The following is a 227286-nucleotide window of genomic DNA, read 5'->3' as shown; positions in this document are numbered from 1 at the left end:
GACCTGGACGCCGTACGGGAGGCCACCGAGGACAGCTTCGGCGAAGGCGCCCTCGACGCCCCGCCCGGACGGTTCCAGCGAGGCCGCCAGGGGCACATCCCGTTCACCCCGGACGCCAAGAAGTCCCTGGAGCTGAGCCTCCGCCAGGCGCTGCGGCTCAAGCAGAAGCACATCAGCGACGGCCACGTCCTGCTCGGCCTGCTCCAGGACCCGGGCTTCCTGTCCGCACGCCTGCTGACGGAGGCGGGCGTGGACATCCCCGCCCTGCGCTCCGACATCACCCACCTCCTCACCACCAACGCCGCCTGACCCGGTTACCCCCGCAGGACCCGGCCGTGATTACTTGGGTGGCATGTCCGAACTGCTGGAATCCCTGCGGGAGGCCCTCTCCTCCGACGCTCCTTCGGACGGAGCCCCGATGCCCGGGAACGGCTCCGCCCGCCTCGTCACCGACCCCGACGTGATCGCCTCCTACGCCCACGACGAGGCGCAGTGGGCGCCGTACGGGACGCCCGCCGCGCTCGTCCGGGCCGGGTCCGCCCGGGACGTCGCGCGCGTGGTCGAGGTCTGCGCGAGGCTCGGCGTCCCGGTGGTGCCGCGCGGCGCAGGGACGGGCCTGTCCGGCGGCGCCAACGCGCTCGACGGCTGCGTGCTGCTGTCGCTGGAGGCGATGGACGGGATCCTTGAGATCGACCCGGTGGAGCGGCTGGCGGTCGTCCAGCCGGGCGTGGTGAACGACGACCTGCGGCGTGCGTGCGCCGAGCACGGCCTGTGGTACCCGCCGGACCCGGCCAGCTCCCCCTGGTCCACGATCGGGGGAACGTCGCGACCAACGCCGGCGGCGTCTGCTGCGTCAAGTACGGCGTGACCCGCGACTACGTCCTCGCGCTGGAGGCGGTCGTCGGCCGCGGCGAGACCGTGCGCCTCGGCCGCCGTACGGCCAAGGGCGTCGTCGGGTACGACCTGTGCGGGCTGCTCGTCGGCTCGGAGGGCACGCTCGGCGTCGTCACCGAGATCACCGTCCGGCTGCGCGGCGCCCGCGCCCCCGAGCGCACGGTCGTCGGCTACTTCGACACGCTCCGGGACGCGGGCGCGGCGGTCGCCTCGGTCACCGCCGCGGGCGTCGTCCCGAGCGCCCTGGAACTGGTCGACCGGCACTGCCTCCAGGCCGTGGACCAGTGGCGCAACATGGGCCTGTCGGCCGACGCGAACGTCCTGCTGCTCGGCCGTTCGGACGCCCCCGGCGAGGCCGGGGAGGCGGAGGCCGACACGATGGTCCGCTGCTTCGAGGAGGCGGGCGCGACGTGGAGCGCGAGGTCGGCGGACGAGACCGAGGCGGAGGCGCTGTTCGCCGCCCGCCGCCTCGCCTACCCCGCGCTCGAACGCCTCGGGCCCGTCCTCACCGAGGACGTGTGCGTCCCCGCGCCCTCGTCCCCGAGATGCTCGCCCGCATCGAACGGGCCGGCGCCGAGCACGACACCCACATCGCCAACATCGCGCACGCGGGCGACGGCAACCTGCACCCGCTGATCATCGCCCCGGCCGGCGACGACGCCGCCCGCGTCCGCGCCCAGCGCGCGTTCGACCGCATCGTGGACGACGCGATCGCCCTCGGCGGCACCGTCACCGGCGAGCACGGCGTCGGCCTCCTGAAGCGCCGCGGCCTGCACGCCGAACTGGACCCGGCCGTCGTCGCCCTGCACCGCGCCGTCAAGAACGCCCTGGACCCCGCCGGAATCTTCAACCCCGGCAAGGTCTTCGGCCCCCAACGTGACCCGAACCTCACCCCTGGTGGTCGTTCAGCCAGGCCCGGATCAGCTCGTCGGACTCGGCCGTGAGCGGGCTGACGGACTGGCCCGTGTCGTCGAACACGACGCCGACCGGGGCCAGGTCGGGCACCCGCCCGCTGTAGAGCGCCTCCTTCTCGGGCATCCGCTCGTACGCGCCGGGCCGCCACCAGTACACCTGCGAGCTGATCGGCTTCTCTCCCGCCGCGGCGAGCTTCGCGGTGACGTCCTGGAGTGTGGCGATGGCCGTGAAGACGCTGTTGCCGCCGCCGATCGAGTGCGTCACCACGTACTCGGGCAGCGGGAACGACACCAGCGCCCCGTACGGCAGAGGCCCATCGACGTACCGCGCGAGGACCTGGACGTGCGCGCCGACGTAGCGGTGCCGCTCCCCGATCGTGACCAGCCGCACCTCGTCGGCGGCCTCCGCCGTGACGTGGTGCGGCTCGTCCTCGATCGAACGGGTCAGCGCCGCGCCGAACACCTCCTCCTCGCTCGTCCCGCCGAGATCGGCCCGGTTGAGCGGCATGATCGAGTCGGGATGGTCCACCACGACCGTCTGCAACAGCCCCGGCGCGAGCCGCCGCGTCACGAGCGCGGCCCGCATCTCCTCGTCGAACGCGGCCTCCGGGTAGAGCCGGACCCGCAGGTTCGCCGCGCCCCGCCCGCCTGCGCCGGCGCGGCGGCGTGCCGCCCGAACGCGGCGACGGCCTGGTCGGCGTACTCCCCCGCGACACGGGCCAGCTCCGACCGCGGACCGCGCTCGGCGTGGTCGCGCCAGCCCCGGATATCGGCCCGCGCCTGCGACCCGTCCGGCAGCACGACGCTGACCGTCCCAGGCTCGGGCAGCGCCGCCTGAAGCCCCCGCTGCGCGAACGCCTCCAGAAGTGCCGAGCCAACAATGTCGGATGTTTCATGTTCCATGGCCATGTACGACTCACCTGACCCCCACAAGTTCCCCCGCCCCGGAGCCCGCCGAATGCCCAGCGGACGAGGCCATCCGACGCCCAAGGCAGCCGACCGACGGACATTCGGACGGATCAGCGGGTGAACCGGCCGAGCGCGGCGATGCACGCCATGCGCCGCGCGGGATCGGTCGGGAAGCGCTGGACGCACGCCGCCCTGACCCACGCGGGCAGCGCGGGCGCCTTCGGCCTCTTCGGACGCGGCACGTGTGGCTTACGAACGTGTCGCGACGGCGCGCGCGTTCGCGGCGAGCCATGCCGGGGACGTTCCGGCGCGGAGGTGGCACCACGACGCCCCGGCTCCTTCCGTTTCGCCCGCGCTTTCGTGCCCGTACGCGCGCGCGTCGGCCGGGAGGACGCGCCGTTCCGCGGAACACCGGAAGCACTCGGGCTCGCCGCCCCGGCGCCCGTCAGACTGGGCGCCGGAGGCACGGACGGTGCCGGACGGGCCTCCCGGGACGTTCCGCCCGCGCCGGGCTCGGACGGGCCGGACGCCTCGACGGCGAGTCCGACCCGAACGCGACGATCGCGCTCAGCACCAGCGCGAGGACGACGCCGGGGCCGCGCCGGACACCGGCGAGCCCGCCGGAACGTCCAGCGGGCGCGGAACGGAGGTAGCCGGCTGGAGGCAGCGGGCGGGGTTCGCTGTTGCGCACCCCACGATGGTCACCGTCCGCGTCCGCCCGGACACCCGAACTCGACCGACCGTTGCCACCTCGCAACGTCCGAGCCGCAGCCCCCGCCCCCGACCGGACACGAGACCTGAGGCCCCTGCCGCCCCAGCCGCCCGCACCACGTCGTCACACCCGCACAAGAGAGGACAGCACTACCCACAGAAATCTAAGCGCCTACCGCCTCGTCCTCTTCACGAGCAAACGCAACGTCACCGCAAGGATGACCCCGACGATCAGCATGACGATCTGTATCGGGTGCATGGCACTCCTCTCCGACCGAGTCGAGCGTCAGCACCCTTGTCCCCCCGCAAACAGCCCTGACACCTCCGCCGACCAATGGGCCGTTGCTGCCCATTGTGCCGAGGCCAACGCCGATAACGCCCTCACCCACGCGACCAGGTGACCTCAGACGGCAACCAAACCGAACCACCCCGACCCGGCTTTTGGCGGCGCCCTGCCCCGACCATCGGGCCCAATCCCACCAACCGATCACCGGGCTCATGACAACGACTGGTTCGCCCTCAAAGCCAAGAGCGGGAATCAGCGCTTCTCTCTACAGAAGGTAGAGGACCACGCCCGAAAGGGCCGCTGCGCCAACAGCCACCACAAATCACCCCAGGTGCGCCTGCCGTACACGCCGTCGGCGATTGTTCTATGCGTGCCCGACTCCGACACACGTGCAGTAGCAGGCCGACGCCCTTGACGGCGACCATTACTTCCCTGTCGTCGACTCTTGTACCAGTCGCTGAACCTGGAGGTGTAGAAGATCTGCTTCAGCACGAGGGCGACGAGCAAGAGCGCCGCGACGATGATGGCTTCCCTCATGACGTGACCTCGCTCTTGGCTGGCCCGAAGAGGGTTCGATGGTTGCCCTGCCAGGGCGGTCGCCGGACCACTCATCCGTGCTAACGGTTTCTGCGCGGGCGTCTTACTACCCAGAAGATGCGGCCCGTGACCCCGAACGCGAGCACTCCGACCAGCAGGCAGGCCGTCGCGATGCTCCAGTCTCCGGCGGACACTCCGGTCCAGATCAGTGTCGCTTCGGTGATCGAGACGGTGCCGACGGCCACGATCGGGGCCACACCCTTGTAAAGCATGGAGCGTGGAGGACGAGGCGTTCTCTCTGATGACATCTTCTCTTCCCTCAAGGCAGCGTCAGGACGTTCTTCCCTAGGTACAGGCTGCTACCCACTCCGGGTGACGCACTCGGTGAGAGCGACGCCAACCGATTTCCCGCGCCAGCCGTTGTCGGCGGTGGTCTCGCCGTACGGCCCGTAGGTGTAGGCGGCCGTTGACATAGGGCACGATCCAGTATCGGACACACATATGCCGATCATTCATTACTATGGCGGCCGTGCCGTCGACGCGCGTACATAACCATTTTCAGGCCCAGGTACGCCAGCCAATAGCTGCTTAGTGTTCCGATGCCCATCACGATCTCTATGACAATGTTGCCGTTCGGCACCCATTCGGCGATGAACGCAATGAGAAGCAGAGTGAGCCCTACGGCGGCCAGCAGGAACCCAGTCATGAACAGACCGTATTTATAGGTGGGCATCAGTGCCGAGTCCGGCACGTCCCGCTTGGGGCGCCACAGGTCCACGATTCTGTCCTTTTCGTTGGGTGCCGAGTCGTTCGGTCAGCCAGCGGATTCACTCCGAGGGCCACAGCCGCCTCCACCGATCGCACAACCCCGGATGCGGCGACCCCCGCCAGAACTACGCCTCCACCGACGGCCCGACGGCAGACCGAAATCTCAATCCCAGAGCATTTCGCGTGATGGCAGTGCGCCCAGGTGGCCAGTTTCCGGGATTCGGCCAGGTAGCCGGGCGGGCGTTCGCAGGCGGTCCACTGTTCGTCGACGTCGGTCGGCGTGCCGTGCTCGTCGTCGCTGGCGACATCGAGCAGGTTGTCCCCGGTACAAGGCTCCGCCATCGGGAGCGGTCAACGAATGCGAGGAGCTCATTTCCCACAGAACCGGCGATCGCGCCAGGCTTCTGAGTCGTCGTGACACACAGACGAGTAGCCGTCTTACTTGGACGTATTAAGGCCCTCGCCTGCATCCGAGTGGTGACCGAGCACAGGCGGGGAGATCCAGGGGGTTCAGGGCGCATAGTTGCTCATTCGGAACGCGCTTTCGAGTTCCGCTTCTTGCGCCAAGAGAGGGCACCGTGCATGAAGCATATACCTAGGATGTTCGAGCCGACACCCACGATCAGGCATCCCCAGGCGATGCCCCAGTCGCCTTCTGCCATCCCTGTCCAAATTGACACTGAGGCGAGGACTAGGGCTATCCCAGCCACAAGGAACCAGAGAGACAGTTGGACGAGCGGACGTACGGAAAGGTGCTGGGATCTCTTGGGAGTCATATTGACCTCAAGTGGGAGCAAGGACGTTCTTGTCGAGATACATGCATGCTGCTGGCGACGCCAATGCGCAACCACCGACAGAGGTAGCCTCCTCGGCCACGGTGCCGTAGCCAGAGGCGAGAATCAGAGATTGGGCAGGCGGCAGGGAAGGGGGCGCGGCCACGGGCTCGGGAGGTGCTGCGGGTGCGGCGGTAACCGGCTGCGTGATCGGGCTGCACGGCGGTGGGCAGTTCCTGCTGGGTGCGGTGCTGGTGCTGCCGGCCGCGCGTCGCGGTGCGGGGGCGCAGACCTACGCGCCGGTGATGACCGCGACCGGTGGTTTGGTCTGCTTCTGGGGGAATAGCATGGTTCCGGTCATTCGAACCTGCGAGGCGTGACTCATGGGAACGGCACTCTTCATCGGCGTCGCGGTCTTCATGCTGGTGATCGTGGTGATCAGTTTCGTACGGATGCGCACTGGCGGGCCCGGCCCCGCGTTGAACTGGGTCCCGCCCCGCATGCGCCCCCGCGTCAACAGGCTCTATGCCAGCAAGGGCTGGGACGAGCCCTACGGTGCCGACGGGCGGAAGAAGAGCCCCGGACGCATCCTCTAGCCCCCATCGGGCTGGCCTCGGACGCCAAGAACGGCTTCGACCCTCGAAAGGCGACCTATGAGTTCGTACGGCGATGGAGTGCTGGCAGGCAACGGCCTGGGAAACAATCCGATACTGATCGGGATCATAGTCGTCCTCATGGTGCTCATCTTCGCGAGCTGGCTCTACAGCCTGCTCAAGAGGAAGCGCTAGAGCCATTCCCGCTCCTCTGAGTGCTCTTTCCAGTACCGGATATGAACTGTCCCGGCCCGATGGACTCGGCGCCGGGACAGTTCAGCTGGAACATGTCAGAGAGTTGCCTCTATCCCGACATTGCAGCCGTACTCGGTTCCGGTGGTGGCTCCGGCGTTCGCGCCCACATCGCCGGTCGCGAGATTGACCTCTCCCCCGCCGGTGACGCCCGGGCCACTGCACTGGGCGTTGCCGGTCACGGCGGACTCGACTTCTCCGGTGTTGGCGGTCACTTCAACGTCGACGCCTCCTTCGGGGCCGACACCCAAACCGGCGGTGGGGCTGATTCCGCCGTCCCCGAAAGCCACGCCGACACTGGCGCAGACGATGGCGCATCCGCCGACGCTGATCTTGTCGTAGATGGCTCCGGTGGGATCGGTGTTGTTGGTGGGGTCGTCGCCTGAGTACGTGTAGCGGTTGCCGTTCTTGGGGTTGCCGATGGTGTTGATGGCGTCTTGTTGGGTGAAGCGGCCTCGGCCGGTGTCGTAGAAGCGCTGGCCGAGTTTGACCAGTCCGGTGTTGGGTTCGTGGAAGCCGCCGGTGTAGCGGATGAGGTTGATGGCGGCTTGCCAGCCATTGTCGGCGGTGGTCTCGCCGTACGGCCCATAGGTGTAGGCGGCGGCCTGGGTGCCCGACGGGGAGACGATCGAGGTGATCGAGCCAAGGCCGTCGGTGCCGAAGGCATAGGAGTTGGAGTTGTAGGAATAGCCGATGGGGGTGCCGGTGCTGTCGTGGATCATCCACACCGACGTGCTGCCGTTGGTGTAGGAGACGATTCCGGCGCTGGTGCTGCCGGAACGTCCGTAGACGAGGCTGGCGCCCTTGGCGGTGACCATTTCGGATTGGTCGGAGCCCGCGTAGCCGAACGGGATCGTGGTGGTGCCCTTGGTGAACTGGGTGGTCTGCCCGGCGCCGTTGTAGGTGCCGTTGAGGCCGCCCGAGCCGGTGGTGGCGGTGAGGTTGCCCGCGGCGTCGTAGGACTCGCCGGAGGTGGTGGCCTGGTTGGCGGAGTTGTAGGTCAGCGACTGGGACTGGGTGCCATCGGTCGTGACGGTGGTGCGGTTGCCGCGCTGGTCGTAGTCGTAGGCGTAGTCGTGGCCGGCGGTGTTGGTGGCCTTGGTGAGGCGGTTGCCCTTGTCGTAGGTGTAGTCGCTGATGGTGCCCGACACGTTGTTCTTGGACCACTGGCGCAGGCCGGTGTCGTTGGACTTGCCGGTGTCGCAACTGGTCGCCGTTCCGCGCTTGGAGTAGCAGTACGAGACGTCCGAGACGATCTTGGAGTCGTCGTTCGCGCGCGAGGTGACGATCCGGGTGATGCGGCCGGAGTCGTCGTAGCTGTGCTTGGTGTGCATCGACCAGGCGGTGTCGGAGGTCTTGTTGAAGTAGGTGTGGGTGCGGTTGCCGTCGTCGTCGTAGTCGAACTCCCACTTCTTGCCGGCGTAGTCCGTCATGCTGGCCAGCAGGTTGCGGGTGGAGTGCACGTAGTGCAGGGTGCCGGCGGTGTTGAGCTGGTTGACCAGGTTGCCGGTCGGGTCGTACTGCCAGTCGATCTCGCCGCCACCGGAGGTGGAGTGGCGGGCGGCCAGCAGGTTGCGCTGGGTGTACGACCAGGTGGTGGTGCCGGTGGCGTCGGTGCGGAGTTTGAGGTTGCCGGCCTTGTCGTAGGTGTAGGTGACGGTCGGGGTGCCGTCGGAGTAGGCGATGGTCAGGACGCGGTCGTTGGCGTCGTAGGTGTAGGTGGTCTTCTTGCCGTTGCCGTCGGTGGCGGTGGCCAGCCGCCCGTACCCGTCGTAGGTGAAGGTCTTCTTCTTCAGGGTGTTGCCGGTCGGCGGTGTCACCGAGGTGAGCTGGTGGTTGCCGTCGTAGCCGTAGGTGGCCGAGTTGGAGCCGTTGCCCGGGTCGGTGGAGTCCTTGACGGTGCCGTCGGAGTTGTAGGACAGCTTGGCTTCGGCGGCCAGGGCGTTCTTGGCCGAGTTCAGGTTGCCGGGGCCGTCGTAGGTGAACGCGGTGGAGTTGCCCTGGGTGTCGGTGCCCGCCGAGGGCTGGTAGGCGGCGGTCGGGTTCTGGCTGGTGGGCGAGTTGCCGTAGGCGGCCGTTCCCGACGCGCCGGTCGGGGAGGCCGACTTGGTCTGGGACTCGCCGCCGTTGGCGCCGAAGGTGTTGGTGGTCATCCCCTGGTTGGCGTTCTCGTAGGAGGCGACGTCGCTGAACGGGGTGTAGGTCTTGGAACGGGTCTTGCCGGCCGGGTCGACGGTCTTGGTGACCCGATCGTTGGAGTTGAGCGTGTAGGTGGTGTGCGGAACGTCGGCGACGGGCTTGGACTGGTCGGTGTTGGGATCGGCGACCTGCGACTGGGTGTCGGAGGCGTACGCCAGCCGGGTCACCTGGCTGACCGACTCCCCGACGCGGGTCACCGACAGCACCCGATGGTTGCCGTCGTAGGCGAGCTGGGTGACCGCGCCCTTGCCGTTGGTGATGGAGTTCAGGTTCCCCGAGGCGTCGTAGCCGAACTTGGCGACCTCACCCGCGGGCTCCTGGACCTGGATCAGCCGGTTGGAGGTGTCGTAGCTGTAGGCCGCGATGCGGTTGCCGCCGCCCGCCTTGTCCTGGGTGTAGGAGTTGATGTGCTCGCCGTCGTACATGCCGACCTTGATGACCCGGCCGGACGTCTCGCCCTTGGGCTTGTAGGTGATCGTGGAGACGTTGCCCGAGGTGTAGCCGAAGTCGGTGGTGTTGCCGTTGCGGTCCTCGACCTTGGTCGGCAGCCCCGAGGCGTTGAAGTACGAATCGCTGCCGGAGCCGTGGTCGGTGTACTTCCAGCCGCCGCCGGACTGGTTGACCAGGTCGCCCTTGAACTCCTTGGGCGTGGAGTAGCCCGAACCGGAGACGGTGAACACCCCGGACGTGCCGTCCGGGCCGGTCATGGTGACCGAGTTGCCGCTGTTCTTGTACAGCCGCACGTCCTGGCCGAGCCGTGTACGCCAGCCGGGCGAGATGACGCCGGTGGCCACGTCGGCGGCGTGCAGCAGGCTGTTGTAGGCCGCGCCGACGGTCACGTTCCCGCCGATGCCCGGCAGCGACATGTCGGTGGTGCGCACCATCGCGTTCCCCGACCCGACGTTCACCTTCAGTTGCAGGTAGTCGGCCAGATTGAACGACAGGAACGTGCCGTTGCGCACCGGCCCGATCCCCACCGGCACCGACGCCGCCACAGCGGGCTTCGCCGCCGGACGGCCAGCGTTGCCCGCTCCCGACGGCGCACGGGCCGGGATCTTCGTCTTGGCCGGGTCACCGACCGTGCCCGGGCTGACCAGCCGCACCCCGGCCCGGTGGGACGGACCCAGCTTCGGGTTCGAGGCGTGGGGCGAGCCCAGCTCGGGATACAGATGCTGGAACCGGTACGGCCCGGCCGCGGCGGGCGCCTGGGCGTGGGCGGCGGCGGGCGTTGCCAGGCCGGTGAGGGCGAGCGCCGAAACGGCGACCCACACGACAGAACGTCTTAACACCAGGGATCTTCCTTTCCTTCGGGGCATTGTTCGACCAGTCGGCTCCTCGGCGGCCGCCCGAGACGCTTTTCCTTCGGGAAATGGGCAAGGCGAGGAGAATGAGCGGCGGTACTGCTGCGCCCGCGGGGAAGGCGAAATATCCGGGAGGGGGAAAGCTCCCGGTTAACGGTCGGGGGACGGGCCCGGACGAGGCGTCGTCGGGTCGGCCGGAGGCTCCAGGAGCAGGGCGCATTCCTCACACGCCCGTACCGGGGAGGAGGCCGACGAGACGCCCACCGTCAGGGCGGGCAGCGGGAAGCGCTTGTCACACACCACGCACGCCAGCCCGTCTTCCTGGAGCCGGTTCAGGTGGGCGGAATCAAAGACCAGCACACAACTCGCAAAGGCTCAGGCGGGGAGCGGACAAGGAATGCGTCGATCACGTCTTACCGGTGAGCACGACCGACTTTTGCCAGGTGGCAAACAATCACAGGAGCGATGATGCAGGATCCGACCCGTACAGTAAAGACCATTTTCTGTTACAGTTCATGACGGAAAGTGATCAGTCGCTCCGTGCCCTCCGAACGGGTGGCGGTGACATCCGCCGCTCCGTCGTCTACAGTTCTGAGTGAGTGCCCACTCAACAACGGTGGCTCTCCCGGATGGTCCGCGGGCTTGACCTCAAGCGCGGTCGAGCCCGCAGACTCGGAGGGAGCCGACAACGAGGAAGGTCATCCGATGCCCGCCGTTCTCGACCACATCATCGTCCCGGCCACCGACAAGCACGCCTCCGCCTCGTTCCTCGCGGGAATCCTCGGCCTGGTGCCCGCGCCGCAGTACGGGCCGTTCATCCCGGTCAAGATCTCCAACGGGGTGACGATCGACTTCATGGACGCCGCGGGGTTCCACCCGCACCACTGCGCGTTCCTGGTCAGCGAGGACGAGTTCGACGCGATGTTCGCCCGCGTCAAGGAGGCGGGCTGCGGCTACCACGCCGACCCCGGCGGCGGCCGTCCCGGCGAGATCAACACCCGCGACGGCGGCCGGGGCGTCTACTTCCCCGACCCGGACGGCCACAGCATGGAACTCCTCACCGTCCCCTACGGCGGCTGGCCTTCCTGACCCCCCGACCACACGAGCCACGGGCCAGAGGTCCAAGCCGCGGGGTGGGGGACTCCGGGGCGCTGGGCGTCCTGGCCCTGGCCCGTGGCGGCTCAAGGCGCGCGGGCCGGGCCTCGCAGCCGCAGTACGCGCTTCGCGGCGTACGACATGCAACGCACGGCCCGCCCCGGGGTGCGCGGCGTCCCGCACGGGCGTTCAGCGCGCGGGATCCCGCACGGGCGCCCAGCCCCAGCGTCCAGCGTGGGCGTTCAGCGCGGGCGTCCAGCACGCGCGCCCAGCGCAGGCGTTTAACGCGCGGCGTCCAACACGGGCGCCCAGCACGCGGTGCCCAACAGGAGCGCCCAGAGCGCGCGGCTAGCGCAGGCGTTCAGCGCGCGGACCTTACGGGCCGGCACGGCGGGAGCGCGGCCGGGGGCAGAGGCGTTGGACGCCGTGGCCTGCGACGGCCTCGCGGCGCGCGGCCTGGGTTAGAGGCGGTTGATGGAGGTTACGCGGATCTCGGCCTGGCCGGACTGGTCGGAGCCGGCGAGGTCGACCTCGGCATCGATGCCCCAGTCGTGGTCGCCCGCCGGGTCGTGGAAGACCTGGCGGACGCGCCACAGGGCGTCCTCGGGGACCTCCTCGATCTGCAGCAGTTTCGGGCCGCGCGCGTCCGGGCCGGTCAGCAGCTCGTCGTGCTCCTCGTAGTAGGCGTCCATGGCCTCGCGCCAGCCGTCCGCGCCGAGGTCGGGGTCCAGCTCGCCGAGCTCGGCGTAGCGTTCGAGCGCGGCGAGCTCGACCCGCCGGAACAGCGCGTTGCGCACGAGGACGCGGAACGCGCGGGCGTTGGCGGTGACCCTTGTGACGCGCTCCTCGATCACCTCGTCCGGGTCGTCGGACGGGTTGGCGAGCTGCTCCCACTCGTCCAGCAGGGACGAGTCGACCTGCCGGACCAGTTCGCCGAGCCACTCGATCAGGTCGATCAGGTCGTCGGTCTTGATCGACTCCGGGACGGTCTGCTGGAGCGCCTTGTAGGCCCCCGACAGGTAGCGCAGGACGAGGCCCTCGCCGCGCGCCAGCTCGTAGTACCCGATGTACTCGGTGAACGTCATCGCCCGCTCGTACATGTCGCGGACGACCGACTTCGGGCGCAGCGGGTGGTCGCCCACCCACGGGTGCCCGGCCCGGTAGATCTCGTACGCGGCGTCGAGCTCCTCCTCCATCGGCTTCGGGTAGTCGACGTCCTGGAGCAGCTCCATCCGCTCCTCGTACTCGATGCCCTCGGCCTTCATCTCCTGGACGGCCTCGCCGCGCACCTTGTTGAGCTGGGCGGCGAGGATCTGGCGCGGGTCGTCCAGGGTCGCCTCGATCACCGACAGGACGTCGAGCGCGTACGACGGGGAGGACGGGTCCAGGATCTCGAACGTGGCGAGCGCGAACGTGGACAGCGGCTGGTTGAGCGCGAAGTCGTCCTGGAGGTCGACCGTGATCCGGGCGTACCGGCCCTGCTCGTCGGGCTGTTCCAGCGTTTCCACGACGCCGCCCGCCAGCAGCGAACGGTAGATCGCGATGGCGCGGGAGATGTGCCGGCGGCGGGCGGCGGGCTCCTCGTGGTTGTCGGTGAGCAGCCGCTTCATCGCCTCGTAGGCGTTGCCGGGACGGGCGATCACCGACAGCAGCATCGCGTGGCTGACCTGGAACCGGGAGCGCAGCATCTCCGGCTCGGCGGTCTGGAGCTTGGTGAAGGTGTCCTCGTCCCAGCCGACGAAGCCCTCCGGCGGCTTCTTGCGCTGGACCTTGCGGCGCTTCTTCGGGTCGTCGCCGGCCTTGGCGAGAGCCTTCTCGTTCTCGACCACGTGCTCGGGGGCCTGCGCGACGACGAACCCGACCGTGTCGAACCCGGCGCGGCCCGCCCGCCCGGCGATCTGGTGGAACTCGCGGGCCCGCAGCCGCCGCACCCGGTGCCCGTCGTACTTGCTGAGCGCGGTGAAGACCACCGTGCGGATCGGGACGTTCACGCCGACGCCGAGGGTGTCGGTGCCGCAGATGACCTTGAGCAGCCCGGCCTGCGCGAGCCGTTCGACGAGCCGCCGGTACTTGGGCAGCATCCCCGCGTGGTGGACGCCGATCCCGTGCCGGACGAAGCGCGACAGGTTGCGGCCGAACTTCGTGGTGAAGCGGAAATGGCCGATCAGCTCCGCGATCCGGGCCTTCTCCTCCTTGGTGCACACGTTGATGCTCATCAGGGACTGGGCCCGTTCAATGGCAGCCGCCTGCGTGAAATGAACCAGGTAGACGGGGGCCTTCTGCTCGGCGAGCAGTTCCTCGATGGTCTCGTGGAGCGGCGTGACCCGGTAGTCGTAGATGAGCGGGACGGGCCGTTCAGCAGAGGTGACCAGCGCGGTCGGACGGCCCGTGCGCCGCGTCAGGTCCTTCTGGAAGAACGAGACGTCGCCCAGCGTCGCCGACATCAGCAGGAACTGCGCACGGGGCAGCTCCAGCAGGGGGATCTGCCAGGCCCAGCCGCGTTCGGGCTCGGCGTAGAAGTGGAACTCGTCCATGACGACCACGCCGACGTCGGCGTCGGCGCCGTCGCGCATCGCGATGCTGGCGAGCACCTCGGCGGTGCAGCACACGATCGGCGCGTCCGCGTTCACCGAGGCGTCGCCGGTCATCATGCCGACGTTCTCCCGGCCGAACATCTCGCACAGGTCGAAGAACTTCTCCGACACCAGGGCCTTGATCGGCGCGGTGTAGAAGCCGACCTGGTCCTTGCCGAGCGCCGCGAACAGCGCGCCCGCCGCGACCAGGCTCTTGCCCGACCCGGTCGGCGTCGACAGCACCACGTTGGCCCCGGAGACGACCTCGATCAGCGCCTCCTCCTGCGCGGGATACAGCGTGATCCCGCGCCCCGACACCCACCGTTCGAACGCCTCGAACAGCGAATCGGGCCCGACATCGTCACCGGAGGGAAGCTCATCGATAAGGCTCACCCCTCCATCCTGCCCGTGATCGCCCCCTGCCCGTACCACAGGCCCCTGACCGCTCCCCTGACCGGAGTGCGCTAATCGCGCAAAATGCCCGACGCGTCCCTATAGGCTCGCGGTCCCATCGTGATCACCTGAAGGACGCCGGATGAACCCCGACGATCACCAGGCCCCTCCTCCCGCCCGTCCGGACCCCGCACCGCAGGCCCCCGAACCGTCCAGCCCCCCGACCCCGAAAGCACGGACGCCGGCGCGCCACCCCCTCCGCCGAACGACCCGTGGCCCTCCCCGACCGACGACCGAAACGCCCCACAGGGGCCGGGCACCCCGCAGGACTCGGGCGAACGGGGGGCGTTCAGCGGCCTGGAGGAGTTCAGCGGCGCGCAGGGGTTCACAGGCCCGGAGGCACCCGGCGGACCGCAGGGCTCCGACGATCCGCAGGGGCCGGGCGCCCCGCAGGGGTCCGGTGCCCCGCAGGGGTCAGGTTCCCCGCAGGACTCGGGCGAACGGGAGGCGCTCAGCGACCTGGAGGAGTTCAGCGGCGCGCAGGGGTACACGGGGCCTGAGGCACCCGGCGGACCGCAGGGCTCCGGCGCCCCGCAAGGGCCCGGCAGCCCGCAGGAAACCGGCGGAACGCTGTGGCCCGGCAGCCCAGAAGGGGGCGACGGACCACAGGGGCTCGGCGGATCGGAGGGATACAGCAGGTCGGACGGGCGCGCCGGACCGGAAGAGTTCAGCAGGCCGGACGGGGGCGGCGGACCGGAAAAGTTCAGCAGGCCGGACGGGGGCGGCGGACCGGAAAAGTTCAGCGGGCCGGACGCGGGTGGCGAGCGTCAGGGGTTTGCCAGTCCGGCCGGGCCTCCGCTGTACGGGGCGGAGCCGCGCTGGGCCTCTCCTTCCGATGCTTCCGATGCTTCCGATGCTTCCTGGGGGCCGTGGGACACCGGGGCGGCGGGGCCGTGGGGGTCCGATCAGGGCGGCGGTCCCGGAACGCAGCAGGTCGGCGGGTGGAGCTGGGGCCCAGGCGCGCCACAGGGGATGCCGCAAGGGATGCCGCCGGGAATGCCCGGCGCGTGGCCCGCGCCAGGCGGGCCGAAGCGGCGGAACACCGGGCTGATCGTCGGGCTGGCGATCGCGGGTGGACTTGTTCTGGTGGCGGGCGGCGTGGGCGGCGGCGTCGCGTTGACGTCCGGTGACGGCGAGGAGAAGAAGGGCGCGGAGGCGGGCGCGCCGTTTCCGACGGCGACGGGCCCGGTGATCCCGGACGTACCCGCGCCGTCCTCGCCGCCGTCCGTCAAGCCCACCGAGCCGCCCCGCACGCTCAAGCTGCCGAAGTCGGTCGCGGGGTACCGGCAGGAGAACGGCAGCGTGGCGCGGCGGCTGGTGGCGGAGATGCGCAGGGACATGGCGAAGTCGGGCGGCCTGCTGGGCAAGCGGACCGCCAAGGCGGCCAAGGCAGCGCTCTACTCGGACGGCGGCGGCAACACCGTCGTCTTCGTCGGCTACCAGCTGTCCACGCTGTCGCTCACCGGGGAGGACGTCCCCGAGAACCCGTCGTCGATCGTGGACGGCGTGCTGCTCGGCTCGAACGTGTCGAACGACAGGCGCTACCCGGCAGGGAGGCTCGGCGGCGTCCTGCGGTGCGGTAAGGGCGGCGACAAGTCCGGGTTCTCGGCCGCGGTGTGCGCGTGGGCGGACTCCTCCGTCCTCGGGATGGTCCTGGCGCCCGACCTGTCGCCGAAGCGGCTCGCGCCGTTCACCCTCAAGTTCCGGAACGCGGCGGAGCGCTGAGCGGCGAGCTGTCAGAACGGCGCGGGGTCGGGGCGGGCGATTCCGCACTGCGGTGAGTGTCGCGGCGCGGCCGGAAGGTCGATCGTTGGCGCACGCCGTCGCGAAGGAGAAGCCGATGCCGTACCGCGTCCTGTGCGTCCCCGTACTGGCCCTGACGCTGGGAGCCGCAACCGCCACCGCGGCCACCGCCGCGCAGGTCCCCGCGGTCGCCCGCGCTGGCGAACGAGTGGAGACGCCCGTCGCCGGAAGCTCGCCGATCACCGACGTGAACGAGTCGGTGGTACGGGTCAGGGCCCCGCTGCCGGCCTCCGCTGGACCGCGTCCCGAGGCGTGCGACTGGCTGTCCTACCTGCGGTTCCGGCACAAGGACGGGCCCGCGGGCAGCGCGGACGCCGACAGGATCATGGTGGCGCAGCCGGGCGTGCTGGAGGGGGCCGGGGCGTTCGACGGCGTGGCACGCAACACGATCGTCGAGGCGGCGAAGAAGGGCAGGCACGTCGAGTTCTGGGCGCTCGACCGGCGTTCCAACTGCCTGGAGGACGGCACCGGTGTGCGGGCCGGGCTCGCCGCGCGCGACGCCCATCTCGCCGTCGATTACTACTACCGGAACAAGGAGGTAGAGGGACGCAGGTTCGCCGGCTATCTGGGCAACGACCAGGTCGGCTTCCTCCAGAACGTGGGGCTTGAGCAAACCGTTCGCGACCAGTACGACTTGCTCGCAAGGGAACTGCCGGACCAGGCAGTGCGTAAACGCAAGGTGCTGTGCGGCGGCCATTCCCTGGGCGGAATCCTCACCGGCTATTTCGCCCAATGGGATTTCGACGGGAACCGTTCAACCACCTCGGACGCCGGCTACAACCAGTGCTCCGGCTACTTCGCGCTCGACACCCGCATCTCCACGTCGCTGCCCGGAATGGACGGCCAGGTCCCGACCGAACTCGTCCCGCTCATCCGGTTCGGAGCCCAGGCGGTGAAGATCGGCCTTGAGTACGGCGTGATCCCGCGCACCCTTTCCGGTCCGGCGCTCATCAACAGCGAGACGATGAACCTGCTGTCGATCGCGGGCCTCGCCGCGCGCCTCTCCCCCACCGGCCGGTCCGACCTCGCGACCTACATCCCTTCCAGCTTCAACACCGACACGACGTACCGGCTGCTGTTCTCGAAGGACTACCCGACGTTCCTCAAGGGCTCGCCCACCGTGAAGGACTTCGGATTCACCAACGCCGCGGCGCTCGGCGGTCTCTTGGACGACAATTCCGAGCCCCTCGCGTTCCTCCAGACAAGCGTCGGCTTCTTCGACGGGGGCCGGATCGTGGACAAGGAGTTCCCGCTTCCGAACGAGCTGTCCGGCGGGCTCGGCTCCCTTCTCGGTACGGAGAAGAAGGCGATCCCCGACGAGCCGAACGGCCCGCTGTACTCGTGGCGCAATTACGACGACGTCGGCGGCCTTCCGCACCGTTCGAAGGACGGAAAGCCGTTCACGACGCCCGCCAAGGAGGTCACCGACATCGCCCAGCTCGCGCGCAGCCTCTCCGAGCATCCCCTCGATTTCACCGAGCACTACTTCCCGACCAAGCTCGTGACGGACATCGCGCTCGCCGCGTCCCCGGGAATCGCCGACGACGCCGTTCACAGCGGCGGTATCAAAGCCAACCCGACACTCAACCTGGAGGCCGGCGACGGCCTCGGCGCCAGGAACCCGCAGCCCGGCGACGTCATCGCTCCCGGCTATCAGCATCTCGACGTCCTGACCGCCTCACCCGTCCAGAACAACGGAAAGCCCGAGCCCATCTCCCTCAACCTCGCCACCTTCGCGACCCACTGATCCCGCGACGCCGCCCACCAAACGAGACCACCACCACCTTCTCCAAGGATCGGCGCGAGCGCCCGCGACCAGGCGACGATGTCGTTCCGCAGGGGAGTGCTCGGTGGACAAGCGGTTGCACAGGTGGCGGCTCGTCGTCCGTGGCATGCGTGCCCGGCTCAGATCAGACGATCCTGAGCCGGGCCCGCGTTCCGACTGCCGGTCAGTTCACCGTGCTGGCGAACACGCCGGGCTCGTAGGAGCCGCCCTGGTTGTGCACGATCACGTTCATCCGGGTGGCGGCGTTGATCAGGGAGACCAGGCAGACCAGCACGCCGACCTCATCGTCGTCGTAGTGCTTGCGCACCTCGGCCCAGGTCTCGTCGGACACGCCGCGGTCGCCGAGCAGGGTGCCCTCCTCGGCGAGCGCCAGCGCCGCCCGCTCGGCGTCGGTGAACACGGTGGTGTGCCGCCAGGCGGCGACGAGGTTGAGCCGGAGCGCGCTCTCACCGGCGGCCGCGGCCTCCTTGGTGTGGACGTCGACGCAGAAGCCGCAGCCGTTGATCTGGCCGACCCGCAGCTCCACGAGTTCCCGCAGGGACTTGGGCAGCGTCGACCCGTCCAGGGCCGCCGCGGCGGTGTAGAACCGCTTGGCGACCTTCGCGGCGGTCGGGCTGTCGAGCAGGTTGAAACGAGGGCCCATGATGCTTCCTCACTGTGTGCTGGTCACCGCGTCCGCAGAACTCCCGGCAGCGCGTCGCGGACCATGATGGACGATACGTACCGTATCGATTCGAGGATGACGGCACACACCGGCCTTTGTCAACGGTACGTCCCGTATCGCTAGGATGGAGGGCATGGTCAAGGCACCGAACGCACCGCGCCGCAGGGAGAGCAGTCGCCTGGCGGTCCTCACCGCGACCCGGGAGCTCTGCGAGGAGAACGGCTACGGCCGGCTGACCATCGAGGCCATCGCCGCCCGGGCCGGAGTGAGCAAGATGACCATCTACCGGTGGTGGCCGTCCAAGGGCGCCGTCGTCCTGGACCTCATCGACGAGGCCGCGGCCGTCACCGCCGACCCGCCCGACACCGGCGATCTGGCCGCCGACCTGCACACCCAGCTGTCCGAGGTCATCAACCTGCTCACGCCGCAACCCACCTCCCCGGTCACCGGGGTGATCACCGAGGCGCAGTACGACCCCGACCTCGCCCGCGCCCTGCGCGAACGCCTGATCGAACCACGCATCGCCAAGTTCAAGGACCGGCTACGCCGAGCACAGGAGCAGGGGCAACTGCCCGTCGACGCCGACTTCGACGTCGCCCTCGACCTGCTGTTCGGCCCCATCTACCACCGCCTCGCCCTCCACCTCGGCATGCCCGACCCCGATTACCTCGACACGCTCATCACCCACGTCCTGCGCGCACTGAACCCACCCCCTCACCGCCTTGACGGTGCGGCCACCGCTTGAGCGGCAGCATTCACAAATCACGGCGTTGAGGACCGGCAGCCCCTGCGGGATGCAGACTGCCCGGCACGCTCCCCCGTCACCAAGCGCGCCCTGGCCAGCGGCTCGCGACGGAGGGTCGTCCGTCGCGTTGCCATGGGCGGTCAGGTACCGGAAGCCGACACCTGCAAATCCCTCGCCGCCGGGAGCGCCCGTGCTTCGGAGGGGAGCGTTTCCAGAATCTGGGAGACCAATTGCCGCATGGCCATCACTGGTTGTGGCCGGCCGCTGAGTGATGTGACGGCCAGGTCCAGCCCCTCCCGTACTTCACGTCCCCTGATCAGGTCCATGGAGCGCATGAGACGGAGATTGGTAAGGGGCGCCATCGCCGTAGTGGGGTAAAGCATTTCGGCATTCTCTATCGCACTGGACGTTTTTTTGCCGCCGAAGGTCGTCCGAACGTATGCCTCATTCCATTGCAATTGACTTTCTTGGAACTCCAGAACGGAGGGTTCACTGGAAGTGCGAGGCAGGCGTTCGAAGGTGTTCTTGAGCATACGAAGGCTCTCGTTCGCCCTGGCCTGGTCGCCATTGAAGGCGGCCATGTACGCACCGGCAGCGTAGGCGCGCGCGAGTCCCGATGATGGCACATCATTGGCAATTTCGACGGCCTCATCGACCATAGTCATCACAGTGCCGTACGAGCTCCCGGCCCACGTTGCATTTTGTGCGGCTCTGCCACGGACCCACACGCGCAGCATTCGATCGCCTGATGCATCAGCAGCTTGGCGTGCTGTGTGCCAAGTCCGTCGTGCCGCACGGTCATCGCCCATGTTGCTGAGTGTTTCGGCCAGGACTCCGGACAATCCGGCACTGACACGCAGCAGCCCGGCCTGGTCGCGAGGCGGACGACCTTGCTTGAGCAATTCGCCCACGGCGACCAGATCGGCGGTCAGGGCAGGTATGAGTACCTCGAACGGCCTCCTATAAAGCTGGTGGCCGTAGTCGTAGGCAATTCGCTCCCATTCCTCAATATCACTACTGAGGCAAAGGACACGGTCGATGCCCGAGAGCAACTCCTCCAGGACGCCGGGCGGGACAGTGACCCCGGCGCCGAGGGCGGTGATGAGTTGTAGTGCCGCGCGGCGTTTCACATCGTCGTCCCCCTGGTCGGGAGTAGCGCTTTGATCCACGGTACCCACAGGGCCGGGGAACAGTTCGTCGCGGGGGATGTCATAGGTGATCGCGTACGCCTTGGCCCACGTGATCGGCACGACGTCGCCTCGCTCGTGGTGGACGATCTACCGGGCAAGCCCCTTGACCTCGCTGGTCGGGTGACGGGTGATCCCCACCGCTTCCCGAAGGCGACGCGCGGCCCCGAACGGCCCCCACCCGCGCGCCTGCCGTTCGGCTTGCAGCCGAACGGCCCACTCAGGGCGCTGCTGCCGGGACATCACATGCACCCTTCGCCGGAACGAGATGGCGGTCCCGGTGGGGCTTCCCCACCCGTTACGCCATTGTGCGTGTTCCACGTCGCGTGCGCAGGGCTTTGACTTGTCCGCAAGCGGGGCGCGGACCCAGCCACCGAAATTCCCGAGTGGTCCGACAATCCTCATCCGGGCCCGCGTCCCGCTCACCAGAGACAAGGCGGCCCCGGGCCGGTGCGCGAACACCGGCGGTTCCGGGGCCTTGACCGGAAGAAAGGTTCCGGCCCATGACCGATCGTAGGGCGAACACACGTCCAGAAATAACGGGAATTCGGCGATCCTGGACCGATCCGCCGTCGCTGTATTCCTGGGACGTCACGTCAGGTGCCGGCGGGGTGACCGACGACGAGGACCGCGCCCGCCGCCACGTGGGCGACGAACTGGCCGACGCGCCGCCCGGGACGCGGGGCGTGGTGCGCAGGGTCGGGCTGGCCGGGCTCTCCGGCCGTGTCTACGCCGACCTCGGGACGGTCGCGACCGCCCGGCGGGACGAGTCGTCCGGCGCGGTGGTGTGGGGCTGATGGACGCCGCAACCCAAGCCGCTCTGCACGCGCTGCGTCAGGACTTCCCCGAGTGGTGGATCGGATGGAAGGACAGCTACCCGGCGTGGGACGCCACGCACGAGATCGACCTGTACTGGAGCGGCGGGATCCTGCATGTGCAGGCGTCCACCCCGGGGATGCTGCGGGCTCTGCTGCTGGACGCCCGGGTCGCCAACGCCAGGTGCCCGGCGAGGCGGTGAGCGTGGGCGCGCACCGGGTGCCGACATCCCTCCCCCGGACACGGCGGTTCGAACCGGTGCGCGTCCGCTTCAGCGCCGTACGGCCGACTGAGCTTCCCCCGCCGGAAGCGTGTGACAGGCGGCCGTACGGCCCAAACCCCGGGGCGGAGAGGCGGCTGGGGAGCACGCCCCGTCCCCGGGTGAGGGGGCCGCGCGCTGCGGCGGCTGAGCGTGGGTGGTTGGGCTTGGCGGCTCCGCGGCAGAGGTCAGGGGGTGAAGTCGGCGGAGCGCCACGGCATTTCCTGGAGTAGCCAGGTGTTGCCGTCGACGTCCGCGAACGGCACGAAGAGCATGGCGCCCTCGTGCTCGTCGACCTCGCCCACCTCGACCCCCTTCGCGGCGAGCTCGGCGCGGGTGGCGCGCGCGTCGGCGACCACCAGGTGCAGGCTGCGCAACGAGCCCGGCGTCATCTCCGCGATGCCCGGGAGTCCTGTGCTCAACAGGATCGAGCACGCCGACCCCGGTGGGGTCAGTTGCACGACCCGCGTTCCCGGCACGGGTTCGACGTCCACGTCGACCGTGAACCCGAGCTTGTCGGTGTAGAAGGTCTTGGCGCGGTCCACGTCGGCGACCGGCACCGGTACGAGTTCGAACTTCATCTGCGTCATCACGCACACTCCAGGTAGAGAACAGATCAGGTGGTGGGAACGGAACGCCGGTAGATCAGGTGTGTCACCCCGGCGCCGACGATCACCTCGGGGTCGTCGAAGTCGACCGGCGCCGCCCCGACGCCGTCCAGCATGCGTACACCGCCGCCGAGCACGACCGGCACCAGGTCCAGCCGCAACTCGTTCAGCAACCCCAGGCCCAGGGCCTGGCCGACCAGGCTCCCCGGGCCGATGCCGACATCGCGCGCGCCGGCGGCCGCGACCGCCTGCCGGACCGCCGACTCGACGCCGTCGGTGACGAAGGTGAACGGGGTGACGGTGTTCACCCAGCCCTCCGGCGGCCGGTGGGTCACCACGAACACGGGCACATCCCCGATCGGATGCGACCCGCCCCATCCACCGGTCAGGTCGAACTGGCCCCGGCCGACCACCAAGGCCCCGGTGCGCGCCATCGTGTCGCGGAGATAGTCCGCCGTCCCGGCCGAGGTGCGGTACGTGAGCCGGTCGGGTTGCGCCGACGGCGTCGCCACCTCCCCGGCGGTGCACCACGCGAACAGGCGGTCGAATCCCGAACCGCCCGGCCCCGCGATGAATCCGTCCAGAGACACCGATGCCTGCGCGACAACCTTGCCCATTTCCCCTCCGCCTCGTCGATCACGACGTTGTGCCAGGAGAGACCACGGGCCGGCGGAGAACTCATCGGTCGCGGCCAACCGTGATCCGTAAGGGGGTTCGAGGTCGACCGCTCCCTCTGGAGCGCTACAGCCGCATGGCGCTCAGCAACTCCCGGCAGATCAATTCACCTGGCGGGGCGCTTGGCACCACAGGGACAGGACCACACTCCGCTCAGTCGGTCGGTGCGCCGCGTTCGCCCGGCCTTGTCATGCGTCTGGCAGGGGCTCGGCGTTCTGCCGCCTCGGCCGGAGCCGGTCTCGCTCAGTCCTGCCGCTTCACCCCGCGGCGGGTCAGGGGTTCGGGTGGTGTTGGCGTTGGAAGGTGGCGTACAGCCACCACAGGGACGGGAGGAGGAGGGCGGCGCCGACGGCCAGGGCGCCGAGGGTGGTGGTGAGGACGGCGTTGGTGGACGCGGCCTGGTCGACGTTCCGGTCCGGGAGCAGGTGGGGGTACTGGCCGAGGCCCCAGCCCCACAGCAGGCCGACGACGGCGAGGGCGGCGGTGACGCGGACCAGGAGGTAGGCGCGCCACCACAGCAGGACGAGCGACGCCACGCCCGCGGCGATGGACAGGACCAGCAGCGGGAGGCCGCGGCCGGAGGTCAGTTCCGTGAAGAGCGGGTGCGCGTCGGCGTGCAGGATCAGAAGGCCGGCGGCGGACAGCACGCCGACCGCGACACCGGTGATCAGGGCGCGGCTGCGGAACGAGCGGGCCAGGTCGTGCTCGCCGGTGCGTTCGGCGTCGCGGGTCAGGTAGACGGCGGCCAGGTAGGCGGCGGTGCCGACGGCGAGGGCGCCGGTGATCAGGGCGGTCGGGTTCAGCCAGCTCGTGACCAGGTCGCCCTCGGCGATGCCCGGCGGGACGCGGCCGGAGGCGAGCGCGCCCGCGACGGTGCCGAGGAAGAACGGGGTGGCCAGCGAGGAGAACGCGAAGGTCGCGCCGAACAGCCGCTGCTGCCACAGTTCCACGCTGACCTTGCGGAACGCGAACGCGGCGCCGCGGGCGATGATGCCGAGGGCCGCCAGGGTCAGCGGGATGTAGAGGGTGGACGCGACGGCGGCGAACACCTCGGGGAAGCCCGTCCACATGAGGACGAGCACGAAGATCAGCCAGACGTGGTTGGTCTCCCACACCGGGCCGATCGAGTGCTCGATCAGGGAGCGTCCCGGCCGCCCGCGTTCGGCGCCGCCCGCGAGCAGGTCCCACACGCCGGCGCCGAAGTCCGCGCCGCCGAACAGCACGTAGGCGCTCAGGCCGAGCCACATGACGGCGAGCAGGATGTCGGCGGCCATGTCACACCACCTTGTATCCGGTGACGTCGGCCTCCTGCGGCGCGACCGGCACGGGGACGTCGCGCGCCAGCCGCCTCAGCACGTACACGGACGCGACGGTCAGCACGACGTACACCACGCTGACCAGGACGAACCCCCAGACGAGGCCGGGCGCGGGGTTCACCGCGTCGGCCGTGCGGAGCTCGCCGTAGACGATCCACGGCTGCCGGCCTACCTCTGTCACGGTCCATCCGGCCTCCAGTGCGAGGACGGCCGCGACCCCGGACACCGAGGCGGCACGCAGGAACCACGCCGAGCGCGGTAGCGCGCGCCGCCGCCACCAGCCGAGCGCCGCCCACGCGGCCAGCGCGAGCAGGGCGAAGCCCAGCCCCACCATGATCTGGAACGCCCAATGCACCGCGTTGACGGGCGGGCGGTCGGCGGGCGGGGTGCCGTTCAGGCCGGTGATCTCGGCCTGGGGGTCCCAGTGGGCCAGCAGCGACAGCCCGTTCGGGACGGGCACCGCGTAGCGCAGCTCCCCGTCGATGGCGACGCCGCCGAGGTGCAGCGGAACGGCCCGTTCGGTCTCGAAGACGCCCTCCATCGCGGCGAGCTTCACCGGCTGCCGGTCCGCGACGAAGTGCGCGGCCCAGTCGCCGACCGCGATCTGCACGGGCGTGATCGCCGCGGCGACGGCGAACGGCACCAGGAAGCCGAGCCGGTGGTAGCGGTCGCGGCGGCCCCGCAGCATCGCCACCGCGTACACGCTCGCCATCCCGAACCCCGCGACCATGAACGCCGCCAGGACCATGTGGACGGTCTGCGGCGGCGTCGCCGGGTTGAACATCGCCGCCCACGGATCGACCGACACGACCTTCCCGTTCGCGGTGTCGAACCCGGTCGGCTGCTGCATCCACGCGTTCGCCGTCACCACGAAGAACGCCGAGGCGACCCCGGCGACGACGATCGGCAGGCCCGACAGCAGGTGCGGTACGGGCGGCAGCCGGTCCCACGCGTACAGGTAGATGCCGAGGAAGATCGCCTCGATGAAGAACGCGATGCCCTCCAGCGAGAACGGCAGCCCGATGACCTGCCCGTACGTGCCCATCAGGCCGGGCCACAGCAGCCCCATCTCGAACGACAGGATCGTCCCGGAGACGGCGCCGACGGCGAACAGCACGCCCATCGCCCGCCCCCACCGCCGCGCCAGCAGCCGGTAGTGGACGTCGCCGGTGCGGTGCCCGCGCCACTCGGTGAGCAGCGTGATCGCGGGCATCCCGACGCCGAGGCAGGCGAGCACGATGTGCCAGCCCAGCGACAGGGCCATCTGCATCCGCGCCGCGCCGAGATTCGCGTCGGTCGCCGTGGCGAGCACCCCCACGATCACCGCAGGTCCCCCGTCGTCGCTGGTCGTCTCCCCTCTCCGGCGTACCCACCGAATCCCCCGCTCCAGCAATCCCCGGGCATGCCGATGATCAAGCCGTGGCCGGGTCAGCCGAGGGCGACCGGCCCGATCGGCCCGCCCGCGATGGAGTCCTCGCACCGCAGGCAGTTCGGGTCCGCGCAGCGCGTGATCGTCTGGTCGGCGGTCAGCGCGGCGACGGCGGCGTCCACGGTCGCGCGCGCCTCGTAGGCGTTCCAGCGGGACGCGGCGACGGTGGCGGTGCGGGCGCGCAGGTACGGGGCGAGGCGCGGGAAGCCCTCCGAGCAGGAGCCGACCTCCACCGCGCAGACCTCGCCGTCCGGGCGCAGCGCCCAGCGGACGAACAGCCGACGCCCGGACAGCTGCTCGGCGTAGTGCAGCGCGGTCATCCGGTCGAGGCCGACGCCGATCTGGAGGATGGCGCCGTCGCGTTCGACCAGGGCCCGGATCGGCGCGTACACGTCGTCCGGGGCCTGCGCGCCGACGAGCGCGGAGGCGTCGGGGCCGAGGGCGGCGAACGAGTTGAGCGGGTGGTGGCCCCGGCGGGCGCCCTCACGGGCGACGAGGCGGGCGGGCAGCGCGCCCATCCCCGCGTTCACGACACCGCAGTCGACGGTGTAGACGGCGGGCGGCGCGTCCGGGATCGCGAACGGCGAGGCGTAGTCGAGCGCGTTGCGGGACGGGCGCAGGCCGGGCGGCGGGGCGACGCCGAACTGCGGTTCGCTGAACGACGGCACCAGCACCGTGCAGCCCTGGTCGAGCAGCGCGTCGAGGATCGCGTCCGGGCCGCCCTCGACCCGTTCGCCGAACGAGCGGAGGGAGGTGTGCGCCATCACGGCGCGTCCCGCGAGGTCGAGCCGGTCGATCGCCTCGGCCAGCCGTTCGGTGGTCACCGTCATGGCACTCCGTTCCGTTGATCATGGTCTGCACTGAGACGGCACCGGGTGAGCACGGGTTCCGCGCTCAGGCCAGATGGCGCGCGGTGTGCACGCGCCCCCGCCGGAGCTCGGCGAGCGCGGTCGCGGTGGCGCGGGTGTCCGGATGGTCGGCGCCGAGGACGCGTTCGCGGGCGCGCAGCAGGTGGGCGTACGCCGCGGCCGCCTCGTCCGCACGGCCCTGGCTCGCCGCGGTCCAGGCCAGCTCGTGCCGGGTGGCGAGGGTGTCGGGGTGGTCGTCGCCGAGCGCGCGGCGGCGGTCGGCGAGCAGCGCGCGGTACCGCCGCTCGGCGTCCGCCCAGCGGCCCCGCAGCGCGTCCAGCCAGGCCAGCTCGTGCCGGGTGCCGAACGTCCGCGGGTGGTCGTCGCCGAGGACGCGGCGGCGCGTCCGCAGGTTGTCGCGGTGCACGGCCTCCGCCTCGTCCAGGCGGCCCTGCCCGGACAGCGCCCACGCCAGCTCGTGCACGGTGATCAACGTGTCGGGGTGGTCGTCGCCGAGCAGCCGCCGCCGGTCGCGCAGCACCTCCCGGTAGCCCGCCTCCGCCTCCGTCCAGCGGCCCCGAACGCCCGCCACCCACGCGATCTCGTGCCGGGTGTCGATCGCGCCGCGGGCGTCCGCGCCGCTCACCCTGACCCGGTCGGGCAGCAGACCGCGGAAGATCTCCTCCGCCTCGTCCAGCCGCCCGAGCACGGCGGTCACCCAGCCGAGGTCGTGCCGCAGGGCCAGCACGCCGGGATCGTCCGCGCCGAGGACGTCCCGCATCTCCGGCAGCAGCCGCGTGTACGCCTCCGCGGCCTCGGTCCACCGCCCGCGCGCGGCGGTCAGGCGGCCCAGCTCGTGCCGCAGCGCCAGCGCGCCGGGGCCGCGTCCGTCCAGGTGGGGCAGCGCGGCCAGGCAGAGCCGCTCCCCCGCCTCGGCCGCCGCGGTCATCCGCAGCACCTCGCTCACCTCGCGGGCCGAACCGGCGAGAGCGGCGAGCCGGGCGCGGTCCAGGGCGTCCGCCACGGATCCGAAGACCGCGTGCAGGTGGGGACCAAGCGCGTGGTGGGCGGGCCAGTCGCCCGGCCGGTCGAGGCTGAGCCGCCGTACCGCCGCCGCGACCAGATCGGCGGCGGCCCCCGCGACCCGCGCGCGCTCCGCGCCGTCCAGGTGGGCGCGGTTGGTGTCGGCGACGAGCGGGTGGACGGCGATCCCGCGGTCCCTGCACTCGATCAGGCCGAACCGGGCCAGGCCGTCCAGCGCCCGTTCCACGTCCCGCTCGCTCGCCGGGACGAGCGGCGGATCCAGCAGCCCGTACGGGATCGGGGTCGCGGGCGCGAAGCACGACAGCAGCCGCAGCAGGGTGCGCGCCAGCGGGAACCCGTCGCGTTCGAGCCCGTCGAGCGAGATCTCCCAGGTGCGCATCACGACGGTCCGGGGGTCGCCGCCGCCGTCCAGCCGGCCGAGTCCGTCCCCGTCGTCCAGCGCGTGCCGGTACTCGTCGAACGTGCGCCACCGCGCGCCGCCCGAGTTGAGATAGCCGCCCGCCAGCCGCAGCGCGAGCGCCAGGCACCCGAGCCGCCGCGCGAGCGCCCGCGCGCCCTCCACACTGCCCGCCCTCGGCGCGAGATCCAGCAGCACGAGCGCCGCGTCGTCCTCCCCGAGCGCTCCCACGTTGCGTACGACCGCGTGCCGCCCCCACGTCCCCGGATCGGCGTCCCGGCTGGTCACGACGGTCAGCCCGCGCTTCGACGGACGCAGCCACCCCGTCCCGTCGCCCGGCGCGGCCACCCCGGCGAGAACGCCCGGCTCGTCGGCGTTGTCGAGGACGAGCAGCCACCCGGCCGGGGCCCGTTCCAGCAACGCCCATAACCGGTCGGGCGCGTCACCCGCCCCGTACGCGATCGCCTCAAGGTCCGCCCGCGACGCCCCGAGCCGCCGCGCCACCGTGACCAGCCCCGCCGCCAGACTCGACCGGTCCGCCGCCGAAACCCACCACACCGGCTTCCCCCGCGCCGCCCGATGCCCCGCCAACGCGGTCGCGAGCGTCGTCTTCCCCTGCCCACCCATCCCCGCCAGAACAACCACCGCACCGGCCGCGCCGGCCGCACCCGCCGAGCCCGGCCGCGCCGCCCAGCGCTTCAACTCGCCCAGCACCGCGTCGCGTCCGCGCACCTCAACGGGCAGCGCCCCGGTGGGGACGGCAACCGACATCCCGAAGATGTCCGCCGCTCCCCGCTCGGCCTCTGGCTCCGGCGCCGCGGCCCCCGCCCTCTGCGTCCGCACCTGAACCCACGCGAACCCGAGGCTCGCGACCGTCCCGACCGTCCCGACCGCCGTCCACACCAGGCCCGCATCCGCCATGCCGTACGAACCTCCACAGGAAGCCCCAGCGCCCCCCGAATCATCCCACGCCGGACTCCCTCACCCCGGCGAATCGTCCACCCAGGCGGCCCCGCCGGGAAAGGGAGGTCGGGACCGAGGCGGGCTAGCATTTGAGCAAGCGCTTGGCAGAAGGAGTCGCATGGGCGAGGTCGCGGAGCTGTGGCGGTATCCGGTCAAGAGCATGGGCGGCGAACGGGTCGTCTCGGCGGGCCTCGGCGCGGACGGGCTGCGGGGCGACCGTTGCTGGGCCGTGCGGGACGAGCGGCGCGGCGCGATCACCGAGGCGCGCAAGATGCCCGCGCTGCTGTCCCTCGCCTCCCGCTACCCGGACGGCGACGGGAAGCCCGCCGAGATCGTGCTGCCCGGCGGCGGTACGGTCCGTACCGACGACCCCGGCGTGCACGGGACGCTGAGCGCGGCGCTCGGGCACGAGGTGACGTTGTGGCCGAGGCTTCCCGAGAGCGAGCGGGAGCACTACCGGCGGGCCCTGCCGGACGGCGACGCGGGGCGGCACCTGCTGGAGCTCTTCGCGGTGGAGAGCGACGACCTGCTGCCCGACCTGTCGTCCATGCCCGCCGAGCTGTTCACGCACCAGACGATGCCGGGGACGTACTTCGACTGGGCCCCCGTCCACCTGATCACGGACCGTTCACTGGAGGCGCTGCGGCGGCTGGCGCCGGAGTCGGACGTGGACGTCCGCCGCTTCCGCCCCAACATCGTCCTGCGGGACGGCACGGACGGGACGGACGGCTTCCCTGAGCAGGGCTGGACGGGCCGGAGGCTGCGGATCGGGGGCGCGGTTCTGCGGATCACCGACCGTACGCCGCGCTGCGCGATGATCACGCATCCGCAGCCGGGACTCGCCAAGGACCGCGCCCTCGCCCGGCTCGTCCACACCCGGCTCGACCACTGCCTGGGCGTCTACGCGACCGTAGAACGCCCAGGCGAGGTCTCCGTGGGCTCGGAAGCGATCCTGCTCTAGGCAGGGACCTCCGAGCGGTCGCCGCCCCACAGAGTGTGGAACGAGCCGTCGCGGTCCACTCGGCGGTAGGTGTGGGCGCCGAAGTAGTCGCGCTGGCCCTGGGTGAGTGCGGCGGGCAGGCGGTCGGCGCGGAGCGAGTCGTAGTACGCGAGGGCCGTCGAGAAGCCGGGCGCCGGGATGCCGAGGCGCGCGGCGGTGCCGACGACCGAGCGCCAGGCGTCCTGGGCGGCGCCGACCGCCTCGGCGAAGTGGGCGTCGGTGAGCAGCGTCGGCGTGTGCGGGTCCTTGGCGTACGCGTCGCGGATCCGGTCGAGGAAGCGGGCGCGGATGATGCAGCCGCCGCGCCAGATGGTCGCCATCGCGCCGAGGTCGATGTCCCAGCCGTACTCGGCGCTGCCCGCCTGGATCTGGTGGAACCCCTGCGCGTACGCGACGATCTTCGACGCGTACAGCGCCTGCTCGACGGCGTCGGCGAAGCCCGAGTCGGTCACGCGGGCGCCGGACGGGCCGGGCAGGGCGCGCGACGCCTCCCGCAGGTCGGCGTGGCCGGAGACGGAGCGGGCGAAGACGGCCTCGGCGATGCCGCCGACCGGGACGCCGAGGTCGAGGGCGGTCTGGACGGTCCAGCGGCCGGTGCCCTTCTGCTCGGCCTGGTCGAGGACGACGTCCACGAACGGCCGGCCCGTCGCCGCGTCGGTGTGCGCGAGGACCTCGGCGGTGATCTCGATGAGGTACGACTCCAGGCGGCCGGTGTTCCAGGTGCGGAACACCTCGGCGACCTCGGCGGGCGCGAGGCCCGCGCCGTTGCGCAGCAGGTCGTACGACTCGGCGATGAGCTGCATGTCGGCGTACTCGATGCCGTTGTGCACCATCTTGACGAAGTGGCCCGCGCCGTCCGGGCCGACGTGCGTGGCGCAGGGCGTGCCGTCCACGTTGGCGGCGATGTCCTCCAGCATCGGGCCGAGCGCCTCGTACGACTCGGCGGAGCCGCCGGGCATGATGCTCGGGCCGTTCAGCGCGCCCTCCTCGCCGCCGGAGATGCCGGCGCCGACGAAGTGGATCCCCCGCTCGCGGAGCGCGGCCTCGCGGCGGCGGGTGTCGAGGAAGTGCGCGTTGCCGCCGTCCACGATCATGTCGCCGGGTTCCAGCAGCGGCGCGAACTCGTCAATCACCGCGTCGGTCGGGGCCCCCGCCTTCACCATGACGACGAGCCGGCGGGCCGTTCCAGCGACGCCACGAACGCCTCCGCCGTGTCGGCGGGCAGGAACGTCCCCTCGTCGCCGTAGTCGGCCACCAGCGCCTTGGTGCGGGCGGCGGTCCGGTTGTGCACGGCGACGGGGTGGCCGTGCCGGGCCAGGTTGCGGGCGAGGTTGCGGCCCATGACCGCGAGCCCGGTGACGCCTATGCGCGCCTTGTCCATTGGATTCCCCTCCTCGGATGGGCCCCTACCCGCCTGGTACGCGGTTCAGGGGCCCCTGGTTCGGGCAACCTCGCGGCGCATGTCCTTGTTCCGGGCGGGAACGGCAAGCCATTGTTGGGAAATCACTACGCACGAAGGGGGCGCGATGCTGGGACTGCCGGACGGGGCCGCGGCGTGCCTGTTCGATCTTGACGGAGTCTTGACCCGTACGGCGGCGGTGCACGCGGCCGCGTGGAAGGAGATGTTCGACGGCTTCCTGCGGGAACGGGCCGCGAGGGACGGCACGCCGTTCGTGCCGTTCGACCCCAACAAGGACTACGGCCGCTACGTGGACGGCAAGCGCCGCGAGGACGGGACGCGCTCGTTCCTCCAGTCGCGGGGCGTCACGCTCCCCGAGGGCTCCCCGGACGACCCGCCGGAGGCCGAGACCGTGCGGGGGCTCGGCAACCGCAAGAACGCGCTCGTCCTCGCCCTGATCAAGGAGCGCGGGGTCGAGGTGTTCGACGGGTCGGTCGACTACGTGCGCCGCGCCCGCAAGGCGGGCCTGAGGACGGCGGTCGTGTCGTCCAGCGCCAACACCGTTCAGGTGCTGGACACGGTGGGCATCACCAACCTGTTCGACGCGCGCGTGGACGGGGTCGTCGCCGCCGAGCGGGACCTGCCCGGCAAGCCGGCCCCGGACACGTTCCTGGAGGGCGCGCGCGAGCTCGGGGTCCCGGCCTCGCGGGCCGTGGTCTTCGAGGACGCGCTCGCGGGTGTCGAGGCGGGTCGGGCGGGCGGGTTCGCGTACGTTGTGGGCGTCAACAGGGTCGACGACGAGCACGCCGCGGCGCTCGCCGAGCACGGCGCGGACGTGGTGGTCGACGACCTCGCCGATCTCCTGGGGGAGGACGAGTGAGCGACGGGGAGGACCGGGAGCCCGCGGCCGGGCCGCCGCGCGGCGGCCCGCGGGCCGTGCTCGGCGAGGGCCGGACCGGCGGGCCGCGGCGCGCGGGCCGCGCGGCCGGCGCGGAGGGCGCCGGCCCGCCGGCCGGCGCCGACGGGGAGACAGCGGACGTCAGGGGGGACGCGCGGTGAGCGAGGCGGACGGTCAGGGGGCCGTGGTGGACCGGCCCGTGTACACGGTCGAGCCGTGGTTCGTGCGCGAGCCGGAGCTGCGGATCGACCGGCTGGCGCAGAGCGAGTCGGTGTTCGCCCTGTCGAACGGGCACGTCGGGCTGCGCGGCAACCTCGACGAGGGCGAGCCGCACGGGCTGCCGGGCAGCTACCTCAACTCGTTCTACGAGCAGCGGCCGCTGCCGCACGCCGAGACCGCCTACGGGCTGCCGGAGTCGGGCCAGACGGTGATCAACGTCACCAACGGCAAGCTGATCCGGCTGCTGGTGGACGACGAGCCGTTCGACGTGCGGTACGGGCGGCTGCACCACCACGAGCGGGTCCTGGACCTGCGGGCCGGCACCCTCACCCGCGAGGTGGAGTGGACCTCGCCGGCCGACAGCCGGGTGCGGATCACCTCGGTGCGGATGGTGTCGCTGACCCAGCGGGCGATCGCGGCGATCAGCTACGACGTCGAGCCGGTGGACGAGTCGATCCGCGTCGTCGCCCAGTCCGAGCTGGTCGCCAACGAGGCGCTGCCCGACCTCGGCAAGGACCCGCGGGTCGCCGCGACGCTGGAGTCCCCGCTGGTCAGCGAGGAGCACGTCGCGAACGGCACGAAGGTGCTGCTGCTGCACCGCACCCGCAACAGCGGCCTGCGGATGGCGGCCGGGATGTCCCACGAGATCGAGGGCCCCGAGTCGATGGCGGTCGACACCGAGAGCTCCGCCGACGTCGGCCGGCTGACGGTCGCGACCCGGCTCGAACCCGGGCAGCGGCTGCGGATCATCAAGTACCTGTCGTACGGCTGGTCCAGCCAGCGGTCCCGCCCGGCGCTGCACGACCAGGTGGTCGGGGCGCTCGCGGGCGCGCGGCAGACCGGCTGGGACGGGCTGCTGAAGGAGCAGCGCGACTACCTCGACGAGTTCTGGCAGGGCGCCGACATCGAGGTGGACGGCGACGCCGAGATCCAGCAGGCGGTGCGGTTCGGCCTGTTCCACATCCTCCAGGCGGGCGCCCGCGCCGAGCGCCGGATGATCCCCGCGAAGGGCCTGACCGGCCCCGGGTACGACGGGCACACGTTCTGGGACACCGAGACGTTCGTGCTGCCCGTGCTGACCTACACCCAGCCGGGCGCCGCGGCCGACGCGCTCGCCTGGCGGCACATGACGCTGCCGCTCGCCTGCGAGCGCGCCACCCAGCTCGGGCTGACCGGCGCGGCGTTCCCGTGGCGGACGATCCGCGGGCAGGAGTGCTCCGGGTACTGGCCCGCGGGGACGGCCGCGTTCCACATCAACGCCGACATCTCCGATGCCGTCATCCGGTACGTGGACGCGACCGAGGACGAGCGGTTCGAACGCGAGGTCGGGCTGGAGATCCTGGTCGAGACGGCGCGGCTGTGGCGCAAGCTCGGCCACCACGACGTCGAGGGCGTCTTCCGGATCGACGGCGTGACGGGCCCCGACGAGTACACCGCCGTGGTCGACAACAACGTCTACACGAACCTGATGGCCCGCCGGAACCTCCAGGGCGCCGCCGCGATCGCGATGAAGCACCCGGACCTGGCCGACCGGTTCGGGGTCACGACCGAGGAGGCCGCGTCGTGGCGGGACGCGGCGGCGGCGATGCTGATCCCGTTCGACGAGCGGATGGGCGTGCACCCGCAGAACGAGGGGTTCACCAACCACGCCCGCTGGGACTTCGCGGCGACCAAGCCCGACCACTACCCGCTGCTGCTGAACTTCCCGTACTTCGACCTGTACCGCAAGCAGGTCATCAAGCAGGCCGACCTGGTGCTGGCGCTGCACCTGTGCGGCGAGGCGTTCACGCCGGAGCAGAAGGCCCGCAACTTCGAGTACTACGAGGCGCTGACCGTCCGGGACTCGTCCCTGTCGGCGCAGACGCAGGCGGTGATCGCCGCCGAGGTGGGGCAGCTCGAACTCGCCCACGACTACCTCGGCGAGACGGCCCTGCTCGACCTGCACGACATCAACGGCAACACCCGCGACGGCCTGCACATCGCGTCGATGGCGGGCGGCTGGAGCGGCCTGGTCGCCGGGTTCGGCGGGATGCGCGCGGCCGAGGGCCGGCTCCGGTTCGCGCCGCGCCTGCCCGGCGGGATCAGCCGCATGGCGTTCCGGCTGCGCTACCGCGGCAACCGCCTCAAGGTGACGGTGACGGGCGAGTCGGCGACGTACGAGCTGATGGACGGCCCGGGGCTCAAGGTCCGGCACCACGACGAGGAGTTCACGCTCGCGCCCGACGGCAAGCCGGTCGAGCTGCCGATCGAGCAGGTACCGTCGCCGCCGCCGTCCGCCCAGCCGATCGGCCGCGAACCCGCGCCGCGCCGCATCGACCCCCACGGCCGCGACCAGCGCATCCGCGACCACCGCTGACCCAGCCCTGACCGCCCCGCGGCCCCGGAGCGGCGGGCGAGACCGCCGCTCCGAGCCGCGATCGACGGGCTTGCGGTCGGCGGGCCGTGGTCGGCGCTCGGCTGGCCGCGGTCGGCGGGCTGCGCTCGGCGGGCCATGGTCGGCGCTCGGCTGGCCGCGGTCGGCGGTCGGCGGGCTTGCGGTCGACGGGCTTGCGGTCGGCCGGCCGCGGTCGGCGGGCTTGCGCTCAGCGGTCGGCGGCGGGTGTGCGGGTCAGAGGCAGGTGTTGTCGCAGGGGTCCTGGGGCTGGGAGTCCTCGGGGGCGTCCGCGCCGGGGCGGGGCGGCGGGGGCGGGGTGTCCTGGCCGTCGGCGTGGTGCTCCCGCTCGGCGGGGCGGGCGCCGCGCTGGACGAGGAGGCGGCGGGGGCCCGGCCCTTCGTCGCCGAGCCGGTCGTACGGGTTGGCGAGCGCGCACTTGTTGATCGACAGGCAGCCGCAGCCGATGCAGTCGGTGAGGTTGTCGCGGAGCCGTTCGAGCTGGGCGATCCGGTCGTCGAGGTCGGTGCGCCACGTCTCGGAGAGGCGGGCCCAGTCCGCGACGGTCGGGGTGCGCTCCTCCGGCAGGGTGCCGAGCGCCTCTCGGATGTCGGCGAGCGGGATGCCGACCCGCTGGGAGATCCTGATGAACGAGACGCGGCGCAGCGTGTCCCGGCTGAACCGGCGCTGGTTGCCGGGCGTCCGGCGGCTGCTGATCAGCCCCTTGGACTCGTAGAAGTGCAGGGCCGAGACCGCCACGCCGCTGCGCTCGGCGAGCTGGCCGACGGTCAGTTCGTGGACGCGATGCTCAAGGCGTGTCATGCGCCCGACCCTACCCGCTCCTCAACCAAACCTGAGGTTTCCGCCCCGGCGGGCGGCGGCGTCAGCCGTGCGCGGGCGCGCCGCCCATGCCGCGCCCGGCGCGGCGCGACTCCTCGCCGAGCCTGCGGAGCCGGAACGCGGCGCCGATCATCACGGCGCCGAACAGGATCGAGAACAGGCCGATCAGCCAGACGACCGCGAGCGCCCCCGACACCGGCCACGCGAACAGCAGCGCCCCGAAGACCACCGACACCACGCCCGTGAGCGCGTACAGCCACTCGCCGTGGATCTCCCTGCGCAGCGCGACCGCGGCGACGATCTCCATCACGCCCGTGACGACCGCCCACACCGCGATCAGCATCAGCAGCGCGAGGCCCGTGATGGCGGGCCAGATCAGCGCCGCGAGGCCGAGGACGATGCCCGCCACTCCGGCGAGCGCGAGCCAGCCGCGCGACTGGCCGGGCACGCCGCGGAACGCCCCGACCAGCGAGAACAGGCCGTCCACCAGCGCGTACGCGCCGAACAGGACGACGAGGGCCCACACCGTGATGCCGGGCCAGATCCAGGCGACGAGGCCGAACAGCACGGCGAACGCGCCGCGCAGCGCGAGCACCCACCAGTGCCGCGTGATCTGATCGAACATGACCGCCTCCAGAAGCGTCGCCGGCCGCGCCTCCGGTGGCGGGAACGCGCCGGCTCTCCTCACCACACCGCTAACCGCCGTCCGCTGCCGGGAAAGCCAAGCGCCCACACGAACTGGGCAAAGTTCCCGCGAACTCGCCCGCCGTCGCGCGCGGGTCACCGGCGTGCGCCGCCCGCCGGCCCCCGGCGGCCGCCGCGGGCCACGACGCTCGGGCCGCCGCCCCGGAACGCGACGGCGGGACCACGCCTCACCGAGGCATGGTCCCGCAGCGCGCCGCTCAGGCCCGGTCAGCCGCGCGAACGCGGCGGATCCGGCCGCCGGTCAGTGGCCGAGCCGGTTGACCAGGGCGTTGTACTCGTCCCACAGCTCCTTCGGCAGGTGGTCGCCGAACGTCTCGAAGTGGCCGGGCACGAGCGCGGCCTCCTCCTTCCAGACGTCGGTGTCGACCGACAGCAGCGTGTCGAGGTCGGCGTCGTCGATCCGCAGGCCCTCGGTGTCGAGCGCCTCCCGCGTCGGCAGGTGCCCGATCGGGGACTTGACGGCGTCGGCCTGGCCGTTCAGCCGCTCGACGATCCACTTCAGGACGCGGCTGTTCTCGCCGAAGCCGGGCCAGATGAACTTGCCGTCGGCGTTCTTGCGGAACCAGTTGACGTAGTAGATGCGCGGCAGCTTCTCCGCGTCGGTGGACTTGCCGATCTTCAGCCAGTGGCCGAAGTAGTCGCCCATGTTGTAGCCGCAGAAGGGCAGCATCGCGAACGGGTCGCGGCGCAGCTCGCCGACCTTGCCCTCGGCCGCGGCGGTCTTCTCCGACGCGACGTTCGCGCCGAGGAACACGCCCTGCTGCCAGTCGAACGACTCGGTGACGAGCGGCACGGCGCTCGCGCGGCGCCCGCCGAACAGGATCGCCGAGATCGGCACGCCCTTCGGGTCCTCCCACTCCGGCGCGATGATCGGGCACTGCCCGGCCGGGGTGGTGAAGCGGGCGTTCGGGTGGGCGGCCGGGGTCTCGGACTCCGGCGTCCAGTCGTTGCCCTTCCAGTCGGTGAGGTGCGCGGGCGGCTCGTCGGTGAGGCCCTCCCACCACACGTCGCCGTCGTCGGTGAGCGCCACGTTGGTGAAGATGGAGTTGCCCCACAGGGTCTTCACGGCGTTGGCGTTGGTGGAGTCGCCGGTGCCGGGCGCGACGCCGAAGAACCCGGCCTCAGGGTTGATGGCGTAGAGCCGGCCGTCGTCGCCGAACCGCATCCAGGCGATGTCGTCGCCGATGGTCTCGACCTTCCAGCCCGGGATGGTCGGCTCCAGCATCGCGAGGTTGGTCTTGCCGCACGCCGACGGGAACGCGGCGGCGACGTACCGGGTCTCGCCGGTCGGCGGGGTGAGCTTGAGGATGAGCATGTGCTCGGCCATCCAGCCCTCGTCGCGGGCCATGGTCGAGGCGATGCGCAGCGCGTAGCACTTCTTGCCGAGCAGCGCGTTGCCGCCGTAGCCCGAGCCGTACGACCAGATCTCGCGGGTCTCGGGGAAGTGCGAGATGTACTTGGTCTCGTTGCACGGCCACGCGACGTCGTCCTGGCCCGGCGCGAGCGGCGCGCCGACCGAGTGGACGGCCTTGACGAACGAGCCGCGCTCCTCGATCAGCCGCAGGGCGCCCTCGCCCATCCGCGTCATGATCCTCATCGAGACGGCGACGTACGGCGAGTCGGTGATCTCCACGCCGAGCTGGGAGATGTTGCCGCCGAGCGGGCCCATGCAGAACGGCACCACGTACATGGTGCGGCCCTTCATCGCGCCCTTGAACAGCTCGCCGAAGGTCGCGCGCATCTCCGCGGGCGCGATCCAGTTGTTGGTGGGGCCGGCGTCCTGCTCGCGCTCGGAGCAGATGAACGTCCGGTCCTCGACGCGGGCCACGTCGCTCGGGTCGGAGGCGGCGTAGAAGCTGTTGGGCCGTTTCGCCGGGTCGAGGCGTTTGAACGTGCCCTGCTCGACGAGGAGGCCGGTCAGGCGCTCCCACTCGGCGTCCGAGCCGTCACACCACTCGATCCGGTCGGGCTGGGTCAGCTCGGCGATCCCGCGCACCCAGTCGATCAGCTCGGTGTGACCGGTCGGGGCCTGGTCGAGGCCGGGGATCTGGTTGGACACGGGCAACTCCTTCAGCGGTTCGCAGGATCTTTGCATGATGAACAAGACCCGTCGTTTTTGCCATTTGGTCTGGACCAATCCGGCCCGCTTTTGGGTCTTCCCGTCGCCTTTTGTGATTGATATCACCTAGCCACGGGCGCCACGGACGTCGCGCGGCCACTCTCGGCTTAACGGTGCTCAAGCTGGGTAAACGTGGGTTTCGGTGGCCTTGACGGCCGCCCATATCGTCGTGCCCTCCGCCAATTCCAGCTCCGCGACGGCCGCTGGAGTGACCTCCGCGACCGCGGGGAAAGGCGGGGCTTCGAGCTGGATCCGGACGCGGTCTCCCTGCCGTTCCACGGAACCGACACGCGCACGCCAGAGGTTGCGCGCGCTGCCGTCCGGGCGAGTCCGGTACAGCGCGACCGATGCTGGCGAGAAGGCTAGGAAAACGTCACCAGTCAGAGAGTCGACGGTGTCCATCGTAGCGACGCCGGACGTCCCCTGTCCCCCGGAACCTTCGCCCTGGACCGCCCGCACGGTGACCGTGGTGCCGCCGTCCGCCCGCCCCCGGTACAGGTTGAGCCCGACGAGCCGCGCCACGTACCCGGTGCGGGGACGGCGCGCGACCTCGGCGGGCGTGCCCTGCTGGACGAGCCGTCCGTCCTCGATCACCACGAGCCGGTCGGCCAGCACCATCGCGTCCAGCGGGTCGTGCGTGACCAGCACCGCCGCGCCGCCGAACCCCTCCAGGTGGCGGCGCAGCGCCGCGCGGATCTCCAGCCGGGTGTGGGCGTCGAGCGCGGCGAGCGGCTCGTCCAGCAGCAGCAGGCCGGGCCGGGTCGCGAGCGCGCGGGCGAGCGCGACGCGCTGCGCCTGCCCGCCCGACAGCGCGCGCGGGCGCGCGGACGCGTGCCCGGCGAGCCCGACGCGGTCCAGCCACCCGGCCGCCTCGCGCCGCGCCTCGCGCTTGCGGGCGCCCCGGCAGCGCAGCCCGAACGCCACGTTGTCGAGCGCGCTCAGGTGCGGGAACAGCAGGTAGTCCTGGAAGACCATGCCGATCCCCCGCCGTTCGGGCGGCAGGGCCCGCAGGTCGGCGCCGTCCACCCGCACGTGCCCGCCCGCCATCGGGACCAGGCCCGCGAGGGCGCGCAGCGCGGTGCTCTTGCCCGCCCCGTTCGGCCCGAGCAGCGCGACGACCTCGCCGGGCGCGGCGGCCAGCTCCACATCGAGGTCGAACGCCGCGCGCCGTACGACCAGCCGGGCGTCCAGGCCGCCGCTCACGTGGCGTTCACCCAGCGGTCGCGGAGGGCGGCGAGGACGGCGACGGACACCGCGAGCAGCACGAGGCTCAGCACGATCGCCGCCTGCGGGTCGGTCTCCAGGGCCAGGTAGACGGCCAGCGGCATGGTCTGCGTGCGGCCCGGGAAGTTGCCCGCGAACGTGATCGTCGCGCCGAACTCGCCGAGCGCCCGCGCCCAGCACAGGATCGCCCCGGCCGCGACCCCGGGCGCGACGAGCGGGAGGGTGACGCGCCGGAACGCCGTCCAGCGGGTGGCCCCGAGGGTCGCGGCGGCCTCCTCGTAGCGCAGGTCGGCGGCGCGCAGCGCGCCCTCCACGCTGATCACCAGGAACGGCATCGCGACGAACGTCTCGGCGAGCACGACCCCGGCCGTGGTGAACGGCAGCGTGATCCCGAACGCCGCGTCGAGCCACCCGCCGACCAGGCCCTTGCGGCCGAGCACCAGCAGCAGCGCGACGCCGCCGACCACCGGCGGCAGCACGAGCGGAACGGTCACGAGCGCGCGGACCAGCCGGGCCCCGGGGAACGGCACGCGCGCGAGCAGCCACGCGAGCGGCACCCCGAGCAGCAGGCACAGCCCCGTCGCGAGCGTCGCGCTGACCAGCGAGAGCCGTAGTGCCTCCAGCACCTGCGGCTCCCCGAGCCGCGTCCCGAGCGTCGACCACGGCGCCCGCACGAGCAGCCCGACAAGCGGCAGCACAAGGAACGCCAGCCCCACGAGCGCAGGCGCCACAAGCATCCAAGGCGCCCGCCCAAGCCCCCGCTCAACCGTGGGCGCCGCCCTCCCGCCCGGCACCCCCGCCTCAACACGCCTTTCCTCCCGTCACCGCCCCTCCCCCTCCCCGACCACCTCACGCCCCCGAACACCCCCGGACTCCCCGCGGCCCCGGAACACCCTGCGGCTCTGGACACCCCGCGGCCCCGGACTCCTCGCGCCACCAAGCACCTCGCGGCCCCGAACACTGCGCGGCCCCGGGCCGTTCCGCCACGGGGGCCGCCGGCGCCGAGCGCGCATCGTGGGGGCGGCGGGGTCGCTCGGTCATGGGGTCTCGAATCCGGCGCCGGTCAGGGCGGTTCTGCCCTGGGGCGACAGGACCAGCTTGACGAACTCGCCGGCGAGCGCGGCCTTCGGGGCCTTCTTCAGGACGGTGATCGGGTAGTCGTTGACCGCCTTCGCCGACTCGGCGAACTCGATGCCCTTGACCTGCGGGGACGCCGACCTCGCGTCGCTGCGGTAGACGAGTCCGGCGTCGGCCTCGCCGAGCCGGACCTTGGTCAGCACCGCCTTGACGTCCTGCTCGCGCGAGGCGGGGGCGACCTTGACGCCGGCGGCGGCGAGGGCCGTCTCGGCGGCGGCGCCGCACGGGACCCGCTCCGCGCACAGCACGACCTTCAGGCCGGGACGCGAGAGGTCGGAGACCGCCTTCACCTTGCCGGGGTCGTCCTTCGGAACGGCGATGACGAGGCGGTTGCGCGCGAAGACCCGGGGCGGGCCCGCCGCGTCCCCGCCGTCCGAGACGGGCTTCATCGTGGCCGGGCTCGCGGCGGCGAACACGTCCGCCGGGGCGCCCTGCGCGATCTGCTGAGCGAGCGTGGAGCTGCCGCCGAAGTTGAACCTGACCTTCACCCCCGCGTGGGAACTCTCGAAGCTCTTGCCGAGCGCGGTGAACGACTCGGTCAGCGAGGCGGCGGCGAAGACGGTGAGCGTCCCGCCGGACCCGCTCCCCGAGCCGCCGGACCCGCCGTCGCCGGTGTCGCCGCACCCGGCGGCGAGCAGCAGGGAAAGGGCGGCCGCCGCCGACGCGCGGCGCGGAAGCCGGGCGCGGACGGCGCGGACGCCGGGACCGCCGGGGCCGCCGGGGCTCCGCCCGGCCATCTGGTGGGACACGGTTCTCCTTCAGCCCGGGTCGGTCACTTCGACCACGACGTTGGTGGACTTCACGACGGCGTCGGCGACCACGCCGACCTCCAGGCCGAGCTCGTCGGCGGCCTCGCGGCTCATCAGGGAGACGACCCGGAACGGCCCGGCCTGGATCTCGACCTGGGCCATCACGCCGTCGCGGACGACGTCGGTGACGATCCCGCGCATCCGGTTGCGGGCGGACGAGAACCGTTCGCCCGGCTCGCCCGATCCCGGGCCCGTCCCCGCGCCGCCGCCCGCCGCGCCCTGCCGGGCCTGGTCGCGCACGAACGCGGCGAGCTCGGCCCCCGGAACGAGCCGGTGGCCGTGCGCGTCGCGCGACGCGGGGAGCCGGCCGCCGTCCACCCACCGGCGGACGGTGTCGGCGCTGACCCCGAGCAGCCCGGCGGCCTCGCTGATCCTGAACGTCGTCACGCGGCACAGCCTAGACCCTCGCAGATGCCAGCCACACCTGGGCGACTCTCCACTGTTTGCAAGCTGTACGGGCCCGAAAGCCTGGCAGATGCTCCAATAGAACGAGATTCGGATTCGGTCTTCCCCGATCGGCCCCCGCGGTGCCACCATCGAAGGGACGACCCGCGACGAGGAGGCCCCGTGCCCGGAGCAGCACAGCCGACGACACTGGTGATCGAACGACGCGGGACGGCGAGCCTGCGCTCAAGGGCGGTCTCCTCGGGCGTCCGCGGCCTGCTCAGGCCGGGGCTGACCAGGGTCGCCAAGCTCCCGATCGACGAGCGGGCGCTGCGCCGCGCCGCGTCTCTCGACCGTCTCGCCGGACGGGCCCGCCCGCCGAAGGGCACGCACTGCGAGCCGGTGCGGTTCGACGGGTTCGGCGCGGAGTGGGTGCACGGGCCCGGCGTCGGCCGCGGCCGCGACCGGGTGATCCTCTACCTGCACGGCGGCGGCTGGATCTGCTGCGGCCTCAACACGCACCGGCGGATGGTGTCGCGGTTCAGCGCCGCGTCCGGCGTGCCCGCGCTGTCGGTCGACTACCGGATGATCCCGGCCGTGCCGTTCGAGCGCGAGGTGGACGACTGCGTCGCCGCCTACCGCTGGCTGCTGGAGGAACGCGGCGTCCGGGCGAGCGACGTCGTGGTGATGGGCGACTCGGCCGGCGGGCACCTCACGTTCTCCACCGCGCTGCGCGCCCGCGACGAGGGGCTGCCCATGCCCGCCGCCCTCGTCGCCATCTCCCCCATGCTCGACATGGACCTGACCTCCAAGCTCGCGCACGCCAACATGAAGCTCGACCCGTCCGCGCCCGGCGCCCTGCTGGAACGGCTCGTCGAGGGCTTCCTCAGCCACCTGGACCTCGCCGACCCGTCCGTCTCGCCGATCCGCGCCGACCTCGCCGGGCTGCCGCCGGTGCTGCTCACGGCGGGCTCGACCGAACTGCTCTACTGCGACTCGGAGCTGATGGCGCGGCGCCTCGCCGAGGCCGGCGTGCCGACGACGTTCCAGGTCTGGGACCGGCAGGTGCACGTGTTCCAGATGTTCGGGCCGCTGCTCCCCGAGTCGCGCGCCGCGATCGCCGATCTCGGCTCGTTCGTCCGGACGGCCTACGGGACGAGCCGCTCGACGCCCTCCGCTCCGCCCGCTCCGCGCGCGGACGCCGCGTCCGCGTAGGGGCGCGGCCGGGTATCCGCAGGTCCCCGGGCAGCGTGCTTGGAGCGATCCGCGCCGGGTAAAGGGGTGGGCACGGACCTACCACCCGGTCAGGAGGAGCGATCATGACTGGGACCATGCGAGTACCGCGCACCAGGGGCGTCCTCAGCGGAGTCCTGCTGGTGCTTCTGGGATTGTGGGGCGGGCTGCTGCCGTTCGTCGGCCCGTACCTGGACTTCGGCTTCGCCCCCGACGAGACGTGGGTCTACGACACCGACCGGCTCCAGCTCAGCGTCGCGCCCGCGGTCGCGGTCGGGCTCGGCGGACTGATCGTGCTGCTGGCCGCCAACCGGGCGTTCGCGATGGCGGGCGCGTGGCTGGCCGTCCTCGGCGGCGGCTGGTTCGCGGTCGGACCGACCGTCGCGACGCTGTGGGACGTGGACGGCGTCGGCGCGCCGCTCGGCACCGAGGAGGGACACCGCGTGGCCGAGCAGCTCGCGGGGTTCACCGCCCTCGGCGTCGTCGCGGTGTTCCTCGCCGCGGTCGCGCTCGGCCGCTTCGCGGTGGTCGGCGTGCGCGAGGCCGACGCCGCGCGGGCGGCGGCGGCCGAGGAGGCCGAGGGGCCCGCGTGGACCGGACGGCCCGGCGGCGCGGGCACGACGCAGCCCATCGCGCCGACGCAGGGCCGGTACGGCCGCGACGCCCAGGCCGGCCGCCACGCCGGGGGCCCCGCTCCGGCGGTGCCGCGGCAGGCCCCGCCCGACCCGGCCCCGCCGGACCAGCGCGTGGCACCGGAACCGGGCGAACGCCCGCACGGCTGACAGCACTCACACACAAGGACGGCACCCGGCCGAACGAGCACGGCCACCGGCGCGAGCCGGTGGCCGTCGCCGTCGCGACCGGGGAGGGACGAGGGTCAGCGGTTGCGGCCGCGCATGTTGCGGACCGACTTGGTGGTCTCGTAGCTGCCCTTCTCGTCATCGAGGCGGACGTCGTCGCGGTCGGTGAACATCGCGACGAACGCGATCAGCAGGCCGATGCCGCCGAGCCACGGCTCGCGCCACACGAACGCGAGCGCCAGGCAGACCAACGCTGCGGAGATGAGCACCAAGAGCTTCACGTCGCACCCCTCGACCCGCGCCCTGACGTCCGGAAATCCGCCCACCAGAACTAGACCACACACCCGTTGCTCGGTCAACGAGTAAGCGTCAGCTTACATCGGCGGCCGTGATGTGCATCCTGACACGCCGCGGCCCGCCGGGGAAAGGTCTCCCGGCGGGCCATGGCGCGGTTATTTGCGCTTGCCGCGCTTTTCGCGGATCTTCATCGTGATGTCGAGGGGCGTGCCCGCGAACCCGAACTCCTCGCGGAGCCGCCGCTCGATGAAGCGCCGGTAGCCCTCCTCCAGGAAGCCCGAGGTGAACAGCACGAAGCGCGGCGGGCGGACGCCGGCCTGCGTCGCGAACAGCACGCGCGGCTGCTTGCCGCCGCGCACCGGGTGCGGGTGCGCGTTGACCAGGTCGGCGAAGAACTGGTTGAGCTTGGACGTCGGGACGCGCTGCCCCCAGCCCGCCAGGGCCGTCTCCAGACCCGGCACGAGCTTGTCCACGTGCCGTCCGGTACGGGCCGAGATGTTGACCCGCGGCGCCCAGCGGGCGTTGTGGAGCTGCCGGTCGATCTCGCGCTCCAGGTAGTGCCGGCGCTCCTCGTCCAGCAGGTCCCACTTGTTGTAGGCGATGACCAGGGCCCGGCCCGAGTCGATCACCATCGAGACGATCCGCAGGTCCTGCTCGGCGAGCGGCTCGTCGGCGTCGATCAGCACGACCGCGACCTCGGCCCGTTCGAGCGCCGACTGGGTGCGCAGCGTCGCGTAGAAGTCGGCGCCCTGGTTCTCGCGGTGCCGGCGGCGGATCCCGGCGGTGTCGATGAACCGCCACACCTTGCCGCCGAGCTCGATCTCCTCGTCCACCGGGTCGCGGGTCGTCCCGGCGACCGCGTCGACGACGGCGCGGTTCTCCCCGGCGAGCTTGTTGAGCAGGCTGGACTTGCCGACGTTGGGACGGCCGAGCAGCGCGATCCGGCGGGGGCCGCCCGCCTCGCCGAACGTCTCGGCGGGCGCCTCCTCGGGCAGCGCCTCCAGCACCGCGTCGAGCAGGTCGCCGCTCCCCCGCCCGTGCAGGGCGCTGACCACGTGCGGCTCGCCGATGCCGAGCGACCACAGCGCCGCCGCGTCGGACTCGGCGCCGATGTCGTCCACCTTGTTGGCGACGAGCACGACGGGCTTGCCCGAACGGCGCAGGATCTCCACCACGGCCTCGTCCACGTCGGTCGCGCCGACGGTCGCGTCGACCACGAACATCACCACGTCGGCCAGCTCCACCGCCAGCCGCGCCTGCTCGGCGATCGCCGCGGCCAGCCCGGACGCGTCGGGCAGCCAGCCGCCGGTGTCCACGACGGTGAACCGCCGCCCGCTCCACGTCGCCTCGTAGGCGACGCGGTCGCGGGTCACCCCCGGCACGTCCTCCACGACGGCCTCGCGGCGGCCGAGGATCCGGTTGACCAGCGTCGACTTGCCGACGTTGGGCCGGCCGACCACGGCCACCACCGGCGCCGGAGCGAGCTCGTGCTCGTCCTGCTCGGGCGCCTCGAACGTCTCGATCTCGTATTCAGTCACAGTCTTTTCCCGCGTGCTTCCGGGGCGCCGTCCGGCGCCGCCCTGCCTCGTCGCTCCTCCGCCGCCGTCCGGTCCAGTCGGCGCCGCACCCCTCCAGCACGCTCAGTCGGTCTCTTTGGCGAGGCGGACGACCGCCTCGATGACCTCGCCGAGGCTCAGCTCGGTCGAGTCGATCTCGTGCGCGTCCGCGGCCTTGACCAGCGGGGACGCCTTGCGGGTGGAGTCGAGCCGGTCCCGGCGGGCCTGCTCGGCCTGGGTCACCGCCACCGAGGCGGCGGGATCGGCGGCCAGGTCCCTGGCGCGGCGCGCGGCGCGGATCTCCTCGCTGGCGGTGAGGTAGACCTTGACCGGGGCCTCGGGCGCGACGACCGTGCCGATGTCGCGGCCCTCGACCACGATGTCCCCCGCCGCCATGATCTCACGCTGCAACGCGACCAGCCGCGCCCGGACGGCCGGGACGGAGCTGACCGCGCTGACCGCGTTGGTGACCTCGCGGGTGCGGATCGGCTCGGACACGTCGGCGCCGTCCACGCTGATCGTCGGCGCGTCGGGGTCGGTGCCGGACACGATCACCGGGTCGCCGGCGCGGGCCGCGACCGCCTCGGCGTCCCCCACCGGGACGCCCTCGCGCAGCATCCACCAGGTCATGGCCCGGTACATGGCGCCGGTGTCGAGGTAGCGCAGCCCGAGGGCGCGGGCCACGCCCTTGGAGGCGCTGGACTTGCCGGACCCGGACGGGCCGTCCATGGCGATGACGAGCGTCACGATCGCGTCCCTTTCGCATGTTCGGTGCCCGTGGGCACCGGTGGTGGATGCCCGCCGGCACCGTTCCGGGCGGCGCGCCGACACCCCGTGGCCGATGCCCGGGGGCATCGCGCGGTCGGTGCGCCGGCGCGGGGGTGCGCGGCGCGCGAGGGCCGTGCCGCGCCCGGCGGCCGGACGTGCGGCGGCCCCGAGCAGTGCTGATCCCCCGAACGAGCCCCAACCGCCCAGATTACCGGCCCCCGGCCACCACCACGGCCAAGATCGTCTGCCCCGCCACCCCGGAAGCCCACCCGCCCCCACCGACCGGGCCGGGCCCCGCCGAACGGGCCGGACCCTGTTGAACGGGCCGAGGGGGCCGGAGCGGCCGAACGGGCCCGAAGGGGCGGCCTCTGCCGAACGGGCCCGAAGGGAGGCCGGACCCTGCCGAACGGGCCCGAGAGGGACCCGACCCGCCGAACGGGCCCGAACGGGCCGGGCCCGCCGAACCGGTCCGAGGGGGTCGGAGCGGTCGAGTGGGCTCAGCCGGGGACGGACCAGCCGCGGGCGCGCAGCTCGGCGGCGAGCCGTTCGGCCGCCTCGGGCTCGACGGAGAGCTCCAGGACGCCGAGCGGGCGGCCCGGCGAGTGCTCGATGGTGACGTCCTCGATGTTGACCCCGGCGATCCCGGCCGCCTGGAAGATCATCGCCAGCTCGCCCGGCCGGTCGGGGATGACGACGGGGACGACGGCGTAGGCGGACTGGTCGCCGCCGTGCTTGCCCGGGATGCGGGAACGGCCCGCGTTGCCGCGCAGCAGCAGGTCGGCGACGTGCGCGGCGGCCTCCTCGCTGCCGTCGCGCAGCAGCGACGCGGCGACGGCGAGGTCGGTCGCGACGGCCTCCAGGACGTCGGCGACCGGCTCGGAGTTGGCCGACAGGATCCCGATCCACAGCCGCGGGTCGCTCGCGGCGATGCGGGTGACGTCGCGGACGCCCTGCCCGGACAGGCCGAGCGCGACGTCGTCGGCGCCGGTCAGCCGGGCGGCGACGGCCGCGGACACCACGTGCGGGGCGTGCGAGACGAGCGCGACCGCCCGGTCGTGCTCGCCCGGCTCGACCACGACGGGCTCGGCGCCGCAGGCGCGGGCGAGGCCGGTGACGGTCGCGACGGCCTCGGGCGCGGCGTCCGGCGTCGGGCACAGCGCCCAGGGACGGCCGAGGAACAGGTCGGGCCGCGCCGCCGCGGGCCCGGACCGTTCGCTCCCGGCGAGGGGGTGCCCCGCGACGAACGTGGTGAGGTCGCAGCCGAGCTCGGCCGCCTGCGCGAGCGGCACGGCCTTGACGCTGGCGACGTCGGTGTAGGCGGTCGCGAGGCCGCGCTTCTGGGCGTCCAGCAGCGTGACGGCGACGGCGGCGGGCGGAACGGCCAGCACCGCCAGGTCGGCGGGCTCGGCGGTCGCGCCCTCGGGCAGCGCGTCGCCTGCGCCCAGCTCGACGGCCATCCGCAGCGCGGCGGCGTCGCGGTCGGTGAGCAGCACCTCGGTGCCGCGTTCGCGCAGGGCGAGGGCGATCGAGGTGCCGATCAGCCCGGTTCCGACGACGACGACGCGTCTCGCGATCCCTTCTTCAGCCACCGGCCCAGCCTAGCGGCCTTCCCGAAGGCCGAGGCCGGACCGCGATCCGGGTCGCCGAAGACGGCCGCCTCGCCTCACTTCCGTGACCGTACGCGAGAGGCCCCTCACCGTCACGAACGATGAGGGGCCTGCGGCCTCCCGAAGCCCGGAACGGACCGTTGCCGGCTACTGGGCGATGTCGAGGCGGAGGGCGACCGCGCCGCGCAGGTAGACGTGCTGGATGTCCGAGCGCGGGCGGCCGGTCTCGATGTGGGCCATCAGCCTGATCACGCGCGGGAGGGCGTGCGGGACCGCGATCTCGCTCGCGCACAGCAGCGGGACGTCGTGGAAGCCGAGCTTGCGGGCGGCGAGCGCGGGGAACTCGGCCGTCAGGTCGGGCGTCGCCGTGAAGACCACGCTGATCACGTCGTCGGTGGTCAGCCCGTTCCTGCTCATGACCTCGGTGACGAGCTCGGTCGTCGCCGCCAGGATCTGGTCCCGGTCGTCGGCGTCGACCTGCGTCGCCCCTCGGACGGCTCGTACGGCCACCTCGCACTCCTCCCGTTCCGCCGCCCGCCCGGCTACAGCCCGACGGCCTTGTACAGCTCCCCGACCTCTCGGACGGTCAGGGCCCGCATCCCGCCGGGCTTCAGCGCGCCCAGCTTGATCGGGCCGAACTCTACGCGGGCGAGCTGCTGGACCGGAAACCCGACCTCCTTCAGCAGCCGCCGCACGATGTGCTTGCGCCCCTCGTGCAGGGTGATCTCGACGAGGACGCGCCGTCCGACCTGGTCGAACACCCGGAACCTGTCGGCCTTGGCAGGCCCGTCCTCCAGCGTCACCCCGGCCCTCAGCCGCTTGCCGAGGTCGCGGGGGATCGGGCCGTGGATCTCGGCCAGGTACGTCTTGTCGACGCCGTAGCTCGGGTGGGTGAGCCGGTGGGACAGCTCGCCGTCGTTGGTGAGCAGGATCAGCCCCTCGGTGTCGGTGTCGAGGCGGCCGACGTGGAACAGCCGCTCGGGCACCTCCACGTAGTCGGCCAGGGACTTGCGCCCCCGCTCGTCCGCCATGGTGCTGACCACGCCGCGCGGCTTGTTGATCATGTAGTACCGCATCTCGGCGCGGGTCTCCACCCGGCGGCCGTCCACGTGGATGACCGCGCGCTGGGGGTCGACGCGCTCGCCGAACCGGAACACCCGGTTGCCGTTCACGGTGACCCGGCCCTCGCCGATGAGCTCCTCGCAGTGGCGGCGGCTGCCGATCCCGGCGTCGGCCAGGACCTTCTGGAGCCGTACGCCCTCGTTCTCTTTCACTTGTCCTCGATGATGTCGTCGGGCAGGTCGTCGGGCAGGTAGGGGGCCAGTTCGGGCAGCTCGTCCAGGTCGCGCAGCCCGAGCCGTTCCAGGAAGTACCCGGTCGTGCGGTAGAGGTGCGCCTGCGACTCGGGGTCCTGCCCGGCGTCCTCGATGAGGCCGCGCAGCGTCAGGGTGCGCATCACCCCGTCGCTGTTGACCCCGCGGATCGCCGACACCCTGGCCCGGCTGACCGGCTGCCGGTACGCCACCACGGCGAGCGTCTCCAGCGCGGCCTGCGTCAGCCGCGCCTGCTGCCCGTCGGTGACGAACCGCTCCACCACCGGGGCGCACACGTCCCGGGTGTAGAACCGCCAGCCGCCGGCGACCTCCCTGAGGTCGAACCCCCGGCCCTGCTCGGTGTATTCCGCGGCCAGCTCACGCAGCGTACCCGCGACCTCGTGCCGGGGGCGCTCCAGGAGCTGCGCGAGCGTGATCTCGGCCACCGGCTCGTCCACCACGAGCAGGATCGCCTCGACGGAGGCGCGCAGCCCCGGCAGCCCCTCCCCCGCGCTCCCGCCGCCGTCGGTGCCAGCGCCCGCGTCGGTCCCGTCCTCCGGGGCGCGTTCCTCGGGTCCGGCCTCGTCCGCGCTCTCGGAGGCGCTCGCGGGCCCCGCTCCGTTCGAGGGCCCGGCTCCGTTGAACGGCTGCGCGGCGGGGGCGGGCTCCGCGGCGTTCCCGGGGCCTGGCTCGGGGGCGCCCTCGCGGGCGTCCTCGCTGGGTCGGTCAGTCATCGTCGGTGTTCTCGTCCCTGTCCTTCGGGTCCGGCCGGTCGTCCGGCTCCGGCCGGGCGCCCGGGTCCGGCTCGTCCCGCCGGTCCCGCGCGTCCCGCCGGTCCTTGTCGTCCTTCCGGTCCTTGTCGTCCTTGGCCCGCTTCTCGGCGGAGCCCTCGTAGTCGTCGCCGACCTCGACGTCGCCGTCGTCGGTGCCGGTCCAGGTGACGTGCAGCTCGCCGAGCGGTTCGAGCTGCTCGAACGTCACGGCCTGCTCGCGGTACAGCTCCAGCAGCGCCAGGAACCGCGCGACGACCTCGTAGGTGCCCTCGGCGTCGGCCGCGAGGACGCGGAAGGTGGTCTTGCGGAGCCGGCGGAGCCGTTCGACGACCAGGGCGGCCTGCTCCTTGACGCTGGCCTTCGGCTGGTACATGTGCTCAACCGACACCGAGGGCGGCGCCTTCGGGGCGAGTGCCTTGCCCGCGAGCCGCGCGAACTCCTCGGGGCCGAGGCCGAGCAGCACCTCGGGCAGGAGGTTGGCGAAGCGGGGCTCCATCGGCACCACGCGCGGGAAGCGGCGGCCCTGGTCGGCGATCCGCCCGGCGATGACCCGCGCGACCTCCTTGTAGGCCCGGTACTGGAGCAGCCGGGCGAACAGCAGGTCGCGGGCCTCCAGCAGCGCCAGGTCGTCCTCGTCGTCGACCTCGCCGGACGGCAGCAGCCGGGCGGCCTTGAGGTCCAGCAGCGTCGCGGCGACCAGCAGGAAGTGGCTGGCCTGGTCGAGGTCCCAGTCCTTGCCGTGGGACCTGATGTGGGCGATGAAGTCGTCGGTGACCTTGTGCAGCGACACCTCGGTGATGTCGAGCTTGTGCTTGGAGATCAGCCCGAGCAGCAGGTCGAACGGCCCCTCGAAGTTGTCGAGGTGGACGCGGAAGCCCTGCTGCTCCTCGCCGTCCTGTCCCGTTCCGCCCGCGCCGCCGGGCCCGGCCGCTCCGCCCGCGCCGCCGGACGCGGCCGCTCCGCCTGGCTCCGCCGTGGCGGCGGCCTCCGCCCGCCCGCCGGGGCCGGCCGCTCCGGGGGGCTCGCGCTCGTCCCGTTCCGGTTCGGGCGGCGTCTCGTCCACGCCGCTCACGGTAGCGGAGCGGGCTGGGCGTTCTGCCTGTTCGGGCGGGGTGGGCACCGGCGGCTCAGGCGTCGTCGCGGAGTCGGTGGACCAGGACGCTGTGCTCGCCGCGGGCGTCGAAGTCGCCCAGCATCGCGGCGACGGCCTCGCGGACGAGCCGTCCGCGGTCGACGCTCAGGCCGTGGTCGGCGCGGAGCGTGAGGCGGAGCCGTTCGAGGTCGAGCAGCTCGTCGGAGGAGACGTACACGGTGATCTTCGAGTCGTGGCGCTGGCGCCCGGTCGGGCGGCGGGCCGGGGCCGGGCTCTGCGCCGGGATCGGGGCCCGGGCGGGAGCGGGCGCGGGCCGCGGGTGCTCGGCCTGGGCGGGGACCGGCGCGGGCTGCCCGCCCGCGGGGGCCGTGGGGCGGAAGATCTCATCCACCCCGGGCAGACTTACCCGCCGTGAGCCCACCTTCCGAGCACCTCCCGAGCCAGACCACGATATGCGTTCGCCCCCATCGAGTTGGGGTCGAAGTACGTGATCGGCTCCCCCGCGACGGTCGCGTCAGGAAACCGTACCGTGCGGTTGATGACCGTGTGGAAGACCTTCTCACCGAACGCCTCGACGATGCGGCCGAGGACCTCGCGGGTGTGCAGGGTGCGCGAGTCGTACATGGTGCCGAGGACGCCGTCGATGCTGAGGTCGGGGTTGATCCGGCCCTGCACCTTGTCGATGGTCTCCATCAGCAGCGCGACGCCGCGCATCGCGAAGTACTCGCACTCCAGCGGGATCAGCACGCCGTCGCTCGCGGCGAGCGCGTTGACGGTGAGCAGGCCGAGGGACGGCTGGCAGTCGATGAGGATGTAGTCGTAGTGCGGCACCGCCGACTTCAGGGCCCCGGCGAGGATGTACTCGCGGCCGACCTCGTGGACGAGCTGCACCTCGGCGCCGGACAGGTCGATGTTGCTGGGCAGCAGCTCCATCCCGTCGACGCCGGTCTCGATGACGACGTCCTCCCACTCGGTGTCGCGTTCGAGCAGCAGGTTGTGGATCGTCATGTCGAGCTGGCGCGGGTCGCCCTTGCCGAGGCCGACCGACAGGGCGCCCTGCGGGTCGAAGTCGACCAGCAGCACGCGGCGGCCGTACTCGGCGAGCGCGGCGCCGAGGTTGATGGTGGTGGTGGTCTTGCCGACCCCGCCCTTCTGGTTGCAGATCGACACGATCCGCGCGGGCCCGTGCTCGGCGAGCGGCTCGGGGTCCGGGAACACGGGAACGGGCCGTTGCGTGGGGCCGAGGGCCCGACGCGGATCGGTCTCTATGGTGGCGGAGGACAGGACGCCCTCCGGAGCCTTTGTGCTGGTCACCAGATCCCTCCCCGGCGGCCCGAAAATGCCATCCAGAGTGGGGACTCTAGAGCTTGCCACCCCACGGCTCAAGCCGACGCGCGCCGATAGTCGGGATTTGTCGCCGGCCCCCCGCCGGCACCCGTTCAGCCACGCGCGCGAGGGTGTGAGGTCGCGTAGACCTCGCGCAACAGCTGGACCGTCACCAGAGTGTAGACCTGCGTCGTCGTCACCGAGGCGTGCCCCAGCAATTCCTGGACGACGCGCACATCCGCGCCCCCGTCGAGCAGATGCGTGGCGAACGAATGGCGCAGGGTGTGCGGCGAGACGTCCGAGAGTTTCGCGCGTTCGGCGGCGGCGCGCAGGACCATCCAGGCGCCCTGCCGGGAGAGCCGCCCGCCGCGCGCGTTGAGGAACAGCGCGGGCCCGCCGCGGCCCGCCTTGGCGAGTTCGGGGCGGGCGCGCACGAGGTACGCCTCGACGGCGCGGCGCGCGTAGTCGCCGATCGGCACCACGCGGGTCTTGCCGCCCTTGCCGGACACGCGGGCGAACCCGTCGCCCAGGTCGAGATCGTCGACGTCGAGCCCGACGGCCTCGGAGATGCGGGCGCCCGAGCCGTACAGCAGTTCGAGCAGGGCGCGGTCGCGCAGGCCGCGCGCGGCGCCGGCGTCGCCGTCGGCGCCGCCGGACGCGGCGAGGAGCCGTTCGACCTCGGCGATGGAGATGGCCTTGGGGAGCCGCCGGGGCGGGGTGGGCGGCTTGACGTCGCGCGCGGGGTCGGCGGGGGCGAGGCCCTCGCGCAGCGCGAAGCGGTGCAGGCCGCGCACGGCGACGAGCGCGCGGGCGGCCGAGCCCGCCGACAGCGGCGGATGCTCCTCGTCGCCCTCGCGCAGCCCGACGAGGAACGCGCGCACGTCGTCCTCGCCGATCGCGTCGATCGCGGTGCGGCCCCGCCCGGCCTGCACCTCGGCGTAGCGGCGCAGGTCGCGGCGGTACGAGCTGAGGGTGTTGGCGGCGAGGCCGCGCTCGACGGCCAGGTGCCCGAGGTAGGTCCGCACGGCTGACTCCAGCGCGGACCGGGGGGTCGAGTCCTCCTCGGGGGGCCGCACGGCGTTCCGGCGTGTCGTGCTCGGTGTCAGTGCGGCACCTCTTCCCTCGGGGCGGAACGGCTCGTGCCCATCATGCCCGTTCCCGCCACCGAGGGAGATGTCATCCGGCCGCGAGCCGCCGCACGTCCGGCTCCCTCCCCCGCGCGTGCGCGCGGGAGGCGGACGGGTCAGCGCTCGGGGGCGTCCACGGGGCGCAGGTCGCGGAAGCCGTTGGCGCGGGCGGCGTGCGCGGCGAGGATCCCGGTCGTGGCGATCATGTTGTGGATCTCCCCGGCGAAGATCTTGCGGACGGCGTCGTCCAGCGGCACCCACACGACCGGCATCTCCGCCTCCTCGTGCCGGCGCTCGAAGTCGATCTGGTCGGCGGGGACCTCGGTGAGGCCGCGGGCGAGGAAGATCCGGACGCGTTCGTCGGACATCCCGGACGAGGGGAAGACGTCGGCGAGGGTGTCCCAGCGTTCGGCGCGGTAGCCCGCCTCCTCCAGCAGCTCGCGCTCGGCGAGCTTGTGCAGCGGCTCGCCGGCGACGTCGCGGAGCCCGGCGGGCGCCTCCCACAGCAGGTAGCCGACGGGGTGCCGGTACTGGCGCAGCAGCAGGACGCGGCCGCCGTCGTCGAGGGCGAGGACGCCGACCGAGCCGAGGTGCTCGATCACGTCGCGGCCGACGACCTCGGTGCCCGCGGCGGCGGTCGGCCCGGCGGGCATCCGGACGCGGTCGCGGCGGACGTTGAACACGTGCCCCTCGAACGCGCGGGACTCCTCGACCACCTCCCAGCGCTCGGGCCGGTCGCGGACGTCGTCCGGGCCCGGGGTCGCGCCGCCGCTCACGGGGCCGTCACCGCGTCGCCGCTGCGGCGGGCCTCGGCGTAGTCGAGGGCGGCGGCGGCGAGGCCGGTGAACAGCGGGTGCGGGCGGGTCGGGCGGGACCGGAACTCGGGGTGGGCCTGGGTGCCGACGAAGAACGGGTGGGTCTCGCGGGGCAGCTCGACGTACTCCACGAGGCGGCCGTCCGGGGACAGCCCGCTGAACCGCAGCCCGGCCTTCTCCAGCTCGGCGCGGTAGGCGTTGTTGACCTCGTAGCGGTGCCGGTGCCGTTCGGACGCCTTGGCCTCGCCGTACAGCTCGCGGACGATGGTGCCCTCGCCGAGGTCGGCGGGGTAGAGGCCGAGCCGCATGGTGCCGCCCATGTCGCGCTCGCCGGCGACGACGTCGACCTGGTCGGCCATCGTCGCGATCACCGGGTGCGCGGTGGTGGCGTCGAACTCGGCGCTGCCGGCGTCGGCGACGCCGCCGAGCGTGCGGGCCGCCTCGATGACCATGCACTGGAGGCCGAGGCAGATGCCGAGCAGGGGGATGCGGCGCTCGCGGGCGTGCCGGATCGCGCCGACCTTGCCCTCGATGCCGCGCACGCCGAACCCGCCGGGGATGAGGACGCCGTCCACGCCGTCGAGCTCGCGCCGCGCGCCCTCGGGGGTCTCGCAGTCGTCGCTCTTGACCCAGCGGATGTTGACCTTGGCGTCGTTGCCGAACCCGCCGTGCCGCAGCGCCTCGGTGACCGACAGGTAGGCGTCGGGCAGGTCGATGTACTTGCCGACCAGCGCGATCGTGACCTCGCGGGAGGGCCGGTGGACGTGCCGCAGCAGCTCGTCCCAGGCGCCCCAGTCCACGTCGCGGAACGGCAGCCCGAGGCGGCGCACCACGTAGGCGTCCAGGCCCTCGGAGTGCAGCACCTTGGGGATGTCGTAGATGCTGGCGGCGTCCACCGCCGAGACCACGGCCTCGCGGTCCACGTCGCACATCATGCTGATCTTGTGCTTGAGGCCCTCGGTGATCGGCCGGTCGGAGCGGCACACGATCGCGTCGGGCTGGATGCCGATCGAGCGCAGCGCGGAGACCGAGTGCTGCGTCGGCTTGGTCTTCAGCTCGCCGGACGGGCCGATGTAGGGCAGCAGCGACACGTGCAGGAAGAAGCAGTTGTCGCGGCCGATCTCGTGGCGGATCTGCCGGACCGACTCCAGGAACGGCAGCGACTCGATGTCGCCGACCGTGCCGCCGACCTCGGTGATCACGATGTCGACGCCGGAGTCGTCGGCGGCCATGCCGCGGATCCGGTCCTTGATCTCGTTGGTGATGTGCGGGATGACCTGGACGGTGTCGCCGAGGTACTCGCCGCGCCGCTCCTTGGCGATCACGTTGGAGTAGACCTGGCCGGTGGTGACGTTGGCCGAGCCGTGCAGCTCGGTGTCCAGGAAGCGCTCGTAGTGGCCGATGTCGAGGTCGGTCTCGGCGCCGTCGTCGGTCACGAAGACCTCGCCGTGCTGGAACGGGTTCATCGTGCCGGGGTCGACGTTGAGGTACGGGTCGAGCTTCTGCATGGTGACCCGCAGGCCGCGCAGGGTGAGCAGCCGACCCAGGCTGGAGGCCGTCAGTCCCTTGCCGAGGCTGGAGGCGACACCGCCGGTGACGAACAGATGCTTGGTAGGACGTGAACTACCCGTGGCTGCCGAAGGCAAGTAGGACTCCCGTGGTCGTTGCGAGGCGGACGTTAACCGCACTGTCCACGGGCCACCAGGATAACAGCCGCGCGACCGTGCGCCGTCCGGGACGTGTCCCCGGGGAGGGCGCGGGGCCCCTGGTCAGCGGCTTCCGGGGCCGCCCGGCCGCCGGATTCTCCGCCGGGCCGCCGCGCACACCGTCGATCCGGCGGCTGCCGGAGCCCCTGCCCCCGGCGGGTCTCCGGCCTTCGGGCCGCGCCGCGCGGCGAGGTCCCGCCGCCCCGCGGGCGCGGGGCGGGAGGCCGGGGGGTCAGAGGCGGGGGGTGGCGGCGGTGGGCATGATCGTGCGGAGCTGCCGGGTGAGCTCGTCGATCAGGGAGCGGGCCTGGTCGGCGGCGTTGCGGGCGGCGTCGCGCTCCTGGGAGAGCTCGGCGATCGCCGCGCGCTGCTCGGTGACGGCCTGGGCGAGCTGGTCGACCCACTGGTCGCGTTCGGCGAGCTTCTCGGCGACCGCGTCGCGCTCGGCCGCCATCTGGCGCATGCCGGCCACGGCCTTGTCCCGCTCCCTGCCCGCCGCGTCGGCCCGGCCCCGCGCGAGGGTCAGCTCCGACTCGGCGCGGGCCTGCGCCTGGACGGCGGCCTCGCGGGTCCGTTCGGCGGCCTCGCGGGCCTTGCTGTTGGCGTCGCGCTCGCGTTCGGCCTGCTTGGCGGCCTCCAGCGACTGCGCGGCGGTGTCGAGGGCCTGCTGGCGCTCGTTCTCGGCCTCGGCCGCGCGGCGCTCGGACTCGGCGACGCGGCGTTCGGCGTCGGCGGCGCGGCGCTCGGCCTCCTGGGCGCGGCGCTCGAACTCCGCGGCGCGCCGTTCGGCGGCCTCGGCGCGGCGGCGGGTCTCGTCGGACTCCTTGCCGGCGGCGGCGACGGCGTGCTGGAGGTTCTGCGCGGTCATCTCGGCGTCGGTGACCTTGGCGCGCAGCCCGGCCAGCTCGGCGTGCGCGGTCTCCAGCGCGCGCGACAGCTCGGCGGCCTGGTCGGCCACCCGGTCGCGCTCGGCCTCGGCGGAACGGCGCGCGCCGACGGAGTCCTCGACGGCGCGCACGGCGTCGTCGCGGGCCTCGCTCATCGCGTCGCGCTGGGTGATGGCCTGCCGGACGGTCGCCTCGGCCTCGGCGACGCGGCGCTCGGCCGCCTCGGCGGCGGCCTGGGCCTGCTCCATCTGGGCGCGGGCCTGCTCGGCCTGCCCGCGCGCCTGGTCGGCCTGGAGCCGGGCCTGCTCGGCCTGGCCGCGGGCCTGGTCGGCCTGCGCGCGCCCCTGCTGCGCCTGGTTCCAGGCGGCGGCGGCGTCGCGCTGGGCGTTCTCCTTCTCGCCCTGCGCGGCGGCGATCTGCTGGACGGCGTCGTTCTGGACCTCGGTGACGCGGCGCTCGGCGTCGGCGAGCTTGCGCTCGGCCTCGACCGCGCGGCGGTCGGCCTGCTCGGCCTGGCCGCGGGCCCGCTGGACCTCGCCCCACGCGGCGGCGGCGTCGCGCTGCGACGACTCCTTCTCCGCCTGGAGCGCGGACATCTGCTGGGCCGCCTCGTTCTGCGCCTCGGCGACGCGGCGCTCGGCCTCGACCGCGCGGCGGTCGGCCTGCTCGGCCTGGCCCCGCGCGCGCTGGACCTCGCCCCACGCGGCGGCGGCGTCGCGCTGGGCCGAGTCGCGCTCGGCCTGCACGGTCGCGATCTGCGAGGCGGCGTCGGTCTGGGCCTCGCTGACCTTGCGCTCGCCGGCGGCGAGGGCGTCGCCGATGAGGTCGGCCATCTGGCGCAGCCGCTCGACGATGTCCCAGGGCTGCGCCTCGGGCTCGGGCTCGGGCGGCCGGGCGGCGGGCTCGCCGGGGGGCTGCTTGGTGACCTGGATGGGCTGCTGGGCGGCCGGGACGGGCACGTCGGGCTTCGGGCCCGCGTCGCGGCCCAAGGGGGGCCAGGGCGAACCGGCGTCAGGGACGCCTCGCGAACCACCCGATCCGTTCAGTTCGCTCACTTGTCTCCTCGCCAGGCGGCACGGAGCCGCGTACGCGGGGCCTGCATGGTCGTCGTGCTCGCGTCGCTCCGCGCCCGGCGGCCGGGGGCCGTCCGTCGGCTCGTCGCTCTGCTCACCACAGGCACTCTAGTGCCGACGCGCAGAACGTTTGCCCAGTTTGGGGTTTAGTTTCTTGATCCTCACGGTCTATTCGCGCACATCGGGGCGCAGATCACACTTCCGCCCGCCCGTCCGCGGACGGATGGAAGGATGGCCGTCCATGGAGCTTCGGACCCTGTATCCGCCGATCGAGCCGTACGACTCCGGGCTGCTCGACGTCGGCGACGGCAATCAGATCCACTGGGAGGTCTGCGGGAACCCCGACGGCAAGCCGGCGGTGTTCCTGCACGGCGGGCCGGGCGGCGGGTGCAACGCCGACCACCGGCGGCAGTTCGACCCCGAGGCGTACCGGATCGTGCTGTTCGACCAGCGCAACTGCGGCCGGAGCCTCCCGCACGCCAAGGACCCCGGCGTGTCCCTTGAGGCCAACACCACCTGGAACCTCGTCGCCGACATGGAGCGGCTGCGCGAGCACCTCGGCATCGAGCGGTGGCTGGTGTTCGGCGGGTCGTGGGGCAGCGCGCTGTCGCTGGCGTACGCGCAGGCGCATCCCGAGCGGGTGACCGAGCTGGTGCTGCGCGGCATCTTCATGCTGCGCCCGTTCGAGCTGTACTGGTTCTACCAGGAGGGCGCGTCGCTGGTGTTCCCCGACCTCTGGGAGCGCTACGTGGAGCCGATTCCCGAGGACGACCGCGAGGACCTCATCGAGGCGTTCCACGAGCGGCTCAACTCGGCCGACCGCGACGTGCGGGTCGCCGCGGCGCGCGCGTGGGCGACGTGGGAGGGCTCGACGATCACGCTGCGGCCGGACCCCGAACTGGTCGACGGCTTCGACGAGCCCGACTACGCCGTGGCGTTCGCCCGGATCGAGAACCACTACTTCGTCAACGGCGGGTTCTTCGAGGAGGAGCAGCTCCTGCGGGACGTGGACAGGATCCGCCACATCCCCGCCGTGATCGTCCAGGGGCGGTACGACATGTGCACCCCGGCGGCGACCGCGTGGGACCTGCACCGCGCGTGGCCAGAGGCCGAGTTCCACCTGGTGGACGACGCGGGCCACGCCTTCACCGAGCCGGGCACCCTGCACCGCCTCATCGAGGCCACCGACCGCTTCGCCGCCCGCTCCTGAACCGTCCCCGAGCCCGGCCGCAAGCCCGCTCGTGAACGGGCCCCGAGCTCGGTCACAAGCCCGCTCCTGAACGGCTCTCAACGATTCTGGTCGGTTTTGAACGGGTGCTGAACGGGTGCTGAATGGTCGCTCGCGCGCGGTTCGGTCGGCGGCGGGCGCGGGCGGCCTTTCGCGGCCGGGCGGCGCGTCCGGGCGCGGGCGAACCGCGGGCTGGGCGCCGGGCCCGAACGGTCGCCGGCGGGTGGGCCCGCGGGCGGGAGGGAGTTGGGAGCGGGACTTATTGCGGTCTCGGGGCGGGCCTGAATCGGGCCTGACTTTCAGGGGTCGCGGTCCCCCGAAATCTCCCCGCGACCTCACCGTCGCAGATAGCCATCTCTTCCCTTCGCGATACCCCTGCGGGCCCTTGCGTGGCGGTGTCGCTCCCTCTCAGGACTCCCGCCCGCGCGCCCGTACCGGCCCGGCCGCATGCCCCTCGACCTGCCCGGTCACACCGTGACGCCCATCGCGCGCGTCACGTTGCCATCAAAAATATGTGATTCACCTCACACAAATGAGACATAAAAAGTCTCGCGAATCGATGACAAATCACTAGAGTGACCCGCAAAGTGGCGGGGGCGCGCGGCGTCGGCGCTTCCCGCAACCGCCCTGCGTATCCGCCCGAAAACCGCCGGGACGGCGGGCCGTCGGGGTCCGAAAATGAACCCGGTTTTGGCAAGCGTTCTGCCATACCCGCTCGCCGGCCGCTCAAACATCCCGCTGATAACAATCCTCGCGGCGCACTCAGGTTGGTTCGCTAAGTTGCCTGGACATGGCAGCGCAACCCCTGGAATCCCCCATCCGCCGGACCGATCCGGAACCGGACGTGCAACTCCAGGAGCCGTGCCTGGAGGACGGTCCGGAGTTGTGGCGGCTGGCGCGCGAGTCACGCGTGCTGGACGTCAACTCCCCGTACAGCTACACCCTGTGGTGTCGTGATTTCCCCGATACCTCGGTGGTGGCGCGCGACGGCGGCGTCCCCTGCGGTTTCATCACCGGCTTCGCGCGTCCGGCGAGTCCCGAGACGTTCTTCGTCTGGCAGGTCGCCGTCGATCACGGGCACCGCGGGCAGGGCCTGGCGAGACGCATGCTCGACGAGCTCGGCGACCGGATGTCCGCCCGCGGGTACCGGTTCATGGAGGCGACCGTGACACCGTCCAACACCGCGTCCACCGCGATGTTCGAGTCGTTCGCCCGCGCCCGCGGGGCCGAGCTCGTCCGCACGCCGCTGTTCGGGGCCGAGCACCTCCCCGAGAAGCACGAACCCGAGGTGCTCTTCAGGATCGGCCCGTTCTGATCCCGCGGCGCCGCAGGCCCGCCACCCGCAGAGAGCCCCAGAGGTCCACCACCCCCACATGTCACCACCACTCATGGATTCACCCCGCACGTTCCACCGCCCCGTTCACCACCGCCCCGCACACCGCGGTGCCGCGCGTTCCCGCTCCGCGCGCCCGAGGCCGGCCCGCGCCGGGCGCGCGCGGCCGTCCCGCGACGCGCGGCCGTCGCGTACGGCCCGCCGGGGCCCGGTCCCCGATGCCGCACGTCCTCGTGCGGTGCCCGGACGTCCGCCCGCATCCCCTCGCGTCATCACCCCGTTCCCACCCCTACTGCCGGAGGCAGAGCATGGACACTTTCGCCCGTCTCGAATCGGAAGTCCGCGGCTACTGCAGGGGCTGGCCGGCGGTGTTCCACACCGCGCAGGGCAGCCACGTCACCGATGAGAACGGCCGCCGGTACCTGGACTTCTTCGCCGGCGCAGGCACCCTCAACTACGGGCACAACAACCCGGAGCTGAAACGCCGGCTCATGGACTACCTGTCGAGCGACGCCATCGTGCACAGCCTCGACATGTACACCACGGCCAAGCGCGACTTCCTGGACCGTTTCAACGAGGTGGTGCTCGAACCGCGCGGCCTCGACTACAAGATCCAGTTCCCCGGCCCGGCGGGCAACCACTCGGTGGAGGCCGCGCTGAAGCTGGCCCGCAAGTACACCGGCCGCGAGAGCGTCGTGAGCTTCACCAACGCGTTCCACGGCATGACGCTCGGGGCGCTCGCGGTCACCGGCAACTCGATGAAGCGGCACGGCGCGGGCGTGCCGCTCGGCCACGGCGTCGCGATGCCGTACGACGACTACCTCGACGGCCGCACGCCGGACTTCCTGCTGCTGGACACGATGCTTGACGACAGCGGCAGCGGCCTGGACAAGCCCGCCGCCGTGATCGTGGAGACGGTGCAGGGCGAGGGCGGCATCAACGTCGCGACGGCCGAGTGGCTGCGCGGCCTCGCCGACCTGTGCCGCCGGCACGAGATCCTGCTGATCGTCGACGACGTGCAGATGGGCTGCGGCCGGACGGGCGGGTTCTTCTCGTTCGAGGAGGCCGGGATCGAGCCGGACATCGTGTGCCTGTCAAAGTCGCTCAGCGGCTACGGGCTGCCGTTCGCGATCACGCTGATGCGGCGCGAGCTGGACGTGTGGGAGCCCGGCGAGCACAACGGCACGTTCCGCGGGTTCAACCCGGCGTTCGTCACCGCGGTCGGGGCGCTGGAGGACTACTGGACCGGCGAGGGCATGGAGAAGCAGACCCTCGCCAAGGGCGAGCAGGTCGAGCGCGCCCTGAACGAGATCGCCCTCGCCCACCCGGGCGCGGTCGACGGCGTCCGCGGGCGCGGCCTCGCCTGGGGGCTGGTCATGTCGGACCCGGCGCTGGCGCCGCGGGTGTGCGGCGAGGCGTTCTCGCGCGGCCTGCTGATGGAGACCTCGGGCCCGGAGGGCGAGGTGGTCAAGCTGCTGCCGCCGCTGACCACGTCCGAGACCGAGCTGGACCGGGGCCTGGAGATCATCGCCGAGTCGGTGGAGGCTGTCCGCGAATCCGTCACCGTCTGACATTCGCGGACGAATCCGCAGGTTAACGGCATGCGAGAAGCGGAAAGAGGAGTTTCATGATCGTTCGTTCCCTCACCGAGGTCGTCGGCACCGAGCGCGACGTCAAGGCGGAGACGTGGTGCAGCCGCAGGCTGGTGCTGGCCAAGGAGGGCGTCGGGTTCTCGCTGCACGACACGGTGCTCTACGCGGGCACCAGCACCGCGATGTGGTACGCGAACCACATCGAGGCCGTCTACTGCATCGAGGGCGAGGGAGAGCTGGTCAACGAGGAGACCGGCGAGAAGCACCGCATCGAGCCAGGCGTCATGTACCTGCTGGACGGGCACGAGCACCACACCTTGCACGCGCACACGGACGTCCGCACCGTCTGCGTGTTCAACCCGCCGTGCACCGGACGGGAGGTCCATGACGAGAACGGGGTCTACCCGCTGCTCACCGAGGAGGACGCATGAGCATCATCGAGTCCCATCCGACCATCGACGACGCCTATCCCACCCGCAAGGGCGCTGAGGCCGCGCTGCTCTACCGGCAGGACCCGGTCGTCGGCGGCACCGCCGCCGACGGCCCGATCGACGCCGCCACGCTCGACTCCTACGAGGCCAACGGCTACCTGACCGTCGACCAGTTGCTCGCCCCGGAGGAGGTCGAGGACTACCGCGCCGAGCTGCGCCGGCTGTCCTCGGACGAGCGGATCCTCGCCGACGAGCGCACCGTTCTGGAGCGCGGTTCCAACGAGGTCCGGTCCATCTTCGAGGTGCACAAGATCAGCGAGGTGTTCGCGGCGCTCGTCCGCGACCCGCGCGTGGTCGGCCGGGCCCGGCAGATCCTGGGAACCGAGGTTTACGTTCACCAGAGCCGGGTCAATTACAAGCCAGGGTTCACTGGTAAGGACTTCTACTGGCACTCGGACTTCGAGACCTGGCACGCGGAGGACGGCATGCCTCGCATGCGCGCGGTGAGCATTTCCATCGCGCTCACCGAGAACTTCGTGCACAATGGCGGGCTTATGATCATGCCCGGCTCGCACAAGACCTTCGTTGCCTGTGTCGGCGAGACCCCCGCCGATCACTACAAGGAGTCCCTGCGCGGCCAGGAGATCGGCACGCCCGACCCCAACAGCCTGTCGATCCTGGCCGACAAGCACGGAATCGAACTGTTCACCGGGGCCGCGGGTTCCGCGACCATGTTCGATTGCAACTGCATGCACGGCTCCAACGGGAACATCACCCCGTTCCCGCGCTCCAACGTGTTCGTCGTGTTCAACAGCGTGGAGAACACCTGCGTCGAGCCGTTCTCCGCCCCCACCCCGCGCCCCTCGTTCATCGGCGCCCGCGACTTCACGCCGGTCGGCGCCTGATCTGCCCCGACAACTCCATATCCCCGATCATCGGCCCCGCGCCCGCGGGGGCGTTCGCGCCCCCGCGGGCGCGGCGGCACACATCCAGGAGTTCAATGATGACTTCCTCGAGGCGCGACTTCCTGCGCACGACCGTCCTGCTCTCGGCGGCGGTCCCGCTGGCGGCGGCCGGCTGCTCCACCACCGACCCGGACAAGGAGAAGTCCGGCGGCGGCACGCTCGACAAGGCGAAGAGCGACGGCTCCATCAAGATCGGCTTCGCCAACGAGGCGCCGTACGGCTTCACCGACAAGTCGGGCAAGCTGACGGGTGAGGCGCCGGAGCTGGCACGCGCCATCTTCAAGGAGCTCGGCATCAAGAAGGTCGAGGGAGTCCAGGTCGACTTCGGCGGCCTGATCGGCGGGCTGAAGGCCAAGCGGTTCGACGTGATCGCCGCCGGCATGTTCGTCATCCCGTCACGCTGCGCCGAGGTGGCGTTCTCCAACCCCGAGTACGTCGCCAAGAGCGCGTTCCTGGTGCCCAAGGGCAACCCGAAGGGCCTGGTCAAGGCGGAGGACCCCGGCAAGAAGGGCGTCACCGTCGGCGTGCTCCAGGGCGCGGTCGAGCAGGGGTACGCCGAGAAGCTCGGGGTCAAGAAGAGCAAGATCAAGACGATGGCGGACCAGCCGAGCGCCTACGAGGCGCTGAAGGCCGGGCGGATCGACTGCGTCTGGCTGACCCGCATCTCGCTGGCCGACATCATGTCCAAGCACGAGGGCGAGCCGTTCGAGGTGACCGAGGCGTTCACCCCGGTGGTCGACGGCAAGGAGCAGCTCGGCGCGGGCGCGTTCGCGTTCCGCAAGGCCGACTCCGACCTGCTCAACGCGTTCAACGGCAAGCTGAACGAGCTGAAGACGGGCAACCGGCTGCTGCCGATCATCCAGCCGTTCGGATTCACGCAGGCCGAGATCCCCGGTCCGGACGACACCGCCGACAAGTTCTGCAAGGGCTGATCCACAGTGACGGACGTCCTCGACAGCTACCAGCTGTTGCTCAAGGGCGCGTGGGTCACCGTCCAGCTCACCCTGGAGGGCAGCGCGCTGGCACTGGTGCTCGCGCTGTTCTTCGGCCTCGTGGGCACCTCCCGGCTCCGCGCCGTGCGCGCGCTGAACCGGGTCTACGTGGAGTTCTTCCGGGGCACGGCGACACTGGTGCTGATGTACTGGTTCTTCTACTCCCTGCCCCTGGTCGGCTTCCGGCTCACGCCGATGTTCGCGGCGGTGCTCTCGCTCGGGCTCAACGTCGGCGCCTACGGCGCCGAGGTGGTGCGCGGGTCGATCAACGCGGTCCCGAAGGCCCAGTATGAGGCGACGGTCGCGCTCAACTTCACCCCCTCCAGCGGATGCGGCGCGTGCTGCTGCCGCAGTCGGTGGCGCTGATGCTGCCGCCGTTCGGGAACCTGCTCATCGAGCTGATGAAGGGCAGCGCGATCGTCTCGCTGATCACGATCAACGACCTGATGTTCCGCGCCAAGCAGATCCAGGCGTCCACCGGCGAGACGGTGTGGACGTACGTGGCGATCCTGGTGATCTACTTCGTGATCGCGCAGGCGCTCCAGCTCCTGGTGCGGCTCGCCGAGCGCCGGGTCGACAGGATGCTCGGGCGCACGCCGTCCCGTGAGGCCACGCTGTCCACGGTCGCGGCCGGCGCTCCCGGCACGGGGGTGATGTAGGCGTGGACTGGGACTGGAGCTACACCGGCGACATCCTGCCCGACCTGCTCAAGGGCCTGCGCTACACGGTGGTCGCGACGCTGGTCGGCTACGTGATCGCGGTGGTGCTCGGCATGGTGTGGGCGCTGCTGCGCCGCACGCCGTTCCGGATCGTCAACGAGGCGGTCCGCTGGGTGACCGAGTTCATCCGGAGCACGCCGCTGCTGGTGCAGCTGTTCTTCATCTACAACGTGCTGCCGGCGTGGGGGTTCAAGCTGAGCTCCCTGGCCGCCGGGATCATCGGCCTCGGCGTGCACTACTCGACGTACACCGCCGAGGTGTACCGGGCCGGGATCGCCGACGTGCCGAAGGGGCAGTGGGAGGCGGCCACCGCCCTCAACCTGCCGACGTCGCGGGTGTGGCTGGATGTGATCCTGCCGCAGGCGTTCCGCCGGACGATCCCCACCCTCGGCAACTACCTGATCGCCATGTTCAAGGATTCGCCGCTGCTGCTGGCGATCAACGTCGCGGAGCTGCTCGGCGCGGCCTTCAAGGTCGGCTCCGACTCGCTGAAGTTCCTGGAGCCGATCACCCTGGTCGGGCTGCTGTTCGTCGCGGTCAGCGTTCCGTCCTCGATCATGATCCGCCGCTTGGAGAGGCGTTATGCCACCAACTGACACCACACCCGAGACCCCGACTCCGGAAGAGGCCGAGGGGCCGTCCCTGGAGAAGGGGGCGAAGACGCAGTCCGCCGCGGCGCCGCTGCCGCGCGGCAGCACGCCGGGCATCCGCTTCGAGAAGGTGGTCAAGCGGTTCGGCCGGAACGTGGTGCTCCGCGAGCTCGACTTCTCGGTGGCGCCCGGGGAGCGCGTGACGCTGATCGGGCCGTCCGGGTCGGGCAAGACCACGATCCTGCGGCTGCTGATGACGCTGGAGAAGCTCGACGAGGGGCTGATCTGGATCGGCGACCAGACGCTGTGGCACATGGACAAGGGCGGCAAGCGCGTCCCGGCCAACCAGAAGCACCTGCACGAGATGCGCAAGCAGGTCGGCATGGTGTTCCAGCAGTTCAACCTGTTCCCCAACATGAACGTGCGCCGGAACCTGACGGAGGGGCCGGTGCGCGTGCTCGGGGTGTCCAAGGACGAGGCGGACGAGCGGGCACGCAAGCTGCTGGACCTGGTGGGGCTGGCCGACAAGATCGACGCGCATCCGTCGCAGCTGTCGGGCGGGCAGCAGCAGCGGGTCGCGATCGCGCGGGCGCTCGCGATGGAGCCGAACGTGCTGCTGCTGGACGAGGTCACCTCGGCGCTGGACCCCGAGCTGGTCGTCGGCGTCCAGGACCTGCTGCGCGACATCGCGCGCGAGAGCGACCTGACGATGCTGTGCGTGACCCACGAGATGCACTTCGCGAAGGACATCTCCGACCGCGTCCTGATGTTCGACCAGGGCCAGATCGTCGAGGAGGGCCCGCCGGACCAGATCTTCGGTGAGCCGGCCGAGCAGCGCACCCGGGACTTCTTGCAGGCGGTCCTCGCTTCCTGAGGGCCTCCCGCGTCCCGGCTGCGCCGAGTCGCCCGCGTCCCTGTCGCCCCGGGGACGCGGGCGACGCGCGCCCGGGCCCGTTCAGGCGGTGCCGGGCCAGGCCCCTTCGGCGATGTCCTTCCACGCCGGGACGGCGATCTCGGGGTGGAACTGCGACAGCAGGCCCGCCGGGAACGAGAACAGGGGCGCCTTGGCCGGGTTGCGGACGGCCTGGGCCGTGATCGCGCCGGTGAGCTCGGCGCCGCAGTCCAGCCGGGGGAACGCGGCGTTGGCCCGTTCGGCCAGGTCCGCGGGGACGGCCTCGGCGCCCATCCCCGTGACGTCGATGCCCGCCCCGGCGTGCAGGAGGGCGATCTCCGGGCGCATCCGGCCGGCGATGCCGACGCTGGTGTGCAGCGCGATCGACTCCCACACGACGCGGGCGCGGTCGAGGGCGAGGCCGCGGCCGCGCAGGAACGCCTCGGCGGTGTCGGCGCCGTCCACCTCGAACCGCTGGTCGCCGTCGCCCTCGGGCGTCAGCCCGGCGTCGTGCAGGACGCACGCGAGGAACAGCAGCTCGTCGTCGTAGGCAGCGCCGGGCCGCAGCCCGCCCGCCTCTCCGGCGGCGCGGCCGAACAGGTACGTGCGGACGCTGTGGTTGGCGAGCGTGGCGCTCTCGTGCTCGTACGCCCAGTCGAGGGACTGGCGGGCGAGGTCCGTGTCGGGGAAGCCGAAATCGGCGAAGTGATCAGCCATGCCCCGATCCTCGGGCCCGTTCCCCCGGCCCGACAGTGACCGGAACGACGATGTGCGCTACGTTCTGGCCATGCAGCGCGCGCACGTGGTGGCGGTCCTCGCGATGGACGGGGTCGTGCCGTTCGACCTGTCGGTGCCGTGCCAGGTGTTCGGGTCGGCGCCCGGCCCGGACGGCGCGCCGCTGTACGAGACGCGGGTGTGCGCGCAGACGCCGGGGGTGGTGACCTCGGCGGCGTTCGGGCGGATGCGCCTGGAGACCCCATGGGGCCTGGACACGCTCGCTCGGGCCGACACGGTCGTGGTCCCGGGCCACGACGACTTCCTCGCCGAGCCGCCGCCCGCCGTCCTGGACGCGCTGCGCGCGGCGGCGGAGCGCGGCGCGCGGCTCGCGTCGATCTGCGTCGGCGCGTTCGCGCTGGCGGCGTCCGGGCTGCTGGACGGGCGGCGCGCCACGACGCACTGGGTGCACGCGGCCGCGCTCGCGCACCGCCATCCGCGCGTGGAGGTCGATCCGGCGGTGCTGTTCGTGGACGAGGGGGACCTGCTGACGTCGGCGGGCATCGCGGCGGGCATCGACCTGTGCCTGCACCTGGTGCGGCGCGACCACGGCTCGGAGACGGCCGCGCGGACGGCCCGGTACGTCGTGATGCCGTTGCAGCGGGACGGCGGGCAGGCGCAGTTCATCCGGCACGAGGACCCGCGCGACACCGGGACGGCGCTCCAGCCCACGCTCGCCTGGCTGGAGGCCAACCTGCACCGCCCGCTGACGCTGGACGACATCGCGCGGCAGGCGGCGACGAGCGTGCGGACGCTGACGCGCCGGTTCCGCGCGCAGGTGGGGACGACGCCGCTGAAGTGGCTCGCGCGGGCGCGCGTGCTGCGCGCCCAGCAGCTCCTGGAGAGCACCGACCTGCCGGTGGAACGCGTCGCGGCGGAGGCGGGGTTCGGGTCGCCGGTGACGCTGCGGGCGCACTTCGCGCGCGCCGTCGGCGCGTCGCCGCAGGCGTACCGCAGCGCCTTCCGCGCCCGGGGCGGCTGACCGCGCCGTCCCGCGCGCGGCGGGCTCGGGCGAACGGGTGACGACGTTCACCGGGGGCGGGCGTGGAACGTACCGAACGACATTCGGTAGCGTGGGCGGCAGACGATCGGAAGGACGGTGATCCATGCCCCCCGGCGGCGCCTGCATCGCGGGCCTCGGCATGACCGAGCTCGGCAGGGTGTACGGGCGCAGCCCGCGGCGGTTCGCGGCCGACGCGGTGCGGCTCGCGGTCGCCGACGCGGGCCTCGCGCTCGGCGACCTGGACGGTCTGCTGGTCAGCCACGGGCTCGGCGGCTCCCCCGGCATCGAGCTCGCCGACACCCTCGGCCTGAAGGACCTGCGGCTGCTCACGCAGATGAACGCCTACGGCGCGACCGCCGGGGCGATGGTGTCGTACGCGGCGATGTCGGTGCTCAGCGGCGCGGCGTCCACGGTGGCGTGCGTGTTCGCCGACGCGCCGCTGAAGCCGAAGCAGTCGGCCGGGTCGGCGTACCAGCGGGACGCGCCCGAGTGGTACGGGTTCGGCGGGATGACGGCGGCGCTCGGGTTCCGCAGCGTCAACGCGTTCTACGCCCTCGCCGCGCAGCGGCACATGGCCCGGTACGGCACGACCGCCGACCAGCTCGGCGCGATCGCGGTCGGCACCCGCGCGTGGGCGGCCCGCAACCCGCTCGCCCAGATGCGGGAGCCGATCACGCTCGACGACCACCGCGAGTCCCGGTGGGTGGCCGAGCCGCTGCACCTGCTGGACTGCTGCATCGTGTCGAACGGCGCGATCGCGGTCGTCGTCACCGCCGCCGACCGGGCCCGCGACCTCGCCCGCCCGCCCGTCCACCTGTGGGGCTGGGGGCAGGGGCACCCGGGGATCCGCAAGGAGCGCGGCAGCGAGTTCGGCCTGACGACGGGCGCGGCGGCGTCGGGCGCGGTCGCGATGAAGATGGCCGGGGTGACGGTCGACGACGTCGACGTCTGCGAGCTCTACGACTGCTACACGTACACGGTGCTGGTGTCCCTGGAGGACTACGGGTTCTGCGCGAAGGGCGAGGGCGGCGCGTTCGCCGCGTCCGGCGCGCTCGCGCCCGGCGGGTCGCTGCCGACCAACACCGGCGGCGGGCAGCTCTCCAGCTACTACATGTGGGGCATGACGCCGCTGTCGGAGGCGGTGATCCAGGCGCGCGGCGACGGCGGCGAACGCCAGGCGCCCGCCAACGACGTGATCCTGGTCAGCGGCAACGGCGGCATCCTGGACCACCACTCGACCCTGATCGTCAGCCCGCACGCGAAGGGGGCCTGAGCATGGACATCGGCGTGCTGCGCCGCGACGGCCGCACCGACCCGTTCTTCGACGGGACGGCGCGGGAGCGGCTGGTGGTCAGGCGGTGCGAGGCGTGCGACCGGTGGTTCGCGCCCGACGCCGCGGGCTGCCCGGGCTGCGGCGACGAGGAGCTCGGCTGGGCCGAGGCGAGCGGCGACGCCGCCCTGGTCACCTGGACGGTCACGCACGGCCGCCCCGCCGCGGACGGGACCGTCCCGCCCCGGCCGTGCTCGCGCTGGTGGAGCTCGCCGAGGGCCGTGGCTGCACGCCCGCCTCGACGGGGCCGAGCCCGGCGCGCTGCGCGAGGGGCTGCCGCTGCGGCCGTCCTACCGGCATCCGGCCGAGGGCGAGTCGTACATCCTCTTCACCCCCGCCTGACCTGCGGATGATCTCCGGCGGGCGAGACTGGGGGTCATGGAACCGGCTGTCCTGTACCCGCCCATCGAACCGTACGACGCGGGGTTCCTCGACGTCGGCGGCGGCCACGAGCTCTACTGGGAGACCTGCGGGAACCCGGAGGGCAGGCCCGCCCTGTACCTCCAGAGCGTGCCGGGCGGCGGCTGCGGGCCCGTGCACCGGCGGCTGTTCGACCCGGACGCGTACCGGCTCGTCATGTTCGACCAGCGCAACTCGGGCCAGAGCCGTCCGCACGCGGGCGACCCGGTGGCGGACCTGACCACCAACACGACCGCGCACACGATCGGCGACATCGAACGGCTCCGCGAGCTGCTCGGGATCGACCGGTGGCTGCTGTTCGGCGGCGGGTGGGGCAGCGCCCTCGCGCTCGCGTACGGCCAGGAGCATCCGGAGCGCGCCACGGGTTTCGTGCTGCGCGGCGTCCGGCTCTACCTGCCCAACGCCGAGGCGTGGTTCCTCGGCGCCGCCGGGGTCGCGCGCCTGTACCCGGAGATCTGGGAGGCGTTCCGGCTCGCCATCCCGGAGGCCGAGCGCAGCGACCTGATGAACGCCTACGCGCGGCTGCTGGCCGACCCCGACCCCGCCGTGCACCTTCCCGCGGCGCGCGCGTGGATCCTGTGGGAGGACGTCACCAGCACGCTGATCCCGCGCGAGCCCGAGGAGGACGAGGACGCGCGGTCCCTGCTGGCGGTCGCCCGGGTCGAGAACCACTACTTCCGCAACGGGTTCTTCTTGCAGCCGGCGCAGCTCCTGCGCGGCGTCTCGGCGATCAGCCACCTGCCCGCGGTCATCATCAACGGCCGCTACGACCTGCTGACCCCTCCCGACGCGGCCTGGCGGCTGCACCAGGCGTGGCCCGGCTCGGACCTGCACCTGGTCCCGGCCGCGGGGCACTCGTTCGACGAGCCCGGGATCCTGGAGCGGCTCGTCCAGGCCACCGACGCGTTCGCCGCCGAAACCTGAGGCCGCGCCGCCGGGGACTGGGGCCGGGGGCTAGGGCGGGACCGCGGCGGACAGGGACTGGACCGAATCGGGTTCGGGTCGTTAGCGTCGGGCCATGCGCACCGATGTCTGCGACCGCCTCGGGATCGAGTTCCCGCTGTTCGCCTTCAGCCACTGCCGCGACGTGGTCGCCGCCGTCACCAACGCCGGCGGGTTCGGCGTGCTCGGCGCCGTCGCCTACTCCCCGAACGGCTCGACGAGGAGCTGCGCTGGATCGACGCCCACGTCGGCGGGCGCCCCTACGGCGTGGACGTGCTCGTCCCGGCGAAGATCGACGACTCGGCGGAGCGGGCCGCGCGAGGGGAGGGCGGGCTGGACACGATGCTCGCGGCCGTCCCCGAGCAGCACTGGTCGTTCCTGGTCGATCTGTTCGGCAGGTACGACGTGCCGCTGCCCGACTTCGAGAAGGCCAAGCGCGCCGGGACGAGCGCCAGGGGCGCGGGGACGCAGGTCACCGCGCGCGGCGCGACCGAGCTGATCGACGTGTCGCTGGCGCACCCGATCGGGCTGATCGCGAGCGCCCTCGGCACGCCGCCGCCGCTCATGGTGGAGCGGGCCAAGGAGCGGGGCGTGCCCGTCGCCGCGCTCGTCGGCACCGCCGAGCACGCCCGCCGCCAGGTCGCCGCGGGCGTGGACCTGATCGTCGCGCAGGGCGGCGAGGCCGGCGGGCACACCGGCGAGATCTCCACCATGGTCCTCGTCCCCGAGGTCGTCGACACCGTCGCGCCGCTGCCCGTCCTCGCCGCGGGCGGCATCGCGACCGGGCGGCAGATGGCCGCGGCGCTCGCGCTCGGCGCGTCGGGCGTGTGGTGCGGGTCGGTCTGGCTGACGACCGAGGAGGCCGAGACGCCGCCGCAGGTCAAGGAGAAGATGCTCGCCGCGACGTCGCGCGACACCGTCCGGTCCCGGTCGCGGACCGGCAAGCCCGCGCGGCAGCTCAGGTCCGCCTGGACCGACGAGTGGGAGGGCCCGGGCAGCCCCGGCGCGCTCGGCATGCCGCTCCAGATGATCATCGCGGAGGGCGCGATGCGGCAGATCAACAAGGTGGCCGAAACCGGCAACCCGGGGCCCGCGCGCTCGCCAACTACTTCGTCGGCCAGTGCGTGGGCCAGATGAACGCCGTCCGCCCCGCCCGCCAGGTCGTCTACGAGATGGTCGAGGAGTTCGCGACCGCGCTGGAGCGGCTGAACGCCATCACCGCCGGCTGACCGGCAGATCGCAAACGGGTCAAACTGCACAGTGCTGGGGCAACAGGGCGAATACGCTTCGCTTCCGAGTGACCCGAACCCGACTCGGCGACTCCGAAAGGCGAACCGTGGCCGCCTCCCCAGCGCACGGACCGGCGTCCGGTCCCGGCCCCCTCGCTCTCTTCGACCGCCTCACGCAGAGCCTGCCGTGGCGGCTCAACGTCCGCCCGTTCCCCGTCCTCATCCTCGAACCGGGTGAGGACGGGGCCCCGGAGGAGCGGTTCCTCGACGCGTTCAAGCGGTCCGCGACGGAGCTCGGCCTCCCGTCGGTCTCGCCCGCGCCGGGCTCCGCGCCGCGCGAGGCCAACGCGGTCGACCTGGTCGACGCGATGGCCCAGCCGCTCAAGTGGAACCATCCGCAGCCGCATTTCGTACGGTTCCGGTTCCCCCGCTCGGCCCTGGTGGCCTCGATCGAGGAGGCGGGCGGGCGGCCCCGCGAGGTCGGCGCGCCCGTCCTGCCGTGCCGCCGCTCGCCCGTCGCCGCCGTCCAGGCGTGGAACGCGGCGGCGGGCCTGTTCGACCGGCGGGGCGGGCCGTTCGGCGTGCAGCCGTGGTGGCCCGCGATCGGCGCGCTGCTCGCGGTCGTCGCGGGCGGCATCGCCGAGCAGTCGTCCCGCCGCAGCCTGGTCGCCGCCGCGGCCTGCATCGCCGCGGCGCTGCTCGTCCTCGCCGCGCTCAGCACGCGCCGGATCTGGCTGCCGGTCGTCTCGCACGTCGGGTTCGGGTCCCGGTACCGGTGGCTGGCCAGCTCGTCGTTCTTCGGCGTCCTCGGGGAGAGCGGGGTGGACGAGCAGGGCGGCGGCGTCCAGGGCGGCTTCGAGGACCGCCTGCACCGCGTCTTCGAACGGCTCTCCGAGGACGACGCCGCCGGGTTCCTCCTCCAGCTCAAGACGTTCGCGCTGCTGGAGGACGTCCGCGACAACTACCGCAAGGCGTCGTTCGGGCTGCGGGGCTTCAAGCGGACCGCGCCGCCCGTCGCGTTCCTCGCCGGGATCACCCCGGACAACGGCGGGTTCGACGTCGTCACCGCGCTCAGCGACATCCGCAGCCGCCGCAGCGAGCTGCACCCGCTCCTCGTCATCGCGTCCGTCGGGCGCGACAGCGTCGCGGCGCTCGACGCCCTCACCCAGTCGCCCGACGGACGCCTCGCCCCGCAGGTCCGGTACGAGCGCTGGCGCACGAGCCTCGGCACCGCGCAGGGGCCCAGCCAGGAGGTCGCGCTCCCCTGGCTGCTGCGCGTCCCCGTCGCGGGCGACCCCGCGGGCGGCGACGCGCCCGCGCCCCGCGTCCGCCGCCGCCCCCGCTGGACGTGGGTGTGGTCGGTGCGCAGCCTCGCCGCGTCCGTGCTGGTGTTCGCCGCGGCCGCGACGTACGTCCAGTCCGACCTGCGCTCCACCTACTGCACCGTCGGGCTCCCGTTCACCTGGAACGCCGACACCCGCCTCCAGACCAACGACAACGGCACCCGCGAGTGCGTCGGCGTCTCCACGGGCGGCGTGCGGTTCGAGCGCAGGGCCAAGAGCATCGGGCTGGACGGCCGCGACCACGTCCCGTCCGGCTCGAACACCGGCGCGTCCCTCACGCTCGCCGACCTCCAGAGCCGCATCAAGTCCGAGAACGACGCCGTGGCGCGCAGCGGCGAGCCGTACGTCACGATCGTGCACGCGGGGGTGTTCACGGCGAGCGCCGGGCAGGGCGAGCTGACGCTCAGCAGCGTCCGCGAGCTGGCCGGCGCGTACCTCGCGCAGCTCCGCACCAACCGCGTCGAGCTCGGCGCGGGCACCGGCAGCCCCTGAAGGTGCGCCTGCTGCCCGCCAACACCGGTCAGGACATGAAGTTCGCCGACGAGATGGTGGACCGCGTGCTGCACCTCGCGCGCACCGACCCGACCCTCGTCGGCGTCGCCGGGATGGGCCGCAACACCGCCTACAGCCAGACCGCGATCACCCGCCTGGCGAACGCCGGGCTGGCCGTGCTCAGCACCGTCAACTCCTCCGACCAGCACCCCGGCCTGCCCGGCTACTACGGCCTCGCCGCCACCGACCACCAGGAGGCGCTCGCCACCCAGGCCGCCGTCCGCCGCGAGCTGCGCGGCAGGCCCGTCGCCAACGCGCTGGTCGTCCAGCGCGCGCCCGGCCCGTCCAGGGACGCCTACAGCAAGGAGATCGCCGACGACGTCACCGCCGTGCTGCGCCCCCGCGACTCCGAACGCGTCGTCTACCAGGGGGCCGGCGACCTCGCCGGGCAGCTCCAGTCGGCCTGCGAGAAGGCGCGGACCCCGTTCACCCTGGTCTACTTCGCCGGGCGCGCCGAGGACATGAACGCCCTGATGACCGGCCTCGCCGACGGGGGCTGCACCCGCCGCCGCCTCGTCCTGGTCACCGGCGACGACATGACCAAGGTCCGCTTCGGCAGCGGCTCGCTGGACATCCCGATCCCGGAGACGGTGACCGTCTACCACACCGCGTTCGTCCACCTGCCGACGCTGCTGCGCGGCAACGGCGACCGCACCAACCGGTTCCTCATCCTGGCCCGCAACGAGCTCGGCGTCGGCCGTCCCCGCGCTTCCCCCGACGATCCGCTGCTCGCCGACGGGCAGATGGCCCTCACCTACGACGCCACGGCGGTCCTCGCGCAGGCCGCGCAGCGGGCGTTCACCACCCTCGGCCTGAACCGCGCCGGGCCGCACCGGGTGGCGGGCAGCGCGTCGGTCACCTCCGGGTCCGTCCTGCTCGAGCTCGCGCGCTTCTCCACCCTCACCGCCGCGACCGGCGCCATCGACTTCACCCGCGACGCCCGCGGCCCCGACGGGCCGAAGAACCGCGGCCTCGCCCTCGTCAGGGTCGCCCTCGACGGCTCGGGCCGCGCCGTCTCCACGCCCGTGTGCGGACGGCTCAGCGGCGGCAAGCCGTTCCCCGGGCTCTCCCCCTGCCCCGCGCGCTGATCGCCCCCGGCACAATAGTGTGCGCCGCACTGTATAGTGTCGGCATGACCCCGGACGAGCTGATCCACGGGCAGGCCCAGGAGCTGCGCCGCGGCACCGTCGTGCTGGCCTGCCTGGCCCTGCTGGAGGAGCCGCAGTACGGCTACGCGCTCCTGGAGACGCTCACCGGCGCCGGCGTCGCCGTCGACGGCAACACCCTCTACCCCCTGCTGCGACGGCTGGAGAAGCAGGGCCTGCTCACCAGCGAGTGGAACACCGACGAGTCACGGCCGCGCAAGTTCTACCGGGTCAGCCCGCTCGGCTCCCGGGTGCGCGCCGGCCTGGTCCGCGAATGGCGGGACCTGACCGCGTCCCTCGCACGACTGACCAAGGACGACGCATGACCGCGAACACACTGACCGACCGCTACGTGCGCGAGGTCGCCCGGAGGGTCCCCGCCGGCCAGCGCGACGACATCGCCACCGAGCTGCGCGCCACGATCGCCGACACCGTCGAGGCCCGCGACGCCGAGCCGGGCGCCGCCGAACGCGAGGTGCTCACCGAGATGGGCGACCCCGTCCGGCTCGCCGCCCGCTACGCCGACCGGCCGCTCGCCCTCATCGGCCCCGACCTCTACCCCGCGTACACGCGGCTGCTGGTCACCCTGCTGACCACCGCGCTGCCCGCCGTCACCGCCGTCGCCGTCGGGTTCGACGTCCTGGACGGCAAGGACGCCGGCTCGCTGGTCGGCACCGCGGTCGGCACCGTCCTCACCGTCGGCGCGCAGATGATCGCCTGGGTCACCGCCGGGTTCGCGCTCGTGGAACGGTCCCGCCACCGCGACCGCGCCCTCGCCGCCACCCGCGCCTGGACCCCCGACGACCTGCCCGCCGCCCCGAGGAACGACCGGCGCGACATCGCGGCCTGCGCCTCCGCCGCCTGGCACGCGCTGCTGCTCGGCCTCATCGTCTGGCAGCACACCGCCGAGCCGTACCGCGCCGACGGCCGCCGCCTCCAGGTCCTCGACCCGGACCTGTGGACGGGCTGGATCTGGCCCGTCCTCGCCGGGCTCGCCGGCCTCGCCGCGCTCGACCTGGCCCGCTTCGCGACCCGCGAGCGGCCCCTCGCCCTCGCCGCCTGGTACGCCGCCGCCCAGGCCGCGTTCACGCTCCCCCTCGCGTGGATCCTCTACCGCCACATGTTCTTCGACCCCGACTTCCTCGCCCACGTCAACGGCGGCTGGAAGACCCCCGACGCCTTCTACACCGGCGCGGCCCTGATCGTCCTCGCCATAGGCGCCACCGACACCCTCAAACACTTCCGCGAATCCCGCTGACCCTCAGGGTTTGAGGGCGGCACCGAATTGCCGGTATGAACGGCCTTCCGGATCAGCCCTTCGGCGGAAGGATCTCGATATGCAGATGCCCACCGTCCGCCAGTTCGTGGGCGACCGCGACGGGCCGCCCTTTGCGGAGATCTCCGAGTGCCGCGACGATCTCGGACCTGGAGTACAACCCGTGATCGGAAAGCGCCCGCCTCAAGAACTCGACCGCGCCTTCCGGAGTTCTCCAGTCCTCGGCGGGCACGGTGCCCCGCGCGGCCTGCCGGGGCCCCTGCCAGGCGTAACACGCCCATCGCTTCGTCATGGGAGAACTCTAGAGGTCCAGGGCTCCCCGCTTCACCTCGGAGACCAGAACCACCGCCGTACGGCGGCCCAGTTCGAGCACCGGACCGTACGGATCCTTCGAGTCACGAACGCCTACGACCCGGGATGTCGCGGAGAGTTCCACGCAATCATCCCAATCAGGACTGTAGGTGGACTTCTTCCACGCCATCGCACGCCAGTCGAGGGACATCATCGTCCTCCTTTTCACGGAATTCGGAGTGACCGGTATTGCGCGCCCCGCTCAACGGGAAGCGCAATCACGCGTACACCACCGAGTTAACCTTCCGCGACGTGCGCGTACCAGAGCACAATTCCGGACTTCGCCGGTCTGGACATCTCGCCGCCGAGCCACCGCACGGCGCGCCCCGCCTCAGGGTTTGAGGGCTACGGCGCCGTACATGTGCCTGATGGGGTCGTCCGGGACGGGCGGGTGGTCCGGGTGCCAGTGCGGGACCGGGACGACGCCCGGCTCGACCAGTTCCAGGCCCTCGAAGAAACGCTCCGTCTCCGCCCTGGTGCGCATCTTCATCGGGATGCCCTGCGCCTTGTACGCGGCGACCCCGGCCGCGAGCGGGCTCGCCTCGTCCGCCTCCGGAACGACCGACAGCGCCAGCACGCTGCCCGGCGCCAGCGGCTCCATCAGCCGCCGGACGAGCCCGAGCGCCTCGTCGTCGTCGGTGAAGAACTGGAGGACGGCGATCACCGTGAGGGCCACGGGCCGGTCGAGGTCCAGCGCCCCGCGCGCCGCGTCCAGGATCGCGCCGGGCTCGCGCAGATCCGCGTCGATGTACGCGGTGCGGCCCTCGGGCGTCCCGGCCAGAAGCGTCCGCGCGTGCGCGAGGACCATCGGGTCGTTGTCCACGTACACCACGCGCGTCTCGGGCGCGATCTCCTGCGCGGCCTCGTGCAGGTTGGGCGACGTCGGCAGTCCCGTGCCCACGTCCAGGAACTGCCGGATGCCCAGCTCGCGCACCAGGAACCGGGTCATCCTGACCATGAAGTCGCGGTTGGCGCGCATCGCCACCGGCAGCGCCGGAAGCCGCCGCGCGATCTCCTCGGCCGCCGCCCGGTCGGCCTCGTAGTTGTCCTTGCCGCCGAGCATGTAGTCGTAGATCCGCGCGGTGTGCGGAACGTCGGTCCTCAGCCCGGCGTCGGCGGTCTCCTCGCTCACAAAGATCACCGTACGGCCGTCCGCGCGCCCGGGACGCGTCACGCTCCACCCCTGACCGGTAGCGGCCCCGCGAACCGCATCCACACCGTCGTCCGCTCCCCGTCGGCCCGCACGCCCCAGGCGTCCGCGAGCGCGTCGATGATCCGCATCCCCCGCCCGTCCTCGCCGAACGGATCGTCGCGCAGCACCGGCCGCTGCCCTCCGGCCCCGTCGTCCGTCACCTCCGCGACCAGATCCCCCGCCGCCACGAACCGCACCGTGACCGTCCCGCCCCGTCCCGACGCGGTGTGCTCGACGCCGTTGACGAACGCCTCGTTCACGCACGTCTGCACGTCGTCCAGCGCGGGATGCCCCTCCCCCACCGCGTCCCGCGTGAACGCCCGCACATGCGCGGCGGACCGCTCCACCCCCGGCAGCGTCAGCGACGCGATCACACACCTTTCACCCGAGCCCGTCATCGGCGGCATCCTGGCAGCCCCTTTCCTCGACGCCCCGCCAGGCTCGTCGCCGTCCGTGATCAGGACAACGCGTTCCGTGCCGCGCGCGACGATCCCTCATTGAAATTTGAGGGAACGCCTCTTACCCGGCGATCGACTCCGCACCGTGACACGCTGATCACATGCCGGACGCATCGCCCTCCACCGTCCGCCTCCGGAAGATCGGCAGATCTCTCCGCCACCTGCGGGAGGAGGCGGGCCAGACCCTCAAGACCGCGGGCCGCCATCTCGAACGCTCGGGCTCGTCCCTGAGCCTCATCGAGAACGGCCTCCAGCCCCTCCGCCTGCGCGACCTGGAGCACATCCTCAACCGCTACCGGGTCCCGCTCCCCGAAAGCGCCGCCCTCATGACCCTCGCCGAACAACAACAGCAATCCGGCTGGTGGGACGCCTATAAGGACTTCATCTCCCACGAAACGCTGGACCGCGTTTCCCTCGAATTCAGCGCCTCGCGCATCGTGACCACCGAGACCACCTTCATTCCCGGCCTGCTCCAAACGGAGGACTACACCCACGCGCTGAACCGCGCAGGACTGCCCGACGCCCCCGCAGCCGTGGTGAGCCGTTACGTCGATTTCCGGCTCCAGCGACAGCAGATCCTCAAGCGTCCCGACCCCACTCATCTGTACGTCACCCTCGACGAGGGGGCGCTACGTCGCATCCGCGGAGGACGCTACGTCATGCGCGCCCAGCTAAAGAGGCTGCTCAACGAGTCGGAGCAGGAACACGTGTTCCTGCGCGTCCTGCCGTTCACCGCCGACGGTGGCCCCCACTACGTCGGCCACTTCCAACTCGTGGACATCGGAACGCCGCCGATCCTCAGCGTCGTCCTGGTCGACCATCTGACGGGCCACTGGATTCTGGAGGACGAGGCCCAGGTGGAGCGATTTCGAGAGAAGTCCATCCTGGTCGAGCCTTCGACGCTTTCCGAAGCCGAGTCGCGGACCTTGATCCAAAGCGTAATGTCGGATCTATGACGGGACCGGACCTCACTCACGCCAGGTGGCGAAAGAGCAGCCACAGCGGCTCCCAGGCGGCAGAGTGCGTCGAGGCGGCCGGGATTCACCGCGGCGTAGCCGTCCGGGACTCCAAGGACCCGGACGGGCCGGTCATCAGCATGGACGGCCGCGCCTGGCGGTCGTTGCTGGACGCGCTGCGGGACGGACGCTAGGTTCCCGCCGCGCTGACAGCGCGCCCGCCGCACGTACGCCGGGTCAGTCGTCGTTGGACGTGGCGCGTTCGGCCTTCCATTTGGCGATGACGGCCTCGGCGAGTTCCGGGGAGATCTCCACGTAGTCCTGCTCGTTGTGGCCGAGCCAGTGCAAGCGGAGAAATTCCGTGGGATGCCAGTGCATGTCCCGGTGAAACATCTCGTCCGTTGACAGCGGCTCAGTGTGGATGCGCCGAACGAGACCCGACGGCCGATCGGGCGGGTAGCCGTCGTCCACGATGGCGTAGTACGTGATCTCAGGCGTGCTCTCTCCCGGCCCATCAAGACGCACCAGCGCACCAACCGCCGCCTTGGCGCGAACTCTAACCGGCTGAATACTGTCGAAGCATGACGTACTCCATGCAGCCATGCCCTGCGTGGCGCAAGAGCAGCCGCAGCAATTCCGACCACGCAGAGTGCGTCGAGGTGGCCGGGATCCATCACGGCGTGGCCGTCCGGGACTCCAAGGAGCCGGACGGGCCCGTCATCTGCGTGGATCGCCGGGCCTGGCGGTCGTTGGTGGACGCGTTGAGGGACGGGCGCTAGTCGCGCGGGGGACTCACGCGTGGTCGGAGCGGGGGTTCGGCCGCTGGTGTCTGGTGCTCATGGCGTGGAAGACCTTTTTCGGTTCCCAACGGGTCTCGTCGAGCATGCGGACGACGCCGTAGGAGGCGATGTCGCGGTCGCGGGGCTTGTCGTAGTTGGCGAACGAGAACCACAGGGCGGTGTCGACGCCTTCGCCTTCGAAGATGTCGAGGAGGTCGTTGAGGTAGCGCACCTGCTCGTCCTCGTCCGGGATCGCTCCTTGCGGCGGCTGCCAGGCCATGCCGCCGAGGTCGCCCGCGCCGCGGTAGGCGCAGGTGCCGTACTCGGTGATGGCGACGGGCTTGCCGTGGGAGAGGGAATCGCGCAGGCGGGTACGGAAGGTGTCGGCGTTCTGCGCGGTTCGGTAGGCGTCGATGCCGACCAGGTCGAACGGGTCCCAGTCGACGGGCTCCCAGGGGCCGGAGGCGTAGGTGATCTGCCCGCCGAAGTGGGCGCGCGCTGTCGTCGCGGCCCGGGCGAGGAAGGCGTTGAGGCGTTCGGGAACGGGTCCTAGGGACGCCCACCATTGCAGGTCGGCGGTGGCCATGGCCTGGAGGCGGTCTAGGTGGGTGTCACCCGGGAGGAAGCCGTGGGCGAAGGCGCTGAGCTCGCAGCCGGTGACGAGCGCCACTCGCGCGCCGTCCTGCCGCAGGGCCTCGGCACGCTGCGCGCAGTCGGAGAAGAACGCCAGGATCTCCTCTGGGGAAAGGTCGGCGGGGAACGGGGAGAGCCACACTTCGAGGCCGGTGTCGGCGGCGTGCCGGGCGGCGGTGCTCAGCCGTTCGGCGTCGCGGCCGGAGATGCGCACGGCGTCGCAGTGCAGGTCGTTGGCGATGACCGCCATGTCGTCCCGGACTTGGACGGGGTCGAAGGTCTTTCGGGTGAGGCGGCGGCCGGGGAAGGTCCCGGTGTCGTAGTTGATGCCACGTGCGCGCACGTCAGTGCCCTTCCGCATGGGTGAGTCCGTGTTCCAGCAGGTCGAAGGCCAGCTCGACGTCCCGGGCCAGGGCGCGGTCGGCGTCCTCGGCGGACGTGCCGTCCAGCAGACGCTGGAAGTGCGTTTCCTGGAGGGTGAGCAGGGACGCGGCGATCTGGGCGGCCATCAGCGCGGCGGCCGTGGGGCCGTACTCGTCGGCCAGGACCTGCGCCAGCGCCTCGCGCTGCTGGTAGAGCAGACCGTTCGCCGCGGTCTGGAGTGCAGGGCTGTCCTGGATCACGCGGACGCGCGCGAGCAGCGCGGCGAGGTCAGCCTCCGGCGTCCGTCCGGCGGCGAACGCGCGATGGTGCGTCCGTAGCGCTGCCAGGAACGTCTGGCCGGCCGAGCGCCGGGCGACGATCCCCGCCAGGTCGTCGTCGCCCACGCCGTGGAGGGCGAGTGATTCCTTGGTCGGGAAGTACGCGAAGAGGGTCGCCTTGGCCACCTCGGCGGCCTCGGCGATCTCGTTGACCGTCACCGAGTCGAAACCGCGCTCGGTGAACAGCCGCAGCGCCACCGCGGCGATCCGCTGCCTGGTCTGTTCCTTCTTGCGCTCGCGAAGGCCTGTCACAAAATAATCATACCTGGTTTAATATTGAACTCGGTATGAATTTCTCGCGCGGTCCGAACGCCGCGGGTGGTCGGCTCGGTCAGCAGGTCCGGGTCGTTCTGGCCCGGGCCTGCTGACCTGGCCGCGTTGGTAGGAGCGGCGCCCGCCACGGGCGGGGCGCTGCCAAGGGTCGTCCTCGGCGGTTTCAGGGTGGGGTCGTTGTCTGGAAGCGGCTTCGGGCGAAGACCATGGGGGCTGCGTCGGGGCGGTGGATGGCGGCGTCGGCCACGGTGCCGACGATCAGGCTGTGGTCGGCGACGGCGATGCGTCGTTCCACGTGGCAGTCGAAGGTGGCCAGGCTTTCCGTGAGCACCGGGTCGCCCGTTACCGCTGAGGGCTCCCAGTGGACGGTACGGAAGGGGTCCTCGGCGGGGTCCGAACGGGCGAACAGTTCCGCGCAGTCGCGCTGGTCGGCGGCGAGGATGTTGACCGTGAACGTCGCCGCCGTCCGCAGGATCGCGTGGGTGTTCGTGCCGTGGTGGACGGCGGCGAGCACCGAGGGCGGGCTCAGGGACAGCGACATGACCGCGTTCGCCGTCATCCCGTGCGGCCCGGCGGGGCCGGTGGTCGTCAGGACGGTGACGCCCGTCGGGAAGTGCCGCATGACGTCACGGAACCGCTGCGCGCCGGTGACGGCGCATGCCTCGATCACCACGCGGGCTCCTCGGGCTCGGGACCGGCGAGGGCCGGGAAGTGCGGGACGACCTCCTCGGCGAGCTGCGCGACCACTTCGGCGGCGGGCCGCGAACCGTGCTGTACGCCGAGGGCCGCGTGGTTCACGCCCCGTTCCTGCCAGCGGTGCAGCAGTTCGATCAGCCCTTGCGAGCCCGTCCGGAGGACGAAGCCGCCGCGCAGGGGCGTCGGGGGAACGGCGGGGTCCTCGGTCAGGTCGATCCACTCGTTGGTGGCGACCGGCTTGAACCGGCCGTTGGGGACGAGTTCCCGCCAGGCCGCGATCTTGCGGGCGAGCGCGTCGACGGCGGTGACCGCGTCCGGGGAGCCGGGGTAGACGAGCCAGCCGTCGGCGTGCTCGGCGATCCACTCCGGCTTCTGCTGCGAGGAGCCGGTGACCAGCAGCGGGACGCGCCCGTTCACCGGCTTCGGCAGCAGGTCGACGCCGCCGCCGACGCGGCCGAGCGAGGAGGACAGGGCGGGGGCCGTCGTCTCGGTCAGCGCGCGGAACCACTCGAACGCCTCCCGGTAGCGCTCTCCACGCGAGCCGTGGTCGATCCCGTAGGCGGGGAACTCGGAGGCGCGGTCGCCGGACGCCGCGCCGAGGACGAGCCTGCCGCCGCTGAGCCGGTCGATCGACGCGGCCTGCTTGGCCAGGTCGACGGGGTGGCGCAGCGTGAAGATCGCGCTGCCCGCCGCCAGCGACAGGCGCCGGGTGTGCGCGGCCAGCCACGCGAGGTAGGTCCAGGGGTCGAAGACCTGCCCGACGTCCCCGAAGCCGGGGTCGAGCAGCGGGACGTCGCGCACCCACAGCGCCGCGAACGGCGTCTCGTCGGCGCGCTTGATCACCTCCGCCTGGCCGGACATGGCCCTCATGTCCCCGCGTACTGCCACAGCGGCAGGAACAGGCCGACGGTCAGCCGTCCGGGAGCGAACATGCGCCCGAATCCGGGGTGGGCGGCGAGCGAGTCGGTCATGGCACCTCCAGTTGATCGATCGATCAAGACGGAGGCTAGCAGACTTGATTGATCGATCAATCTGGTAACCTCGCGGCCATGGAAGCGACGCAGCGCCCGGCGGCCGAGCAGGCGGAGGGGGCGGGCGAACGCGACGGCACGCGCGCCCGGCTCGTCAAGGCGACGGCGATGCTGCTCCAGCGCCAGGGGTACGAGGCCACCACCGTCAAGCAGATCCTCAAGGAGGCGGGGGCCGCCTACGGCTCCCTCTACCACTTCTTCCCGCAGGGCAAGGAGGAGCTGGCCGCCGAAGCCCTGCGGTTCGGCGCCGACGACTTCGCCGACCTGCTCCGCCGCGGCCTGGCCGCCGCCGACGACCCCGCCGACGCGGTCGCGAACTGCGCGCTGTCGATGGCCGACGCGCTGCGCACGTCCGCCTGGCTCGACGGATGCCCGGTCGCCGCCACCGCACTGGAGATCATCGACCGGTCGCCGCTGATCCAGCGGGCCTCGGACGAGGCGCTGCGCCAGTGGCGCGAGCTGATCGCGGCCAAGCTCCGCGACGGCGGCCTCCCCCGCGACACCGCGGCGGCGCTCGCCTGCACCGTCCTGTCCACGCTCGAAGGAGCCGAACTCCTCAGCCGCGTCTCCGGCGACGACTCCCCGATGCGCTTCGCGGCGGAACACCTCGCGACCCTCGTCCGCGCCAGCCGCTGACGCGCCGCTTTCGTCCGCGTCCCCCTCTGAACGCCCCGGCGCGATGAGTTCCGGCCACTTCGACAGTCTGTTCTAGTGCCGTACGACGCCGCTCGAACGAGACGCCACGGAGGACGCATGACGACCACACCGGACAACCCCGCCACCACGCTCCCCGGCCGACCCCCCATCACCGACCTCGCCACCTGGCAGGCCGCCCGCGACGAGCTCCTCGTCCGCGAGAAGGCCCACACCCGCCAGGGCGACGCCCTCGCCGCGGCCCGCCGCCGGCTCCCGATGGTCGAGTTCGACGGAACGGTCGAGGTCGTCGGACCCGACGGCCCCTTCCCGTTCCTCGACCTGTTCCAGGGCCGCGACGAGCTCGTGGTCTACAAGCACATGTGGTACGACGGCGCGCCGCACCAGGGGCAGTGCGAGGGCTGCACCACCGCCGCCTGGCACCTGAAGGACGCCGCCTACCTCAACGCCCGCGGCGTCTCGTTCGCCCTCCTCACCACGGGCCGGTGGGACGAGGTGGCCTCCTTCGTCGCGTTCATGGGCTACATCCAGCCCTGGTACTCGGTGCGCGACGCGGACGAGCCGGTCGGCGGCAGCATGGGCTACCTCACCTGCTTCCTGCGCGACGGCGACCGCACGTTCCTCACCTACTCCACGACGGGCCGCGGCACCGAGCGGATCAACGGCTCGATGGGCCTGCTCGACATGACCCCCTACGGCCGCGGCGAGGCGTGGGAGGACAACCCCGAGGGCCGGCCCGAGGGACGCCACGCATGCTGGTCCTGGCGTTCGGACGCCGACGGGAACCCCGACTGGGGCCCGACCAGCCGCCCCGTACCGCAGTGGACCCGCCCCGGCGTGACCCCGCCGACACCCTCGGGCGGAACGGCCACCACCGCTGACGCGCCTCGGCGACTACACGACGTCCGCCACCGGACGGGGCTCCTCGGCACGTTCGACCGGGGGACGGGGCCGTAGTCGCGCCCGAGGAGCAGCAGCGGCGTGGCCAGGACGAGGACGCCGGCGATCGCGATCGCGGTTCGGGGGCCGGTCGCGGCGGCCAGCAGTCCCCACACGGCGGTCATGGCCGCGATGGACGCCTTGCTGGTGACCGACCAGGCGGACAGGACGCGGGCCACCCGGCCCGCGTCCGTCTCCTCCAGCCGGTAGGTGGCGATCACCGGGCTGAACACGCTCCCGCAGACGATCAGCCCCAGCTCCACGGCCATGACGAGCGCCAGACCCGCCGCGCCCGGACGGACGAACGCCAGCCCGAGCAGCCAGCACCCGCGCAGCGACCCCGCGGCCAGCAGCACCCGGTGCCGCCCGAACCGCGCGACGAGCCGCGACGCCAGCCGCGAGCCGACGAGACCGCCGACGCACGGGACCGCGAACGCCAGGCCGTACTGCCACGGCGCGAACCCGAGGCGGCCGACCATCAGGACGGCCAGCAGCGGCGACGTCGCCATGATCAGCCCGTTGACCAGGATCGTGTTGAACAGCAGCGGACGCAGCCCGCGGTGGGCCAGGATGTACCGCCACCCTCGAACAGCTCGCCGGCGCGGTGCCGCGGCTCCGCGCTCCGTACGGGCCGCGGCTCCCCGCCGCCGATCGCGCGGATGCCCACCGCCGACAGCAGGAAGCTGACCGCGTTGGCCGCCAGGGTCGCCACCGGGCCGAACGCCCCGATCGCGGCCCCGCCGAGCGGCGGGCCGAGCATCGTCGCCGTCCAGGTCGTCGACTCGAACCGGCCGTTCGCGACGAGCAGGTCCTCCGGCCGCACCAGCGCCTTCAGGCACGCGCCGCTCGCCGCGGTGAACGCGATGTCCGCCGCCGCGACGACCACCGACACGGCCAGGAGCTGGACGAACGTCAGCCATCCGAGCACGTACGCGGCGGGCACGCTCATCAGCGCCGCGAACCTCACCAGGTCCATCCCGATCATCACCGGGCGCTTGCGGCGGAACTCCACCCACGGCCCGAGCGGCACCGCCACCGCCACGCCCACCGCGAGCCCCGCCGCCGCCAGCGCCGACACCTGCGTCGGCCCGGCGTCCAGCACGAGGATCGCGATCAGGGGGAACGCGTCGAACGCCAGCCACGTCCCACACGTGCTGACCGCGTACGCCGCCCAGAGCCACCCGAACCGCCGCCCCAGCGACCGCCTGCCCACCATGCCCAACGCCCCCGCCCCGTCCCGCCGACCCGCCAGATCCAAGCAAGCGCCGGGCGAACGGATCAAACAACCGCCCGGCCGCGAGCCACAACGAGACGTTGTACGGTCAGGCGGCGTGGACCTCAACGCCGTGCGCACCTTCGTCGCCGTCGCCGACGCGGGCCAGTTCCAGGAGGCCGCCGCCGACCTGTCGATCACCCAGCAGGCCGTCTCCAAGCGCGTCGCCGCGCTGGAGAAGGACCTCGGCGTCCGGCTGTTCGCCCGTACGGCGCGCGGAGCCCGCCTCACCGTCGACGGGCAGGCGCTCCTCCCCCACGCCCGCGCCCTCCTCCAGGCCGAGGAGCGGGCCGCCGCCTCCGTACGCCCCGGCCGCCGCGCCCTCCGCGTCGACGTGATCAGCCGGCGGCTCGCCCCGGGCGGCCTGCTGCGCGGCTTCCACCGCGCGCACCCGGGGGCCGAACTCGACGTCGTGACCCACCTGCACGACGCCGACGCGGCGATCGAGGCCGTACGGTCCGGCGAGATCGACGCGTCCTTCCGCGCCGTCACCGCGCCCGCCCGACGGCTCCCCGGCGGCGTCCGAGCCGTCCGCGTCCTCGACGAGCCGATCCAGCTCCTCACCGGCCCGGCGCACCGCCTCGCCGAGGCCCCCGCGGTCGCGCCCGCCGACCTGGCCGGGCACCGGATCTGGATGCCCGGCAACGTCGCCGGAACCGAATGGGCCGCCTTCTACGACGACCTCGCCGCCGCGTTCGGCCTCACCGTCGACGTGACCGACCCCGACTTCGGCAGCGAACCGCTCCTCGACATGCTCGCCGCCTCCCCCGCCCTGGCGTCCTTCGTCGGCGACCAGACCCACCTGCTCTGGCCCGCCCACTACGACCTGCGCCGCATCCCCGTCCAGCGCCCGACCCCCGTCTACCCCCACTCCCTCCTCTGGCGCCCCGACAACCCCCACCCCGCCCTCCCCGCCCTCCGCCACCACCTCGGCTCCCCCGTCCTGCCCCGAGAGCTGGACTCCGGGCTGGGCGCACCCCTCCCGTAAGGCCGCGCCCGTTCCGCCAAGGCGCCGGCTTCCCGAGCGGTTGACAAATGGGTGAGTACTCACTCATTCTGAGGACGCAGACGTTTTCGCCGGTCAGGTGGGGAGTTCGGGATGTACAGCGAGTTGGACGGGCAGGTCGTGGTGGTCACCGGGGGGTCGCGCGGGATCGGGGCCGACACCGCGCGGGCGTTCGCGGGGCAGGGCGCCAGGGTCGCCGTGCTCGGGCGCGACCGCGCGGCCCTCGATCAGGTCGCCGCCGACATCGGCGGCCTCGGGCTGGTCGCCGACGTGACCGACCTCGCCGCGATCGAGGACGCGCGCCGGCGCGTCGAGGACGGCCTCGGGCCGGTCACGATCCTCTGCGCGTTCGCGGGCGGCGGCATCGCGCGGCCGGGGCCGACCGCCGACATGACGGTGGAGGAGTGGCACTCCGTCGTGGACGGCAACCTCACCTCGACCTTTCTCACGGTGAAGAGCTTCCTGCCCGGGATGCTCGAACGGGGCGCGGGCTCCATCGTCACGATGTCGTCCTCGGCGGGACGGCTCCCGTCCAACCTCCCGGGCGCGAGCCCCTCCCTGGGCAACCCCTGGGGCGCTCCCGTCGCGTACGAGGCCGCGAAGGCCGGTGTCCAGGCGTTCAGCAGGCACGTCGCCGCGGAGGCGGGCCCGCGCGGGGTCCGCGTCAACTGCGTCGCGCCCGCCGCGATCCGTACGGAACGCACCGCCCGGCTCATGCCGCCGGACATGCGCGACGCCGTCGCCGCCATGCACCCGCTCGGCAGGATCGGGGAGACCAGCGACGTGGCGGACGCCGCCCTGTTCCTCGCCTCCGACCGGTCCGCCTGGCTGACCGGGCTCACGATCGACGTGGCCGGCGGCCGGATCATGCTCTGAGCGCGGCCCGCGCGGCGGCCGGCGGCGCGGCGGCCGGCGGCGCGGCGGCCGGCGGCGCGGCGGCCGGCGGCGCGGCGGTCAGGCGGGCTGGGCCAGGGAGCGGCCGGGGCCCTTCTTGATCTGGTCCACGAACAGGCGGGTCAGCGCCTCGTGGCCCTTGACGGTGGGGTGGAAGCTGCGCGGCTCGGCGGACAGGGCCGACAGGCTGACCCCGAGGCCGTTCATGTACGGGTCGGAGCTGCCGACCTCGTGCCCGGCGAACGCGCTGTAGGCGTCCACGAACTCGACGCTGCCGAGGCCGCGCTCGGACACGATCCGCGCGTCGGCCTCGGCGGCCGTCTGGCGGATCAGCTCCCCCAGCTCGTGCGCGCGGGCGTTGAGGAAGCGCTGGTCCTGGAGGGTGATGTTGTCGCCGTCCGCGCCGTCCACCTCGGAGAACGCCCGCGGGTAGCCCATCATGATCACGCGGGCGCGGGGGGCGCGGTCGACGATCTCGTCGACGAGCGCGGGCAGGGTCTGGCGCAGGGTCGCCATCCGGCCCGCGATGTCGCGGCCCTGCTCCTCGCAGCTCTTGCTCCACGGCAGCTTCACCACGCACCCGGTGAGGATCTTGGAGAAGCCCACGTCGTTGCCGCCGATGCTGATCGTGACGAGGCTCGTGCCGGCGTTCAGGCGGCCGAGCTGCGGCGGCTCGCCGTCCTTGCCCTTCCGCACGTCCTCGGTCGTCGCGCCCGAGCAGGCCCAGAACGAGCTGCCGCCCGCGAACGGGAACGCCTTGGAGACGGCGTGGTAGTACGCCTTCGACGTCCGGTGGCAGCGTTCCAACGGGTTCTGGTCGGAGAGGCTCGCCTCGGCGCCGACGCCCGACGAGTACGAGTCGCCCAGCGCGACGTACGCGCCCCGGGTCGCGACCTCCACGGGCGTCAGGGCCCGGCCCTCCTGCTTGGCGACCGGGTCGGCGCGCACCTCCGGAGCCGGCTTGCGGCACCCGCTCCCGAACACCTCGCACCGCACCGCGGGCATCGCCACCAGCGGAACGACGCCCAGCAGCAGGAGGAACGCGAGGACGATCCCGGCGATCCCGCGCTGGCCCAGCCGGTCCCCCACCGCGCCGAGCCGCCGGTTCAGCGCGCTCGGCCACGACCGCGGATCCGTCATCGTCCTCCCCTCTCCCGCATGGGCAGACGTCTCTGGAACGCCACAGGTTCCCGCCTTTACATTGTAGATCACATAACTCCGCGGGGAACGCCGGAAGCCCCTGCGCCAAAGGCTTCACGATACTTCTCAAGCCCACCTCGACCCCCGGTCATTCCAGGGCGCACCACCGCCGGACGGACACTAGGGTCCTGGCATGGACGCCGCCGACGACCTTCTCCTCCGGATCGGGGCCGACCGGGAGCTCTCCGGCTTCCTCGCCTGGCCCGGCGACTTCGACCTCGAACGCCGCGACCCGGTCGAGGACCTGCGCCTCCCGACCGGAGCGCCGCTGGCGCCGATCGCCGGGGACGGCGCCGGAGGCACGTTCTTCCTGTGCGGCGAGCCGGGAACGGCGCGGCCCGTCCTGTACGCCGACTCCGAGGGCGGCGCCGCGCTGATCGCCGCCGACCTGGCCGAGGCGCTCGCCCTGATCGCCGCGCACCCGTACTGGCGGGACCTCGGGAACGGCCACTCCCCCGCCGACCTGGAGGCGGAGCTGATCGAGCACGACCCCGGCTATCCGGCCAGGCGCGACCGGGCCCTGGCCCTGCTCGGCGCCGTCCCCCCGACCGCCGAGGAGGCCCTCGCCCGGCTGCGGGCCTGCGCGGCGCGCACCGTTCCGGACTTCCGGCCCATCGCGCGGCACCAGGACGCCGCCGGGCCGTACGACTCCGCCTACACCGTCCTGTTCCAGGACTGAGACCGCTTCACGGACATGCCGCGGGACGGCCGCCCCTCACGGACTTCTAGCCGAACGGCTACATCCCTGCCGGCGTCCGCCCCAGCCCGTACGGCGGCGCGGCGTCCTGCCCGCCCGTCACGCCGTCCCGGCGGATCGCGGACGCGACCGGCCGCCCGTCCACCCCCGGCCGCAAGGAGTACGACGGCTCGCACCGGGTACGGCATGCGCACGCCGGCATGGAGGCCGGCACGGCGACGGGGCGTGCTCGTCGCCCGCGTCCGCCACCCCTGACGCACCCGCGAGGCTCCACTTCACTACCGGCTACACACTGTCGCCATCAGGCGACCCTCCGCTATAACTGCGGTACTTCGCAGGTCCGAGCAGAGGGAGAAGCCGTGAAGAACCCGTTCGACCGTATGCCCGGGGCGGCGACCGTGACCATCGCCGCCGCGGCCCTGTCGCTGCCCGCGTCCATCATCCTCGGCCCGCCCCCCTCCGTGGCCGGCACCGCCGAGGCGATCCCGTGCCTGCGCCTCGCCGCGCTGTGCGCGTGGAACGGCACCGACGGCCAGGGCACCCTGCACCTGCTCTTCCACACCCAGACGCCCCTCCCGGCCCCGGTGCGCTCCGCCAAGAACCAGACCGACTCGACCTGGTGCCTCTACAGCAAGCCGTCCTTCCAGGGCAGGCACCACCAGATCAGCCCGTCGGCGACCGTCCGCGACCTCGGGTTCGGCGCCCGCTCGGTCCGCCGGGAACCCTGCTGACCCCACCACCGGAGAGCAGCCGGGAGCCGGGCCGGCAAGGCGGCGCTCCCGGCCGTTCACGTGCGGCCCGGCACGGGTCGGGGGCCGGTGGGGCGCCACATCACGAGGCGCGGGCCGAGGTCGTGCAGGCCCGCGTCGATCTCGGCGTTCCAGAGGTTCCGGACGCCCTTGCCCCAGCGGTCCTCGGGGAGCTCGGCGAAGCCGTGCGCGCGGTACCAGGGGGCGTTCCACGGGACGTCGCGGAACGTGAGCAGCGAGACGCCCGGGAAGCCGCCGGCGGCGGCGCGGGCGAGCACGGCGCGCAGCAGGCCGGTGCCGACGCCCTTGCGGACGTGGTCCGGGTGGACGGCGATCTGCTCCAGGTGGACGGCCCCGTCCAGCTCGTCCACGGCCGCGAAGCCGATCGGCGGGTCGCCGGCCACGAGGATGTCGCCGCCGTTGTCGATCATGAGCCGTACCACGGGGTCGCCGGGCGGGAACACGATCCCGAGCGGCGCGAACAGCCCGTCCGCCGCCTCCTCGATCGGGGGGAGCAGCGGCAGGTCTCCCGGCCGCGCCGGGCGCGGCTCGAATGCGGGGTCCATTCCGCGATCGTACGGCTCAGGAGCCGAAGACGCGCATGTGCCAGGACATCGGCGGCTCGCCCCACTCGTCGGCCGGCGGGTTCGGGCCGAACTCCAGCGCGCAGACCTCGGCGAGGTCCGCGACCGCGGCGCCCACCTCCAAGGCGTCGCGCCATCCGGCGGGGACGGCGCGCGAGCCGTGGCGGGCGCCGAGGAGGTTGCCGCAGACCGAGCCGGTGGAGTCGCTGTCGCCCGAGTGGTTGACGGCGATGAGGAGGCCGCGCCGTCCGATCTCTTCCGCGCCGCCGCCCGCGGACTCGGCGCAGAGGGCCGCGTAGACGCCGATGGCGAGGGCCTCCGGGGCGGTGAAGCCGCGGCCGAGGGATTCGAGGCGTTCGGGTGACGGCGGGCCGGTACGGGCGAGCGCAATCGCGGCGTCGAGGGCGGCCGCGGTCTCGCGGTGGTGCGGGCGGCGCAGCAGTTCCGCCGCGGCCAGGTCCAGGGCGGCGGGCAGGTCGGCGCCCCGCACCAGGGACGCCGTGGCGGCGGCGAGGACCCCGGCGGGGAGTTGCCCGCTCGGGTCGCCGTGGGTCAGGGCGGCGGCCTCGCAACCCAGGGTGAACGTGCCCTTCACGCCCGGGAAGCCGAAGCCGCACGGGGCGGCGCGGACGACGCCCGCGGAGCCCTTCGAGCCGTTGATCGGCTCATCGACCTTGCCCAGGGGCCATCCGGGCTTCTGGCGTTCCGCGGCCTTCCGGAGGGCGGCGAGCGTGGCGCGGCCGGGGCCGCGGCGGCTCATCAGGGCGGGGACGGACGCCAGCCGTCCGGGAGACAGCGAGGGCTGCTCGGGGATCGGCTCGCCCTGGCCGCGGGCCCAGGCCAGGTAGGCCGACTGGAGCAGTCCGAGCGTCGCACCGCCGATGCCCCGCGCGCGGGCCCGGACGGACGCCTGCGCGAGGGCCTGCGCGGTGAACAGGGTGAGCTGGGTCTCGTCGCTGATCGCCCCGGGCGCGGGGCCCGTGTAGCCGGCGACGCCGTACGGGCCGTGCCGTTCGCGGATGGCCGCCAGCGACATGGCCTCGACGGGGGCGCCGAGGGCGTCGCCGACGGCCCCGGCCAGCAGGCAGCCGAGGATCCGGTCGGGGTCGGGCGGCGCGGCGGACGGCGGCATGGCAACACGCTAGCGGCGGCTGCGCCGGCGGCGGCGCGCGGCTACTTGACGCCGGCCTCCTTCATCTCGCGGAGCTCGCGCTTGAGCTCCTTGATCTCGTCGCGGAGGCGGGCGGCCAGCTCGAACTGGAGGTCGGTGGCGGCCTGGTGCATCTGCTCGGTCATCTGCTCGATGAGCGACTCCAGCTCCTCGCGGGGCGCTCGCCGACCAGGTCGGCGGCGTGCCGTCCGGCCTCCCTGGCGCGGGACCCGAGGCCGGGGACGGGCGCCTTGCCGCGGCTCTGCTGGCGTCCGGCGCCGCCGATGAGGGTCTCGGTGTCGGCGTCCTCGCGGACGAGGGAGTCGAGGATGTCGGCGATGCGCTTGCGCAGCGCCTGCGGCTCGATGCCGTGCTCGGTGTTGTAGGCCTGCTGCTTGGCGCGGCGCCGCCCGGTCTCCTCGATCGCGCGCTGCATCGACGGGGTGACCGTGTCGGCGTACATGTGGACCTGGCCGGAGACGTTGCGGGCCGCGCGCCCGATGGTCTGGATCAGGGACGTCTCGGAGCGCAGGAAGCCCTCCTTGTCGGCGTCGAGGATCGCGACCAGGGACACCTCGGGCAGGTCGAGGCCCTCGCGCAGCAGGTTGATGCCGACCAGGACGTCGAACTCGCCGGAGCGCAGCTCGCGCAGCAGCTCGATGCGGCGCAGCGTGTCGACCTCGCTGTGCAGGTAGCGGACCTGGATGCCGAGTTCGAGGAGGTAGTCGGTGAGGTCCTCGGACATCTTCTTGGTGAGGGTGGTGACCAGGACCCGCTCGTCGCGCTCGGTGCGCAGCCGGATCTCGTGGACGAGGTCGTCGATCTGGCCCTTGGTGGGCTTGACGACGATCTCGGGGTCGATCAGGCCGGTCGGCCGGATGACCTGCTCGACCACGTCGCCCTTGACCCGGTTCATCTCGTAGGGGCCGGGCGTCGCGGACAGGTAGACGGTCTGGCCGATGCGCTCCAGGAACTCCTCCCACTTGAGCGGCCGGTTGTCCATCGCGGACGGCAGCCGGAACCCGTGCTCGACCAGCATCCGCTTGCGGGACGCGTCGCCCTCGTACATGGCGCCGATCTGCGGGACGGTCTGGTGCGACTCGTCGATGACGAGCAGGAAGTCCTCGGGGAAGTAGTCGAGGAGGGTGTTGGGCGCGGTGCCGGGGCCGCGGCCGTCGATGTGGCGGGAGTAGTTCTCGATGCCGGAGCAGGCGCCGACCTGGCGCATCATCTCGACGTCGTAGGAGGTGCGCATGCGCAGCCGCTGCGCCTCCAGCATCTTGCCCTGGCGCTCCATCGCGGCGAGGGTCTCCTCCAGCTCGGCCTCGATGTCGCGGATCGCGCGCTCCATCCGCTCGGGCCCGGCGACGTAGTGCGAGGCGGGGAAGACGTAGAGCTCCTCGTCCTCGGTGATCACCTCGCCGGTCAGCGGGTGCAGGGTGGCGAGCTTCTCGATCTCGTCGCCGAACATCTCGATCCGGACGGCGAGCTCCTCGTACTGCGGGATGATCTCGATCGTGTCGCCGCGGACCCGGAACGTGCCCCGGGTGAACGCCAGGTCGTTGCGGCTGTACTGCATGCCGACGAGCTGGCGGAGCAGGTCGTCGCGCTCCACCTCCTGCCCGACCTGGAGGCGGACCATGCGGTCGACGTACTCCTGCGGGGTGCCGAGGCCGTAGATGCAGGAGACCGACGCGACGACGATCGTGTCCCGGCGGGTGAGCAGCGAGTTGGTCGCCGAGTGGCGGAGCCGGTCGACCTCGTCGTTGATCGAGGAGTCCTTCTCGATGTAGGTGTCGGTCTGCGGGATGTAGGCCTCGGGCTGGTAGTAGTCGTAGTACGACACGAAGTACTCGACGGCGTTGCCGGGCATCATCTCGCGCAGCTCGTTGGCGAACTGGGCGGCCAGCGTCTTGTTGGGCTGCATGACCAGGACGGGGCGCTGGAGCTTCTCGACCAGCCACGCGATCGTGGCGGTCTTGCCGGTGCCGGTGGCGCCCAGCAGCACCGCGTCGTCGTCGCCGCGCCGGATGCGCTCGGCCAGCTCGGCGATCGCCTGCGGCTGGTCGCCCGACGGCGTCATCTCGGTGACGACCTCGAACGGCGCCACCCTGCGCCGCAGATCGGTGATCGGCCGCATCTCGTTCTCCCCTGACGTTCCCGGCGGCCGGCACCCGGCCCGCCGGCGGGCCCGACGCGGCCCGCACACCCCACTCTATGCAGGGGGTACGACAACCTCGGCCGCCCGAACATTCCCGCAGGTCAGGCGGCACACCGGGCCGGACGGGGCGCACGGGGCGGCGCGGGCGGGTCAGGGGCCGGCGGGCAGGGGCAGGCGGGCGCGGACGGCGTAGCCGCCCTCCTCGCCGGGGCCGGCCTCGAAGTGGCCGCCGAGGCCGGTGACGCGCTCGCGGAGGCCGACCAGGCCGTTCCCGCCGCTCGGCAGGCGGTGGTCGGGGGCGGCGGGCGGGGCGTCGTTGGCCACCTCGACCTCGACCGCCTCGGGCAGCAGCCGCAGGTCGATCCGGGTGTCGGCGGCGCCCGCGTGCTTGTGGACGTTGGTCAGCGCCTCCTGGACGAGGCGGTAGAGGGCGCGGCTCACGGCGGCGGGCATGGGCCGCTCGCGGCCCTCCACCGACAGCTCCACCCTGAGCCCGGCCGCGCCGGACTGCCCGATCAGCTCGCGGACGTGCGTCAGCGTCGGGGCGTCCTGCGCCAGGGCCTCCTCGCCCTGGCGCAGGACGCCGATCACCTGCCGCAGCTCCTCCAGCGCCTGGCGGCCCATGTCGCCGATCACCCCGGCGGTCTCGGCCGCGCGCTCGGGGTCGCGGCGGGCGATCGCCTTGAGCGCGCCCGCGTGGACGACCATGACGCTGACGCGGTTGGCGACGACGTCGTGCATCTCGCGGGCGATGCGGGTGCGCTCCTCCCCGCGCGCGCGTTCGGTGAGGAGGTGCTGCTCGCGTTCGAGCCGGGCGGCCCGCTCCTGGAGGGACGCGAAGAGCTGCTTGCGCGCGCCCATGTAGAGCCCGAGCAGCACCGGGACGATCATGACGGTGATCCCGAAGAACGCCTGCGCGAGGAACGGGTCGTCCCTGATCGTCGGGCCGGGGAAGACGAGGAACGAGGCGTAGCCGGCGGCGGCGAGCGTCCAGACCGTCCGCTTGGACGCGGCGTACGCGCCGAGCGAGTACAGGGTGATCAGCACGGCGAACAGGCCGGCGCCGAGGGCCGTCGCCCACACGAGCATGAACAGCGTGAGCCCGACGGGATGGCCGCGCCGCACCACCAGCGCGAGGCCGAGCACCACGCTCGCCGCCGACACCGCGGGGGGCGGCAGCCAGAACCGCTGGTCGGAGAACCACATCAGGACGGCGTCCACGACGGCGGTCCCGGCGGCCAGGGAGACGTCCAGCGCGCGGGAGCGTCCCGTCGGCCACGCCGCCGACCACCGGGCACCCAGGTGCATGGCAGGAGCCTATAGCCGCTCCCGCGCGCATGGTCCGCGGCGTGACGCGCGAAACACCGCCCGGTGCTGGGCCAACGCGGCCCGGCCGCCCGCCGGACGCCCCGCCGGAGGTCCGCCGGACGCCGCCGAACTCCGGCCGCGGCGCCCGCCGAACCCCCGTCCCGGCGGCCGCCGGACGCGCGCGGAGCCCTTGCGGGGCAGGGGTTCGCGCGCCGCGACGCTCCGACCTGCGGGGGCGTACGCACGGTGGCCGGGCCGGGCGGCCGGTGGTTACGATGACGGCGCCGACAAGGACGGGGAAACCGCACACCATGAGCCGATTCGCGATCTGGTTCGGGAAGAACGCCGACGCCGCCATCGCGCTGATCCTGGCCGTCGTCGTGGCCGTGCTCGGCATCGGCGTCAACCTGCCGGACGAGCGCGACATCATCAACAGCGCGATCCTCGCCGTGATCGGCCTGCTCGCCACGTCGGTGCTGCGCGACCGGGGGCGGCGCGCGCCGGTCGAGGCGGAGGTCCGCGACACGCTGCGGGCGTCGTCGGCGACGCTGGACGGGCTGAGCGACAAGCTCGCCCACATCGAGCGGTTCGAGGGCGTCGTCGCCGACACCAAGCGGGCGCTCGACGAGACCACGGTGGTGCGAGTGATCAGCGGCGCGGAGGTCGCGCGGGTGCTCGCCGACGCGCGCCGCGAGACCGACCGCTGGTTCTTCAAGGGCGGCACCGGCACCTACATCCGGGCGAAGACGCTGCCCGAGTGCGTGGCGGCGGCCCGGCGCGAGCGCCGCACGCTGCTGTTCCGCATCGAGATCATCGACCCGACGCACGTCGAGGTCTGCGAGGCGTACGCCCGGCACCGCCGCTCGGTGTCGGACGGCCCCGACGCCACCGGCGAGCCGTGGACGCTGGAGCGCACCCGCAAGGAGGCGTACGCGACGATCCTCGCGGCGTGCTGGCACAAGCAGCGGTTCGGGATGCTCGACATCGACATCGGCCTGGCCCGGACGATGACGACGCTGCGCTACGACCTCGCGGCGTCCCGGGTCGTGGTGACCCGCGACGACCCGCGCGGCGAGGCGCTCGTCGTCGACAGCGGCAAGTTCTACTACGGCTGGGTCAGCGCCGAGCTCCAGACCAGCCTGGACCAGGCGCGCCGCGTCCCGGTCGAGCAGGCGCGGCTCGCGCCGCTGGACGACGAGCCGACCGTCGAGGAGGTCCGCAAGCTCTTCGAGGTGATCGGGGTCGAGCTGGCGTCCGGCTACACCGACCGGGACGTCATCGAGATCATCCGCAAGGCCCTGCGGGCGAAGGACCCGTACGAGTGATGCGCTACGACGAGATCCGCGACGCGATCGCCGGGGGGACGGCGGCGGGGACGCTGCCGTCCTGGGCGCGCCGGGTCCTCGCGGACGCGGCGGCGGGCCGGGCGGCGCACCCGGCGGTGCGGCATCCGCTCGGGTTCCTGTGCCTGCCGGTGGAGCGCAGCGGCGACCTCGGCGTGTGCCTGCACATCTGGACCCCGGAGGTGCGGCCGATGCCGTCCACCACCTCCCCCGTGCACTGCCACAGCTGGGACCTGCTGAGCTTCGTGCTGTACGGGACGGTCCGCAACGTGCGGATGGACGTCGCGCCCGACGACGCCGCGACGCACCGGGTGTTCGAGGTCGTCAGCCGCGAGGGCGTGGACGAGCTCCAGGCGACGCCGAGCCGCGTCCGGTTCGCCGAGGGGCCGTCGGCCGCGCACCGCACGGGCGAGTCGTACACGCTGCCCGCGGGGGTGTTCCACAGCACGCTGATCGAGGGCGGCGAGGACGCGGCGACCGTCGCGCTCGGCCGCCGGTCGCCGGGCGGCGGCGACCTGTCGCTCGGGCCGCTGTCCGCCGCGACGCACCGCGTGCGCCGCGCGCGCTGCGATCCCGACGACGCCGCCCGCGCGGCGCTGCGCGCGTCCCGCCGCATCGCCGCCGAGTTCCCCGCCCTGTTCCCCGCGCGCGCGGGAACAGGCCCGACGATCCGCCGTCATCCGCCGAGGCGTACGGGCGGCGCCGCCGCTCGGCGCGCCGCTGAGCCCGGCGCCGCCGGGCGGACAGCCGAACGCGACCGGAGAGGTCCATGAGAACCCGTACCCCGCCAGCGGCCCTTCCCCCCGACCTCGACCTGGACCTCGACGCGGCGCGCGCGCTCGCGGTGGACGCCGCCGAGGCGGCCGGCGACCTGCTGCGCGCGGGCGTGGACGAGCCCGTCGAGGCCCGTCCGAAGGGCGAGGGCGCCGACGTCGTCACCGACCTGGACACCGCCGCCGAGGACGTCATCCTGCGGCGGATCCTCGGCGCCTACCCGGGGCACCGGGTGATCGCGGAGGAGGCGGGCCTGGTCGAGGGCGCGGCCGGAGGCGCGGCGGGCGACGCGCCGGTGTGGCTCGTCGATCCGCTGGACGGCACGAACAACGTCGCGATCGGCATGTCCGTCTACGCGGTCGGGATCGCGCTGTGCGTGGACTCTGCGCCGCTGCTCGGCGTCGTCCACGACCCGGTCAGCGGGCGCACCTGGTCGGCGCTGCGCGGCGGCGGCGCGACCGGCCCGGACGGCGCGCCGCTGCGCATCGGCGAGGGGCTGCGGCCGGGCCGGGAGGACAACCCCGTCCTCGCGTGGACGCAGGGCCACCAGGTCGGGCGCGCGGACCCGGTGGCGTTCCCCCTGCGGTCGATGCTGGAGATGCGGTGCGGGCGGCTGCTGCAACCGTGGGCGCCGCTCGTCGGGTGGGCGATGCTCGCGCGCGGCGACATCGACGGGATCGTCGGCTACCGCCCCGAGCTGGTGGACCTGCCCGCCGGGGCGCTGCTCGCGGCGGAGGCGGGCGCGGAGTTCCGGCGGCTGGACGGCGGCCCGTACGAGCTCGGCATCGACCGTTCGCCCGCCGAGCTCAGCTTCGTCGCGGCCCGCCCGGCGATGCTCGACCGCCTGCTGGAGACGACCCGTTCGGCCGAGCACCTCCCCGGCGACGGCCCCGGCGTGCGCCTCGCCTTCTGACCGCAGCCCGGTGGGCGGACGGCCCGCCGGTCAGCCGGTGAGCAGGAGGGCACCGACGGAGGCGGCGGTGCCGAGGACGGCGAGGGCCGTCCCGGTGAGCAGGAACTTGCCGATCGGGACCTTCACGTCCCAGCGGCGGCACCACTCGAACCACAGCAGCGTGGCGAGCGACCCCCACGGGGTGATGACGGGCCCGACGTTCGTCCCGATGAGCAGCGCGAGGAGCTGGTCGCGGTTGCCCGCGGGGACGGCCGACTCGCCCGCGACGTAGGCGGGCAGGTTGTTGAGGACGTTCGCGAGGCCGCCGCCGGCGAACGCGGCCCGCAGCGCCCCGCCGAGCCCGTCGTCGGTGCCGACGAGCGAGCGCATCGCGTCGTCGAGCCCGTACCGTTCGAGGGTCGGGACGACGAGGAACAGCGCCGTCACGAACACCATGAGCTGCCACGGGATCAGCGCGGGCCGCAGCGCCGAGCGGTCCCGCACGGCGAACGCGGCCACGGCGATGAGCGCGGCGGCGGCGGTGACCACGCCGAGCTGGAGGCCGTTGTGGACGCCCGCGAGGATCGCCGCGATGAAGAACAGGCACGCGAGGCCCGTCGCCGAGAACAGCACGCGGTCGCGGACGGGCGCGGGCGGCGGCGGGTCGTACCGGTCGGCGCCGCGCATCCCGCGCCGCCAGAAGAACGCCCACAGCAGCGCCATGGTCACGGCGAGGACGGCGAGCTGCGGCGCCCACATCCGGGCGGCGAACGCGCCGGTCTGGAGGGCGACGCGGTCGGCGGCGAGGAGGTTGGTCAGGTTCGACACCGGCAGCAGGAGGCTCGCGGTGTTGGCGAGCCACACCGTCGTCATCGCGAGCGGCAGCGGCGCGACGCGGGCGCTGGCGGCGAGCGCGAGCATGACGGGGGTGAGCAGGACCGCGGTCGTGTCGAGGTTGAGGAAGACGGTGTTGACCGCCGCGAACGCCACGCACAGCAGGAACAGGGCGGCGTAGTCGCCGCGCCCGACCCGCGCCATGCGCTGCGCGATCGCGTCGAAGACCCCGGCCTCCTTGGTCAGCTCGGCGAGCACGATCACGGCGAACAGGAACAGCAGCAGCGGCGCGATCCGGTCGAGGCTCGCGCGGGCGTCCGCGGCGGGCAGCAGGCCCGTCGCGACGAACAGCAGCCCGAGGGCGAGCAGCCCGATCCGGATCCGGTCCAGCACGCCGAACGACCTCGCGCCGCGCGCCGTCGCGCTCGCCGCGCGCCGCAGGAGGGTGCCGGGGTCAGCCACCGCGACATGATCCCATAACGCGCCGCGCCCCCTACGGCGCGCCGTTCCCGCGCGCGATACTGGCGGCATGACATCCCCCGGCGACCGCTCGCGTCAGGAGCGCCCGACCGATCTGTTCATCAGCTACTCCCCCGCCGACGAACGGTGGGCGTCGTGGATCGCGTGGCAGCTCGAAGCCGCCGGGCACCGCACGATGATGCAGGCGTGGGACTTCGTCCCCGGCACCAACTTCATCGACTTCATGGACCGGGGCCTGTCGGAGGCCAAGGTCGTCGTCGCGGTGCTGTCGCGCAACTACCTCAAGTCCAGGTACGGGCGGATGGAGTGGATGGCGGCGCTGCGGGCCGACCCGGACGACCCGGCGCGCAAGCTCGTCACGGTGCGGATCGAGGACTGCCCGATCGACGGCCTGCTGTCCACCATCACGTACGTGGACCTCGTCGGCGTCGCCGACCCCGACGACGCCCGCGAGCTGCTGATGCGGCGCGTCGGAGAGGCCCTCGCCGGGCACGCGCGCCCGCTCGACGGCCCCGGGTTCCCGGGTTCGGCGCCCGGCGGCGGGACGGGCCCGCAGCCGCTCGTCGGCCGCGTGGAGGGCGGCGCCCGCGCGGGCGCGGAGCCGGCGCGGCCCGCGCCGTCCCTGCCCGAGCCCACCGGGGAACGGCCCGTACGGCGCGCCCCGGTGGCCGCGCCCGCGTTCCCGCCGGGCGACGCGGCGGGCCGGGAGCCGCGCGAGCACCTCAGCGTCCTGCACGTCTCGGGGCCGCGGTTCGGGCGGACGCTCGCCGAGCCGGACGAGCCGACGACGGCGACCGAGCTCCAGGACCGCGTCTGGAGCGATGTGACGCGCCTCGCCGACTCGGGCGTCCCCCGGCCCGACCTGCTCGTCGTGACGGGCAACCTGACGCACTCGGGCAGCCGCAAGGAGTTCGCCGAGGCGCTGGCGTTCCTGACGAGCCTGCGGGCGCTGCTCGGGCTGGAGGCGCAGCGGGTCGTGATCGTCCCGGGCACGCACGACGTGACCCGCGCGGCGTCCCAGGCGTACTTCTCCAGCTGCGAGGCCGACGACATCGACCCGCAGCCTCCGTACTGGCCGAAGTGGCGGCACTTCGCGGGCCTGTTCAAGGAGCTCTACCAGGGCCTGGACGCGCTGATCTTCGACAGCGCGCAGCCGTGGACGCTGTTCCCCGTCCCCGACCTGAAGGTCGTGGTCGCCGGGCTCAACTCGACGCTGCCCCAGACGCACCGCGAGGAGGACCGGTACGGGCAGGTCGGGCGGGCGCAGGCGGCGTGGTTCACCGAGCGGCTCCGGCACTTCGAGGACGAGGGCTGGCTCCGGCTCGGGGCGGTCGAGCACTCGCCCGTCGCCGGGGAGCCCGGCGCGCTCCGCGACCCCGACACGGTCGACGACCTCCTCGGCGGCCACGTCAACCTCTTCTTCCAGGGCACCGGGTCCGAGTACGGCGACGTCCCGGTGCTGCCGTCCGGCGTCCCGTCCGTCCCGGCGCTCGGCCCGGACGCCACCAGGTCGTCGTGCTGCGCCGCGACGGGATGGAGCGCTGGATCCCCGGCCACGCCGCCGCCGGGCGCGGCCCCGAGCGCGTCGAACGCGCCTGGGCCAAGGTCGGCGGAACGTTCCCGCCGCCCCCCGAGGAGGCCCCCGCCGAGCCGCGGGCGACCGGGCCGCAGCCCGCGCTCGGCCCCGCGGGCGAGGCGTCCCCCGGCGGCGCGGTGGACCCGGTGCCCGACCCGACCGGGCAGCTCCTCGACCGCCTCACCGAGGCGTGCGAGACCCGCTTCGAACGCGCCAACATCCGCCGCGTCGTCCCCGCGCCGCGCGCCGACGGCGGGACCGACCCGCCGCACCTGCTGCTCACCCACCTGGAGGACGGGTTCGTCCGGCAGTACCGGATCGGCGCGCACGTCGGGCAGGTCACCGAGGCCGACGTCGACGCGTTCGCCCGGCACGTGCACGCCGACGGCTCCGACCACGGCTCCGAGCTGGTCTACGTCGGGCCGACGCCGCCGCGCTCGCTCCGCGACGACGCGCTGCGGCGCGGCATCCGGGTGCGGAGCCTGACCGAGTTCCAGGGGCTGCTCGACCTGTCCGACTACGTGACCGCGCAGACGGGACGGCTCGCGTCCGGCGGCCTCTACCCGCCGTCGCTGTACGTCCCGCAGCGGTTCCGCGAGGTCGACCGCGGCGGCGTGGACGTCCAGGACGACGCGGTCGGCGAGATGCTGAAGCTGCTCGCCGCCGACCACGGCCGGTTCCTGCTGCTGCTCGGCGACTTCGGGCGCGGCAAGACGTTCGCGCTGCGCGAGCTGGCCCGCCGCATCCCCGCCGAGCTGCCGCACATCATCCCGATCCTGATCGAGCTGCGCGCGCTCGACAAGGCGCACTCGGTGGACGGCCTGGTCGCCGCGCACCTCGCCAACCACGGCGAGGAGCTGATCGACCTCAAGGCGTTCCACTACATGCTGCGCCAGGGCCGGATCGTGCTGCTGTTCGACGGGTTCGACGAGCTGGTCACCCGCGTCACCTACGACCAGGCCGCCGACCACCTGGAGACGCTGCTGAGCGCGGCCCGGGACAAGGCCAAGATCGTCGTGGCGAGCCGGACCCAGCACTTCAAGTCGCAGGCGCAGGTGCTGACGGCGCTCGGCGAGCGCGTCGGCGTGCTGCCGCACCGCCGCGTGCTGTCGCTGGAGGAGTTCGCGCCCTCCCAGGTCCGCTCGTACCTGGTCAACCGGTACGGCGACGAGGACGCCGCCGACGCGCGGCTGCGGACGCTGTCGGGCATCGAGGAGCTGCTCGGCCTCACCTCCAACCCGCGGATGCTGAGCTTCATCGCCGACCTGCCCGAGGACCGCCTGCGCGCCGTCGCGCGGGCCCGCACGACCGTCAGCCCCGCCGACCTCTACCGCGAGATCCTGTCGTCCTGGCTGGCGCACGAGGCGGGCCGCGTCCGGCAGGCGGGCGGGCCGTCCGGCCTCGCCGCCGACGACCTGTGGCAGGCCGTCGGGACGCTCGCGCTGCGGCTGTGGGAGAGCAACGAGCCGTACCTGAGGCTCGCCGAGCTCGCCGACGTCGCCGACGCCCTCACCGGCCTCGCCGACGGCCGCCTGTCGCCGCACCAGGTCACGCACGCGGTCGGCGCGGGCAGCCTGCTGGTGCGCACCGAGGAGGGCCTGTTCGGGTTCATCCACGCGTCGGTGATGGAGTGGCTCGTCGCCCGGCACATCGCCGACGAGTTCGCGCGCGGCGCCGACCCCGCCGCGCTCACCCGGCGGGCGCTGTCGCAGCTCACCGTCGACTTCCTGTGCGACCTCGCCGACACCCGCGCCTGCCAGGAGTGGGCGGCCGGCGTCCTCTCCGACCCCGGGGCCGACGACGTCGCGCGCGCCAACGCGATCCGGATCACCACCCGGCTGCGCACGCCCGCCCGCACCGACCTGCGCGGCGCGAAGCTCGCCGGCGAGGACCTGTCGTACCGCGACCTCCAGGAGGTCGACCTCAGCGGCGCCGACCTCACCGACGCGCAGCTCGTCGGCGCCAACCTGTCCCGCGCGGTGCTGCGCGGCGCGTCCCTCGCGGGCGCCCGCCTGGACGAGGCGCGGCTCGCGGGCGCGGACCTGCGCGACGCCGACCTGTCCCGCGCCCGGCTCGCCCGCGCCGACCTGCGGGACGTCGCGATCGACGGGTCCCGCTGGACCCGCGCCGCGCTCATCGACGCCGCGCTCCCCGACCGCGTCGCGTCCGCGCCGGAGCTGCGCGAGGCCGCGATCGCGCCGGGACGCCCCGTCGACATCCAGGTCGCCCCGGCCGCCGTCGGCGTCCCGTACGGCTTCCACTTCCAGACCAGCCGCCTGCCGCAGCCGCTCGCCTACAGCCCCGGCGGGTCCGTCATCGCCATCGGCAGCGAGGACGGCGGCGTGCTCGTCTGCGACGCCGTGTCGGGCCTGCCGCTCCGCACGCTCCAGGGCCACCAGGACCGCGCCTACGCCGTCGTGTTCGACGCGCACGGCAACCTGCTCGCCACCGGCTCCGCGGACGGCACGGTGCGCGTCTGGGACCTCGCGACCGGCCGCGGCCTGCACGCCTTCACCGTCCACCCGGACGGCGTGTGGCCCGTCGTCGTCAGCACGGGCGAGGGCCCCGCGCTCGTCGCGGCGGGCGCCGCCGACGGCGTCGTCCGCGTGTGGGACGCCGCGTCGGGCGAGCCGCTGCACGAGCTGCGCGGCCACACCGCGCCCGTCTACACCGCCGTGTTCGCCCCCGGCGCGCCGCTGATGGTCACCGGCGACGCGGGCGGCACCCTGCGGGTCTGGGACCTCGCCACCGGCGCGCTCCAGCGCGAGCTGACCGGGCACCGGGGCGCGGTGTTCCGCGCCGTGTTCCACCCGGACGGCTCCCTGCTCGCCGCCGGGGACGAGGCGGGCGTCGTCCGGCTCTGGGACATCCGCACCGGCGAGATCCGCCAGGAGCTCCTCGGCCACACCGGCCGCGTCTACGCGATCGCGTTCCACCCGACGGGCGCGCCGCTGGTCACCGGCGACACCGACGGCGAGGTGCGGCTGTGGGACGGCGACCGCACCAGCGCCGTCCTCAGCGGCCACGGCGGCGCCATCTACCAGGCGACGTTCAGCCCCGACGGCGGACGCCTCGCCACCGCCGACAGCGCCGGATCCGTCCGGCTGTGGGACCCCGCCACCGGCCGCCAGCGCCTCGAACTCGCCGGGCACCGCGGCGCGGTCTGGCCGTTCGCGTTCCGCCCGGACGGCGGGCAGCTCGCCACCACCTCCAACGACGGCACCGCGCGGCTGTGGGACGCCGAGACCGGCGCGTCCCGCGTCGTGCTGCGCGGCCACGGCCGGCGCGTCACCGGCGTCGCGTTCAGCCCCGACGGCGCGATGCTGGCGAGCAGCGGCAACGACGGCCTCGTCCGGCTCTGGGAGCCGCGCTCGGGCCGCCTGCTCCGCGAGCTGCACGGCGTCGCCGACAACCTCACCTCCGCCGCGTTCAACCCGCGCGGCGGGCAGCTCGCCACCGCCACCAACGACGGCGGCGTGCACCTGTGGCAGCCCGCGAGCGGCACGTTCGAGCGCGAGCTGAACGTCGAGACCGACCACGTGTGGGCGCAGGCGTTCGACCCGACCGGCGACGTCCTCGCGACCGCCAACGACGACGACAGCGTCCGGCTCTGGTACTGGACGACCGGCCGCGAGATCGTCAACCTCGCCGACCACCGCGGCCGGGTCCGCTCCATCGACTTCGGGCCCGGCGGCACGCGCGTCGCGACCGGCTGCGACGACGGCCTCGTCCGCATCTGGAACGCCCGCTCCGGCGCCCGCGAGATGACGCTGAGCGGCCACACCGACCGCGTCTACCGGGTGGCGCACTCCCCGTCCGGCGAGCTGCTCGCCAGTGCCAGCAACGACGGCACCGCCCGGATCTGGGACCTCGCGACCGGCGAGACGCTGCACACCCTCACCCGGCACTCCGGACGCCTGTGGACCGCCGCGTTCGACCCGTCCGGCACGCTGCTCGCGACCGCCGGCGACGACCTGGTCGTCCGGCTCTGGGACCCCCGCACGGGCCGCCACCTGCACGCCCTGACCGGCCACACCCGCCGCGTCTGGTCCGCGGCGTTCGACCCGTCCGGGAGGCTGCTCGCCACGGCGGGCGACGACGGCGCGATCATCCTGTGGGACGTCGCGGACCGCGCCGCCCCCGCCCGCCGCGCCACCCTCCTCGGCCTCGCGGAGGGCTGGGCGGCCCTCACCCCCGAGGGCCGCTACAAGTGGGAGGGCAACGCGACGTCGGAGTTCTGGTACGCGGTCGGCATGTGCCGCTTCGAGCCGGGCGAACTCGACCCGTACCTCCCCGAGGTCCGCCAGTCCGCCCAGGACGCCGACCTCTGACCCGCCCCCCCGGCACGCCGCGCGCCGCACGCGCTGGCCGGGGCGGGGCGGCAGGGCCCGGCGGAACGGGCGGCCACCGGCCCTGGCGGGCTATGCGGGCGCGCGGCGGGTGAGGTCCTCCCAGAGGGCGTCGACCTGGGTCTTGAGGTCGTCCAGGGAGCCGGAGTTGTCGATCACGTGGTCGGCGATGGCGCGGCGGTCCTCGCGGGACGCCTGCGCGGCGATGCGGGCCCGCGCCGCCTCCTCCGTCATGCCCCGGCGGGACGTGAGGCGGTCGAGCTGCGTCTCCACGGGCGCGTCCACGACCACGACGACGTCGTACATCGCGGCCAGGCCGTTCTCGGTGAGCAGCGGCACGTCGTAGACGACGATCGCCCCGCTCGGCGCGGCGTCCATCAGCTCGCCCATCCGCTCCCCCACCAGCGGGTGGACGATCGCGTTGAGCGCGGCGAGGCGGTCGGCGTCGGCGAACACGATCGAGCCGACCCGCTCCCGGTCGAGGCCCCCGTCCGGGAGGAGCACCTCCTCGCCGAACTCCGCGACGACGGCGGCGAGGCCCGGCGTGCCGGGCTCGACCACCTCCCGCGCGATCAGGTCCGCGTCGATGATCAGGGCGCCGCGCTCGTCCAGCAGCGCCGACACCTCGCTCTTGCCCGAGCCGATGCCGCCCGTCAGTCCCACTTTCAGCACGGGCCCACCGTACTCAGGACGGCGCGGCCTCGGCCACGAGGGGCTTGCGCATGTGCACGAACGTCAGGTGCGCCGCGACCCGCTCCCGGTGCGTCTCGGTGTAGCCGAGGCTGCGGTAGAGCCGCAGGTTGCCCTCCGACAGGTGGCCGGTGAACAGCACGCAGGCGTCGGCCCGCCCGGCGACCCGCCGCTCCAGCTCCCGCATCAGCCGCGCCCCGACGCCCCTGCCCTGCACGTCGGGCGCGACGACCAGCCGCCCGATCAGGCACGTGTGCTCGCTGAACTGCGCCCGTACGGCACCGACGATCCGGCCGCCCAGCAGCGCCTTCAGCGTCACCGCGTCGCCGCAGAGCACCTTGCGCATCTGCTCCTGCGACTCGACCAGCGGCGAGATGAACGGGTCGCCGTAGAGCTGCGCCTCCGACACGTACGCCGCCCGCTGCACGGTCAGGATCTCCCCGGCGTCGTCCGGAACCGCCGGTTCGATCACCACCGTCTCGCTCATGCCGACGACACTAGCGGCGCGGCGGGCGGCGGTCTCCTCACCGCCCGATCCGGACGGTCACCGCGACGGGATAGTGGTCGGACGCCTTCGAGCGCGGCACCTCGTAGTCGGAGAACAGCAGGTCGTCGGTCCCGAAGACCCAGTCGAGCCGGGCGCCGTCCGGGGTGGTCGGCGACGCGTCGCCGCCGAGCGCCGCGCTGCGCATCTCCGAGTCGAGCATCCGGCCGATCTCGTCGCTGTCGGGAGCGGCGTTGAAGTCGCCCGCGATGATCGTGCGGGGCGCGCCGCCCCACGCGCGCAGCAGCGCCGCGACCTCCCGCTCGCGCTCCTTGCCCTGGTCGCGGCCGCCCTCCAGGTGCGTGGACCACACGTCCATCGTGGTGGAGCCGACGCCGAGCCGCGCCCACACGTACCCGCGGATCTGGGACCAGTCGCCCTTCGGCATCCGGCCCGTCCCGGACCGCCGGACGGGCAGCGAGGTGAGGATCGCGTTGCCGAACTGCTGGTCGGCGGCCGGTCCCCACAGCAGCGTCATGCCGAGCCGCCGCGACAGCCACACCGCCACGTCCGTCGTGCCGGACAGCAGCGACCCGCGGCTCGCCTCCTGGAGCAGGACGACCTGGGCGCGCTGCCCCTCGATCGTCTCGGCGACCTTCTCGGGGTCGAGGCGGCCCTCCTGGCCGACGGCGTCGTGGATGTTGTAGCTCATCACCCGCACCCGGCCGGGCGCCGGGCCCGCCTTCGCCTTGCCGTCCGGCCCGGCGATCGTGAACACCAGCGTGCCGAGCAGCAGGACCAGCGCGGCGGCGCCGGCGGTCAGCGCGCGCAGCGGCGCGCGGGCGGGCAGCGGCCCGCCGCGGGCGGCCGCGATCGCGGCGAGCGCGCCGAGCAGGATCCCGGCGAGGCCGGGCAGCACGTTGTTGGGCAGCGGGAACGGCTGGATCGCGCTGATCTGGTACGGCACGAGGATCACCGCGACGAGCAGCCCGCCCGTCGCCGCGCCGACGTCCACCCGCCAGACCGGCCCGCCGGTGCCCGCGCGGCGCAGCGGCGCCCGGCACGCGACGGCGAGCAGCCACGCCGACAGCACGTGCCCGACGATCACGATCGGCACCACCTCGATGCCGGAGATCGCGTACGTTCCGGCGATCGCGCCCGCGCCGACGCCGAGCAGCGTCCCGCCGAGCACGCACACCCCGCCCGGGACGGCCCGCACGGCGAGGCCGGACGCGAGGAACGCGAGCGCGAGGCCCTGCCCGGCGACCACGATGACGTGCGCGGCCGTCAGCGACCGCCATCCGGACGACGCGACGAACGCGGGGCTGGACAGCACCAGCACCTGGAGGGCGAGGAACGGTCCGAACGCGGCGGCGCCGAGCGCGTCCCGCCAGGACAGGCCGGGCGCGGCCACCGGCCCGGACGCCAGCTCACGGTAGAGGGCCGCGGCGCCGAGCCCGACCCACACCAGGCACACCAGCCAGGGGAAGATCCCGGTGCGCCACACCGGGTCCCAGGTGGCGAACGCCATCCGGACCGCGCTGTCGGCGGCGAGCCCGGCGACGGTCGCGGTGGCGAACCCGACGCCCGACAGGCCGCGCGCCCCCTCGTACAGGGCCGCGACCGCGATCATGCCGACGGCGGTGCCGACCAGCGCCAGCCACGTCTGCGGGGTGAGGACCTGGGCGAGCAGCCGCACGGCGAACAGCCCGCCGACGCCGGCGAGCAGCAGCGCGCGGGGGCCGCCCGCGCGGCGGATCAGCGGCGCCGCGAACCCGGCCAGGAAGATCACCATGACGACCGCGGCGGCGGCGCCGGTCCCGGCGGTGTCGGCGAAGTGGTCGAGCTGGGGCAGGGCGAAGCGCAGGGTCTGCGCGAGCACCGCCACCGTGATCGCGATCAGCGCGAGCCGGGCCGGGCCCTGCGGGACGATGGAGGGACCGGGCGCGGCGTGGCCGCCGCGGCTCGTTCCCGCGTGTGTGCTGGCGTCTGTGCTGGCCAATTGACGAATGCTCCCGGGAGGGACGTGCTGGGGGACGGGCGGGGGCGGACGGGACGTACGGAGCGCCGCGGGTCGTGCCGGTGCCGCGCCCCGTGCCGCGGATCCGCGACTCCGTGGGTCTCGGCCCCGTGGGGTCGCGGCTCCGCTGCGGGCCGCCGTGCGGGGCGTGCCGCCGCGGAAGGCGGGCACGGCCGCGCGGCGGTTCCGTGCGACCCGTACAGCCTGCCGCATGACCGCGCGGATCGCGCGCGGACCGTGCGGGCGTGTCTGGATTCGCGGGGAGAAACAGGTCACGGCCGGAGGACGATCCCAGGGGATCGGCCTCCGGCCGTGATCATGGTTTTTCACCGGCCGCCGCGCGCGCCGTCCGCGCCGGAACCGTCCGAGGCGGACGGCCCCGCCGCGGGAGCGGCGCGCGGGTGGTCAGCGGGCGCCCGCCGGGACCGGCCGGTCGCCGGCCCCGGGACGGGCGTCGTGTCACTGACCGCCGGAGAGCTTCTCCCGCAGCGCCGCCAGGGCCTCGTCGGTGGCCAGCGCGCCACCGCCCGACTCGGACTCGCCGCCGCCGGAGTACGAGGTCTCGCCGCCGCCGCCCGTGCTGGCCGGAGCGGGCGCCGTGTCGGCCTCCGCCTCGGCCTTGCGGGCCTCCTCGATCTGCTTGCGGTGCGCGTCGAAGCGGGAGCGGGCCTCGGCGTACTGCCGCTCCCAGGTCTCGCGCTGCTCGTCGAACCCTTCGAGCCACTCGCCGGTCTCCGAGTCGAAGCCCTCGGGGTACTTGTAGTTCCCCTGCTCGTCGTACTCGGCGGGCATGCCGTAGAGCGTCGGGTCGAAGTCCTCTTCCTCGATGCCCGCGGCGGACTCGTTGGCCTGCTTGAGCGACAGGCTGATCCGGCGCCGGTCGAGGTCGATGTCGATGATCTTCACGAAGATCTCGTCGCCGACCTGGACGACCTGCTCGGGGATCTCCACGTGGCGCTCGGCCAGCTCGGAGATGTGCACCAGGCCCTCGATGCCCTCCTCGACCCGGACGAACGCGCCGAACGGCACCAGCTTGGTGACGCGGCCCGGCACGACCTGGCCGATCTGGTGGGTGCGGGCGAACTGCTGCCACGGGTCTTCCTGGGTCGCCTTGAGCGACAGGGAGACGCGCTCGCGCTCCATGTCGACGTCCAGGACCTCGACCGTGACCTCCTGGCCCACCTCGACGACCTCGGAGGGGTGGTCGATGTGCTTCCAGGACAGCTCGGACACGTGCACCAGGCCGTCCACGCCGCCGAGGTCGACGAACGCGCCGAAGTTGACGATCGAGGACACGACGCCCTTGCGGACCTGGCCCTTCTGCAAGGTGTTGAGGAAGGTCTGGCGGACCTCGCTCTGGGTCTGCTCCAGCCAGGCGCGGCGGGACAGGACCACGTTGTTGCGGTTCTTGTCGAGCTCGATGATCTTGGCTTCGAGCTCGCGGCCGACGTACGGCTGCAGGTCGCGGACCCGGCGCATCTCGACCAGGGACGCCGGCAGGAAGCCGCGCAGCCCGATGTCGAGGATGAGACCGCCCTTGACGACCTCGATGACCGTGCCGGTGACGATGCCGTCCTCGTCCTTGATCTTCTCGATCGTGCCCCAGGCGCGCTCGTACTGCGCGCGCTTCTTGGACAGGATCAGACGGCCTTCCTTGTCCTCCTTCTGGAGGACGAGGGCCTCGACGTGGTCTCCGACGGTGACGACCTCGTTGGGGTCGACGTCGTGCTTGATGGAGAGCTCACGGGAGGGGATGACACCTTCCGTCTTGTAGCCGATGTCGAGGAGGACCTCGTCTCGATCGACCTTGACAACGGTGCCTTCGACGATGTCGCCGTCGTTGAAGTACTTGATGGTCTCATCGATCGCGGCGAGGAAGGCTTCCTCGGATCCGATGTCGTTGACCGCTACCTGCGGGGTGGTCGAGGTGGCCTCGGTGCTGCTCGTCATGTGTCGGCTGGCTCCGGATACGGACATAGTAGGTGTCTGGCGATGCGCGGAGGGCCGGTATCCGCCCTGCCGAGGACCGGAATGGAACGCGGCGATGAACCGCGTCGTTGCACCGAACCGATGTCGACGACCTGACCGAGCGCGAGCCTGCTCCGTCCGAAGCGCGCGCAGACCCACAGCGCAGCGATCAGGATATGGGACCAGGACCGCGTGGTCAATCCGGACGGCGCGGCACCGTCCCGGGAGAACGGGACCGGAGCCGCCGGGTCAGTAGACGCGGGCCATGGAACGGTACCGCTCGTCCAGCCGCCGCTTCTCCTTGCCGGGGAACGTGATCGTGCCCGGATCCCCGTCGGAGGTGTACCGCTGGGCCGGGTGGTCGTCGAGCTCGTCCAGCCAGGCGGTCGAGCAGAACTTCTTGCAGTCGTTCTCCCTGATCTTGCCCTCGGACCGCACCCGGGTGATCGCCCACCGGTCGAAGTCCTTGTCGTACGGGGACTCCGACGGCTTCCAGCCCGCGAGGAAGACCCCCTGGAAACCGTACTGGCCGTCCCGGCGCTGCGCCCACTCGCGCTTCTTCGGCACGGCCCCGAACGGGTAGGCGAACGTGGTCGTGTGCTGCCCGGTCAGCGAGAGGATCCTGCCCTCCATCCCGCCGATCTCGTCCTGGACCTTCTTCTTGGCCATCCTGGACAGGTCCGGGTGGGTGACGGTGTGGTTGCCGATCTCGAACCCGTGCTGGACGAGCCACCGGAGCCCGGCCGCCGCCTGCGGCCCGAGCCCGAACAGGTCGTCGTTCAGGTAGAACGTCGCGACCGGCCGGAAGCCGGGGTGGCGCCGCGCGACGTCCTCGATGATCCCGACGGCCGTGTCGGGCTTGGGATTGCCCTGCGCGTCCAGGCCGAAATGCCCGGGGGTGCTGTCGTCGAAGGTCAGCACGACGGGGTGCTTGCCCGCGGGCACGTCGAACCGTCCGCCGACGAACTCCGCCGCGGTGATCGGGACGTACCCCTCCTCGGCGAGCCGGGTCAGCTCGTCGCGCAGCTCCTTCGTCGAACGGTCGAGGGACAGCTCGGGCTTCTTCAGGATCCGGTGGTACATGAGCACCGGGATCTCGCCGAGCTCGTTGGCCTTGACCGCCGCGGCCGCGGGGGCGGCGGGGGCGAGCGGCGCGGTCGGCGTCGCGGTGGCCGACGCGCTCGCCGACGGGGAGGGCGACCCGCTCCTCGGGGCGTCGGCGCGGGAGCTGCGCGGCGACGCGCTCGGGCTCGGCCCGGTCCGGCTCTCGGCCCCGGCGCGGCTCGCGGACGCCCCGCCGTCCCGGCCCCGGCGGGCTCCGGGGAGCGTGAGCCCGAGGATCACGGCGCACACCACGACGACGCCGGCGATCTTGTGAAGGAGTGGCACGGTCCTCCCGTCGGTCTTCACGGAGAGCGGGACGGCCGCCGCCGCGAGAGCGCGGAACCCTCGGCGGACGCGGCCATGGACAGCGTACGACGCGTCCGACATCGGCGGACAAGCACCCTGTACCCGCCATCGAACATTCACCCCTTACACCCATGTGCCTCCCCTCCGTGACGCCCGCAGGTCCGCGGAAGGCACCGCGCCCGCCCCGGCCCCGCCTTGGCTGACGGCCCATGCACCCGGCAAAGCCGCGCCCAGAGCGCGCAGCCAGAGCGGGGACAGGCGGCAACGCAGCGCACCACGACGGACGCGCCAGCCGGAGGCGGACGCGCCAGCCGGAGGCGAACGCGCCAGCCGGAGGCGAACGCGCCCTGCGACGCAACGACCCGGCATCCCGCGACCCAAGCCCGGCACGGGCACAGCGAGCGCAGCGCATCACGCGGTTGCAGGGCACGGCGGGGCGGGACGGACCGGGACCTGAGCCCAGCGGGACGAGTCTGGCCCGGGCACAGCGCATCACGCGGTCGCGGGGCACGGCGGACCGGCGGGGCGGGGTCTGAGCCCAGTTCGGCGCGGCGGCGGTGGGCGCGGGGCGGGGCGGGGCGGGGCGGGGGTGTGGGACCCGCGGGGCGGGTCCCGCGGGGGTCAGTGGGCGGCGTCCTGCCAGGTGCGGCCGGTGCCCATGGAGACGCCCAGGGGGGCGCGGAGCTCGTAGGCGCCCGCCATCTGCTCGCGGACCAGGGACTGGAGCCGGTCGAGCTCGCCGGGGGCGACCTCGAAGACGAGCTCGTCGTGGACCTGGAGGAGCATCCGGGACGTCAGGCCCGCCTCGCGCAGCGCGCGGTCGACGTTGAGGCTGGCGACCTTGATGATGTCGGCGGCCGAGCCCTGGATCGGCGCGTTGAGGGCCATCCGCTCGGCCATCTCGCGGCGCTGCCGGTTGTCGGAGTTGAGGTCGGGCAGGTAGCGGCGGCGGCCGAGGATCGTCTCGGTGTAGCCGTCCTGCCGGGCCCGCGCGACGACGTCGCGCAGGTAGTCGCGCACGCCGCCGAACTGCTGGAAGTACTCCTCCATCAGCCCGCGCGCCTCCTCGGGCGAGATGCGCAGCTGCTGGGAGAGCCCGTAGGCCGACAGGCCGTAGGCGAGGCCGTAGTTCATGGCCTTGATGCGGGCGCGCAGCTCGGAGTCGATCTGCTCGGGCGGCAGCCCGAACACGCGGCTCGCGGTGATCGTGTGGAAGTCGGCGCCGGAGTTGAACGCCTCCAGAAGCGCCTCGTCCTCGGAGAGGTGCGCCATGATCCGCAGCTCGATCTGCGAGTAGTCGGCCGTGAGCAGCGACTCGTACACGACCTCGGGCGAGGACGGCCCGGCGGGCGCGGCGCCGACGACGAACGCCTCGCGGATCTGGCGGCCCTCGGCGGTGCGGATCGGGATGTTCTGGAGGTTGGGGTCGGTGGACGACAGCCGCCCGGTCGCCGCGATCATCTGGTTGAACGTGGTGTGGATGCGCCCGGCGTCGTCGAGCATCGGGATCAGCGAGTCGACGATGCTCTTGAGCTTGGCGACCTCGCGCCAGCGCAGGATGTGCTCCAGGACGGGGTGGCCGTCCTTCTCCAGCAGGCCCGTCAGCGCCTCGGAGTCGGTGGTGTAGCCGGTCTTGGTGCGCTTGGTCTTGGGCAGGCCGAGCTCGTCGAACAGCACCTGCTGCACCTGCTTGGGCGAGCCGAGGTTGAACTCGCGCCCGACGGCGGTGTGCGCGGCCTGCTCCTCCTCCTTGACCTGCCCGCCGAGCGAGGCCGACAGGCCGGCCAGGTGGTCGGCGTCGACGGCGATGCCCGCGCGCTCCATGCCGGCGAGGACGCCGACGAGGGGCAGCTCGACCTCGTGCAGCAGCCGGGTCGCGCCGCGCTTGTCGAGGTCCTTGTCGAGGACGTCCGCCAGCTCGGCGACCGCGCGGGCCCGCACGGCGAGGTCCTGGGCGGCCTCCTCCTCGCCGGAGCCGTCGAGGGTGAGCTGGCCGGAGTCGTCGGACTCGTTGCGCAGCTCGCGATGCAGGTAGCGCAGCACGAGGTCGGCGAGGTCGAACGTGCGCTGGCCGGGCAGCGCGAGGTAGGCGGCGAGGGCGGTGTCGCTGGTGATGCCCGCGAGGGTCAGGCCGCGCGCGGCGAACGCCAGCATCGGGCCCTTGGCCTCGTGCATCGCCTTCGGCCTGGCCGGGTCGGCGAGCCAGGCGGCGAGGGCCCGCTCGTCGTCCTCGATCAGCTCGGCCGGGTCGAGGCTGACGGCGGGGCCCTTCGGGGAGGCGAGCGCGAGGGCGGTGAGCTCGCCGGTGCCGCGGCCCCAGGTGCCGGTGACGGCGACGCCGATGCGGTCGGCGCCGGTGGCGTTGGACTCCAGCCAGGCGCCGAGCGCGCCGGGCTCCAGCGCGTCGACCTCGACGTCGAAGCCCTCGTCGGCCTCGGGTTCGACGGCGCTCAGCGTCGCGTAGAGGCGCTCGCGCAGCACCCGGAACTGGAGCGAGTCGAAGAGGGTGTGGATCTCGTCGCGGTCCCACTGCCCCATGCTGAGCTGCGGCGGGGTGAGCTCCAGGCCGACCTCGCAGTCGAGCTTGTTGAGCTGCTGGTTGCGCAGGACGTCGCCGAGGTGCTCGCGCAGGTTGTCGCCCGCCTTGCCCTTGATCTCGTCGACGTGCTCGACCAGCCGGTCGAGGCCGCCGTACTTGGTGAGCCACTTGGCGGCGGTCTTCGGCCCGACCCCGGGGACGCCGGGCAGGTTGTCGCTGCTCTCCCCACCAGCGCGGCCAGCTCGCGGTAGCGCTCGGGCGGCACGCCGTACTTGGCCTCGACGGCGGCCGGGTCCATGCGGGCGAGCTCGGACACGCCGCGGATCGGGTAGAGGATCGTGACCCGGTCGTCGACGAGCTGGAACGCGTCGCGGTCGCCGGTGACGATCAGCGTGTCCATGCCGGCCTCGGTGGCCTGGACCGACAGCGTGGCGATGATGTCGTCGGCCTCGAACCCGGCGACCGACATCCGCGGGATCCGCAGCGCGTCGAGCACCTCGAAGATCAGGCTGACCTGGCTGCGGAACTCGTCCGGGGTCTTCTGCCGGCCGGCCTTGTACTCCACGTACTGCTCGTGCCGGAACGTCGGCTCGGACCGGTCGAACGCCACGGCGATGTGGGTCGGCTCCTCGTCGCGCAGCACGTTGATGAGCATCGAGGTGAAGCCGTACACCGCGTTGGTCGGCTGCCCGTCGGTCGTCGAGAAGTTCTCCACCGGCAGCGCGAAGAACGCCCGATAGGCCAGGGAGTGCCCGTCGAGCAGGAGAAGCCGGTCTTTCTTGTCAGGGGTCGCTGCTTTCGTCGCCACACCAGGACTCTAGTCTGCGCGTACGACAGTTTGAGGGAGGCTCAATGACACAGGAGCAGCGGGAGCCCGCCGGGAGCTTCGCGGGTCTCGTGGACGGCGACGCCCACGGCGATCTCGCCAAGGCCATGGGGATCGAGCTGGTCGAGGCCTCCTCGGAGCGGGTGGTCGCGCGGATGCCCGTCAAGGGCAACACCCAGCCGTACGGGCTGCTCCACGGCGGCGCGTCCTGCGTCCTCGCCGAGACCATCGGCTCGGTCGGCTCGGCCCTGCACGCGGGGCCGGACCGGATCGCGGTCGGGATCGAGCTCAACGCCACGCACCACCGGTCGGCGACGGACGGGTTCGTCACGGGCGTCGCGACGCGCGCGCACGGGGGCCGCACCCTCGCCACGTTCGACATCGTGATCAGCGACGAGGACGACCGGCGGGTCTGCACCGCCCGGCTGACCTGCATGCTCCGCGACAGGCCGCCGTCCTGACCGGACTTTCTTTGCGATGGGCCGGGCCGGGTCTGTACCGTTGATCTCACCGGCCCGGGATCACCGAGTAGATAACGTACGCGCCCGGGGAAGGTTCGTACGGCCCCAAAGGTGATCCCGGGCCAACACACGTCCAGGCCCGGCGCGCGTCCCCGGCGGGCCGTCGAGGTCCGGCTCCCAGAGGGCGACACCGGCGACGGCGTTTGGCCGGTTTCGGTTGGATTGCGAAACGGATCGGCCCGTTCCCGGCCGCCGCGCTCCGCCGTACGTTCGGGCCATGCAGCGACCTCTGCCGCGTTCTCTGCACCGTCCCCCCGCCGCCGGGCGGCCCCCTCCGGCTCCCGGCGGCCCTCTCCCGGCCTCCGGCGGCGCCGCCCGGCCCGGCTCCTCGGAACCGCCGCCGCGGCGCTCCTCGTCCTGGTCGCGCTTCCCGGCTGCTCCGGCGACGACGGCGGGGACTCCGGCTACCGGCTCCCGTCCGAGAAGCTCCGCGAGAGCGAGAAGGCGGTGAAGGGCAAGGCGGGCCGCAGCGCCGACATGCGGTTCACCGTGATCGGGTTCCGCGAGGGCATGACCGAGGTGATGGGCACGCACGCGGCGATGGGCGCCCACGGGACGTTCACCAGGATCCGGCTCCTCGCCGCCAACGAGGGCCGCGACATCCAGGTCTTCGACACCTGGAAGCAGCGGCTGCTGACGTCGGACGGCAAGAGCCTCTCCCCCGACGTGAACGCCACGATGGTCAAGCGGCAGCCCGAGCGGCTGTCGGTGGGCGCCGCGATGCGCGCGGAGTTCGACCTGTGGTTCGACGTCCCGAAGGGCGTGAAGGTCAAGGGCGTGCAGCTCTTCGGCTCCCCGCCCGTCGGCGCCGTCACCGACCCGGCGCCCGTCCGGATCAGCCTGCCCTGACCCGGCGCGCGAACGCGGCGTGCCGCCCTCGGACAGGACGGCACGCCGCGTTCCCACGGATCAGGGCGCCGTGCCGCCCTCGCCGTCGTCGGCGCGCGTGCCCGCGGGGTCGGCCGAGTCGGCGTCGGCAGGCCCGCCCGCGTCGGCGGACGTCGCGGAGGGCTCCGGAGCCGGAGCCGGCGCGGCGGGCGGGGCGGCGGTTCCCTTCGCCGCCCCGAGGTCGCCGCCGAGGTACGCGGCGCGGACCTCCGGGTCGTCCAGCAGGTCGGCGGCCGGGGCGGTCTTGACGACCCGGCCGGTCTCCAGCACGTACGCGCGGTGCGCGATCTGGAGGGCCTGCTGGGCGTTCTGCTCGACGAGCAGGACGGTCGTGCCGCGCCGGTTGATCTCCTGGATGATCGTGAAGATCTGCTGCACCAGCATCGGCGCGAGCCCCATGGACGGCTCGTCCAGCAGCAGCACCTTCGGCTTGGCCATCAGCGCGCGGCCGATCGCGAGCATCTGCTGCTCGCCGCCCGACATGGTGCCGCCCGCCTGGTTCTTGCGCTCGGCGAGCCGCGGGAACAGCTCGTACGCCTCCTTCAGCTCGGGCGAGGAGTCGCCCTTGCGGGCGTACGCGCCCATCAGGAGGTTCTCCTCCACCGTCATGCCGGGGAAGATGCCCCGGCCCTCCGGCGCCTGCCCGATGCCCGCGAGGACGCGCTTGTGCCCCGGCATCTTGCTGATGTCCTTGCCGTCGAACACGATCCCGCCGCCCGACAGCGGCCGCAGCCCCGACACCGTCTTCAGCGTCGTGGTCTTCCCCGCGCCGTTCGCGCCGATGAGGGTGACGATCTCGCCCTCGTCGACCGACGCGGTGATGCCCTTGAGCGCCGCGATCTTTCCGTAGTGGACGTGGATGTCCCTGATCTCAAGAAGCATCGGCCGGAGCCCCCAGGTACGCCTCGATCACGCGCGGGTTGTTCTGCACCTCGGCCGGGAGCCCTTCGGCGATCTTCTGCCCGAAGTCCAGCACCGCGATCCGGTCGCTGATCCCCATCACCAGGCTCATGTCGTGCTCGATCAGCAGGACGGTCACGCCGGTGTCGCGGATCTCGCGGATCAGCTCCTGGAGCGCGACCTTCTCCGCCGGGTTCATGCCCGCCGCCGGCTCGTCCAGCAGCAGCAGCCGCGGCTCCGTCGCGAGGGCGCGGGCGATCTCCAGCCGCCGCTGGTCGCCGTACGGCAGGTTCTTCGCGGCCTCGTCCGCGCGCCGCCCGACGCCGACCAGGTCGAGCAGCTCGCGGGCGCGCTCGCGGCCCTGCCGCTCCTCCCGCCGGTGCCAGGGCAGCCCGAGGGACGCCCCGGCGAGCCCCGTCCGGTGGTGCGCGTCGGTGCCCACCAGGACGTTCTCCAGCGCCGTCATGTTGTGGAACAGCCGCACGTTCTGGAACGTGCGGGCGACGCCGAGCTTGGTGACGACGTACCGCTTCTTGCCGTCGATCCGCTTGCCGCCGAAGACCACCTGGCCCTCGGACGGCCGGTAGACGCCGGTCGTGACGTTGAACACCGTGGTCTTGCCCGCGCCGTTCGGCCCGATCAGGGCGAAGATCTCGCCCTGCGCGATCGTGATGTCGACCTCGTTGAGCGCCACCACGCCGCCGAAGCGCATGGTCACGTCGCGCAGCTCCAGCACCGGCGCGGCGTTCTCCGTGCCCGCCGTGCCCGCCGCCTTCGTCGCGTTCGCCGCGTTCGTCGCGTCGCTCACTTGCCCACCTCCGCGGTCGCGCCGGCCGCGCCGGGGCCGGCCACCTCGGCGCCCATGCTGCCCATGCCGCCCGTTCCCTCGGCGAGCTCGGCCTTGCGCTGCCGCGACGGCCACAGCCCCTCGGGACGGAAGATCATCATCAGCACCAGCGCCGCGCCGAAGATCAGCATCCGGTAGTCCTGGAGGCCGCGGAACCGCTCGGGCAGCCACGCCACCACGAACGCGCCGAGCATGACGCCCGGCATGTTCCCCGAGCCGCCCAGCACCACGCCCGCCAGGATCAGCGCCGACACCAGGAACACGAAGTTCTCCGGGTTGATCGACGTCTGCTTCGCGGCGAACACCACGCCGCCGCTGCCGCCGATCGCCGCGCCGATCGCGAACGCCGCCAGCTTGAACTTGAACGTCGGCACGCCCATCAGCTCGGCCGCGTCCTCGTCCTCGCGGATCGACGCCCACGCGCGGCCGACCCGGCTGTGCTCCAGCCGCTTCACGAAGATGATCGTGAGGACGATGAGGAACACCAGCAGGTAGTAGTACGGCCGCGAGTCCAGCAGCGCGTATTTCAGCGGCTGCACCCCGAAGACCTCGAACTCCGACAGGGTCGGCGGGTGCGGGATGCCCTGGATGCCGCGCGGGCCGTTCACGTACGAGCTGTTGTTCGCGGTCTTCTTGACGATCTCACCGAACCCGAGGGTCACGATCGCCAGGTAGTCGCCGCGCAGCCGCAGCGTCGGCGCGCCCAGGATCACGCCCGCGAGCGCCGAGAACAGGATGGCGAGCAGCAGCGTCTCCCAGAAGCTCCACCCGTACTTGGTGGCGAACGAGGCGATCGTGTAGCCGCCCACCGCGTAGAACGCGACGTAGCCGAGGTCCAGCAGGCCGGCCATGCCGACCACCACGTTCAGGCCGAGCGCCAGCAGCACGTAGATGGCGATCTGGTCGGAGAGCATCGTCGGCCAGTCCGTGCCGCTCGGGGCCATGAACGAGCCGATCGCCTCGTTCGGCAGCCACAGCGCCACCAGCACTAGGAGGACGTACACCCCCAGCGCGCCCAGCCGGGCGCGACCGTCCACCAGTCGCGCAGCGGATCGAGGGACAGCCCGGTGCCCCGCTTGCCGTTGCCGTTCTTCGAGAGGTTCATGCGCGCGCCTGCTGTAGGGACTCACCGAGGATGCCGGTGGGACGGAACATCAGGACCAGGATCAGCACGGAGAACGCGACGACGTCCCGCCACTCCGAGCCGAACAGGCTCGACCCGTACATCTCGAACAGGCCGAGCGCGAACCCGCCGACCAGCGCCCCGCGGATGTTGCCGATGCCGCCGAGCACCGCCGCCGTGAACGCCTTGATGCCGAGCAGGAAGCCGGTGAAGAACCACGCCTGCTCGAACCGCAGGAAGTACAGCGCCGCGGCCACGCCCGCCATCGCGCCGCCGACCAGGAACGTCACCGACACGACCCGGTCGATGTTGACGCCCATCAGCACCGCGGTCTCGGGGTCCTGCGCGGTCGAGCGGATGCCGCGGCCGAGCTTGGTGCGGTTCACGAACTGGTCCAGCGCGATCATCATCAGCACCGCGCCGACGAACACGATGAGCTTGTCGTTGCTGATGTGGATCGGGCCGAGGTCCACCACGTCGTTGCGGCTGACGAAGTGCTCGTTCAGCGGGAGCTTGCCGCCCTCCTTCGAGGTGTCGAACACCCACGGGATCACCGTGGTCGCGAAGAGCTGCTGGATGAAGATCGAGGCGCCGATCGCGGAGATCAGCGCCGCCAGCCGGGACGCCCCCTTCTTGCGCAGCGGCCGGTACGCCGCCACTTCGAGGAGCAGCGCGCTGCCGCCGGACACCGCGCCCGCCACCAGCGCCATGACCACGGCCACGCCGATCAGGCCGATGCCGCCGGCGCTGCTCACGCCCATGGTCTGAACGGTCCACAGCGCCGCGAACGTGCCGACCATGAAGATGTCGGCGTGCGCGAAGTTGATCAGGCGCAGCACGCCGTAGACCATCGTGTAGCCCAGCGCCACCAGCGCGTAGATCGCGCCGAGCGAGAGGCCGTCGATGGTGGACGGCCAGAATTGATTGATGAAGTCGTCGAGCACCTTTGGTCGCCTTTGTGAAAAGGAGCGGGAGCGCTCGTGGCGCTCCCGCTCCCGCGCCGTCAGGGCCCCCGGAGCCCGGGGACGGCCGGCCGGGCGGCGGGGTGCGCCGCCCGGCAACCGCGTCCTTACATGGTGGGCTGCGCGTCCTTGCTGTTGCCGAGCAGCGGCAGCTTGTTGCCCTTCACCTCGTAGACGAAGATGTCCTGCGCGGCGAGCTCGCCCTTGGCGTCGAACTTGATCGGCTTGCCGACGCCCTGGAAGCTCTCCGTCTTCATGAACTCGTTGATGTCCCCGGTGGTCTTCTTGCCGGCCTTCAGCGCCTCGATGAACGCCGTCGCCGCGTCGTAGCCCTCGCTGGAGTAGATGGCGACCTCCGAGCCGAACTTCGCCTTGTAGTCGTCGGCGAACTTCTTGGCCTTCGGGTTGGTCTTGCCCTCGGCGTCGATGATGCAGCCGCAGCTCAGCAGCGCGCCCTGCGCGTTCGCCTGGCCGGCGCCCTCGATCAGGCCGGTCGCCAGGGAGCCGTCGCCCGACATCATCTTGCCCTTGTAGCCGGCCTCCTTGAGCTGCTTGAACAGCCGTCCGGCCACGGCGTAGTAGCCGCCGTAGTAGACCACGTCGGGCTTGTAGCCGACGATCTTGTTGACGGTGGAGGAGTAGTCCTGCGCCTTGTCGTCCACCGCGTCGTTCTGGACCTGGGCGCCCTTGGCCTTCACCGCGTTGCCGATGTTGTCGGCGAGGCCCTTGCCGTAGTCCTGGTTGTCGGAGACGGTGAAGACCTTCTTGGCCTTCAGCGCCCGCGTGATGAAGTCGCCCGCGCCGGCGCTCTGCACGGCGTCGTCGGCGACCACGCGGTGCCAGTACTTCCAGCCCTTCTCGGCGAGCGTGATCTGCGTCGCCGACGGGCTCACGCTCGGCACCTGCGCCTCGTCCAGGATCGGGTTGGTCGCCTGCGACTCGCCCGAGAACGCCGGGCCGATGAGCCCGACGATCTTGTCCTGCTTGATCGCGCCCTGGACCAGGGTCGTCGCCTGCTCCGGCTTGCCCTGGCTGTCGTACTTCTTGAGCTTGATCTTCACCTTGGGGCTGGTCGCGTTGTACTGCTCGACCGCCAGCTGGGCGCCCTGGTAGGGCGGGATGACCAGACCCGAGTTATCGCCGGTCAGGTCACCCATGAACCCGATGGTGACCTCGTCGCCACCGCCCGAGTCGTCATCGTCGCCGCCGCACGCCACCAGGCCGAGCGCGAGCACCGCGCTCACCGCCACAGCACCGGTGACCCTCATCTTGTTGCGCCGCAAGGTGCCCAACCTTTCCATCCGGATCCGGGAGGGGATCGGGTACGAGTTATTCCCCGACGCCGAATCCCGGAAGGAGAAATCGGTCACTCGGGGACCAGCTATGTCGTACACCGACTACCTAGCCCAGAACAGCACCCCCGGATAGAAGGGTTACTCGTTCGTTACTCCTCCGTGCCCATCCCCCTCCGGCTCTCGCCTGGAACGATCGCGGAGAGTCACCGGAACGGGAGGGCCGCGGCCACCGCATTGGCCCTTGACATCACCGGAGGTGAGGTGGCGGGTCAGCCCGCCGCGGGCTCCGGCCCGTCGCCCGTGGCGCCCGCCACCACGGCCTCGGCCACCGCGCGCATCGTGAGGCGCCGGTCCATCGAGGTCTTCTGGATCCAGCGGAACGCCTCGGGCTCGCTCCAGCCGTTGGCCTCCTGGAGCAGGCCCTTGGCCCGGTCCACGACCTTGCGGGTCTCCAGCCGCTCCTGGAGGCCCGCGACCTCGGCCTCCAGCGCCCGCATCTCGGTGTAGCGGCTGACCGCCATCTCGATCGCCGGAGCCAGGTCGGTCTTGGTGAACGGCTTGACGAGGTAGGCCATCGCCCCGGCGTCGGTGGCCCGCTGCACCAGCTCGCGCTGGGAGAACGCGGTGAGGATGACCACCGGCGCGATCCGTTCCGCGGAGATCCGCTCGGCCGCGGAGATCCCGTCGAGCACCGGCATCTTGACGTCGAGGATCACCAGGTCGGGCCGGTGCTCGGTCGCCAGCCGCACGGCCGTCTCACCGTCGCCGGCCTCACCGACCACGGCGTATCCGTCCTCCTCAAGCATCTCCTTGAGGTCCAGCCGGATCAGGGCCTCATCTTCTGCGATCACAACTCGCCGAGCGCTCTCCGTCACGCGCACGAGACTACCGGGACCCGCTACCCTGGTCTCAGCCAGGTCGGCCGAGCCGCCCTCGCGCCGAAGCGCAACATAAATGTCCGGATTATCTGGATAATTGCCCCGATATCCCAATCGGCAGAGGAAGCGGTCTCAAACACCGTTAAGTGTGGGTTCGAGTCCCACTCGGGCACCCTCCCCCGGCCGCCGCCCCAAGGGCGGCGGTTTTGTCGTACCCGCACCGGACACTGTCCGCATGCCGTTGACCACGAAGCGCGACCCCCACGCCCGGCTCGGCCCGCCGCGCCCCGCCCGGCGCGACGAGGCCCCCGGACGGCGCGACCGATCACCGCCGGAAGCGGCCGGCACCGGGCCGCGACGGTTGCCTCTGGTGCCCAGAGTGATCCCCGATCGAGACCGCGCGGTGATGCGGACGCCACCGCGCGACGGCGCGCACACGATACGAGCACCCCCTCCACTCCCCGCGCGCGCAGCCGCCGCGATCGGCGCAGCCGCCGGGATCGGGCAGGCGGACCGTCCGCCCGCACGTTGGCTCGCGGGCCGGTCCTACAGGTCCAGTAGCTCGGCGAGGACGGCCTGGTCCTCCTCGGGCGTACGGATCGTTGCCGGATCGCCGAGGTAGGTGTCCAGGAGCAGGTGGGTGGCGCCCAGGGAGCGGTAGCCCTCGATGTCGTCGCGGATCTGGGCCGTGTCGCCCTGGCCGGGGTCGCGGGAGGCGAGGGACGTCTCCGTGCGGTGGATCCGGATGCGGGGCGCCAGAGCGGGAACGGGGCGTCCGGCTGCGGCGGCGGCCTCGCGGAGCGCGGGGAGGCCGCTCTCGCGGAGCCAGGCGGGCGAGGCGAAGAGGGGGTGCCAGGCGTCCCCGAAGCGGGCGGCGCGGCGGACGGCGGGCGCGCTGTCGCCGCCGACCCAGACCGGCGGGGGCGGCGTCGGGCGCGGGGCCGTCGAGACCGTCTGGCCGTTGTGGATGATCTCGTCGTGGGTCCAGGCGTCGATGATCGTGCGCAGGTGGTCGTCGGTGGCGCGGCCGCGGCCGTCGAACGGGACGTCCAGGGCCGCGTACTCCAGCGGCGACCAGCCGGTGCCCACGCCGAGGATCAGCCGTCCGCCGCTCAGCTCGGCGAGGTTGGCGGTGACGCGCGCCGTGTGCAGGGGGTGGCGGTACGGGAGGACGGCCACGGTCGTGCCGAGCATGATCCGGCTCGTCCGCCCGGCGAGCCAGGCCAGGGTGGTGAACGGGTCGTAGAACGGCGCGGGGTACTGGGCCGCCACGTCGGGGGTGACGGCGACGTGGTCGGAGATCATGGCGAAGCCGAGGCCCGAGGTCTCCGCGAACGCGGTCCAGCTCTCCAGGCCGGACGGGGTGGCGTGGGGGCCGAAGTTCAGGATGTTGACGCCGATTTCCATGCCGACGAGTCAACCGCAGTGCGGCGCTCCTCGTGGAGGAGGGCGGCGCCGAGCGCGGTCAGCGCGTGCACGACGCTGTTGGCGTCGCGGCGGCTGGTGATGAGCCCCGCCTCGCGGAGCACCGCCGTGTGGCTGCTCGCCGTCGCGGCGGACACGCGGGCGGCGCGGGCCAGCTCGCCGGTCGTCCGGCCGTCGGCGGCCGAGCGCAGGATCCGCGCGCGGGTGGCGCCGAGCAGCCGGGTCAGCGACGTCCCGGCCGTACGGGACGTGTCGGCGGCGGCCGACATCAGCCGCATCGGGTAGACGATCGTCGGGGCAGCGCGGGGTCGGCGATCGGCACCGGGCCCCGCCAGCAGAACCGCGACGGCACCAGCACCAGTCCCCTGCCGTTCAGGAACAGGTCGCGGTCGAGCGGATGGCGCATCTCCAGGACGGGCGCGCGCCACCGCATCATCGGCCAGAAGCCGCCGAGCACCCGGCCGATGCCGCCCGTCCGGCGCTCGACGCTGCGGACCGCGTGGTCGACCTCGGCGCGTTCGCGAATCCCCGGCCAGTACGGCGCGAGGACGGTGCGGTGGTAGGCGCGCAGGGCGCGGCCCAGTTCGTCCAGGGCGGCGCGGTCGCCGTCCGCGAGGGCGCGGAGCGGCAGGGGGACGCCGCCGGGGAACGGCGTCCGTTCGAGTTCGCCGCGCAGCCGCCGCCTCGGCGTCGCGAGGACGCCGTCGATCCCGGCCTCCAGGCCGAGCAGCCCTTCGGAGGGGGTGAGGAAGTCGGGCCAGTACGACGCGTCCGGGGTGAGCGGGAACAGCAGCTCCCGCACGACCCCGGACAGTCCCGCGCGCCGCAGGTCCTCCCGCGCCCGTACGCGCCACTCGCCGAAGACGGACGACCCGTACCGGGCGCGGAGCATCTGGAGGCTCAGCACCGACTCCCACAGCGGGTCGGGGGTCTCGGCGACGCGCGTGCGCACGAGGTCCTCACCGGTGAAGTGCACCCGCAACATGTCCGCCCCCGCGAAGACTTCCCAGGCCACCGTCGGCCCCGAGCATCCCGTAAACGCCCGCTGAACGCGCTGTGAACGGGCGAACACGCATGGCCATGGCGGCTGGCCTGGCTGTTTAGGGCTGGGCCGAAGGACGGCGCGGGCGAGGGGCCGGGTCTTCGAGGATCTGGCATCGACAGCACCGTCCGTTCGGGGAGGAACCATGAACACCAGGAGTCTCAAGGTCGGCACGGCAGCGGCGCTCGGCCTGGCGGCCGGCGCGGCGACGCTCACCCTGGCCGTCCAGCCCGCGCAGGCGAGCGCGCTCGCGGCGACGCAGGCGGACACCGCCGCGCAGGCCGCCGCGGACACGCGGACGGGCACGGCGCAGGGCGGCGCGGCCGCGCAGGCGGAGGCGTTCGCCGCGGCGCCGGCAGGCGCGGGAGCGGCGGCCAACTGCTCGGGGCGGCTCATCGACCGGAAGGTCGCCACCTACAGGGGCAAGGCCGTCGCCGAGCTGGTCGTCTTCCACAAGGCCGGACGCAACTGCGCCCGGATGAACCACCTCGGCGCCACGCGCGGCGTCAAACTCCGTACGAGCGTGTTCCTCGCCGTGTGCAGGCAGAGGCATCCGGCGCCGACCTGCAACGTCCTCGGCAGGCCCGCCGCGGAGGACCGCAAGGTCCGCTACTACGCCGGGCCGGTGTGGAAGGCGGCGCGGGGCCACTGCATCCACGCCGCCGGCGACATCTACTTCCACGGCAAGCGGCACCTGGAGACGAGGCCGGGCGCGTCCCACTGCCGCTGACCTCCGGACGGCGGAACGCCCGCACCGGGCCGCGGGGGCCGGGTGCGGGCGTTCCGCATTCCGCTGGGCGGGATCAGACGGCGACCGGGGTGCTGGCCGGCTCCAGGGCCAGGTCGAGCACCTCGCGGACGTCGCTGACCGCGAAGACCGTCATGTCCTTCAGGACCTCCTCGGGGACGTCCTCAAGGTCCGGCTCGTTCCGCTTGGGAACGATCGCGGTCGTGATGCCGAGGCGGCTGGCGGCCAGCAGCTTCTGCTTCAGCCCGCCGATCGGCAGCACCCGCCCGGTCAGCGAGACCTCGCCGGTCATCGCCACGTCCGAACGGACCGGACGCCCCGACAGCAGCGAGGCGAGGGCCGTGGTCATGGTGATGCCCGCGCTCGGGCCGTCCTTCGGGATCGCGCCCGCGGGCACGTGGACGTGCACGCCGCGGTCCTTCAGGTCGCCGACGGGCAGTTCGAGCTCGGCCCCGCGCGAGCGCAGGTAGCTGAGCGCGATCCGCGCCGACTCCTTCATGACGTCGCCGAGCTGGCCGGTGAGCGTCACGCCGGTGTCGCCGGTCTCCTTGTCGGCCAGCGACGCCTCGATGTAGAGGACGTCGCCGCCCGCGCCGGTGACCGCGAGGCCCGTCGCCACGCCGGGGACGCCGGTGCGCCGCTCGGACCTGCTCAGCTCGACCTCCGGCGTGAACCGCGGCCGTCCGAGGTAGTCCTTCAGGGTGTCCGGGCCGACCGTGACCGGCAGGCCCGCCTTGCCCAGCGCGACGTTCGCCGCGACCTTGCGCAGCACCCGCGCGATCGAGCGGTCCAGGGACCGCACGCCCGCCTCGCGGGTGTACTCGGCCGCGAGCAGCCGCAGCGCGCCGTCCTCGAACGCCACCTCGGACGCCTCCAGCCCGGCCTTGTCGAGCTGGCGCGGCAGCAGGTGGTCGCGGGCGATGGTGACCTTCTCGTGCTCGGTGTAGCCGTCCAGCTCCACCAGCTCCATGCGGTCCAGCAGCGGGCCGGGGATCGCCTCGACCACGTTCGCCGTCGCCAGGAACAGCACGTCGGACAGGTCGAGCTCGACCTCCAGGTAGTGGTCGCGGAACGTGTGGTTCTGCTCGGGGTCCAGGACCTCCAGCAGCGCCGCGGTCGGGTCGCCGCGGTAGTCCGCGCCGACCTTGTCGACCTCGTCCAGCAGCACGACCGGGTTCATCGTGCCCGCCTCGCGGATCGCCCGGACGATGCGTCCCGGCAGCGCGCCGACGTAGGTGCGCCGGTGGCCGCGGATCTCCGCCTCGTCCCGGACGCCGCCGAGCGCGACGCGGACGAACTCGCGGCCCATGGCCCGCGCGACCGACTCGCCCAGCGAGGTCTTGCCGACCCCGGGAGGGCCGGTCAGCGCCAGCACCGCGCCGGACCGCCGCCCGCCGACGACGCCGAGCCCGCGCTCCTCGCGCCGCTTGCGCACGGCCAGGTACTCGACGATGCGCTCCTTGACGTCGTCCAGCCCGGCGTGGTCGGCGTCCAGGATCTCCCGGGCGCCCTTGATGTCGTAGGAGTCCTCGGTGCGGTCGTTCCACGGGATGTCGAGGACGGTGTCCAGCCAGGTGCGGATCCAGCCGCCCTCCGGGGAGGCGTCCGACGAGCGCTCCAGCTTGTCGACCTCCTTGAGGGCCGCCTCGCGGACCTTCTCGGGGAGGTTCGCGGCCTCGATCCGGGCGCGGTAGTCGTCCTCCTCGTCGGCCGGGTCGCCGTTCAGCTCGGCCAGCTCCTTGCGGATGGCCTCCTGCTGCTGGCGCAGCAGGAACTCCCGCTGGGTCTTCTCCATGCCCTCCTGGACGTCCTTGCGGATCGTCTCCGCGACGTCCAGCTCGGCCAGGTGGTCGCGGGCCCAGCCGGTCACGAGCTCCAGGCGCTCGACCACGTCGACGGTCTCCAGCACCTCGATCTTCTGCTCGTCGCTCAGGTACGAGGCGTAGCCGGAGTTGTCGGCGAGGACGGACGGGTCGTCGATCTGCTGGATGACGTCCACGACCTGCCAGGCGCCGCGCTTCTGGAGGATCGCGCTGAGCAGGCTCTTGTACTCCTTGGCCAGCTCGTGGGCGCGGCCGTTCGCCGGGGGCGTCTCGATCTCGGCGCCCTCGACCCACAGCGCCGCGCCGGGGCCGGTCGTCCCGGTCCCGATCCGGACGCGGGACACGCCGCGCACCACCGCGCCGGGCTCCCCGCCCGGCAGCCGCCCCTCCTGCTCGATGACGCCGAGGGTGCCGATGCCCGCGTACTGCCCGTTGTTCCTGGGGACGACGAGCACCCGCGGCTTCTGAGCGGAGCGGATGCCGGGCCCGCGGCTCTGCGTCACGGCGCGGGCCGCCTCTATGGCCGCGCGCACCTCGCTGCTCTCGGAGAGGTCCAGGGGGACGACCATCCCCGGCAGAACGGCCCCCTCGTCCAGGGGCAGCACCGGCAGCGTCAGGGTCTCGCTCATGCTCAGCTCCAAGTCTGTCTGGGGACCCAACTCCAAGTTGAGTCATACACACTCAAGAAAACGGAGCAGGATTTTGTTTCCTCAGCAACGTTCGCTCTCAGCGATCACCGCCGCGTCCTCCGGCGGGGAGCCGCCGCGTTCTCCGGTGGGAAGGGGGTGGCGGCCGCGGATATCGTCGGGGGTGCGCAAAGTACTTCATGGCGAGTCGGTGACGTTGCGGGCCCCGGTGGAGTCGGACGTGGCCGTGCTGGCGGCGGTCCGCGCGAAGCCCGAGGTGCGCCGGTGGTGGCGCGGGGGCGGCGACCTCGCCGCCGAGATGGCGCGCGACCTCGCCGATCCCGGGAGCGAGGCGCTGGTCATCGAGCACGGCGGCCGGACCGTCGGCCTGATCCAGTGGCATGCGGAAGAGGAGCCCGACTACCGGCACGCCGGCATCGACATCTTCCTCGACCCGTCCGTGCGGGGGCGGGGTCTCGGGCCCGACGCCATCGGCGCGCTCGCGCGGCACCTGTTCGACGACCACGGCCACCACCGGATCACGATCGACCCGGCCGCGTCGAACGCCGCCGCCATCCGCTGCTACGAGAAGGTCGGCTTCCGTCCGGTCGGCGTCATGCGCCAGTACGAACGCGGCGCGGACGGCACCTGGCACGACGGCCTGCTCATGGATCTGCTGGCCGGCGAGCTGGTCGCCCCGCCCTCCAGGGCGTGAGCCGCGGCGGCTCGGCGCGCCGAGCGCTGGACGGCGGGGCGTTCGCGGGGTCAGCCGCCCGTCATGAGGTCGGCGAAGGCCCGGGCGGCGGGGGTGGAGGTGAAGAGGCGGTCCAGGCGCGCTCTCGCTAGCCGGCGGCGGAACGGGCCGGCCAGGGTGTCGTCGCCCGACTCGTGCAGCATCTCCGTCATCCAGCGGGAGAACTCCTGGTGGTTCCACACGCGTTCGAGGCAGGTCTCCGAGTACGCGGCGAGCGCCGAGTCGTCGCCGTCGCGCAGGGCCGCGCGCAGTGCGCGGGCCAGCACGTTCGCGTCGGCGATGGCGAGGTTCATGCCCTTGCCGCCCATGGGCGTGATGATGTGCGCGGCGTCCCCGACGAGGAACAGCCTGCCGTACCGCATCGGGTCGACGACGAAGCTGCGCATCTCCACGACGGACTTCTCGGTGATGGCCCCGGTCGGCAGGGCGCTCTCGCCGAGGCGCAGCCGCAACTGCTCCCAGATCCGGTCGTCGTCCCAGGCGGAGAGGGCGTCGTCGGGCGCGCATTCCAGGTAGAAGCGGCTGGCCTGCGGGCCGCGCGGGAACTGCGCGGCGAAGCCGTGGGACGAGACCGCGAGGAGCGGGTGGCGGGCGGGCGGGACGTCGGCGAGGACGGTGAACCAGCCGATGCCGTGGTCGTAGCTGTACGTGGTCAGGGCCCGTTCCGGTACGGCGGCGCGGCTGACGCCGTGGTGGCCGTCGCAGCCCGCGACGTAGTCGCAGGCGAGCTCCCGTACGGTTCCGCCGGAGTCGCGGTAGGCGACCGTCGGACGGTCGCCGTCCAGGCCGTGCAGGGACACGTCGTCCACGTCGAACCGCAGGTCGCCGCCGCCGTCCAGGAACGTCGCGACGAGGCGTCCGACGAGGACCTGCTGGGGCACGATGCGGCCCGTCCGGCCGTCCGCCAGCGCGGGAACGTCGAGGTAGCGCGGTTCACCGTCCACCCGGAACTCGACGACGGCGTCCGGGGGCGCGCCCGCCAGCAGGGCGTCGGCGAGGCCCCAGTCCTCGAAGACCCGCGCCCCGGCGTGTTCGAGGATGCCCGCGCGCTGCCGCCGCTCCACGTGCGAACGGCTCCGCGCCTCCAGCACCACGCAGGAGACGCCCGCGCGCCGCAGCATGTTGGCCAGGGACAGCCCGGCGGGGCCGGCTCCGATGACGGCGACCTCGGTGCTCTCGGGCGTACTCGGCATGGACGGTCCCTCTCGGCTCGGCGACGTTCCGGACGGCCCGGGCGGCGGGGGCCGGGCGCCGCTCTCGATGATGGGGCACGTTCGCCCGATTCGTCCGGCGTACGGGTGTGCGGGACGGGCGGAAACGCGTGAACGGGCCCCGGAGGGGTCCGGGGCCCGTTCGTCAGCGGGCGCGGGTCAGCGGAGGCGGAGGCGGTGGACGCCGCCGTCCTGCGTTCCCGCGTAGAGCCACGCGCCGTCGGGGGTCGCGGTGAGCGCGGTGACGGCCGTGTTCTGGAGGTCGCCCGACACGTTCGCCCACGTACGGCCGCCGTCGGTGCTGCGCAGGACGCCCCGGCCGCCCTTGAGCAGGCCCGCGTCGGTGAACGCGCCCGTCGAGGCGTACAGCGCGCCGCCGCGGGCGGCGACGACGTCGGTCACGCGCATCGGCGGGCCGCCGGCGCGCGCCTCGCGGAACGTGCGCCCGCCGTCGTCGCTGACCCGGATCACCGCCCCGGCCGCGATCACCCGGCGGGGCGAGGACGGGTCGGTGAACACCTTGGTGACCGGGCCGTCCTGCACCTTGGTGACCGTCTCGCCGCCGTCGTCCGAGCGGTAGAGGCCGTCGCGGTCGCCGAGCCAGATCCGCCGGGGGTCCTTCGGGTCGCCCGCGGCGGTCGTGAAGACGTGGCCGTGCAGGAGCCGCCGCCACGTCGCCCCGCCGTCGTCGCTGGCGAGCAGGCCCGAGTCCCGCAGGGTCTTGAACGGGACCGCGATCCGCTTCGGGTCGGCCGGGTGGACGAGCAGGTCGTACGGGGTCTCCTGGGCCCGGACGACCTGCTTCCACGTGGCGCCGCCGTCCTGGCTGCGCAGGACCTTGAACACGTCCACCGACGGGCTCGTCACGACCTTCCACACCTCGCGCGGATCGCGGGGCGAGACGGCGAGCTGCCCGACGGCCGTGCCGAAGTACGCCTCCTTCGCCGTCCCCCACTCGCGCGTGCGCGCGGTGACGGCGCCGGTGGGCGGGGCGGTGCGGTAGAGGTCGAAGTCGGTGGCGGCGATGAGCGACGGGCGGCCGTCCGCGCCGTTCGCCATGGCGAGGTCGTGGACGGTCGCCCCCTGGATGCCGACGCGGGTGTACGAGCCGCCGCCGTCCCGGGTGGCGAACAGGCCCGCCCGCTCGGACGACAGCAGCGTCTCGCGGTCGCCGCCGGACCCCCAGGCCCCGAAGTCGTTCTCGATGGCCCCCTCGATCGGCTCCTTCCACGTCGTCCAGTCGGCGCCGTGGTCCTTGCCGACGTGCTCCTCGGTGTACGAGCCGATGAGGATGTCGCCGTCCACGATGCGGAGGCTCTGCGGGAAGCCCCTCGGCACCTGGTAGAGCTGCTTCCACGTCGCGCCGCCGTCGCGGGAGCCCCGCACGGTCCCGTTGTTGGCATCGGTCACGACCATCGTGCCGTCGCCCTGGACGTGGCGCGTGCCGGGCGCGGCGAGCGCGAGCCGCGCGTCGCCCGGCGCGTCGCCGGTGATGCCCGGAACCGTCCAGACGCCGTCGTGCGCGGCGACGAAGAGGGCGCCGCCCGAGATGGACAGGTCGCTCGGCCGCGAGCCCCACGGCGCCGGGCGGGCCTGCCAGGTGGCGCCCCGGTCGCGGCTGACGTGGAACGCGTCGCCCGCGAGCGCGACCAGGGTCGTCCCGGACGGGTCGATGACGAGGCCGTCGACCGCCACGTCGGGGAACCTCAGGGTCGTCCACGTGCGCCCGCCGTCCTCGGTGCGCAGGATCTTGCCCTGGTAGGTGGGATCGACCTGGCCGGCGGTGAACGAGCCGGAGCTGACGGCGTTCCACATCCGGCGGCCGTCGCGCGGGTCGATCACGACCCGTCCGGTGCCGCCGATGCGCGGGCCGACGGGGAGCCTGCGCTGCTGCCGCCAGGAACCGCCCCGGTCGGTGGTCAGCCAGACGCCCGAGTCGCCGAACTGGGACAGCGCGGCCTGGCCGGGCGCCGCCGGCGTCGTCGCGATCGCGCCGGAGCCGGAGTTCGGGCCGACGGGGTCCCAGTGCGCGCCGCGCGCGTCGGCGGGCGTCACCTCGAACGCGGCGTCGCCGGTGAGCACGCGGCCCCGCGCCGTACTCCCGCGGGCGGTGACCCGGTACGTGCCCGCGCGGTCGCCGCGCAGCGGGGCCCGCCACCACTGGTCGTGGTCGAGCCTCGCCGTGACCTCGGCCGTCCGGCCGTCGGGGCCGGTCACCGCGACGACGGGCGGCGCCTGGAGCGCGACCGGGGCGTGGACGAACGCCTCGGACGCGCCGTCGCTCGGGTCGGGCGAGGTGTGGACGGTGAAGTGGCGAGCGGCCAGCAGGTACGGGACCCGGACCCGGACGCGGCCGGACGACTCGATCCAGCCGGTCAGGTCCGCGTCGCGTTCCGGCGTGCGGGCCGAGACGGTGACCTTGACGTCCGCGCTGCGTCCCGCCGGGATCGACACGGTGCGCGGCGAGATCCGCACGTCCGCGCGGTTCCCGAACCCGCGTGCGCGCAGCGGGACGGTGGCCCGGCGCTTCCCCGCGTTGGCGAGGCGGACCGTTCCGGTCCCGCGCACCGTACGGCCCGAGAGGTCGGCGAGGCCGAGCGACAGCGCGGGCGGCGAGGCGGTCACGTCCGCGTCGGCGGCGGCGGGCAGGTCGAGCCGTCCCGCGCCCTGCTCGCCGGGCGCGAGGCCGTCCAGCCGCTTCGCGCCCGCGACGAGCGCGCCGCCGATCGCGGTGGCCGGACGGTCCGGGTGGAGCTGGCGCAGCAGCGCCGCCGCGCCCGCCACGTGCGGGCCCGCCATGCTCGTGCCCGACAGCCGTTCGGTCCCGCCGTCCGGGACCGTGGAGAGGATCTCGACGCCGGGCGCGACGAGGTCGGGCTTGGTCCCGAACCTGTCGGACGGCCCGCGCGAGCTGAAGTCGGCGAGCCGGTCGGTGGCGTCCTCGGACGCCAGCCGCAGCCGGACCTTCCCCTTGCCGAGCAGGCCCAGCAGGTGCGCGGTCTCGTACGCGTCGGCGTCCAGGACCACGAGCCTGCCGAGGCGGCCGTCACCGGTGGCGAAGCGGTCCCGCGGCGGCCCGGACGGGGGCTTCGCGGCCGTTCCGGAACGTTCCGCCGCGAGCTGCGGGCCCGAGCTCTCCTCGCCGCCGAACAGCGCGGCGAGCGCGCCCCGCCTCTCGATCTCGCGCGCGACGGGCTCGGTCTCCGTGACGTCCACGCCGCGGACGAGCACGACCGCGCCCTTGACGTCGCCGAGTCCGTCCAGCTCCTCCGCGGTGCCGTGCCCGCCGTCGAGCAGCGCGGCGTCCGACGCGCGCGCGGGCGGGACGGCCGACAGCGCGTTGCGGAACGCCTGGACGTTCTCCTTCGCGGGCCGGACGACGCTGAGCCGCGGCACCCGCACCCCGCTGGTGCTCGCGCCGACCGAGATCACGCCGTCCGCGGCGGCGGGCGTCCCGACGGTCTGCGCGCCGGGGCCCTCGTTGCCCGCGGCGGCGACCACCACGATCCCGGACTGCGCGGCCCGGGTCGCGGCGCGGCCGATCGGCTCGGTGCCGTCGCCGGCCGCGCCGAGGCTCATGTTGATCACGTCGGCGGGGTGCGCGGCGGCGGGGTCGGCGGCGGCCTCCAGCCCGGCGAGGACGGTCGACTCCGCGCCCTGCCCCCGTCCGTCCAGCACCTTGTAGGCGGCCAGCCCGGCCTTGGGCGCCACGCCCTGGACCCCGCCGTCGCCCGCGATGATCCCGGCGACGTGCGTGCCGTGCCCGTTGTCGTCCCGCGGGTCGCCGTCGCCGTTGACGAAGTCGTACCCGGCCGCGACCTTGCGGCCCTGCCCGAACCCCCGCCGAGGTCCGGGTGCCGGTAGTCGATCCCGGTGTCCACCACCGCGACCGTGGTGCCGTCGCCGCGCGTCCCGCGCCCGTCCGGCGCCTTGCGCTTCCACACGCCCGGCACGCCGGTCAGCTCGTTGCTCGCGGTGTCGGCGCGGCGCATCGTCAGGTCGGGGTGGACGGCCGCGACGCCGGGCAGCGAGGCGAGCGCGGCCCGGTCGCGTTCCCTGGCGCGCACCGCCACGCCGTTGAACAGCAGCGTGAACGACCGCTTCTCGGTCAGCCGGACGCCCCGCGACCTCGCCTTCGCGAGCAGGTCGCGCTGCCCGGCCCGCAGCGTTCCCCGCCGTTCCGCGACGGCCTGCCGCGCCGCGGCGGCCCGCAGCCCGGCCGGAGCGGTCGCGGCGGTCGCCGCCGGCGCGGCGGCGAACTCGATGATCAGGTCCGTCGTCCGGTCGCCGCCCTCCCCGGCCAGCGCGCGCGGGACGGCGACGGTGACCGGGACCGCCGCGAGCAGCACGGCCGCCGCGCCGCGCCGCAGGCGGGCGAGGTCGGGGGACGGAGGCGGGGTCTCGGACGGTGGCGGGATCGCGATGGCGTCACGGGGGCTCCCTCGAAGATCAGGTGTCCCCCCGGTCCTACGTTCCGAAGATCGCCACTGTCGACGTTTTCGCCCGTCCACCTGGTGACAACGGCACGTTTGTGCCATCTACGGTGTAGATCATCTTCACGCGTGGGGGAACGATGAGCGACGACGCCAACCTGTTCGAGCCCGTCGGGCTCTCCGCCGCCGACGAGCGGGTCTACCAGGCCGTTCTCGACGCGCCCGGCAGCACCGCCGCCGAGCTCGCCGCCGCCCGCGGCGTCCCGCCAGCGCGGCTCGCCCGCCCCCTCGCCCGGCTGGAGCGGCTCGGCCTGGTCGGCCGGTCGTCGGGGACGCCGCGCCGCTGGTCGGCGACCATGCCGGAGGCGGCCGTCGAGATCCTCGTCAGCCGCCGGATGGAGCAGCTCCAGCGGCTGCGGCTGGAGACCGGGGAGCTGATGGAGCGGTTCCGGGCGTCCGCGCGCGCCCGGCAGCCGGGCGAGCTCGTCGAGGTGATCGCGGGCGCGGAGGCGTCCGGACGGCGCTTCGCGCAGATCCAGGCGACGGTCGCCGAAGAGATGCTGATGTTCGACCGCCCCCCGTACGTGCAGGCGGGCGGCAACCCCTGGCAGCGCCCGATCCTGGAACGCGGCGTCCGCTGGCGCGCGATCTACGCGCCGGAGTCCCTGTCGGTGCCGGGCGCCCCGGACACCGTCCTGGAGCTGCGCTCCCTCGGCGAGGAGGCCCGCATCCTCGACGGCCTGCCGATGAAGCTCGTCATCGCCGACCGCCGCATCGCCCTGCTGCCGCTCGTCGCCGACGACGTGATCGGCCAGACGGTGGTGGTCCACCCGTCGTCGCTGCTGGACAGCCTGGTCATGCTGTTCGAGGCGCTGTGGCAGCGCGCGATCCCGTTCGCCTCACCGCCCGCCCCCGCCTCCGGCGGCCCCGCCGAGGAGGACCGCCGCCTGATCGAACTCCTGGCGATGGGCCTCAAGGACGACGCCATCGCCCGCCAGCTCGGCCTCTCCACCCGGACGACCCGCCGCCGCATGAAGGCCCTGAGCGACGAGCTCGGCGCCCGCAACCGCTTCCAGGCGGGCATGGAAGCCGCCCGCCGAGGCTGGCTCTGACCCGCCTCCCCCGCGGCGCGCGGTGAGCCGCGCTCGCGGCGCGGCACCGCTCCGCTCCGCTCCGCGACCGTGGCCCGCCGCACGCTTCGAGGCTTAAACGACCAGACGCCGCAGGGAGCCGGGTTCCTCCTCCTGCCCGCTCGCCCGGCGGGACTCGTTGGCGGCCCACTTGAACACGCCCGTCGCCATCAGCGACGGCTCCGCCTTCGCGCGCGCTCCGTACACCTCGGCGCGGATTTCGTGCAGCGCGGCGTTCTCCGGGTCGGCCTGCGTCGCCATCTCGGCGAGGTGGGCGGCCAGGCGCAGGTCGCCCTCGTCCACCGCGCGGCGCGCGGCGTCGGCGACCTTCGCGGCGCCGCCCGCCAGTTCCGCGACGGCGCGCGCCACGTCGGCGTCGCGGGCGGGCTTGAGGTGGGCGGGGTTGCCGTCGTACCAGCCGCCGTACATGCGCCACAGGTTCCGGACGATGAACTCGGGCTCGTCGTACTTCGGCTGGAGGTAGACGCGCTCGGACAGGCGCGCGGGCGGCTTCACGGCGTGGACGATGTCGTCCAGCCGCGACCCGTCGTTCAGCATGGCGAGGGTCTGGTCGATGATGCTCTCCAGCCATTCGGCGGTCTCGGTGAGCGCCTGCTCGATCCGGTCCGAGCCGAACACCGGCGCGCCGTGCGACGGCATCATGACCTCGGCGCCGAGCGCGGCCATCCGGCGCAGGTCCCGGGCCCACTCGCGCGGGTAGCGCTGCACCTTCTGCGGGTTGCCGCAGTTGGGGGTGAGCCAGATGAACATGTCGCCGGGCAGCAGCAGCCGGTGCTCGGGCACGTACGCCACGGCGGCGTCGTCGGTCTCGCCCATGGCGTGGAACAGCTCGAACGTCAGCCCGCCGCGCGTCACCGTCATGGCGTCGCGGAACGTCACGTCCGGCAGCCGGTACTCGGTCGGCCAGCGCAGCCCCGGCGCCTGGAACTGCCGCTGGTTGATCACCGAGTTGTATCCGGCGGTCAGCGCGTAGCGGTCGAACCGGTCCCGGACGCGCTCCTGCGCGACCACCTGCGGGCGGGGGCGCCCGGCGGCCTCCGCGCCCGCGTCGTACGGCCCCATGCCCATGACGTGGTCGATGTGCCCGTGCGAGTAGAACGCCAGCGTCAGCGGGTCGGCGCTCCACTCCCGGACCGCGGCGTGCATCCGGTCCGCGACGTGGGCGCTGCCGGTGTCGAACAGGATCAGCTCCCCTCCGGCCCGGAACGCGACCACGTTGCCGAAGCCGGCCTTCCAGCCCACCCCGTCGGCGATCTCCACGACGCCGTCCCCGCCGCGCCCGGTGTGCGCGATGCTGTCGTCGCTCGCGCCGTTCCACACCTTGTCGGCGTACGCCCGGATGTCGATGGTCACACTGCTTCCTTCCGTCAGGTGATGCGGGAACTCTGGAGGGACGCGCGGTCCCGGGCCGGGCGGACGAACGCCGCGGCGAGCAGCCCGCCCGCGACCATCAGCCCGCCGGCGAGGTCGAAGGCGTGCTGGAAGCCGGCGGCGGCGGTCCCGGCGGCGTCCACGAGGGCGCCGGTCAGCAGCGGCCCGAACGCGCCGGCGGACGACGCGGCCGCCGTCACGGTGCCGAGGAGCGCGGCGCGCTGCCGCAGCGGGGCCAGCTCGGCGAGGGCGGCCTGGAAGAGGCCGAAGAACGCGTTGCCGGCCGTGAACGCGACCATCATCACGAGGACGAGCGGGGCGCCGCCGCCGACGCGGGTCAGCGCGAGCACGCCGCATCCCGACACGGCGACCGCGGCGCCGCCGACCACGCCGCGCGCGGCCCGGCTGGACCGGCCGCCGCGCAGCATCCGCGTGGACGCGTAGCCGAGCGCGAGCATGAACGCGATGCCGACGACCTGCGTCCCGGCCGCCAGCATCGACGCCTTCTCCAGCTCGATCCCGTGCACGCGCTGGAGGAACTGCGGCAGCCACGTGACCGCCACGGCCAGCATCCAGAACGCGGCGAACGCGCACGCGAGGCCGCTCAGCACCGTCCCCCGCGTGAACAGCGTCCGGTACGGCACGCCCGGTTCCGGCTCCGCCGTTTCCGCGCGGGCCGAGTAGGGGCCCTCGCCGCCCCACGCCCGCCACGCGAACAGCCACAGCACGCCGAGGACGCCGGTCAGCGCGAACGCCGCCCGCCAGCCGAGGCCGCCGATGGTCACCGCGAGCACGGGCGCCCCCACCGCGACGCCGACCGCGCCCCCGACGGTGAGCAGCGTGCCGGGCAGCGCGCGCTCGCGGTCGGGGAACCAGCTGAACGCGGTGTGGTTGGCCATGGCGAACGCCGGGCCCTCCGCGGCGCCGAGGGTGATCCGCGTGGCGACCAGGACGGCGAGCCCGGCGGCGGGCACCGCGACCACGAGCTGGGACGCGCTCCAGACCGCCACCAGGACGGTCAGCAGCCGGGCGGCGCCGATCCGGTCGGACAGGAACCCGACCGCGACGCCCGCGACGCTGAACAGCAGGAAGAAGGCGCTGCCGACCGTCCCGAACTGGGTGTCGGTGAGGCCGAGGTCCTCGCGGATGTGGTCGCCCGCGAGGCCGAGGACGGTCTTGTCCATGAAGTTGACGACCATGAACGCCAGCAGCAGCGCGACGACCGTCCACGCGCGCCGGGACGGCGGGGCGTCCGGCGCGGGCGCGGTCGCGTTCGCGGGCGGCGGGGACGGCTGGGAGGGAGAGGAGGGGGAGGAGGGGGCGGGCGCGGCAGGCTCCATGCGTACGCTCCGATCCGCGGCGGGATGGTGCGGATCACTCTTCCCCGAGGGCCGGGGGCGGGCAATGGACCTTCAGCCCACCTCGTTCCCGGCCGCACTGTGAGATGTCACAACGAGTGGGTCGATGCCCGCCGATGCCGGACGATGCTGCTGCAAACGGTGCCGTCGCCGGACGTGAGGTGACGTTGCGCGACGTTCCACCCGCCCGGATCGGGGTCCGGCCCTCCCGGTTCGGTAATGCGGAAGTAAAGCCATGATCGCGATCACGATTCTTCGTTGACCTGGGTTTGCGTCGCCATGGCGTGCGGGTACTTACCGCAACGAGATCGTGACGCACAGTAAACGAGCGCCCCTCGGGTCGGTAAAACGGCCCGGGGCTCCGCGCCGGCCCTGGAAGAGGAGGAACCCGATGCGCGGTGGCAGGACCCCAGACCCTACCGCCCTCCGTTCCACCGGCGCCCGCGCTTTCGCGAATCTCACGGACCCTTCCCCCAGCGGACCGGTCCGTACGGCCGAGGATGCCTCGGGCGCACCGTCCCGTATCCGGCACCACCCCCTGCCCGCCTGGATGCGCACCATGACGGTCCCCGTCGGCACACCTCGGGTCCTCGGCCGTACCGGACCGGCCCGCGCACGCGACCACCACAGGGCGCCGGCGCCGTACGCCCCCGCGGCACCGGCGCCCCTCTCAGCCGGGCCGGCGGCATCTTCGAGCAATGCCGCCGGCCCGGCCCTCCGCCCCTGGGCTCGCCGCGCCGGGCCGCCGCCGGCGGCTCCCGGCCGCCCCTCGCACGGCGCCGGGAGGAGGTGAGAGCAGGTCCGACCAGGCTCCGGCGCCAGCCGGTACGTCCAGGCGGCCGGTCTTCCGTCCCGACCCCCGTCCCGGCCGCCAGGACGGCAGCGCGCAAACGCTGCCAGTGAACCCGGCCCGCGAAGGCACCAGCCTCCGCGGGCCGGGGCCTTTTCATGCCGAACGCCGCCCGCGGCCCGCGCTCCGCCGCTCCCCCGTTTCAGAGCCTCTTGCGCCAGTACTGGCCGTGGATCTCGCCGCCGAAGCGGCGGACCGGGGGCTCCTCCACCTCCAGCTCGAATCCGGCGCGCTCGTAGAGGCGGTGCGCCGGGCGCTGGAGCGCGGTGGTCCAGAGCATGATCTCCTTGTAGCCCGCCCCGGCGGCGAACCGGACGCACGCGTCGACGAGCGCGGCGCCGACCCCGGTCCCCCGGGCTCCCGGCTCGACGTGCAGCAGCCGGAGCTGGGCCACCGTGTCGTCGCGGCGGACGCAGAAGACGCCGCCGATCCGTTCGCCTCCGGCCTCGGCGATCCAGGCGTCCTCCCGTCCGGGGACGTGGTTCTCGACGTATCCCGCGACCACGCCGGCGACGAGCGCCTCGTACGTGCGGTCCCAGCCGCATTCGGCGTCGTAGAGGACGCCGTTGCGCTCCACGATCCAGCCGAGGTCGCCCGGCCGCAGGCCGCGCAGGGTGAACGGCGCGTCGGGGCGCGCGGCGCGCGGCGCGGGCGGCGCGCCGTCCCGGACGGCGCCGCCGAGGGCTCCGCGGATCGACCGCATCGAGGCGAGCAGCCGGTCGCGGCCCGGCTCGGGCAGGCTCTCCAGCAGCGCGCGGATCTCGGCGACCGACCGCTCGTCGAGCATGGCGAACACCTCGCGGCCCCGCGCGGTGAGCCGCGCGACCTGGCGGCGCGCGTCGCCGGCCGAGCGCTCGCGCCGGACCAGGCCGTCGCGCTCGAAGCGGGCGAGCATCCGGCTGAGGTAGCCCGGGTCGAGGTCGAGGGCGCGGCGCAGGGCGAGCACCTCGGTGTCGTCCCGCTGGGCCAGCTCGAAGATCACGCGGGCCTCGGTGAGCGAGTACGGCGTCCGCACCAGGCCCTCGCCGAGCACGCCGATCACCGCCGTGTAGAACCGGTTGAACGACCGGACCGCCGCCACGTCCGCCGTGCTGACCGCCATGCGCGCCTCCATGATCTTTGACTGAGTCAAAGATTAGGGGACGCGTGGGCCCGTTCCAACCCGTTTGCCGGGGACGCGCTCCCACTCAGGGGAGGCGGCACCGCGCCACGGAGGAACGGCGGGAGGTCAGGCGTTCGCGCGCTCGTCGGCGCCCTCGGCGGGGCCGCCCCGGGCGGCCAGGACGCGCGCGTCGGCGACGACCCTGCGCTCGACGAAGAAGGTCATGAGCGGGATGACGCCGCCGAACACGATCAGCACCATCCGGCTCAGCGGCCATCCGGTCCGCCGCCACAGGTCGTACGAGGCGGCGAGGTAGACCATGTAGAGCAGGCCGTGGACGGGCGCGACGATCCCGGCCACCGACGCCTCGCCGGTCGGGCCGTACTTCAGGACCATGCCGACCACCAGCAGCAGCAACAGCGTGCCGACCACCAGGGCCAGAGCCCGGTACCTGGTCACCGCGGCTTCCACAGTTCACACCTTTCGTCGGCCTGCCGGACGGCGGGCCGGGGGTCGGCCGCGCCGGTGCGCCGGATCGTCACGCGCCGCGCCGGGCGGCGCGGCGCGTCAGTCGCGCCGGTGGGTCTCGGAGTTCAGCCGGGCGAGGTAGCGGTTGTACGCGGCGAGCGAGGGGTCCTCCTCCTCGTGCCGCTGGATGATCGCGCGCTTGATCGCGGCCTCGGCGGGCTCCTCGATGACCTTGGGCGCCTGGCGGCTGTCGTCGCCGCTCAGGTCGTCGCGGATCATCTTGACCCACATCACGATGACGAACAGCGCGAAGATCGGCCATTCGAACGTGTAGGCCCAGCTGCGGTCGTTGCCGTCCTGGGCGCGGTCGTACTGCCACCACCCGAAGCCGATGAACGAGGCGCACAGCACGATGGCGATCAGATGCAGCCCGAGCCATCCAGGGGTGAAGAACCGTCGCACGTCAACGAGCGTACCCCCGCCTTCCCGCGACCCGCGCACACCCCCACCCGAGGGCCTTCGCCGCCGGGGCCCCGCTCGGCGCGCTCAGGCCCGCCGCGGCGGGGGGCCGGTGTAGACGGCGCGGGGGCGCAGCGGGGAGCGGCGCTCGTACTCCTCCAGGGCGTGGGCGAGCCATCCGGCGGTGCGGGCGACGGCGAAGACCGCCTCGCCCGCGCCGGGCACCATGCCGGCGACGGCGGCGAGGGTGGCCGGCGCGGCGTCCACGTTGGGCGCGGGCAGGCGGCGGCGCTCGGCGTCGGCCAGGACGGCATCGGCCGCGGCCAGCCGCTCGTGGTCCGGCGCGGCCTCCCTGATCAGGCCGAACAGGCGGGTCGCGCGGGCGTCGCCCGCCTTGTAGACCCGTGGCCGAAGCCCGGGACGCGCTCCCCGGCTCGCAGCCGTTCGCCGATCACGCGGGACGCGTCGGCCGGGTCGGCGATCTGCGCGAGGAGCCGTTCCACGCCATACGACGCGCCGCCGTGCAGGGGCCGTGGGCCACGCCGAGCGCCGCCGCGACCACCCCGTACGGGTCGGCGCCGACGGACGCGGCGATGCGGGCGGCCACGGTGGACGCGGCCAGCTCGTGGTCGATCAGCAGGATCATCGCGCCCTCCAGGGCGTGCAGGAGGCCCGGGTCGGCGGGTTGCGGCACAGGCGCGTCCAGAGCCTCGCGGCGATCCCCGCCGGGCCGCTCCGTTCGCCGCCGGGGCCCTGCCCGTCCTCCCGCGCGGCGGGCGGCAGCGCCTCGACGAGCCCGGCGATGAGGGCGCGGCCGGTGGCCGTCACGCCGCCGGGGTCCTGGGAGAGGCGGAACGGGTGGGTGGCGTCGAGGTCGCGGGCGGGGACGGGGAGCTGGCGTTCAGGCTCGTCCAGCTCTGCAACGCGCAGACCGGCCGCCCGCTCACCGACGACGAGCTGCGCCTGATCGGCGGGCACCCGGGGCAGCTCGACTGATCCGTCGCCGCGGGGGTTCCGGGGGCCGCGTGATCTTCGGAACCGGGGGCGGATTGTCGGCGGCCGGCCGTACGTTCTCCGGCATGGCAAGCACGGCAACCGCGGCCAGCGCCGCGCAGGGCTACACGTACTCGCGACCGTCGGGACTGGACGAGGGGCTCCTCGGCCTGTCCACCTCCGGGGGCACGACGTCCACCGGACCCCAGGCCCATCCGTACTTCTTCAGCGGGCTGCTCACCCAGGCGGCGCCGGCCGCGGCGGCGCTGACCGCCCTCGCCGACGTCGCGCGGACCCGCTACCACCAGCCGCGCCCGACGTCGTTCCGCGACCCGGTCGTCACCTGCAGCGGCGACCGGCTCCGGATGGAGTCGTTCTCCGCGTGCTGCGGCGTCTACGCGCGGCTGGACGTGCTGGAGGGCGCGCTCGACGGCGAGGTGCACGAGCGCGGCACCACCAACGTGGACGTCAACGGCCCGCTGCGGGAGGCGCTCGCGCGGGTCGGCGGCTCGGACCCGCTGCACCTCGCGGTCGGCGCGGACGAGCTGGCCGTCACCACGCTGGACGGCGCGGTGGTGGAGAAGAAGGTCCCGCTGCCCGAGCGGTGGCTGCGCGGGTTCGCCGAGGTGCAGGTCATCACGGCCGGGTTCGACCCGCGCGCGGAGCTGGCGGCCCCGGAGGCCGTGCGGTTCCTGCGCGGCCTGCCGAAGGGCTCGCGCGGCGAGCTGTGGGCCGTTCCGGCCGGGCGGTCGCTGCGGGTGGCGTCGCGGGCCGCGGCGGGCGCGGTGTGCCTGCCGGGGCCCGAGCGGCTGCGGACGATGCTGCCCCTGCTGCGGTTCGCGAAGGCGCTGCGCGCGTACGGGCCGTCCGTCCGGGCGGGGAGCGGGCCGGTGGCGAGCGTCTGGGAGCTGGAGCTGCCGGGGATGCGGTACGTGCTGTCGCTGTCCCCGGAGGTGCGGCGCGGGTTCTCCGGTGAGGGCGCGGTGCTGGAGGCCCTCGCCTCCGACGAGGCCGCCGGCGACGCCGACCTGCTGGGCGCGCTGCTGTCGTTCGAGCCGCGCGTCGAGCCCGACCTGCTGGCCGAGCGTGCGGGCATCGGCGCCGCGCGGGCGCGGGCGGCGCTGACGCAGCTCGGCACGTCCGGCAAGGTCGGGTTCGACACGGCCGAGGCGGCGTTCTTCCACCGCGAGCTGCCGTACGACCCGTCCCGCGTGGCCGCGCTCAACCCGCGGCTGCGGTCGGCGCGGACGCTGGTCGACGAGGGCGCGGTCCGGTTCGCCACTCCGGACGTCGCCGTCGTCACGAGCAACGGCCGGGAGCGGCAGGTGCGGTTCGACGGCGGCCGGGCGTCGTGCACGTGCCCGTGGTGGGCCGACCACGGGGGCGGGCGGGGGCCCTGCAAGCACGTCCTCGCCGCGCGCGCCGTCCGGGAGAGCGAGGGCGCCGCCGCCGCGGTGCTGGAGGGTGAGGGCCGGTGACCGCCTGGGGAGCGATGCGGGAGCGGATCGAGTCGGGCGACGCCGGCGAGGTCGCCGCGTTCGCGCGGCGGCTGGACGAGGCCGAGCGCCGGGCGGTCGCGAAGGAGCTGCCGGGCTACCTGCGCGAACGCGTCGCGCTGAGCGAGTGGCGCACGCTGGACGCCGAGGCCGTCCGGCCGCTGCTGGTCGCCGGGGCGGGCACGCTCGGCGGCCCCGCGGCCGTCGCGACGTGGCTGAGCCGCCGCGACCTGCGGAGCTGGTCGCAAGAGAGCTTCGCGGGCCGCGTCGTCGAGGCCGCCCTCGACCGTCCGGCGGAGTGGCGGGCGGAGGTCGCGCGGCGGCTCGCCGAACGGCTGCGGATCGACGCGGACTGGCGCGCGGGCGACCTCTGGGACTTCACGGCGGCGTTCGCCCGCAGCACGGGGCTGGAGCCTCCGGCGACGGACGGGTTCGTCGCCGGATGGGTGCGGCACCGGCCGTACGATCCGCGGGTGCTGCGCGACGACCCGTGGGCCGACGTGCTGCTGCCCCGGGTCTTCGAGGTGGACGGCCTCGGCGCGCTGCTCAGCGAGGAGTGGCCGGAACGGATCGCGGCGCTGGCCGAGGAGGGCCGGTTCGACCGCAAGCCGCTGCTGGACGGCTGCGTGAGCCGGTTCCTGCGCGGCGGCGAGGCGCGGGACCTGCGGTGGTTCGTCGCGCTGCACGACGCGCTGGCGCCCACGCCGGACGAGTCGTTCGCCCGGCTGCGCGACCACGTGCGGCTGCTGCCGGCCTCGCCCGCGGCCGTCGCGGAGATGGCGTTGCGCGAGGTGCGGCGCGCGGACGACGACGGGCGGCTCGGCGCGGCGGAGTTCGCGGAGGCCGCCGACGCGCTGCTGTTCCGTCCGGAGAAGAAGCTCGTGCGCGCCGCGCTGACCTGGCTCGACCGCACGGCCCGCAAGCGCGGCCGGGTGGACGCGACGCTGGCCGCGCTCACCGCCGTCTTCCCCTCCGAGGCCCTCGACCTGCGGGAACGCGCCGTCAAGGGCGCCGTACGGCACGCGGCCCACGTGACCGATGAGCAGACGGGCGCGGCGGTGCGCGAGGCCGCCGCCGTCCTGCCCGCGGACCTGCGGGAGGCGGTCGCGGCGGCGTTCGGGGAGGTCGAGGAGCCGGAGGCCGGGCCGCCGGTCCCGCCCGGTCTTCCGCCGTTCACGCCGCGGACGCTGCCGCCGCCGATCGGGTCGCCGGCGGAGCTGGCCGAGGAGTTCGCGGCGCGGACGCGCACCGAGTCGGAGTGGCCCGGGACCGAACGGCTCGTCGCGGGCGTGGTCGAGCTGGCGTACCGCGACGCCGACGCGGTACGCGAGGCCCTCCGGCGCGTGCTGCCGGACGCCGCGTCGTGGGAGATGTCCCCGCACGCCCTCGACTCGTACGACCCGGGCGTGTGGGCCACGATGTGCGTGCGGACGCTGTTCGACCCGAAGCCGAAGCACGGGCTCGTCGACGCGCGCGGCATCTTGCGGCACGGCCGTTCGTGGACCCGCGGCGACCGGGACGTGCCGGTCCTGGACCGGTTCCTGCGGTGGCGGCTCCGGGAGGCGTCGGCGGCGGTCCGGCGCGCACCGGTCCTGCTGGCCACCCCCACGGAGGGCAGCGGCCACATCGACCCGGGCGTGCTCGTCTCCCGGCTGGAACGGCTGGAGGCGGCGGGCGCGGACCCCGGCCGGGCCGACCTCGCCCAGGCCCTCCTGCGCCTGCCGCGCGACGCCGCCGACCTCGACGGCGACGCCGTCTCCCGGGCCGCGCGCCTGCCGTCCAAGGCGGGACGGGCCGTCGCGGCGTGGCTGGCGTCGGGCGGGCTCGCGGACCCGGACGTCGAGTGCGCGACGGTGTCGCTCCCCCAGCGCGGGCGCCGGTACGGGAGCGGCCGGCCGGAGTACGTCTCCGGTACGGTCGCGACGGTGCTGGCCGCGGGCGGTCTCCCGCCCGACATCGCCCCGCTGCTCGCCGTCCCGGAGGACGGCGAATGGAAGTCGCTGCCGTGGCCGTACTACTACGGGCCCATGGCGTGGTGGCCGTCCATGCTGCCGTCGCACCGCGAGGTCGTCGCCGCGCACGTCCTGCCGTACTCCGGGCACTGGGACGACGTCTTGGTCGGGCAGGGCGCCCTGCTCGCCGAGCTCGCGGAGGCCGACGGCCCCGCGGGGACGGCGACCGCCCACGTGCTCGCGTACGGGCTCGCGACCTCGCCCGCCGACGAGCGCGCGGCCGTGGTCGACGCGTTCGCGGCGTTCGCGGGCCGGGGCGCGCTGCCCGCCGCCGGGCTCGGCACGGCCCTCGGCGCGCTCGTCGCCCGCGACGCCGTCACGCTGAACCGCGCCGCGCGGGCGCTGGACGGCGTCGCCGACACCGGCGCGTACGCCGACGTCCTCACCGTGATCACCGCCGCGCTGCCCGCCCTGCTGCCCGCGCCGGGCGAACGGCCCCGGAGCGGGCTGCACGACCTGATCGCCCTCGGCACCCGGGCCGCCGAGGCGACCGGCGCGCGGGCCGACGTCCCCGGCCTCGCCGCGGTAGCCGCGCGCGGCGGATCGAGCCGCCTCGTCCGAGAGGCGGCCCGACTGCACCGAACGCTGACCTAGGAGGCACATACCCCCGGCCCCTACGATGAGCGGGCTTTTCACGCCCCAACGGCACGATCGCTCATGACAGGACGGCGATGACACCGAGCCGGGCGACACCCGGCGCAGCGGCCCGTCGTCGCCGTCCTGACCGGCCCCCAAGTGCTCGGCGGCGTCGGCGTAGCGACCGGCGTCACCATCAGCACGCCGGCGGCGGCGACGCTGCCGGGCTCCGACACCGTCGGCAGGCTGGCGCAGCCCAGCGCCGTCGCGGCCGAGGGCAACGCCGCCGCCGCGGTCGCGGTCGGCGGCGCCGCGGGCGCGATCGTCACCGCGCTGTCCTGGGGCGCCCTCGCCGCCATCGCGACCGCCCCCTGGTCGTCTCGATGGCCGTCGCGGTCGGCGGCGGTGCCGCGGGCGCGATCGTCACCGCGCTGTCCTGGGGCGCTCTCCCGGCCATCGCGACCGCCCCCTGGACGTCCCGATGGCCGCCGCCATCGCCGCATCCCGCGGCGGGGGCCGCAACCGTCCGTCGGCCGCCGGTGTTGGAATGTCGGACACCGCTGCCAAGCTGAGCATCGGAAGGAGCACCGTTGACTGACACCCTCGCGTTCGGCACGGCCGACACGCCGCTCGGCCGCCTCCTGGTCGGCGCCACCGAGACCGGCGTCGCCTGCCTGACGTTCCGCGACACCCCCGGCGGCCGCGCCCGCGCGGCCAAGGCGGCCGGTCTGCCCGTCGTGGACGACCCGGCCCGCCTCGACACCCCGCTGAACGCCGTCGCCGGCTACTTCAAGGGCGACACGGGCCCGTTCGGGCTGCCCATCGACTGGCGCCTGGTCCCGCCCGTCCACCGCGAGGTCCTGAGCACCCTCTACGAGACCGTCCCGTACGGCAGGACCGTCACCTACGGCGAGCTCGGCGACCGCAGCGGCACCGGCGTCCACGCCCAGGTCATCGGCCAGGTCATGGGAGCCAACCCGATCCCGCTCATCGTCCCCTGCCACCGCGTCGTCGCCGCCAACGGCCTCGGCGGCTACAGCGGCGGCTCCGGCGTCGAGGTCAAGCGCTGGCTGCTCACCCTGGAGGGCGCACTCCCCGCCACCCTCGACTGGTCCCCCGACCAGGGTCCCGACCAACCCCGCTGACCCGCGGGCCGAGGCCGGGCCGTTCGGCGGGGTCAGGGGTTGGCGGGGGCGGCGTACGTCACGCCGGTGAGGGACTCGGAGACCTCCCAGAGGCGGCGGCCCAGCTCCGGCTTGGCCGCCTGGGGCGGCATCACCACCTTCGCGGGGGCGCCGCGGGTCTGGAGGCCGCGGGGGCCGTAGCACGCCCCGTTCTGCACGCCGGGCGCGGTCGCGGCGTAGAGGGAGGGCAGGGCGCCGGCCGTGGCGGGCTGCGCGATCAGGACGTTGCCGAAGGCGACCGCGCGGTCCATCAGCTTGTTGCCCTCCATCCGCGGGCCCGCGTGCTGGAGGTTGGTGGCGGCGTAGCCGGGGTGGGCGGCGACGCTGAGCAGGCCGGGCTCCCGGCGGGCCAGCTCCTTGGTGAAGATCAGGTTGGCGAGCTTGGCCTGCCCGTACGCGGCCCACTTCCAGTAGCGCCGCTCGCCCTGGAGGTCGTCGAAGCGCATCCGGCCCATCCAGGCGAGGCCGCTCGTGACGGTGACGACGCGGGGCGCGGACGCGGCCAGCAGGGCGGGCAGCAGCAGGCCCGTGAGCGCGAAGTGGCCGAGGTGGTTGGTGCCGAACTGCATCTCGAACCCGTCGGCGGTCGTACGGCGCGGCAGGGCCATCACGCCCGCGTTGTTGACGAGGATGTCGAGCGGCGCGCCGGAGTGGCGGGCGGCGAACGCCCGCACGGACCCGAGGTCGGCGAGGTCGAGCGAGCCGAGCGTGACGTCGCCGTCCGGCACGGCGGCGGTGACGCGGTCGTACGCGGCCTGGCCGCGCTCGGCGCTGCGGCAGGCCAGCACCACGGCCGCGCCGCGCCGGGCGAGCTGGAGCGCGGTGTGGTAGCCGATCCCGCTGTTGGCCCCGGTGACGATCGCCCGCCGTCCGTGCAGGTCGGGAATGTCGGCCGCCGTCCAGCCGCCCATGGGCCACCTCCGTCGCGTCATGACTCGATGACCCAAACTAGACGGGCCATCGAATAGCGACAAGCCATCCGGCCGGGTGTGTCGCGGCCCACACTCCGCGCCCGCGCCCGTCCCGGCGGGGCGGCCGGTCCGCGGCGGGGCGGCCGCAAGCGGTCAGGGCGCCGGGGAGGCCGCCCACCCACGCGGCGGACCGGGCAGGTGGGCGGGGTCGGAAGACGGGGTCAGGGAAGGTTCTTCTCGATGGCGGAGGTGACCTCGTCCGACTCCGGCTCGGTCTGCGGCGCGAACCGCGCCGCGACCGTGCCGTCGGGCGCGATCAGGAACTTCTCGAAGTTCCAGCGGATGTCGCCGGTGTGGCCCTCGGCGTCCGGCGTGCCCACCAGGCCCTGGTAGAGCGGATGCCGGTTGTCGCCGTTGACCTCCACCTTCTCGGTCATGGGGAAGGTCACCCCGTAGGTCGCCGAGCAGAACTCGGCGATCTGCTCCGGGGTGCCCGGCTCCTGGCCCATGAACTGGTTGCAGGGAACGCCGAGGACGGTGAAGCCGCGCGCGGCGTACGTCTCCTGGAGCCGTTCGAGCCCGGAGTACTGCGGGGTCAGGCCGCACTTGGAGGCGACGTTGACGACGAGCACGGCCTTGCCCCGGTACTGCTCCAGGTCCGCGGACCCGCCCCGCAGACCATCGATCTCTACGTCGTAGACAGACATGCGGTCGATCCTAGAAGATCGCCGCCGTCCGCCACCGGCCCGAGGAGGGCGGATCTCCCCGCGCGGGGCCGGCGCGCCCGGGTCAGGTGCCCAAGGCGTTCACGAAGGCCGCAACCTGGTTGCCCGCGTTCGCCAACTGGTCGAACGCGTTGTTGACGACATTGGCCGCATCCCGGGGTGAGCTCAGCAAGTAGAAGATGACGAAGGCGATGGCCACATAGCGGAGGTTCTTCTTCATCCGAACGCCGTCCCTGTAGTAGCGCAGCGACACATTGACCCGATCCAATTGTGCCCATCTGCTGGTGCTCGCAAAGCGGGATTTTACTGTGACGGCGGGGCCAGCGCTTGATGGCGGTACGCGCGAAGGAGCCCCGCACCCGATGGAGGTACGGGGCCCGCGGTGCCGCCCCCCTCAGGGGATGGCGCTCACGAACGTGGACAGCGACTCGGCGGCGCCCCCAAGGCTGCCGAGAGCGTTGCTGACGAGAGTCGCGGCGCCCTCGGGCCTGCTGATGACATACCAGGCCACGAATGCCATCGCGGCCAGTTTCACATGTTTCTTGTTCACGTCCCCCACCCTCTGCGCTCAATTGCCTACCTACCGTAATTCCCCAGGGCGGGCGCGCGCAGATCAAAGGTGCTCAAAGAGACGGTCAGGTCACCGGGAGGGAAGTGTTCGAGTCACGAGTCACGAGCGGGCGTCGTCGGCCAGGTAGGTGATGTAGAGGGGCCTGAGCTCGTCGGCGAGGTCGCTCTCCCCGCGTGCGTGAACTCGTCCAGCAGGGACAGGCCGTGGAGCAGGTCGAACTGGGCGCGGTCGGTCTCCCCGGTGGCCGCGGCGGCAGCGGGGATGGCGCGCAGCAGGTCCCAGAGGAAGCCGATGTCGCGCCGTTCCCTGGCCTTGGCCATCGCCCGGTCGTGGAGTTCCTTGGAGGACAGGGAGTCGAGGTCGTCCGCGCCGGGCCCGGAGGCGCCGGGCGTCGTGTCAGGAGTCGCGTCGGGCATGTCCCGACTCTAACGAACGCGGACGGGCCCCGGCGCGCGGCCGGGGCCCGTTCGGCGGGGTCACTTGGTGATGACGTCCTGCGGGATCTCGCGGTCGGACTTGAGCGCGTCGAACAGCCGGGCCGCCTTGCTCCGGTCCCAGGTGATGTACGACCCGGCGGCGGCCGAGGAGCCGGTGCCGCCGATCGGGACGGCGGCGGTCACGCCGTCGCCGCCGCTGACGCCCTTCATCGCCCACATCATGCGGACCAGGTCGTAGAGGTGGTCGCCGTTGTCCACGATGAAGTTGCTGGTGGCGTTGGTGGCCAGGGGGATGCTCCGGAACGGGTTGAGCAGCACCCCCGGGCCCGTGGCCTTCTTCATCAGCGCGCCGAAGAACTGGCGCTGGTGCTCGATCCGGTCGAGGTCGGCGCGGGCGGAGGCGCGGGTGCGGACGTAGCCGAGGGCCGTTCCGCCGCTCATGTTCTGGCAGCCGGGCTGGAGGTCGATGCCCGCCTTGTGGTCCTTCATCGGCCGCTTGACGCAGATGTCCACGCCGCCGATGGCGTCCACGACGCCGACGAAGCCGCTGAACCCGATCTCGGCGTAGTGGTCGATGTGCACGCCGGTGGCCTTCTCGACGGTCTGCACGAGCAGCTTCGGCCCGCCGAACGCGAACGCGGCGTTGAGCTTGTTGGACCCGTGCCCCGGGATCGGGACGTACGAGTCGCGCGGCAGGCTGATCAGGCTCGTCCCGCCCTCGCCGTAGTGCATGAGCATCATCGAGTCGGTGCGGCGGCCCTCGGCCTTGCCGGTGGCGAACTTGTCGCGCTGGTCCTTGGACAGCCCCTCGCGGCTGTCGGAACCGACGATCAGCCAGTTGGTGCCGGGCGTGTCGGCGACCCGGCCCGGGTAGTCCTCCAGGACCGACTCGCGCTTCAGCCGGGAGTCCAGCCAGAAGTAGCCGCCGACGGTGACCAGGAGCAGCAGCGCGACGAGGATCCCGACGATCTTCGGCCAGCGGCGCCGGCGGCGGCGCCCCTGCGCGGGGGCTGGTCCCCGCCGCCGTACGGGTCGTTCCCGTACCCGGCGAGCTGGTCCCCGCCGCCGTACGGATCCCGTTCGTAGCCGTGCGGGTACTCCGCCGGTGCGGAGTCGTGCCTGCTGCGGGCCACGCGGCCGCCCTCCTGTCGTGTCCGGCCTTCCGGCCAGCCGTCGGTCATGCCGTAGACCTTAGACAAAGCGGGCCGCGGCCCGCGTCCATCCGGCGCATGATTGTCCACAGCTCCAAATCACCACGCTATGTGACGTTCGCCCTCCAAACCGTCCTCCCTGCGGCGCACACTGCCCGTGGGTGGTACGTACGGGCGAAGGGCGGCGGATGACTTTCGGACGACGTTTCCTGAGGGCCGTCCTCCTCCTCGGGAAGGAGCGCGGCCCGCGCGGGGCAGGGCCCGGCGCCCCGGGCGCGGCGGACGCGGGGCTGCCCGAGCTGACCGTGCACATGTGGACGGCGCGGACGGGCGAGCTGGCCGAGACCAGCATGCGGACGATGGCGCGGAGGCTGCCGTCGGTGATCGCCCGCTCGGCGCGGCTGGCGTGGCGGGCGAGCCGGGCCGACACGACCGTGACGATCGCGCTGAACCTCGCGGCGGGCATGTTCACCGCGTTCGGGCTGCTGGCGACGACCGGGGTGCTCACGGCGCTGTTCAGCGGGGGCCCGACGCCGGGCCGGGTGCGGGCCGCGCTGCCCGCGCTGGCGCTGGTCGCCGCCGCGGCGGGCCTGCGGGCGGGGCTCCAGGCGGGCGCGGGCTGGGCGCAGTCCCGGCTGGAGCCCCAGGTCCAGCGGCTCGTCGAGCTGCGGCTGTACGAGGCGACGACGGCGGTGCACCTGGCCGCGCTGGACGACTCGGCGTTCCTGGACGAGCTGCGGCGGGCGCAGACACGGGGCATGGCGGCCGCGCCGAGGCTCGTCCAGTACGCGGTGGACGTGCTGACCGGCGCGGTGGGCCTCGTCGCCGCGGCCGGAACGCTCGGGCTGCTGCATCCGCTCCTGCTGCCGCTGCTGCTGCTGACCGCGCTGCCGGAGGGCTGGGCGTCGGTGCGGACGGCCCGGATGGAGTACATGACCGACCTCGCGCTGGTCGCGGTGCTGCGGCGCAAGTGGATCCTGTCGGACCTGATGGCCGACCGGCGGCACGCGGCCGAGATCCGCTCGTTCACCATGCGCGGCTTCCTGCTCGGGGAGTACGACCGGTTCGCCGCGTACCAGCGCGAGGTCCAGCTCGACCTGGCGCGGCGGCAGACGATCACGCGGGTCGTGGGGGCCGCGCTCAAGGGCGTGGCGATGGGCGGCATGTACACCTCGCTCGGCCTGATGCTGTGGGCGGGGGCGCTGCCGCTGGCGGTCGCGGGCACCGCCGTCATCGCCATCCGCAGCGGGCAGACGTCCCTGACGAACCTGGTGTTCGCGGTCAACCACTGCTACGAGGAGGGCCTGTACTTCGGCGACTACCTGGGGTTCTGCGAGGCGGCCGAGGCGCGGGTGCCGCGGCGCGCGCTGCCCTCGCCCGGCGCGCCGCCGGCCGGGCCGCCGCGCGACTTCGAGGTGATCACGGTCGAGGACGTCGCGTTCACCTACCCGGCCGCGGAGCGGCCGTCGCTGAACGGGATCTCGCTGGAGGTGCGGCGCGGCGAGGTCGTCGCGCTCGTCGGCGAGAACGGCTCGGGCAAGACCACCCTCGCCAAGATCATGGCCGGGCTGTACGACCCGGACGCCGGCGAGGTCCGCTGGGACGACGTCCCGCTGAGCACGGTCGACCCCCACCGGGTCTGGGACTCGGTCGCCGTCATCGCCCAGGAGTACACCCACTGGCCCATGACCGCCCGCCAGAACATCACCATGGGCCGCCACCCCACCTCCCCCACCCGAGAAAAAGCGGGCATGGACGGTGGCGGGGCGGGCGTGGATGGGACCGCGGAGGGCGGCGGGGAGGACGGGATGTTGGCGGCGGCGCGGGCGTCCGGGGCCGACGAGGTCGTGGCGGGGCTGGCGCGGGGGTACGACACGCTGCTCGACCGGCGCTTCGAGGGCGGCGCGGAGCTGTCGGGCGGGCAGTGGCAGCGGCTCGCGGTCGCGCGGGGGTTCTTCCGGGACGCGCCGCTGCTGATCTGCGACGAGCCGACGGCCGCGCTGGACGCGCGGGCCGAGCACCACCTGTTCGAGCGGATCCGCACGCACGCCGACGGCCGTACGGTCCTGCTGATCACGCACCGGCTGGCGAGCGTCCGGCACGCCGACCGCATCTACGTGCTGGAGCACGGCCGGGTGATCGAGGAGGGCGACCACGCGCGGCTGATGGCGCTCGGCGGCCTCTACGCCGAGCTCTACTCCCTCCAGGCCGCCGCCTACCGCACCTCCCCTGACCCCGCGTCGCCGGAGGCGGCCTCCACCGAGCCCGCCTGACGCGCGGGCAGCCCCCCGGGCCACCGCGCCCGCCTGGCCGGGCCCGCGGGCGCGAGGATCAGATGTACGGGCCGAAGCCGTTCTCGTCCTGGGGGTGGGAGGTCGCGTCGGGGAGGTCCTCGGGGCGCAGCATCCGCACCTCGGCGGGCTCGACGCCGCCGGGGCCGCGTCGTGGGCGGCGGTGATGCGCTGGGCCTGGCGGGCGACCGCGGCGTCGAGCAGGTTGCGGATCAGGCGGGCGTTGCCGAACGACGCGCCGCGCGGATGGGCGGCCATCCGGCGCCGCACGGCGTCCGCGACGCCGTCGGCGAGGGCGAACCCGGCGGTCGTCGCCATGTGCTCGAAGATCGTCACGAGCTCGTCGGCCGAGTAGTCCGGGAACCGCAGGACCTTCGGGAAGCGCGAGTCGAGCCCCGGGTTGGACGTCAGGAAGCGCTCCATCTCCGCGTCGTACCCGGCGACGATGACGACCAGGTCGTTGCGGTGCTCCTCCATGAGCTTCAGCAGTTCGGCGACCGCCTCGTAGCCGAAGTCGCGCTGGTCGCCGCCGGTGCCGGCCAGCGCGTACGCCTCGTCCACGAACAGCACGCCGCCGAGCGCGCGCTCGACGGCGGCGCGCACCTTCGGGGCGGTCTGGCCGATGAACTCGGCGACCAGGTCGGCGCGGGTGACCTCGACCAGGTGGCCGGACGACAGCAGGCCGAGCTGGGCGTACACGGCCGCGACCAGGCGGGCGATGGTGGTCTTGGCGGTGCCCGGGTTGCCCATGAACACCATGTGCCGCGTCGGGGACGCGAGCGGCACCCCGGCGTCGCGCCGCATCTGCTCGGCGCGGGCCTCGGCGACGAGCGCGGCGACCTCCGCCTTGACCGTGTCGAGCCCGATCAGCCGGTCGACCTCGGCGAGCGGGTCGCCGGGCACGCCCTCGCGGGCGGGCGCGAGCGTGTCGGGGACGTCCTCCAGCAGCAGCTCGTCCAGCGACTCGGTCTCGTCCACGACGCCGTCGGCGAGCACGCGGCGGCCCTGGTTGGCGACGGCCCGGTCCAGCAGGTTGATCATGATGCGGGCGTTGGCGAAGCCGCGGTCGCGGGGCGCGGCGGCGGCGAGCCCGCGCAGCTTGTCGAGCACGCCGGGCGCCAGCGCGAACCCCGCGTCGGCGGCCTTGCCCGCGAACACCTCGACCAGCTCCTCGTCGGTGAGGTCGGGGAAGCGCACCGTGCGCGGGAACAGCGCGGCGAGGTCGCCGGACGACTTCAGCAGCCCGTTCAGCTCCGCCTCGGGGCCGGTCAGGACGGCGACCAGGTCGTCGGGGTGCGACTGGAGCACGGTGGTCAGCACGTCCAGCACCTCGCGGCCCCGCGCGGCGTCGGCCGCGGCGAGCGCGTGCGCGTCGCGGACGACCAGGACGCCGCCGAGGGCGCGTTCGACGGCGCGCCGGACCTTGAGGGTGCTCTCGGTGGTGTACTCGCCCATCAGGTCGGCGCGGTCCACTTCGATCAGGTGGCCGGACGACAGGACGCCGAGGTCGGCGTAGATGCGGCCGAGGATGCGCGCGACCTTGCTCTTGCCGGTCCCGGGGTTGCCCGCGAACACCAGGTGCCGGGGGCGCGCCGCGACGGCCATGCCCGCCTCGCGCCGGAGCCGGACGGCGCGGGCCTCGGCGACCAGCGCCTCCACCTCCCGCTTGACCGGTTCGATCCCGGCGCACGCCGCGAGTTCGGCGCGCGGGTCGTCGGTCCCGGCGGCGCGCCCGGAGATGAGCCGCTGCGGCAGGTCCGCCACGGTGATCTCCAGGCCGGGCGCGGCCGCGTGCGCCGCGTCCTCCCCGGCCTCCGCGGTGGCGGCCCGGTCGGCGCGGCGGAAGGCGGCGAGGCGGGCCTGCGCGGCGGCGGTGCTCTGCGCCGCGAGGTGCTCGACGAGGCGGGCGCCGCGCAGGTTGAGCAGCGGCGGCGTGCGGGACAGCAGCACGCCCGCCGTCGCGGCGACCTCGTCCGGGACGGACGCGCCGCGGCGCGCGGCGGCGCGGGCGAACAGCTCGCCGAAGTCGTCCTCGCCGAAGTCGCGGGTGCGGGTCACGTCGAACGCGCGGACGAGCGCCGGGTTGGCGTCGAACAGCCGCCGGTCGCCGCCGGGGCGGCAGAGCGCGACGACGTCCAGGCCGGGCGAGCGCGCCATCAGCCGGCGCAGCTCCTCGACCGCCGCCGGGCCGCACCGCTCGTAGGTGACCAGCTTCTCCAGGTCGTCGACGACCAGCAGCAGCCGCGCGTCCAGGCAGTCGCGCACGCGGCCCTGGAGCCACAGCACCGCGTCGCTGACGCTGAGCGCCGCGAACACCTGGTCGGAGATCCACGCGGCCTCGCGGATCGCGCCGTGGTCGGTGAGGCGGCGTTCGAGGATCTCGGCGGCCGTGCCCTTGCCCGTGCCCTCGGGACCCGCGATGAGCAGCCGTACGGGCCGTTCGCCCGAGACGCGGGCGGCCAGGGCGTCCTGGACGGCGCGGGTCAGCTCGGGCTGCCCGACGAGCACCTTCGCGACGGCCTCGTCCCGCCCGCCGCCGGGCGCCGCGGCCGGCCCCGACTCGTCCGCTCCGGAACGCCCCTCGGCGCCGGCGCCCGCCTCGTCCGCGCCGGACCTCGCGGCGAGCTCGCCCGCCAGCGGGTTGACGATCCGGCGGGCGGTGAACAGCCGCCGCAGGTCGAGCTGGAACGCGCGCACCGGCACCCGGCAGCGCGGGCTCACGGCGGGTTCCGGCAGGCCCTGCGCGGCGCCGGTGAACCGCACGGCCATGTCGAGCCACGCGCGGCACGCGTCGGCCTCGCCCGCGACCAGGCCGCGCGCCAGCCACGCGCGCAGCTCGTGCTGCCACGGCTCGGCGGAGAACCCGCCGCGCAGCGCGCGTACCCGATCGGCCACATTCTCGTAGCGGGCGGTGCCGAGCACGACGGCCATCTCGGCGGGAACGACCGGGACGTCCGCCGCGAGGAGCAGCCGCGCGAACGCGACGTCCGCGTCGTCGCCGTCCTCGACCGTCGCGGCGAGCCGCTCGTGCGCGGCGTCGAGCCCGCCGCACACCCATGACAGGTAGCCGACGGGCCCGGCGAACTCGGGCAGGACGCCCAGCTCGGCGTCCGTCAGCCCGGCCAGCCACGTCTCCTCCAGCCGTTCGTGCGGAACGGCCAGGTCCTGTTCGCGCAGGCCGGGGTCGCCCGCCCTGCGGTCGTAGAGGCCCGCGAGCGCGCGGCGGCGCCGTTCCAGCGGAACGAGCCCGTCGAAGACGTCGAGCCCCGCGCGGGCGAGGTCGAACATCAGCTCGCGGCGCGTGCGGTCGTTGCCCGCGGGCTCGGGCAGCCACAGGCCCGGCGGCCGCCACCGGCCGCCCTGGGTGAACCACGCCGACGGGTCCCGCACGGCCGACTCGGGCGTGGCGAGGAACTCCGACAGCAGCTCGTAGTCGACGTCGCCCGCGACCCGCCGCGCACCGCCGACGCGCCGAGCAGGAACGTCAGCAGCGACCACTGCTCGGCGCCCGCCGCACTGGTCTCGGGGCCGTAGAAGTCGTTGAGCTGCCTGGTCAGCACCACCGCGCGCGGATCCCGGTTGTACTCCATCGCGCGCTCGCGCAGCTCCTCGTACAGCCCGTCGGGGACCCGCCACGGACCGTGCGCGTACACGTCCAGGACGGGCTCGTCGGTCAGGAGCAGTTCGAGGTGTTCCGGCAGCCGGGGTGCGCTCACCTGAGAGGTCCTTCTCCTACGTTCGACATCACGTCTGGCAAGCACCCTACGACTCGGCGCGATCAGGCACACCCTTCTCGCGCGCCGATCCCGCACCCCCTGCGCGCACCGGGTCGCGCGACCCTGCGCGCCCGTCCCCGCGCCCGTCCCGCGCCGCCGGGCGAGGGTGCGCGATCCGCTTGGCACGGGGCCCCGACTCCGGGATAGTTGTCGAATGGAAAGCATCCCCCGGACGCCCGGGGGGCGCGCCTCGACACATGAGGGGAACCCCCCGTGCCACCACTGGAAGTCACCGCCCGCGCGCACGACGGGCACACCGTCGTGCGGCTGCGCGGCGAGCTCGATATCGCCGCCGCCGACGACCTGCGCCGGCGGCTCCGCGCCGCCAGGCAGGCGCACGGCGACCACGTGATCCTCGACCTGGAGGGCCTGGAGTTCATGGACTCCCAAGGCCTGTCGGTCATCGTCGCCTGCTACAAGGCCGCGACCGAGGCGGGCGGCAGCCTGACCCTCGCGGGCCCGCAGCCCATCGTCCGCCGCACCCTGGAGGTCACCGGCCTGCACCGCCGCATGACCGTCGTCGGCTCGATCGACGAGGCCCTGGCCGCCCGTCCCCCGACCGCCCCGCGAACGAGGGCCGTCCCTCCCCCGACGGCCTCCGCCCGCCGATCTGAACCCTCGTCCCAAGCCCCGTCGAACGGAGGCGCAGAGCCCGAACGTCCGCCTCCGGCCACAGGCCGGGGGCGGACGTGCATGGGCAAGCACTCACAAAGGAACGTTCAGGACGCGAGCCCTAGGCGGGTGTCCTAGGCCGGGGCTTCGATCAACACGGCCGTGGCTACAGCGGGAGCGCCGTGGGGCGCTTGGGGCCTCGGCCGTCGCCGGAGGAGCGGCCCGTCGCGCGGCGGCCGATCCACGGGAGCAGGTACGCGCGGGCCCAGTAGAGGTCCTCGCGGCGCATCGTCAGCCAGTCGGGCCGGGCGTCCAGCGGCGGCCACGGCTCGTGCCAGCTCTCCTTCACGGGGAGCCCGATCGTCTCGGCGACGCGCAGCGCCATCCGCCGGTGGCCCTCCGAGGACAGGTGCAGCCGGTCCTCGTACCAGGCCCGCGGATCGTTGAAGATCGTCGCGGACCAGAGGTCCACCACGGTGCAGCCGCGCCGGTCGGCGATCGCCCGCAGGTGCATGTTGTACGTGGCGGCCTTGCCGCGGATGCGCCCGCCGGTGCGCAGCCCGCGGGTGTCGAACCCCGTGAAGATCACCACCCGGGCGCCGGTGGCGCGCAGCCGCCGCACCGCGTCGTCGAACACGACCGCCAGCGCGTCCGGGTCGGCGCCCGGACGGATCATGTCGTTGCCGCCGGCGCAGAACGTCACCAGGTCGGGATCCAGCTCGACCGCCCGGGGGACCTGGTCGTCCACGACCTGCCGTAGGAGCTTGCCGCGCACGGCGAGGTTAGCGTACCGCAGGCCCGGGCTCCGCTCGGCCAGGAGCTCGGCCAGGCGGTCGGCCCAGCCGCGGAAGCGGTCCGGCTCGTCCGGGTAGGGATCGTTCAGCCCCTCGCTGAAGCTGTCGCCGATCGCCACGTACGTGGAGATCCGCTCCAATTCGTCCATCGCAACCCCTCGTACTGACTCTGTCTCGGTCACGCGACTTAATGATGCATCGTGCACACATCCCTACGCGACCGTAGCCCACCGGAACCCGGCGGCGGAGCCGGGTCCGGCGGCGTGTCACGGGCCGGGGCGGGTCAGGTCCAGCTGGGCGAGGTGGTGCCGAGCGGGCCGCCGGGGGCGCCCGGGGCGGGCGGCTGCGCGGCGGGGGCGGGCTGGACCGAGTGGATCGTCATCGCGTGCTGGACGAGATGGATGAGCACCTGCTTGGTCGACTCGCGGCTGCGCGCGTCGCACTGGATGATCGGCACGTGCGCGCTGATCGACAGCGCCTCGCGGATGTCGTCCACCGCGTACTGGAACTCGCCGTGGAACCCGTTCACCCCGACGACGAACGGCAGGCCGAGCTCCTCGAAGTAGTCGACCGCCGCGAAGCAGTCGGCGAGCCGCCGCGTGTCGACCAGCACGACCGCGCCGATCGCGCCGCGCACCAGGTCGTCCCACATGAACCAGAACCGGTGCTGTCCCGGCGTGCCGAACAGGTAGAGGATCAGCTCGCTGTCGAGCGACACGCGGCCGAAGTCCATCGCCACCGTGGTGGTCGTCTTGTCCGGGACGGCCGACAGGTCGTCCACGTCGGCGCTCGCCGCCGTCATCACCGCCTCGGTGGTGAGCGGCATGATCTCCGAGACCGACCCCACGAAGGTCGTCTTGCCGACGCCGAAGCCCCCGCCGACCACGATCTTGACCGAGGTCAGCTCGGCGTCCGGTCCGGAGGGGCCGGACGGGCCCGCGCCCGGAACCTGGTCAGAGCTTCCGAAGGCCACTGAGAACCCTTTCTAGCAGGCGAAGGTCCGGCTGGGCGCCGGCGGGACGCGACTGGTGCAGCCGCAGCAGACCCTCCAGGGCCATGTCGGCGACGAGCACCCGGGCCACCCCGAGGGGAAGGCGCAGCAGGGCCGAGACCTCGGCGACCGACCGGGCGGAACGGCACAGATCCATGATCGCCCGGTACTCGGGCGTCAGCATCGCCACGTCGCGCGGCGGGTACGGCGCCGCGGTGACCAGGGCCTCGATCGCCAGGTCGTAGCGCGGCTTGGTCCGCCCGCCGGTCACGGCGTACGGGCGCACGAGGGAGCTGGTGTCGGACCCCTCCCCCGGCGGCGGGCCGCCGGGGGGCCGGCCCTGCCCCGGCGCCGCCCCCGGCTGCCCCTGCCCCGGCTGCCCCTGCGCGGGCGGGCGGACCTGCGGGTCGCCCGGCCACCGTCCCCGCCCTCCCGGACCGGAACCGTAAGGACTGCCTCGATCCATCTCGCCGACCTCCGTCAGAGTCAGTCAGATCAAAGTCGGTCAGAACCGGGCGGGTCCCGCGCCCATCTCGGGCACCGGCGGGCCTCCGTACGGCGGCTGCTCGGCGCCCCGCAGCGCGGGCGTCAGCACCCTCCCGACCCGCTCCACCAGCAGGGTCATCTCGTACGCGACGAGGCCGAGGTCGCAGTCCGGGGCGGCCAGCACCGCGAACACCGAGCCGTTGGTGATGGCCATCACGAACAGCAGCCCGCGGTCCATCTCCACGACGGTCTGGTTCACGCCGCCCGCGTCGAAGATCTTCGCCGCGCCCTGGGTGAGGCTCATCAGCCCCGACGCGATCGCCGAGAGCTGGTCGGCGCGCTCCGGCGGGAAGCCGGAGGAGTACGCCATCGGGAGTCCGTCCGAGGAGACCACGACGGCGTGCGCGACCTTCGGGACACGATCGGCGAAGTTCGTCACCAGCCAGTTGAGATCCTGCCCGCTCACCGGGTGCCTCCTGTCTCGCCGTCGTCCTGCGACGGCACGTCACCTGTCATGCCTCCACCGCGGGTCTCGGTGCGACCCCGGTAGACGCCGCGCTGCAAGCTCGCGAAACGATTGCGTACGAGATCGGCCGACTGGCCCGGGGCTGCTGCGGCGCGGGCCCGCCCTGCCGGCCCTGCGCCTGCCGCTGCGGCGCGGCGGCCTGCCCCGGCGCCTGGGCGCCCTGGCCCCTGGCCTGCGGCGTCTGGGCGGCGACCGCTCCCGGCACGCGGTTCTTGCCCGGCACCCGCTTGGGCAGGCCCGCGGCCGTCCGCTTGTCCGTCACCGGTTCCCTGGTGGCGGCCTCGGCGGCGCGGAAGCCGGCGTCGGCCGCCGACTCCCAGCCCTTCACCGGGTCCTCCGGCGACCCGTCTCCCGTCCGGCGCATGAACCACTCCGACTGCATCGCGTCGAAAATGGGCGACCGCTCCGGCACGCGGCGCGGCCCCTCCTGTCCCTGCCCGCCCCGCTGGGCGCGCGCCGCCTGCGCGGCCTGCCCGGCGCGCGCGGCGTCGTCCCGTGCGGACGGCTCGTCCCTCGGTGCCGGCCTGCGCGGCGCGGGCTCCTCGGGCGCCGGCTCGGCGGGCACCTGCTCCAGCGGGCCGGTCTCCCAGGTGGGCCGCTGCCGCGCGTTGGCCTCGGGCGCGGGCCGCCGCGGCTCGGGGACCGCGGGCTGCGCCTCGGGCACGGCCGGCTGCGCGCCCGTCTGCCGCCCGGCGGGGTCGAAGAACCCGTTCGGGCCGTCGTGGGCCTCGCCGCCTCCGCTGAAGGGACGGCCCGGAAGCTGCGCGCCCGGCTCGCGGACGGGCAGGTCGTCGAGGCGGCCCTGCGGCGCGTCCTGGTCGCGGTGCGGCGGTTCGCCCTGCGGGGGGACGGCGGGCAGCGGGCCCGTCCCGCCGACGGCGGGCAGCGAGCCGCTGTCGCGGCCGAACCGCTGCCGCGGCCCCGTGTCGCCGACGGGCGGCTGCGGACCCGTTCCCCGAAGGCCGGCTGCGGACCCGTGCCGCCCCGCAGGGGGCGCAACGGCCCGGTGGCCCCGCCCGGCGCGCCCGGCCCGCCGAGGCCGGGGCGGCCGCCGGTGTCGTTCAGGCCCGGGTACGCGCCGCTGTCGTTCAGGTCGCGGTGGCCGCCGGTGTCGCCGATGCCGGCGTGCCCGCCGGTGTCGTTGAACGCGCGCTGCCCGCCGGTGTCGTTCGGGTTCCGGTGGCTTCCGGTGTCGTTCACGCCGCGGTGGCCGCCGGTGTCGTTGAGGCCGCGGTACGCGCCGCTGTCGTTCGGCGCGCGGTGGCTCCCGGTGTCGTTCAGCCCGCGGTGGGCGCCGGTGTCGTTCAGGTTGCGGTGGCCGCCCGTGTCGTTCACGCCGCGGTGGCCGCCAGTGTCGCTGAACGCGCGGTGGCCGCCGGTGGCGCCCGAGCCGAGGACGGGCTGGCCGCCCGTCGCGCCGAACATCGGGTGCCCGCCGGTGCCGTACTCGTCGGGGGCGTCCGGCTGGCGGAACGCGCCGCCCGCGCCGATCGCGGGCGGGTCGGCCACGGCGGTGAGGGACGCGAGCGGGGCGGAGCCGCCGCCGAGCGACGCCTCCCGGCCGCCGAAACCGCGCCCGCCGATGCCGCCGCCCTCGGCGGGGGTGACCACCGCGTCGGGCAGCACCACGAACGCGGTGAGGCCGCCGCCCTGCGCCGCGCGCAGCTCGACGCGGATGCCGTGCCGGACGGCGAGGCGGCCGACCACGAACAGGCCCATGCGGCGGGCCGCGGAGAAGTCGATGACCGGCGGGTTCGCGAGGCGCCAGTTGGCCTGCTCCAGCTCGTCGGCGGGCATCCCCACGCCGTTGTCGGTGATCTGGAGCATCGCGCCGCCGCCGCTGAGGAGCTGACCGGAGACGGTGACCTTGGTGTTCTCGTTGGAGAACGCGGTGGCGTTCTCGACCAGCTCGGCGAGCAGGTGCACCAGGTCGTTGACGACCGGGCCGACGACGGTCATGTCGCCCTGGACGCGCAGTGCGACCCGCTCGTACTGCTCGACCTCCGACAGGGAGGCGCGCACGACGTCGATGAGCGGGACGGGCTGGTTCCAGCGCCTGGCCTGGTCCTGGCCGCCGAGGACGAGGAGGTTCTCGCAGTTGCGGCGCATGCGGGTCGCGAGGTGGTCGAGGCGGAACAGGTTGGCGAGCTGCTCCTCGTCGCGCTCGCTCTGCTCCAGGTCCTCGATCAGCTTGAGCTGGCGTTCGATGAGCGACTGGCTGCGGCGCGACAGGTTGACGAACATCGCGTTGATGTTGCCGCGCAGGACCGCCTCGTCGGCCGCGAGCCGCACCGCCTCGCGGTGGACCTCGTCGAACGCCCGCGCGACCTGGCCGATCTCGTCGGTGGAGTCGATGTCGATCGGCTCGACCTCGATGCCGCCCGCGGCGGCCTCGGGATCGCGCAGCCGGTCGACCAGCCCCGGCAGCCGGGTGCCGGCCACCTCCAGCGCGCCCTCCTGGAGCCGGCGCAGCGGGCGGACGAGCGAGCGGGCCACGACGAACGTCAGCAGCAGCACGAGCAGCAGCACGAGCCCGACACCGGCGCCCTGGAGGAGCGCGGTCTGCTGCGCGTCCTTCTTCTCCCGCCCGGCCTGCGCGACGAGGTCGTCGCCGAGATGCTCCTGGACGGTGCGCATCTTGTCGATGGACTCGGTCATGGCCTTGCGCCAGGGCTCGGAGTCGCGCCGGTACTTCGGGTCGAGATCGAGGCGGCTGCCCGCCGTGCCGATCCCGGTGACGCCGAACGACAGCGCGCGCTCGCGCATCTCGTTGGCCTGGTCGACGTCGCGGCCGGTGACGGTGTCGTCGTACTCCTGGCGCTGCTGGAGCGTGGCGGCGTCGCGGAACGCGGCGAGGTAGCCGTTCTGCTGCGCCCGCGCCTCCAGCAGCAGGGTGAGGTCGGCCGAGTTGAGGTGCCCGTCGATCGCGGCGGCGAACAGGACGGCGCGCTGCCGCGACGCCTGCTCCTTAGCCCGCGAGAGCGCGGCGAGCGCCCGGGTGCCCTCGGCGAGGTCCTGGCCGGCGGAGCCTTCCGCCATGCCGTCCAGGAACGTGATGATCTCGCCCAGCGCCTCGCTGTACTTGTCGATGACGGTGTCCTGCGGGACGCGCGCCATGGTGAGCGAGCGGAGCGCCGCGATCCCGTCGAGGCGGTTGACGACCGCGCGGGCGTCGGTGGCGACCTTGCCGCCGTAGGCGTCGGCGACCCCGGTCGCGTCCCGCCGGACGTCCGCGGCGGCCTGGTCGACCTTGGCGTACTGGGCCTGGACGCGCGCCTTGTTGGAGGCGGGCCGGCCGGCGGCGATGTAGCCGGCGGACAGGTCGCGCTCGGCGCCGAGCTCGTGCACCAGCCCGGTGATGTCGCCGCCGAGGCCGGTGAGCCGTTCGACCCGGCTGTAGGTCTCGGCGTCGGAGCTGGCCGAGACGACCCGCAGGCCGCCGAACGCGAGCGCGACGGCGGTCGGGATCACGATCAGGGCCACGAGCCGGGCGAGCACGCGCCAGTTGCGCAGGCGCAGCCGCCTCGTTCCCCCGCGGTTCCCCTCCGCGCTCGCGGGGGCCGTTCGCCGGAGTCGGGCGGCGGCCCCTCCACCGCAGGAGCCTCCCGCTCTTGATCGCCCGGTTGCGTGCGCACTTGGCGTTTACACCCTCTCACTTACAGTGCCGTGCCGGCGGTCTGGATCCGGCGGCGTATCGGCTGGTCGAGGGCCGTCCGCTATGCGCGTCTTGCCCGCCGTCCCTCCACTGCGCCCGACATTGCAGCACATCAGGAGGACCCGCTGCAAAGAGAACGAATTATTCGTGATCTTAGCCGGAACCGAGATTATTTTCGTCCCTTGATGTCCGTTTTTGACCGATTTGTCCTGTCGAAAGTCGCCACAGAGAGTCCCGAAAGGGCCACGCCCCGAAAGAAACACGCTCGTATCTCGGCCCCGTTACGGAACCGTTGCCGAAAAACGACTCCAGGCGACCGTACGGTGACCGGGGTGCGACCATTCCCCTCCATTCAGTCACCGCTATTTCGAATCCCATTCGATACATAGTCCCTTGACTAGGGGGTTTTCGCAGGTCGCCGGGCGCCCGCGCCGGGCCGTCCGCCGGACGTCCGGCGGCGCCGGGGCCGCCCGCGTCCGGTGGATGGAAGCCGCCCCTTCCCCAGGCAGGGTGCGGAGTTCTAGCATGATCGCTCGTCGCCCATGTCTGGATCATCCCAGGTCATGCGGATCGGTCCCAGTCTGCGCTATTGTCCGCTGCCGGGATCGGGCGCTCCGTCTTCCGTGACGGAAGGTCGCCAACGGCACATTCCCTGCCAAAGCACAAAGGATCAGTATGAGACGGTCAAGGTGTCACTTCGTCGGCTGCCGAGCCGAAGACACCCACGGCCGGGAGCCCTCCCGCGACGCCCGGCTCCGCGGCCCGTCCAACGGGCCCGTCGGGCATCTGATCTGCGGAAACCCGCCCGCCGGAACCGGAATTCGTCGCGCTCTCGCGGTGATTTCATGACGGGCGCCCCCGCGTCGCTGCCGCGCCGCTCCCGCGCCGCCTCCACGGCGGGCCCCTCCTCCGCGCGCAAGCCGCTCACCCGCACCGGACGCTACGTCCGCGGCGCCGTCGGCCTGCTGGTCATCGTGGCCGCGGACGAGGCGCTCGGCCGCGCGGGCATCGTGAACGAGGACTCGTTCCCCCCGGCCTCGACCGTGCTGAAGCGCGCGGGCGCGCTGTTCGGGGACAGCGAGTTCATCAACGTGCACCTCAGGTCGACGCTGTCGGCGTGGGGGCTCGGGCTGCTGATCGCCACGCTCATCGCGGTGCCGCTCGGCGTGCTGCTCGGCAGCGTGCCGATCGTGAACACCGCGACCCGTTCGCTGGTGGAGTTCCTGCGGCCGATCCCGTCGGTGGCGCTCATCCCGCTCGTCGGGCTGATCCTCGGCCTGGGCCTCCAGATGAAGGTCACGCTCATCGTGTACGCGGCGGTGTGGCCGGTGCTGTTCAACACCGTCTACGGCCTGCGGGACGTCGACCCGGTCGCCAAGGAGACGATGCGGACGTTCGGGTTCGGCCCGCTCGCGGTGCTGTGGCGCGTCGGCCTCCCCGCCTCCGCGCCGTTCATCTACACGGGCGTGCGCATGGCCTCGTCGATCGCGCTGATCCTCACCATCGGCACCGAGATCCTCTCCGGGTTCGGGGAGGGTGTCGGCATCTTCATCGCCCAGGCGAACAACGACCCGAGCGGCACCGGCGACGTGCTCGCCGGGACCGTGTGGGCGGGCTGCCTCGGCCTGATCGCCAACGCGGTGCTCGTCCGCGGCGAACGCCGGCTGTTCCGGTGGCACCTGCGGGAGGAACGGGCATGACCGCGATCCGTACGGCCCCCGGCAAGACCGCGGGCAAGGGCCGGGCCAGGGGCATCGGGCGCAAGGGCGCCCGGACGGCGGCGGGCGCCGGAGGCGGGGGCGGCGGGCCGCGCGGCGCGCTGTCGGTCCGGATCCTGCGCGCGCTCCGCGACCGCTGGCTCGTCCTCGCCGTCGCCGTCGGGATCTGGGAGCTCGCGACGCGCGCCTCCGACAGCGTCTTCTTCCCCCCGCCGTCGAAGATCGTCTCCCACATGCACACGCTGTGGTTCGACGGGAGCGCGGCGCGGCTGTTCCTCAACGAGACCGCGACCGGCAACATCCTGCCGAGCCTCGGCCGGATGGCGCTCGGCCTGTTCCTCGCGGCGGCCGCCGGGCTGGTCTTCGGGCTCGCCCTCGGCCGCTCCGAACGGGCCTACGCCTACCTCGACCCGGCGTTCCAGTTCTTCCGCGCGATCCCGCCGCCGGCCCTGGTGCCCGTCTTCATCGTGCTGTTCGAGGTCGGCACGCCGATGCAGGTGGCGTCGATCGTGTTCAGCGCGGTCTGGCCCATCCTGATGAACACCGCCGAAGGCGCCCGCACGGTGGACGCGCTGCAACTGGAGACCGCGCGGGTCTTCCGGCTGTCGGCGCCGACCCGGCTGCGGCTGGTGATCCTCCCGGCCGCGCTCCCCAAGATCTTCGCCGGGGTCCGGCTGTCGCTGTCGCTGTCGCTGATCCTGATGGTCTTCTCCGAGCTGCTGCCGGGCACCGCGAACGGCGTCGGCTTCCAGCTCACCGACGCGCAGAGCCGCTCGGACCTGCCCACCGTGTGGGCGGTGATCGTGCTGCTCGGGATCCTCGGCTACCTGCTGAACGCCGCGCTGACCGCGGTGGAACGGCGCGCCCTCGGCTGGCACCTGGCATCCCGGAGGGTCGCCACGTGACGCCGTCCCCGTGACGGGGACCGCGCCGCGGCGTCCTCCGCCCCGCCCGCACAACCCCCCTTCCCCGCATTTCGATTTGGAGAGTTCATGCGTTCGTTCAGACGCCTCACCTCGCTGGTCACCGGGCTCGCGCTCGCCGGCGCCAGCCTCGCCGCGTGCGGCGACGACTCCGGCGGCACCAGCTCCAAGGGCCTGGAGAACGGCGGGAAGATCACGGTCGCGTCGCTGCCGCTGGTGGACGGCGCCGCCCTCTACATCGCGCAGCAGCAGAAGTACTTCGAGCAGGAGGGGCTGAAGGTCAAGATCCAGCCCGTCCAGCAGAGCACCCAGGCCCTGCCCGCGCTGAAGAACGGCTCCGTCGACGTGATCGCCGGCGCGAACTACGTGTCGTTCCTCGCGGCCAACGACCAGGGGGCGCTCAAGCTGAGCATCCTCGCCGAGGCCGCGACCCTCACCTCCAACATGATGAACGTGCTCGTCCTGCCCAAGTCCAAGATCAAGGAGCCGAAGGACCTGGAGGGCAAGTCGGTCGCGGTCAACATCCCGAACAACATCCAGAGCCTGACGCTCAACGGGATCCTGAAGGCCAAGAACGTCGACACGAGCAAGGTGAACTACCGCCAGTTCGCGTTCCCGACGATGGCCGCCGCGCTGGAGAAGGGCAGGTCGACGCGATCCACGTCGTCGAGCCGTTCCTGTCGGACGCGCAGAAGAAGCTCGGCGCGCGGGTCGTGGTGGACGGCGGCAGCCAGCCGGTGACCGACATGCCCGTCTCCGGCTACGTCTCCACGCAGGACTTCGCCTCGAAGAACCCGAAGCTCGCCGCGGCGTTCCAGCGCGCCATCTTCAAGGCGCAGCAGGCCGCGAGCGACCGCAAGAAGGTCGAGGCGGTCATCCCCGACTACGCGCACATCAAGCCCGACGTGGCGTCGGTCATCACCCTGCCCGGCTTCCCCTCGTCGCTCAACGCGACCCGGCTCGGCCGGATCGCCGACCTGATGAGCGGCGCCGGCCTGCTGAAGCAGAAGCCGGACATGAAGTCGCTGCTGTTCACCCCTCCGGCGGCCTGACCCCCGGCGCCTGACCCCAGAGAGGCACCACCCATCATGACGGAGACCACGGTCCGCGAGGCCGTGTACGACTTCTGCCGGCGGACCGGCATGACCACCTTCTTCGGCAACCCCGGCTCGACCGAGCTGAAGATGTTCCGCGACTTCCCGGAGGACTTCTCCTACGTGCTCGGGCTCCAGGAGTCGGTGGTCGTCGCCACCGCCGCGGGCCACGCGCTCGGCACCGGGCGGGCGGCGCTGGTCAGCCTGCACTCGGCGGGCGGCGTCGGGCACGCGCTGGGCGCGGTGTTCAACGCCCACCGCGACCGGGTCCCCCTCGTGATCTTCGCCGGCCAGCAGGGACGGGCGATGCTGCCCGCGCGCCCGTTCCTGTCGGCCGACGAGCCCGCGCAGTTCCCCCGCCCGTACGTCAAGTGGTCCCGCCAGCCGGACCGGGCCGAGGACGTGCCCGCCGCGCTCGCCGAGGCGTACCGGGTGGCGATGACCCCGCCGCGCGGGCCGGTGTTCCTGTCGGTCCCCGAGGACGACTGGGACCGTCCGGCCGAACGGGTCCCGGTGCGCGAGGTGCACAGCGAGTTCGGCGCCTCGCCCGCGGCGCTGCGGGAGGTCGCGGACGCGCTCAACGCGGCCCGCAACCCGGTCGTCGTCGTCGGCTCCGGCGTCGAGGACGAGCGGGCGATGCCGCTGGTCGTCGACCTCGCCGAGCGGACCGGCGCGCACGTGTGGATCAGCCCGCTGTCCGGCCGCTCCGGGTTCCCCGAGGACCACCGGCTGTTCCGCGGCTTCCTCCCGCCCGTCCGCTCGCTCCTGCGCGAACGGCTCGAAGGGCACGACGTCGTCCTGGTGCTCGGCACGCAGGTCTTCACCTACCACGTCGAGTCGGACGGGCCGGTCGTCCCCGAGGGCTCGCGGCTGTTCCACTTCGACTGCGACCCGGCGCAGACGGCGTGGGCGCCCGTCGGCACCAGCGTGCTCACCACGATCCGCGCCGGGGTCTCGGGCCTGCTCGACCTGGTCGACCCCGAGGCCGCCGGCAAGCTCGGCCGCACCCCGCCGGAGCGGCGCACGCTGCCCGCCACGCCCTCCCGACCGACCCGATGGACATCGGGTACGTCCTGGACACCCTCCGGGACCTGCTCCCGAGGACACGGTCATCGTCGAGGAGTGCCCGAGCCACCGCGACGCGTTCCACTCCCGGATGCCGATCACCACGACCGGCGGGTTCCTGACGTCCGGCAGCGGCGCGCTCGGCTGGAGCCTGCCGCTCGCCGTGGGCCGCGCCCTCACGGCCGCTCCCGGCCAGCGGATCGTCTGCGTCATCGGCGACGGCTCCAGCATGTACTCGATCCAGGCGCTGTGGACGGCCGCCCAGCACAACGTGCCGATGACCGTCGTCGTCCTCAACAACAACGGCTACGGCGCCATCCGGGCGCTCGGCCGCCGGATCGACATGGACCGCGTCCCCGGCGCCGACATCACCGGACTCGACTTCGCCACCATCGCGCGGGGCCTCGGCGTACCCGGCGGCACGGTCACCTCGGCCGCCGGCCTCGCCGAAGCCCTGACCGGGGCCCTCGCCCACGAGGGCCCGTACCTGGTAGACGTGGCGGTGGCCGACGACGACTCGACGCTGTACGAGCCCTGGGCGCGGTGAGGCGGATGCTCCAGATCAACGAACTGAGCCACAGCTACGGCGACCACACCGTCCTGGACACCATGGACCTCCAGGTCGGCGAGGGCGAGCTGGTCAGCATCGTCGGCCCGTCCGGCTGCGGCAAGTCCACCCTGCTGCGCTGCATCGCGGGTCTGATCACGCCGACCGGCGGCGAGGTCGTCCTGAACGGCACGCCGATCAACGGCGTCCCCGACGACCTCGCGGTCGTCTTCCAGGACTACAGCCGTTCCCTGCTGCCCTGGCTGAGCGTCCGCGACAACGTGGCGCTGCCCCTGCGCCAGCGCGGCAGGTCGCGCGCCGAGCGCCGGTCGGCCGCCGAGGCCGCCCTCAAGGAGGTGGGCCTCGCCGACGCCGCGCGCAAGTACCCCTGGCAGCTCTCCGGCGGTATGCAGCAGCGCGTCTCCATCGCCCGCGCCCTCGCGTACCGGCCGTCCCTGCTGCTGATGGACGAGCCGTTCGGCTCCGTGGACGCCCAGACCCGCGAGGACCTGGAGGACCTCGTCCTCCAGGTGCACCAGGCCGAGGGCATGACCATCCTCCTGGTCACCCACGACATCGACGAGAGCGTCTACGTCGGCGACCGCGTCGTCGTCCTCGCCCGCAACCCCGGCCGCATCCGCGCCGAGCTGCCGGTCGCGCTGCCCACGCCCCGCGACCAGATCACGACCCGTTCGGTCCCCGAGTTCGTGCGCCTGCGCGCCGAGGTCGGCGGCCTGGTCCGGGGCGCCGCGTCACCGCCGTCCGAGGCCGGCGCCGGGAAGGCCGACGCGGACAAGGCCGGCGCGGGGAAGCCGACGACCGCCAAGAGCTGACGCGGCGAGGAGGCCGGCGATGCGCGTACTGATCGTGGGAGCGGGCATCGGCGGCCTCACCGCCGCGCTCAGCCTGCACGCCGCGGGCGTCCGGGCGCAGGTCGTCGACGCGTCCGCCCTGCGCCCGCTCGGCGTCGGCATCAACCTCCTGCCGCAGGCGACCCGCGAGCTCACCGAGCTCGGCCTCGGCGCCGACCTCGCCGCGACCGGCGTCGAGACCGCCGAGATGGTGCACTTCGACCGGCACGGCGGACGGATCTGGGCCGAGCCGCGGGGCAGGGCCCTCGGCCACGCCTGGCCGCAGTACTCGATCCACCGCGGCGAGCTCCAGTCCATCCTGCTCCGCGCGGTCCGGGCCCGCCTCGGCGACGCGGCCGTCCGCACCGGCACCGCGTGCGAGGACTTCACCGACCGGGGGACGCACGTCCGCGCCGTACTCCGCGACCGCGCGTCCGGCGCCGCCACCGCCTACGAGGCCGACGCGCTGGTCGGCGCCGACGGCCTGCACTCCCGCGTCCGCGCGCGCCTGCACCCGCACGAGCCGCCGCCCCTGTGGAACGGGATCCGCATGTGGCGCGGCGTCACCGAGGCCGAGCCGTTCCTCACCGGCCGGACGCTGGCCGTCGCGGGCAGCAACACCGCCGCGAAGATCGTCGTCTACCCCGTCGGCGGCGGCCTCACCAACTGGGTCGCCGAGGTCCGCACCCCCGCCGCCGACCTCCGCGCCGACTGGGACCGCACCGGCCGGCTGGAGGACGTCCTCCCCCACTACGCCGACTGGACGTTCCCCTGGCTGGACGTCCCCGCGCTCCTGTCCCGCACGGCCCGCATCCTCGAATACCCGATGGTCGACCGCGACCCCCTGCCGTTCTGGACGCGCCACCGCGTCACCCTCCTCGGCGACGCGGCCCACCCGATGTACCCGGTCGGCTCGAACGGCGGCACCCAGGCCGTACTGGACGCCCGGGCCCTAGCCCGTGAACTGGCCCGCTCCCCCGACGTCCCCACCGCCCTGGCCGCCTACGACGCCGCCCGCCGCGACGAGGCCAACGCGATCGTCCTGGCCTGCCGCGACATGCCCGCCGACCGCATCCTGCACACCGTCGCCGAACGCGCCCCGAACGGCTTCACCGCCATCGAGGACGTCCTCACCCCCGAAGAGCTCGACACCATCACCACCGCCTACCGCCGAACCTCCTCCAACACCCCCGACCCGGCCCCCGCAACTCGCCCTGAACCACAGAACAGCCGGCCCCCCTCTGAACAACCCGTTCCGATACGGGACCCTGCCTGCACCCCGGCACGGTCGAAAGGCACGCAGCGGCTCACGTCGCACCACGCGGAGCCCAAGGCGGCAGGGGACGCGCAAGACCCGGCGGAGAACGCGAGAACGGCACGGAGCGAACAAGCAAAGCCAGCAACACAACGCCGACGAGCCGACCCGCGAGGACCCACAAACGACGACGTAACGCCTCACAGCCCAACACGACGCACCGCATCGCAGCGCGAGACGGCGCGGCGGGGGTACGGGGTGGCGGGGCGGAGCGCAGACGCGAGGGCGGGCACAGGGACGGACCGAGGCGACGCAGCACGGCCCGGGACGGGCGCGGTCCGGGGGCGGGGCGGTACGGGTCGCGGGACGGGGCGAGACGGCGGGCCGTTGCGCAGCGCGGCGCGACACAGCACAGCCCGGAGGGACAGCGCGGCGGGCCGTGGCGCACCACGGCGCGACGCAGCACGTTCCGGGGGGCGGCGCGGCGGGGCGCGGCCCGGGGGACAGCGCGACCCAGCACGGTCCGGAGGGGACGGCGCGACACAGCACGGTCCGGGGGACGGCGCGACACAGCACCGTCCGGAGGAACGGCGCGACACAGCACCGTCCGGGGGACGGCGCGACACAGCACCGTCCGGAGGAACGGCGCGACCCAGCACCGTCCGGAGGGACGGCACGACGCAGCACCGTCCGGGGGACGACGCGGCACAGCACCGTCCGGAGGGGACGACGCGACACAGCACGGTTCGGGGGGACGGCGCGGCGGGGCGCGGTCCGGGGGAACGATGCGGCAGAGCGCGGGGCGGTGTGGGCTGGGCGAGCGGGGACGCGGCCTGGCGCGTCAGCCTGGCCTGGCGCGTCCGCGCCGCCCGGCCGTTCCGCGCGTTCGGTCTTGGCGATGGCGACGGCAACGGCGACGGCGTCGCGGACGCGGCCGGGCGGGTGTCGAACTCGGCGAACGTGGCATTGATGGAGCAGCCGCCGAGGAAGGCGGGTTCGTGCTGGTAGCGCCGTCATGCCCGGTAGGACGTACGGACGCTGGGCATGCCTTCGGCCGCGGCGAGGGCGAGCTCGACCACAATCACCACTCTGAAGCGTTCTGGCGGGCTATGGGGTGCACGGAACGTTGGAGAAGGCGCCGAGTACGAGGTTGTCGCAGTGGACGATGGCGCTGGAGTGTGCGGGATCGTCGATTCGGAAGCCGTAGCCAGTGGACGACGCGGTGAGCGCGACCAGATTGCGGTAGAAAAAGGCGCGCCGGCCCCATTGGCCGCCGCCCTCCTTGCGGTGGGTCTGCCATCCGTCGGCGCCGCTGCCGGTGCACAGGTTGTAGGCGATCAGCCAGTCGTCGCCCTTGACGTCGCCGCAACTGTCGCCGCCCGCCTTGGTCAGTGCGGCGGCGTCCAGCCAGTTGCCGGTGACCAGGCCCCCTGTGGTGCCTTCTTTGATGTCGATGGGCTCGGCGGTCGTACCGTGGATCACGTTGCCGGAGACGGTGTTCCTGTCGCTGCGGTCGGGCCGTCCGCCGGTGTAGAGGTGCCAGTTGGTGTTGGCCGAGCCGATGTAGACGCCCTCGCCCCACTCGTCGTGCGTCCGTCCCGTGCCGTGCACCCGGTTGCCGACGATCATCGAGTCCGTGGTGTCGCGGCGCAGGTGGACGCCTTCCTCGTCCACGTCGCGGATCTCCAGACGCCGCAGGGTGACGTGTGCGGCGGCGTCCACCACGATGCCCTTCTTGGCGTGCGCCACCGAGAATCCGTGCAGGCGCCACCAGGACGCGCGGTCCAGGTGCAGCCCGTATCCCGGCTGCGAGCCGGGGCGTCGGCCGGGAGCCCCGGCGGTGCCGCGGCCGGTGTTGGTCAGGATCGCTTGAGACCCCCCGCACAGCCAGATGGGCGCGGCGCGCGTGCCTGCGGTGGTGGCGGTCCAGTCGCCGTCGTAGACGCCGTCGGCGAGGTGGATCACCGTTCCGCCATGCGCTCCGGCGAGGGCCGCGCCAAGCTCCGCCGGGGTCCGGACCGTGACGGTCTCGGCCGGGCACTCCCCCTCCGGGGCCGCGGCGTGCGCCGCGTCGAGGGGCGCGGTGACCGCCAGGATGGCCGTCGCGGCTGTGGCGGCCGCGGTCGTCAGCCGGTGCATGGAACCTTCCGTCAAGGCAGCTCGTCGGTGTCGCCGCTGCGATCGGTGTCTCTGGAACGCCTGACGTTCTGGCGGAGACGATGGGTGGCGGCGAGGACGCCCACCGAGCCGATGGCGAACGAGACCGCCAGCGCGGTCCACAGGCAGCGAAGACGGAAGGCCGCTTCGGCGGCTCCGGTCGCGGTCGGCGTCCTCGGCCGTCCCCAGCCCATGCCCAGTGAAAGCACGAGCCCGGCTGAGGCCAGCAGAACCAGGAGCGTGAATATCCCACCCAGAGACCGGCGCCAGGCACACGCCCGCGGCTGCGCGGGATCCGTCGTCAGGGGCATGGCACCTGCCTTTCCGGAACGTCAGGAACGGCTCCGGGACGCGTCTTCGCGATGGTGACGAATCGCCGGGGTTTTCCGGTCACCGTACTGCCGATGACGATGAAGACCGGGAGGATCGCCGTCGGTACGCACAGCAGCACGGCGGCCACGGTCTGAACGGCACGAAAACCGATGTAGCGGACGCCCGGTCCGCCGAACCGTTCCTTGTTGGCGTCGCCACCGGAGTTGATCCAGCCCATCAGTCCGTAAGAGGCGAACCAGGACCCCAACGAAATCCAGAACAGCACGTGAGCCTGCGCGGGAACCTTGGTAATGCCTGTGGTGACGCATATCGCCCCTGCGGCGGATGCGAAGACCGATACGACCCCAGCGCGTACTTGGCGGCCTTGGGCACCGCCACCGAGAGCGGGAGGATGTCGCGCCGCCGGATCGCCGTGAAGTTTCCCCACGTCCAGCGTTTGCGCTGCCTCCAGGAATCGGTGAAGGTCCACGGCGACACGAGCTGGATGTGTTCGTGGAAGTAGCCCCAACTGAAACCGGCGTAAGCCGCCTTGGTACCGAAGACCAGGTCGTCCGAGGCGACGATCGGATGGTCCCAGGTGATCACGTCCTCGACCAGGCCGGTGACGCACAGCCCTTCGCCGTGCACGAACAGCGGTTTGCCCGTGACCCCCTGCGTGCAACTGCAATAGACCAGGCAGTTGCGAGTGCGGATATTGTCCAGATGGGAGAGGAGGAAGTGTTTCCATGGACGGGCGGCGTAATGCCGGTTCACCACCGTCACGCCTTGGCAGAGGTCGTAGTCGCCGGCGTAGGCGCTGGTGATGTACTCCTTGGTCGGCAAAGTATCGTCATCGACGAACAAGATCTTGGTGTCATAGGAGTTCAACCCGTGCGCGGCGCGCTCCAGCCGGGAGAACTCCAGGGCCCTCGCCTTGTCGATGGCCTTGCAGGTGAAATCTTCGGGCACCGTGATGACACGGTCGGCCAAGGGATAATGGTCATCGTGGCCCGGTTCCAGAACGACCCAGATCTCATAGGAGCCGGTGAGTCCGTATCCGCGAATGGCGGCGATGGTCTGGCGTACCAGGTCCGGTTCCCTGCCCACCGTCGTGATCTGGATGATCAGATGACGGAATTCATCCGCCGCGACCCTGTAGGCCATTCGGCCGTGCACGTAGCCGACGCCCATCAGCAGCAGTTCGGCCAGTGGGACGAGGAAGAACGGCAGGCACGCCCACTGGAGGTACTGCGCCCATCCAGGGTCGTCCATCAACGGCCTCCGAGGCGCACGTTCACCTCGCGCGCCGCCGCCGCAAGGGGGGTCTCGACGCCCAGCCGCCGCATCTCGGCGAGCCACGCCCCCAGGTCCTTGGGCAGGCACGCGCCGCCGTAAGGGCCGAGGTCGGCGATTCCGTACGACGGGTTGCGCATCCCTTCGGCCGAACGTGCCGTGATCTCGAAGATCTCATCGACATCGCGCAGCCCGAGACGCGCGGCGGCGCCCCTCATCTCGTTGAAGAACGAGATCTTGACCGCGTTGAAGAGATTGTGCACGTACTTCTGGAACTCCGCCTCCTCCACCCCGGTGACCACGATGCGAGCCCCGAACGGGCGGTACAGGCAGCGAAGGACCTCCGCCACGCGGCGGTCGCCGTCGACCACGCCGATGGTCACCACGGGCGGGGTGGCGAAGTCCTCGACGGCCCTGTGCGCCCTGAGGTACTCGGGGTTGTAGGCCACGCCGAAGTCGGCGCCGGCCCGCCTGCCGGAGACGGCCTGGAGGATCGCCGCCATCTCCCGCGTCGTCCCCGGCGGCGCGGTGCACCGGTACACGATCACCGGGAACGCGTCCGGCGTGACCCGCTTCAGCGCCGTCCCGAGAGCGTGGGCCGTCTCCCGCAGGCGCGACAGATCGCAGCCCCGCCGGCCCGTCGGCGTGGGCACCGCCACGAACACCACGTCGGCCTCGGTGAGATCGACCGCGCCGGCCGCCGCCGCCACGAACCCGAGCTCACCGGCACGGCGGCGGGCCGAGGGGTCGACGTCGATGAACGCGATCTTGTGGTCGTGCCGGCTGAAACCAAGGCCGGTGGCCGTTCCCACCACACCCGCCCCAACGATGAGGATGTTCGCCACAGACCGGAACGCTACGGCCGCGCGTTTCCGGGCACGAGCACCTCTCCCCCGCCAGCGGCCAACCATGACCGGAGCTTGATCATTTCGAAGCCCACACGCGGCGGTGAGCAGACGCCTTCGTCGCGACAAGGAACGCGCTCGCGGTGGCCAGGAATCACACCGGCCGACGCCCACCGAGACCCGGACCAGCCGTACCCAGGAATGGCGAAAGCCAGAGCCAACCGCAGCCAGGCCCAACCGCGCTCAGCCCCAGCCATCCTCAGCGATGGCCATGTCCAGAGCCAACCGCGCTCAGGACCAGCCGTACTCAGAGATGGCCGTGGCCAAAGCCAACCGCGCTCAGACCTAGCCGTACTCAGGGATGACCGTGATCCGAAGTAGCCACGCTCACGACCAACCAAGACCCGAGCCGACCGTGGCCCCAGCCGACCGCGGTCAGGCATGGCCCTACTCAAGAACGGCCGTAACCCGAAGTGACCACGCTCAGAACCAACCAAGACCCAAGCCGACCGTGGCCCCGGCCGAGACCCGAGCCGACCGTGGTCGGGGATGGCCGTACTCAGGAATGGCCGTGGTCAGAGCCGACCTTGGTCAGACATAGCCATGATCAATGGTGGCGGCGGTCAAAGGAGGCCGTGGTCAGAGATAGCCGTGGTCAATGGTGGCGGTGGTCAGAGCCGACCGTGATCAGAGATAGCCGTGGTCAAAGGTGGCCGTGGTCAGGGGCGAGGGCGGTCACAGGTGGAGGTGGTCAGGGACGAGCGCGGTCAGGGATGAGGGCGGTCACAGGTGGGGGCGGTCAGGGATAAGGACGGTCAGGGGCGGGGGTCACAGGTGGGGGTGGTCAGGGGTGGGGGGTGGCGGTGGAGAGGCGGGATCTGATGGCTTGGGCGGAGCGGGCGTAGGCGGCGTTGTCGTCGTGGAGGAGGGCGTTGGCTCCGCCGGCGCGGCATAGGGCGTGCAGTTCGAAGGCCAGTTGGGCGACGTCGGTCTCCGGTGTGAGGTGGCCCAGGTCCCGGGCCTCGCGGAGGCAGCGCTCGGTGAAGTCGCTCCAGGCGCGTTCGGCCTTGGCGATGGCGTCGCGGACGCGGCCGGGGCGGGCGTCGAACTCGGCGACCGTGGCGTAGAAGAAGCAGCCGCCGGGGAAGACGGGTTCGCGCTGGTAGCGCTGCCATGCCTCGTAGAGCGCGCGGACCCGGGGCATGCCCTCGGGCGCGGCGAGGGCGGGCTCGACCACGTGCCGGCGGAACGTCTCGGCGGCGGCGCGCACGGTCGCGAGTTGGAGCTCCTCCTTGGAGCCGAAGTGCGTGAACACGCCGCTCTTGCTGATCTTCAGCTCGGTCGCGAGGCGGCCGATCGAGACGCCTTCGAGGCCCTCCGCCGAGGCGATGTCGGCGGCGCGGGCGAGGATCGTCCTGCGCGTCTGCTCTCCCTTGAGGAGCCGTCCGTCGGTCACACGGGTGAATGTGCACGATCGTTCGTTCTAAGTCAAGGGGGCAAAGCCCTTGACGCGGGTGGTGGGCGGAGAAGAAAGTACGACCGTTCGTTTAACTTTCTTCGGAAGGGGCGCTCATGACCACCGATACGGCCCCGGCTCCCCCGGCGGGCGCGGCCCGCCTGGGGAGGCGCGGGGTGCCGGTGCTCGCGGCGGGGGCGACGTTCCTGGCCATGCTCGACGCCACCGTCGCGAACCTCGCCGTGCCCGACCTGCACGCCGACTTCCCCGGGACCTCGCTCGCCGGCCTCACGTGGGTGATCACGCTGTACGCCGTGCCGTTCGCCGCGCTGCTCGCCCCGGCCGGGCGCCTCGCCGACCTGGTGGGGCGGCGGGTGATGTTCCAGTCGGGGGTGGGCGTGTTCACGCTCGCGTCGCTGGCCTGCGCGCTGGCGCCGAACGTGCCCGTCCTGCTGGCCACCCGGGGGCTCCAGGGCGCGGCGGCGGCCGCGATGATCCCGGCGTCGCTCGCGCTGCTGCTGCACGACACCGCTCCCGAACGGCGCGCGGGCGCCGTCGGGCTGTGGAGTGCCGCCGGGGCGTTCGCGGCGGCGATCGGGCCGAGCCTCGGCGGCGTCCTCGTGGACGCGTTCGGCTGGCGCTCGCTGTTCGTCATCAACCTCCCGTTCGGCGCGGCGATGCTCCTGGCCGGAGTCAGGCTGCCCCGGGCCGCCGGCGAGCGGGGGCGCCTGCCCGACCTGGCGGGCACGGTCCTGCTGGGCGGCGGCGTCGGGGCGCTCGCGCTGGGCGTCACCCAGACCCGGGAATGGGGCTGGGCCGATCCCGGCACGCTCGCGCTGCTCGCCGCGGGTCCGGCGATGATGGCGTGGGCGGTCCTGCGGTCGGTGCGCCACCCGGTGCCCGCGCTGGAGATCGGCCTGTGGCGCAACCGGCGCTTCGCCGCCGCGAACGCGGCCTCCTTCCTGTACGGGACGGCGCTGTACTCGTGGCTGCTGGTCGGGGTGCTCTTCCTGACCGAGCGGTGGCACTACTCGGTGCTGAAGGCGGGCCTCGCCTCGACGCCCGGCGCGTTCACCGCGACCGCCGCGGCGCTCGCCATGGGCCGGCTCACCGGACGCCTCGGCGCCCGCCCGGCGGTGGTCGGCGGCGCTCTGACCATGGTCGCCGCCGGTCTCTGGACGTGCGCGGGCCTCCCGGAGGAGCCGCGCTTCCTGACGTTCTGGCTGCCGGTCGGGCTCCTGGTCGGCGTGGGGATGGGCGCGCTCAGCACCGGGACGGCCGGTGCCGCCGCCCTCTCGGTGAGCCCGCTGCGCTTCGCGGGGGCGACCGGGCTCAACACGACGGCCCGCCAGCTCGGCGGGGCGCTCGGGATCGCCGCTCTGGCCGCCCTGCTCCCGGACGCGGCGTCCCACGATGACTTCACCACTGTCTACCTCTTCTGCACTCTAGCCTCGGCCGCCGCCGTGGCGGCCGGTCTGTGGACCGGCACACGCGAGGCCGCGCGGTGAGCGAGACGGCCATAGCTGACGGAGACGGGGATGGCCAAGGATCGCCGGTGTTCGTTTCGGAATTCCTTCCTGGAGGTGCGTGATGACGATGGTCGAGTTCGCCGAAGAGAACGCAGACCCGGACGTGCTGCCCCTGAACGAGGCGGCCATCCTGCTCAAGGGGGCGCCCTGGCGGCGGATGGTGACGATCGGGGACAGCGTGGCCGAGGGCGTGCGGGACCCGGCGCCCGGTTACCGGAACCTTTCGTGGGTGGACCGGGTGGGCGAAGCCCTCGCCGCGCAGGCTCCCGGCTTCACCTCGCTCAACCTGGCGCGGCGGGACCTGGTCGCGGCGCGGGTGCGGGAGACGCAGCTCGCCCCCGCGCTGGCGTTCCGCCCCGATCTGGCGTTCGTGGTGGCGGGCGGCAACGACCTGCTCGGCCGGTCGTTCGATCCCGAGGCCGTGCGGAACGAGCTGGCCGCCATGGTCTCGGCGTTCCGGGACGCGGGGGCCGACGTCGTGACGATCGGCCTGTTCGACATCACGCGGGCCGGGATCATCGCGGAACGGCACCGCGAGACCATGTCGTCGCGCACGCGCACGCTGGGCCGCGTGACCGGGGAGGTCTCAGCGGCGTACGGGGGATGCCACGTCGTCAACCCGCACGACATCCCCGCCGCGTCCGACCCAAGGATCTACAGCGCCGACCGGCTGCATCTCAACGCCCGCGGGCACGCCATCGCAGCCGCCAGCACCCTTCGCGCCCTGGCCTCCCGCCTGAACGCACCGACCTGAACACCCTCCGCCGACGGCGCCGACTCGCGTGCATGGCGTGCTCCTCTCGTCACGGCGCGCGATCACCACCCCTCGATGTTCCGGCCCGGCGGGTCAGCGGCGCAAGCCGTTCCTAAGCCTGTGGATAACGCCGCGGGGGTGCGGGGGCTTGGGCGTGCGGGAGAACGGGTAGTCGGTCGTCCACGCGAAGACGCGTTCGGCGGCGTGCTGCGGTGCGACGTGCAGGATGCGGCCGGACACGTCGAACTCCTCGAACAGTCCCGTGGACATCAGCGCCCGCTGGAGGTGCTCGTCGAGGGCGGTGAGCGCGGCGAGCGGGCCGTCTGCGTCGAGGACGGCGCTGAGGATGACGGTGCCGCCGGGCCCGGGCGTCAGCGCGGCCGGGACGGCCCCGGCGAGGACGCGGCGCGCCTCGTCCTGCTCGTCGCGCTGGCCGCCCGCGTAGCGGATCTCGATGAGCACCGTGTAGGACGGCATGGGGCCCTCACTTCGCGTCGGCGTAGCGGTGGACGGTCGCGGTCTCCATGGGGAACACGACCGGCGTCGCGCCGAACAGCAGGCGCCCGGCCTCCTCGGCGGACGCGTGGATCGCGGCGACGGCCTGGTCGGCGAGGTCCGCGGGGGCGTGCACGATGACCTCGTCGTGCTGGAAGAACACCAGGTGGGACGGGGCGGCCAGGCGGTGCCGCAGCGTCGCGATCAGGGCGAGGGCCCAGTCGGCGGCGGTCGCCTGGACGACGAAGTTGCGGGTGAAGCGGCCCCGGCTGCGCAGCGCCTGGCCCGCCGCCGAGCGGTCGGGGCCGTCGGCCGTGGACGTCAGCCGGCGCCAGTCGTCCGACGGCGGCGGGCACGTGCGGCCGAGGCGCGAGCGCACGAGCCGGCCGCGCTCCCCCGCGCGCGCGGCGGCCTCGACGTAGTCGAACGCGTCGGGGAAGCGGTTCTTGAGGACGGCGAGGAGCTGCACGGCCTCGCCCGTTCCACCGCCGTACATCGCGGAGAGCAGCGCGAGCTTGGCCTTGTCGCGGGCGCTCAGCCCCTCGGCGCCGGGGCTCGCGCCGAACGCGTCGGACAGCGCCGCGTAGAGGTCGCCGTGCGCGGCGGCGTCGGCGAACGCCCGGTCGCCCGCGAGCGCGGCGAGGACGCGCGGTTCGAGCTGGGCGGCGTCGGCGACGACGAGGACCCAACCGGGATCGGCGACCACGGCCTTGCGCAGGACGCGCGGGATCTGGAGCGCGCCGCCGCCGTTGGTCGCCCAGCGTCCCGACACGACGCCGCCGACGACGTACTCGGGCCGGAACCGCCCGCCGCGCACCCACGTGTCGAGCCACGCCCAGCCGTGCGCCATGTGCAGGCGCGACAGCTCCTTGTACTCCAGGAGCAGCGGAACGGCCGGGTGGTCGACCGCCTTCAGCACGTGCGCGCGCGTGGACGCGATCGACAGGCCCGCGGCCGCGAACGCCTTGAGCACCTGCGCGGGCGAGTCGGGGTTGACGTGGTTGCGCGGGCCGAACGCCGCGCCGATGCGGTCGGCGAGGTCCTGGAGCCTGCGCGGGCGCAGCCCGCCGGACGGGCGCGGGCCGAGGAGGTCGGTGAGCAGCGCGTCGTGCTCGGCGGCCGACCAGGGCAGCCCGTCGTGGCTCATCTCCGCGGCGACGAGCGCGCCCGCGGACTCGGCGGCGGCGAGCAGCGCGAACCCGTCGAGCTCCGCGATGCGCCGCCGCTGCTCGTCGTGCACGGCGACGATCCGTTCGATGTCCTCGCGTTCGGCGGAGGACTCGTCGCCGCTCGTTCCGGCGTCGAACAGCGACCCCTGCGGCGGGGCCTCCTGCGCGGGCGGCGGGTCGGCCGGAACGGGCTCGCCGCGCAGCCTCGCCCACGCGGCCCGTACGGAACGGGGCTCGCCGTAACGTCCCGCGTGGCCGAGCAGGAGGTTCTCGACGAGTTCGAGGTCGTGGCAGCGTCCGATCCGTACGCCCGCGCGCAGCAGGCGCGGGTAGAGCCGGGCCGTGGACGACCACACCCACCGCGGCCCCTCGCCGCCCCCGACCGTCCCCGCGGGCTCTCGGGCGGCGATGGCCGCGACCAGGTCGGGAACGGTCTCGGCGGGCCCGGCGGGCGTGCCGTCGGCGGCGAACGGACGCAGCGTCCCCCCGCCGCCCGGTCCGACGGCCACCACGATCCTCACCCGCCCATTCTGGCCGAGCCCTCCGACATTTCCCCCGCGCCGCCCAGCGGACCGGCACCCCGGACCGGCCGCACGGCCACGCCCGGCGGACCCGCACAACGGCCGCCCGGCGGCACCGCCCGGCGGACGGGCACCCTGCGGACCGGACGCACGGACGCGCCCGGCGGACCCACGCCGCGGCCGCCCGGCGGCATCGCCCGGCGGACCGGCACCACGGCCCCGCCCGGAGGATCGCCTGGCGGACCGGCCGCACGGACGCGCCCGGCGGACCCGCACAACGGCGCCGTCCGGCATGACGGCCATGACGGTCCCGCTCGGAGGGCCGGTACGGCGGACCCCTCCGGCGCGCGGGCGCGGAGGGGTCCGGGGACGTGCGGGATCAGGCGACCAGGGAGACCTGCTGGCCGGCCGGGGTGTCGCCGTAGCGGTCGACGATCTTGTTGAGCTGGAGCTGGTAGTACAGGACGCCGAAGCCGAAGATGCCGAGGATGAAGCCGACGCCGCCGCTGCACGAGGCGGGCAGGCCGGCGGCGCGCTGGGCCTGGGCGATGCGGCCGGCGAGCTTGACCCACATCACCAGCGGCCAGATGCCGAGCGTGCAGAAGCCGAAGATCATGGACAGCAGCGCGTTGGTGGCCGCGTCGCCCGTACGGCGGTCGTAGTCGTAGAGCTCGGCGTGGACCTTGTACATCCAGACCAGCCCGTAGATGCCGAGCGTGATCATCGGCAGGCCGAGCCAGGCGCCCACGGGGTTGCGCCGCTTCATGTTGTTGCCCGCTCCGGCGGCGACCGGGGCCTGGCGCTGCTGCGGCACCTGCGCGGGCGCGTAGCCGCCCTGCTGCGGCTGCTGCTGCTGGTAGGGCTGGCTCTGGCCTTGCTGGGGGTAGCTCATTCGAGTCTGTACTCCTGTGGACGCGGTCAGGTTCGGCCGACCGTCCGCTGTTACCGGTCACCCGTGATGGAAGCCAAGACTGTACGACACGAGCCGACGCGATGACGGAGAAATCAGGCTGTTTAGAGCTTAATCGTGCAAAGTTCTCCGATATGAGACCTAGTTCCTCTTCTGCTGCAAGGGGATCACCACTTCGTCCTCGATCGGAGGGCTCTCCTCGTGGTCGCCGCAGCCGGTCGCGGCGAAGCAGCGGATGCGCAGTTCGCTCTCCGTCACCTCGACGCGCAGGAAGCTCTTGAAGAACGGCGGACGGTCCCAGTCGGCCAGTTCGGAACGGAACCGCTGCGGCAGCGCGCGCACCGGAAGCCGGAGGAAACGGTGCCGCCGCCGCTGCCCCCAGGGGACGCCGAGCACGGACGCGACGAAACGCGCCCGCCGCGACGGCTCCACCCCGTCGTACCCGCGCCCCGGGCTGATGCCGAGGCGGTACTCGACGGCGGCCGTCGCCTCCTCCGGCGTGAGCTCGAACAGCTTCGGCAGCCGCGTCCACCGCCCGTACAGCTGGCTGTAGCGCGACAGCGAGTCGCCGCGCAGCGGATAGCAGCGGAACGCGTCCTCCTCCACCACCCGCGTCTTCGGGATGACGTGGGTCGCGTGCATGAACGCGCCGCCGCCGCCCGACACGATGTACTGGATCGTGCGGCCGTCGACCAGCCGCACCGGGTAGCGCTGGTAGTTGTGGATGTCGCCGCCGACCGCGGCGACGTAGTTGTGCCGCGGGTCCTGGACGATCTCGTCGACCGTCGCGCCCTCGCCCTCGATCGCGCCCGGACGGCGGTCGTCGTCCACGCGCAGCGGCTTGCCGGTGATGAGCATCTTCGGCTTCGGGCCGGCCGACACCTCGCGCAGCCACGCCGCCTGGTCGCGGTCGATGCCGCCGGTGATCCCGGTGTCGATGCCGACGACGCGCAGGCTCGGCGTGTCGATCGCCCAATACGGGCCGGGCTGGACGCCGCGCTGCGCGGCCGTCCCCCGGTAGCGTGCGCGCGCGTCCGCGATCTCCGCCTCGTCCACCTTGCCGGGCATCCGCCAGAACAGCCGGGCGACCAGGCCGAGCGGGCCGCGCCAGGGCGGCGGCTCGCAGTCCAGGTCGAGGTCGCAGAACACGCGCAGGAACCCGCGCAGCCCGTCGTACCAGTCGTGGTTGCCGGGGATCGCGTAGATCGGGGCCGGGTAGTCCTTGTACGGGCGGAAGAACTTGGCGGTGTAGTCGGCCGCCTCGCCCGTCGGGTAGATCACGTCGCTGGCGATGACCATGAAGTCGGTGCCGGCGGCGGCGCGCAGCAGCGGCGGCACCACCGCGTACTGCGACCTGTCGCCCTCCCCCGTGTCGCCGAGCAGCGCGAACGAGAACTCCGGCGCCGAGCGGTGCATCGTGAACGCGGCGGGCGTGCCCCGTTCGCCGAGCGCCGTCACGCAGCGGCGGCGGATCTCGTCGGACGGGTCGCCGAACAGGCGCGCCACGACGTCGTTGCGCGAGCGCCACAGGACCGTCGGACGCCACCACGACAGCGGCCGCACCCGCTCGGGGAGCAGTTCGTTGAACGTGCCGGGCCGCTGGCAGGCCCAGCCCGCGCCCGCCTCCGACGTACGCGAGTTGACCAGCTCCCGCTGCGGCGCCACCGCTTCGTCGGCGGACACAGATCACCTCCGGGGGGTGAGGGTTCAGCCACACCCTGTCCCGGAGGTGATCGGAGCGTCAAGCGCCTTGCCCGTACTGGCCGCGCGGCTTTCCGCGCGGCTTTCGTCACGCCCGCGCTCGGCGGCGCCCTCGGGTCAGTGCGCCCCTTCGCCCGTCAGCGCGCGGACCTCCAGCTCGGCGTACTTCTCGGCGGTGCGCTCCTTCGACAGGACGGTCCCGAGGTACGCGCACAGGAACCCGATCGGGATCGAGATGAGCCCGGGGTTCTGGAGCGGGATCGGCGCGACGGTCGTCTCGCTGAACAGCGCGTCCACGTTGCCCTTGGGGATGGTGTCGGACTTGCCGCCCCAGCAGATCGGGCTGAGCAGGACGACCCCGACCGCGGAGACGAGGCCGCCGTAGATGCCCGCCACGGCGCCGCTGGTGTTGAACCGCTTCCAGAACAGCGAGAACAGCAGCGTCGGCAGGTTCGCCGACGCCGCGACCGCGAACGCCAGCGCGACGAGGAACGCCACGTTCAGCCCGCGCGCGAAGATGGACAGCACGATCGCGACGGCGCCGATGACGACGGCCGAGATCCGCGCCATCCGCACCTCGTCGCGCTCGGACGCCTTGCCGCGCCGGAACACGTTCGCGAACAGGTCGTGGGAGAACGAGGACGACGACGCGAGGGTGAGCCCGGCGACCACCGCGAGGATCGTCGCGAACGCGACCGCCGCGATCACCGCCAGGAACACCGCGCCGCCCGTCGAGCCGCTGCCGCCGCCGAGGTTCTCGGCGAGCTGGACGGCCGCGGTGTTGCCGCCCTTGTCCTGCGCCGCGATCGCCTTGCCGCCGACCAGCGCCGCCGCGCCGAACCCGATGACGAGCGTCATCAGGTAGAACACGCCGATGATGCCGATCGCCCAGTTGACCGACGAGCGGGCGGCGCGCGAGTTCGGCACGGTGTAGAAGCGGATGAGGATGTGCGGGAGCCCGGCGGTGCCGAGGACGAGCGCGAGGCCGAGCGACAGCAGGTCGAGCTTGGACCACATGTCGGTCGCGCCGTACTTCAGGCCCGGCTCCAGGAACGCGTGGCCCTTGCCGCTCGCGTCGGCGGCGGCGCCGAGCAGCGTCGAGAGGTTGAAGCTGTACTTGGACAGCACCCAGACCGTCATGACGAGCGCGCCGGTCATCAGCATGACGGCCTTGACGATCTGGACCCAGGTCGTGCCCTTCATGCCGCCGACCGTCACGTAGAAGATCATCAGCGCGCCGACGACGACGATCGTCCAGATCTTGGCGGCCTCGCCCGAGACGCCGAGCAGCAGCGACACCAGCGCGCCCGCGCCGACCATCTGCGCCAGCAGGTAGAAGATCGACACGACGATGGTGGAGATCCCGGCGGCGGCGCGCACGGGCCGCTGCCGCATCCGGAACGCCAGCACGTCCGCCATCGTGAAGCGGCCCGAGTTGCGCAGCAGCTCGGCGACCAGCAGCAGCGCCACGAGCCACGCGACGAGGAAGCCGATCGAGTACAGGAACCCGTCGTACCCCGACAGCGCGAACATGCCCGCGATGCCGAGGAACGACGCGGCCGACATGTAGTCGCCGCCGATCGCGAGGCCGTTCTGCATCGCGGAGAACTGCCGGCCGCCCGCGTAGTAGTCGGCGGCGGTCTTGTTCTGCCGGGACGCCCAGAGCGTGATGTAGAGCGTGATCGCCACGAAGACGGCGAACAGGATCAGGGAGAACGTCCGGTGCTCGTTGTCGGAGGCCGCGAGCACCGGCGCGGCCAGCGTGTGGGCGGTCATGCGCGCTCCTCCCCGCCCTCGGCGGCGCCGTCGTCCTTCTTGCCGTCCTTGTCGCCGTCCGGGCCAGTCTTCTCGGCGCGCGTGGCGCCGCCGGCGCCCGTCCCGCCCGCGTCGCCCGCGTCGGCTCCGGTGGCGGTCCCGTCGGCGGGGGGCGTCTCGGTCTTCTCGGAAGGCGTCGCGGTCTTCTCGGTGGACACGGCGGCGGTCCCGCCCGCCGTCGCGGCGGCGCCGGGAGCGGCGCCTCCGGCGGCGCGGCCGGGGATCGCGTCGCGGACGCTCGCGGCGAGCGGTTCGAGTCCGCGGCGCGCGTAGCGCTCGTACGCCCAGGCGATGAGGAAGGTCGACACGAACTGAAGCAGGCCGAAGACCAGCGCGACGTTGATCTCGCCGACGACCTTGGTGCCCATGAAGCCGCGCGCGTACGCGGAGAGCACGACGTACAGCAGGTACCACAGCAGGAACGCCACCGTCATGGGGAAGACGAAGCGGCGGAACGCCAGGCGGAGCCGCTGGAACTCCGGGGTCTGGCTGAGTTGCACGTAGGCCGCGTTGTCGAGCCCGCCTGGGGCGGGCCCGGGCCCTGATGGCTCCGTTGTCACACACACCTCCGCCGAACGATCTCTTGCGAGTGTCACCGAGAACGGCGGACACGATGCCCCACGTGACCGGCCGGTGGAAGTTGAATGACCAAGAACTTGGTTGGCCTGCGGGAAGGGATATCGGCCCGATGCCCGTCCGATGCCGGACTGTGATCAAAATCACAGCGACGTGCGACGACTCTACCCCGCGGGCACTTGCTCCGCGCGCTTCTCCGCGCGTCCGCCCGTCCCCCGGCCCGTTCGTCCGCTTCGTCCGCGGCCCGCGCCGGGGCGGTCAGCCGACGCCGAAGCCGCGCGGGTCCGAGGTGGAGACGATCTCGCGGCCGAGCGGCAGCAGCGACACGGGGATCAGCTTGAAGTTGGCGATGCCGAACGGGATGCCGATGATCGTGACGCACAGCGCGATGCCGGTGACCAGGTGCCCGAGCGCGAGCCACCAGCCCGCGACGATCAGCCAGACGACGTTGCCGAGGCCCGCCGCGAGCCCGGCGTCGCCGCGCCGCACGACGGTCTGGCCGAACGGCCAGAGGGCGAACGCCGCGATCCGGAACGAGGCGATGCCGAACGGGATGGTGATGATCAGGATGCAGCAGATGATCCCGGCGAAGGCGTATCCGAGGGCCAGCCAGAAGCCGGACAGGACGAGCCAGATGATGTTCAGGAGGGTGCGCACGCGATCACTCTAGGCGACCCGTCCCGCCGGGCACAGGGTTCCGCGCCGGAAGATCGTCAGGTGCGGCCGGAGGCGGCGCCCGGCAGCGACATCACGTCCCCGAGCGAGGGCGGGGCGGGCGCGGTCACGCTCCGGATCGGGATCGGCCGCGCGGGGCCGGCGGGATGCGTGGCGGACGCCGGCGCCACTCCTGTGGACACCGGCGCCACCACGACGAGGGCGCCCGTGGTGATCATGAGTCCCCCCAGAACGGCGAACGAGCGCCTTCTCATGATGCCCCCCACAGACGGCCCCAAGGTCCCGAAATCGGGACGTATAGGAACGCTATCCCGCGGACCATAATGGGCCCGTAAACCCACCCAAACGCGCTCGCCAAATCTGGAATCCCGCACGAACCCGCTGGTCAGGCGGCCGACTCAGCGGTCACGGGGCGAGAACGCGCAGCGCGCCCGGCATGGCCCTGGCCGTGACCGGAAGGACGCCGGGCAACTCCCCGTCCGCGCCGTACGGCAGCGTGCGCCCCGCGCGCCCGCGCGTCGGCGCGGCCAGCTCGATGCGCACCTCGCGCCCGCGCAGCACCTCCACCTGCGGACGGCGCACGTGCGTGCCCGCCTCCAGCTCGCGCATCACGGCGAAGAACAGCAGGCGCGGCGCGTGCCGTACGAGCACCACGTCGAGCAGGCCGTCGTCCACGCGCGCGTCCGGGGCGATGTGCTTGCCGAACCCGTAGTAGCCGGAGTTCGCGGCGACGACCGTGTAGCCGAGCCGCCGGTGCTCCTCGCCGTCCACGGTGACCAGGTAGTCGGCGGGCCGCCAGGACGCGATCGCGCGCAGGGCCCCGAAGTAGTAGGCGGCCGAGCCGCGCAGCAGCCGCGTCCGGTTGGCGTTGTCGTTGGCGACGGCGTCCACGCCCGCGTACACGCTGCCGAGGACGGGCACGCCGTTCGCCTCGATGGCGTCGACCGCGCGCGGCTCGCCCTCCAGGAGCAGCGGCGCGAGCGCCTCCGGGTCGGACGGGACGCCGAGCTGCCGCGCGAAGTCGTTGCCCCGCCCGGCGGGGACGATGCCGAAGACCGCGTCCGTCCCGGCGAGGGCGCCGCCGACGCATCCGACCATGCCGTCGCCGCCGACGCCGAGGACGACGCGTCCGGCGTCCGCCGCCTCGCGCGCGAGCGCCCTGGCGTGCTCCAGGCCGCGGCTGTACTCGACGGCCAGCTCGGCGCCCGCCTCGCGCAGCAGCCGGGCGAGCGGGATCAGCGTGGCCGCGGAGGCGGACCCTCCGGCGGCGGGGTTCACGACCGCGGTGAACGTTCGGGGGGAGGACATCGCGGCTACTCCTGCGCGCCGTCGGCCGGAGGGACCAGGACGCCGGGATTGAGGACGCCGGAGGGGTCGAGCCGTTCCTTGACCGCGCGCAGGACCGCGCCGCCGAGGGGGCCGATCTCGCGGGCGTACCAGTCGCGGTGGTCGGTGCCGACGCCGTGGTGGTGGCTGATCGTGCCACCGGCGCCGAGGATGGCGTCGCTGGCGGCGCGCTTGGCCTCGCGCCAGTGCCCGACCTCCCGCCCGGACGGCCCGGACGCCGACACGACGGTGAAGTAGAGGGACGCCCCGGCCGGATACACGTGCGAGATGTGGCACATCACGAGCGGCGGGGTGCCGGCGCGCGCGAGCGTGCCGATCAGCGCCTCGCGCACCGCCGCGTACAGCGCGGGGACGCCCGACCAGAACGCGGCGGTCTCCAGCGTCTCGGCGAACGCGCCGACGTCGAGGAGCGCGTCGCGCAGGTACGGGGCGTTGAACCGGCCGTGCGCCCACGCGTCGCCGGGGCCCTCGCCGAGCGGCTCGCCGCCCGCGCCGCGCAGGACCGCGGCGAGGCGTTCGCGGCGTTCGGCGATCGCGGCGGGCGCGCCCTCGTACCCGAGGACGGCGAGGCAGCCCGCCCCCTGCGGGAGCCCCGCCCCCTGAGGCGCGCCGTTCTCCGGCGCGTCGCCGGTGCCGACGGCGGACGGGTCGGCCAGCCCGATCATGGTCTCGGTCTCGTCCGACAGCCGCAGCACGACGGGCATCGGCCCGTCCTGCGCGACGCGCCGCAGCGCTGCCGCGCCCGCCTCGAACGACGGGAAGCGCCAGCCCTCGTACGCGGCGGCCTCCGGCGCCGGGTGGATCCGGACGGTCACCGAGGTGATCACGCCGAACGCGCCCTCGGAGCCCAGCACGAGCTGCCGCAGGTCGGGCCCGGCGGCGGAACGGGGCGCGCGGCCGAGGTCGAGCGGGCCCTCGGGCGTGGCGACAGTGAGGCCGAGCACCATCTCGTCGAACCGCCCGTACCCGGCGGACGCCTGGCCGCTGGAGCGGGCCGCCGCGAACCCGCCGACCGACGCCCACTCGTACGACTGCGGGAAGTGCCCGAGCGTGTAGCCGCGCTCGCGCAGCAGCGCCTCGGCCCGCGGCCCGCGCAGGCCGGGCTGGAGCACGGCCGTGCGGGAGACCTCGTCGACCGAGACCAGCGCGTCCATGCGCCGCAGGTCGAGCGCGACGACCCCGGCGAACCGGTCCGTTCCGCGCGGGGCGAGCCCGCCGACGACCGACGTCCCGCCGCCGAACGGCACGACCGCGACGCGCCGTTCCGCGCACACGCGCAGGACGGCGAGGACCTCGTCGTGCGAGCCGGGCAGGACGACCGCGTCGGGCGCGTCGGACGCCTCGCCCGCGCGGATGCGCAGCAGGTCGGGCGTGGACCTCCCGCGCGTGTGGCGGACGCGCGTCTCGGCGTCGGTGCGGACGTGCGCGTCGCCGCCCGCCGCGTCTGCGAGGGCCGCGAGCACGCCGTCCGGCAGCTTCGGCGCGGGAACGGCCACATCGTCCAGCGCGAGCGGCTTCGCGTCGGAGGGCGGACGCCGAGCAGGTCGCGCAGCAGGCCGACCACCGGTTCGGGGAGGGGCGACGCCTTGGCGGGATCGCCCCAACCGCTCCACAGCATGTCCCGCGTCTCCACCGCTTCTCCCGTCGGTCGCCCGTCCCCGCACGCTCACGTGGCTGACGTCGTACGTGGCTGATGTGGATTACACTGTGACATATGACGTCGAATCGTCACAACAGGGCGCCCGCCCGCACCGCCGACGACGCCGTGCTCGACGCGGCGCGCGACTGCGTGCTGGCGGTCGGCGTGCGCCGGACGACGCTGACCGACATCGCCCGCCGCGCGGGGGTCTCCCGCATGACGCTGTACCGGCGGTGGCCGGACGTGCGCACGATCGTGGGCGACCTGATGACCCGCGAGTGGGTCGCGATCGGCGCCCGCCTGGACCCGCCCGACGACGGCCGCCCCGTCCGCGCGCGCCTGGTCGAGGGCCTGGTCGAGGGCGTGCGGACGTTCCGCGGGCACCCGCTGCTGCGCAAGATCATCGAAGTGGACCCCGAGCTGCTGCTGCCGTACGTGCTCGACCGCTGCGGCGCGAGCCAGCTCGCCTTCCTGGAGCTGTTCGAGCAGGCCCTGGACGCCGGGCACCGGGACGGCACGGTCCGCCGCGGCCACCCGGCCCGGCAGGCGCGGTCGCTGCTGCTGATCGTCCAGTCGTTCGCGCTCTCGGCGCGGACGGTCGTCGCGGCGGACGACGCCGAGCTGGCCGCCGAGGCGTTCGACGCCGAGCTGCGCCACATCCTCGAAAGGACCCTCGCCCCATGAACCCCATGCCGGAGCGGTCGTCGCTGAACGCGGCGCGGCGGGCGCGCGAGCTGGCCGCGCTCCCGGGCGAGGTCGTGGACGTGCTGGTCGTCGGGCTCGGCGCGACCGGCGCGGGCGTCGCGCTGGACGCCGCGTCGCGCGGCCTGTCGGTGGCGGCGGTGGACGCGCACGACCTGGCGTTCGGGACGTCCCGGTGGAGCTCCAAGCTGATCCACGGCGGGCTGCGCTACCTGGCGAGCGGCCAGGTGGACGTGGCGCGCGAGAGCGCCGTCGAGCGCGGCGTCCTGATGGGCCGCACCGCGCCGCACCTGGTGCGCGCGCTGCCGTTCGTCCTGCCGCTGACGCCGATGGTCACGCGCGGGCAGGCGGCGGTGACGCGGGCGGGCCTGCTCGCCGGCGACGCGCTGCGGCTCGCCGCCGGAACGCCGCGCTCGGTCCTGCCGGCGCCGCGCCGCCTGTCGGCCGTGGAGACGCTGCGGCTCGCGCCCGCGCTGCGCCCGTACGGGCTGCGCGGCGGGCTGCTGTCGTGGGACGGGCAGCTCGCCGACGACGCGCGCCTCGTCACCGCGATCGCCCGGACCGCCGCCGCGCACGGCGCGCGCGTCCTCACCCGCTGCCGGGCGGTCGCCCTCACCGGGGACGGCGCGCTGGTCCGCGACGAGCTGACCGGCGAGGAGCACACCGTACGGGCCCGCGCCGTGGTGAACGCCGCGGGCGTCTGGGCGGGCGGTCTCGTGGACGGGGTGCGGCTGCGCCCGTCCCGGGGCGCCCACCTGGTCGTACGGGCCGAGGCGCTGCGCGGGCTGTCGGCCGGGATGCACGTGCCGGTCCCGGGCGAGAGCAACCGCTTCGTCCTGGTCATCCCCCAGGGCGACGGCCGGGTCTACGTCGGCCTGACCGACGAGCCCGCCGACGGCCCGATCCCCGACGTGCCGGAGCCGTCCGAGGGCGAGATCGGCTTCCTGCTCGACATCCTCGGGTCGGCGCTGGACGTGCCCGTGCACCGGGGCGACGTGGCCGGGGCGTTCGCCGGGCTGCGCCCCCTGCTGGACGACGAACGGGGCCGTACCGCCGACATCTCCCGCCGCCACGCTGTCCTCACCTCGCGGGACGGGGTCGTCACCATCGTCGGCGGCAAGCTGACCACGTACCGGCGCATGGCGCAGGACGCCGTGGACGCGCTGGTCGCCGCCGGACGCGTGCGCGCGGGGCGCGCTCGCACCGCCCGGCTGCCCCTCGTCGGGGCCGCGCCGCCGGACCGCCTCGCCGGGCTCGACGCGCCGCCGCGCCTCGTCCAGCGGTACGGGACGGAGGCGCCGCTGCTCGCCGCGCTCGCCCGCGAGGACCCGGCGCTGCTGGAGCCGGTCGTGCCGGGGCTGCCCGTCCTGCACGCGGAGCTGGCCTGGGCCGTCCGCCACGAGGGCGCGCTGGACGTGTCGGACCTGCTGGACCGCCGGACGCGCATCGGCCTCGTCGCCGACGACCGCGCGCGGGCGACCGGCGCCGCCGCCCGCCATCTCGGCGCGGCGTCCAGCCCGGCCGCCCCGCTCGGCTGACCCGGCCGCGCCGCCGCTCCTGTGACGTCCGTCAACGCCCGTGCACCACGGATGCGCATGCGTTCACCCTGCGGAGTCCAAAGATCACGCTTGGGCTATGAGGTGAGTCACGTGTACTGGGGATACCGGGGTGGATTAGGTTACCCTTACCTAATCTCAACGAGCGACGGGGGACGGGGAGCTTTGACGCGCGGTAAGGGCTGCGGGCACTGCCCGGGCAGCCACTCCGGCGAGCGGCCGTGCCTGGCCAGCGCGACGGCGAAGGCGCGCGCCTGGCTGCTCGTCGAGCATCCCGGCCCCTGGCCCGAGCGCATCGAGCACCTGGAGGCGCCGGAGCCGCTCGCCGAGGCGATCCGGGCCGCGCTGGCGCACGGGATCCGCCCCCAGCTCATCCGGCGCACCGGCAGGCGCCGGGCCGTCCCCCCGTCGCAGGTGTACGTCGCCTACTCCGACGGGCCGGACGTGTGGCTGGAGGGCCGCGAGATCGCCGACCCGGCCGAGCTCGCCGGCCTCGACCTGGCGGCCGTCGCCGCCGGTCGGCGCCCCGGCTTCGGCGAGCCCGTGGACGGGCCCGTCCTGCTCGTGTGCACGCACGGGCGGCGCAACGCCTGCTGCGCCCGCACGGGCGCGCCGCTCGCCCGGACGCTTGCGGGACGTTTCGACCCGTTTGTCTGGGAAACAACGCACGTCGGCGGCGACCGATTTGCGGCGAACCTTGTATGTCTTCCACACGGGCTCTACTACGGCGACCTCGGAAAGGCCGAGGCGGTACGGGCCGTGGAGGCCTACCTGCGGGGCGAGGTCGTGCTCGACCGGCTGCGCGGACGCGCGGGCCTGCCCGAGCCGGCGCAGGCCGCCGAGCACTTCGCGCGCGAGCGCACCGGCGCGCTCGGGATCGGCGCGGTGACCGTGGAGTCGGTCACCGGGTCGGCGCCGTTCGAAGCGGTCGTCTCCGTCCAGGGGACCCGTTACCGGATCATCATGGAGAGCGCGGTCCAGGCCGATCCCTGCGGCCCGGACTGCGGCGAGAACCTCGGAACCTACATTGTTAGGGACCTCACCCTTCTCAACGAGGCGGCCCTCGTGTAATCTCCTGGAGGCCCCATTCGAGGGCTTCCTTGTCGCACGGCCCCAGGTTCCCGGACTACCGGGCGGGGAACAGAGCGGCAACTCCAGACGTTGGACCTTTCGGCGCTTCTGTAGCACGTCGCGTGCAACGCACGTCTTGGAAGCACGTCGGGCGTCCATGTCCCGAAATTGCTCAGTAAACCAATCAAGGTGGGTGTTCCATGGCTCAGGTACGTCGGCAGGCAAACCTCCCTCGCCCGAGCTGGGGCTGGCAGGACGCCGCGGCGTGCCGGGGGGAAGACCTCGTGCTCTTCTTCGGCCCCGACGGCGAGCGTCAGCCCGAGCGTGAGATCCGCGAACGCAAGGCCAAGCAGATCTGCATGGGCTGTCCCGTTCGCACGGAGTGCCTGGACTACGCGGTGTCCAGGCCCGAGAAGTACGGCACGTGGGGCGGTCTGAACGAGGACGAGCGCGCGTCCGAGCGCCGCCGCCGGATGCGTCGCGCGAACGCCGCCTAGCAGTTCAGGCAGGCGCCCGACGTACGCTCCCCGCGCACCCCGGCACGCCACCGAAAAACGTACGGCCCCGCTACGGCGGGGCCGTTTGCGTGCCCGGATCTGCGCGCCCGGATTACCGGGGCCGTCCCAAGGTCGGTCACATGTGCGTCACATGTGCGTCACGACACAGATCCCTATTGCGGCGACATCCTCAGGCCATTACCGCACCCGGCGCTCGAATGTGAGTTATTCCCGCACATTCGCGGAGAACCATTCCCCGGCGAGCCGGGAGACCTCCCGCAGCGCCCCCGGCTCCTCGAACAGGTGCCCCGCGCCCGGGACGACCGTCAGCTCGTGCCCGCCCGCCGGGTCCATCCGGTCGAGGGACCGCTCGTTGAGCGAGAGGACCTCCAGGTCGCGTCCGCCCACGATGAGCAGCGTCGGCGCCCGTACGGCCCCGAGCGCGTGCGCCGCGAGGTCGGGGCGACCGCCCCGCGACACCACGGCCGCGACGTCGTCCGGGCAGCTCGCGGCGGCCACCAGCGCCGCCGCGGCGCCCGTGCTGGCCCCGAACAGCCCCACGGGACAGCCCGCGGCGGTCGGGCAGCCCTCCCGCCGCAGCCACGTCACCACCTGGCCGAGCCGCCCCGCGAGCAACGGCACGTTGAACCTCAGGTGCGCGGTGCGCAGGTCGCTGAGCTCCTCCTCGGGCGTCAGCAGGTCGAACAGCAGCGTCCCGAAGCCCCGCTCCGCCAGCGACGCGGCCACCCGCCGGTTGCGGGGGCTGTGCCGCCCGCTGCCGCTGCCGTGCGCGAACACCACGATCCCGCGGGCGCGGGCGGGCTCGGAGAGGTCGCCGTCCAGCCGGACGTCCCCCGCCGGGACGTGCACCTCGGTCACGGCCGCCCCCGCCGGCCCGGTCCAGCCACGCGACCACGTCGGCGTCGGTGAGCTGGTCGAAGTCGTGGTACCACTGGCCCACCGCGCGGAACGACGAGGGCGCGGCCAGCACCACCACGTCGTCCGCCTCGCCGGACATGTCCCGTACGGTCTCGGCGGCGCCCACCGGCACCGCCAGCACCAGCCTGGTCGGGCCGTGCCCGCGTACGGCGCGCAGGGCCGCGCGGGCCGTGCCCCCGGTGGCGAGGCCGTCGTCCACCACGACCACCGGCCGGGACGCCGTGCCGGACAGCGGCCGGTCGCCCCGGTAGGCCCGCACGCGGCGGTCCAGCTCGGCGCGTTCGGACGCGACGGTCGCGGCCAGGTCGTCCTCGGTCAGGCCGAGCCGCCGCAGCAGCCCGCCGTCGAACACCGGGTCGCCGCCCTCGGCGACCGCCCCGACGCCGAGCTCCGGCTGCGGCGGATAGCCGATCTTGCGCGTGACCAGGACGTCCAGCCGGGCCCCCAGCCGCCGCGCGACCTCGTGGCCGACCGGGACGCCGCCGCGCGGCAGCGCGAGGACCACCGCGCCCTCCAGGCCGAGCGGCGCCAGCCGCTCGGCGAGCGCGCGGCCCGCCTCGGCGCGGTCGGCGAACGGAAGCCGCACGGTCCCGGCCTCCCGGGCATCGGTGCGAGCGGGTCTCCAGGGCATCGGCGCCACCCCCTCCCGGGGTCGCGGAACAGCACCTTTCCCTCAGCCCTACCCAACTTCGGCCGCGATCTCCCAGACGGGAACGTTCCCGGTCAAGGACGGTATGGCGGGCCGTCCGGACGATGCCTCAGGAAGCCCCCAGGGCGCGGCCGGGACGCGTTCGCACCGCGCTGCGGGCGCGTGTTCAGGCGGCGGTGAGCCAGCGCAGCGGATTGGCGTGCAGGATGCCGTCCAGCGTGGCGTCGTCGGCGCCCGCCGTGCGCAGGGCCGGGAGGAACGTCTCGAAGAGGTAGCCGTAGCCCGTGCCGCCGTACCGGGTGATCTGGGCCATCCGGGACACGCCGGTGCTGAGCAGGACGCGGTCGGCGTGCCCGGCCTCCAGCAGGTCCATCACGCCGCGCACGCGGGCGCCGAGCGCCGCCGGGTCGTCGCCGCCGAGCCCGAGGGTGCCGAACGAGACGTACGCCCCCGTCTCGGCGATCTTGCGGTGCGCGCCCGCGTCGTCCACCTGGTCCTGCTGCCCGACCGCGACGCGCTCCGGGGCCAGGCCCGCGGTGGTGAGGATCTCCAGCTGGGCGAGGCCCGCGCGGCCGTACGTGGCGACGGGCAGCCCCGAGTAGCGGCCGGCGTGCGCGGCGGCGCGCAGGCACCGCTCCTCGGCCTCGGTGGGGAACTCGCCCCACGTGCCGATCTCGCCGATCACGCCGGGCAGCGCGTTGGTGCCGTCCATGCCGAAGCCGATCTCGGCCAGCAGCCGCTCGCCGAGCCGCTCGGCGTCGGACTCGCGGACGAACGCGGGATGGAACGGCTCGGTGAAGAACCCCGTGCCCGCGACCACGGCGACCCGCGACCCGGCGCTGATCCGCGCGAGCGCGGCGGCGTTGCGGCCCATCCCCGAGCAGGTGAGGTCGACGACGAGGTCGAGGTCGTGCCCGGTGCGCAGGGCGGCCAGCTCGGCGGTGACGCCCTTCTCCTCGTCCAGCCAGCGCCGCGGGTCGGAGTCGACCAGCGCGGGGCGCGCCGGCCAGCGCAGGTCGAGCTGGAGGTGCTCGTGGGAGAGCACGCGGCCGGTGATCGCGGACGTCGGGATCGTGCCGGTCACGGTGCGCAGCCGACCGGTCTCCTCACGGGGGGTCATGTAAGGCGAGATTACGACATGTTTGGCCTTTTCAGGGCCCTAACCGGCCCATTTTTTACCCGTCAGGCCCGACGTCACAGCCCGCGTCCGCCTCCCGGCCCGGCGCCCGACCGCCTACCCGGCGCCCCCGCCGGACTCCTCCGTCCCACCGGCGGCCCCGGACGGCTCGCCGCCGCCGGACGGCCCCGCCGACCTGGCCTTCCGCGCCCCCGGCGACCGCCCGTCCGCCCCGTGCTCCCGCCCGCCCGCGCCGCCGCACCGGACTCCGTGCTCCCGGCGACGTCCGCCCGCGTGGCGCCCTCCGGGCCGGCGCCGTTCTCCGAGGCGGCCGCGTGCTCGGCGACGGCCTCGGGGGTGCGGGCGACGGCGCTGCCGGGCTCGGGGTCCGGGGCCGGGCGCTGGGCGGCGGCGCGGACGGCGCGGGCGCGGGCCGTCCCGGCGCTGGGCCAGAGGCGGTCGATCTCGGCGTTCAGCGCGGCGCCGATGAGGACGGCGAGGGCCGCCACGTACAGCCAGGCGAGGATCGCGATGGACGCGGCCAGCGAGCCGTACACCGAGACGCCGCTGAGCGAGCCGGTGAGGTAGAGCCGCAGGGTGACGCTGCCGACGATCCAGATCAGCAGGGCGACGACGGCGCCGGGGACCTCGCGCCACCAGGCCGTCCGCACGGGGACGCTGGAGTGGTAGAGCATCGCGAGGAACATCACCGACAGCGTCACCACGACCGGCCAGTAGAAGACCTGGACGAACCCGGCGCTCTCCGGCAGCGCGTCGCGGACGAGCGCGGGCCCGGCGACCAGCAGCGGGATGACGATCAGCATCACCAGCAGGCCGACGAGGTAGAGGAAGAACGCGCGCAGCCGGGTGCGGATCACGCCGCGGATGCCCGACAGGCCGTACGCGATGGTGATCGTGTCGACGTAGACGTTCGTCGCCCGCGACCCCGCCCACAGCGAGATCAGGAAGCTGACCGACACGATGTCCGGGCTGCCGCCCTTGATCACGTCGTCGATCAGCGGGACCACGACGGAGTCGACCGCCGGGCCGGTCAGCACGGTCTGCGCCTGCGTGATCAGCCAGGCGCGGATCTCGGCGACGGTGCCGGCGCCGAGCGCGCTGCGGAAGTGGCCCATCGTCCCGACCAGCCCGATGACGAGCGGCGGGAGCGACAGCAGGGCGAAGAACGCCGCCTCGGCGGCGAGCCCGGTGACCCGGTAGCGGAACGCGGCGACCGCCGTGCCCCGGATCAGGGTCCAGGCGATCCGGCGCGCCTTCCGTGCGCGGCCGGGCGTCCCGGCGTCCGGATCGGCGGTCTCGGCGCCCTCGGCGGGGGTCCCCGCGACGCTCGCCGCGTCGGAGACTGTGGTCACAGCGCCCCACCGTAGAGCGTTACCCGCCCGGAACATGCCGCCTCGCCCATTTCCGTGATCCACTCCGCGCGTCGCGTTCCGGTCACCCCCCGTTCCCCCGAGCGAGGGTCCGTCGTTCCGCCCCTACCCGCTACGACGGGCCGCAACGGCGATCGGCCCATGATCGTCCTGATTTCGGATGGGATGTCGTCCCCGGCGCATGCATCCGGGACGATCGGTGAGAATGGTTACATGATCTGCCTTTCGTGCAGGGACCGCCGCCACGCCGAGTGCCGTGGAGGATCCTGGTGCGACTGCCAGCATCAGCCCGTCCCCGGAACGGGCGGGCAGGGCGGCCTACCGGCTCCGACCGGCCCGGACGCCGCCGGCGGGGACGAGGGCGAGGGCCGTCCGGACGGGCCGCCGCGCGTGGAGCCGCGCGTCAACTGGAAGCGCCAGGGATGACGCTTCTCACTCGTCCGCATGCCGGACGCAACTGGACAGCCCGCGAGACCGCGTGTCAGAGTTCACGTATGACTGCTGCGGACCCGTTGCTGGTGATGCGCCGGCACGTTGACTTTCTGCGCGTCCGCAGCGCGATCTGTCTGTGACGCCCTGACCACGCCTTCCGACGTTGTGCAACGCGGACGCGTGGTGCATCGGCGTCACCCGCGACATTCCCCTGCTCAGCGTCGAGCCGGCTGTTCGTACGCCGGTGCGCTACGCGTCCTTCCACCCAGACCGGATGAGGACGCGCGCCGTGCCACCTGCGACCAAGCGCAAGCGGGGCGAGGGCCAATGGGCCCTCGGCTACCGCGAGCCGCTCAACAAGAACGAAGAGAACAAGAAGAACGACGACGGCCTGGCGGTCCGCCGGCGGATCATCGACATCTACTCCAAGGCCGGGTTCGACTCGATCGACCCGGCCGACCTGCGCGGCCGGTTCCGCTGGTACGGCCTCTACACCCAGCGCAAGCCCGGGATCGACGGCGGCAAGACCGGGCAGCTTGAGGACGAGGAGCTCGACGACCGCTACTTCATGATGCGGGTGCGGATCGACGGCGGGCAGCTCGACGGCCCGCAGCTCCGCACGATCGCCGACATCGCCACGAGGTACGCGCGCGGCACCGCCGACATCACCGACCGGCAGAACGTGCAGTACCACTGGATCCGGATCGAGGACGTCCCCGCGATCTGGGAGGCCCTGGAGGCCGTCGGGCTGTCGACCATGGAGGCGTGCGGCGACACCCCCCGCGTGATCATCGGCTGCCCGCTGGCCGGGATCGCGGCGGACGAGGTGATCGACGCGACCCCCGCGCTGCGCGAGGTGCAGGAGCGCTACATCGGGTCGCCGGAGTTCTCCAACCTGCCGCGCAAGTTCAAGACGGCGTTCTCGGGCTGCACCGCGCACTGCACGGTCCACGAGATCAACGACGTGGCGTTCGTCGGCACCGTGGACGAGCACGGCGAGGCCGGCTACCAGGCGTTCGTCGGCGGCGGGCTGTCGACCAACCCGATGTTCGCCAAGAGCCTCGGGGTGTTCGTCAAGCCCGAGCAGGCGCCCGAGGTGTGGAAGGGCGTCGTCTCGATCTTCCGGGACTACGGGTACCGGCGGCTGCGGCACCGCGCCCGGCTGAAGTTCCTGATGAACGACTGGGGCCCCGAGAAGTTCCGCGAGGTGCTGGAGAAGGAGTACCTGGGGTACGCGCTGCCGGACGGCCCCGAGCCGGCCGACCCGCTCCCCCGCCGCGACCACGTGGGGATCCACCCGCAGAAGGACGGCAATTTCTACGTCGGCTTCGCCCCGCGCGTGGGGCGGGTCAACGGGGAGATCCTCGGCGTCGTCGCCGACCTCGCGCAGCGCTACGGCTCGGGCCGGGTCCGCACGACCGTCGAGCAGAAGATGGTGATCCTCGACGTCCCCGAGGAGAACACCGAGGCCCTGGCCGACGCGCTCGCCGAGCACGACCTCCAGGTGCGGCCGTCCACGTTCCGCCGGCACACGATGGCGTGCACCGGCATCGAGTACTGCAAGCTCGCGATCGTCGAGACCAAGCAGCGCGCGATGGACCTGATGGACGAGCTGGAGAAGCGGCTGCCCGACTTCGAGCAGCCGCTGACCGTCAACGTCAACGGCTGCCCGAACGCCTGCGCCCGCATCCAGGTCGCCGACATCGGGCTGAAGGGCCAGCTCGTCGTGGACGAGAACGGCGACCAGGTCGAGGGCTTCCAGATCCACCTCGGCGGGCAGCTCGGCGCGTCGTTCGGCAAGAAGGTCCGCGGCCTGAAGACCACCTCGGCGGGCCTCACCGACTACGTGGAGCGGGTCGTCCGCAACTACGACGCGCAGCGCTCGGAGGGCGAGTCGTTCGCCCGGTGGGTGCAGCGCGCCGACGAAGCCGACCTGAAGTAGGGGCGATCCGGAATGAGCGAACGTGCCGCGCCGTTCTACTGCCCCTACTGCGGCGACGAGCGGCTGGAGCCGCGCGAGGAGGAGGGCGCGTGGTTCTGCCCGGACTGCGTCCGCTCCTTCGCGTTGAAGTTCCTCGGTGTTGGAGCGCCCCGGACACACAAGGAGAACCAACGGTGACACTGCTGGAGACCGACAGACCCACCCTGGATCTCGAAGACATCGTCGAGTCCGCCGCGCACGCCCTGGAGGGCGCCTCCACCCTCGAGGTGATCCGGTGGGCGGCGGCGACGTTCGGCGACCGCATCTGCCTGACGTCCTCGATGTCGGACGCGGCGCTGCTCCACCTGGTGTCGAAGGTGAAGCCGGGCATCGACGTGCTGTTCGTCGACACCGGCTACCACTTCGCCGAGACGATCGGCACCCGCGACGCCGTCGAGGCCGTGTACCCGGTCAATGTGATCAACGTGACGCCGTCCCGGACGGTCGAGGAGCAGGAGGCCGCGCTCGGGCCCCGGCTGTACGGCCGCAACCCCGACCTGTGCTGCCATCTGCGCAAGGTCGAGCCGCTCGGCCGCGCGCTGGAGGGCTACATGGCCTGGTTCAGCGGGATCCGCCGGGACGAGACCGCGAGCCGCCGCAACCGCCGGGTCGTGGAGTGGGACGCCAAGCGCGGCATGGTCAAGGTCAACCCGATCCTCGACTGGACGCAGGAGGACATGGACAACTACATGGCCGACAACGGCGTCCTGGTGAACCCGCTGCACTACGACGGCTACCCGTCGATCGGCTGCGAGCCGTGCACCCGCCCCGTCGCGGACGGCGAGGACCCGCGCAGCGGCCGCTGGGCCGGGACCGGCAAGACCGAATGCGGCATCCACCTGTGAGCGTCCCCATGGTGGCGGTGGCGCACGGGAGCAGGGACCCGCGCGCCGCCGCGACCGTCACCGCGCTGCTGGACGCGGTCCGGGCCCGCCGCCCGGACGTCCCGGTCCACGCGTCGTTCCTCGACCACGCCACGCCCGCCCCGGCGGCCGTCCTGGACGGGCTCGCGGGCGCGGCCCGGCGGGACGCGCACGCGGAGGCGGTCGTGCTGCCGCTGCTGCTGACCGCCGCGTACCACAGCAAGACCGACATCCCGGGGGTGCTGGCGCGGGTGGGCCGCCGCCATCCGCGCTTCGGCGTCCGCACGGCCGGGACGCTCGGGCCGCACCCCCTCCTCACGGCCGCGCTGGAACGGCGGCTGGCCGAGGCGGGCGTCGGGCCCGGCGATCCGGACACGGCGGTCGTCCTGGTGTCGGCGGGCTCCAGCGACCCGTCCGCGAACGCCACGATCTGGCGGCTCGCGCGCGAGTGGCGCGCGCGGGGCTGGCGGGGCGTGGTCCCGGCGTTCGCGTCGGCGACGCGCCCGGCGCCCGCCGAGGCCGTCGCCGCGCTCCTCGACGCGGGGGCGCCGCGCGTTGCGGTCGCCTCGTACTTCCTCGCGCCGGGCCACTTCGCCGACAAGGTGCGCCGCGAGTCCCTGGCTGCGGGCGCGGCGGCCGTCTCCGGCGTCCTCGGCGACGCGCCGGAGGTGGCCGACCTGGTCCTGCACCGCTACGAGCAGGCCGCGGCCGCCGCACCGGCCCGCCACGTCGCCGCAGGCTGACCCTCGCCGCGGTCCCCCGCCCGGCGCCGACCGGCCCTCGAGGTCAGGACGGCCCGGTGCCGGGGGGCCGGGTGGCGACGTCCAGGAGGAGCCGGATCATGTCCGGCAGGGCCTCCGGGGACAGGGCCGGGTCGACGGCCCGGCGCAGGCCGAGGCCGATGCCGAGGCTGAGGAGCGCGCCGGCCATCTCGGGCGCGGGCATCGGGAGCGCCAGGCCGCGGCGGTGCGCCTCCTTCTCCAGCAGGAGCTGGAGGGCGCCGACCCAGGCGCGGCCGCCGGACGCGACGCGGTCGCGCAGCGCGGGGTCGCGGCGCGCGGCGTGGATGGCGAACTCGGCCTCCAGCAGCGTCCAGCCCGGGTCGCCGATGGTCCGCTCGGCCCACGCCTCGAACGCGGCGAGCCGGGTCTCGTCGGTGCCCTCGCCGAGGAACGCGTCCATGACCGCCTGCACCTGCTCGCCCCTGACCAGGTCGATCACCGTCTGGCACAGCTCGTCCTTGGTGCCGAAGTTGGAGTAGACGGCGCCCTTGGAGTAGCCCGCGGCCTCGGCGACCTTCTCCAGCGTGGTCGCGTGATATCCGTCACGGAGGAAGAGCCGACGGGCCGTCTCGATCAGCAGCGCGCGAGTGCGCGCCTGGCTCTCGGCCCTGGTCGGTCGTGCCATGGCGGCCATTCTACAAGCCCGCGGTATCCGGATACCCACGGTATGCGGGTGGTGGGAAGGTCGGGCGGGCACTATTGACCCGGCGTCCAAAACACAAATACCTTCGGTATCCCGATCAACCGAAGGAGCACGAGGATGAGGCGCCCTCCCGTTCCCCCGAGCCCCCCGTCGCGCGGCCGGGCGCGGTCGTGGCGATCACCGGCGGGGCGCGGGGCATCGGGCGGGCCGCCGCCGAGGCGTTCGCCCGGCGGGGCGCGCGGGTGTGCGTCGGCGACCGCGACGCCGCCGCGGTCGAACGGGCGGGCTCCGAGCTCGGCGTCCTCGCCGCCCCGGTGGACGTGACGGACCGCGCGTCGTTCGCGGCGTTCCTGGACCGGGTGCGGGACGAGGCGGGGCCGCTCGACGTCCTGGTCAACAACGCCGGGATCATGCCGCTCGGCCCGTTCCTCGACGAGCCGGACGCGGTCGGCGACGCGACCCTCGACGTCAACGTGCGCGGCCTGGTCCACGGGATGCGGCTCGCGCTGCCCGGCATGGTCGAGCGGGGCCGCGGCCACGTCGTCAACGTCGCGTCCATGGCCGGGAAGCTCCCGCTGCCCGGCATGGCCGTCTACAACGCCAGCAAGTACGCGGCCGTCGGGCTCAGCGCGGCCGTCCGGGAGGAGGTGGCGGGCACCGGGGTGACCGTGAGCGCGGTCCTCCCGACCGCCGTCCGCACGGGCCTCACCGAGGGCGTGCGGCTCGGCGGCGGGCTGCCGACCGTCGATCCCGAACGCGTCGCCGAGGCGATCGTGCGGAGCTGCGTCACGCGCCGCGCCGAGTACCCGGTGCCGGGCTGGCTGGCCGCCGTCCAGCCCGTCCTGGGCGTGACGCCGGAGCCGGTCGTACGGGCGGTGCGGCGGCTGATGGACGGCGACCGCGCGTACCGGCAGAGGTTCGGGACGCGCGGCGACCACGACCGGCGCGTCGCCGAGCAGGCCGCCCTCCGCGGCGGCCGGGGCGAGGTGAGCCGCTGATGGAGCCGGACCACGAGGTGCTCGTCGTCGGCGCGGGGTTCTCCGGGCTCTGCGTGGGGATCCGGCTCCGCCGCAAGGGCGTGCGCGACTTCGTCATCCTGGACGCGGCGCCGAGCGTCGGCGGGGTGTGGCGGCACAACACCTACCCGGGCGTCGCGGTCGACATCCCGTCCGCCACGTACTGCTACTCGTTCGAGCCGAACCCGGGGTGGACGCGGTCGTTCGCGCCGGGCGCCGAGGTCCGCGCGTACGCCGAGCACTGCGCCGACAAGTACCGGCTGCGCCCGCACCTGCGCCTGAACACCCGGGTCGAGCGGGCGGTCTTCGACGAGGACGCCGACCTCTGGCGCGTCGCCACGACCGGCGGCGAGATCACGGCGCGGTTCGTGGTCAGCGCGGTCGGGCCGCTCGACCAGCCCAAGAACCCCGACATCCCCGGCATCGACGACTTCGCGGGCACGGTTCTCCACACCGCCCGCTGGGACCACGGCCACGACGTCGCGGGCGAGCGCGTCGCGGTCATCGGCACGGGCGCGTCCGGCCTCCAGGTCATCCCCGAGCTCGCCGGGAAGGCCGCCCACCTGGACGTCTACCAGCGCACGCCGATCTGGGTGTTCCCGAAGGTCGACTTCGCGATCCCGACCCCGGTGCGCGCGCTGTTCCGGATCGCGCCGCCGGTGCAGCGCCTCGTCCGGCTCGTCACCGCCGCGGCGTCCGAGGTGATCATGGTGCTGGGGATCGTGCACTACAGCAAGGTCCCGTTCCTGGTGCGGGCGGTGGAGGCGCTGTGCCGGGCGCACCTGCGCCGCCAGGTGCCCGACCGGGCGCTGCGCCGCGCGCTGACGCCGCGGTACGGGTTCGGTTGCAAGCGGCCCTCGTTCTCCAACCGCTACTTCCCGACGTTCATGCGCGACGACGTGGACCTCGTCACGACGCCCATCGACCGCGTGACCCCGAAGGGGATCGTCACCGCCGACGGCCGCGAGCGCGAGATCGACACGCTCGTCCTCGCCACCGGCTTCAAGATCCTGGAGCTGGGCGCGATGCCGCCGTTCCCGGTGGTCGGGCTGGACGGCGTGGAGCTCGGCGCGTACTGGGACGAGCACCGCTACCAGACCTACGAGGGGCTGTCGGTCCCGCAGGCCCCGAACTTCTGGCTGATGAACGGCCCGTACACCGTCACCGGGGCGTCCTGGTTCTCCATCATCGAGGCGGGCGCGACGCACGCCGTGCGCTGCATCGCGGAGGCGCGCCGCCGCCGCGCGACGCGGATGACCGTCAAGCGCGGCCCGCACGACGCGTTCACCCGCGACATGCGGCGGCGGATGCGCGGGACGATCCTCGCCCAGCCGAGCTGCGCCCGCTCCAACAGCTACTACTTCGACCGGCACGGCGACGCCCCCTACGTCCGGCCGCAGTCCGGGCTGCACGTGTGGCGGCGCGCCCGCACCTTCGACCTGGACGACTACTCCTATGGACCATGAAGTGGCGATCGTCGGCGCGGGCTTCTCGGGCCTCGGCATCGCGATCGAGCTCAAGCGGCACGGCCTGGACGACTTCGTCATCGTCGACCAGCGCGCCGACATCGGCGGGGTGTGGCTGGCCAACACCTATCCGGGCATCGCGGTCGACATCCCGTCGGCGTCGTACTCGTTCTCCTACGAACCGAACCCGGACTGGTCGCGGGTGTTCGCGCCCGGCGCCGAGCTGAAGCGGTACGCCGACCACTGCGCGGACAAGTACGGCCTGCGCCCCCACCTGCGCCTCGGCACGCGGGTCGAGCGCGCCCGCTGGGACGAGGCGGCCCGCCTGTGGCGCCTCGCCACCCCGTCCGGCGAGATCACCGCGCGCTTCCTCATCACCGCGAACGGCGTCCTGCACCAGCCGAAGCGGCCCGACATCCCCGGCCTGGACGACTTCGCGGGCAAGGTCATGCACACCGCCGAATGGGACGCCTCCCACGACCTCTCCGGCCGCCGCGTCGGGCTGATCGGCACCGGCGCGTCCGCGCTCCAGGTCATCCCGAGGATCGCCGCCGAGGTCGGGCGCCTGCACGTCTACCAGCGCACGGCGATCTGGGTCGCGCCGAAGCCCGACTTCCGCGTCCCGCGCCCCGTCCGGCGGCTGTTCCGCGCCGTCCCCGCCACGCAGCGGGCCGTCCGCGCCGTGACGAACGCGGTGGTCGAGCTGTTCCTCGTCACCGGCATCACGCAGAACCGGCGCTACCCGTTCGTCGTGCGCGTGATCGAACGGGTCTGCCGCGCGCACCTGCGACGCCAGGTGCCCGACCCCGAACTGCGCCGCGCCCTCACGCCCACGTACGGGTTCGGCTGCAAGCGCCCCTCGATGTCGAGCACCTACTACCCGGCGTTCCTGCGCGGCAACGTCGAGCTCGTCACGGCCGGGATCGAGCGGATCACCCCGAAGGGCGTGCGGACCGCGGACGGCCGCGAGCAGGAGTTCGACACGCTGATCCTCGGCACCGGCTTCAAGGTCATCGAGCCCGACAACCTGCCGCCGTACCCCATCACCGGACGGGACGGCGTCGACCTCGGCGAGCACTGGGCCCGCGAGCGGTACCACGCCTACGAGGGCACGTCCGTCCCGCAGGCGCCGAACCTGTGGATGCTCATGGGACCCTACTCGTTCACCGGTTACTCGTGGTTCGGCATGATCGAGTACCAGAGCACCCACGTGCTGCGCTGCCTCACCGAGGCGCGCCGCCGCGGCGCCACCCGCGTCCAGGTACGGCAGGAGGCCGACGACCGCTTCTTCCGCGACATGCTGCGGCGCGCCAAGGGAACGGCCTTCTACAACAACAACTGCGCGTCGTCCAACAGCTACTACTTCGACGCCTCAGGCGACGCGCCCCTCCTGCGCCCCACCTCGACCCTCCAGGCGCTCCGGCGGTCCCGCCGGTTCCGCCTGGACGACTACTCGTTCACCCGCTGAACGCCCTTCGAAAGGACGACCATGGCCCTCCTCCGTTTCGCCGGCCTCGCCCTCGCCGCCACCGGAGCCGCGCACTTCGCGGCCCCGAAGGCGTTCGAGCCGATCTCCAAGCTCCCGTTCCCGAACGACACCCAGGCGTGGATCAAGCGCAACGGCGCGACCGAACTGGCCCTCGGCCTCGCCCTGACCACCGACCGCACCCGCAAGGCCGGCCTCGTGGGCGTCGCCGCCTACACCCTGTGGCTGGGCGCCCGCACCGCCTACAACCGCTGAACGCAGTGAAGCCCCGGCCCAGAACACTCGCCTTGGGGCGCGCGTCCTGACCGTGGCTTTGCGAGCGCCGCATCGCTTCGCGATCCGTCCGGGGGAGGCTCGCCTTCGGCCCCGCCTCCCCCGGACGGTCAACGCACTCGCGCGACGGCTCGGCTCACTGCGGGAAGTCGGCCGGGAGGCTACCCGCGCTCTTTGCGGCTCTCCCACCAGGAGCTGAGGGCTCGGCGGACGGGGGCGTGGTGCTCGTCGTCCACGATCCTGATGTCGCCCATCACCGCGTGCGCGGCGACGCGGACGACCGGGACGCGGGAGCCGGGCGGGGCCTCGCGCACGCTGACCTTGCGGTCGCCCATGAAGGCGTAGCCGGTCAGCTCGACCGCGACGCCGTCCGGCACGATGATCTTGACGTCGCCCATCACCGCGGTCGCCGCGATGCACACCTCGCCCTTGGGGACCTGGGCGCCGCGCAGGTCGAGCACCACGTCGCCCATCACCGACAGGGCCTCCAGGCGCTCGTCGATGCGGCCGACGATGCGCTCCTTGCAGTCCCCATGATCGCGGTGAAGCGGCGCTGCACCTGGAGCGGCGCCGGGTTGGCGCCGGGGGCGCCCATGCCGGGCAGGTCGGTCGTGATGCGTTCGAGGTCGCCCCGCGTCACGGCGAGGAACGCGGCCTCGGTGCGCTCGGTCAGCTCCTCGAACGTGAGCCGTCCCTCCACCGAGGCGACCCGCAGCCACTCCACGACCGCCTCGCGCTCGGCGTCGGAGGCCCGGACCGCGTCGGCGGGCGGCGCGTCGGCGGGGCCGCGGGGGCCGGGAGGCGCGTCCGCGGGGACCTGCTCGGCCCGCACCGGCGGCGGGTCCTGGTGGAGGTCCTGCGGCCGGCCCTTCCGGAGGTCCGGATGGCGGGCCGGGGACGGCCGCCGCCCTGGTTGCGGGGTGGACTGACTCATGATTCAGAAGGTATGCCCCCGCGGCCTGCGGGCAATCCGCCGCGCGGACGAGATCCCCCCACGTCTTCAGGAGGATGGCCCGGCGGCCACTCGTCCGAACGTCGTTCTGTATCGTGCGGGGAGGCAGCGCAGAGGTGTTGGGAGCAGTGCCGTGACGACCCACGAGGTGTTCAACCAGGTCCCCCCGTTCGCCGGGTACGACGCCGCCGACGAGGCGGCCCTCCTGGCGGGCCTCGAACGCGAGGGCGCGGGCTGGGCGGCCCCGGAGGTGCACGAGCTCGGACGCCTCTCCGGCAGCCCCGAGGCCCAGGAGTGGGGCCGCCTCGCCAACGAGAACCCGCCGGTCCTGCGCACCCACGACCGCTACGGCCACCGGATCGACGAGGTCGAGTTCCATCCCGCCTGGCACGAGCTGATGCGCGTGGCCGTCACCCGCGGCCTGCACGCGGCGCCCTGGGCGGACGGCCGGGAGGGCGCGCACGTCGCCCGCGCCGCGAAGTTCTACGCCTGGCGCGTCGACGCGGGCCACGGCTGCCCCGTCTCGATGACGTACGCGGCCGTGCCGGCCCTCCGCCGGTCCCCCGACCTCGCCGCGCTGTACGAGCCCCTGCTCGCCAAGAGCGAGTACGACTACGGCCTCCGTCCGCCGCTCACCAAGAACGCGCTGCTCGCGGGCATGTCGATGACCGAGAAGCAGGGCGGCTCGGACGTCCGCGCCAACACCACCGAGGCCGCGCCGCAGCCGGACGGCTCGTACCGCCTGGTCGGGCACAAGTGGTTCACCAGCGCGCCCATGTGCGACGTCTTCCTCACCCTCGCCCAGGCGCCCGGCGGCCTGACCTGCTTCCTCGTCCCGCGGGTCCTCCCCGATGGGGAGCTGAACCCGCTGCGCCTCATGCGTTTGAAGGACAAGCTCGGCAACCGGTCGAACGCCTCGTCCGAGATCGAGTACGAGAACGCCGTCGCGTTCCGCGTCGGCGACGAGGGCCGCGGCGTCCGGACCATCATCGAGATGGTCAACCTGACCCGCCTGGACTGCGTCATCGGCGCCGCCGCCGGGATGCGGCAGGGGCTCATCACGGCCGCGCACCACGCCTCCCACCGCAAGGCGTTCGGCGCGTACCTCGTCGACCAGCCCCTGATGCGCAACGTGCTCGCCGACCTCGCCGTCGAGTCCGAGGCCGCCACGACCCTCATGACGCGCCTCGCCGGCGCCACGGACCGTTCCGCGCGCGGCGACGAGTCGGAGACCGCCTTCAAGCGCCTCGGCCTGGCCGTCAGCAAGTACTGGGTCTGCAAGCGCTGGCCCGTCCACGCCGCCGAAGCCCTCGAATGCCTCGGCGGCAACGGCTACGTCGAGGAGTCGGGCATGCCCCGCCTCTTCCGCGAGAGCCCCCTCAACTCCATCTGGGAGGGCTCCGGCAACGTCGCGGCCCTCGATCTCCTTCGGGCGACTCTGCGTGCGCCCCGGACACTGGAGGCGTTCTTCGACGAGGTCGACCTCGCCCGCGGCGCCGACCCGCGCCTCGACGCCGCCGTCAAGGACGCCAAGGACGGCTTCGTCGACACCGCGACGATCGAGTACCGCGCCCGCCGCGTCGCCGAGCGCCTGGCACTCGTCCTCCAGGGATCACTGCTGGTCAGGCACGGCCACCCGGCCGTCGCCGACGCCTTCTGCGCCACCCGCCTGGCCGGCGACCACGGCGCCGCGTTCGGCACCCTGCCCCCGGGCCTGGACCTCGCCCCCATCATCGACCGCGCCACCCCGAAGACCCCCTGACCCCACGCCCGACCACCCCCACCGAGGCCGCAGCGAGACACCAGACCACCGCACCGACCACGAACCCCCTGAAGATCATCGGCTAGCAGGTGGCCGACGCGCGACACCCGTAGCGTCCAGTACACCCCTCTGCCACCCGATGCCGGCCACCACCGACTCGTACAGCCTGATCGCCGACAACGCGCGTGTCAGCCCAAGACGCATCCACCTACTGGAACTGTCCTTCCATCATCAAGTAACCGCCCGGAGGCCCTAAGAGCTCCCCGGGCACATATTGAGCCCAGAAAGGGAAGCGCACTGGCTGAACGGCGCGATCCGGATGAGGCACCCCGGAGAAGCATCCACGAGCCCCTACTTGCCACTGAGTGCACACACGGTCCTTAACACAGAACCGGCGGTGCTTTGTTCAAGCCGGCCACTTCACGGCGGAGCTCAACGCACGGGAGCCAGTGCGCGTCGCTGCTTTTAACTCGGTGCGGACTGCCAGTTTCGCCGCGACCGGCAGTCTTACCGGGAGCAAGCGAGCCTACCGATCGGAACGATCACCGACCTTACTCACGATCGGAGGCCTGCGACAGTGCGGGGAACAAGGAACAGCCTCCGAGCGGTGGTGTCGGCGTACTCCATGAGTGCTCAATTGAGTACGAAGTTGTGTGCACCAGCCTAGACCCGTCTTCTGCGGATCCTGGAGGATGCACCGGGAAAGGAGAGTGGCCGGAGTCGAGTCGACGATCGCCCTCTCGGTCGCTCGCCCTCAGAGAGTGCGAGTTTGACGCTGAAAGGACCACACCAGGAACCAGCCTTCGTCCTTGAGGTGTCTCATCTGTCGCTGCGCGAGCATTCCCTGAACCAGGAACGGCGTGGCGAAACCCATCCCTGCCAGCAGCACTGGCAGATCGGCCCCAGACACCAATGACAACGCCGCCGCCGTGGTACCCAGCCCGGCCCCGGTAGTCCCCCACGCCCTGCCTCTGCGCGCGTCCTTCATCCGCGCGGTCCACTCACCGACCTGCCTGCGGATCCGGGTGGCGACCAGTTCTATCTGCCGTGCTGAATCCACCGCGTCAGCCGCTAAGTGGAGCTCCAGGAGTTCTTCACGCAGGTACTCCCGAAAATCGCGGAACGCGTCGAACTCGCCGGTCACGATCTTTGCGAAGGTGTTCAGGTCGGTGCCTGCCACATGCGGCACCTCGACCGTCAGCACGTTGCGCATCAGCTCCAGCTTCAGCGGATCGGCGCCCGTCAGATCAATCACCCGGCGATCCTTGACCAGGTAATCCAGCTCGGTCGCCAACCGGTGGTCGTACCAACGCCCCCGGCAGGTGTAGGTCGGCAGGTACCACGCCAGCCCCTGACGCAGCAGTGGCTTGGCGTCCAATAGCCAGCGTCCCAGCTCGGCCCTGTCCGGCACCAGCATGTAAATTTGGTCCTCCGGACGCTGTGAAGGCCGCGGGTCCAATGGGTGCCAGTCTCCTCGGCCATCAGCCATCAGCAGCGGTGGCTCCTCCGACGCTATTGGCGAGATCAGTTGATGTGGGGTGCCCCTCCCACCGTGGGAGACAAGAAGGGTGTCGGTTACTAAACTGGTGCGTTTGACGGGATCTACCAAGTCGTCCGCCGCCAGCGCGACGTCGTACCGTCCGCTGTGGTGCCAACGGTCTGGGAACAGATCCTCGTTGACAGAGATCCTGCCCGCCTCGTGGACTCTCAGCAGGCTCTCGGCGTACCGGCGAGCAACCAGGGAGGGCTGGTCCGTTGTCGATGGGCATCTCCGGTAGAACCAACGCATGTGACGGGCCACCAGAGCGTTCTCCGCCTGCCTGTTGAACATGCCGCCTCGCCTCCCCTCTACGTGGTCACAACCTCGACTTTGCCAAGATCCGCAGATGAAGGCGGGGAAGGCGTCGTCGGTGTCTCGTTCGATGTTAATCAGGCGGTTCTTCAGCCGGTAGCTTGGGCCGTTGATCGAGATTACGTCGCAGTGGTAGAGGCGAAGACCTGACCCCATTCGTCGAAGCTCTTGTTCGAGGCCAAAATGACCGAGCCCCTTTCGTAGCGCTTGGAGATCACCTGGAAGACCAGGTTGGCCTCGCCTCGTTCCAGGACCTCGTGACCCACCTCGTCGATCACCAGGACACTCGGGCGACAACACCGTCGTCTTGTTCACACCCCAGGCAGCAGCATTGCTCGGCGATCTCGGCGCCGACATGCTCAACGACCTCCACCAGACAGGCAAGACCTGACCTACACGACCAAACCAGCGCAGCGCCCGGGGACCGCACCCCCGGGCACTGTCATCTCTGGACCGCCGCTTTGAACGTCCGCCCACCGCCAGCCTCGTTGGCCATCTACCACCAGAACTCTGGCCGCCCTCCGCCACTCGACCCGGCCGCCACCACCATGATCGCGACCGCTCACCTTCACTCCTCGATGACCGTCAGCACAGGAGCTCGGCCGTGCGCGGCGAGCCGGCGGGGGTCGGGCACGGAAGGCGGGATTCGACGGGTCCCGCTTCCGGACGGGCGATCCCTGCCGGCAGACGGCTCAGGGGCAGCCGGGTGCGGTGGACCCGGTTGTCCTCCGCCAAGGGGCGGATCCGGACGTGGGGCATCAGGGAGCGCTGATGCGGTCGGTCAGCCCTGCTGGGCTCGCCGGGTGCCCTGGTCGGCTTGCTGGAGTTCGTCCAGGACGGTGGCCAGGGTGGGACGGCCGGGGCGGACGTCGATCGGGGCGGGGGCGGCGGCCGGGTGCGGGATCGACCAGGTGGTGTGTGCGGTGACGCCGGGCAGAGCGCAAATCTGGGCGAGGCGGGCGGCCAGCAACGTCGGGGTGGCGGCGGCGACCTCACCGATGATGTCCCAGGGGCCCCACCCGCCGGCGACCGCCCGGACTTCGGGCATCTGCGCGGCCGCGGCGGCGACCCGGTTAGCGCCGCCGGCGGTGGTCAGGGCGAACCCGGCGGCCGCGGCCAGGCCGATGCGGGCCGGGTCCGCCACCGCGACCACCTGCACGACCCCGGCCTTGCGCAGGCCGACGACGCGGGCCCGGGTGGCGGCGGTCGACAGGCCGATGAGGCTGCTCAAGCGACTGAAGGCGACCCGCCCGTCGTGCTGCGGCAACTCCAGCAGACGCCAGTCGATCGCATCCAGCCGCGGCGGGGCGGGCAGCACCGCCGGGGTCGGGAGGTCCAGCACGGTGGACACCACGCGGAACACCCGCACCGCCTCGACCGTGTCCAGGTCGCCGATGTGGTCGGCTTCGGCCGCCGACGCGGTGTCGTCGCGGACACGGACCCGGACGACCAGGTCCTGCTCGCCGGTGGTCACCTGGCAGCCGTACACCGTAGGGCGGGCTGTGAGCGCCGCGGCGGTCTCGGCCGGGTCGCCGCGGGAGCGGATCAGCAGCCGCGCGTCAGCGTGCAACCCCGCCACCGTCGGATGCACCGCGGCGACGACGGCGGCGGCACCGCTCGCCAGCAGCTACTGCACCCGTGCGCGCGCCGCCGTCCGCGACAACCTGACCCGGTCGGCCAGTTCTTGATAGGTGGCGCGGCCGTCCTGCTGCAACAACGCCAACAGGGCGATATCGGTGTCGTCACAGACCATCGGCACCTGCCCCCTCATGCCGCCGCCCGCCCCGGCGCCAACGACGATGGAACGATGCACGCCCTGACGGCCCGCAGTGACCCGCGAACCATCTCCCGGTGTCGAGAAGGCGCGGTGCACGTCCGGTCCTGCCTCTGCGCCCGGGCGAGATCACCGTGTCTAGGTACTCCCCTGGCCGCGCCTCATACCGCCGCGAGCCGGGCGCGCAGGTCGTGGCGTACGGAGTCGTCCATGAACGCTGCGGCGACACTGGTCGCGTCGAGTGCGGCACGGTCGGCGGTTGTGAATCCCAGGGCGCCGGTGAGGATTTCGGCCTCGGCGCTGAGCGGTGAGCCGGTCTGTGCGGGGTTGTCGTCGCCGAGCACCAGTGGGATGCCGGCGGCGAGGAAGCGGGGCGCCGGATGGTGGTGCAGTGCGGGTGTGGCGCCGGTGTACCAGTTCGAGGTGGGGCAGACCTCGACGACGATGCCGTGGTCGGCGGCCCACCGCATGACGTCGGGGGCGTCGGCGATGTGGGCGCCGTGTCCGATCCTGGTGGCGCCGAGCAGCCGGACGGCGTCCTGCGCCGCGTGCGCGGGTCCGGCCTCGGCCGCGTGGCAGGTGATGCCGAGGCCGGCGGCGCGGGCGAGCGCGAACGCCTCGGCGTACGCGGTGAGGTCGGGGTAGCGCAGTTCGTCGCCGGCCAGGTCGAATCCGAGGACGCCGTCTCCGGCCCGCCGGGCGGCTGCCCGTGCGACGGCCGCGTTGAGTTCGGCGTCGTGCACTCGCAGCGCGGCGACGACGAGTCCGGCGGGCATGCCGGTGGCGCGGACGCCGTCATGCAGTCCGTCGAGGGCGGCCGCCACGACGTCGTCGAGGCCGAAGCGGTCGCGGACGTGGGTGGCGGGGCCGAAGCGCAGTTCGAGGTAGTCCTGGCCGTCGGCCGCCGCGTCCTCGACGGCCTCCCGGGTGATGCGTGCGAGTGCGTCGGCGCTGCCGAAGAAGGGATAGGTGCTGGAGACCTTGGCGAGGTAGGCCGTCAGGTCGCCCGGTGCGTCGAGCCGGATGGCCTCCTGCCAGCCCCGCGGCGGTGCGGGGGTCCCGGCACGCGCCGCGAGTTCGGCGGCGGTGGTCGGCCGGACACGGCCTTCGAGGTGGGTGTGGAGATTGATCAACATGCGGTGCTCTGTCCGTTCTCGGTGCCCGGCGGGGTCAAAGGGTGAGAAGACGCTTGAGGAGTTGGGCGGCGCTGTCGGGGCCCGCTTCCAGGACGACCCGGCAGCGGGCGCCCGGCTGCGGCGGGAAACCGAGGTAGGCGCCGCGCAGGTCGCAGATGGTCTGGCCGCGGCCGGGGCCGCCGGTGGCGTCGACGACCACGTCGACGACGGGCGCCAGGGTGGGCGCGACTGCGCCGACGGCGACGGCCGCGGCCAGCGGGTCGTGCAGGGCGCAGCAGCGGCGGCCGTAGGTGGCCAGGTAGAAGTCGAAGTACACCTCGAGCATGGCGCCGAGCGCGGCGGGCACGGGGCGCCCGGAGTCGAGCAGCGCCTGGCGGTCGGTCTCCTCCAGGGTGTGCGCGAGAGTCACATCCAAAGGTACGAGGGTGATGTCCCACGGGGCCGCGAGTACCTGGGCGGCGGCCTCGGGGTCGTTGTGGATGTTGGCCTCGGCGACCGGGGAGACGTTGCCGCTGTGCCGGGCGGCGCCGCCCATGACGGTGATGTCGGCGACCAGGGAGGGGAGGCGAGGGTCGCGACGCAGGGCCTCGGCGATGTTGGTGAGCGGGCCCGTGGTGAGGATCCGCAGTTCCCCGGGGTGGCTGTGGGCGAGCTGAATGATCAGGTCGGCGGCGTCGAGGTCGGTCCGGGGCGGGGCGGCGTCGGGCAGTGCGATGTCGCCGATGCCGTTGTGGCCGTGGATGTGGGGGACCGGCCCGGCGTAGGTGCCGGCCTGGGGGTCGGCGGCGCCGACGGCCACCGGTATGTCGTCGCGCCCGGCGAGGTGGAGCAGGGCCAGGGTGTTGCGGGCGGCCTGGGCCGAGTCGACGTTGCCGCTGACGGTCCCGATGCCGGCGAGCCGTATCTCGGGCGAGGCCAGCAGGTAGGCCAGGGCCATCGAGTCGTCGATGCCGGTGTCGCAGTCGTAGTAGAGGCGGGAGGCTGGCATGGTGGTCTTCCTCGAGGCGGTGGACAGGCGGGAATGGACAGGCGGCAACGTCGGCAGGGGCGGATAGGCAGGGGCGCCGGTTGCTGCGGCGGTCGTTGCGGCGGTTGCGGGGCTACTCCTGGTCCGGTTGGTCTGGAGTCGGGACGATGCACAGGCTCGCGACCAGGGCGAGCGCGGTGATGCCGATGGAGATGCACAGCGCGGCGGTGTAGCCCCCGATGGTCGCGTCAGCGGCGAACGGGGCCACGACGCCGATGCCCAGGCCGGCCCCGAAGCCGAACGCGGCACCGTTGAGCCCCGGCAGCGCGGCGGGTGCTTCCTTGGGGGACTGTGTGACGCCCAGGCCGTTGAGGGTGGTGAGGACCAGGCCGTTGTAGAAGACGCCGAGCACGGCCACGGCGGCGAACACGATCCACCGGTGCTGCGGGAACACCGCGATGAGGGTCAGTGTGGCGACACAGAGCACCAGACCGACGCGCAGCATGGGGATCCAGCCCGTCCGGCCGGCCAGCCAGCCCGACAGCGGCGCCGCGACGACGCCGATGACCGCGGCCGGCGTCAGATACAGCAGAGCGGACCGGCTCGCGGTGAGCCCGAAACCGGCATGGGCGTCCTGGCTGAGGACGATCACCGTGAAGTTGATGACCGCGAAGACACCGGTCAGGGCGAGCACCGTGGTGGCGATGACCGGCCAGATCCGGCGCGACCGCAGATGCTCGATGGCGATCAAAGGAGTGGCGGTACGGCGTTCGACGGCGGCGAACACCGCGAAGAAGACCACGGCACCGATCGCGTACGCGAGCGTCCAGGGCCGGGTCCAGCCGTCGGTGGAGCCGTGGGAGACCCCGTAGGTGAGGCAGACCAGGGCGATCGACAGGGCGGCCGAGCCCCACCAGTCCATCCGGCCGCGGGTGACAGGCCGGGCGTCGGCGGGCACCACCATCGCCACGCACACCGTCGCGGCCGCTCCGACCAGGAGGATCGCGGCGAAGATCGCACGGAATCCGAGGTGGTCGGACAGCAGGCCGCCGAGATAGCCGTCGAGCCCGCCCACCCCGCCGTTGATGGCGGTGACCACTCCCAGGGCCGTGCCGAAGACCCGGGCGCTGAGGCGCTCGTTGAGGATGACGTAGGCGATCTGGAAGGCGGCACTGGACAGCCCCTGGAGCACGCGCCCCGCCAGCAGCACCGGCAGGCTGGGGGCCAGCGCACACAGCAGCGTGCCGACACAGGTGAGGCCGAGCACCGTCAGCAGCGTCTTCCTGCGTCCGGTGAAGTCGCTGAGCCGGCTGAAGACGACACCGGCGATCGCGCCGGCGAGGAAGAACAGCGACGAGACATGGGATATGGCGCCCAAGCTGCTGTTCAGCGTGCGCGCCATCTCAGGCAGCGCGGGCGTGACCATGCTGGCGTTGAGCTGATAAGCGATGACGCCCAGAAGCAGGGCGGCGACAAGAGCCGCGGCCTTCGCCCCTTCCAGGGGCGGGAGGAGGTGCCGCTCGCCGGGCGCCGACCGAGGGGTTCCTGCACTATCTGTGTTCATAGAGGCCCTCATCGTCACTTTCAGCCACCATACGGTGGATGTGAGATGTTATACCTCTCGGTCTGACATGTGTCTAGACCGTGGACTCTGGTTAGATGGACCCCACCCCGTCTTGTCCCGTTCGAGCCGCATCAAGTGAGGTACGTCGTGGCCGTCCCCGCCGAGGAGTTCCTGGCTCAGCCGCTGACCGTGCCGGTCGGGCAGCCGCTGCGCGTAGCGGTCTACTCCCGCCTGGCGCATGGCATCCGCACCCAGACCTTCCCGCTCGGGACGGTCCTGCCGAAGGAATCGGATCTGGGCGCTCGGCTCGGCGTGAGCCGCACGGTCGTGCGCGAGGCGCTCATGCTGTTGGAAGAGGACGGGCTGATCCGTACTCGCCGCGGAGTGGGACGGTTCGTCGCCCACACCCTGCCCCGCCCCGGCCTCGAACAGCTCCAGCCGCTGGAGGAGACGCTCGCCTCCGCCGAACAGCCCGTCGGGGCCCAGCGACTGGAGATGACGCTCCAGCGCACCACCGACTACGTGGTCCGCGGCCTGGAACTGGACGAGGACACCAATGCCTGGTTCTGCGAGACGCGGCTGTCACGAGGCGAGGAGCCGCTGGCGCTGGTGCAGGAGCACATCCCTGCCGGAGCCGAGCTGCGCGAGCGGATCCCGGCCGCCGCCGATCACGTTCAGCAGCTGCAGGAGGGATCGGGCACTCTGCTCCACGCGCTCGGTGAACTGCTCGGTCCCGTGCTCGGGCCCGGCAGGTGCACCGTCACCGCCGGAATGGCCGGCGCAACACGCGGGAAACTGCTGGGACTGCGGCCGGCCGACCCGGTGCTCATCCTCACCCAGTCGGTCCAGCTGGCCGGCAAGGCCGCGTACCTGGCCAAGTACCTGATCGCGCCGACCGGCGATCCGCTGTCCATCCTCCAGCCCGCCCAGCCCGGAGCCGTCCCCCCATCGCCATGACACCCGCACGCTCCACGCCGCACCCGAATACGCCGCACGCGTCGATCAGTTCTTCGCTCGGTTCGACACGGCCCCGGCGACTCCCAGGTGCCGGTTGACGAAGGGCGACAGGTGGGTCATGTCCTCCTCGCGGACCGGGTAGTCCTGGACTTTGAGTTGGCATACGGCGGCGTCCAGGTACACCGTGGTTCACAAAATGACGCAGTTCACAACCAGGCCGAGGACGCCGAGCCGGCCCGCTTCCCCCGCCTGGTGGTGGTCGACGAGGCTCAGCGCCTGACCGGACACGCGCTCGAGCTGCCGCGGCACCTGCACGACGACCCCGACACGCGGTTCGGGCTGCTGTACGTCGGCGGCGACGGCTGCTGAAACGTGCTCTCGCGCGAGCGGTTGCTGGCCTCCCGGCTCTGGCGCCGCCTGGCGATCACCCGCTGGACCGCCCCACCGTCCCCGAGACGAGCCGCGGCGACCACCCGATGGACCAGCAGGCCGACGACGAACTGCTGTACTACATCGACGGTCGCCACCCGGGAGCAGCGCCTGAGAGCTGACAAGCCGCGCCCGCTTTCTGGCCCTAGCAGCTGGCCAGGACGCTGATCTCTAAGGGCTCCGCCCTACCGCACACGAGTTGTGAGACCGAATGTCCTGGGCGAACGCGTCCACAGCGGACACGTCCGCGACCATCTCACCTACGATCGTTTTACGGCAGATCGCGAGTCCTAGCTGGCCGGTCCGATCTCGTCCGGTTCCTGGCGCGGCGGCCGTGTCTGCAAGCGCAGGTCGGCGTACACGGTCTCGGGGTGCGCGGAGGCCGTTCGTGCCGCGAGGTCCTCGAAGTAGATCCAGAAGTGCAGTCCGTGCTTTCGCCGCTCCGTGTAGACGAACGGAGCCAAGGCGTCCCAGAGGCGCACGATGTTCGTGCCGTAGGAGCCGATGACCATGCTCTGGTCGATCACCCCGTGCGCCACGAGTTTCCCAAGGTCGTCGTAGAACAGTCCGATGGTGTTCGCGTAGGTGCGCGCCTGCTCGGGCAGGTCGCGCCAGCCGCAGTCGGCTTGGTGTTCATGAGACAGCCTGGTTAGCACATACTCCTGCGCCTCGAACCACACCGCGCTGCGCGAATGGTCGAAGGCCTGCAACACCACTGGAAGGTGGAGCCCGCCACTGGCCACGCGGATCTGCCGCAGGGTCAGCAGGATGGAGATGACGAGCGCCGTGAGGGAGATCGCCAGCGTGGCGAGGTTCAGCACGATGGTCGCGTCCACAAACCGAATCTACGGACGCTTGCGCACCCCCGCCCTCGCGCCGACGTTCTGCCCACATCCGGCCGCACTCGCAGGCCGTTTCCCACCATCCAGCGGCCTGCTTGCCCATCGGGGCACCCTTGCCCGAGCACGGCCGGAACTGCCGCCTGGAGACCGGGCGCACCGCATGACCACACTGCATGGCCTGCAAGCCTTCGACTTCCTCAGGCTCGCCGGCGATCACCGCGGGCGATGGGCCCGGATGTCCACAGGGCGTCCATCGGGATCGCGAGCCGTCATCGTCCATTGCGTGGGCAGTGTCTCGATCTGTCCGACAGGCCGCCCGGCACCCAGGATCCGTTGGCGAAGCTCACACAGTTGTTCGTATGTACCCACGCGCAGTCCCCAACCCGCCCGGTTCAGGGGGTCAAGATCGAGGGCGGGAGCGGTCGCGGTCTCAACGATCATCAGATGGTCGAGACCGCCGACATCGAGGACTGCGATCCGAGGGTCAGCAGAGTTCGCAGCGCGCTCGAACGCGAGCGTTGCTCCGAGCAACCCCGTGTAGTACGCCACGAGCCGGTCGATGTCGGTCGTGGACAGTGTCAGATGGTTGATTCCAAGCAGCTCGGACATGATCAACGAGCGTAGCCCAGCCACGTGCGATGGGGCGCGGGCAGCGGCTCAGGACCCGTTCGGGAGGAAGGCGCCCAAGACGGGCGAGCATCGGTGTCCGGTCGGGGTTCCCTCAACGAGACCCTCACCGGCGCGGGCGCTGAGAAACACGCTCAGGCAAGGGCGGGCCGTCGCCACCCGCGATGACACGCTCGCCGTGCACTACCGAGCAGCCGTCACGCCGGTCAGCGGCGTCCGGCTCTGGCTCGCAGGGTGATCCACCGTACGGCCGGGGAGGAAAACGATCGCTTCGCCGGTGTCGGCGTGAAACGGTTGCCGCGTGCCTCAACCGATCTTGCGGACCGAGCGTCTGCTGCTGGTACCGCTGGCCGATCGGCATCTGGACCTGGAGGTCCGCCTCGACTCCGATCCCGAGGTGCTGCGCTATCTCGACGCCAGGACGCCGACCAGGGACGAGGTGGTCGCCACTCATCAGCGGCGCATCGCCGCGGCGGGCAAGGTGGACGGGCTGGGCTTGTGGACGGCTCACCTCTCCCATGGAGGGGAGGAGGGTGAGTTCGTCGGGCTGATGATGCTGCCGCCTGCGCATGGCCCCGATCAGCCCGACGATCCCACCGTCTGCGATCTGGGGTACCGGCTCGTCCGCCGGTACTGGCGGCAGGGCCTGGCCAGTGAAGCGTCCCGCGCCCTGCTGCGGCACGCCTTCGACACGGTCGGGCAAAGCCGTGTGATCGCGCAGACCATGGCCGTCAACGCCGGATCCATCGGAGTGATGCGGGCCATCGGCATGCGGTACGTGCGCACCTACCACCCGCGGTTCGACGATCCGCTGCCGGACGCGCACCTCGGCGAGGTCGAGTACGAGATGACCCGCACCATGTGGGAGAGGATGCGCTGAGGCGGCGCCACCCGGCCTCGGACCAGGCTCCGGCACGACGACGAAGACGTCCGCGTCCGACCACGGCGGTGGTATGCGCTGCGGCCGGTGGCGGCTGCCGAAGTGGCCCCGTCGGCGCCGCCGATCCGGATCGGTTACGCCCGTTGCTCCGCCAAAGACCAGGAGCTCGACAGCCGGTTGATCGCCTTGCCCGCGGCCGGGTGCACGCGGGTCTTCTCGGAGAAGATCTCCACGCGGGTGAAGGTGCGGCCGGAGTTGGAGGGCGCGCTCGCGCTGTGCTGGGACATCAAGGCGGCCGCGTCCGGCCAGGCGGTCATCTTCACGGTGCACGAACTCAAGCGGCCCGCGCGCAACGCCGCCGAGCTGATGCCGCTGCTCACCTTCGCCCTGGCGCTGCGGGCCAAGGGCGTCGGGGTGCCGGAGATCGCCGCCAAGCTCAAGATGTCCTCGGGCAAGAACGCGGGAAGGCCGCCGTCGGTGGCGTCGCTGTACCGCGCGCTGGCCGAGGCCGACCAGCGCCTTGCGGCAGTCGCGCCGTCTGAGAGTTCTGCGTCGTGGCCGGGGCGTGGGCGGTCACGGTGGAGGTGGTCGCCGGTGGAGGGGGCGGCGGCGGGTCAGTCGGTGTCGTCCATGAGGTCGAGGCGTTGCAGGGCGGTTTCGAGTTCGCCGAGGACGGTCGGGGGGGCGGCTTGCGCAAGGACGGAGGCGACCGCTTGGACGGCGGCGACGGCGGCCGTCAGTGAGGGCAGGGGGCGGACGGAGTCGCTGGGGGCCACGACCAGGTGGTGGGCGTCCTCGGCCAGTGGTGAGGCCGCCAGGTCGGTGATGACACCGATGACGGCGCCGCGTTCGCGTGCGAGCCGGGTGAGTTCGCGCAGCGACCGGGGGAGCCGCCAGACATTGATCGCCAGGAGGCAGTCCCCGGGAGCCAGCCGCAGCACCTGGGCGAGTTGCACGGTGGGGGCGCCGACGGCGACGTCGACGGCGTAGCCGGCGTTGGTGGCCAGATGGGCGAGGATGTGCGCGGGTCCGGCGGCGGTGCCGGTGCCGATGACGAGCGTGCGGTCGGCGGTGGTGATCGCGTCGGCCAGCGCGCGAATCGCCGCTTTGCTCCGCGGCTCGGCGAGGGCGGCGAGGTTGGCGGCGTCCTGACCCAGTGAACGGTCCACTGACCGTTCGACCAGCTCTGCGTGGCGCTGCTCGGACGGCGGTGCGATGGGTTCGGGCGAGGGAGTGTGACCAAGGGCCCGCAGGTACTGGGTGCGCAGTGCGGTGCGCAGATCGGGCCAGCCGGCGAAGCCGAGTTGCTGGGCGGTGCGCACCACGGTGGAGGTGTTGACCTGGGCCCGCTCGGCGACCGCCCGCGCCGAGGCGTAGGAGGCGAAGTGCGGTTCGCGGGCCAGGACGCGCAGTACCCGACCCGCTCTGGGACCGAGTCCGGGAGTGCTGGTGCGGTGCGCGTCGAGCCACTCGGTGAGCGCCCTCACCGCGGTCCCCGCTGTTGTGGTCGCTGGTCTGCCGGGTGTGGGGCGCGGCCCGGGGACGGCCGCAGGCGAGGCATGGCCATGTGCATGCACCAATCATTGCATTACTTCGTTCGATGCACATAACGTTGCATTCATGCCACGACTGCTGATCACCGACGCCGTCCCGCTCGATCCGGCCGCCGGCGCGTACGGCGACGCCTGCTGGATCGAGGTCGGCGACGACGGCCGGATCGCCGGCACGGGGACCGGCCCCGCGCCCACCGTCCCCGACGGCACGCCGGTGCTGGAGGCCGCAGGGGCCACCGTGATGCCCGGCCTGATCGACGCCCATGTGCATCTGCTGCTCACCACGCTGCACCAGGGCGAGGCGGCGTCCTGGACGCCCGGCTACGCGACCGTCCGCGCGCTGGCGGAGGCCGGACGCATGCTGCGCCGCGGGTTCACCACCGTGCGCGACGTCGGCGGCGCCGACCGGGGGATGGTCCGCGCCCTGGAGGAAGGACTGATGCCCGGCCCCCGGCTGGTCGCCGGCGGCATGGCGCTCTCTCAGACCGGTGGGCACGGCGACATCCGCCCGCTCGGCCAGGACTGGCGGCCCTGCTGTCAGCACCAGGCCGGCTTCGCCCGGATCGCCGACGGGCCGCAGGAGGTGCGCGCGGCGGCGCGCGAGGAGTTCCGCAAGGGGGCACAGCACTTGAAACTGCTGGTGTCCGGCGGTGTGGCCTCCCCGCACGACGAGGTCTCCGCCGTGCAGTACACCGACGAGGAGATCCGCGCGGCCGTGGTCGAGGCCGACAACCACAACAGGTACGTCACCGTGCACGCCTACCATCCGCGCGCTGTCAACCGGGCGCTGCGACTGGGCGTGCGCTGCGTCGAGCACGGCAACCTGCTCGACCAGGAGACCATCGGTCTGCTGCTGGAGCGCGGCGCCTTCCTGGTCCCCACACTGATCACCTACGAGATGCTGGCCGAGCACGGCCGCGCCGCCGGACTGCCCGAGGCGTCCGTGCGCAAGGTCGCCGATGTTCGCCAGGCCGGCCTCTCGGCCTTGGAGCGCGCGCACGCCGCCGGCGTCAACCTGGTCTACGGCTCCGACCTTCTCGGCCCCATGACCGCGGCGCAGCTCGGCGAGTTCGAGTTGCGCGCCCAGGTCCAGCCGAACGCCGACGTGATCCGCGCGGCCACCACCACCGCGGCCCGCCTGCTGCGCATGGAGGGCGAGATCGGCACCCTGTCCGTCGGAGCCCACGCCGACCTGCTCGTCCTGGACGGCGACCCGCTCACCGACATCTCCGTGCTCACCCGCCCCGAAACCCGCAAGCACGTCGTCAAAGCCGGCGCCCTCATCTGACCGCCCCCTCCAACCGGCTTACCCGGCTGGCGGCCGCCGGACGCACCGCCGCCGAGCTCCAAGCCAAGTCCCGGCACCTGCATCTGGCCAGCCTCGGCCGCTACGTCCGCCTCGGCGAGCAGACCTCGGCGGCCGTCACCGCCGAGCACGATCCGCGCGCCCGCCGCCGTTCCACCTCACCGCCAAGCAGCGCCCGATGACGCCCCAGACGCCCAGCACCGAAACCGCGACCGGGGACGGAGCCGGAGACTGACCATCTGGTTGGAGATCTTCTCGATGTCGGTGTCGTTGGAGTTCCACAGTTCGAGCTGCGCGTCGGCCTGCATATGCGGGACGTCGGCGGCGAGGGTGCCTGCGCCGTATCGTTTGACCAGCTGGGGGCCGAGGGCGTGGTCCAGGCGCCTGTTGGCGGCCCGGCACAGGGTGGTTTCGTCCGTGTCTAGGGGCAACGTTTGTCGATGAGTTTGGGCAACACCCTGATCGTCGGGGGTGTCGTGTTGAGGAGTTTCAGCAACGCCCCAAAGCTCTCGACGCATCGGGAAGCCCGTGCCGCCCCGGAGGGGAGAGGGGCGGCACGGGTGGGGAGGGTCACCAGGTGTAGACGACGCCGGGTTGGGTGCTGTCGGCGGGCAGGGAGAAGGCGGTGCGCTTGCCGGTCTTGAGGTCTAGGCGCGCCCAGCCATCGCCTCGCCGGTAGAAGATGTGCCTGCCGGTCGCGTCGGTGGCCGGCAGCTTGAGGAAGCCGGGGATGTCCTTCCACTCGTCCAGTACCCGGGCGCCGCCCCCACCGGACGGCAGTAGTACGAGCCGGACCTTCTGCGTCGTCTGCCGCAGGGCGAGCCGGTCGCCGCTGGGCAGCAAGACGGC

The 227286-nt window shown here is 73.0% G+C and carries 204 protein-coding genes, 1 tRNA gene and 15 pseudogenes (2 of these 220 only partly in view); 90 read left to right on the top strand and 130 right to left on the bottom strand.

Translation table 11 applies throughout. From position 1 onward, the window contains the following. From GEV43_RS31025 to GEV43_RS31020, 3 genes and pseudogenes are all read left to right on the top strand, one after another. A protein-coding gene (locus GEV43_RS31025) for a Clp protease N-terminal domain-containing protein (RefSeq protein ID WP_206681341.1) crosses the window boundary here: on the top strand, positions 1-136 show its final stretch. 248 nt of this gene lie to the left of the window's left edge; the window shows 136 of its 384 coding nt (coding positions 249-384); the start codon falls outside the window, past its left edge; the stop codon is at positions 134-136. Beyond that, positions 97-309, top strand: coding sequence for a Clp protease N-terminal domain-containing protein (locus tag GEV43_RS55295; RefSeq protein WP_309240056.1), 213 nt, complete (start codon positions 97-99; stop codon positions 307-309). Before GEV43_RS31025 ends, GEV43_RS55295 begins: the two co-directional genes overlap by 40 nt. A gap of 109 nt (positions 310-418) precedes the next feature. Beyond that, a pseudogene (locus GEV43_RS31020) lies at positions 419-1838 on the top strand (FAD-binding oxidoreductase). On the opposite strand, the gene GEV43_RS31015 reads toward GEV43_RS31020, so the two are convergent. The 5 genes from GEV43_RS31015 to GEV43_RS31000 form a co-directional block, all read right to left on the bottom strand. Next, positions 1783-2394: a hypothetical protein gene (locus GEV43_RS31015; protein WP_160823703.1), complete on the bottom strand. Its 612-nt coding sequence runs from the start codon at positions 2392-2394 to the stop codon at positions 1783-1785. The pseudogene GEV43_RS31020 and the gene GEV43_RS31015 overlap by 56 nt on opposite strands. Beyond that, positions 2376-2717: a hypothetical protein gene (locus GEV43_RS31010; RefSeq protein WP_160823702.1), complete on the bottom strand. Its 342-nt coding sequence runs from the start codon at positions 2715-2717 to the stop codon at positions 2376-2378. Before GEV43_RS31010 ends, GEV43_RS31015 begins: the two co-directional genes overlap by 19 nt. Before the next feature lie 110 nt (positions 2718-2827). Further along, a complete protein-coding gene (locus GEV43_RS54090; protein WP_302931086.1) occupies positions 2828-2959 on the bottom strand; it encodes a hypothetical protein in 132 nt (43 codons plus the stop codon). A 1372-nt stretch (positions 2960-4331) separates the two neighbouring features. Beyond that, positions 4332-4523: a hypothetical protein gene (locus GEV43_RS31005; RefSeq protein ID WP_160823701.1), complete on the bottom strand. Its 192-nt coding sequence runs from the start codon at positions 4521-4523 to the stop codon at positions 4332-4334. A 236-nt stretch (positions 4524-4759) separates the two neighbouring features. Further along, the gene (locus GEV43_RS31000) at positions 4760-5029 is read right to left on the bottom strand and encodes a hypothetical protein (RefSeq protein ID WP_160823700.1); all 270 of its coding nucleotides are present in this window, start codon (positions 5027-5029) and stop codon (positions 4760-4762) included. A gap of 969 nt (positions 5030-5998) precedes the next feature. Between GEV43_RS31000 and GEV43_RS30995 the strand changes: the two genes are divergently transcribed. Beyond that, positions 5999-6172 (top strand): hypothetical protein, encoded by a 174-nt coding sequence (locus GEV43_RS30995; protein ID WP_160823699.1) that lies wholly within the window; start codon positions 5999-6001, stop codon positions 6170-6172. 3 nt (positions 6173-6175) lie between these two features. Further along, on the top strand, positions 6176-6388 hold the full coding sequence (locus tag GEV43_RS30990) for a hypothetical protein (protein WP_160823698.1): 213 nt from the start codon (positions 6176-6178) through the stop codon (positions 6386-6388). Between the two features lie 287 nt (positions 6389-6675). On the opposite strand, the gene GEV43_RS54085 is transcribed toward GEV43_RS30990, so the two are convergent. Further along, positions 6676-10125 (bottom strand): RHS repeat-associated core domain-containing protein, encoded by a 3450-nt coding sequence (locus GEV43_RS54085; protein WP_160823697.1) that lies wholly within the window; start codon positions 10123-10125, stop codon positions 6676-6678. Between the two features lie 717 nt (positions 10126-10842). On the opposite strand from GEV43_RS54085, the gene GEV43_RS30980 reads away from it, so the two are divergent. After that, positions 10843-11226: a VOC family protein gene (locus tag GEV43_RS30980; protein ID WP_160823696.1), complete on the top strand. Its 384-nt coding sequence runs from the start codon at positions 10843-10845 to the stop codon at positions 11224-11226. 467 nt (positions 11227-11693) lie between these two features. Here GEV43_RS30980 and GEV43_RS30975 read toward each other — a convergent pair whose 3' ends face one another. After that, on the bottom strand, positions 11694-14198 hold the full coding sequence (locus GEV43_RS30975) for an RNA helicase (RefSeq protein WP_160823695.1): 2505 nt from the start codon (positions 14196-14198) through the stop codon (positions 11694-11696). 1056 nt (positions 14199-15254) lie between these two features. Here GEV43_RS30975 and GEV43_RS30970 point away from each other — a divergent pair. Both GEV43_RS30970 and GEV43_RS30965 read left to right on the top strand, forming a co-directional pair. Next, the gene (locus GEV43_RS30970; RefSeq protein WP_206681340.1) at positions 15255-15983 is read left to right on the top strand and encodes a hypothetical protein; all 729 of its coding nucleotides are present in this window, start codon (positions 15255-15257) and stop codon (positions 15981-15983) included. 115 nt (positions 15984-16098) lie between these two features. Then, complete coding sequence (locus GEV43_RS30965) at positions 16099-17808, top strand: hypothetical protein (protein WP_241683106.1); 1710 nt, start codon at positions 16099-16101, stop codon at positions 17806-17808. A 202-nt stretch (positions 17809-18010) separates the two neighbouring features. Here GEV43_RS30965 and GEV43_RS30960 read toward each other — a convergent pair whose 3' ends face one another. Further along, positions 18011-18490, bottom strand: coding sequence for a carboxymuconolactone decarboxylase family protein (locus GEV43_RS30960; RefSeq protein ID WP_160823693.1), 480 nt, complete (start codon positions 18488-18490; stop codon positions 18011-18013). A 154-nt stretch (positions 18491-18644) separates the two neighbouring features. On the opposite strand from GEV43_RS30960, the gene GEV43_RS30955 reads away from it, so the two are divergent. Then, entirely contained in the window at positions 18645-19256 is a 612-nt protein-coding gene (locus GEV43_RS30955; protein WP_160823692.1) for a TetR/AcrR family transcriptional regulator, read from the top strand. Positions 19257-19396: 140 nt separating this feature from the next. Here GEV43_RS30955 and GEV43_RS30950 read toward each other — a convergent pair whose 3' ends face one another. Then, complete coding sequence (locus GEV43_RS30950; RefSeq protein WP_160823691.1) at positions 19397-20506, bottom strand: XRE family transcriptional regulator; 1110 nt, start codon at positions 20504-20506, stop codon at positions 19397-19399. Positions 20507-21054: 548 nt separating this feature from the next. On the opposite strand from GEV43_RS30950, the gene GEV43_RS30945 reads away from it, so the two are divergent. Beyond that, complete coding sequence (locus GEV43_RS30945) at positions 21055-21240, top strand: hypothetical protein (RefSeq protein ID WP_160823690.1); 186 nt, start codon at positions 21055-21057, stop codon at positions 21238-21240. Beyond that, positions 21240-21461, top strand: a complete 222-nt coding sequence (locus tag GEV43_RS30940) for a hypothetical protein (protein WP_160823689.1) — start codon at positions 21240-21242, stop codon at positions 21459-21461. The genes GEV43_RS30945 and GEV43_RS30940 overlap by 1 nt, the downstream gene beginning before the upstream one ends. A 245-nt stretch (positions 21462-21706) precedes the next feature. Here GEV43_RS30940 and GEV43_RS30935 read toward each other — a convergent pair whose 3' ends face one another. From GEV43_RS30935 to GEV43_RS30910, 6 genes are all read right to left on the bottom strand, one after another. Beyond that, the gene (locus tag GEV43_RS30935) at positions 21707-22108 is read right to left on the bottom strand and encodes a VOC family protein (RefSeq protein ID WP_241683105.1); all 402 of its coding nucleotides are present in this window, start codon (positions 22106-22108) and stop codon (positions 21707-21709) included. Between the two features lie 26 nt (positions 22109-22134). After that, entirely contained in the window at positions 22135-22821 is a 687-nt protein-coding gene (locus tag GEV43_RS30930) for a dihydrofolate reductase family protein (RefSeq protein WP_206681339.1), read from the bottom strand. A gap of 252 nt (positions 22822-23073) precedes the next feature. Next, positions 23074-24075, bottom strand: coding sequence for a cytochrome d ubiquinol oxidase subunit II (locus tag GEV43_RS30925; RefSeq protein WP_160823688.1), 1002 nt, complete (start codon positions 24073-24075; stop codon positions 23074-23076). A 1-nt stretch (position 24076) separates the two neighbouring features. Then, positions 24077-25441, bottom strand: coding sequence for a cytochrome ubiquinol oxidase subunit I (locus tag GEV43_RS30920; RefSeq protein WP_309239930.1), 1365 nt, complete (start codon positions 25439-25441; stop codon positions 24077-24079). A 104-nt stretch (positions 25442-25545) separates the two neighbouring features. After that, positions 25546-26376 (bottom strand): AAC(3) family N-acetyltransferase, encoded by an 831-nt coding sequence (locus tag GEV43_RS30915; RefSeq protein ID WP_160823687.1) that lies wholly within the window; start codon positions 26374-26376, stop codon positions 25546-25548. A 64-nt stretch (positions 26377-26440) separates the two neighbouring features. Next, positions 26441-28756: a tetratricopeptide repeat protein gene (locus GEV43_RS30910; protein WP_160823686.1), complete on the bottom strand. Its 2316-nt coding sequence runs from the start codon at positions 28754-28756 to the stop codon at positions 26441-26443. Positions 28757-28916: 160 nt separating this feature from the next. Here GEV43_RS30910 and GEV43_RS30905 point away from each other — a divergent pair, with 160 nt between their 5' ends. After that, positions 28917-29759 carry an MOSC domain-containing protein gene (locus GEV43_RS30905; protein WP_160823685.1) on the top strand — a complete coding sequence of 281 codons (843 nt, stop codon included), beginning with the start codon at positions 28917-28919 and terminating at the stop codon, positions 29757-29759. Here GEV43_RS30905 and gndA read toward each other — a convergent pair. Next, positions 29756-31179: pseudogene (gndA, locus tag GEV43_RS30900) on the bottom strand (NADP-dependent phosphogluconate dehydrogenase). The gene GEV43_RS30905 and the pseudogene gndA overlap by 4 nt on opposite strands. A gap of 145 nt (positions 31180-31324) precedes the next feature. Between gndA and GEV43_RS30895 the strand changes: the two are divergent. Genes GEV43_RS30895 through GEV43_RS30885 form a run of 3 tightly spaced genes read left to right on the top strand, consistent with a single transcriptional unit; the run spans position 31325 to position 34670 of the window. Continuing rightward, the gene (locus GEV43_RS30895; protein WP_160823684.1) at positions 31325-32077 is read left to right on the top strand and encodes an HAD family phosphatase; all 753 of its coding nucleotides are present in this window, start codon (positions 31325-31327) and stop codon (positions 32075-32077) included. Beyond that, positions 32074-32256 (top strand): hypothetical protein, encoded by a 183-nt coding sequence (locus GEV43_RS30890; RefSeq protein WP_160823683.1) that lies wholly within the window; start codon positions 32074-32076, stop codon positions 32254-32256. Before GEV43_RS30895 ends, GEV43_RS30890 begins: the two co-directional genes overlap by 4 nt. Then, entirely contained in the window at positions 32253-34670 is a 2418-nt protein-coding gene (locus GEV43_RS30885; protein WP_309239929.1) for a glycoside hydrolase family 65 protein, read from the top strand. Before GEV43_RS30890 ends, GEV43_RS30885 begins: the two co-directional genes overlap by 4 nt. A gap of 252 nt (positions 34671-34922) precedes the next feature. Here GEV43_RS30885 and soxR read toward each other — a convergent pair whose 3' ends face one another. From soxR to GEV43_RS30850, 7 genes are all read right to left on the bottom strand, one after another. After that, entirely contained in the window at positions 34923-35507 is a 585-nt protein-coding gene (gene soxR / locus GEV43_RS30880) for a redox-sensitive transcriptional activator SoxR (protein WP_160823682.1), read from the bottom strand. Between the two features lie 61 nt (positions 35508-35568). Next, the gene (locus GEV43_RS30875) at positions 35569-36150 is read right to left on the bottom strand and encodes an HdeD family acid-resistance protein (protein ID WP_160823681.1); all 582 of its coding nucleotides are present in this window, start codon (positions 36148-36150) and stop codon (positions 35569-35571) included. Between the two features lie 321 nt (positions 36151-36471). Continuing rightward, on the bottom strand, positions 36472-38289 hold the full coding sequence (locus tag GEV43_RS30870; protein WP_160823680.1) for a phosphoenolpyruvate carboxykinase (GTP): 1818 nt from the start codon (positions 38287-38289) through the stop codon (positions 36472-36474). Positions 38290-38466: 177 nt separating this feature from the next. Next, positions 38467-39552, bottom strand: coding sequence for an ABC transporter ATP-binding protein (locus GEV43_RS30865; protein ID WP_309239928.1), 1086 nt, complete (start codon positions 39550-39552; stop codon positions 38467-38469). After that, positions 39549-40310 carry an ABC transporter permease gene (locus GEV43_RS30860; protein ID WP_160823679.1) on the bottom strand — a complete coding sequence of 254 codons (762 nt, stop codon included), beginning with the start codon at positions 40308-40310 and terminating at the stop codon, positions 39549-39551. Before GEV43_RS30860 ends, GEV43_RS30865 begins: the two co-directional genes overlap by 4 nt. Positions 40311-40610: 300 nt before the next feature. After that, positions 40611-41459 (bottom strand): molybdate ABC transporter substrate-binding protein, encoded by an 849-nt coding sequence (modA, locus tag GEV43_RS30855; RefSeq protein ID WP_309239927.1) that lies wholly within the window; start codon positions 41457-41459, stop codon positions 40611-40613. A 9-nt stretch (positions 41460-41468) separates the two neighbouring features. After that, complete coding sequence (locus tag GEV43_RS30850) at positions 41469-41906, bottom strand: molybdopterin-binding protein (protein ID WP_160823678.1); 438 nt, start codon at positions 41904-41906, stop codon at positions 41469-41471. Positions 41907-42086: 180 nt separating this feature from the next. On the opposite strand from GEV43_RS30850, the gene GEV43_RS30845 reads away from it, so the two are divergent. Both GEV43_RS30845 and GEV43_RS30840 read left to right on the top strand, forming a co-directional pair. Next, positions 42087-43118 carry an alpha/beta hydrolase gene (locus GEV43_RS30845; protein ID WP_309239926.1) on the top strand — a complete coding sequence of 344 codons (1032 nt, stop codon included), beginning with the start codon at positions 42087-42089 and terminating at the stop codon, positions 43116-43118. 104 nt (positions 43119-43222) lie between these two features. Further along, positions 43223-43918 (top strand): hypothetical protein, encoded by a 696-nt coding sequence (locus tag GEV43_RS30840; protein ID WP_160823677.1) that lies wholly within the window; start codon positions 43223-43225, stop codon positions 43916-43918. 95 nt (positions 43919-44013) lie between these two features. Here GEV43_RS30840 and GEV43_RS30835 read toward each other — a convergent pair whose 3' ends face one another. The 14 genes from GEV43_RS30835 to GEV43_RS30770 all read right to left on the bottom strand — a co-directional run bounded on the left by GEV43_RS30835 (position 44014) and on the right by GEV43_RS30770 (position 58193). After that, positions 44014-44217, bottom strand: coding sequence for a hypothetical protein (locus GEV43_RS30835; RefSeq protein WP_160823676.1), 204 nt, complete (start codon positions 44215-44217; stop codon positions 44014-44016). Positions 44218-44388: 171 nt separating this feature from the next. Beyond that, complete coding sequence (gene der / locus GEV43_RS30830; protein ID WP_160823675.1) at positions 44389-45771, bottom strand: ribosome biogenesis GTPase Der; 1383 nt, start codon at positions 45769-45771, stop codon at positions 44389-44391. A 102-nt stretch (positions 45772-45873) separates the two neighbouring features. Continuing rightward, on the bottom strand, positions 45874-46536 hold the full coding sequence (gene cmk / locus GEV43_RS30825; protein WP_309239925.1) for a (d)CMP kinase: 663 nt from the start codon (positions 46534-46536) through the stop codon (positions 45874-45876). A 518-nt stretch (positions 46537-47054) separates the two neighbouring features. Beyond that, positions 47055-48146, bottom strand: coding sequence for a prephenate dehydrogenase (locus tag GEV43_RS30820; RefSeq protein WP_160823674.1), 1092 nt, complete (start codon positions 48144-48146; stop codon positions 47055-47057). A 165-nt stretch (positions 48147-48311) separates the two neighbouring features. Next, on the bottom strand, positions 48312-48674 hold the full coding sequence (aroH, locus tag GEV43_RS30815) for a chorismate mutase (protein ID WP_160823673.1): 363 nt from the start codon (positions 48672-48674) through the stop codon (positions 48312-48314). 32 nt (positions 48675-48706) lie between these two features. After that, positions 48707-49438: a pseudouridine synthase gene (locus tag GEV43_RS30810; protein ID WP_160823672.1), complete on the bottom strand. Its 732-nt coding sequence runs from the start codon at positions 49436-49438 to the stop codon at positions 48707-48709. Continuing rightward, positions 49435-49977, bottom strand: a complete 543-nt coding sequence (gene scpB, locus GEV43_RS30805) for an SMC-Scp complex subunit ScpB (protein WP_160824883.1) — start codon at positions 49975-49977, stop codon at positions 49435-49437. Before scpB ends, GEV43_RS30810 begins: the two co-directional genes overlap by 4 nt. A 226-nt stretch (positions 49978-50203) precedes the next feature. Then, positions 50204-51313 carry a segregation/condensation protein A gene (locus tag GEV43_RS30800; protein WP_309239924.1) on the bottom strand — a complete coding sequence of 370 codons (1110 nt, stop codon included), beginning with the start codon at positions 51311-51313 and terminating at the stop codon, positions 50204-50206. A gap of 64 nt (positions 51314-51377) precedes the next feature. Then, a complete protein-coding gene (locus GEV43_RS30795) occupies positions 51378-51734 on the bottom strand; it encodes a hypothetical protein (RefSeq protein ID WP_309239923.1) in 357 nt (118 codons plus the stop codon). An 11-nt stretch (positions 51735-51745) separates the two neighbouring features. After that, entirely contained in the window at positions 51746-52627 is an 882-nt protein-coding gene (locus tag GEV43_RS30790) for a ParA family protein (protein ID WP_175250899.1), read from the bottom strand. A 155-nt stretch (positions 52628-52782) separates the two neighbouring features. Further along, positions 52783-53694: a site-specific tyrosine recombinase XerD gene (locus GEV43_RS30785; protein ID WP_309239922.1), complete on the bottom strand. Its 912-nt coding sequence runs from the start codon at positions 53692-53694 to the stop codon at positions 52783-52785. Between the two features lie 218 nt (positions 53695-53912). Further along, positions 53913-54572 (bottom strand): NUDIX hydrolase, encoded by a 660-nt coding sequence (locus GEV43_RS30780; protein ID WP_309239921.1) that lies wholly within the window; start codon positions 54570-54572, stop codon positions 53913-53915. Further along, complete coding sequence (locus GEV43_RS30775; protein ID WP_160823669.1) at positions 54569-56257, bottom strand: CTP synthase; 1689 nt, start codon at positions 56255-56257, stop codon at positions 54569-54571. The genes GEV43_RS30780 and GEV43_RS30775 overlap by 4 nt, the downstream gene beginning before the upstream one ends. A 292-nt stretch (positions 56258-56549) precedes the next feature. Further along, positions 56550-58193, bottom strand: a complete 1644-nt coding sequence (locus tag GEV43_RS30770) for a hypothetical protein (RefSeq protein WP_160823668.1) — start codon at positions 58191-58193, stop codon at positions 56550-56552. Positions 58194-58518: 325 nt separating this feature from the next. Here GEV43_RS30770 and pip (GEV43_RS30765) point away from each other — a divergent pair, with 325 nt between their 5' ends. The 10 genes from pip (GEV43_RS30765) (at position 58519) to ehuA (ending at position 67001) form a co-directional block, all read left to right on the top strand. Then, positions 58519-59487, top strand: coding sequence for a prolyl aminopeptidase (gene pip, locus GEV43_RS30765; RefSeq protein WP_160823667.1), 969 nt, complete (start codon positions 58519-58521; stop codon positions 59485-59487). Between the two features lie 808 nt (positions 59488-60295). Next, a complete protein-coding gene (ectA, locus tag GEV43_RS30760; RefSeq protein ID WP_160823666.1) occupies positions 60296-60820 on the top strand; it encodes a diaminobutyrate acetyltransferase in 525 nt (174 codons plus the stop codon). A 326-nt stretch (positions 60821-61146) separates the two neighbouring features. After that, positions 61147-62409, top strand: coding sequence for a diaminobutyrate--2-oxoglutarate transaminase (gene ectB, locus GEV43_RS30755; protein WP_160823665.1), 1263 nt, complete (start codon positions 61147-61149; stop codon positions 62407-62409). Positions 62410-62465: 56 nt separating this feature from the next. Next, entirely contained in the window at positions 62466-62861 is a 396-nt protein-coding gene (locus GEV43_RS30750) for an ectoine synthase (RefSeq protein WP_160823664.1), read from the top strand. Continuing rightward, positions 62858-63766 (top strand): ectoine hydroxylase, encoded by a 909-nt coding sequence (gene thpD, locus GEV43_RS30745; RefSeq protein WP_160823663.1) that lies wholly within the window; start codon positions 62858-62860, stop codon positions 63764-63766. The genes GEV43_RS30750 and thpD overlap by 4 nt, the downstream gene beginning before the upstream one ends. Before the next feature lie 98 nt (positions 63767-63864). Further along, positions 63865-64758 carry an ectoine/hydroxyectoine ABC transporter substrate-binding protein EhuB gene (ehuB, locus tag GEV43_RS30740; protein ID WP_160823662.1) on the top strand — a complete coding sequence of 298 codons (894 nt, stop codon included), beginning with the start codon at positions 63865-63867 and terminating at the stop codon, positions 64756-64758. A gap of 6 nt (positions 64759-64764) precedes the next feature. Next, positions 64765-65184 (top strand): ABC transporter permease subunit, encoded by a 420-nt coding sequence (locus GEV43_RS51480; protein WP_309239920.1) that lies wholly within the window; start codon positions 64765-64767, stop codon positions 65182-65184. Further along, positions 65157-65477: an ABC transporter permease subunit gene (locus GEV43_RS51475; RefSeq protein ID WP_309239919.1), complete on the top strand. Its 321-nt coding sequence runs from the start codon at positions 65157-65159 to the stop codon at positions 65475-65477. The genes GEV43_RS51480 and GEV43_RS51475 overlap by 28 nt, the downstream gene beginning before the upstream one ends. A gap of 2 nt (positions 65478-65479) precedes the next feature. Continuing rightward, positions 65480-66133: an ectoine/hydroxyectoine ABC transporter permease subunit EhuD gene (gene ehuD / locus GEV43_RS30730; protein WP_160823661.1), complete on the top strand. Its 654-nt coding sequence runs from the start codon at positions 65480-65482 to the stop codon at positions 66131-66133. Then, complete coding sequence (ehuA, locus tag GEV43_RS30725) at positions 66120-67001, top strand: ectoine/hydroxyectoine ABC transporter ATP-binding protein EhuA (RefSeq protein ID WP_160823660.1); 882 nt, start codon at positions 66120-66122, stop codon at positions 66999-67001. Before ehuD ends, ehuA begins: the two co-directional genes overlap by 14 nt. A gap of 81 nt (positions 67002-67082) precedes the next feature. Here ehuA and GEV43_RS30720 read toward each other — a convergent pair whose 3' ends face one another. Further along, the gene (locus GEV43_RS30720) at positions 67083-67736 is read right to left on the bottom strand and encodes an HD domain-containing protein (protein ID WP_160823659.1); all 654 of its coding nucleotides are present in this window, start codon (positions 67734-67736) and stop codon (positions 67083-67085) included. Between the two features lie 70 nt (positions 67737-67806). Here GEV43_RS30720 and GEV43_RS30715 point away from each other — a divergent pair, with 70 nt between their 5' ends. From GEV43_RS30715 to GEV43_RS30675, 9 genes and pseudogenes are all read left to right on the top strand, one after another. Then, positions 67807-68775 carry a GlxA family transcriptional regulator gene (locus tag GEV43_RS30715; protein ID WP_160823658.1) on the top strand — a complete coding sequence of 323 codons (969 nt, stop codon included), beginning with the start codon at positions 67807-67809 and terminating at the stop codon, positions 68773-68775. A 124-nt stretch (positions 68776-68899) separates the two neighbouring features. Next, positions 68900-70069 carry a thiolase family protein gene (locus GEV43_RS30710; RefSeq protein ID WP_160823657.1) on the top strand — a complete coding sequence of 390 codons (1170 nt, stop codon included), beginning with the start codon at positions 68900-68902 and terminating at the stop codon, positions 70067-70069. Positions 70070-70071: 2 nt separating this feature from the next. Further along, positions 70072-70479 (top strand): Zn-ribbon domain-containing OB-fold protein, encoded by a 408-nt coding sequence (locus GEV43_RS56435; protein ID WP_375539066.1) that lies wholly within the window; start codon positions 70072-70074, stop codon positions 70477-70479. Between the two features lie 25 nt (positions 70480-70504). Beyond that, entirely contained in the window at positions 70505-71470 is a 966-nt protein-coding gene (pip, locus tag GEV43_RS30700; RefSeq protein ID WP_160823656.1) for a prolyl aminopeptidase, read from the top strand. A gap of 94 nt (positions 71471-71564) precedes the next feature. Next, positions 71565-72717: pseudogene (locus GEV43_RS30695) on the top strand (NAD(P)H-dependent flavin oxidoreductase). A 107-nt stretch (positions 72718-72824) separates the two neighbouring features. Further along, entirely contained in the window at positions 72825-74552 is a 1728-nt protein-coding gene (locus GEV43_RS30690; RefSeq protein ID WP_160823655.1) for a hypothetical protein, read from the top strand. A 2-nt stretch (positions 74553-74554) separates the two neighbouring features. Then, positions 74555-75700, top strand: a complete 1146-nt coding sequence (locus GEV43_RS30685; protein WP_160823654.1) for a hypothetical protein — start codon at positions 74555-74557, stop codon at positions 75698-75700. A 44-nt stretch (positions 75701-75744) separates the two neighbouring features. Next, on the top strand, positions 75745-76083 hold the full coding sequence (locus tag GEV43_RS30680; protein ID WP_160823653.1) for a PadR family transcriptional regulator: 339 nt from the start codon (positions 75745-75747) through the stop codon (positions 76081-76083). Further along, complete coding sequence (locus GEV43_RS30675) at positions 76080-77015, top strand: hypothetical protein (RefSeq protein WP_160823652.1); 936 nt, start codon at positions 76080-76082, stop codon at positions 77013-77015. The genes GEV43_RS30680 and GEV43_RS30675 overlap by 4 nt, the downstream gene beginning before the upstream one ends. 52 nt (positions 77016-77067) lie before the next feature. Here GEV43_RS30675 and GEV43_RS30670 read toward each other — a convergent pair whose 3' ends face one another. The 4 genes from GEV43_RS30670 to GEV43_RS30655 form a co-directional block, all read right to left on the bottom strand. Continuing rightward, on the bottom strand, positions 77068-77325 hold the full coding sequence (locus tag GEV43_RS30670; protein WP_160823651.1) for a hypothetical protein: 258 nt from the start codon (positions 77323-77325) through the stop codon (positions 77068-77070). 9 nt (positions 77326-77334) lie between these two features. Next, positions 77335-77538, bottom strand: coding sequence for a DUF397 domain-containing protein (locus tag GEV43_RS30665; protein WP_160823650.1), 204 nt, complete (start codon positions 77536-77538; stop codon positions 77335-77337). A 177-nt stretch (positions 77539-77715) separates the two neighbouring features. Continuing rightward, entirely contained in the window at positions 77716-78516 is an 801-nt protein-coding gene (locus tag GEV43_RS30660; RefSeq protein WP_160823649.1) for an SAM-dependent methyltransferase, read from the bottom strand. A 38-nt stretch (positions 78517-78554) separates the two neighbouring features. Continuing rightward, entirely contained in the window at positions 78555-78974 is a 420-nt protein-coding gene (locus GEV43_RS30655; protein WP_160823648.1) for an ATP-binding protein, read from the bottom strand. Between the two features lie 161 nt (positions 78975-79135). Between GEV43_RS30655 and GEV43_RS30650 the strand changes: the two genes are divergently transcribed. Both GEV43_RS30650 and GEV43_RS30645 read left to right on the top strand, forming a co-directional pair. Further along, positions 79136-79990 (top strand): helix-turn-helix transcriptional regulator, encoded by an 855-nt coding sequence (locus GEV43_RS30650; protein WP_160823647.1) that lies wholly within the window; start codon positions 79136-79138, stop codon positions 79988-79990. Next, positions 79987-80184 carry a DUF397 domain-containing protein gene (locus GEV43_RS30645; protein WP_160823646.1) on the top strand — a complete coding sequence of 66 codons (198 nt, stop codon included), beginning with the start codon at positions 79987-79989 and terminating at the stop codon, positions 80182-80184. The genes GEV43_RS30650 and GEV43_RS30645 overlap by 4 nt, the downstream gene beginning before the upstream one ends. Before the next feature lie 43 nt (positions 80185-80227). Here GEV43_RS30645 and GEV43_RS30640 read toward each other — a convergent pair whose 3' ends face one another. After that, the gene (locus GEV43_RS30640; RefSeq protein WP_206681338.1) at positions 80228-80461 is read right to left on the bottom strand and encodes a hypothetical protein; all 234 of its coding nucleotides are present in this window, start codon (positions 80459-80461) and stop codon (positions 80228-80230) included. 110 nt (positions 80462-80571) lie between these two features. On the opposite strand from GEV43_RS30640, the gene GEV43_RS30635 reads away from it, so the two are divergent. Then, positions 80572-80769 (top strand): DUF397 domain-containing protein, encoded by a 198-nt coding sequence (locus GEV43_RS30635; RefSeq protein WP_160823644.1) that lies wholly within the window; start codon positions 80572-80574, stop codon positions 80767-80769. A gap of 13 nt (positions 80770-80782) precedes the next feature. On the opposite strand, the gene GEV43_RS30630 is transcribed toward GEV43_RS30635, so the two are convergent. The 4 genes from GEV43_RS30630 to GEV43_RS30615 form a co-directional block, all read right to left on the bottom strand. Continuing rightward, positions 80783-81763 (bottom strand): hypothetical protein, encoded by a 981-nt coding sequence (locus tag GEV43_RS30630; RefSeq protein ID WP_175250167.1) that lies wholly within the window; start codon positions 81761-81763, stop codon positions 80783-80785. Then, the gene (locus tag GEV43_RS30625; RefSeq protein WP_160823643.1) at positions 81747-82355 is read right to left on the bottom strand and encodes a TetR family transcriptional regulator; all 609 of its coding nucleotides are present in this window, start codon (positions 82353-82355) and stop codon (positions 81747-81749) included. Before GEV43_RS30625 ends, GEV43_RS30630 begins: the two co-directional genes overlap by 17 nt. A gap of 184 nt (positions 82356-82539) precedes the next feature. Beyond that, entirely contained in the window at positions 82540-83049 is a 510-nt protein-coding gene (locus tag GEV43_RS30620) for a flavin reductase family protein (protein ID WP_160823642.1), read from the bottom strand. Next, entirely contained in the window at positions 83043-83933 is an 891-nt protein-coding gene (locus GEV43_RS30615; protein WP_206681337.1) for an LLM class oxidoreductase, read from the bottom strand. The genes GEV43_RS30620 and GEV43_RS30615 overlap by 7 nt, the downstream gene beginning before the upstream one ends. A gap of 188 nt (positions 83934-84121) precedes the next feature. On the opposite strand from GEV43_RS30615, the gene GEV43_RS30610 reads away from it, so the two are divergent. Together GEV43_RS30610 and GEV43_RS47690 are read left to right on the top strand one after the other, a co-directional pair. Next, a complete protein-coding gene (locus GEV43_RS30610) occupies positions 84122-84739 on the top strand; it encodes a TetR/AcrR family transcriptional regulator (RefSeq protein WP_160823641.1) in 618 nt (205 codons plus the stop codon). Between the two features lie 117 nt (positions 84740-84856). After that, complete coding sequence (locus GEV43_RS47690) at positions 84857-85714, top strand: DUF899 family protein (protein WP_206681336.1); 858 nt, start codon at positions 84857-84859, stop codon at positions 85712-85714. Positions 85715-85749: 35 nt separating this feature from the next. Here the strand turns inward: GEV43_RS47690 and GEV43_RS56430 are convergent. Both GEV43_RS56430 and GEV43_RS30600 read right to left on the bottom strand, forming a co-directional pair. Beyond that, positions 85750-86265: pseudogene (locus tag GEV43_RS56430) on the bottom strand (MFS transporter); the annotation flags it as partial. Continuing rightward, positions 86208-86912, bottom strand: coding sequence for an MFS transporter (locus GEV43_RS30600; RefSeq protein ID WP_375539065.1), 705 nt, complete (start codon positions 86910-86912; stop codon positions 86208-86210). The pseudogene GEV43_RS56430 and the gene GEV43_RS30600, both read right to left, overlap by 58 nt. Positions 86913-87027: 115 nt before the next feature. On the opposite strand from GEV43_RS30600, the gene GEV43_RS30595 reads away from it, so the two are divergent. After that, positions 87028-87957, top strand: coding sequence for a LysR family transcriptional regulator (locus tag GEV43_RS30595; protein ID WP_160824878.1), 930 nt, complete (start codon positions 87028-87030; stop codon positions 87955-87957). A 111-nt stretch (positions 87958-88068) separates the two neighbouring features. Next, on the top strand, positions 88069-88851 hold the full coding sequence (locus GEV43_RS30590) for an SDR family NAD(P)-dependent oxidoreductase (RefSeq protein WP_160823640.1): 783 nt from the start codon (positions 88069-88071) through the stop codon (positions 88849-88851). Positions 88852-88929: 78 nt separating this feature from the next. Here the strand turns inward: GEV43_RS30590 and GEV43_RS30585 are convergent, their stop codons facing one another. Continuing rightward, the gene (locus GEV43_RS30585) at positions 88930-90009 is read right to left on the bottom strand and encodes an SGNH/GDSL hydrolase family protein (RefSeq protein ID WP_160823639.1); all 1080 of its coding nucleotides are present in this window, start codon (positions 90007-90009) and stop codon (positions 88930-88932) included. 193 nt (positions 90010-90202) lie between these two features. Between GEV43_RS30585 and GEV43_RS30580 the strand changes: the two genes are divergently transcribed. Both GEV43_RS30580 and GEV43_RS30575 read left to right on the top strand, forming a co-directional pair. Then, positions 90203-90748 (top strand): hypothetical protein, encoded by a 546-nt coding sequence (locus tag GEV43_RS30580; RefSeq protein ID WP_160823638.1) that lies wholly within the window; start codon positions 90203-90205, stop codon positions 90746-90748. 377 nt (positions 90749-91125) lie between these two features. Continuing rightward, entirely contained in the window at positions 91126-91497 is a 372-nt protein-coding gene (locus tag GEV43_RS30575; RefSeq protein ID WP_160823637.1) for a peptidase inhibitor family I36 protein, read from the top strand. A gap of 56 nt (positions 91498-91553) precedes the next feature. Here the strand turns inward: GEV43_RS30575 and GEV43_RS30570 are convergent, their stop codons facing one another. The 4 genes and pseudogenes from GEV43_RS30570 to GEV43_RS30555 all read right to left on the bottom strand — a co-directional run bounded on the left by GEV43_RS30570 (position 91554) and on the right by GEV43_RS30555 (position 96718). Then, positions 91554-92081 (bottom strand): GNAT family N-acetyltransferase, encoded by a 528-nt coding sequence (locus GEV43_RS30570; RefSeq protein ID WP_160823636.1) that lies wholly within the window; start codon positions 92079-92081, stop codon positions 91554-91556. A 16-nt stretch (positions 92082-92097) separates the two neighbouring features. Beyond that, complete coding sequence (locus GEV43_RS30565; protein ID WP_175250165.1) at positions 92098-93231, bottom strand: ADP-ribosylglycohydrolase family protein; 1134 nt, start codon at positions 93229-93231, stop codon at positions 92098-92100. A 41-nt stretch (positions 93232-93272) separates the two neighbouring features. Further along, positions 93273-95389: pseudogene (gene uvrB, locus GEV43_RS30560) on the bottom strand (excinuclease ABC subunit UvrB). Positions 95390-95560: 171 nt separating this feature from the next. Continuing rightward, positions 95561-96718 (bottom strand): sensor histidine kinase, encoded by a 1158-nt coding sequence (locus GEV43_RS30555; RefSeq protein ID WP_160823635.1) that lies wholly within the window; start codon positions 96716-96718, stop codon positions 95561-95563. 311 nt (positions 96719-97029) lie between these two features. Between GEV43_RS30555 and GEV43_RS30550 the strand changes: the two genes are divergently transcribed. The 3 genes from GEV43_RS30550 to GEV43_RS30540 are packed head-to-tail and all read left to right on the top strand — an operon-like array spanning position 97030 to position 99748. Continuing rightward, positions 97030-98043 carry a hypothetical protein gene (locus GEV43_RS30550; RefSeq protein ID WP_160823634.1) on the top strand — a complete coding sequence of 338 codons (1014 nt, stop codon included), beginning with the start codon at positions 97030-97032 and terminating at the stop codon, positions 98041-98043. After that, positions 98043-98834, top strand: coding sequence for a hypothetical protein (locus tag GEV43_RS30545; protein ID WP_175250164.1), 792 nt, complete (start codon positions 98043-98045; stop codon positions 98832-98834). The genes GEV43_RS30550 and GEV43_RS30545 overlap by 1 nt, the downstream gene beginning before the upstream one ends. After that, the gene (locus GEV43_RS30540) at positions 98831-99748 is read left to right on the top strand and encodes an inositol monophosphatase family protein (protein WP_160823633.1); all 918 of its coding nucleotides are present in this window, start codon (positions 98831-98833) and stop codon (positions 99746-99748) included. The genes GEV43_RS30545 and GEV43_RS30540 overlap by 4 nt, the downstream gene beginning before the upstream one ends. 30 nt (positions 99749-99778) lie before the next feature. Here the strand turns inward: GEV43_RS30540 and GEV43_RS30535 are convergent, their stop codons facing one another. Beyond that, complete coding sequence (locus GEV43_RS30535; protein WP_309239917.1) at positions 99779-101023, bottom strand: SLC13 family permease; 1245 nt, start codon at positions 101021-101023, stop codon at positions 99779-99781. Positions 101024-101090: 67 nt separating this feature from the next. On the opposite strand from GEV43_RS30535, the pseudogene GEV43_RS56425 reads away from it, so the two are divergent. Together GEV43_RS56425 and GEV43_RS51460 are read left to right on the top strand one after the other, a co-directional pair. Further along, positions 101091-101438, top strand: a pseudogene (locus tag GEV43_RS56425) (toll/interleukin-1 receptor domain-containing protein); the annotation flags it as partial. Between the two features lie 1325 nt (positions 101439-102763). Further along, positions 102764-106948 carry a pentapeptide repeat-containing protein gene (locus GEV43_RS51460; protein ID WP_375539064.1) on the top strand — a complete coding sequence of 1395 codons (4185 nt, stop codon included), beginning with the start codon at positions 102764-102766 and terminating at the stop codon, positions 106946-106948. A 90-nt stretch (positions 106949-107038) separates the two neighbouring features. Here the strand turns inward: GEV43_RS51460 and coaE are convergent, their stop codons facing one another. The 6 genes and pseudogenes from coaE to polA form a co-directional block, all read right to left on the bottom strand. Next, complete coding sequence (coaE, locus tag GEV43_RS30525) at positions 107039-107638, bottom strand: dephospho-CoA kinase (protein WP_160823631.1); 600 nt, start codon at positions 107636-107638, stop codon at positions 107039-107041. A gap of 13 nt (positions 107639-107651) precedes the next feature. Next, entirely contained in the window at positions 107652-108143 is a 492-nt protein-coding gene (locus GEV43_RS30520; RefSeq protein ID WP_160823630.1) for a GNAT family N-acetyltransferase, read from the bottom strand. A 37-nt stretch (positions 108144-108180) separates the two neighbouring features. After that, on the bottom strand, positions 108181-110142 hold the full coding sequence (locus tag GEV43_RS30515; protein ID WP_241683102.1) for an endonuclease/exonuclease/phosphatase family protein: 1962 nt from the start codon (positions 110140-110142) through the stop codon (positions 108181-108183). A gap of 477 nt (positions 110143-110619) precedes the next feature. After that, positions 110620-112110: a 30S ribosomal protein S1 gene (gene rpsA / locus GEV43_RS30510; protein WP_160823628.1), complete on the bottom strand. Its 1491-nt coding sequence runs from the start codon at positions 112108-112110 to the stop codon at positions 110620-110622. Positions 112111-112377: 267 nt separating this feature from the next. Next, the gene (locus tag GEV43_RS30505) at positions 112378-113517 is read right to left on the bottom strand and encodes a polysaccharide deacetylase family protein (protein ID WP_160823627.1); all 1140 of its coding nucleotides are present in this window, start codon (positions 113515-113517) and stop codon (positions 112378-112380) included. A gap of 642 nt (positions 113518-114159) precedes the next feature. Then, positions 114160-116885 (bottom strand): annotated as a pseudogene (gene polA, locus GEV43_RS30500) (DNA polymerase I). A 44-nt stretch (positions 116886-116929) separates the two neighbouring features. Here polA and GEV43_RS30495 point away from each other — a divergent pair. Beyond that, positions 116930-117364: a PaaI family thioesterase gene (locus tag GEV43_RS30495; protein ID WP_160823626.1), complete on the top strand. Its 435-nt coding sequence runs from the start codon at positions 116930-116932 to the stop codon at positions 117362-117364. A gap of 222 nt (positions 117365-117586) precedes the next feature. Beyond that, positions 117587-118273, top strand: a complete 687-nt coding sequence (locus GEV43_RS30490) for a DUF4352 domain-containing protein (protein ID WP_160823625.1) — start codon at positions 117587-117589, stop codon at positions 118271-118273. A gap of 219 nt (positions 118274-118492) precedes the next feature. Here GEV43_RS30490 and GEV43_RS30485 read toward each other — a convergent pair. From GEV43_RS30485 to GEV43_RS30460, 6 genes and pseudogenes are all read right to left on the bottom strand, one after another. After that, a pseudogene (locus GEV43_RS30485) lies at positions 118493-119194 on the bottom strand (ABC transporter ATP-binding protein); the annotation flags it as partial. Then, positions 119184-119924: an ABC transporter ATP-binding protein gene (locus GEV43_RS30480; protein WP_160824876.1), complete on the bottom strand. Its 741-nt coding sequence runs from the start codon at positions 119922-119924 to the stop codon at positions 119184-119186. The gene GEV43_RS30480 and the pseudogene GEV43_RS30485, both read right to left, overlap by 11 nt. 92 nt (positions 119925-120016) lie before the next feature. Further along, positions 120017-121096 (bottom strand): branched-chain amino acid ABC transporter permease, encoded by a 1080-nt coding sequence (locus GEV43_RS30475; protein WP_309239916.1) that lies wholly within the window; start codon positions 121094-121096, stop codon positions 120017-120019. 64 nt (positions 121097-121160) lie between these two features. Continuing rightward, the gene (locus GEV43_RS30470; RefSeq protein WP_160823623.1) at positions 121161-122126 is read right to left on the bottom strand and encodes a branched-chain amino acid ABC transporter permease; all 966 of its coding nucleotides are present in this window, start codon (positions 122124-122126) and stop codon (positions 121161-121163) included. 125 nt (positions 122127-122251) lie between these two features. Continuing rightward, positions 122252-123427 (bottom strand): branched-chain amino acid ABC transporter substrate-binding protein, encoded by a 1176-nt coding sequence (locus GEV43_RS30465; RefSeq protein WP_241683101.1) that lies wholly within the window; start codon positions 123425-123427, stop codon positions 122252-122254. 281 nt (positions 123428-123708) lie between these two features. Continuing rightward, positions 123709-124320, bottom strand: a complete 612-nt coding sequence (locus GEV43_RS30460; protein ID WP_164717217.1) for an ANTAR domain-containing response regulator — start codon at positions 124318-124320, stop codon at positions 123709-123711. A gap of 95 nt (positions 124321-124415) precedes the next feature. On the opposite strand from GEV43_RS30460, the gene GEV43_RS30455 reads away from it, so the two are divergent. Further along, positions 124416-124490, top strand: a tRNA-Leu gene (locus GEV43_RS30455). 373 nt (positions 124491-124863) lie between these two features. Here the strand turns inward: GEV43_RS30455 and GEV43_RS30450 are convergent. Genes GEV43_RS30450 through GEV43_RS30445 form a run of 3 tightly spaced genes read right to left on the bottom strand, consistent with a single transcriptional unit; the run spans position 124864 to position 126727 of the window. Continuing rightward, on the bottom strand, positions 124864-125724 hold the full coding sequence (locus GEV43_RS30450; RefSeq protein WP_160823622.1) for a TIGR03619 family F420-dependent LLM class oxidoreductase: 861 nt from the start codon (positions 125722-125724) through the stop codon (positions 124864-124866). After that, positions 125700-126020: a helix-turn-helix transcriptional regulator gene (locus GEV43_RS48380; protein WP_206681334.1), complete on the bottom strand. Its 321-nt coding sequence runs from the start codon at positions 126018-126020 to the stop codon at positions 125700-125702. The genes GEV43_RS30450 and GEV43_RS48380 overlap by 25 nt, the downstream gene beginning before the upstream one ends. Continuing rightward, positions 126011-126727 carry a hypothetical protein gene (locus GEV43_RS30445; protein WP_206681333.1) on the bottom strand — a complete coding sequence of 239 codons (717 nt, stop codon included), beginning with the start codon at positions 126725-126727 and terminating at the stop codon, positions 126011-126013. The genes GEV43_RS48380 and GEV43_RS30445 overlap by 10 nt, the downstream gene beginning before the upstream one ends. Positions 126728-126929: 202 nt before the next feature. Here GEV43_RS30445 and GEV43_RS30440 point away from each other — a divergent pair, with 202 nt between their 5' ends. Continuing rightward, positions 126930-127514, top strand: coding sequence for a hypothetical protein (locus GEV43_RS30440; protein ID WP_160823621.1), 585 nt, complete (start codon positions 126930-126932; stop codon positions 127512-127514). Between the two features lie 73 nt (positions 127515-127587). Here the strand turns inward: GEV43_RS30440 and lon are convergent, their stop codons facing one another. Beyond that, positions 127588-129984 carry an endopeptidase La gene (gene lon, locus GEV43_RS30435; protein WP_160823620.1) on the bottom strand — a complete coding sequence of 799 codons (2397 nt, stop codon included), beginning with the start codon at positions 129982-129984 and terminating at the stop codon, positions 127588-127590. Positions 129985-130165: 181 nt separating this feature from the next. Here lon and GEV43_RS30430 point away from each other — a divergent pair, with 181 nt between their 5' ends. Beyond that, on the top strand, positions 130166-130696 hold the full coding sequence (locus tag GEV43_RS30430; protein ID WP_309239915.1) for a GNAT family protein: 531 nt from the start codon (positions 130166-130168) through the stop codon (positions 130694-130696). Between the two features lie 50 nt (positions 130697-130746). Here the strand turns inward: GEV43_RS30430 and GEV43_RS30425 are convergent, their stop codons facing one another. Both GEV43_RS30425 and GEV43_RS30420 read right to left on the bottom strand, forming a co-directional pair. Then, entirely contained in the window at positions 130747-131928 is a 1182-nt protein-coding gene (locus GEV43_RS30425; RefSeq protein WP_160823618.1) for a 4-hydroxybenzoate 3-monooxygenase, read from the bottom strand. Positions 131929-132105: 177 nt separating this feature from the next. Next, a complete protein-coding gene (locus tag GEV43_RS30420) occupies positions 132106-135888 on the bottom strand; it encodes a S8 family serine peptidase (protein ID WP_160823617.1) in 3783 nt (1260 codons plus the stop codon). A 631-nt stretch (positions 135889-136519) separates the two neighbouring features. Here GEV43_RS30420 and GEV43_RS30415 point away from each other — a divergent pair. Beyond that, entirely contained in the window at positions 136520-137491 is a 972-nt protein-coding gene (locus GEV43_RS30415; protein WP_160823616.1) for a helix-turn-helix domain-containing protein, read from the top strand. 93 nt (positions 137492-137584) lie between these two features. On the opposite strand, the gene GEV43_RS30410 is transcribed toward GEV43_RS30415, so the two are convergent. The 7 genes and pseudogenes from GEV43_RS30410 to GEV43_RS51445 form a co-directional block, all read right to left on the bottom strand. Continuing rightward, positions 137585-138883, bottom strand: a complete 1299-nt coding sequence (locus tag GEV43_RS30410) for an alkyl sulfatase dimerization domain-containing protein (RefSeq protein WP_309239914.1) — start codon at positions 138881-138883, stop codon at positions 137585-137587. Between the two features lie 14 nt (positions 138884-138897). Next, complete coding sequence (locus tag GEV43_RS51450; RefSeq protein ID WP_160823615.1) at positions 138898-140241, bottom strand: MFS transporter; 1344 nt, start codon at positions 140239-140241, stop codon at positions 138898-138900. A gap of 1010 nt (positions 140242-141251) precedes the next feature. Next, positions 141252-142211 carry a helix-turn-helix domain-containing GNAT family N-acetyltransferase gene (locus GEV43_RS30400; protein ID WP_160823614.1) on the bottom strand — a complete coding sequence of 320 codons (960 nt, stop codon included), beginning with the start codon at positions 142209-142211 and terminating at the stop codon, positions 141252-141254. Between the two features lie 126 nt (positions 142212-142337). Continuing rightward, positions 142338-142682 carry a DUF3817 domain-containing protein gene (locus tag GEV43_RS30395; protein WP_160823613.1) on the bottom strand — a complete coding sequence of 115 codons (345 nt, stop codon included), beginning with the start codon at positions 142680-142682 and terminating at the stop codon, positions 142338-142340. A gap of 96 nt (positions 142683-142778) precedes the next feature. Continuing rightward, a complete protein-coding gene (locus tag GEV43_RS30390) occupies positions 142779-143141 on the bottom strand; it encodes a hypothetical protein (protein WP_160823612.1) in 363 nt (120 codons plus the stop codon). A gap of 84 nt (positions 143142-143225) precedes the next feature. Further along, positions 143226-143784, bottom strand: a pseudogene (locus GEV43_RS47685) (citrate/2-methylcitrate synthase). After that, a complete protein-coding gene (locus tag GEV43_RS51445; RefSeq protein WP_175250161.1) occupies positions 143781-143966 on the bottom strand; it encodes a hypothetical protein in 186 nt (61 codons plus the stop codon). Before GEV43_RS51445 ends, GEV43_RS47685 begins: the two are co-directional and overlap by 4 nt. A 30-nt stretch (positions 143967-143996) precedes the next feature. On the opposite strand from GEV43_RS51445, the gene GEV43_RS51440 reads away from it, so the two are divergent. The 4 genes from GEV43_RS51440 to GEV43_RS30370 all read left to right on the top strand — a co-directional run bounded on the left by GEV43_RS51440 (position 143997) and on the right by GEV43_RS30370 (position 149360). Beyond that, entirely contained in the window at positions 143997-144134 is a 138-nt protein-coding gene (locus GEV43_RS51440) for a hypothetical protein (protein WP_175249951.1), read from the top strand. 83 nt (positions 144135-144217) lie between these two features. Further along, positions 144218-145609 carry an SWIM zinc finger family protein gene (locus tag GEV43_RS30380; protein ID WP_160823611.1) on the top strand — a complete coding sequence of 464 codons (1392 nt, stop codon included), beginning with the start codon at positions 144218-144220 and terminating at the stop codon, positions 145607-145609. Next, the gene (locus GEV43_RS30375; RefSeq protein WP_160823610.1) at positions 145606-148233 is read left to right on the top strand and encodes a DUF6493 family protein; all 2628 of its coding nucleotides are present in this window, start codon (positions 145606-145608) and stop codon (positions 148231-148233) included. Before GEV43_RS30380 ends, GEV43_RS30375 begins: the two co-directional genes overlap by 4 nt. 572 nt (positions 148234-148805) lie before the next feature. Next, positions 148806-149360, top strand: coding sequence for a methylated-DNA--[protein]-cysteine S-methyltransferase (locus GEV43_RS30370; protein WP_160823609.1), 555 nt, complete (start codon positions 148806-148808; stop codon positions 149358-149360). Positions 149361-149392: 32 nt separating this feature from the next. Here the strand turns inward: GEV43_RS30370 and GEV43_RS30365 are convergent, their stop codons facing one another. From GEV43_RS30365 to GEV43_RS51430, 7 genes are all read right to left on the bottom strand, one after another. Then, on the bottom strand, positions 149393-150310 hold the full coding sequence (locus tag GEV43_RS30365; protein WP_160823608.1) for an oxidoreductase: 918 nt from the start codon (positions 150308-150310) through the stop codon (positions 149393-149395). A gap of 221 nt (positions 150311-150531) precedes the next feature. Continuing rightward, positions 150532-151017: a glutathione peroxidase gene (locus GEV43_RS30360; protein WP_160823607.1), complete on the bottom strand. Its 486-nt coding sequence runs from the start codon at positions 151015-151017 to the stop codon at positions 150532-150534. Positions 151018-151099: 82 nt separating this feature from the next. Beyond that, positions 151100-151255, bottom strand: coding sequence for a hypothetical protein (locus GEV43_RS47015; RefSeq protein WP_164717216.1), 156 nt, complete (start codon positions 151253-151255; stop codon positions 151100-151102). Positions 151256-151429: 174 nt separating this feature from the next. After that, positions 151430-151585, bottom strand: coding sequence for a hypothetical protein (locus GEV43_RS47010; protein WP_164717154.1), 156 nt, complete (start codon positions 151583-151585; stop codon positions 151430-151432). Between the two features lie 113 nt (positions 151586-151698). Next, positions 151699-152022 (bottom strand): hypothetical protein, encoded by a 324-nt coding sequence (locus GEV43_RS30355; RefSeq protein WP_241683100.1) that lies wholly within the window; start codon positions 152020-152022, stop codon positions 151699-151701. A gap of 60 nt (positions 152023-152082) precedes the next feature. Continuing rightward, entirely contained in the window at positions 152083-152775 is a 693-nt protein-coding gene (locus GEV43_RS51435) for an LCP family protein (protein WP_241683099.1), read from the bottom strand. Between the two features lie 164 nt (positions 152776-152939). Next, positions 152940-153224 carry a hypothetical protein gene (locus tag GEV43_RS51430; RefSeq protein ID WP_160823606.1) on the bottom strand — a complete coding sequence of 95 codons (285 nt, stop codon included), beginning with the start codon at positions 153222-153224 and terminating at the stop codon, positions 152940-152942. A 158-nt stretch (positions 153225-153382) separates the two neighbouring features. Between GEV43_RS51430 and GEV43_RS55285 the strand changes: the two genes are divergently transcribed. Continuing rightward, positions 153383-155467, top strand: a complete 2085-nt coding sequence (locus GEV43_RS55285; protein ID WP_309240054.1) for an ATP-binding cassette domain-containing protein — start codon at positions 153383-153385, stop codon at positions 155465-155467. Between the two features lie 186 nt (positions 155468-155653). Here the strand turns inward: GEV43_RS55285 and GEV43_RS51420 are convergent. Both GEV43_RS51420 and GEV43_RS51415 read right to left on the bottom strand, forming a co-directional pair. Beyond that, positions 155654-157090, bottom strand: a pseudogene (locus tag GEV43_RS51420) (AAA family ATPase); the annotation flags it as partial. A gap of 1682 nt (positions 157091-158772) precedes the next feature. Further along, positions 158773-159201, bottom strand: coding sequence for a hypothetical protein (locus GEV43_RS51415; protein ID WP_241683098.1), 429 nt, complete (start codon positions 159199-159201; stop codon positions 158773-158775). Between the two features lie 273 nt (positions 159202-159474). Here GEV43_RS51415 and GEV43_RS30335 point away from each other — a divergent pair, with 273 nt between their 5' ends. After that, positions 159475-160011, top strand: a complete 537-nt coding sequence (locus tag GEV43_RS30335) for an STAS domain-containing protein (RefSeq protein WP_160823604.1) — start codon at positions 159475-159477, stop codon at positions 160009-160011. A gap of 28 nt (positions 160012-160039) precedes the next feature. Here GEV43_RS30335 and GEV43_RS30330 read toward each other — a convergent pair whose 3' ends face one another. The 6 genes from GEV43_RS30330 to GEV43_RS30305 all read right to left on the bottom strand — a co-directional run bounded on the left by GEV43_RS30330 (position 160040) and on the right by GEV43_RS30305 (position 166168). Beyond that, positions 160040-160816, bottom strand: a complete 777-nt coding sequence (locus tag GEV43_RS30330) for an SGNH/GDSL hydrolase family protein (RefSeq protein WP_160823603.1) — start codon at positions 160814-160816, stop codon at positions 160040-160042. A gap of 134 nt (positions 160817-160950) precedes the next feature. Beyond that, positions 160951-161571 carry an ATP/GTP-binding protein gene (locus GEV43_RS30325; RefSeq protein ID WP_160824871.1) on the bottom strand — a complete coding sequence of 207 codons (621 nt, stop codon included), beginning with the start codon at positions 161569-161571 and terminating at the stop codon, positions 160951-160953. Positions 161572-161620: 49 nt separating this feature from the next. Then, positions 161621-162124, bottom strand: a complete 504-nt coding sequence (locus tag GEV43_RS30320; RefSeq protein WP_160823602.1) for a DUF742 domain-containing protein — start codon at positions 162122-162124, stop codon at positions 161621-161623. 39 nt (positions 162125-162163) lie between these two features. Next, positions 162164-162610, bottom strand: a complete 447-nt coding sequence (locus GEV43_RS30315; RefSeq protein ID WP_160823601.1) for a roadblock/LC7 domain-containing protein — start codon at positions 162608-162610, stop codon at positions 162164-162166. A 46-nt stretch (positions 162611-162656) separates the two neighbouring features. Continuing rightward, on the bottom strand, positions 162657-163034 hold the full coding sequence (locus GEV43_RS30310) for a hypothetical protein (protein WP_160823600.1): 378 nt from the start codon (positions 163032-163034) through the stop codon (positions 162657-162659). Beyond that, complete coding sequence (locus GEV43_RS30305; protein ID WP_160823599.1) at positions 162995-166168, bottom strand: nitrate- and nitrite sensing domain-containing protein; 3174 nt, start codon at positions 166166-166168, stop codon at positions 162995-162997. Before GEV43_RS30305 ends, GEV43_RS30310 begins: the two co-directional genes overlap by 40 nt. Before the next feature lie 1002 nt (positions 166169-167170). Here GEV43_RS30305 and GEV43_RS30300 point away from each other — a divergent pair. From GEV43_RS30300 to GEV43_RS48375, 8 genes and pseudogenes are all read left to right on the top strand, one after another. Continuing rightward, positions 167171-168025 carry an ABC transporter permease gene (locus GEV43_RS30300; RefSeq protein ID WP_160823598.1) on the top strand — a complete coding sequence of 285 codons (855 nt, stop codon included), beginning with the start codon at positions 167171-167173 and terminating at the stop codon, positions 168023-168025. After that, complete coding sequence (locus GEV43_RS30295; RefSeq protein WP_160823597.1) at positions 168022-168948, top strand: ABC transporter permease; 927 nt, start codon at positions 168022-168024, stop codon at positions 168946-168948. Before GEV43_RS30300 ends, GEV43_RS30295 begins: the two co-directional genes overlap by 4 nt. An 87-nt stretch (positions 168949-169035) precedes the next feature. Next, positions 169036-169707, top strand: a complete 672-nt coding sequence (locus tag GEV43_RS30290; protein ID WP_160823596.1) for an ABC transporter substrate-binding protein — start codon at positions 169036-169038, stop codon at positions 169705-169707. Further along, complete coding sequence (locus tag GEV43_RS30285) at positions 169704-170018, top strand: hypothetical protein (RefSeq protein WP_160823595.1); 315 nt, start codon at positions 169704-169706, stop codon at positions 170016-170018. Before GEV43_RS30290 ends, GEV43_RS30285 begins: the two co-directional genes overlap by 4 nt. Positions 170019-170054: 36 nt before the next feature. Continuing rightward, positions 170055-170984: pseudogene (locus GEV43_RS56420) on the top strand (thiamine pyrophosphate-binding protein); the annotation flags it as partial. Between the two features lie 232 nt (positions 170985-171216). Continuing rightward, a complete protein-coding gene (locus GEV43_RS56415; protein WP_375539111.1) occupies positions 171217-171672 on the top strand; it encodes a thiamine pyrophosphate-dependent enzyme in 456 nt (151 codons plus the stop codon). Between the two features lie 5 nt (positions 171673-171677). Beyond that, positions 171678-172505: an ABC transporter ATP-binding protein gene (locus GEV43_RS56410; RefSeq protein WP_160823594.1), complete on the top strand. Its 828-nt coding sequence runs from the start codon at positions 171678-171680 to the stop codon at positions 172503-172505. 19 nt (positions 172506-172524) lie between these two features. Continuing rightward, entirely contained in the window at positions 172525-174786 is a 2262-nt protein-coding gene (locus GEV43_RS48375) for an FAD-dependent monooxygenase (protein WP_206681329.1), read from the top strand. A gap of 99 nt (positions 174787-174885) precedes the next feature. On the opposite strand, the gene GEV43_RS30265 is transcribed toward GEV43_RS48375, so the two are convergent. The 6 genes from GEV43_RS30265 to GEV43_RS30240 all read right to left on the bottom strand — a co-directional run bounded on the left by GEV43_RS30265 (position 174886) and on the right by GEV43_RS30240 (position 179841). Beyond that, the gene (locus tag GEV43_RS30265; RefSeq protein ID WP_160823593.1) at positions 174886-175917 is read right to left on the bottom strand and encodes a right-handed parallel beta-helix repeat-containing protein; all 1032 of its coding nucleotides are present in this window, start codon (positions 175915-175917) and stop codon (positions 174886-174888) included. Between the two features lie 11 nt (positions 175918-175928). Next, on the bottom strand, positions 175929-176246 hold the full coding sequence (locus GEV43_RS30260; RefSeq protein WP_160823592.1) for a hypothetical protein: 318 nt from the start codon (positions 176244-176246) through the stop codon (positions 175929-175931). Next, positions 176237-176485 (bottom strand): hypothetical protein, encoded by a 249-nt coding sequence (locus GEV43_RS30255; RefSeq protein ID WP_160823591.1) that lies wholly within the window; start codon positions 176483-176485, stop codon positions 176237-176239. The genes GEV43_RS30260 and GEV43_RS30255 overlap by 10 nt, the downstream gene beginning before the upstream one ends. After that, the gene (locus GEV43_RS30250; protein ID WP_160823590.1) at positions 176485-177519 is read right to left on the bottom strand and encodes a glycosyltransferase family 2 protein; all 1035 of its coding nucleotides are present in this window, start codon (positions 177517-177519) and stop codon (positions 176485-176487) included. Before GEV43_RS30250 ends, GEV43_RS30255 begins: the two co-directional genes overlap by 1 nt. Then, on the bottom strand, positions 177519-178385 hold the full coding sequence (locus tag GEV43_RS30245) for an NAD(P)-binding domain-containing protein (protein ID WP_160823589.1): 867 nt from the start codon (positions 178383-178385) through the stop codon (positions 177519-177521). Before GEV43_RS30245 ends, GEV43_RS30250 begins: the two co-directional genes overlap by 1 nt. Before the next feature lie 844 nt (positions 178386-179229). Continuing rightward, on the bottom strand, positions 179230-179841 hold the full coding sequence (locus GEV43_RS30240; protein WP_160823588.1) for a TetR/AcrR family transcriptional regulator: 612 nt from the start codon (positions 179839-179841) through the stop codon (positions 179230-179232). Positions 179842-179957: 116 nt separating this feature from the next. Here GEV43_RS30240 and GEV43_RS30235 point away from each other — a divergent pair, with 116 nt between their 5' ends. Both GEV43_RS30235 and GEV43_RS30230 read left to right on the top strand, forming a co-directional pair. Next, positions 179958-181349, top strand: coding sequence for an MFS transporter (locus tag GEV43_RS30235; RefSeq protein ID WP_160823587.1), 1392 nt, complete (start codon positions 179958-179960; stop codon positions 181347-181349). 82 nt (positions 181350-181431) lie between these two features. Beyond that, positions 181432-182124 (top strand): SGNH/GDSL hydrolase family protein, encoded by a 693-nt coding sequence (locus GEV43_RS30230; RefSeq protein WP_241683096.1) that lies wholly within the window; start codon positions 181432-181434, stop codon positions 182122-182124. A 93-nt stretch (positions 182125-182217) separates the two neighbouring features. Here the strand turns inward: GEV43_RS30230 and GEV43_RS30225 are convergent, their stop codons facing one another. The 10 genes and pseudogenes from GEV43_RS30225 to GEV43_RS30180 all read right to left on the bottom strand — a co-directional run bounded on the left by GEV43_RS30225 (position 182218) and on the right by GEV43_RS30180 (position 192951). Continuing rightward, positions 182218-182601 carry a hypothetical protein gene (locus tag GEV43_RS30225; RefSeq protein WP_160823586.1) on the bottom strand — a complete coding sequence of 128 codons (384 nt, stop codon included), beginning with the start codon at positions 182599-182601 and terminating at the stop codon, positions 182218-182220. A 7-nt stretch (positions 182602-182608) separates the two neighbouring features. Next, complete coding sequence (locus tag GEV43_RS30220) at positions 182609-184309, bottom strand: bifunctional 3'-5' exonuclease/DNA polymerase (RefSeq protein ID WP_309239913.1); 1701 nt, start codon at positions 184307-184309, stop codon at positions 182609-182611. Positions 184310-184688: 379 nt separating this feature from the next. Then, positions 184689-185201: a DUF4234 domain-containing protein gene (locus tag GEV43_RS30215; protein WP_160823585.1), complete on the bottom strand. Its 513-nt coding sequence runs from the start codon at positions 185199-185201 to the stop codon at positions 184689-184691. Between the two features lie 159 nt (positions 185202-185360). Next, positions 185361-186902, bottom strand: a complete 1542-nt coding sequence (locus GEV43_RS30210; RefSeq protein ID WP_309239912.1) for a metallophosphoesterase — start codon at positions 186900-186902, stop codon at positions 185361-185363. 135 nt (positions 186903-187037) lie between these two features. Further along, positions 187038-188696, bottom strand: a complete 1659-nt coding sequence (locus tag GEV43_RS30205) for a cation acetate symporter (protein WP_160823584.1) — start codon at positions 188694-188696, stop codon at positions 187038-187040. Further along, the gene (locus GEV43_RS51400) at positions 188693-189235 is read right to left on the bottom strand and encodes a DUF485 domain-containing protein (protein ID WP_309239911.1); all 543 of its coding nucleotides are present in this window, start codon (positions 189233-189235) and stop codon (positions 188693-188695) included. Before GEV43_RS51400 ends, GEV43_RS30205 begins: the two co-directional genes overlap by 4 nt. Before the next feature lie 334 nt (positions 189236-189569). Further along, positions 189570-189968, bottom strand: a complete 399-nt coding sequence (locus tag GEV43_RS30195) for a YccF domain-containing protein (protein WP_160823583.1) — start codon at positions 189966-189968, stop codon at positions 189570-189572. A gap of 56 nt (positions 189969-190024) precedes the next feature. Continuing rightward, positions 190025-190240 carry a hypothetical protein gene (locus GEV43_RS30190; RefSeq protein WP_160823582.1) on the bottom strand — a complete coding sequence of 72 codons (216 nt, stop codon included), beginning with the start codon at positions 190238-190240 and terminating at the stop codon, positions 190025-190027. 151 nt (positions 190241-190391) lie between these two features. After that, the gene (locus GEV43_RS30185; protein ID WP_160823581.1) at positions 190392-191294 is read right to left on the bottom strand and encodes a diacylglycerol kinase family protein; all 903 of its coding nucleotides are present in this window, start codon (positions 191292-191294) and stop codon (positions 190392-190394) included. A gap of 5 nt (positions 191295-191299) precedes the next feature. Next, positions 191300-192951, bottom strand: a pseudogene (locus GEV43_RS30180) (FAD-binding oxidoreductase). 96 nt (positions 192952-193047) lie between these two features. On the opposite strand from GEV43_RS30180, the gene GEV43_RS30175 reads away from it, so the two are divergent. The 4 genes from GEV43_RS30175 (at position 193048) to GEV43_RS30160 (ending at position 196798) form a co-directional block, all read left to right on the top strand. Continuing rightward, the gene (locus GEV43_RS30175; protein ID WP_160823579.1) at positions 193048-193656 is read left to right on the top strand and encodes a TetR/AcrR family transcriptional regulator; all 609 of its coding nucleotides are present in this window, start codon (positions 193048-193050) and stop codon (positions 193654-193656) included. A 5-nt stretch (positions 193657-193661) separates the two neighbouring features. Then, on the top strand, positions 193662-195212 hold the full coding sequence (locus GEV43_RS30170; RefSeq protein ID WP_206681523.1) for a glycerol-3-phosphate dehydrogenase/oxidase: 1551 nt from the start codon (positions 193662-193664) through the stop codon (positions 195210-195212). A gap of 183 nt (positions 195213-195395) precedes the next feature. Then, positions 195396-196301, top strand: a complete 906-nt coding sequence (locus GEV43_RS30165; RefSeq protein WP_160823577.1) for a sucrase ferredoxin — start codon at positions 195396-195398, stop codon at positions 196299-196301. 200 nt (positions 196302-196501) lie between these two features. Beyond that, on the top strand, positions 196502-196798 hold the full coding sequence (locus tag GEV43_RS30160) for a WhiB family transcriptional regulator (protein ID WP_021600082.1): 297 nt from the start codon (positions 196502-196504) through the stop codon (positions 196796-196798). A 225-nt stretch (positions 196799-197023) separates the two neighbouring features. Here the strand turns inward: GEV43_RS30160 and GEV43_RS51395 are convergent, their stop codons facing one another. From GEV43_RS51395 to GEV43_RS30140, 4 genes and pseudogenes are all read right to left on the bottom strand, one after another. Beyond that, a complete protein-coding gene (locus tag GEV43_RS51395; protein WP_160823576.1) occupies positions 197024-197677 on the bottom strand; it encodes a dienelactone hydrolase family protein in 654 nt (217 codons plus the stop codon). A gap of 193 nt (positions 197678-197870) precedes the next feature. Continuing rightward, positions 197871-198368, bottom strand: a pseudogene (locus GEV43_RS51390) (phosphoribosyltransferase); the annotation flags it as partial. A 184-nt stretch (positions 198369-198552) separates the two neighbouring features. Further along, complete coding sequence (locus tag GEV43_RS30145) at positions 198553-199506, bottom strand: phosphotriesterase (RefSeq protein ID WP_160823574.1); 954 nt, start codon at positions 199504-199506, stop codon at positions 198553-198555. A 74-nt stretch (positions 199507-199580) separates the two neighbouring features. Next, complete coding sequence (locus tag GEV43_RS30140) at positions 199581-200876, bottom strand: YihY/virulence factor BrkB family protein (protein ID WP_309239910.1); 1296 nt, start codon at positions 200874-200876, stop codon at positions 199581-199583. Between the two features lie 724 nt (positions 200877-201600). Between GEV43_RS30140 and GEV43_RS30135 the strand changes: the two genes are divergently transcribed. The 4 genes from GEV43_RS30135 to GEV43_RS30120 are packed head-to-tail and all read left to right on the top strand — an operon-like array spanning position 201601 to position 204913. Then, complete coding sequence (locus GEV43_RS30135) at positions 201601-203268, top strand: nitrite/sulfite reductase (protein WP_160823572.1); 1668 nt, start codon at positions 201601-201603, stop codon at positions 203266-203268. Between the two features lie 12 nt (positions 203269-203280). After that, a complete protein-coding gene (locus GEV43_RS30130; protein ID WP_160823571.1) occupies positions 203281-203445 on the top strand; it encodes an Insertion element protein in 165 nt (54 codons plus the stop codon). Beyond that, positions 203442-204152 carry a phosphoadenylyl-sulfate reductase gene (locus tag GEV43_RS30125; RefSeq protein ID WP_160823570.1) on the top strand — a complete coding sequence of 237 codons (711 nt, stop codon included), beginning with the start codon at positions 203442-203444 and terminating at the stop codon, positions 204150-204152. The genes GEV43_RS30130 and GEV43_RS30125 overlap by 4 nt, the downstream gene beginning before the upstream one ends. Continuing rightward, positions 204134-204913, top strand: coding sequence for a sirohydrochlorin chelatase (locus GEV43_RS30120; RefSeq protein WP_160823569.1), 780 nt, complete (start codon positions 204134-204136; stop codon positions 204911-204913). Before GEV43_RS30125 ends, GEV43_RS30120 begins: the two co-directional genes overlap by 19 nt. A 43-nt stretch (positions 204914-204956) precedes the next feature. Here the strand turns inward: GEV43_RS30120 and GEV43_RS30115 are convergent, their stop codons facing one another. Beyond that, on the bottom strand, positions 204957-205577 hold the full coding sequence (locus GEV43_RS30115) for a TetR/AcrR family transcriptional regulator (protein WP_160823568.1): 621 nt from the start codon (positions 205575-205577) through the stop codon (positions 204957-204959). 188 nt (positions 205578-205765) lie between these two features. Between GEV43_RS30115 and GEV43_RS30110 the strand changes: the two genes are divergently transcribed. The 4 genes from GEV43_RS30110 to GEV43_RS30095 are packed head-to-tail and all read left to right on the top strand — an operon-like array spanning position 205766 to position 209818. Further along, positions 205766-206593, top strand: a complete 828-nt coding sequence (locus GEV43_RS30110; protein ID WP_309239908.1) for an SDR family oxidoreductase — start codon at positions 205766-205768, stop codon at positions 206591-206593. Further along, on the top strand, positions 206593-208077 hold the full coding sequence (locus tag GEV43_RS30105) for an NAD(P)/FAD-dependent oxidoreductase (RefSeq protein ID WP_160823566.1): 1485 nt from the start codon (positions 206593-206595) through the stop codon (positions 208075-208077). The genes GEV43_RS30110 and GEV43_RS30105 overlap by 1 nt, the downstream gene beginning before the upstream one ends. Continuing rightward, a complete protein-coding gene (locus GEV43_RS30100; RefSeq protein ID WP_160823565.1) occupies positions 208067-209545 on the top strand; it encodes an NAD(P)/FAD-dependent oxidoreductase in 1479 nt (492 codons plus the stop codon). Before GEV43_RS30105 ends, GEV43_RS30100 begins: the two co-directional genes overlap by 11 nt. A 21-nt stretch (positions 209546-209566) precedes the next feature. After that, a complete protein-coding gene (locus GEV43_RS30095; protein ID WP_160823564.1) occupies positions 209567-209818 on the top strand; it encodes a hypothetical protein in 252 nt (83 codons plus the stop codon). Positions 209819-209997: 179 nt separating this feature from the next. Here the strand turns inward: GEV43_RS30095 and GEV43_RS51385 are convergent, their stop codons facing one another. Beyond that, the gene (locus GEV43_RS51385; protein ID WP_241683095.1) at positions 209998-210309 is read right to left on the bottom strand and encodes a LiaF domain-containing protein; all 312 of its coding nucleotides are present in this window, start codon (positions 210307-210309) and stop codon (positions 209998-210000) included. Then, the gene (locus GEV43_RS51380) at positions 210309-210770 is read right to left on the bottom strand and encodes a DUF1707 domain-containing protein (protein WP_241683094.1); all 462 of its coding nucleotides are present in this window, start codon (positions 210768-210770) and stop codon (positions 210309-210311) included. The genes GEV43_RS51385 and GEV43_RS51380 overlap by 1 nt, the downstream gene beginning before the upstream one ends. 151 nt (positions 210771-210921) lie before the next feature. Here GEV43_RS51380 and GEV43_RS30085 point away from each other — a divergent pair, with 151 nt between their 5' ends. Next, positions 210922-212550, top strand: a complete 1629-nt coding sequence (locus GEV43_RS30085) for an acyl-CoA dehydrogenase family protein (protein WP_160823563.1) — start codon at positions 210922-210924, stop codon at positions 212548-212550. Positions 212551-213304: 754 nt separating this feature from the next. Here GEV43_RS30085 and GEV43_RS47005 read toward each other — a convergent pair. The 7 genes and pseudogenes from GEV43_RS47005 to GEV43_RS30055 form a co-directional block, all read right to left on the bottom strand. Next, positions 213305-213967, bottom strand: a complete 663-nt coding sequence (locus GEV43_RS47005) for a hypothetical protein (RefSeq protein ID WP_164717153.1) — start codon at positions 213965-213967, stop codon at positions 213305-213307. A gap of 554 nt (positions 213968-214521) precedes the next feature. Further along, positions 214522-214692, bottom strand: a pseudogene (locus tag GEV43_RS48365) (ATP-binding protein); the annotation flags it as partial. 491 nt (positions 214693-215183) lie between these two features. Then, positions 215184-215972 carry an Lrp/AsnC ligand binding domain-containing protein gene (locus GEV43_RS30075; protein WP_160823562.1) on the bottom strand — a complete coding sequence of 263 codons (789 nt, stop codon included), beginning with the start codon at positions 215970-215972 and terminating at the stop codon, positions 215184-215186. A 57-nt stretch (positions 215973-216029) separates the two neighbouring features. Next, positions 216030-216275 (bottom strand): AsnC family transcriptional regulator, encoded by a 246-nt coding sequence (locus GEV43_RS55275; RefSeq protein WP_160823561.1) that lies wholly within the window; start codon positions 216273-216275, stop codon positions 216030-216032. Positions 216276-216337: 62 nt separating this feature from the next. Further along, positions 216338-217312, bottom strand: a complete 975-nt coding sequence (gene add, locus GEV43_RS30065; RefSeq protein ID WP_160823560.1) for an adenosine deaminase — start codon at positions 217310-217312, stop codon at positions 216338-216340. 34 nt (positions 217313-217346) lie between these two features. Then, the gene (locus GEV43_RS30060) at positions 217347-218300 is read right to left on the bottom strand and encodes a nucleoside hydrolase (protein WP_160823559.1); all 954 of its coding nucleotides are present in this window, start codon (positions 218298-218300) and stop codon (positions 217347-217349) included. Between the two features lie 112 nt (positions 218301-218412). After that, a complete protein-coding gene (locus GEV43_RS30055; RefSeq protein WP_241683973.1) occupies positions 218413-219855 on the bottom strand; it encodes an MFS transporter in 1443 nt (480 codons plus the stop codon). Between the two features lie 123 nt (positions 219856-219978). On the opposite strand from GEV43_RS30055, the gene GEV43_RS30050 reads away from it, so the two are divergent. Next, positions 219979-220800 (top strand): GntR family transcriptional regulator, encoded by an 822-nt coding sequence (locus GEV43_RS30050; protein WP_160823558.1) that lies wholly within the window; start codon positions 219979-219981, stop codon positions 220798-220800. 87 nt (positions 220801-220887) lie between these two features. Further along, positions 220888-221169, top strand: a complete 282-nt coding sequence (locus tag GEV43_RS48360) for a hypothetical protein (protein WP_206681326.1) — start codon at positions 220888-220890, stop codon at positions 221167-221169. 350 nt (positions 221170-221519) lie between these two features. On the opposite strand, the gene GEV43_RS30040 is transcribed toward GEV43_RS48360, so the two are convergent. Then, entirely contained in the window at positions 221520-222065 is a 546-nt protein-coding gene (locus GEV43_RS30040) for a hypothetical protein (RefSeq protein WP_160823557.1), read from the bottom strand. Positions 222066-222284: 219 nt separating this feature from the next. Then, the gene (locus tag GEV43_RS30035) at positions 222285-222680 is read right to left on the bottom strand and encodes a VOC family protein (RefSeq protein ID WP_160823556.1); all 396 of its coding nucleotides are present in this window, start codon (positions 222678-222680) and stop codon (positions 222285-222287) included. Positions 222681-223014: 334 nt separating this feature from the next. Here GEV43_RS30035 and GEV43_RS30030 point away from each other — a divergent pair, with 334 nt between their 5' ends. Both GEV43_RS30030 and GEV43_RS51370 read left to right on the top strand, forming a co-directional pair. Beyond that, positions 223015-223578, top strand: coding sequence for a GNAT family N-acetyltransferase (locus GEV43_RS30030; RefSeq protein WP_175250157.1), 564 nt, complete (start codon positions 223015-223017; stop codon positions 223576-223578). 87 nt (positions 223579-223665) lie between these two features. Further along, positions 223666-223953: pseudogene (locus GEV43_RS51370) on the top strand (recombinase family protein); the annotation flags it as partial. A gap of 239 nt (positions 223954-224192) precedes the next feature. On the opposite strand, the gene GEV43_RS30020 reads toward GEV43_RS51370, so the two are convergent. Beyond that, the gene (locus tag GEV43_RS30020; protein WP_160823554.1) at positions 224193-225065 is read right to left on the bottom strand and encodes a MurR/RpiR family transcriptional regulator; all 873 of its coding nucleotides are present in this window, start codon (positions 225063-225065) and stop codon (positions 224193-224195) included. A 133-nt stretch (positions 225066-225198) separates the two neighbouring features. Here GEV43_RS30020 and GEV43_RS30015 point away from each other — a divergent pair, with 133 nt between their 5' ends. Continuing rightward, a complete protein-coding gene (locus GEV43_RS30015) occupies positions 225199-226419 on the top strand; it encodes an amidohydrolase family protein (protein WP_160823553.1) in 1221 nt (406 codons plus the stop codon). 176 nt (positions 226420-226595) lie between these two features. Here the strand turns inward: GEV43_RS30015 and GEV43_RS30010 are convergent, their stop codons facing one another. Together GEV43_RS30010 and GEV43_RS30005 are read right to left on the bottom strand one after the other, a co-directional pair. Further along, positions 226596-226868, bottom strand: coding sequence for a hypothetical protein (locus tag GEV43_RS30010; protein ID WP_160823552.1), 273 nt, complete (start codon positions 226866-226868; stop codon positions 226596-226598). Between the two features lie 139 nt (positions 226869-227007). Then, positions 227008-227286: the 3' portion of a hypothetical protein gene (locus tag GEV43_RS30005; RefSeq protein ID WP_160823551.1), read on the bottom strand. It continues 192 nt past the right edge of the window; the window shows 279 of its 471 coding nt (coding positions 193-471); its start codon lies off the right edge, out of view — the gene reads right to left on this strand; the stop codon is at positions 227008-227010.

Origin of the sequence: Actinomadura sp. J1-007, assembly GCF_009793335.1 — a bacterium.
Classification (GTDB): domain Bacteria; phylum Actinomycetota; class Actinomycetes; order Streptosporangiales; family Streptosporangiaceae; genus Spirillospora; species Spirillospora yumaensis.
The sequence above is the reverse complement of the archived record's forward strand: the minus strand, read 5'-3'. Positions and strand labels throughout refer to the sequence as shown.

Excerpts from the sequence above, each read along its gene's own strand:
- GEV43_RS30060 (WP_160823559.1), bottom strand. The coding sequence starts at position 218,300 with ATGCCAGCCTCCCGCCTCTACTACGACTGCGACACCGGCATCGACGAC.
- GEV43_RS30115 (WP_160823568.1), bottom strand. The coding sequence starts at position 205,577 with ATGGCACGACCGACCAGGGCCGAGAGCCAGGCGCGCACTCGCGCGCTG.
- GEV43_RS30940 (WP_160823689.1), top strand. The coding sequence starts at position 21,240 with ATGGACGCCGCAACCCAAGCCGCTCTGCACGCGCTGCGTCAGGACTTC.
- pip (WP_160823656.1), top strand. The coding sequence starts at position 70,505 with ATGGAACCGGCTGTCCTGTACCCGCCCATCGAACCGTACGACGCGGGG.
- GEV43_RS30440 (WP_160823621.1), top strand. The coding sequence starts at position 126,930 with ATGAACACCAGGAGTCTCAAGGTCGGCACGGCAGCGGCGCTCGGCCTG.
- GEV43_RS30635 (WP_160823644.1), top strand. The coding sequence starts at position 80,572 with ATGACGTACTCCATGCAGCCATGCCCTGCGTGGCGCAAGAGCAGCCGC.
- GEV43_RS30095 (WP_160823564.1), top strand. The coding sequence starts at position 209,567 with ATGGCCCTCCTCCGTTTCGCCGGCCTCGCCCTCGCCGCCACCGGAGCC.
- GEV43_RS30965 (WP_241683106.1), top strand. The coding sequence starts at position 16,099 with ATGCCGTACCGCGTCCTGTGCGTCCCCGTACTGGCCCTGACGCTGGGA.
- GEV43_RS30875 (WP_160823681.1), bottom strand. The coding sequence starts at position 36,150 with ATGTTCGATCAGATCACGCGGCACTGGTGGGTGCTCGCGCTGCGCGGC.
- GEV43_RS30990 (WP_160823698.1), top strand. The coding sequence starts at position 6,176 with ATGGGAACGGCACTCTTCATCGGCGTCGCGGTCTTCATGCTGGTGATC.
- GEV43_RS30590 (WP_160823640.1), top strand. The coding sequence starts at position 88,069 with ATGTACAGCGAGTTGGACGGGCAGGTCGTGGTGGTCACCGGGGGGTCG.
- GEV43_RS30495 (WP_160823626.1), top strand. The coding sequence starts at position 116,930 with ATGACACAGGAGCAGCGGGAGCCCGCCGGGAGCTTCGCGGGTCTCGTG.
- GEV43_RS30670 (WP_160823651.1), bottom strand. The coding sequence starts at position 77,325 with ATGACGAAGCGATGGGCGTGTTACGCCTGGCAGGGGCCCCGGCAGGCC.
- GEV43_RS30555 (WP_160823635.1), bottom strand. The coding sequence starts at position 96,718 with ATGCACCTGGGTGCCCGGTGGTCGGCGGCGTGGCCGACGGGACGCTCC.
- GEV43_RS30205 (WP_160823584.1), bottom strand. The coding sequence starts at position 188,696 with ATGACCGCCCACACGCTGGCCGCGCCGGTGCTCGCGGCCTCCGACAAC.
- GEV43_RS47690 (WP_206681336.1), top strand. The coding sequence starts at position 84,857 with ATGACGACCACACCGGACAACCCCGCCACCACGCTCCCCGGCCGACCC.
- GEV43_RS30980 (WP_160823696.1), top strand. The coding sequence starts at position 10,843 with ATGCCCGCCGTTCTCGACCACATCATCGTCCCGGCCACCGACAAGCAC.
- soxR (WP_160823682.1), bottom strand. The coding sequence starts at position 35,507 with ATGACACGCCTTGAGCATCGCGTCCACGAACTGACCGTCGGCCAGCTC.
- GEV43_RS30720 (WP_160823659.1), bottom strand. The coding sequence starts at position 67,736 with ATGGCTGATCACTTCGCCGATTTCGGCTTCCCCGACACGGACCTCGCC.
- GEV43_RS51385 (WP_241683095.1), bottom strand. The coding sequence starts at position 210,309 with ATGGGCGACGTGGTGCTCGACCTGCGCGGCGCCCAGGTCCCCAAGGGC.
- GEV43_RS30585 (WP_160823639.1), bottom strand. The coding sequence starts at position 90,009 with ATGACGGATCCGCGGTCGTGGCCGAGCGCGCTGAACCGGCGGCTCGGC.
- GEV43_RS30360 (WP_160823607.1), bottom strand. The coding sequence starts at position 151,017 with ATGTCTGTCTACGACGTAGAGATCGATGGTCTGCGGGGCGGGTCCGCG.
- GEV43_RS30135 (WP_160823572.1), top strand. The coding sequence starts at position 201,601 with ATGAGGACGCGCGCCGTGCCACCTGCGACCAAGCGCAAGCGGGGCGAG.
- thpD (WP_160823663.1), top strand. The coding sequence starts at position 62,858 with ATGAGCATCATCGAGTCCCATCCGACCATCGACGACGCCTATCCCACC.
- GEV43_RS31005 (WP_160823701.1), bottom strand. The coding sequence starts at position 4,523 with ATGCTTTACAAGGGTGTGGCCCCGATCGTGGCCGTCGGCACCGTCTCG.
- GEV43_RS55285 (WP_309240054.1), top strand. The coding sequence starts at position 153,383 with ATGACTTTCGGACGACGTTTCCTGAGGGCCGTCCTCCTCCTCGGGAAG.
- GEV43_RS30265 (WP_160823593.1), bottom strand. The coding sequence starts at position 175,917 with ATGCACCGGCTGACGACCGCGGCCGCCACAGCCGCGACGGCCATCCTG.
- GEV43_RS30750 (WP_160823664.1), top strand. The coding sequence starts at position 62,466 with ATGATCGTTCGTTCCCTCACCGAGGTCGTCGGCACCGAGCGCGACGTC.
- GEV43_RS30225 (WP_160823586.1), bottom strand. The coding sequence starts at position 182,601 with ATGCCGTCCTACACGGTGCTCATCGAGATCCGCTACGCGGGCGGCCAG.
- GEV43_RS30365 (WP_160823608.1), bottom strand. The coding sequence starts at position 150,310 with ATGGGCGGCTGGACGGCGGCCGACATTCCCGACCTGCACGGACGGCGG.
- GEV43_RS30230 (WP_241683096.1), top strand. The coding sequence starts at position 181,432 with ATGACGATGGTCGAGTTCGCCGAAGAGAACGCAGACCCGGACGTGCTG.
- GEV43_RS31015 (WP_160823703.1), bottom strand. The coding sequence starts at position 2,394 with ATGCGGGCCGCGCTCGTGACGCGGCGGCTCGCGCCGGGGCTGTTGCAG.
- GEV43_RS30120 (WP_160823569.1), top strand. The coding sequence starts at position 204,134 with ATGCGGCATCCACCTGTGAGCGTCCCCATGGTGGCGGTGGCGCACGGG.
- GEV43_RS30425 (WP_160823618.1), bottom strand. The coding sequence starts at position 131,928 with ATGCCGAGTACGCCCGAGAGCACCGAGGTCGCCGTCATCGGAGCCGGC.
- GEV43_RS30580 (WP_160823638.1), top strand. The coding sequence starts at position 90,203 with ATGGACGCCGCCGACGACCTTCTCCTCCGGATCGGGGCCGACCGGGAG.
- GEV43_RS30905 (WP_160823685.1), top strand. The coding sequence starts at position 28,917 with ATGGGCGAGGTCGCGGAGCTGTGGCGGTATCCGGTCAAGAGCATGGGC.
- add (WP_160823560.1), bottom strand. The coding sequence starts at position 217,312 with ATGTTGATCAATCTCCACACCCACCTCGAAGGCCGTGTCCGGCCGACC.
- GEV43_RS30015 (WP_160823553.1), top strand. The coding sequence starts at position 225,199 with ATGCCACGACTGCTGATCACCGACGCCGTCCCGCTCGATCCGGCCGCC.
- GEV43_RS30130 (WP_160823571.1), top strand. The coding sequence starts at position 203,281 with ATGAGCGAACGTGCCGCGCCGTTCTACTGCCCCTACTGCGGCGACGAG.
- GEV43_RS30105 (WP_160823566.1), top strand. The coding sequence starts at position 206,593 with ATGGAGCCGGACCACGAGGTGCTCGTCGTCGGCGCGGGGTTCTCCGGG.
- GEV43_RS30255 (WP_160823591.1), bottom strand. The coding sequence starts at position 176,485 with ATGGGCTGGATCAACTCCGGTGGCGACGCCAACAAGGAACGGTTCGGC.
- GEV43_RS47005 (WP_164717153.1), bottom strand. The coding sequence starts at position 213,967 with ATGCTGGTGCCGGACAGGGCCGAGCTGGGACGCTGGCTATTGGACGCC.
- GEV43_RS30540 (WP_160823633.1), top strand. The coding sequence starts at position 98,831 with ATGAGAACCCGTACCCCGCCAGCGGCCCTTCCCCCCGACCTCGACCTG.
- ehuA (WP_160823660.1), top strand. The coding sequence starts at position 66,120 with ATGCCACCAACTGACACCACACCCGAGACCCCGACTCCGGAAGAGGCC.
- GEV43_RS30935 (WP_241683105.1), bottom strand. The coding sequence starts at position 22,108 with ATGACGCAGATGAAGTTCGAACTCGTACCGGTGCCGGTCGCCGACGTG.
- GEV43_RS51435 (WP_241683099.1), bottom strand. The coding sequence starts at position 152,775 with ATGCACTACGGCGAGGGCGGGACGAGCCTGATCAGCCTGCCGCGCGAC.
- GEV43_RS56415 (WP_375539111.1), top strand. The coding sequence starts at position 171,217 with ATGCCGATCACCACGACCGGCGGGTTCCTGACGTCCGGCAGCGGCGCG.
- GEV43_RS30250 (WP_160823590.1), bottom strand. The coding sequence starts at position 177,519 with ATGGACGACCCTGGATGGGCGCAGTACCTCCAGTGGGCGTGCCTGCCG.
- GEV43_RS30445 (WP_206681333.1), bottom strand. The coding sequence starts at position 126,727 with ATGTTGCGGGTGCACTTCACCGGTGAGGACCTCGTGCGCACGCGCGTC.
- GEV43_RS30610 (WP_160823641.1), top strand. The coding sequence starts at position 84,122 with ATGGAAGCGACGCAGCGCCCGGCGGCCGAGCAGGCGGAGGGGGCGGGC.
- GEV43_RS30035 (WP_160823556.1), bottom strand. The coding sequence starts at position 222,680 with ATGTCCGAGCTGCTTGGAATCAACCATCTGACACTGTCCACGACCGAC.
- GEV43_RS30680 (WP_160823653.1), top strand. The coding sequence starts at position 75,745 with ATGACCCCGGACGAGCTGATCCACGGGCAGGCCCAGGAGCTGCGCCGC.
- GEV43_RS30260 (WP_160823592.1), bottom strand. The coding sequence starts at position 176,246 with ATGCCCCTGACGACGGATCCCGCGCAGCCGCGGGCGTGTGCCTGGCGC.
- GEV43_RS30330 (WP_160823603.1), bottom strand. The coding sequence starts at position 160,816 with ATGGACGAATTGGAGCGGATCTCCACGTACGTGGCGATCGGCGACAGC.
- GEV43_RS30170 (WP_206681523.1), top strand. The coding sequence starts at position 193,662 with ATGCCGGAGCGGTCGTCGCTGAACGCGGCGCGGCGGGCGCGCGAGCTG.
- GEV43_RS30290 (WP_160823596.1), top strand. The coding sequence starts at position 169,036 with ATGCGTTCGTTCAGACGCCTCACCTCGCTGGTCACCGGGCTCGCGCTC.
- GEV43_RS30320 (WP_160823602.1), bottom strand. The coding sequence starts at position 162,124 with ATGGATCGAGGCAGTCCTTACGGTTCCGGTCCGGGAGGGCGGGGACGG.
- GEV43_RS30955 (WP_160823692.1), top strand. The coding sequence starts at position 18,645 with ATGGTCAAGGCACCGAACGCACCGCGCCGCAGGGAGAGCAGTCGCCTG.
- GEV43_RS30520 (WP_160823630.1), bottom strand. The coding sequence starts at position 108,143 with ATGAGCGAGACGGTGGTGATCGAACCGGCGGTTCCGGACGACGCCGGG.
- GEV43_RS31010 (WP_160823702.1), bottom strand. The coding sequence starts at position 2,717 with ATGGCCATGGAACATGAAACATCCGACATTGTTGGCTCGGCACTTCTG.
- GEV43_RS30215 (WP_160823585.1), bottom strand. The coding sequence starts at position 185,201 with ATGAGCTACCCCCAGCAAGGCCAGAGCCAGCCCTACCAGCAGCAGCAG.
- GEV43_RS30910 (WP_160823686.1), bottom strand. The coding sequence starts at position 28,756 with ATGGCGGATGCGGGCCTGGTGTGGACGGCGGTCGGGACGGTCGGGACG.
- GEV43_RS30895 (WP_160823684.1), top strand. The coding sequence starts at position 31,325 with ATGCTGGGACTGCCGGACGGGGCCGCGGCGTGCCTGTTCGATCTTGAC.
- GEV43_RS30600 (WP_375539065.1), bottom strand. The coding sequence starts at position 86,912 with ATGGTGGGCAGGCGGTCGCTGGGGCGGCGGTTCGGGTGGCTCTGGGCG.
- ectA (WP_160823666.1), top strand. The coding sequence starts at position 60,296 with ATGGCAGCGCAACCCCTGGAATCCCCCATCCGCCGGACCGATCCGGAA.
- GEV43_RS30380 (WP_160823611.1), top strand. The coding sequence starts at position 144,218 with ATGGCAAGCACGGCAACCGCGGCCAGCGCCGCGCAGGGCTACACGTAC.
- GEV43_RS30100 (WP_160823565.1), top strand. The coding sequence starts at position 208,067 with ATGGACCATGAAGTGGCGATCGTCGGCGCGGGCTTCTCGGGCCTCGGC.
- GEV43_RS30925 (WP_160823688.1), bottom strand. The coding sequence starts at position 24,075 with ATGGCCGCCGACATCCTGCTCGCCGTCATGTGGCTCGGCCTGAGCGCC.
- GEV43_RS30545 (WP_175250164.1), top strand. The coding sequence starts at position 98,043 with ATGCGCTACGACGAGATCCGCGACGCGATCGCCGGGGGGACGGCGGCG.
- GEV43_RS30960 (WP_160823693.1), bottom strand. The coding sequence starts at position 18,490 with ATGGGCCCTCGTTTCAACCTGCTCGACAGCCCGACCGCCGCGAAGGTC.
- GEV43_RS30715 (WP_160823658.1), top strand. The coding sequence starts at position 67,807 with ATGCAGCGCGCGCACGTGGTGGCGGTCCTCGCGATGGACGGGGTCGTG.
- GEV43_RS30450 (WP_160823622.1), bottom strand. The coding sequence starts at position 125,724 with ATGGAAATCGGCGTCAACATCCTGAACTTCGGCCCCCACGCCACCCCG.
- GEV43_RS30175 (WP_160823579.1), top strand. The coding sequence starts at position 193,048 with ATGACGTCGAATCGTCACAACAGGGCGCCCGCCCGCACCGCCGACGAC.
- GEV43_RS56435 (WP_375539066.1), top strand. The coding sequence starts at position 70,072 with ATGGACATCGGCGTGCTGCGCCGCGACGGCCGCACCGACCCGTTCTTC.
- GEV43_RS30300 (WP_160823598.1), top strand. The coding sequence starts at position 167,171 with ATGACGGGCGCCCCCGCGTCGCTGCCGCGCCGCTCCCGCGCCGCCTCC.
- pip (WP_160823667.1), top strand. The coding sequence starts at position 58,519 with ATGGAGCTTCGGACCCTGTATCCGCCGATCGAGCCGTACGACTCCGGG.
- GEV43_RS30630 (WP_175250167.1), bottom strand. The coding sequence starts at position 81,763 with ATGCGGAAGGGCACTGACGTGCGCGCACGTGGCATCAACTACGACACC.
- ectB (WP_160823665.1), top strand. The coding sequence starts at position 61,147 with ATGGACACTTTCGCCCGTCTCGAATCGGAAGTCCGCGGCTACTGCAGG.
- GEV43_RS30645 (WP_160823646.1), top strand. The coding sequence starts at position 79,987 with ATGACGGGACCGGACCTCACTCACGCCAGGTGGCGAAAGAGCAGCCAC.
- GEV43_RS48375 (WP_206681329.1), top strand. The coding sequence starts at position 172,525 with ATGCGCGTACTGATCGTGGGAGCGGGCATCGGCGGCCTCACCGCCGCG.
- GEV43_RS30860 (WP_160823679.1), bottom strand. The coding sequence starts at position 40,310 with ATGCTTGTGGCGCCTGCGCTCGTGGGGCTGGCGTTCCTTGTGCTGCCG.
- GEV43_RS30655 (WP_160823648.1), bottom strand. The coding sequence starts at position 78,974 with ATGACGGGCTCGGGTGAAAGGTGTGTGATCGCGTCGCTGACGCTGCCG.
- GEV43_RS30415 (WP_160823616.1), top strand. The coding sequence starts at position 136,520 with ATGAGCGACGACGCCAACCTGTTCGAGCCCGTCGGGCTCTCCGCCGCC.
- GEV43_RS30665 (WP_160823650.1), bottom strand. The coding sequence starts at position 77,538 with ATGATGTCCCTCGACTGGCGTGCGATGGCGTGGAAGAAGTCCACCTAC.
- GEV43_RS30675 (WP_160823652.1), top strand. The coding sequence starts at position 76,080 with ATGACCGCGAACACACTGACCGACCGCTACGTGCGCGAGGTCGCCCGG.
- GEV43_RS30190 (WP_160823582.1), bottom strand. The coding sequence starts at position 190,240 with ATGAGAAGGCGCTCGTTCGCCGTTCTGGGGGGACTCATGATCACCACG.
- GEV43_RS30355 (WP_241683100.1), bottom strand. The coding sequence starts at position 152,022 with ATGCCCGACGCGACTCCTGACACGACGCCCGGCGCCTCCGGGCCCGGC.
- GEV43_RS51380 (WP_241683094.1), bottom strand. The coding sequence starts at position 210,770 with ATGAGTCAGTCCACCCCGCAACCAGGGCGGCGGCCGTCCCCGGCCCGC.
- ehuB (WP_160823662.1), top strand. The coding sequence starts at position 63,865 with ATGACTTCCTCGAGGCGCGACTTCCTGCGCACGACCGTCCTGCTCTCG.
- GEV43_RS30310 (WP_160823600.1), bottom strand. The coding sequence starts at position 163,034 with ATGCGCCGGACGGGAGACGGGTCGCCGGAGGACCCGGTGAAGGGCTGG.
- GEV43_RS30650 (WP_160823647.1), top strand. The coding sequence starts at position 79,136 with ATGCCGGACGCATCGCCCTCCACCGTCCGCCTCCGGAAGATCGGCAGA.
- GEV43_RS30160 (WP_021600082.1), top strand. The coding sequence starts at position 196,502 with ATGGCTCAGGTACGTCGGCAGGCAAACCTCCCTCGCCCGAGCTGGGGC.
- GEV43_RS56410 (WP_160823594.1), top strand. The coding sequence starts at position 171,678 with ATGCTCCAGATCAACGAACTGAGCCACAGCTACGGCGACCACACCGTC.
- GEV43_RS30570 (WP_160823636.1), bottom strand. The coding sequence starts at position 92,081 with ATGGACCCCGCATTCGAGCCGCGCCCGGCGCGGCCGGGAGACCTGCCG.
- GEV43_RS30480 (WP_160824876.1), bottom strand. The coding sequence starts at position 119,924 with ATGCGCTTCGGCGGCGTGGTGGCGCTCAACGAGGTCGACATCACGATC.
- GEV43_RS30055 (WP_241683973.1), bottom strand. The coding sequence starts at position 219,855 with ATGAGGGCCTCTATGAACACAGATAGTGCAGGAACCCCTCGGTCGGCG.
- GEV43_RS30550 (WP_160823634.1), top strand. The coding sequence starts at position 97,030 with ATGAGCCGATTCGCGATCTGGTTCGGGAAGAACGCCGACGCCGCCATC.
- GEV43_RS51430 (WP_160823606.1), bottom strand. The coding sequence starts at position 153,224 with ATGACCGACGGCTGGCCGGAAGGCCGGACACGACAGGAGGGCGGCCGC.
- GEV43_RS30915 (WP_160823687.1), bottom strand. The coding sequence starts at position 26,376 with ATGACGGTGACCACCGAACGGCTGGCCGAGGCGATCGACCGGCTCGAC.
- GEV43_RS30565 (WP_175250165.1), bottom strand. The coding sequence starts at position 93,231 with ATGCCGCCGTCCGCCGCGCCGCCCGACCCCGACCGGATCCTCGGCTGC.
- GEV43_RS30145 (WP_160823574.1), bottom strand. The coding sequence starts at position 199,506 with ATGACCCCCCGTGAGGAGACCGGTCGGCTGCGCACCGTGACCGGCACG.
- GEV43_RS47015 (WP_164717216.1), bottom strand. The coding sequence starts at position 151,255 with ATGAAGAAGAACCTCCGCTATGTGGCCATCGCCTTCGTCATCTTCTAC.
- GEV43_RS30615 (WP_206681337.1), bottom strand. The coding sequence starts at position 83,933 with ATGTCCGGCCAGGCGGAGGTGATCAAGCGCGCCGACGAGACGCCGTTC.
- lon (WP_160823620.1), bottom strand. The coding sequence starts at position 129,984 with ATGAGCGAGACCCTGACGCTGCCGGTGCTGCCCCTGGACGAGGGGGCC.
- GEV43_RS30840 (WP_160823677.1), top strand. The coding sequence starts at position 43,223 with ATGACTGGGACCATGCGAGTACCGCGCACCAGGGGCGTCCTCAGCGGA.
- GEV43_RS30710 (WP_160823657.1), top strand. The coding sequence starts at position 68,900 with ATGCCCCCCGGCGGCGCCTGCATCGCGGGCCTCGGCATGACCGAGCTC.
- GEV43_RS30295 (WP_160823597.1), top strand. The coding sequence starts at position 168,022 with ATGACCGCGATCCGTACGGCCCCCGGCAAGACCGCGGGCAAGGGCCGG.
- GEV43_RS30235 (WP_160823587.1), top strand. The coding sequence starts at position 179,958 with ATGACCACCGATACGGCCCCGGCTCCCCCGGCGGGCGCGGCCCGCCTG.
- GEV43_RS30400 (WP_160823614.1), bottom strand. The coding sequence starts at position 142,211 with ATGGCGGTCAGCACGGCGGACGTGGCGGCGGTCCGGTCGTTCAACCGG.
- GEV43_RS30970 (WP_206681340.1), top strand. The coding sequence starts at position 15,255 with ATGCCCGGCGCGTGGCCCGCGCCAGGCGGGCCGAAGCGGCGGAACACC.
- GEV43_RS51450 (WP_160823615.1), bottom strand. The coding sequence starts at position 140,241 with ATGGAGCCTGCCGCGCCCGCCCCCTCCTCCCCCTCCTCTCCCTCCCAG.
- rpsA (WP_160823628.1), bottom strand. The coding sequence starts at position 112,110 with ATGACGAGCAGCACCGAGGCCACCTCGACCACCCCGCAGGTAGCGGTC.
- GEV43_RS30185 (WP_160823581.1), bottom strand. The coding sequence starts at position 191,294 with ATGTCCTCCCCCCGAACGTTCACCGCGGTCGTGAACCCCGCCGCCGGA.
- GEV43_RS48380 (WP_206681334.1), bottom strand. The coding sequence starts at position 126,020 with ATGCGGCTGATGTCGGCCGCCGCCGACACGTCCCGTACGGCCGGGACG.